This is a genomic window from Micromonospora sp. NPDC048935, assembly GCF_043197875.1.
In the GTDB taxonomy this organism is placed as follows: Bacteria; Actinomycetota; Actinomycetes; order Mycobacteriales; family Micromonosporaceae; genus Micromonospora.
The window spans coordinates 56751-226715 of record NZ_JBICTZ010000011.1; the positions used below are offsets into that span (position 1 = coordinate 56751).

164 protein-coding genes, 2 tRNA genes, 3 pseudogenes and 2 riboswitches are annotated in these 169965 nt (G+C 71.8%); of the genes and pseudogenes, 95 read left to right on the plus strand and 74 right to left on the minus strand.

The window, feature by feature from the left end; genetic code table 11:
- Window positions 1-259: 259 nt before the first annotated feature.
- The 6 genes from ACGFIW_RS26465 to ACGFIW_RS26490 all read left to right on the plus strand — a co-directional run bounded on the left by ACGFIW_RS26465 (window position 260) and on the right by ACGFIW_RS26490 (window position 5911).
- Complete coding sequence (locus ACGFIW_RS26465; RefSeq protein ID WP_099857898.1) at window positions 260-544, plus strand: GlsB/YeaQ/YmgE family stress response membrane protein; 285 nt, start codon at window positions 260-262, stop codon at window positions 542-544.
- A gap of 248 nt (window positions 545-792) precedes the next feature.
- On the plus strand, window positions 793-2079 hold the full coding sequence (locus tag ACGFIW_RS26470; RefSeq protein ID WP_393320985.1) for a sugar ABC transporter substrate-binding protein: 1287 nt from the start codon (window positions 793-795) through the stop codon (window positions 2077-2079).
- Window positions 2076-3062: a carbohydrate ABC transporter permease gene (locus tag ACGFIW_RS26475; RefSeq protein WP_393320988.1), complete on the plus strand. Its 987-nt coding sequence runs from the start codon at window positions 2076-2078 to the stop codon at window positions 3060-3062. The genes ACGFIW_RS26470 and ACGFIW_RS26475 overlap by 4 nt, the downstream gene beginning before the upstream one ends.
- Window positions 3059-3889: a carbohydrate ABC transporter permease gene (locus ACGFIW_RS26480; RefSeq protein WP_393320991.1), complete on the plus strand. Its 831-nt coding sequence runs from the start codon at window positions 3059-3061 to the stop codon at window positions 3887-3889. Before ACGFIW_RS26475 ends, ACGFIW_RS26480 begins: the two co-directional genes overlap by 4 nt.
- Window positions 3890-3916: 27 nt before the next feature.
- Entirely contained in the window at window positions 3917-4558 is a 642-nt protein-coding gene (locus ACGFIW_RS26485; RefSeq protein WP_393320993.1) for an MOSC domain-containing protein, read from the plus strand.
- 159 nt (window positions 4559-4717) lie between these two features.
- Window positions 4718-5911 (plus strand): low temperature requirement protein A, encoded by a 1194-nt coding sequence (locus ACGFIW_RS26490; RefSeq protein WP_393320996.1) that lies wholly within the window; start codon window positions 4718-4720, stop codon window positions 5909-5911.
- 6 nt (window positions 5912-5917) lie between these two features.
- Here ACGFIW_RS26490 and ACGFIW_RS26495 read toward each other — a convergent pair whose 3' ends face one another.
- The 3 genes from ACGFIW_RS26495 to ACGFIW_RS26505 all read right to left on the minus strand — a co-directional run bounded on the left by ACGFIW_RS26495 (window position 5918) and on the right by ACGFIW_RS26505 (window position 9257).
- Window positions 5918-7120, minus strand: coding sequence for a low temperature requirement protein A (locus ACGFIW_RS26495; RefSeq protein ID WP_393320999.1), 1203 nt, complete (start codon window positions 7118-7120; stop codon window positions 5918-5920).
- Between the two features lie 153 nt (window positions 7121-7273).
- Complete coding sequence (locus tag ACGFIW_RS26500) at window positions 7274-8176, minus strand: phytanoyl-CoA dioxygenase family protein (RefSeq protein WP_112604298.1); 903 nt, start codon at window positions 8174-8176, stop codon at window positions 7274-7276.
- A gap of 220 nt (window positions 8177-8396) precedes the next feature.
- A complete protein-coding gene (locus ACGFIW_RS26505; RefSeq protein WP_393321002.1) occupies window positions 8397-9257 on the minus strand; it encodes a hypothetical protein in 861 nt (286 codons plus the stop codon).
- Window positions 9258-9647: 390 nt separating this feature from the next.
- Between ACGFIW_RS26505 and ACGFIW_RS26510 the strand changes: the two genes are divergently transcribed.
- Entirely contained in the window at window positions 9648-10412 is a 765-nt protein-coding gene (locus ACGFIW_RS26510) for an SDR family NAD(P)-dependent oxidoreductase (RefSeq protein ID WP_393321005.1), read from the plus strand.
- Between the two features lie 53 nt (window positions 10413-10465).
- Here the strand turns inward: ACGFIW_RS26510 and ACGFIW_RS26515 are convergent, their stop codons facing one another.
- On the minus strand, window positions 10466-11275 hold the full coding sequence (locus tag ACGFIW_RS26515; protein WP_393321502.1) for an enoyl-CoA hydratase-related protein: 810 nt from the start codon (window positions 11273-11275) through the stop codon (window positions 10466-10468).
- Window positions 11276-11294: 19 nt separating this feature from the next.
- Here ACGFIW_RS26515 and hemW point away from each other — a divergent pair, with 19 nt between their 5' ends.
- Window positions 11295-12518, plus strand: a complete 1224-nt coding sequence (gene hemW, locus ACGFIW_RS26520) for a radical SAM family heme chaperone HemW (RefSeq protein ID WP_393321008.1) — start codon at window positions 11295-11297, stop codon at window positions 12516-12518.
- A gap of 67 nt (window positions 12519-12585) precedes the next feature.
- Here hemW and ACGFIW_RS26525 read toward each other — a convergent pair whose 3' ends face one another.
- Complete coding sequence (locus ACGFIW_RS26525) at window positions 12586-13263, minus strand: DUF4870 domain-containing protein (RefSeq protein ID WP_393321505.1); 678 nt, start codon at window positions 13261-13263, stop codon at window positions 12586-12588.
- Between the two features lie 111 nt (window positions 13264-13374).
- Here ACGFIW_RS26525 and hrcA point away from each other — a divergent pair, with 111 nt between their 5' ends.
- The 3 genes from hrcA to ACGFIW_RS26540 all read left to right on the plus strand — a co-directional run bounded on the left by hrcA (window position 13375) and on the right by ACGFIW_RS26540 (window position 16357).
- The gene (gene hrcA, locus ACGFIW_RS26530) at window positions 13375-14397 is read left to right on the plus strand and encodes a heat-inducible transcriptional repressor HrcA (protein ID WP_393321010.1); all 1023 of its coding nucleotides are present in this window, start codon (window positions 13375-13377) and stop codon (window positions 14395-14397) included.
- Between the two features lie 75 nt (window positions 14398-14472).
- Entirely contained in the window at window positions 14473-15621 is a 1149-nt protein-coding gene (dnaJ, locus tag ACGFIW_RS26535; RefSeq protein ID WP_357559521.1) for a molecular chaperone DnaJ, read from the plus strand.
- 1 nt (window position 15622) lies between these two features.
- Entirely contained in the window at window positions 15623-16357 is a 735-nt protein-coding gene (locus tag ACGFIW_RS26540) for a 16S rRNA (uracil(1498)-N(3))-methyltransferase (RefSeq protein WP_393321013.1), read from the plus strand.
- A gap of 88 nt (window positions 16358-16445) precedes the next feature.
- On the opposite strand, the gene ACGFIW_RS26545 is transcribed toward ACGFIW_RS26540, so the two are convergent.
- A complete protein-coding gene (locus ACGFIW_RS26545) occupies window positions 16446-17207 on the minus strand; it encodes an SDR family NAD(P)-dependent oxidoreductase (RefSeq protein WP_393321016.1) in 762 nt (253 codons plus the stop codon).
- A 46-nt stretch (window positions 17208-17253) separates the two neighbouring features.
- Here ACGFIW_RS26545 and ACGFIW_RS26550 point away from each other — a divergent pair, with 46 nt between their 5' ends.
- The 7 genes from ACGFIW_RS26550 (at window position 17254) to era (ending at window position 23456) form a co-directional block, all read left to right on the plus strand.
- On the plus strand, window positions 17254-17613 hold the full coding sequence (locus ACGFIW_RS26550) for a histidine triad nucleotide-binding protein (protein ID WP_393321018.1): 360 nt from the start codon (window positions 17254-17256) through the stop codon (window positions 17611-17613).
- Window positions 17614-17728: 115 nt separating this feature from the next.
- Complete coding sequence (locus ACGFIW_RS26555) at window positions 17729-19096, plus strand: serine hydrolase domain-containing protein (RefSeq protein WP_393321508.1); 1368 nt, start codon at window positions 17729-17731, stop codon at window positions 19094-19096.
- Between the two features lie 131 nt (window positions 19097-19227).
- The gene (locus ACGFIW_RS26560) at window positions 19228-20286 is read left to right on the plus strand and encodes a PhoH family protein (RefSeq protein WP_393321021.1); all 1059 of its coding nucleotides are present in this window, start codon (window positions 19228-19230) and stop codon (window positions 20284-20286) included.
- Between the two features lie 15 nt (window positions 20287-20301).
- Window positions 20302-20775: an rRNA maturation RNase YbeY gene (gene ybeY / locus ACGFIW_RS26565; protein ID WP_357077118.1), complete on the plus strand. Its 474-nt coding sequence runs from the start codon at window positions 20302-20304 to the stop codon at window positions 20773-20775.
- The gene (locus ACGFIW_RS26570) at window positions 20751-22175 is read left to right on the plus strand and encodes a hemolysin family protein (RefSeq protein ID WP_393321511.1); all 1425 of its coding nucleotides are present in this window, start codon (window positions 20751-20753) and stop codon (window positions 22173-22175) included. Before ybeY ends, ACGFIW_RS26570 begins: the two co-directional genes overlap by 25 nt.
- Window positions 22168-22554: a cytidine deaminase gene (locus ACGFIW_RS26575; RefSeq protein WP_393321024.1), complete on the plus strand. Its 387-nt coding sequence runs from the start codon at window positions 22168-22170 to the stop codon at window positions 22552-22554. Before ACGFIW_RS26570 ends, ACGFIW_RS26575 begins: the two co-directional genes overlap by 8 nt.
- A complete protein-coding gene (gene era, locus ACGFIW_RS26580; RefSeq protein WP_393321027.1) occupies window positions 22551-23456 on the plus strand; it encodes a GTPase Era in 906 nt (301 codons plus the stop codon). The genes ACGFIW_RS26575 and era overlap by 4 nt, the downstream gene beginning before the upstream one ends.
- Window positions 23457-23614: 158 nt before the next feature.
- Here era and ACGFIW_RS26585 read toward each other — a convergent pair whose 3' ends face one another.
- A complete protein-coding gene (locus ACGFIW_RS26585) occupies window positions 23615-24421 on the minus strand; it encodes a DUF4097 domain-containing protein (RefSeq protein ID WP_393321029.1) in 807 nt (268 codons plus the stop codon).
- 102 nt (window positions 24422-24523) lie between these two features.
- Here ACGFIW_RS26585 and recO point away from each other — a divergent pair, with 102 nt between their 5' ends.
- The 5 genes from recO to ACGFIW_RS26610 all read left to right on the plus strand — a co-directional run bounded on the left by recO (window position 24524) and on the right by ACGFIW_RS26610 (window position 27940).
- Complete coding sequence (recO, locus tag ACGFIW_RS26590; RefSeq protein ID WP_393321032.1) at window positions 24524-25390, plus strand: DNA repair protein RecO; 867 nt, start codon at window positions 24524-24526, stop codon at window positions 25388-25390.
- A gap of 4 nt (window positions 25391-25394) precedes the next feature.
- Window positions 25395-26207, plus strand: a complete 813-nt coding sequence (locus tag ACGFIW_RS26595) for an isoprenyl transferase (protein ID WP_393321035.1) — start codon at window positions 25395-25397, stop codon at window positions 26205-26207.
- Between the two features lie 71 nt (window positions 26208-26278).
- Window positions 26279-26464: a hypothetical protein gene (locus ACGFIW_RS26600; protein ID WP_179780512.1), complete on the plus strand. Its 186-nt coding sequence runs from the start codon at window positions 26279-26281 to the stop codon at window positions 26462-26464.
- 517 nt (window positions 26465-26981) lie between these two features.
- Window positions 26982-27182, plus strand: a complete 201-nt coding sequence (locus ACGFIW_RS26605; RefSeq protein WP_393321037.1) for a thioredoxin reductase — start codon at window positions 26982-26984, stop codon at window positions 27180-27182.
- Window positions 27179-27940, plus strand: coding sequence for a pirin family protein (locus tag ACGFIW_RS26610; protein ID WP_393321040.1), 762 nt, complete (start codon window positions 27179-27181; stop codon window positions 27938-27940). Before ACGFIW_RS26605 ends, ACGFIW_RS26610 begins: the two co-directional genes overlap by 4 nt.
- 120 nt (window positions 27941-28060) lie before the next feature.
- On the opposite strand, the gene gndA is transcribed toward ACGFIW_RS26610, so the two are convergent.
- Both gndA and ACGFIW_RS26620 read right to left on the minus strand, forming a co-directional pair.
- Entirely contained in the window at window positions 28061-29503 is a 1443-nt protein-coding gene (gene gndA / locus ACGFIW_RS26615; protein ID WP_393321043.1) for an NADP-dependent phosphogluconate dehydrogenase, read from the minus strand.
- 187 nt (window positions 29504-29690) lie between these two features.
- Complete coding sequence (locus tag ACGFIW_RS26620; protein ID WP_357077142.1) at window positions 29691-29987, minus strand: thiamine-binding protein; 297 nt, start codon at window positions 29985-29987, stop codon at window positions 29691-29693.
- 290 nt (window positions 29988-30277) lie between these two features.
- Between ACGFIW_RS26620 and ACGFIW_RS26625 the strand changes: the two genes are divergently transcribed.
- Window positions 30278-30739 carry a hypothetical protein gene (locus ACGFIW_RS26625; RefSeq protein ID WP_393321047.1) on the plus strand — a complete coding sequence of 154 codons (462 nt, stop codon included), beginning with the start codon at window positions 30278-30280 and terminating at the stop codon, window positions 30737-30739.
- 305 nt (window positions 30740-31044) lie between these two features.
- Here ACGFIW_RS26625 and ACGFIW_RS26630 read toward each other — a convergent pair whose 3' ends face one another.
- From ACGFIW_RS26630 to ACGFIW_RS26640, 3 genes are all read right to left on the minus strand, one after another.
- A complete protein-coding gene (locus tag ACGFIW_RS26630) occupies window positions 31045-31845 on the minus strand; it encodes an energy-coupling factor transporter transmembrane component T family protein (RefSeq protein ID WP_393321050.1) in 801 nt (266 codons plus the stop codon).
- The gene (locus ACGFIW_RS26635; RefSeq protein ID WP_393321514.1) at window positions 31842-33446 is read right to left on the minus strand and encodes an ABC transporter ATP-binding protein; all 1605 of its coding nucleotides are present in this window, start codon (window positions 33444-33446) and stop codon (window positions 31842-31844) included. The genes ACGFIW_RS26630 and ACGFIW_RS26635 overlap by 4 nt, the downstream gene beginning before the upstream one ends.
- A 114-nt stretch (window positions 33447-33560) precedes the next feature.
- Window positions 33561-34154, minus strand: coding sequence for an ECF transporter S component (locus ACGFIW_RS26640; RefSeq protein WP_393321053.1), 594 nt, complete (start codon window positions 34152-34154; stop codon window positions 33561-33563).
- Window positions 34155-34229: 75 nt separating this feature from the next.
- Window positions 34230-34334, minus strand: a riboswitch (TPP riboswitch).
- A 106-nt stretch (window positions 34335-34440) separates the two neighbouring features.
- Between ACGFIW_RS26640 and ACGFIW_RS26645 the strand changes: the two genes are divergently transcribed.
- The 5 genes from ACGFIW_RS26645 to ACGFIW_RS26665 all read left to right on the plus strand — a co-directional run bounded on the left by ACGFIW_RS26645 (window position 34441) and on the right by ACGFIW_RS26665 (window position 39607).
- Window positions 34441-35271, plus strand: a complete 831-nt coding sequence (locus ACGFIW_RS26645; protein ID WP_393321056.1) for an alpha/beta fold hydrolase — start codon at window positions 34441-34443, stop codon at window positions 35269-35271.
- 29 nt (window positions 35272-35300) lie between these two features.
- Window positions 35301-36107, plus strand: a complete 807-nt coding sequence (locus ACGFIW_RS26650; RefSeq protein ID WP_393321059.1) for an aminoglycoside N(3)-acetyltransferase — start codon at window positions 35301-35303, stop codon at window positions 36105-36107.
- On the plus strand, window positions 36104-36853 hold the full coding sequence (locus ACGFIW_RS26655) for a sugar isomerase domain-containing protein (protein WP_393321062.1): 750 nt from the start codon (window positions 36104-36106) through the stop codon (window positions 36851-36853). The genes ACGFIW_RS26650 and ACGFIW_RS26655 overlap by 4 nt, the downstream gene beginning before the upstream one ends.
- 139 nt (window positions 36854-36992) lie before the next feature.
- Window positions 36993-37496 carry a DUF6328 family protein gene (locus tag ACGFIW_RS26660; protein WP_393321065.1) on the plus strand — a complete coding sequence of 168 codons (504 nt, stop codon included), beginning with the start codon at window positions 36993-36995 and terminating at the stop codon, window positions 37494-37496.
- A gap of 104 nt (window positions 37497-37600) precedes the next feature.
- Window positions 37601-39607: an acyl-CoA dehydrogenase family protein gene (locus ACGFIW_RS26665; RefSeq protein WP_393321068.1), complete on the plus strand. Its 2007-nt coding sequence runs from the start codon at window positions 37601-37603 to the stop codon at window positions 39605-39607.
- 111 nt (window positions 39608-39718) lie between these two features.
- On the opposite strand, the gene ACGFIW_RS26670 is transcribed toward ACGFIW_RS26665, so the two are convergent.
- The 8 genes from ACGFIW_RS26670 to ACGFIW_RS26705 form a co-directional block, all read right to left on the minus strand.
- Window positions 39719-39886 carry a hypothetical protein gene (locus ACGFIW_RS26670; protein WP_393321071.1) on the minus strand — a complete coding sequence of 56 codons (168 nt, stop codon included), beginning with the start codon at window positions 39884-39886 and terminating at the stop codon, window positions 39719-39721.
- A 145-nt stretch (window positions 39887-40031) separates the two neighbouring features.
- Window positions 40032-40640 carry a hypothetical protein gene (locus tag ACGFIW_RS26675; RefSeq protein ID WP_393321074.1) on the minus strand — a complete coding sequence of 203 codons (609 nt, stop codon included), beginning with the start codon at window positions 40638-40640 and terminating at the stop codon, window positions 40032-40034.
- Between the two features lie 51 nt (window positions 40641-40691).
- The gene (locus tag ACGFIW_RS26680; protein WP_357077180.1) at window positions 40692-41096 is read right to left on the minus strand and encodes a Fur family transcriptional regulator; all 405 of its coding nucleotides are present in this window, start codon (window positions 41094-41096) and stop codon (window positions 40692-40694) included.
- The gene (locus ACGFIW_RS26685) at window positions 41093-41392 is read right to left on the minus strand and encodes a metalloregulator ArsR/SmtB family transcription factor (protein WP_355030824.1); all 300 of its coding nucleotides are present in this window, start codon (window positions 41390-41392) and stop codon (window positions 41093-41095) included. The genes ACGFIW_RS26680 and ACGFIW_RS26685 overlap by 4 nt, the downstream gene beginning before the upstream one ends.
- 37 nt (window positions 41393-41429) lie before the next feature.
- Window positions 41430-42302, minus strand: coding sequence for a metal ABC transporter permease (locus tag ACGFIW_RS26690; protein ID WP_393321078.1), 873 nt, complete (start codon window positions 42300-42302; stop codon window positions 41430-41432).
- Window positions 42303-42305: 3 nt separating this feature from the next.
- Window positions 42306-43067, minus strand: a complete 762-nt coding sequence (locus tag ACGFIW_RS26695) for a metal ABC transporter ATP-binding protein (RefSeq protein WP_393321081.1) — start codon at window positions 43065-43067, stop codon at window positions 42306-42308.
- Entirely contained in the window at window positions 43064-44005 is a 942-nt protein-coding gene (locus tag ACGFIW_RS26700; RefSeq protein ID WP_393321084.1) for a metal ABC transporter substrate-binding protein, read from the minus strand. The genes ACGFIW_RS26695 and ACGFIW_RS26700 overlap by 4 nt, the downstream gene beginning before the upstream one ends.
- 54 nt (window positions 44006-44059) lie before the next feature.
- On the minus strand, window positions 44060-44317 hold the full coding sequence (locus ACGFIW_RS26705) for a hypothetical protein (protein ID WP_357077194.1): 258 nt from the start codon (window positions 44315-44317) through the stop codon (window positions 44060-44062).
- Window positions 44318-44346: 29 nt separating this feature from the next.
- Between ACGFIW_RS26705 and ACGFIW_RS26710 the strand changes: the two genes are divergently transcribed.
- The 5 genes from ACGFIW_RS26710 (at window position 44347) to dusB (ending at window position 48725) form a co-directional block, all read left to right on the plus strand.
- The gene (locus tag ACGFIW_RS26710) at window positions 44347-44688 is read left to right on the plus strand and encodes an antibiotic biosynthesis monooxygenase (protein WP_354979695.1); all 342 of its coding nucleotides are present in this window, start codon (window positions 44347-44349) and stop codon (window positions 44686-44688) included.
- Window positions 44689-44712: 24 nt separating this feature from the next.
- A complete protein-coding gene (locus tag ACGFIW_RS26715; RefSeq protein ID WP_393321087.1) occupies window positions 44713-45192 on the plus strand; it encodes a hypothetical protein in 480 nt (159 codons plus the stop codon).
- Window positions 45193-45306: 114 nt separating this feature from the next.
- Window positions 45307-46686, plus strand: coding sequence for a glycine--tRNA ligase (locus ACGFIW_RS26720; RefSeq protein ID WP_393321090.1), 1380 nt, complete (start codon window positions 45307-45309; stop codon window positions 46684-46686).
- Between the two features lie 167 nt (window positions 46687-46853).
- Window positions 46854-47465, plus strand: a complete 612-nt coding sequence (locus tag ACGFIW_RS26725; protein WP_393321093.1) for a hypothetical protein — start codon at window positions 46854-46856, stop codon at window positions 47463-47465.
- A gap of 87 nt (window positions 47466-47552) precedes the next feature.
- Entirely contained in the window at window positions 47553-48725 is a 1173-nt protein-coding gene (gene dusB, locus ACGFIW_RS26730) for a tRNA dihydrouridine synthase DusB (protein WP_393321096.1), read from the plus strand.
- A gap of 236 nt (window positions 48726-48961) precedes the next feature.
- Here the strand turns inward: dusB and ACGFIW_RS26735 are convergent, their stop codons facing one another.
- The gene (locus tag ACGFIW_RS26735) at window positions 48962-49621 is read right to left on the minus strand and encodes a C39 family peptidase (protein ID WP_393321099.1); all 660 of its coding nucleotides are present in this window, start codon (window positions 49619-49621) and stop codon (window positions 48962-48964) included.
- A 537-nt stretch (window positions 49622-50158) separates the two neighbouring features.
- Complete coding sequence (locus tag ACGFIW_RS26740) at window positions 50159-52000, minus strand: beta-N-acetylhexosaminidase (protein WP_393321102.1); 1842 nt, start codon at window positions 51998-52000, stop codon at window positions 50159-50161.
- 258 nt (window positions 52001-52258) lie between these two features.
- On the opposite strand from ACGFIW_RS26740, the gene ppdK reads away from it, so the two are divergent.
- Window positions 52259-54967: a pyruvate, phosphate dikinase gene (gene ppdK, locus ACGFIW_RS26745; RefSeq protein WP_393321105.1), complete on the plus strand. Its 2709-nt coding sequence runs from the start codon at window positions 52259-52261 to the stop codon at window positions 54965-54967.
- A 40-nt stretch (window positions 54968-55007) separates the two neighbouring features.
- Here the strand turns inward: ppdK and ACGFIW_RS26750 are convergent, their stop codons facing one another.
- Window positions 55008-55508 (minus strand): roadblock/LC7 domain-containing protein, encoded by a 501-nt coding sequence (locus tag ACGFIW_RS26750; protein WP_393321108.1) that lies wholly within the window; start codon window positions 55506-55508, stop codon window positions 55008-55010.
- A 252-nt stretch (window positions 55509-55760) separates the two neighbouring features.
- Here ACGFIW_RS26750 and ACGFIW_RS26755 point away from each other — a divergent pair, with 252 nt between their 5' ends.
- From ACGFIW_RS26755 to ACGFIW_RS26765, 3 genes are all read left to right on the plus strand, one after another.
- Complete coding sequence (locus ACGFIW_RS26755) at window positions 55761-56114, plus strand: VOC family protein (protein ID WP_393321111.1); 354 nt, start codon at window positions 55761-55763, stop codon at window positions 56112-56114.
- Between the two features lie 160 nt (window positions 56115-56274).
- On the plus strand, window positions 56275-57531 hold the full coding sequence (locus ACGFIW_RS26760; protein ID WP_393321114.1) for a deoxyguanosinetriphosphate triphosphohydrolase: 1257 nt from the start codon (window positions 56275-56277) through the stop codon (window positions 57529-57531).
- Window positions 57532-57546: 15 nt separating this feature from the next.
- Complete coding sequence (locus ACGFIW_RS26765) at window positions 57547-58377, plus strand: siderophore-interacting protein (protein WP_393321117.1); 831 nt, start codon at window positions 57547-57549, stop codon at window positions 58375-58377.
- Between the two features lie 8 nt (window positions 58378-58385).
- Here the strand turns inward: ACGFIW_RS26765 and ACGFIW_RS26770 are convergent, their stop codons facing one another.
- Window positions 58386-59591: a low temperature requirement protein A gene (locus ACGFIW_RS26770; protein ID WP_393321120.1), complete on the minus strand. Its 1206-nt coding sequence runs from the start codon at window positions 59589-59591 to the stop codon at window positions 58386-58388.
- A 113-nt stretch (window positions 59592-59704) separates the two neighbouring features.
- Here ACGFIW_RS26770 and dnaG point away from each other — a divergent pair.
- Together dnaG and ACGFIW_RS26780 are read left to right on the plus strand one after the other, a co-directional pair.
- Window positions 59705-61607 (plus strand): annotated as a pseudogene (gene dnaG, locus ACGFIW_RS26775) (DNA primase).
- Window positions 61608-62144 (plus strand): hypothetical protein, encoded by a 537-nt coding sequence (locus ACGFIW_RS26780; protein WP_393321123.1) that lies wholly within the window; start codon window positions 61608-61610, stop codon window positions 62142-62144.
- 16 nt (window positions 62145-62160) lie between these two features.
- On the opposite strand, the gene ACGFIW_RS26785 is transcribed toward ACGFIW_RS26780, so the two are convergent.
- The 5 genes from ACGFIW_RS26785 to ACGFIW_RS26805 all read right to left on the minus strand — a co-directional run bounded on the left by ACGFIW_RS26785 (window position 62161) and on the right by ACGFIW_RS26805 (window position 69038).
- The gene (locus ACGFIW_RS26785; protein ID WP_393321126.1) at window positions 62161-63129 is read right to left on the minus strand and encodes a TAXI family TRAP transporter solute-binding subunit; all 969 of its coding nucleotides are present in this window, start codon (window positions 63127-63129) and stop codon (window positions 62161-62163) included.
- On the minus strand, window positions 63126-63506 hold the full coding sequence (locus tag ACGFIW_RS26790) for a roadblock/LC7 domain-containing protein (RefSeq protein WP_393321128.1): 381 nt from the start codon (window positions 63504-63506) through the stop codon (window positions 63126-63128). Before ACGFIW_RS26790 ends, ACGFIW_RS26785 begins: the two co-directional genes overlap by 4 nt.
- A gap of 8 nt (window positions 63507-63514) precedes the next feature.
- Window positions 63515-65866: a nitrate- and nitrite sensing domain-containing protein gene (locus ACGFIW_RS26795; RefSeq protein ID WP_393321131.1), complete on the minus strand. Its 2352-nt coding sequence runs from the start codon at window positions 65864-65866 to the stop codon at window positions 63515-63517.
- A gap of 62 nt (window positions 65867-65928) precedes the next feature.
- On the minus strand, window positions 65929-66951 hold the full coding sequence (locus tag ACGFIW_RS26800) for a TAXI family TRAP transporter solute-binding subunit (RefSeq protein ID WP_393321134.1): 1023 nt from the start codon (window positions 66949-66951) through the stop codon (window positions 65929-65931).
- Window positions 66948-69038 carry a TRAP transporter permease gene (locus tag ACGFIW_RS26805; RefSeq protein ID WP_393321517.1) on the minus strand — a complete coding sequence of 697 codons (2091 nt, stop codon included), beginning with the start codon at window positions 69036-69038 and terminating at the stop codon, window positions 66948-66950. Before ACGFIW_RS26805 ends, ACGFIW_RS26800 begins: the two co-directional genes overlap by 4 nt.
- 848 nt (window positions 69039-69886) lie before the next feature.
- On the opposite strand from ACGFIW_RS26805, the gene ACGFIW_RS26810 reads away from it, so the two are divergent.
- From ACGFIW_RS26810 to ACGFIW_RS26895, 18 genes are all read left to right on the plus strand, one after another.
- Entirely contained in the window at window positions 69887-70906 is a 1020-nt protein-coding gene (locus ACGFIW_RS26810) for a YihY/virulence factor BrkB family protein (protein WP_393321137.1), read from the plus strand.
- Between the two features lie 278 nt (window positions 70907-71184).
- Window positions 71185-72363: an ROK family protein gene (locus ACGFIW_RS26815; protein WP_357553323.1), complete on the plus strand. Its 1179-nt coding sequence runs from the start codon at window positions 71185-71187 to the stop codon at window positions 72361-72363.
- Between the two features lie 133 nt (window positions 72364-72496).
- Window positions 72497-74005, plus strand: coding sequence for a sugar ABC transporter ATP-binding protein (locus tag ACGFIW_RS26820; protein WP_393321520.1), 1509 nt, complete (start codon window positions 72497-72499; stop codon window positions 74003-74005).
- Entirely contained in the window at window positions 74002-75129 is a 1128-nt protein-coding gene (locus ACGFIW_RS26825; protein ID WP_393321140.1) for an ABC transporter permease, read from the plus strand. The genes ACGFIW_RS26820 and ACGFIW_RS26825 overlap by 4 nt, the downstream gene beginning before the upstream one ends.
- A 98-nt stretch (window positions 75130-75227) precedes the next feature.
- On the plus strand, window positions 75228-76280 hold the full coding sequence (locus tag ACGFIW_RS26830) for a substrate-binding domain-containing protein (RefSeq protein WP_393321142.1): 1053 nt from the start codon (window positions 75228-75230) through the stop codon (window positions 76278-76280).
- A 52-nt stretch (window positions 76281-76332) separates the two neighbouring features.
- Window positions 76333-77505, plus strand: coding sequence for a Gfo/Idh/MocA family protein (locus tag ACGFIW_RS26835; RefSeq protein ID WP_393321522.1), 1173 nt, complete (start codon window positions 76333-76335; stop codon window positions 77503-77505).
- 479 nt (window positions 77506-77984) lie between these two features.
- Window positions 77985-79151, plus strand: a complete 1167-nt coding sequence (locus tag ACGFIW_RS26840) for an inositol-3-phosphate synthase (RefSeq protein WP_393321145.1) — start codon at window positions 77985-77987, stop codon at window positions 79149-79151.
- Window positions 79135-80085 carry an SCO3242 family prenyltransferase gene (locus tag ACGFIW_RS26845; RefSeq protein WP_393321148.1) on the plus strand — a complete coding sequence of 317 codons (951 nt, stop codon included), beginning with the start codon at window positions 79135-79137 and terminating at the stop codon, window positions 80083-80085. Before ACGFIW_RS26840 ends, ACGFIW_RS26845 begins: the two co-directional genes overlap by 17 nt.
- Window positions 80082-81182 (plus strand): sugar phosphate isomerase/epimerase family protein, encoded by a 1101-nt coding sequence (locus ACGFIW_RS26850; RefSeq protein ID WP_393321150.1) that lies wholly within the window; start codon window positions 80082-80084, stop codon window positions 81180-81182. The genes ACGFIW_RS26845 and ACGFIW_RS26850 overlap by 4 nt, the downstream gene beginning before the upstream one ends.
- A gap of 56 nt (window positions 81183-81238) precedes the next feature.
- Entirely contained in the window at window positions 81239-81847 is a 609-nt protein-coding gene (locus tag ACGFIW_RS26855; RefSeq protein ID WP_393321153.1) for an EboA domain-containing protein, read from the plus strand.
- Window position 81848: 1 nt separating this feature from the next.
- Window positions 81849-82706 carry a TatD family hydrolase gene (locus tag ACGFIW_RS26860; RefSeq protein WP_393321156.1) on the plus strand — a complete coding sequence of 286 codons (858 nt, stop codon included), beginning with the start codon at window positions 81849-81851 and terminating at the stop codon, window positions 82704-82706.
- Window positions 82706-83905 (plus strand): metabolite traffic protein EboE, encoded by a 1200-nt coding sequence (gene eboE / locus ACGFIW_RS26865; RefSeq protein WP_393321159.1) that lies wholly within the window; start codon window positions 82706-82708, stop codon window positions 83903-83905. Before ACGFIW_RS26860 ends, eboE begins: the two co-directional genes overlap by 1 nt.
- Window positions 83902-85308, plus strand: a complete 1407-nt coding sequence (locus ACGFIW_RS26870) for an alkaline phosphatase family protein (protein ID WP_393321162.1) — start codon at window positions 83902-83904, stop codon at window positions 85306-85308. Before eboE ends, ACGFIW_RS26870 begins: the two co-directional genes overlap by 4 nt.
- Complete coding sequence (locus ACGFIW_RS26875) at window positions 85305-86372, plus strand: polyprenyl synthetase family protein (protein WP_393321165.1); 1068 nt, start codon at window positions 85305-85307, stop codon at window positions 86370-86372. Before ACGFIW_RS26870 ends, ACGFIW_RS26875 begins: the two co-directional genes overlap by 4 nt.
- A gap of 219 nt (window positions 86373-86591) precedes the next feature.
- The gene (locus ACGFIW_RS26880; RefSeq protein ID WP_393321167.1) at window positions 86592-89444 is read left to right on the plus strand and encodes a PQQ-dependent sugar dehydrogenase; all 2853 of its coding nucleotides are present in this window, start codon (window positions 86592-86594) and stop codon (window positions 89442-89444) included.
- A gap of 76 nt (window positions 89445-89520) precedes the next feature.
- Window positions 89521-91623 carry a ThuA domain-containing protein gene (locus ACGFIW_RS26885; protein WP_393321170.1) on the plus strand — a complete coding sequence of 701 codons (2103 nt, stop codon included), beginning with the start codon at window positions 89521-89523 and terminating at the stop codon, window positions 91621-91623.
- A 281-nt stretch (window positions 91624-91904) separates the two neighbouring features.
- A complete protein-coding gene (locus tag ACGFIW_RS26890) occupies window positions 91905-92408 on the plus strand; it encodes a sensor histidine kinase (RefSeq protein ID WP_393321173.1) in 504 nt (167 codons plus the stop codon).
- A gap of 211 nt (window positions 92409-92619) precedes the next feature.
- A complete protein-coding gene (locus tag ACGFIW_RS26895; RefSeq protein ID WP_357070937.1) occupies window positions 92620-93627 on the plus strand; it encodes a sugar phosphate isomerase/epimerase family protein in 1008 nt (335 codons plus the stop codon).
- A 64-nt stretch (window positions 93628-93691) separates the two neighbouring features.
- Here the strand turns inward: ACGFIW_RS26895 and ACGFIW_RS26900 are convergent, their stop codons facing one another.
- On the minus strand, window positions 93692-94099 hold the full coding sequence (locus tag ACGFIW_RS26900) for a hypothetical protein (protein ID WP_357553346.1): 408 nt from the start codon (window positions 94097-94099) through the stop codon (window positions 93692-93694).
- Between the two features lie 294 nt (window positions 94100-94393).
- Between ACGFIW_RS26900 and ACGFIW_RS26905 the strand changes: the two genes are divergently transcribed.
- From ACGFIW_RS26905 to ACGFIW_RS26920, 4 genes are all read left to right on the plus strand, one after another.
- A tRNA-Asn gene (locus tag ACGFIW_RS26905) sits at window positions 94394-94466 on the plus strand.
- Between the two features lie 406 nt (window positions 94467-94872).
- Window positions 94873-96990, plus strand: coding sequence for an MMPL family transporter (locus ACGFIW_RS26910; RefSeq protein ID WP_393321176.1), 2118 nt, complete (start codon window positions 94873-94875; stop codon window positions 96988-96990).
- Window positions 96980-98218 carry an NAD(P)/FAD-dependent oxidoreductase gene (locus ACGFIW_RS26915; protein ID WP_393321179.1) on the plus strand — a complete coding sequence of 413 codons (1239 nt, stop codon included), beginning with the start codon at window positions 96980-96982 and terminating at the stop codon, window positions 98216-98218. The genes ACGFIW_RS26910 and ACGFIW_RS26915 overlap by 11 nt, the downstream gene beginning before the upstream one ends.
- Window positions 98219-98340: 122 nt before the next feature.
- Window positions 98341-98417, plus strand: a tRNA-Ile gene (locus tag ACGFIW_RS26920).
- Between the two features lie 82 nt (window positions 98418-98499).
- Here ACGFIW_RS26920 and ACGFIW_RS26925 read toward each other — a convergent pair.
- Window positions 98500-98853, minus strand: coding sequence for a hypothetical protein (locus ACGFIW_RS26925; RefSeq protein ID WP_393321182.1), 354 nt, complete (start codon window positions 98851-98853; stop codon window positions 98500-98502).
- Between the two features lie 150 nt (window positions 98854-99003).
- Between ACGFIW_RS26925 and ACGFIW_RS26930 the strand changes: the two genes are divergently transcribed.
- Together ACGFIW_RS26930 and ACGFIW_RS26935 are read left to right on the plus strand one after the other, a co-directional pair.
- Window positions 99004-99258 (plus strand): hypothetical protein, encoded by a 255-nt coding sequence (locus ACGFIW_RS26930; RefSeq protein ID WP_393321185.1) that lies wholly within the window; start codon window positions 99004-99006, stop codon window positions 99256-99258.
- The gene (locus ACGFIW_RS26935; protein ID WP_393321188.1) at window positions 99240-99656 is read left to right on the plus strand and encodes a type II toxin-antitoxin system VapC family toxin; all 417 of its coding nucleotides are present in this window, start codon (window positions 99240-99242) and stop codon (window positions 99654-99656) included. Before ACGFIW_RS26930 ends, ACGFIW_RS26935 begins: the two co-directional genes overlap by 19 nt.
- Window positions 99657-100099: 443 nt before the next feature.
- On the opposite strand, the gene ACGFIW_RS26940 is transcribed toward ACGFIW_RS26935, so the two are convergent.
- From ACGFIW_RS26940 to ACGFIW_RS26955, 4 genes are all read right to left on the minus strand, one after another.
- Window positions 100100-100474: a type II toxin-antitoxin system VapC family toxin gene (locus ACGFIW_RS26940; RefSeq protein ID WP_393248498.1), complete on the minus strand. Its 375-nt coding sequence runs from the start codon at window positions 100472-100474 to the stop codon at window positions 100100-100102.
- A complete protein-coding gene (locus ACGFIW_RS26945; RefSeq protein ID WP_393321191.1) occupies window positions 100471-100725 on the minus strand; it encodes a type II toxin-antitoxin system Phd/YefM family antitoxin in 255 nt (84 codons plus the stop codon). The genes ACGFIW_RS26940 and ACGFIW_RS26945 overlap by 4 nt, the downstream gene beginning before the upstream one ends.
- Before the next feature lie 172 nt (window positions 100726-100897).
- Complete coding sequence (gene pip / locus ACGFIW_RS26950) at window positions 100898-101854, minus strand: prolyl aminopeptidase (RefSeq protein WP_393321194.1); 957 nt, start codon at window positions 101852-101854, stop codon at window positions 100898-100900.
- Between the two features lie 89 nt (window positions 101855-101943).
- Entirely contained in the window at window positions 101944-102510 is a 567-nt protein-coding gene (locus ACGFIW_RS26955) for a TetR/AcrR family transcriptional regulator (RefSeq protein ID WP_393321197.1), read from the minus strand.
- A gap of 63 nt (window positions 102511-102573) precedes the next feature.
- Between ACGFIW_RS26955 and ACGFIW_RS26960 the strand changes: the two genes are divergently transcribed.
- The gene (locus ACGFIW_RS26960) at window positions 102574-102978 is read left to right on the plus strand and encodes a nuclear transport factor 2 family protein (protein WP_393321200.1); all 405 of its coding nucleotides are present in this window, start codon (window positions 102574-102576) and stop codon (window positions 102976-102978) included.
- Between the two features lie 408 nt (window positions 102979-103386).
- Here the strand turns inward: ACGFIW_RS26960 and ACGFIW_RS26965 are convergent, their stop codons facing one another.
- From ACGFIW_RS26965 to ACGFIW_RS26980, 4 genes are all read right to left on the minus strand, one after another.
- Window positions 103387-103782, minus strand: a complete 396-nt coding sequence (locus tag ACGFIW_RS26965; protein ID WP_393321203.1) for a DUF397 domain-containing protein — start codon at window positions 103780-103782, stop codon at window positions 103387-103389.
- Window positions 103779-104045 carry a hypothetical protein gene (locus ACGFIW_RS26970; protein ID WP_393321206.1) on the minus strand — a complete coding sequence of 89 codons (267 nt, stop codon included), beginning with the start codon at window positions 104043-104045 and terminating at the stop codon, window positions 103779-103781. Before ACGFIW_RS26970 ends, ACGFIW_RS26965 begins: the two co-directional genes overlap by 4 nt.
- A complete protein-coding gene (locus ACGFIW_RS26975; protein ID WP_393321209.1) occupies window positions 104042-104215 on the minus strand; it encodes a hypothetical protein in 174 nt (57 codons plus the stop codon). Before ACGFIW_RS26975 ends, ACGFIW_RS26970 begins: the two co-directional genes overlap by 4 nt.
- Before the next feature lie 146 nt (window positions 104216-104361).
- Window positions 104362-105369 (minus strand): multiprotein-bridging factor 1 family protein, encoded by a 1008-nt coding sequence (locus ACGFIW_RS26980; protein ID WP_393321212.1) that lies wholly within the window; start codon window positions 105367-105369, stop codon window positions 104362-104364.
- Between the two features lie 356 nt (window positions 105370-105725).
- On the opposite strand from ACGFIW_RS26980, the gene ACGFIW_RS26985 reads away from it, so the two are divergent.
- Together ACGFIW_RS26985 and ACGFIW_RS26990 are read left to right on the plus strand one after the other, a co-directional pair.
- Window positions 105726-105914, plus strand: a complete 189-nt coding sequence (locus ACGFIW_RS26985) for a DUF397 domain-containing protein (RefSeq protein WP_393321214.1) — start codon at window positions 105726-105728, stop codon at window positions 105912-105914.
- Between the two features lie 17 nt (window positions 105915-105931).
- Window positions 105932-106609 carry a cytidylate kinase family protein gene (locus ACGFIW_RS26990; RefSeq protein ID WP_393321525.1) on the plus strand — a complete coding sequence of 226 codons (678 nt, stop codon included), beginning with the start codon at window positions 105932-105934 and terminating at the stop codon, window positions 106607-106609.
- A 36-nt stretch (window positions 106610-106645) separates the two neighbouring features.
- Here the strand turns inward: ACGFIW_RS26990 and ACGFIW_RS26995 are convergent, their stop codons facing one another.
- Complete coding sequence (locus ACGFIW_RS26995; RefSeq protein ID WP_393321217.1) at window positions 106646-107398, minus strand: TetR/AcrR family transcriptional regulator; 753 nt, start codon at window positions 107396-107398, stop codon at window positions 106646-106648.
- 110 nt (window positions 107399-107508) lie between these two features.
- Between ACGFIW_RS26995 and ACGFIW_RS27000 the strand changes: the two genes are divergently transcribed.
- Both ACGFIW_RS27000 and ACGFIW_RS27005 read left to right on the plus strand, forming a co-directional pair.
- The gene (locus ACGFIW_RS27000; RefSeq protein WP_393321220.1) at window positions 107509-108708 is read left to right on the plus strand and encodes a DUF418 domain-containing protein; all 1200 of its coding nucleotides are present in this window, start codon (window positions 107509-107511) and stop codon (window positions 108706-108708) included.
- A 194-nt stretch (window positions 108709-108902) separates the two neighbouring features.
- Entirely contained in the window at window positions 108903-109496 is a 594-nt protein-coding gene (locus ACGFIW_RS27005; RefSeq protein WP_393321222.1) for a hypothetical protein, read from the plus strand.
- Window positions 109497-109595: 99 nt separating this feature from the next.
- Here the strand turns inward: ACGFIW_RS27005 and ACGFIW_RS27010 are convergent, their stop codons facing one another.
- Window positions 109596-110048, minus strand: a complete 453-nt coding sequence (locus ACGFIW_RS27010; RefSeq protein WP_393321225.1) for a hypothetical protein — start codon at window positions 110046-110048, stop codon at window positions 109596-109598.
- Between the two features lie 45 nt (window positions 110049-110093).
- Window positions 110094-113195, minus strand: coding sequence for a tetratricopeptide repeat protein (locus ACGFIW_RS27015; RefSeq protein ID WP_393321228.1), 3102 nt, complete (start codon window positions 113193-113195; stop codon window positions 110094-110096).
- A 183-nt stretch (window positions 113196-113378) separates the two neighbouring features.
- Here ACGFIW_RS27015 and ACGFIW_RS27020 point away from each other — a divergent pair, with 183 nt between their 5' ends.
- The gene (locus tag ACGFIW_RS27020; RefSeq protein WP_393321230.1) at window positions 113379-114173 is read left to right on the plus strand and encodes a hypothetical protein; all 795 of its coding nucleotides are present in this window, start codon (window positions 113379-113381) and stop codon (window positions 114171-114173) included.
- A gap of 66 nt (window positions 114174-114239) precedes the next feature.
- On the opposite strand, the gene ACGFIW_RS27025 is transcribed toward ACGFIW_RS27020, so the two are convergent.
- Window positions 114240-114458: a hypothetical protein gene (locus ACGFIW_RS27025; RefSeq protein ID WP_393321559.1), complete on the minus strand. Its 219-nt coding sequence runs from the start codon at window positions 114456-114458 to the stop codon at window positions 114240-114242.
- Between ACGFIW_RS27025 and ACGFIW_RS27030 the strand changes: the two genes are divergently transcribed.
- Complete coding sequence (locus tag ACGFIW_RS27030) at window positions 114394-114753, plus strand: hypothetical protein (RefSeq protein ID WP_393321528.1); 360 nt, start codon at window positions 114394-114396, stop codon at window positions 114751-114753. The two genes, ACGFIW_RS27025 and ACGFIW_RS27030, sit on opposite strands and share 65 nt — an antisense overlap.
- Here the strand turns inward: ACGFIW_RS27030 and ACGFIW_RS27035 are convergent.
- Window positions 114637-115794 (minus strand): annotated as a pseudogene (locus ACGFIW_RS27035) (AraC family transcriptional regulator); the annotation flags it as partial. The gene ACGFIW_RS27030 and the pseudogene ACGFIW_RS27035 overlap by 117 nt on opposite strands.
- Window positions 115795-115965: 171 nt before the next feature.
- Here ACGFIW_RS27035 and ACGFIW_RS27040 point away from each other — a divergent pair.
- From ACGFIW_RS27040 to ACGFIW_RS27055, 4 genes are all read left to right on the plus strand, one after another.
- Window positions 115966-116790, plus strand: coding sequence for a hypothetical protein (locus ACGFIW_RS27040; RefSeq protein ID WP_393321232.1), 825 nt, complete (start codon window positions 115966-115968; stop codon window positions 116788-116790).
- Window positions 116787-117197, plus strand: coding sequence for a lasso peptide biosynthesis protein (locus ACGFIW_RS27045; RefSeq protein WP_393321236.1), 411 nt, complete (start codon window positions 116787-116789; stop codon window positions 117195-117197). The genes ACGFIW_RS27040 and ACGFIW_RS27045 overlap by 4 nt, the downstream gene beginning before the upstream one ends.
- 602 nt (window positions 117198-117799) lie before the next feature.
- Window positions 117800-118696 (plus strand): helix-turn-helix transcriptional regulator, encoded by an 897-nt coding sequence (locus ACGFIW_RS27050; protein WP_393321239.1) that lies wholly within the window; start codon window positions 117800-117802, stop codon window positions 118694-118696.
- Window positions 118697-118768: 72 nt separating this feature from the next.
- On the plus strand, window positions 118769-119260 hold the full coding sequence (locus ACGFIW_RS27055; protein ID WP_393321242.1) for a YcxB family protein: 492 nt from the start codon (window positions 118769-118771) through the stop codon (window positions 119258-119260).
- A gap of 34 nt (window positions 119261-119294) precedes the next feature.
- Here the strand turns inward: ACGFIW_RS27055 and ACGFIW_RS27060 are convergent, their stop codons facing one another.
- From ACGFIW_RS27060 to ACGFIW_RS27085, 6 genes and pseudogenes are all read right to left on the minus strand, one after another.
- Window positions 119295-120482 (minus strand): NAD(P)/FAD-dependent oxidoreductase, encoded by a 1188-nt coding sequence (locus ACGFIW_RS27060; RefSeq protein ID WP_393321245.1) that lies wholly within the window; start codon window positions 120480-120482, stop codon window positions 119295-119297.
- 82 nt (window positions 120483-120564) lie between these two features.
- On the minus strand, window positions 120565-121509 hold the full coding sequence (locus tag ACGFIW_RS27065) for an RNA polymerase sigma-70 factor (protein ID WP_393321531.1): 945 nt from the start codon (window positions 121507-121509) through the stop codon (window positions 120565-120567).
- A 108-nt stretch (window positions 121510-121617) separates the two neighbouring features.
- A pseudogene (locus tag ACGFIW_RS27070) lies at window positions 121618-122697 on the minus strand (MFS transporter); the annotation flags it as partial.
- A gap of 75 nt (window positions 122698-122772) precedes the next feature.
- Window positions 122773-123252 (minus strand): hypothetical protein, encoded by a 480-nt coding sequence (locus ACGFIW_RS27075; RefSeq protein ID WP_393321248.1) that lies wholly within the window; start codon window positions 123250-123252, stop codon window positions 122773-122775.
- A 10-nt stretch (window positions 123253-123262) separates the two neighbouring features.
- Entirely contained in the window at window positions 123263-123718 is a 456-nt protein-coding gene (locus tag ACGFIW_RS27080; RefSeq protein WP_393321251.1) for a GNAT family N-acetyltransferase, read from the minus strand.
- 29 nt (window positions 123719-123747) lie between these two features.
- On the minus strand, window positions 123748-124353 hold the full coding sequence (locus tag ACGFIW_RS27085) for a TetR/AcrR family transcriptional regulator (protein ID WP_393321254.1): 606 nt from the start codon (window positions 124351-124353) through the stop codon (window positions 123748-123750).
- 99 nt (window positions 124354-124452) lie between these two features.
- Between ACGFIW_RS27085 and ACGFIW_RS27090 the strand changes: the two genes are divergently transcribed.
- From ACGFIW_RS27090 to ACGFIW_RS27110, 5 genes are all read left to right on the plus strand, one after another.
- Window positions 124453-125472: an aldo/keto reductase gene (locus ACGFIW_RS27090; RefSeq protein WP_393321256.1), complete on the plus strand. Its 1020-nt coding sequence runs from the start codon at window positions 124453-124455 to the stop codon at window positions 125470-125472.
- Between the two features lie 244 nt (window positions 125473-125716).
- Entirely contained in the window at window positions 125717-126511 is a 795-nt protein-coding gene (locus tag ACGFIW_RS27095; RefSeq protein WP_393321259.1) for a class I SAM-dependent methyltransferase, read from the plus strand.
- 289 nt (window positions 126512-126800) lie between these two features.
- On the plus strand, window positions 126801-127070 hold the full coding sequence (locus tag ACGFIW_RS27100; RefSeq protein ID WP_357522631.1) for a hypothetical protein: 270 nt from the start codon (window positions 126801-126803) through the stop codon (window positions 127068-127070).
- Complete coding sequence (locus tag ACGFIW_RS27105) at window positions 127070-128110, plus strand: hypothetical protein (protein ID WP_393321262.1); 1041 nt, start codon at window positions 127070-127072, stop codon at window positions 128108-128110. The genes ACGFIW_RS27100 and ACGFIW_RS27105 overlap by 1 nt, the downstream gene beginning before the upstream one ends.
- Before the next feature lie 69 nt (window positions 128111-128179).
- Window positions 128180-129109: an LLM class F420-dependent oxidoreductase gene (locus ACGFIW_RS27110; RefSeq protein ID WP_393321265.1), complete on the plus strand. Its 930-nt coding sequence runs from the start codon at window positions 128180-128182 to the stop codon at window positions 129107-129109.
- A 61-nt stretch (window positions 129110-129170) separates the two neighbouring features.
- Here ACGFIW_RS27110 and ACGFIW_RS27115 read toward each other — a convergent pair whose 3' ends face one another.
- A complete protein-coding gene (locus ACGFIW_RS27115; protein WP_393321268.1) occupies window positions 129171-129608 on the minus strand; it encodes a hypothetical protein in 438 nt (145 codons plus the stop codon).
- A gap of 101 nt (window positions 129609-129709) precedes the next feature.
- On the opposite strand from ACGFIW_RS27115, the gene ACGFIW_RS27120 reads away from it, so the two are divergent.
- The gene (locus ACGFIW_RS27120) at window positions 129710-130480 is read left to right on the plus strand and encodes a hypothetical protein (RefSeq protein ID WP_393321272.1); all 771 of its coding nucleotides are present in this window, start codon (window positions 129710-129712) and stop codon (window positions 130478-130480) included.
- Window positions 130477-131760, plus strand: coding sequence for an FAD-binding protein (locus ACGFIW_RS27125; protein ID WP_393321275.1), 1284 nt, complete (start codon window positions 130477-130479; stop codon window positions 131758-131760). Before ACGFIW_RS27120 ends, ACGFIW_RS27125 begins: the two co-directional genes overlap by 4 nt.
- Before the next feature lie 60 nt (window positions 131761-131820).
- Here the strand turns inward: ACGFIW_RS27125 and ACGFIW_RS27130 are convergent, their stop codons facing one another.
- The 5 genes from ACGFIW_RS27130 to ACGFIW_RS27150 form a co-directional block, all read right to left on the minus strand.
- On the minus strand, window positions 131821-132960 hold the full coding sequence (locus ACGFIW_RS27130; protein WP_393321278.1) for a site-2 protease family protein: 1140 nt from the start codon (window positions 132958-132960) through the stop codon (window positions 131821-131823).
- A 100-nt stretch (window positions 132961-133060) separates the two neighbouring features.
- Window positions 133061-133249, minus strand: a complete 189-nt coding sequence (locus ACGFIW_RS27135) for a PIN domain-containing protein (protein ID WP_393321281.1) — start codon at window positions 133247-133249, stop codon at window positions 133061-133063.
- A gap of 65 nt (window positions 133250-133314) precedes the next feature.
- Complete coding sequence (locus ACGFIW_RS27140) at window positions 133315-134127, minus strand: putative toxin-antitoxin system toxin component, PIN family (RefSeq protein WP_393321284.1); 813 nt, start codon at window positions 134125-134127, stop codon at window positions 133315-133317.
- Between the two features lie 44 nt (window positions 134128-134171).
- Complete coding sequence (locus ACGFIW_RS27145) at window positions 134172-134681, minus strand: helix-turn-helix domain-containing protein (RefSeq protein WP_393321287.1); 510 nt, start codon at window positions 134679-134681, stop codon at window positions 134172-134174.
- Between the two features lie 134 nt (window positions 134682-134815).
- The gene (locus ACGFIW_RS27150; protein WP_393321290.1) at window positions 134816-135670 is read right to left on the minus strand and encodes an alpha/beta hydrolase; all 855 of its coding nucleotides are present in this window, start codon (window positions 135668-135670) and stop codon (window positions 134816-134818) included.
- Between the two features lie 153 nt (window positions 135671-135823).
- Here ACGFIW_RS27150 and ACGFIW_RS27155 point away from each other — a divergent pair, with 153 nt between their 5' ends.
- From ACGFIW_RS27155 to ACGFIW_RS27170, 4 genes are read left to right on the plus strand one after another with little or no spacing between them, the layout of a single operon-like run.
- A complete protein-coding gene (locus ACGFIW_RS27155) occupies window positions 135824-136723 on the plus strand; it encodes an ABC transporter ATP-binding protein (protein ID WP_393321293.1) in 900 nt (299 codons plus the stop codon).
- A gap of 1 nt (window position 136724) precedes the next feature.
- Complete coding sequence (locus ACGFIW_RS27160) at window positions 136725-137525, plus strand: ABC transporter permease (RefSeq protein WP_393321296.1); 801 nt, start codon at window positions 136725-136727, stop codon at window positions 137523-137525.
- Between the two features lie 26 nt (window positions 137526-137551).
- A complete protein-coding gene (locus ACGFIW_RS27165; RefSeq protein ID WP_393321299.1) occupies window positions 137552-138682 on the plus strand; it encodes a sensor histidine kinase in 1131 nt (376 codons plus the stop codon).
- Complete coding sequence (locus tag ACGFIW_RS27170) at window positions 138679-139311, plus strand: response regulator (protein ID WP_393321302.1); 633 nt, start codon at window positions 138679-138681, stop codon at window positions 139309-139311. Before ACGFIW_RS27165 ends, ACGFIW_RS27170 begins: the two co-directional genes overlap by 4 nt.
- Window positions 139312-139321: 10 nt before the next feature.
- Here ACGFIW_RS27170 and ACGFIW_RS27175 read toward each other — a convergent pair whose 3' ends face one another.
- The gene (locus ACGFIW_RS27175) at window positions 139322-140230 is read right to left on the minus strand and encodes a L,D-transpeptidase family protein (RefSeq protein WP_393321305.1); all 909 of its coding nucleotides are present in this window, start codon (window positions 140228-140230) and stop codon (window positions 139322-139324) included.
- 198 nt (window positions 140231-140428) lie between these two features.
- Between ACGFIW_RS27175 and ACGFIW_RS27180 the strand changes: the two genes are divergently transcribed.
- The 4 genes from ACGFIW_RS27180 to ACGFIW_RS27195 are packed head-to-tail and all read left to right on the plus strand — an operon-like array spanning window position 140429 to window position 145137.
- Window positions 140429-142105, plus strand: coding sequence for a hypothetical protein (locus tag ACGFIW_RS27180; protein ID WP_393321308.1), 1677 nt, complete (start codon window positions 140429-140431; stop codon window positions 142103-142105).
- Window positions 142105-143568 carry an NADH-ubiquinone oxidoreductase-F iron-sulfur binding region domain-containing protein gene (locus tag ACGFIW_RS27185; protein ID WP_393321310.1) on the plus strand — a complete coding sequence of 488 codons (1464 nt, stop codon included), beginning with the start codon at window positions 142105-142107 and terminating at the stop codon, window positions 143566-143568. The genes ACGFIW_RS27180 and ACGFIW_RS27185 overlap by 1 nt, the downstream gene beginning before the upstream one ends.
- Window positions 143569-143605: 37 nt before the next feature.
- Window positions 143606-144232: a TlpA family protein disulfide reductase gene (locus ACGFIW_RS27190; protein ID WP_393321314.1), complete on the plus strand. Its 627-nt coding sequence runs from the start codon at window positions 143606-143608 to the stop codon at window positions 144230-144232.
- Window positions 144229-145137, plus strand: coding sequence for a cytochrome c biogenesis CcdA family protein (locus ACGFIW_RS27195; protein WP_393321317.1), 909 nt, complete (start codon window positions 144229-144231; stop codon window positions 145135-145137). The genes ACGFIW_RS27190 and ACGFIW_RS27195 overlap by 4 nt, the downstream gene beginning before the upstream one ends.
- Before the next feature lie 20 nt (window positions 145138-145157).
- On the opposite strand, the gene serS is transcribed toward ACGFIW_RS27195, so the two are convergent.
- From serS to ACGFIW_RS27220, 5 genes are all read right to left on the minus strand, one after another.
- Window positions 145158-146441 carry a serine--tRNA ligase gene (serS, locus tag ACGFIW_RS27200; RefSeq protein ID WP_393321534.1) on the minus strand — a complete coding sequence of 428 codons (1284 nt, stop codon included), beginning with the start codon at window positions 146439-146441 and terminating at the stop codon, window positions 145158-145160.
- Between the two features lie 120 nt (window positions 146442-146561).
- Entirely contained in the window at window positions 146562-147626 is a 1065-nt protein-coding gene (locus tag ACGFIW_RS27205; RefSeq protein ID WP_393321537.1) for a MerR family transcriptional regulator, read from the minus strand.
- 43 nt (window positions 147627-147669) lie between these two features.
- Window positions 147670-148851 carry a saccharopine dehydrogenase family protein gene (locus ACGFIW_RS27210; RefSeq protein WP_393321320.1) on the minus strand — a complete coding sequence of 394 codons (1182 nt, stop codon included), beginning with the start codon at window positions 148849-148851 and terminating at the stop codon, window positions 147670-147672.
- A gap of 49 nt (window positions 148852-148900) precedes the next feature.
- On the minus strand, window positions 148901-150034 hold the full coding sequence (locus ACGFIW_RS27215) for an alcohol dehydrogenase catalytic domain-containing protein (RefSeq protein ID WP_393321323.1): 1134 nt from the start codon (window positions 150032-150034) through the stop codon (window positions 148901-148903).
- Window positions 150031-150459, minus strand: coding sequence for a hypothetical protein (locus ACGFIW_RS27220; RefSeq protein ID WP_393321540.1), 429 nt, complete (start codon window positions 150457-150459; stop codon window positions 150031-150033). The genes ACGFIW_RS27215 and ACGFIW_RS27220 overlap by 4 nt, the downstream gene beginning before the upstream one ends.
- Window positions 150460-150610: 151 nt before the next feature.
- On the opposite strand from ACGFIW_RS27220, the gene ACGFIW_RS27225 reads away from it, so the two are divergent.
- The gene (locus ACGFIW_RS27225; RefSeq protein ID WP_393321326.1) at window positions 150611-153601 is read left to right on the plus strand and encodes a LuxR C-terminal-related transcriptional regulator; all 2991 of its coding nucleotides are present in this window, start codon (window positions 150611-150613) and stop codon (window positions 153599-153601) included.
- Window positions 153602-153612: 11 nt separating this feature from the next.
- Here the strand turns inward: ACGFIW_RS27225 and ACGFIW_RS27230 are convergent, their stop codons facing one another.
- From ACGFIW_RS27230 to ACGFIW_RS27240, 3 genes are all read right to left on the minus strand, one after another.
- The gene (locus ACGFIW_RS27230; protein WP_393321329.1) at window positions 153613-154161 is read right to left on the minus strand and encodes a DsbA family protein; all 549 of its coding nucleotides are present in this window, start codon (window positions 154159-154161) and stop codon (window positions 153613-153615) included.
- A complete protein-coding gene (locus ACGFIW_RS27235; protein WP_393321332.1) occupies window positions 154158-154655 on the minus strand; it encodes a redoxin domain-containing protein in 498 nt (165 codons plus the stop codon). The genes ACGFIW_RS27230 and ACGFIW_RS27235 overlap by 4 nt, the downstream gene beginning before the upstream one ends.
- A 178-nt stretch (window positions 154656-154833) precedes the next feature.
- A complete protein-coding gene (locus ACGFIW_RS27240) occupies window positions 154834-155520 on the minus strand; it encodes a BON domain-containing protein (protein WP_393321335.1) in 687 nt (228 codons plus the stop codon).
- Between the two features lie 335 nt (window positions 155521-155855).
- Between ACGFIW_RS27240 and ACGFIW_RS27245 the strand changes: the two genes are divergently transcribed.
- The gene (locus ACGFIW_RS27245; protein WP_393321338.1) at window positions 155856-158564 is read left to right on the plus strand and encodes a cellulose binding domain-containing protein; all 2709 of its coding nucleotides are present in this window, start codon (window positions 155856-155858) and stop codon (window positions 158562-158564) included.
- A 168-nt stretch (window positions 158565-158732) separates the two neighbouring features.
- Here the strand turns inward: ACGFIW_RS27245 and ACGFIW_RS27250 are convergent, their stop codons facing one another.
- Complete coding sequence (locus ACGFIW_RS27250) at window positions 158733-159131, minus strand: hypothetical protein (protein WP_393321341.1); 399 nt, start codon at window positions 159129-159131, stop codon at window positions 158733-158735.
- Between the two features lie 139 nt (window positions 159132-159270).
- Entirely contained in the window at window positions 159271-159414 is a 144-nt protein-coding gene (locus ACGFIW_RS27255) for a hypothetical protein (protein ID WP_357070700.1), read from the minus strand.
- Between the two features lie 386 nt (window positions 159415-159800).
- Here ACGFIW_RS27255 and ACGFIW_RS27260 point away from each other — a divergent pair, with 386 nt between their 5' ends.
- Window positions 159801-160163, plus strand: coding sequence for an STAS domain-containing protein (locus ACGFIW_RS27260; protein WP_030330302.1), 363 nt, complete (start codon window positions 159801-159803; stop codon window positions 160161-160163).
- A gap of 16 nt (window positions 160164-160179) precedes the next feature.
- On the opposite strand, the gene surE is transcribed toward ACGFIW_RS27260, so the two are convergent.
- Both surE and ACGFIW_RS27270 read right to left on the minus strand, forming a co-directional pair.
- On the minus strand, window positions 160180-161007 hold the full coding sequence (gene surE, locus ACGFIW_RS27265; protein ID WP_393321345.1) for a 5'/3'-nucleotidase SurE: 828 nt from the start codon (window positions 161005-161007) through the stop codon (window positions 160180-160182).
- A complete protein-coding gene (locus ACGFIW_RS27270; RefSeq protein WP_393321543.1) occupies window positions 161004-161966 on the minus strand; it encodes a PfkB family carbohydrate kinase in 963 nt (320 codons plus the stop codon). The genes surE and ACGFIW_RS27270 overlap by 4 nt, the downstream gene beginning before the upstream one ends.
- 181 nt (window positions 161967-162147) lie before the next feature.
- Here ACGFIW_RS27270 and ACGFIW_RS27275 point away from each other — a divergent pair, with 181 nt between their 5' ends.
- Complete coding sequence (locus ACGFIW_RS27275) at window positions 162148-162615, plus strand: SRPBCC family protein (protein WP_393321348.1); 468 nt, start codon at window positions 162148-162150, stop codon at window positions 162613-162615.
- A 164-nt stretch (window positions 162616-162779) separates the two neighbouring features.
- Here ACGFIW_RS27275 and ACGFIW_RS27280 read toward each other — a convergent pair whose 3' ends face one another.
- From ACGFIW_RS27280 to ACGFIW_RS27300, 5 genes are all read right to left on the minus strand, one after another.
- Entirely contained in the window at window positions 162780-163286 is a 507-nt protein-coding gene (locus tag ACGFIW_RS27280) for a hypothetical protein (RefSeq protein WP_393321350.1), read from the minus strand.
- A gap of 202 nt (window positions 163287-163488) precedes the next feature.
- A complete protein-coding gene (locus tag ACGFIW_RS27285; RefSeq protein WP_393321353.1) occupies window positions 163489-164559 on the minus strand; it encodes a coiled-coil domain-containing protein in 1071 nt (356 codons plus the stop codon).
- Window positions 164560-164564: 5 nt separating this feature from the next.
- Window positions 164565-164696, minus strand: a riboswitch (cyclic di-AMP (ydaO/yuaA leader).
- Between the two features lie 112 nt (window positions 164697-164808).
- Window positions 164809-165726: a cation diffusion facilitator family transporter gene (locus ACGFIW_RS27290; RefSeq protein ID WP_393321356.1), complete on the minus strand. Its 918-nt coding sequence runs from the start codon at window positions 165724-165726 to the stop codon at window positions 164809-164811.
- 107 nt (window positions 165727-165833) lie between these two features.
- Window positions 165834-167948, minus strand: coding sequence for a HelD family protein (locus ACGFIW_RS27295; protein WP_393321359.1), 2115 nt, complete (start codon window positions 167946-167948; stop codon window positions 165834-165836).
- 108 nt (window positions 167949-168056) lie between these two features.
- Window positions 168057-169001, minus strand: coding sequence for an alpha/beta fold hydrolase (locus ACGFIW_RS27300; RefSeq protein ID WP_393321362.1), 945 nt, complete (start codon window positions 168999-169001; stop codon window positions 168057-168059).
- Window positions 169002-169161: 160 nt separating this feature from the next.
- On the opposite strand from ACGFIW_RS27300, the gene ACGFIW_RS27305 reads away from it, so the two are divergent.
- A complete protein-coding gene (locus ACGFIW_RS27305) occupies window positions 169162-169788 on the plus strand; it encodes a carbonic anhydrase (protein ID WP_393321365.1) in 627 nt (208 codons plus the stop codon).
- The last annotated feature ends 177 nt before the right edge of the window (window positions 169789-169965 follow it).

Consider the following 169965-nt stretch of genomic DNA (forward strand, 5'->3'; position numbering starts at 1 on the left):
GCCGGTCTGGCGCGTGGTGGCTCGGCCTCGTGTGGTGGCCTGGGCGGCCTGGTCGCCTCTTTCGGTGGGCCGGAGTGGCTGGATGACCGGGTCGGTCGGTGGTTGGGGGAGGGGTGGGTGGTGGAACGGGTTCGTGTCGGCCAAGTCGTGATCGTTTGGTGGCTGGAGTCGGTTTGGATTTTCGGTGGGGCGGGCACTTAGCGGTCACGACAGGAAGCACACACCTCGTGTGACAGACATTCTTTGAAGGAGGGTGGCCATGGAGCTCACCGTCTGGGGCATCATCACTGCGATCGTTGTTGGTCTCATCGTCGGCGCGCTCGGCCGCCTGGTTGTTCCGGGTCGGCAGAACATGCCGATCTGGCTGCACCTGCTGATCGGCGTCGGCGCGGCCCTGCTCGGCACGGTGCTGGCGCGGGCCATCGGCATCGCGACCGAGACGAGCGGCATCGACTGGGCCGAGTTGCTGGTGCAGGTCGTGGTTGCCGCGATCGCGGTCGCGCTGGTCGCCGGTGTGGGTGGCCGCCGCCGCGTCACCCGATAACGACCTGGCATCACCTGGCGAGTCTGCACCACCGCAGGACAGCACGACGGAAAGAGCGCCCGGCCTTGAGCCGGGCGCTCTTTCGTGGCATGTGCCCGTCTTTGGTCACATATTGGAGCGTCGTTCGTCGGGCCCGTGCGATACGGTCGCGACGCTTTGGCCGGTCCCACCCACTGTCGTAAAAGAATTCTCCGTACTATGGTGCGGCGGAGAAGGTTAGTTCCAGGCGGCGCGAGGGGAGAAGTGGCGTGAACAGGTGGAAGCGGTTGGCCCCGGTCACCGCCATGGTGGCCTCGGCCGCGATGGTGCTGACCGGCTGCGGGGTTTCCGGTGAGGACGCGGCCGACGACAGCAAGCTCACGGTCTGGATGATGGGTGAGGGCGGCGACGCGCAGAACACCTTCCTCGACTCCGTCGAGACCGAGTTCCGCCAGAAGCACCCCGACACCGACGTGGTGGTGCAGTACATTCCCTGGCTCGAAGCGCCCAAGAAGTTCCAGGCCGCGCTCGCCGGGGGAGAGGGCCCGGACATCACCGAGCTGGGCAACACCGAGACTCAGGGCTGGGCTGCCCAGGAGGCGCTCGCCGACGTGAGCGGTCGGATGGGCGGCTGGGCCGACGGCAAGGATCTGCTGCCGGACCTGGTGCGCAACGCGCAGCTCGACGGCAAGCAGTACGGCGTGCCCTGGTACGCGGGTGTCCGCGCGATCTACTACCGCACCGACTGGTTCGCCGAGGCCGGCGTGCAGCCGCCGAAGACCTGGGACGACCTGGTCACCGTGGCCAAGACCGTGCAGGCGAAGAAGAAGGGCACCTACGGCATCGCCCTGCCGGGCAACTCGGAGCTGCCGTTCTACTCCTTCCTCTGGGGTGCCGGCGGCGAGATCGCCAGCAACCAGGGCGGCACCTGGAAGTCCGGCTACACCACGCCGGAGGCGCAGCGGGCCGTCAAGTTCTGGACCGACCTGGTGACCGTGCACAAGGTGGCCCCGCCGGCGGCGGCGGGCTGGAACGAGATCGACGCGCGCACGCAGTTCGCCACCGGCAAGGCCGCCATGGCGTTCGCCGGTAGCTGGCAGCAGGCCGCCATCAAGAAGGACAACCCCGAGATCGAGAAGGTCTGGGGTACGTTCCCGATCCCCGGCCCGGACGGCAAGGCGGCACCCGGGTTCGCGGGCGGCTCGGACGTGGCGATCTGGAAGGACAGCGAGCGGCAGGACCTGGCCTGGGACTACCTGACCGTGCTGCTGAACAAGAAGAACGCGCAGAGCTTCGCGAGTAGCCTCGGCTTCTTCCCGGTCTACCAGGATCTGGTCGCCGGTGACACGTACGCCAACGACAAGGTGATGGCGGCGTTCGCCACCACCATGCAGAACACCAAGCTCACGCCGCTCACCCCGAAGTGGGTGGAGGTCAGCCGGACGAAGACGGTGACCCAGGCGATGAACAGCTCGGTCATGAAGGGTCAGAAGACGGTCGAGAAGGCTACCGCCGATGCGGCCGGTGAGATGGAAAGCATCCTCAACGCCAAGTGACCACGCTGACCGAGGTGCCGGAGACGGCCGCCGCGCGGGAGACCCCCGCGCGGCGGCGTCGCCGGGTGGACCGCCTGCCCTACCTGCTGCTCCTGCCCGCCCTGCTGATCATCGGGGTGCTGCTGCTCTGGCCGCTCGGCCAGGTGGTGGTGATGTCCTTCTACCGGCTGAACTCCGTGCGGCAACTGCGCGGCGATCGGGAGTGGCCGTGGGTGGGGCTCGGCAACTACGCCGACATCCTTTCCGATCCGTTCTTCCTGACCGTGCTGCGCAACACGGTGCTGTTCGCGGCGGCCAACGTGCTGCTCACGATGGTCCTCGGCACGCTTGTCGGGCTGCTGCTCAACCGGCTCGGCCGCAGGATGGCGACCTTCGTGGCCAGTTGCGTGATGCTCGCCTGGGCCACGCCGGCGCTGACCGGCACCATCGTGTGGAAGTGGATCTTCGACGACACGAGTGGCCTCGTCACGTGGTTGTTCAACGCGCTGCCCGACGGGCTCTCCAGCAGCCTGTTCGGTCGTAGCGACTGGACCGGCTACGGCTGGTTCAACTCGCCACTGCTCTTCTTCGCCATCCTCACCCTGGTGGTGGTGTGGCACTCGTTCCCGTTCATCGCGGTGAGCGTGCTGGCCGGTCTCAAGAGCGTGCCGAGCGAGCTGCACGAGGCGGCCCGGGTGGACGGCGCCAGCCCGTGGCGGGTCTTCTGGAAGATCACCTTCCCGCTGCTGCGCCCGGTCTTCGGGATCCTGATCGTGCTCTCCACCATCTGGGACTTCAAGGTGTTCACCCAGCAGTTCGTCCTGGCCGGCGGCACCCAGGACCGCCCGACGTTCATGCTCGCCATCTACTCGTACGCCGAAGCCTTCTCCCCGCCGCCGAAGTACGGACTCGGCGCGGCCATCGCGGTGATCCTCACGCTGATCCTGCTGGTGGTCACCGGCTTCTACGTACGGATGGTGCTCAGGCAGGAGGACGAGTCGTGAAGAAGGTCGCCCTCAACGCCGCCGGGCTGCTGGTCGCGCTCTTCGCGGCGTTCCCGGTCTACTGGATGATCTCCACCTCGCTGAAGCCGAGCAACGAGATCTTCTCGGCCACCCCACAGCCGGTGCCGACCCATCCGACGCTTGCGCACTACCGGGAGATCCTGACCGGCAACCTGATCCCCGGCGTCAGCTTCCTCGACTTCTTCCTCAACAGCGCGCTGGTCGCCGTCTCCACGGTGGTGCTCAGCGGCCTGGTGGCGTTGCTCGCCGCGACCGCGGTGGCCCGGTTCAAGTTCCGGCTGCGGACCAGCTTTCTGATCATGCTGCTGGTGGTGCAGATGATCCCGCTGGAGGCGTTGGTCATCCCGCTGTTCCTGATGATCCAACGGCTGGGGCTCTACAACACCCTGCCCAGCCTGATCCTCACGTACCTCGGTTTCTCGCTGCCGTTCGCGGTCTGGATGCTGCGCGGCTTCGTCGCCGCGGTGCCCAAGGAGTTGGAGGAGGCCGCGGCGATCGACGGCGCCAGCCGGGCCCAGACCTTCCGCCGGGTCCTCTTCCCGCTTGTCGCGCCCGGCCTGGTGGCAACCAGCATCTTCTCCTTCATCACGGCGTGGAACGAGCTGATCTTCGCGTTGACGTTCATCAACGACCAGGGCAGCTACACGCTGCCGGTGGCGATGACGTTCTTCTTCGGCCGGGACGACACCAACTGGGGGCCGGTGATGGCCGCGTCCACCCTGTTCACCCTGCCGGTCATCATCTTCTTCCTGCTGGTGCAGCGCCGGATGGTCTCCGGTCTGGTAGCCGGAGCCGTCAAGGGCTGATCATGGCCCGCCGCTAGGCTGACCGTCATGACGGGCAGGGTGGCAGCGGTGAACATCGGCGTGGTGACCGAGGCGGACTGGGCCGGCGACGCGAGCGGTCGCAGCGGCATCGACAAGCGGCCGGTGGACGGCCCGGTGGCGCTGCTCACCGAGGGTGCGGCCGGTGACTTCATCGGCGAGCGGGCTCACCACGGCGGGCCGGACAAGGCCGTCTACGCGTACGCCGAGGAGGACGCCGCGTGGTGGGCGGCCGAGATCGGCCGGTCCATCCGGCCGGGCGGCTTCGGCGAGAATCTGACCACCTACGCGGTCGATGTGACGGGCGCGGTCATCGGCGAGCAGTGGGCCGTCGGCACGGCGGTGCTCCAGGTGACGATACCGCGCACCCCGTGCACGACGTTCGCCGGTTTCTGGGGGGTGCCCGACCTGATCCGGCGCTTCACCGTCCGCGCCACGCCGGGGGCGTACCTGCGGGTGCTGCGCGAGGGTGAGGTGGGCGCCGGCGACCCGGTCGAGGTGGTGGAGCGACCCGCGCACGGGGTCACCATCGGCGAGGTGTTCCGGGCGATCACCCTGGAACCGGAGTTGTTGCCCCGGCTGCTCGACGCGACGGACCTGCCGGAGAAGCTCCGGGACAACGTCCGACGCCGCCTGGCCCTCCGGGGCTGACCGCGCCCCGCGCCGGCCCCGCGCCCCGCTCCGGGCCGCGATGACCGGCGGGCGGGCCCCCGGTTTCGGCCCCGAAGACCCGGATGACGGGGCCGACGGCGGGCCGTTGCCCGTATCGTCCCCACCGGGGGTGTGCGGCGGGGGGCCGGGTGGTGCGCGATGTCGATGGCAACGGACGGCGGTGCCGCCGCGGCGGCACCGACCGACCCGGGCCTGCGGCGTCCGGCGTTCCTGGAGCTGTTCTTCGACCTCGTGTACGTCTTCGCCCTGGCCACCCTGGCGACGATGCTGGCCGAGGATCTCACCTGGACCGGCCTCGCCGAGACGCTCGTTCTCCTGCTCGCGTTCACGATGATCTGGGCGTTGGTCGCGTGGACGGCCGACACCATCGACCTGAACCGCCCGTCCGGGCAGGCGCACCTCATCGGGGTGGCGGCGGCCAGCCTGCTGTTGGCCGCGGCCGCGTCCGACGCGTACGGCGGTCACGCCCTGCTCTTCGCGATCACCTACCTGGTCATCCCCCTCAGCACCACCGCCTACTACGTCGTTGGCGTCCCGGGGCGGAGCGTGCCGCGTTCGACCATCCGGATCCAGACCTGGAAGTCCGTCGCCGGCGTCGGCTGGATCGCCGGTGCGCTCGTCGGCGGCTCGGGCCAGTTGCCGATCTGGGCGCTCGTGATCGTCGTCGAGTACGCCGCGGGCGCCTTCGGTTGGCCGCTGCCCCGGCTCGGTCGCTCACAACCGGATGCCTGGCGGCTTGTCGGCGCGCGGGTGGCCGAGCGTTACCGGCAGTTCGTCATCATCGCGCTCGGTGTGTCGATCTTCGTGACCGGAACGACCTTCAGCATGAACGAGTACACGCTGGAGCGCGCCGGGGCGCTGCTCGTGGTGTTCGGCACTGTGGTGTTGATGTGGCGGATCTACATCTACCGTGCCGGTGAGCTGCTGACCGACGCGATCGCCAGGTCGACGAACCCGGCGCTGCTCACCCAGTCCGCCGCGGTCACCCATCTGATCATGGTGGCGGGAATCTCCGGCGCGGCGGTCACCAGTCATCTGGTGGTGGGCCGCCCGTGGGGCGAGACCCCGCCGTCCTGGGCCGCGGTCATCCTCGGCGGCCCCGCGTTGTACCTGCTCGGCCGGGGCGTACTCGACTTCACGGTCTTTGGACGGATCTCGCGGTCCCGACTGGCCGGTGTGGTGTTGCTGGCGTGTCTGGCACCGACCACGCCCCTGCTGCCGCCGGTCGTGGTCGCGCTGCTCGCCATGATCGTGCTGGCCCTGATCGCCGTGGCGAACGTGGTCAGCACCCGGCGACACGCCCGTACGCCGGCACCGCCGATGCTGCGCTGAGACCCCTCATCGGGCCGGTGCGGTGGCCTCGACGGGTTCGCGACGTGCCGCCAGCCCTTCCCCGACCAGGGTCAGCAGCAGGACCAGGTTCGCCACCACCAGGACGGTCAGCGGCGACAGCAGGATCACGGAGGGCGCCGCCAGGGCGCCCACCAGCACGATCGCCAGCACCAGGATCGCCAGCACCCGGGACCAGAGGATCCGGGCGGTCACCACGGCATCGAACAGCACGCTGCCGAGCAGGAACAGGACCGGTCCGCCGAGGATGGCCACCATCAGCTCCACCGACGTGCGACCGAACGGCCGGTCGATGACCAGCGAGGTGCCTGTCGAGACCACCACCACCCCGGCCACCATCACCAGATGGGTGTACGAGGTGGAGGTGCCGGGGCGGACCCGTTCCACCGTCGCGACGCTCGGTGGCGCCAGGATCCGCCGGACGCGCTGGAAGTAGAGCTGGAACAGCAGGACCGCGCTGACGAACGCGACAGCGCAGGTGGTCACCTCGCCGGCCGTGAACCCGCTGCCGGCCAGCCCTCTGCCGGTGCTCAGGATCAGCTCGCCGAGCGCGACGATGAAGATCGCCCGGTGCCGCTCGGAGAGGTGCACCCCGGTGAAGATCTGGCTGGCCAGCTCGGTACGCCCCAGCCTCGGCGTCGGCCAGCCGATCCGTGCCGAGCCGAGATCGACAGCCACCGCGAGCGACCAGAGCACCAGGCGGGCCGTCTCGTCCACGAACGCCCCGGCCACCCAGGGCGTCACCGTGACGCCGAACCAGAAGAAGACCCGGATGCTCCGCGCCTGGATGGGCCGGTTCACCCGGGTGCCGGGGATCAGGACGGCGTCCCGGACCAGGTGGATGCCGAAGTACGCGGCGACGAACAGCCACCCGTACCGGCCGAAGGCGTACGGTGTCGCGATCGCCATCAGCAGGGTGCCGAGCATGACCAGCAGGACGGTCGCCTGGATGATCGGCAGCCCGGGGTTGAACAGGTCGGTGAGCCACGCCGTGAGCACCCAGACCCACCAGGCGGCGAGCAGGAGGACGGCGGTCTGGGCCGCACCCCGGACGGTGAGGTTCTCGGCCAGGCTGGTGGCGAGCCGGGACAGCATGAAGATGTAGACCAGGTCGAAGAAGAGTTCCAGGAAGGTCGGATATTCCGGCTCGCCGCGGCGGCGGAGGATCCGGGGGAGCGGAGCGGACGTCACTGCGGCTGCCCTCCTGTGCCACCCACCCCGGTCGAGCGCCGCCCCGACCCTGCGTACCCGTCAGGCTACCGACAGTGCGGTGCCGGTGGCCCGGAAGCGGATACGCGACGGCCCCCCGCCGGGGTTGGCAGGGGGCCGTTTTCGCACGGGTGATCAGCGGAGCCAGGGGATGTTTCGGTCGAGTAGGCCGCGCTCCTTGAGCTCCTTGCGCAGCGGGATCTCGTCGTCGACGTACCCGTCCCAGTTGATGCCCCAGTAGTTGGCGGTGTGGGTGCCCTCACCGATCAGCTGGCGCTGCACCGGCGTGCGGTTGCGGTACCACTCGCCGTTCACGTCGGGGTGCAGCTCGTCCAGCGGACGGATCCACCGGTAGGTGTAACCGACGAAGAGCATCTTGCGGGTGATCGTCGACAGGTTCGTCGAGCGCGAGTGCCACTGCCGGCGGTCGAAGATGAAGGCGTCGCCCGGGTTGGCGGTGATCTCCACCGTGCCCTCCGGGTCCGGGTTCTGCACGGTGAGGTCCGCCGGCCGGGGCAGCGAGTTCTTCAGGTGGCTGCCCGGGATGACCTTGGTGGCGCCGCGGCCGGTCTCGGAGAGGTCGGACAGCACGTACGCGACCTTCAGCGAGAACATCGGGCGCGGCAGGTTCGGGTCCATCGTCTCCGGGTCGGAGTTCTGCCGGTACCCGTCCTGGTGCCAACCCCAGTACGGCTTCTCCGGCTCGGCGGCCGGCGGGGTGACGTCCAGGTGGTTGTGGTGGGTGTAGATGTTCCAGCCGGCCAGCCCCCACATGTACGGGAAGGCGATCGGGTGGGTGAGCAGCTCACCGAAGAGCTCGTCGCGCTCCAGGAAGCCCAGCAGGTGCAGGGTGCCGTCCTTCTTGGTGGTGCCCTTGGCCTGCTCCTCCGCGTAGACGCGGTCGACCGCCGCCTCCAGCGCCGCCCGGTGGTCCTCCGTCAGGACGTTTCGCAGCAGGAGGAAGCCCTGCTCGTGGAACTCCTTGCGGTCAATGTCGCTGATCGGTTCGTAACCGGTCCGGTCGCCGTAATCGAACACCGCGTCGTACCCCTCCCCATGAGGTGAAACCATTTCTGGCACAGGCCGCCGATCGTAACGCGCTGGCCAATGCATCGGGGAAGGCGTGGTGCGTGAGTGACGCCGGAGGGAACCCGGTGCAGCGAGAAGGCTGCGTAGGGTGAGATTTCCGTGATCAATAGAGGGTCTTGGAGGTTTTTGTCCGATTGTGCGGTCACTGCCGGTTAGGAGATCCGGCCGGTCATCCCTCGTTGAACACCTCGGCCACGACCTGCCCGCCGGAGTTCTGTTGGCCGGTGACCCGACCCCAGGTGCCGTCCCGGGCGGTCCACTCCAGATCGCCGAAGCGGACGCGCTTCACCCCGTGGTCCTGGGCGTGCGAGACCAGCCAGTGCGCGTACCGCCAGCCGTCGCGCGGATCACCCGTGGTCACCGTCAGCCCGGTCGGGTCGTTCGGGTCGACACCCTTCAGGCCCCAGTCCAGCACGAGGTTGCGGGTGAGCTGCGCGGCCGCCGCCGCTCCGTGCATCACCGGGGTACGCCCCACCGTGCAGGCGACCGCGCCGGTGGCGTCGCCCATCAGTGCCCGGCTGAGCACCTCGGAGTCGTCGGCCCACTTCTGGTACGCCTCCGGGAAGGCTGAGCGCTGCACCCGCTGGGCGGCGTCGGTGACGCGCATCTTCTCCCAGCCGCGCACCTTCTTGAGTGCCGCGTAGAACCGGTTGGCCGCGTAGCGCGGGTCGCGGATCTGCGCCGAGGTGCCCCAGCCCTGACTCGGCCGCTGTTGGAACAGGCCGACCGAGTCGCGGTCGCCGTCGGCGAGGTTGCGCAGCCCGGACTCCTGGTACGCGGTGGCCAGCGCGACCACGACGGCCCGCTCGGGCATTCCGCGCCGTGCGCCGATGGCCGCGATGGTGGCCGCGTTGGCCATCTGGTCGGCGTCCAGGGCCACCCGGCCGTCGGCCTGCACGGTGCACTTGCGTGCCGTCAACGGCAGCCGCAGCCCGCCCCCGACCTGCCGGGCCACGAGCCAGATCGCGATCACGGCGACGAGGATGAGGACCACTCCACCCGCAACGACTGCCCGAGTTCGCACCCACACCCCCAGATCGACGAGTCTGCCAAGCGTACGTCCCCGTCGCGCCCAACGGGACTTCCGAGGCGCTTCGCGGCCGGCTCGGCGGCTCCGTCCCGGTTCGGGGTCGGCTCCGCCGGCGCGTTCCGATCGAGGCATTCCCGCTCTGGGCCCGCTCTCACCTGCCAGGATGGCTCTCGCGCACACCCTGACTCAACGACGGTCCGAGGGGCCCGGTGCCGGTGTCGTTGCCCGGGAGATCTGCGTCCGCCCGGCCTGTCGTGCGCGTCACCGGTCCGGCCGGCGGGGGAAGTGATTGACCGGTCAAGGAGTTACCACGGTTGACATGTCAATCGCTGGCCCCTCCGGTGGTTCGTGAAGCCGACCGGGCCGGGTCACGGAGCAAGGAGGAGTTCCATGGGAACGCTCGACGGCAGGGTCGTGCTCATCACCGGCACCGGCGGCGGACTGGGACGCGTCGCCGCGCAGATCTTCGCCAGGGAAGGCGCGAAGGTCGTCGGGGCCGACATCCAGGTCGCCGGCAACGACGAGACCGTCGCACTCGTCCGCGGCGCCGGCGGTGAGATGACCGGCATCGCGCCTGTCGACCTCACCGATCCGGAACAGGTGCGCACGTTCGTCGAGGACGCCGCCGCTGTCTACGGCGGGCTCGACGTGGTCTACAACAACGCGGCCGCGCTGCGCTTCGGCCCGATGCCGGACTTCTCCGTGGAGGACTGGCGGTACACCATCACCGGTGAACTGGACATTCCATACTTCGTGTCGAAGTTCGCCTGGCCGCACCTGGTCCAGCGCGGCGGCGGCGTCATCATCAACGCCGCCTCCATGGCCGGCCTGATCGCCGGTCATGTGCCCCCGATGGTGGGGCACACCGCCGCCAACGCCGGCGTCATCGGCCTGACGCGTCAGCTCGCGCTCGAAGGCGCGCCACACGGGATCCGCGCGGTGGCGGTCAGCCCGGGGCCGATCATCAGCCCGGCGAGCGAGCGCGACCTGGGTGACAACCAGGCGGCCCGGGACGCGATCACCGGCAAGACGCTGCTCAAGCGGTTCGCTCAACCCGAGGAGGTCGCCGAACTCGTGGTGTTCCTCGCCTCCGACCGGGCGTCTTACATCACCGGGGCGAACTACCCGGTCGACGGCGGCGCGACCGCCTGGTGACCCGACCGAATGGTCCGGGACGCCGCCACTCCACGGAGGTGGCGTCCCCGGTCCTAGCCGGCATGATCACCGTGACCCGCGTCGAGAGCGGCCACCCATCGAGTCAATCGTTTTTCCCGGAACGCGGTGACCCCCTCGCGTCCCTCGTCGGACAGGAAGTACCCGGTCGACAGGGCGGACAGCCGGGCCAGGTCGGCGCGCAGCTCGGCGGTGCCCGGCCGGCGCAGCAGCTCCTTCGCCCCGGCCAGGGCGCCCGGGGCACCGCGCACCAGCGAGTCGCAGTAACGCCGCACCGCGTCGTCCAGCCCGTCCGCCGGCACGGAGGCCGTGACCAGGCCGATCTCGGCGGCTCGCCGACCGTCGAAGGTGTCGCCGGTCAGGTACAGCTCGGCGGCGGCGCGCGGGTGCAGCCGGGGCAGCACGGTCGCCGAGATCACCGCCGGGATCACCCCGATCCGTACCTCGGTGAACGCGAACGTCGCCTCGTCGGCGCAGACCGCCAGGTCGGCGGCGGCGATCAGGCCCAGCCCGCCGGCCCGCGCCGGCCCGCCCACCCGGGCCAGCACCGGCTTCGGGCACTCCCAGAGCGCCGCGAGCACGTCGCCCAGCATGCCGGCCGGCACGGTCCTGCTGGCGTACGCCGCGGCCGTCTCCTTCAGATCCGCCCCCGAGCAGAAGACCGGGCCGGTGTGGTCGAGCACGACCACCCGAACCGCCTCGTCGGCGACCGCGTCCGCCAGCCCGGCCAGCAACTGGGTCATCAGGGCGGTGGAGAGCGCGTTGCGGTTGTGCGGGCTGTCCAGGGTGAGGGTGGTCACCCCACGGGCCGTGGCGACCCGCACGAGGACGTCGGGAGAGGTCATGCCGGGCACACTAGTGGCCATGCCCGGCCTCCTTCCAGATGGTGAGACCGTCCCCGTCGACGGATCGCTGCCCGCCACCGCCACCACTGCGGTCGGCGCGCGCGGCTTCGGCGTGTACGTACACGTGCCGTTCTGCGCCAGCCGCTGCGGCTACTGCGACTTCAACACCTACACTTCCGCCGAGCTGGGCGGCGGCGCCAGCCGCGAGGGGTACGCCGACACCGTCCTGGCCGAGCTGGCGCTCGCCGCCCGGGTGCTCGGCGACACCCCGCCGCCCCGGGTCGACACCGTCTTCGTCGGCGGTGGCACACCCACCCTGCTGCCCGCCGACGACCTGGCCCGCATCCTCGACGGCATCGACCGCACCTGGGGGCTGGCCGCCGACGCCGAGGTGACCACCGAGGCCAACCCGGAGTCGGTCACCCCGGAATCGTTGAAGCTGCTGCGGGCCGCCGGCTACACCCGGATCTCGCTGGGCATGCAGTCCGCCTCCCCGGGAGTGCTGGCGATCCTGGACCGCAAACACAGCGCCGGCCGGGCCACCGCCGCCGCCCTGGAGGCGCGCGACGCCGGATTCGAGCACGTCAACCTGGACCTGATCTACGGGACACCGGGAGAGCGGCCCGAGGACTTCGCCGCCTCGCTGAACGAGGTCGTGGCCGCCGGGGTGGACCACGTCAGCGCGTACGCGCTGATCGTCGAGGACGGCACCCGGCTCGCCGCCCGGATGCGGCGCGGCGAGCTGGCGTACCCCAGTGACGACGTGGCGGCGGACCGCTACCTGGCCGCGGAGGCCGCGCTCGACGCGGCCGGGCTGTCCTGGTACGAGGTCTCCAACTGGGCCCGCACCGACGACGCCCGGTGCCGGCACAACCTGCTGTACTGGACCGGCGCGGACTGGTGGGGCCTGGGGCCAGGGGCGCACAGCCACGTCGGCGGGGTGCGCTGGTGGAACGTCAAACACCCGTCGGCGTACGCCGAGCGGTTGGCCGCGGGCGCGTCTCCCGGCCTGGCCCGGGAGGTGCTCACGGCCGACGAGACGCACATGGAGGACGTCATGCTGCGGCTGCGGCTGGCCAGCGGTGTGCCGCTGGCGGTGCTCGACGCGGCCGGCCGGGCCGGCGCCGAGCGGGCCCTGGCCGACGGCCTGCTGGCCGCCGACGAGTACGCGGCCGGCCGGGCGGTGCTCACCCTGCGCGGGCGGCTGCTCGCCGACGCGGTCGTGCGCGACCTGCTGCCCTGAGTGGGCCCGCCGCCCCCGGGGTGGGGCAGCGGTGCACCGGACCGGCCGGGGGAGCGGCCGGACCGGATCACTTGATGAAGTTGGCGGACATCGGGTAGCGGTAGGGGGTGCCCTCGTTGGCCTTCATGCCCGCGATGATGCCGAACAGGATCTGGATCACCACGACGGCGACGCTGGGCAGGAAGAGCAGGCACCAGCTCACGAAGAGCAGCACGAACGCGATGGCCGACCAGAGGATCTGGAAGTTGAGGGCGGCCAGCGCGTGCGCCCGGACGGCCGGCGACTGGTTGCCGCGGGCCAGGTAGGCGACGAGCGGCGCGACGAAGCCCAGCGGACCAAAGCTGACCAGCGCGCCGAGGGCGCCGCCGAAGTGCGCGACAAGCGCCCAGGTCTTGTCCTCGTTGGTGGCGTAGCCACCACCGGGGCCGCCGCCGGTCGGATATCCGCCAGCGGGGTAGCCGCCGGGCGGATAGCCTCCGGGCGGCGGATAGCCACCCGCCGGAGGGTAGCCACCTGACGGCGGTTGGTCACCGGTGGGCGGCGGATAGCCACCGGCCGGGGGATAGTCGCCCGGGCCGGACGCCCCGGACAGTGGTGCGGTGGGTGGCTCGGCCGACGGGTACGAAGTCGGCTCCGGCGGATAGTTGCCGGGGTCACCCGCGCCGGGAGGGCGAGGAGGTTCAGTCATGGGTGTCACGGTAGGTGCCCGTGGCAACGCGGCACCAGAGGGGCCAACGTTGATCATCGCGCCGGTGGGTACGCCGACGTAGACTGGCACTCGTTACAGTCGAGTGCCAGGGCGGCTCGGCGGGGCCCCACGGCGCCGGCGGCCGACGTGCGACAGGAGGTGCGGAGGATGGGTCTCGACGACCGAAAACTCGCCGTGCTCCGCGCGATCGTCGAGGACTACGTCTCCACCCAGGAGCCGGTCGGCAGCAAGGCGCTTGTCGAGCGGCACCAGCTCGGGGTGTCCCCGGCCACGGTCCGCAACGACATGGCCGTGCTGGAGGAGGAGGGCTACATCCGGCAGCCGCACACCAGTGCCGGCCGGGTGCCCACCGACCGCGGCTACCGGCTCTTCGTCGACCGGTTGTCCCGGGTCAAGCCGCTCAGCCCGGCCGAGCGTCGGGCCATCGAGCGTTTCCTGGTCGGCGCGGTCGACCTCGACGACGTGGTGCACCGCACGGTGCGACTGCTCGCCCAGCTGACCCGGCAGGTGGCAGTCGTGCAGTATCCGAGTCTGGCCCGCTCCTCGGTCCGGCACCTGGAGTTGGTGCCGATCTCCACCACCCGGCTGATGCTCGTCATGATCGCGGACACCGGGCGGGTCGAGCAGCGGCTGGTGGAGCTGCCCGGGCCGGTGCCGGCCGACGACGTCATGGACCTGCGCCGGCTGGTCAACGAAAAGCTCGCCGGAGCGCGGCTGTCCGACACGCCACCGTTGGTGCAGGCGCTCGTCGAGGAGGCGCCGGCCGGGCTGCGCCCGACCATGACCACGCTCGCCACCGTCCTGCTGGAGACGCTTGTCGAGCGGCACGAGGAACGCATCGCGCTGGCCGGCACCGCCAACCTCACCCGGGGCGGTCTGCTCGACTTCCAGGGTTCCCTGCGACCGATCCTTGAGGCGTTGGAGGAGGAGGTCGTGCTGCTCAAGCTCATCGGCGAGACCGAGCCGAGCACGACCCGTGTGCTGATCGGCGACGAGAACGAGTTCGACAACCTGCGGGCCGCCTCCGTGGTCAGCACCGGCTACGGCCCGGGCGCCACCATTCTCGGTGGCCTGGGGGTGCTGGGGCCGACGCGGATGGACTACCCCGGCAACATCGCCACGGTCCGCGCCGTGGCACGCTACGTGGGCGAGTTGCTGGCCCAGAACTGATTGGTCAGGGCCGATGCGGCCGGCTGCGGCCGCCGACCGGCGCAACGCGAGACGAACATGAGGACACGGAACGCAGTGGCCAGGGACTACTACGGCATTCTCGGTGTGAGCCGGGAAGCCTCCGATGACGAGATCAAGCGCGCCTACCGCAAGCTGGCGCGCCAGTTCCACCCGGACGTCAATCCGGACCCGGAGGCTCAGGAGAAGTTCAAGGACATCAACGCCGCGTACGAGGTCCTCTCGGACGACCGGAAGCGGCAGATCGTCGACCTGGGTGGCGACCCCCTCGCCCCGGGTGGCGGTGGCGCCGGCGGTCCGGGTGGCCCGGGTGGTGCCGGCGGCCCGTTCGTCGGTTTCCAGGACATCATGGACGCGTTCTTCGGTGGCGCGGCCGGTGGTGCCCGGGGCCCGCGACCACGGACCCGCCCGGGTGCCGACGCGATCCTGCGACTCGAGTTGGACCTGCACGAGACGGCGTTCGGCGTCGAGGCGCCGATCACCGTCGACACCGCGGTGCTCTGCACCACCTGCTCCGGTGCCGGCACGGCCGCCGGCACGCACCTGGCGACCTGCGAGGCGTGCGCCGGCCGCGGTGAGGTGCAGTCGGTGCAGCGCACCTTCCTCGGCCAGGTGGTCTCGGCCCGACCGTGCACCGTCTGCCAGGGCTACGGCACCACCATCCCGCACCCCTGCCCCACCTGCGCCGGTGACGGCCGGGTGCGCACCCGCCGGTCGTTGACCGTCAAGATCCCGGCCGGCGTCGAGGACGGCATGCGGATCCGGCTGGCCCAGCAGGGCGAGGTCGGCCCGGGTGGCGGCACCGCCGGTGACCTCTACGTGGAGATCCACGAGCGGCCACACGACGTGTACTCCCGCAAGGGCGACGACCTGCACTGCCGCGTCACGGTTCCGATGACCGCGGCGGCGCTCGGCACCCGACTGACCATCAAGACCCTGGACAGCGAGGAGACGGTCGACGTCAAGGCCGGCACCCAGCCGGCCAGCACGCTGCGACTGCGCGCCCGGGGCGTGCCCCACCTGCGCGGCACCGGCCGGGGTGACCTCTACGTGCACCTGGACGTGCGGACCCCGACCAAGCTCGACCCCGACCAGGAGAAGATGCTGCGCGACTTCGCGAAGACCCGCGGTGAGGAGGTCGCCGAGTTATCCAAGCAGGGCGGCTTCTTCTCCCGGATGCGCGACGCGTTCAACGGGCACGCCTGAGGTGTCCGCGCCGCTGTTCCTGGTGGAGGCGCTGCCCACCGGCGACGCGCTGACCCTGGACGGCCCGGAGGGGCACCACGCCGCCACCGTGCAGCGGCTGCGCGTCGGCGAGGAGTTGCTGCTCGCCGACGGCCGGGGTGGCACGGCCGCCGCCGTGGTCACCGCCGTCGGCCGGGGCAGCCTGGAGGTCAGCGTCACCTCCCGGGGGTACGCGGACGCGCCAGTACCCCGGATCGTCACCGTGCAGGGCATCGCCAAGGGCGACCGGGGCGAGCTGGCCGTGCAGGCGATGACCGAGGTCGGGGTGGACGAGATCGTGCCCTGGGCGGCATCGCGCTCGGTGACCCAGTGGCGCGGCGACCGAGGCGTACGGGCCCGGGAGAAGTGGGTGGCCACCGCCCGGGAGGCCGCCAAGCAGGCCCGCCGCCCATGGCTGCCGGTGGTGGCCGGTGCGCCGGACGAGTCCACCGCCACCGTCGCCCGCCGAATCGCCGGTGCCGCCGCCGGGTTCGTGCTGCACGAGGAGGCCGACGAGCGGCTGACCACCGCCGAGCTGCCCACCGTCGGCGAGATCGTCCTGGTGGTCGGCCCGGAGGGCGGCATCGCCCCGGCGGAGCTGACCGCGTTCCGCGATGCCGGTGGTCAGCCGGTGCGGCTCGGGCCGTCGGTGCTGCGTACCTCGACGGCCGGAGTGGCGGCGCTCAGCGTGCTCGCGACCCGCCTCGGCCGCTGGTAGCGCGTCGCCGCGCATCCTCAGCGAGATCTTGGAAGGAAAAGGCCCTTCCAAGGGCGCTTTCCTTCCAGGATCTCGTCGGAACGGAGTCTCAGCTGCGCAGGTAGGAGGCGCCGTTGAGGTCGACGATCGTGCCGGAGGCCCATTCGGCCTGTGGCGAGGCCAGCCAGTGCACGGCGGCGGCGATCTCCTCCGGTTGGCCCACCCGGTCGAACGGGCTCTGCGCCCGGATGGCCGCGCCCCGCTCGCCGCGCAGGTGCTCGGTGGTCATGTCGGTCGCCACGAAGCCCGGTGCGACCGTGGCGACCGTTATGCCGTACGGCGCGAGCGCCACCGCGAGGGACTGGCCCAGCGCGTTCAGCCCCGCCTTGCTGGCGCCGTACGCCGGCTGGTCCGGCTCGCCCCGGAACGCGCCCCGCGACGAGACGTTGACGATCCGACCACCGCGCTGGCGCATGTGCTGGGCGGCGCACCAGGTGACGTTGCCGGCGCCGGTCAGGTTGGTCTCCAGCACCTGCCGCCAGCGCTGCTGCCACTGCTCGTACGAGGTGCCGAAGATCGGGTGCGGGTCGTCCCGGTCGCCGTACGTGCCGGCGTTGTTGACAAGCACGTCCAGCCCGCCGAGCAGCTCGGCGGCCCGGTCGACCATGGCCCGGACCGCGTCCGGGTCGGTGAGATCGGCGCGGACCACCACGTGCCCGGCGCCGGGCAGCAGCGCGCGCAGCTCCTCGGCCGCGTCGGCGGAGTCGCGGTGGTGGATCGCCACCCGATCGCCGCCGGCCGCGAACGCTGTCGCCACCGCGCGGCCGATCCCGCGCGAGGCCCCGGTCACCAGTACCGCCCGATCCGTCATGCCGGCCATCCTGCCCCGCCGCCGCTCTGCTCTCTACACTGCCCCGATGGGATCCGACTGCCTGTTCTGCCGCATCGTCGCCGGGGAGATTCCGGCCACCGTGGTCCGGGAGACCGAGACCACGCTCGCCTTCCGTGACATCGACCCGAAGGCGCCGGTGCACGTCCTGGTCATTCCGAAGGAGCACTACGCCGACGTCGCCACCCTCGCCCAGGGCGACCCGGCGCTGGCCGCGGACGTGCTGGCGACGTCCGCCGCGGTGGCCGAGGACGAGGGCCTGCTCGGCGACGGTTTCCGGCTGATGTTCAACACCGGTGTGTACGGCGGGCAGGAGGTGTTCCACGTGCACGCGCACCTGCTCGGTGGCGCACCGCTCGGCCCGATGCTCGCCCGGAACCTGGCGTGAGCAGTGGGCTCGGCGTGGTGCCGCTCGCCGGGGCGCGGCGGATCAGCGGGCCGCGTGCCGGGGCGCGGCGCAGCGGAGCGGCGGCGTGACCGCGGGTTCCGGGGTCGACGCCCGGATGGACGAGCGGCTGGGTCGGCTGGTCCGCAGGGTGCAGGCCGAGGCCCGGGTGCCGGCGGTGTCGGCGGCGTTGCACCGGGCCGACCGACCGCTGTGGAGCTGCACCGTCGGCGCGACCGGCACCGACAGCCCGTTGGGGTCGGGCACCCAGTTCCGCATCGGCTCGGTCACCAAGACCTTTACCGCGGTGCTGGTGCTTCAGTGTCGCGACGACGGGCTGTTGGACCTGGACGACCCGGTCGGCCGGCACCTGGACCTTCCGGCACACGGCGAGCTGACCGTCCGCCGGTTGTTGTCACACACCGCCGGCCTGCAACGCGAGCCGTTCGGTGACATTTGGGACAACCTGCGCGCGCCGGACGCCGGCCAACTGGTGGCCGAGCTGGACCGGGCCGAGCGGGTGCTGCCGACGGCCCGGCGGTTCCACTACTCCAACCTCGGCCTGGCCGTGCTCGGTCACCTTGTCGCCCGGCTGCGCGGCGCGAGCTGGGCGCGGTCGCTCACCGATCGGATCCTGACCCCGCTGGGGCTGACCGACACCACCGTGACGCCTCGGCCGACGGCGGCCACCGGGTTCCTGGTCGACGCGTACTCCGACGAGGCCCACCCGGAACCGCCCACCGACTTCGGCGCGGTCGGCCCGGCCGCCCAGCTCTGGAGCACCGCTACCGACATGGCCCGCTGGGCGGCGTTCCTCGCCGACCCGGCCGCACTCGACCCTTCCGGCGCGGTCCTCGCCCCCAGCACGCTCGACGAGATGCGCTGGCCGCTGACCACCACCGACGAGACGCTCTGGGGCGCGGGCTTCGGGCTCGGGCTGATCCTCGTCCCGCAGGGGGAACGGGTGGTGCACGTGGGGCACGACGGGGCGATGCCCGGTTTCCTCGCCGGGGTGTACGGCCGGCGGGGCGGCGACGGCACGGCCGGCGCGATGGGTGCCGCGGTGCTCGGCTCGTCCGGCACGGCGGCCGACCTGTTCGACCTGCCGCACCTGCTGCTCGCCGCGGCGGTCGAGCACGACCCGGCCGAGATCGAGCCCTGGCGGCCCGGCCCGCCAGCTCCGGCGGACCTGCGGGGAGCGCTCGGCCACTGGTGGGGCGAGGGCTTCGACTATGTCTTCTCCTGGCACGACGGCACCCTGCGGGCGCGTCGGGCCGCCGATCCGGCCGGACGTCCGCCAGCGATCTTCACCCCGCTGCCGGACCAGCCGGACGTGTTCCGCACGGTCTCCGGTCGGGAGGCCGGTGAGCTGCTGCGGCTGACCCGCGACGAGGCCGGCGCGGTGGTCCGGATGCACTGGGCGACGTACCGGTTCACCCGTCACCAGGAGACCTTCGACAGGTACGACTTCCGGGCCGGGCGTTGATCGCGGCCAGCGGAAATGGGCGCGGTGCGGCCCGCGTTGAACGGATACGATGGGTGTAACGTCCGCACGCCGTGCCAGCAGGGCCGGCGCCGAGATCGAGAGCAGGTGCGCAGGGCCCTTCGGCCCAACCTATGACCGGCACCCCACCTCCCGGCCCGCCCCGGGTGCAGACCAAGATCACCGTGCCCGACTCGAAGATCATGGTCAATCTGCTCGGCGCAGGCGACGAGATCCTCCGGCTCGTCGAACGCTCGGTCAGCAGTGACGTGCACGTCCGCGGCAACGAGATCACCATCACCGGTGACCCCGCGGACAACGCCCTCGCCGAGCGGGTCTTCAGCGAGCTGCTCGAACTCATCGAGAAAGGCGAGACCCTGACCACTGACGCCGTCCGGCGTACCGTCGGCATGATCGAGCAGGGCAGTGCCGAGCGGCCCGCCGAGGTTCTGACGCTCAACATCCTCTCCCGCCGCGGGCGCACCATCCGTCCCAAGACGCTCGGGCAGAAGCGGTACGTCGACGCGATCGACACCCACACCATCGTCTTCGGCATCGGCCCGGCCGGCACCGGCAAGACCTACCTGGCGATGGCGAAGGCCGTCCAGGCGTTGCAGGCCAAGCAGGTCAACCGGATCATCCTGACCCGACCGGCGGTGGAGGCGGGTGAGCGACTGGGCTTCCTGCCCGGCACGCTCAACGAGAAGATCGACCCGTACCTGCGCCCGCTCTACGACGCGCTGCACGAGATGCTCGACCCGGAGACGATCCCGAAGCTGATGGCCCAGGGGACGATCGAGGTCGCCCCGCTGGCCTACATGCGGGGCAGGACGCTCTCCGACGCGTTCATCATCCTGGACGAGGCACAGAACACGACGCCCGAGCAGATGAAGATGTTCCTCACCCGGCTCGGCTTCAACTCCAAGATCGTCGTGACCGGTGACATCACCCAGGTGGACCTTCCCGGCGGGACCAGCAGCGGTCTGCGGGTCGTCCGGGAGATCCTGGAAAACGTCGACGACGTGCACTTCGCCCAGTTGTCCAGCTCCGACGTGGTCCGCCACCGGCTGGTGGGGGAGATCGTCGACGCGTACGCCCGCTGGGACGCCGAGCGGGAGAACCAGCAGGCGCAGGGCGTCCACGCCGTACCCGGGCGACCCGCCCAGGGCGGCCGGGCCGGCCGCCGCCGCTAAAGCAGAGGAAAGCAGTTGTCCATCGAGATCGCCAACGAGTCCGGTGTCGAGGTCGACACCGATGCCGTGCTCGCCGTCGCCCGGCACGCCCTCGACGAGATGGGGGTCAACCCCCTCGCCGAGCTGTCCGTGCTGCTTGTCGACATCGACTACATGACCGAGCTGAACCACCGCTGGATGGGTGGCGACGGTCCGACCGACGTGCTCGCGTTCCCCATGGACGAGGGCAGCGTCGACCACGGCCCGGGGGAGTCCGCACCGGCCGGCGGCGAGCCCGCCCTGCTCGGCGACATCGTGCTCTGCCCCGAGGTCGCGGCCAAGCAGGCGGCGACCGCCGGGCACGCCTCGGCCGACGAGCTGCACCTGCTCACCGTGCACGGGGTGCTGCACCTGCTCGGCTACGACCACGCCGAGCCGGAGGAGGAGCGGGAGATGTTCGCCCTCCAGGCCCGCCTGCTGTCGAGCTGGCGGTCGACCCGCACCCAGTGATGTCCACTCCTCCGTTACTGGCGGCCGGCGCCACCGCCGGCCTTCCCGACCTGCAGCTGATCGTCTTCGCGGCCGGCCTGGTGGTGTTGGCCGGTCTGATCGCGATGACCGAGGCGGCGCTCGCCGCGATCTCGCCGGCCCGCGCCGCCGAGCTGGCGCGCGACGGTGTGCGGGGCGCCCGCACCCTTCAGGCCGTGGCGGGCGATGTCGTCCGGCACCTCAACCTGCTCCTGCTGTTGCGGCTGCTCGCCGAGCTGACCGCCACCACCCTGGTGGCGCTTGTCGCGGTGGACAGCTTCGGGGCCGGCTGGCGGGCCGCGCTGGTCACGGCCGGCGCGATGACAGTGGTCAGCTTCGTGGTGGTCGGCGTCGCCCCGCGCACCATCGGCCGGCAGCACGCGTACGCCGTCGGTCGGGCGGTGGCGCCGCTGGTCCGCTGGCTGGGCCGGGCGCTCAACCCGCTCGCCTCGCTGCTGATCCTGATCGGCAACGCGGTCACGCCGGGCCGCGGCTTCCGGGAGGGGCCGTTCGCCAGCCAGGTGGAGTTGCGGGAGCTGGTCGACCTGGCCGAGCAGCGCGGCGTGGTCGAGCACGGCGAGCGGCAGATGATCCACTCGGTCTTCGCGCTCGGTGACACCATCGCCCGTGAGGTGATGGTTCCGCGTACCGAGATGGTGTGGATCGAGGAGGGCAAGACGCTCGCGCAGGCGCTTGTGCTCTTCCTGCGTTCCGGTTTCTCCCGCATCCCGGTGATCGGCGAGAGCGTCGACGACGTGCTCGGTGTGCTCTACCTCAAGGATCTGATCCGCCGCTCCCGCGGCGGAGACCCGGCGGCCGAGCAGTTGCCGGTGGCCGAGCTGATGCGCCCGGCGACCTTCGTACCGGAGTCCAAGCCGGTCGACGACCTGCTGTCGGAGATGCAGGCGGCCCGCAACCACCTGGTCATCGTGGTCGACGAGTACGGCGGCACCGGCGGTCTGGTCACCATCGAGGACATCCTGGAGGAGATCGTCGGTGAGATCACCGACGAGTACGATGTCGAACGCCCGCCCGTCGAACGTCTGACGGACTCCTCGGTGCGGGTGACCGCCCGCCTACCGGTGGAGAGTCTGGGCGAGATGTTCGACACCGATCTGCCCACCGACGAGGTGGAAACGGTCGGTGGCCTGCTGGCCCAGTCGTTGGGGCGAGTGCCGATCCCCGGCGCGGAGGTCGAGGTCGCCGGCCTCCGGCTGCTCGCCGAGGGCACCACCGGCCGGCGCAACCGGATCGACACCGTCCTGGTCAGCCGGGTGGAGTCGGGCCATGAGCAGGACACCGCGGGGCGTGGCGAGTACGCCGGCTCCGGGGACGACACGACCAACTACCGAGACGACGAGAGGCAATCCGCCGATGCCTGACACATCCCCCGTGCCTGCCGCCCGGCCCGCGCCCAGCGCGCCGACACCCCTGAGCGCCGAGGACGCCAAACTGGTCGTCCTGGCCCGGGGAGCCCGCGGCCGGGTCGCCGCCGTGGAGGGCGCCGCGGTCCGGGATCAGGACGGCCGGACGTACGCGGCGGCCAGTGTCGCGTTGCCGTCGCTGACCCTCACCGCGTTGCAGTTGGCGGTCGCGTCGGCCGTGGCGGCCGGGGCGAGCCGGCTGGAGGCCGCGGTGGTGGTGACCGAGGCGTCGACACTCGACGGCGCCGGGCACGCGGCCGTGCGTGACCTCACGGTGGACGCGCCGATCCACGTGGCCGCGCCGGACGGCACGGTCCTCGGCACGGTGGCGCAGTGAGCCCCGTGCCGGACCCGCAGGCACGGCCGTACCGGGCCGGGTTCGGTTGCTTCGTCGGCCGGCCCAACGCCGGCAAGTCGACGCTGACCAACGCCATCGTCGGCACCAAGATCGCGATTACCTCCAACAAACCGCAGACCACCCGGCACGTCATCCGGGCCGTGCTGCACCGTCCGGAGTCGCAGCTGGTCCTTGTCGACACGCCGGGCCTGCACCGCCCCCGTACGCTGCTCGGCGAGCGTCTCAACGACCTGGTCCGGTCCACCTGGACGGAGGTCGACGTGATCGGCCTCTGCATCCCGGCCGACGAGCCGGTGGGGCGCGGAGACCGGTTCATCACCGGCGAGCTGGCCGAGCTGAAGGCCACCGTGTTGGCGGTGGTCACCAAGACCGACCTGGTCGACAAGCGCCGCCTGGCCGAGCAGTTGCTCGCGGTGAGCAAGATGGGGGAGTTCGCCGAGATCGTGCCGGTGAGCGCCGTCTCCGGGCACCAGGTGGACACGCTCGTCGACGTGATGACCAAATACCTGCCGCCGTCACCGCAGCTCTACCCGGACGACATGCTCACCGACGACCCCGAGCAGGTGCTGGTCGCGGAGTTGATCCGGGAGGCCGCCCTGGAGGGGGTCCGCGACGAGCTGCCGCACTCCATCGCCGTGGTGGTGGAGGAGATGATCCCCGAGGGTCAGGTCATGAAGATCTACGCCGACCTGTACGTGGAACGGCCCAGCCAGAAGGCGATCGTGCTCGGCCACAAGGCGAGCCGGCTCAAGGAGGTCGGCACCAACGCCCGCCGGCAGATCGAGGAGCTGCTGGGCGGCCGGGTCTATCTCGACCTGCACGTGCGGGTCGCGAAGGACTGGCAGCGCGACCCGAGGCAGCTGCGCAAGCTGGGCTTCTGACCCACCTCCCCGAGGCGGCGGCCCGACCGGAGGCGCGGTTGCCCCTCGGTCGGGCGCAGAGGTGGACCGTCCCGGTGCGGAGTCGGCCGGTACGCGACCTCGTCGCCGAGACCATGCCGGCCGGGCAGCGGCCCCCGCGGAGGTGGCCACCGGCGACGTCAGCGCTGGCTGATGGTGACGTTGCCGCTGCCGGCCGAGCCGTCGAGCACCAGTGACGCGGCCGGGTCGTCGGCGACGGTGACCCGCGCGTCGCCGGAGCCGGTGTTGGACCGGACCCGGTAGCTGCCCGCCGGCACCAGCAGCGTGACATCACCGCTGGAGGCATGGGCGCGGGCGGCGGCGGGCTTGTCCAGCTCGATGTTGACATTGCCGGACCCGGCCTCCGCGTCGACCGCGCCACCCAGTCGGCGCGCGGTGATGTCCCCGGAGCCGGCGCGCAGCCGGACCGCCCCGCTGGCCTCGCTCACCTCGATGTCACCGGAACCCGTCTCGACCCCGACCGCGCCGGACGCGCCGACGATCCGTACGTCACCGGAGCCCAGCCGCAGATCCACCGTGCCGACCCGACTCAGCTCCACGTCGCCGGAGCCGGACTCGCCCTGGAGAGCCACGCCCTCCGGCAGGGCCACCTCGTAGGAGATGCTGCACCGGTCGCCGCAGTCGGTGTCCAGCACCAACTCGCTGCCCTTGATCTCGTACCGGGCATGGGGTTCGCCACCCTGGTAGCGCACCACCCGCTTGATCCGCGCCTCGCCCGCCGTGCCGTTGCCCCGGACGATCACGTCGCCCGCACCCGGCAGGACCCGGATGGTGGTGATCTTCGCCGCCTCGGTGTCGTCGTAGTCGAGCCGACGCATGGCCAGGTTGTCGCACCCGGCGAGGAGGATGAGGGTGGTTGCCAGGCCCAGAGCGACGGGTGCGGTGGCGCGCCGACGGACGGTGCCGGTGGTGGGGTGCATTGCCATGACCAGCACGCTACGACCGGTGACGAGTCGGGCGCATCGGGGTTCGTCCGCGCATCCACCCCGAACCAACCCTGATTTCACACCCCGAGGGAGAATGGCCCGATGGCCGGGTACCGCCGACAGCTCTACCGCGACGACGCGGTGGTGCTGCGTGTGCAAAAGCTCGGCGAGTCTGACCGGATCATCACCCTGCTCACCCGTCGGCACGGCCGGCTGCGCGCGGTGGCCCGGGGGATCCGCCGCACCACCAGCAAGTTCGGCGCCCGGCTGGAGCCGTTCGGCCACGTCGACCTCCAGCTCGCCGGCGACCCGAAGGGCAACCACGGCAGCTCGCTGCACAGCGTCAGCCAGGTCGAGGGCATCGACCTGTACGGTAAGCGGTTCCTCGGGGACTATCCCCGCTACACGGCGGCCAGTGCGATCGCCGAGACCGCCGAGCGGCTGACCCCGGTCGAGCGGGAGCCGTCGCTGCGGCTGTTCCAGCTCACCGTCGGCGCGCTGAAGGCGCTGTCCCGGGGCGAGCACGCCACCACGCTGGTCCTCGACGCGTACCTGCTGCGCGGGATGACCCTCGCCGGCTGGGCGCCGGCGCTGATCGCCTGTGCGGTCTGCGGCACCCCCGGGCGACACCGGGCGTTCTCGGTTCCGGCCGGTGGCGCGGTCTGTCCGGACTGCCGGCCACCCGGCGCGGCCCACCCCGCGCCGGCCACCATCGACCTGATGTCCGCGCTGACCACCGGCGACTGGGTGCTCGCCGACGCCACCGACACCGGCGTACGCCGGGAGTGCAGTGGGCTGGTCGCGGCTCACCTGCAGTGGCACCTGGAGCGCGCGCTACGCTCGCTGCCGCTGGTCGACCGGGGTCCCTCGGCGGCCGGCACGGCCTCGCCGCCGGACGGCACCGGGGTCGTGGTGCTCCGGCCGCGTGGCGACGTCGAGGCCGGGGCGGACGGCACGAACAGGGAGTGACCGAGTGATCCGATCGAAGAGGGGTGGCCGGCGCGAGCCGACGCCGCCGACACCGCACCCGTCCGGCGCCCGGCCGCCGGCACTGCCCACCGAGGCGGTGCCGAAGCACGTGGCGGTGGTGATGGACGGCAACGGTCGGTGGGCCAAGGATCGCGGACTCCCCCGCACCAAGGGGCACGAGGCGGGGGAGCACAGTCTCTTCGACACCATCGAGGGCGCGATCGAGATGGGCATCCCGTACCTGACGGCGTACGCGTTCTCCACCGAGAACTGGCGGCGCTCGCCCGACGAGGTCCGGTTCCTGATGGGGTTCAACCGGGACGTGATCCGTCGTCGCCGTGACCAGTTGGTCGACCTCGGCGTACGGGTGGTCTGGTCGGGTCGGTCCGGCCGGTTGTGGAAGAGCGTCATCTCCGAGTTGCAGACCGCCGAGGAGATGTCCCAGGACAACTCGACGTTGACCCTGCAGTTCTGCGTCAACTACGGCGGGCAGGCCGAGATCGGCGACGCGGCCGCCGCGATCGCCCGCGACGTGGCCGCCGGCCGACTGGATCCGGCCAAGGTCACCGAGAAGACCGTGGCGAAATACCTCTACCACCCGGAGATCCCGGAGGTGGACCTGTTCCTGCGCCCCTCCGGGGAGGAACGGATCTCCAACTTCATGCTCTGGCAGTCCGCGTACGCCGAGCTGGTCTTCTTGGACACGCTCTGGCCCGACTTCGACCGCCGCCACCTCTGGTACGCGTGCGAGTTGTACGCGCAACGCGACCGACGCTTCGGCGGGGCACTGCCCAACCCGGTCGCCCCGGTGATCTGAGCCGACGCGCTTACTCTTCCGTCACTCTGGGTATCACCCATGTCAGAAGCCACTGACGGAGGTGAACCCACATGATCCAGAAGCGCATTGCCCAGTGGGCGGTGATGGCGGTCGCGGTGCCCCTGGCGGCTGCCGGTGCCCGCCGGCTCAGCCACACCCTGGAGGCCCGCCGTGGTCCCTCCGGGGTGACCCGGTTGCTCACGAAGGGCGCGGACCTGATGCGTCCCCAGAAGGCCAAGCGTCGCCGCTTCTTCTGATCAGCCCCCCGCCCGTCCCCGGCGCCGCCCGCACCCCCCGGTGCAGGCGGCGCCGTCCCATCCCCACCCCACCTCGCCTTGCCCCGTCCCGCCTTGCCTTGCCCCGTCCCGCCTTGCCCCGTCCCGTCCCGCCCTGCGTACCGCGCGCCCCGTCCCGCCCTGCCCCACCCCGCCCTGCCTGCCGCGCAAGGCCCACCCTCGCCCTCGCCGATCTTGCAGTTTCTGTCACCGATTCATACCGGTATGCCGGCAATGCGGGGACAGAATGTGCAAGATCGCGGGGCGCGGCCGGGTACGGCGGGGCTCGGCGAGGCGGGGCGCGCACCGCGGCGGCGGGACGAGGCGCGGCGGGGCGCGGCGAGGTGGCGTGGCGGGGCGGGGCGAGGTGGCGTGGCGGGGCAGAGCGGGGTGGGTGCGGTCGTTTTCGGGTGTTGCGGAAGGGGGGCGGGTAGGGTCCGGTTGTGGTGGGACGACGGCGGTTGGGGTGGAAATGCGGGATCTCCGGTTCAAAATGATCATGGCGTTGAACGCCGCCGATCTGGGTGAGCCGATCTGTGCGCAGGTGGCCGACATCTGTGCCGAGATCGCCGAGCAGCACTGCGCCGAGTTCGGTCACACACCGCAGATCCGCACCGGTGAGATCGCCGAGCTGGCCACCGGCGATCCGGCCCTGGCCTGGGCGCCGTCGACCCCGGACGCCGGGCAGCGTGCCTGGTGACCGCGCCAGCTCCCGCCGTCGACGTGCGTCGCGCCGATGATCGCTTCGCCACCCGGATCTCCTGGCTGGACTCCAAGCACTCGTTCTCGTTCTCCCGGCACTACGACCCGGCCAACACCCACCACGGTCTGCTGCTGGTCAACAACGACGACGTGGTGCGCCCGGGGGCGGGCTTCGAAACCCACCCGCACCAGGACATGGAGATCATCACCTGGGTACTGCGCGGCTCCCTGGTGCACCAGGACTCCACCGGGCACTCCGGGGTGATCTACCCGGGCCTGGCTCAGCGGATGAGCGCCGGCACCGGGATCCTGCACTCGGAGAAGAACGACGCCTGGCGGCTCAACAACCAGGAGCCGCACACCGATCCGGTGCACTTCGTGCAGATGTGGGTGGTCCCCGACGAGCAGGGAGACGATCCCGGCTACGAGCAACTGGAGATCGAGGACGAACTCCTCCGCGGCGGCCTGGTGCCGGTCGCCTCCGGAATGGACCGCTACGACGGTGCGTCCGCGATCCGGATCCGCAACCGGTACGCGACCCTGCACGCCGCCCGTCTCGCCCCCGGCGACGAGGTCACCATCCCCGACGCACCCTTCGTGCACCTGTACGTGCCCAACGGCACGGTGACTCTGGAGGGCAGCGGCCCGCTCGGCACCGGCGACGCGGTCCGGCTCACCAGGACCGGAGGCCGGCGGGTCACCGCCGACGAACCGGCCGAGATCCTCGTCTGGGAGATGCACGCCACCGTCGCCTGACCGTTCACCCGGAGCGCGCCCATGATCGCACCCGAACATGGATGTAGTGGCCTCCCGAGAACGGAAGGCCACTACATCATCGATCGAGCACGATCACGGCGCCGCGGGGCGCCGCGCCGACTACGCCGGAGACTCGGTGCGGTCGGCGGCCCAGGTGGTGTGGAACGAGCCCTCGCGGTCCACCCGCTGGTAGGTGTGCGCGCCGAAGTTGTCCCGCAGACCCTGGATCAGCGCGGCGGGCAGACGCTCGGCGCGCAGCGCGTCGAAGTACGCCAGCGACGACGAGAACGCCGGCGTCGGCACCCCGGCCCGGGTCGCGTCGGCCACCACCCGCCGCCAACTCGGCACGCCAGCGGCGACCGCCTCGGCGAAGTACGGCGCCACCAGCAGCGTCGGCAGGTCCGGCTTCTCGTCGTACGCCTCGCGGATGCGGTCGAGGAAGCGGGCCCGGATGATGCAGCCGCCCCGCCAGATCGTCGCCGTGCCACCGAGGTTGATGTCCCAGTTGTACTCCTGGCTGCCGGCGCGAATGTGGTCGAAGCCCTGCGCGTACGCGACGATCTTTGAAGCGAGCAGCGCCCGGCGGACGTCCTCGACGAACGCGTCCCGGTCGGCGACCTGCCACTTCTCACCCGCGTCCGGGAAGGCCCGGCGAGCGGCCTCGCGCTGGTCGACGTGCCCGGAGAGCGAGCGGGCGAAGGTCGCCTCGGCGATTCCGGTGATCGGGATGCCCAGGTCCAGGGCGCTCTGCACGGTCCACCGGCCGGTGCCCTTCTGCTCGGCCCGGTCCTGCACGATGTCGACGAACGGGCGGCCCGTCGCCGCGTCGGTGTGCGCGAGCACATCGGCGGTGATCTCGATGAGGAACGACTCCAACTCGCCGCCGTTCCAGTCGCGGAAGATCTCCGCGATCTCCGCCGGCTTCGCGCCCAGACCGGCCCGAAGCAGGTCGTACGCCTCGGCGATGAGCTGCATGTCGGCGTACTCGATGCCGTTGTGCACCATCTTGACGAAGTGCCCGGCGCCGTCCGGCCCGACATGGGTGCAGCACGACACGCCGTCCACCTGGGCGGCGATCTTCTCGAACATCGGCCCGAGCTTGGCGTACGACTCGGCGGAACCGCCGGGCATGATGCTCGGCCCGAGCAGCGCGCCCTCCTCGCCACCGGAGACGCCGGTGCCACTGAAGTGCAGCCCCTGCGCGCGCAGCGCCTCCTCCCGACGACGGGTGTCGGCGAAGTGGGCGTTGCCGCAGTCGACGATGATGTCGCCCTCCTCCAGCAGCGGCACCAACTCGTCGATCACGGCGTCGGTGGGCGCACCCGCCTTGACCATCACGATCACCGCGCGGGGCCGCTCCAGCGACGCCACGAAGTCGGCCATCGTCTCGCCGGGCACGAACGTGCCCTCGTCGCCATGCTCGGCGACCAGGCTCCGGGTGCGCGCGGGCGTCCGGTTGTGCACCGCCACCGTGAAGCCGTTGCGGGCCAGGTTGCGGGCCAGATTGCGGCCCATCACCGCCAACCCGGTCACACCGATCTGCGCCGTCGCCTGCTCAGCCATTCGTGCCGCCACCTCTCGTCACCACTATCAGCGTTTGGAAACTTACCGTGATGTGAGCCGATATGGACCAGTGATCCACCTCCCGTTTCTGCGAACACCATGCGCGTTGCGCATGGTGGCCCGGGTACTCCGCAGTGGAGCCGGTAGGCCGTGCAGGGAAACCTGTGGCCAACCCGTGCCGCGCGCGTCAGCCTTCGGCGAGACGGGCTTCGATCCGGGCGATCTTCCCGTTGAGCGCGTCGGTGACCCCGGGCCGAACGTCGGCCTTGAGCACCACACTCACCCGGGGTGCCTGCGCGGCGACCACGTCGACCGCCCGTTTCACCACCGCCATCACCTCGTCCCACTCACCCTCGACGGTGGTGAACATCGCATCGGTCCGGTTGGGAAGGCCGGAGGCACGGACCACCCGCACCGCCTCGGCGACCAGGTCGCCCACGGAGTCGTCACCGCCGAGCGGGGTAATCGAGAACGCGATAAGCATGTGCCGATCGTGCCAGTAAAAACGGATGCGCGTCCGGTCGGGCGGTGGCTAGGGTACGGACATGCGTAACTGACGCCCCACCTCCGAGCCGGCCCGCCGTCCCGCGTCGCGGTCCGTGCGCTCCCGGGCGTCCCGCATCTCCTCCCCGCCGTTCGGCGGCGCTGGTCTGCCTGGTCCCGGTGAGCAGTCCCTTCCCCTTTCGGCCGTCGCGCAACGACGGTCACCAGCCGATCCGACCGACCGCCGCAGCGCGGGGCCGGCCGTGCCGGTCGGCATTGACGGAGGTTCGGATGCCTGCGAGGCGTAACCCGAAGAAGTCCCGTACCCCGAAAGCGACGCCGCTCGGCATCGGCCCGGCGGCCGGCCACGGCCTGCTCCCACCCACCCTCCCCGACCGGGACCGCGCGCTCGAGCCGCCCCTGCGGCCGGAACCGGCAGTGCTGGCTGGGCTGGCGCTGCCGGCGCCTGTGCCGGACGAGACGGCTGCCCCGGTCGGTGTGCCGGTGCCGGTCGACGTGCCGGCGGTTGTCGACGTGCCGGCGATGGGAGATTTGCCGACGGTCGTCGGCGTGCCGGTGGTTGTCGATGTGCCGGTGGTTGTCGACGTGCCGGCGGTGGGAGGTCTGCCGAAGCCGGTCGGGCGACCGAAGGCACCGACGGCAGGCCCGCCGCAGAGTGGCGGCAACCGCTCCGGCGGCGGACGCAGCCAGCAAGCCGGCCAGACCCGCCGCTACGCCTTCCGCCGCAGCTGATCGAGCAGCCCGTCGCCCCCAGCCCCACCTCGCCCCCGCGATCTTGCACTTTCTGCCCCGGCAAAAACTGACGTACCAGGATGAATCAGCGACAGAAACTGCAAGATCGACGGGGCGGCGCGGGGGTGGGGTGGCAGCAATATTGGGGATGTAGTGGCCTTCTTTGAGGGCGAGGCCCCTGAATCTCTGATGTTGTGCGGATCTTGCTGGCCGGTGGTGGCCCCGGGGGCATGCCGTCGGTCGTCGGCAGTCGGCGGGCGAACGGCGGGCCAGCCGGTAGGTGGCGGGCCGCAGTCGACTGGGGTTTAGCTGATCAAGGGGCGGAAGGTGCCCGCGATGATGCTTGTGGCGAGGGCGGCGCCGGCCAGCACCACCGCCCCGGCGATGAGGAGCGCGTCGGCGCGGGTGAAGTGCTGACGGCGGGCGACGGTGCGAGGTGTGCCGGCGTCGAAACCGCGGGCGTCCATCGCCACGGCGAGCCTGGTGCCCCGGCGGATCGCTCCGACCAGCAGCGCGAACGCCGTGGAGGCGAACAGTCGCAGCTTCGCGACCGGGTTGCGGCCCGCGTCGACGCCGCGTGCGCGTCGGGCCATGCTGATCATCTGCCACTCCTGACCGAGTAGCGGCACCAGACGGAACGCGGCCAGGGCCCCGATGGCGAACCGGGCCGGCGCCTTCACGTTCTGGATCAACGCGTCGGCCAGGTCGGTGGGGTCGGTGGTCGCGAAGACGATCACACCGGGGAGGGCCACCGCGAAGACCCGCAGCACCAGGCCGAGGGCGGTGAGCAGCACGCCGGTGGTCACCAGGATCGGTCCCGCGTCCAGCAGGACCCTGCCGGACCGGTCGGCGGCGAAGAGCACCAGGGTGACCAGGATGCCGGCGGCACTGAGGAGCAGGGGCCAGGCCCGTCGGGCCAGCACCCGGTAGCCGATGCCGAACAGCGGCAGCACGGCGAGTTCGAGCGCGATGGCGATCGCCGGGGCCAGCGGGTCCAGGGTGGCCAGCAAAGTGAACGAGAAGACCAGCGCGGCGGCGACCTTCGCCACTGGGTTGCGGCGGGCCAACGGCGCACCGGGCGCGGCGACCGGCTCGATGCTGATCATCGGACGTCGTCCCGGCCCGGCTGGCCCGCCGGCCTTGCAGGCCGATCGTCTGCCGTCGGCTGGCCAGGCCGATCGCCTGCCGCCGGCCGTGCAGGCCGATCGTCTGCCGTCGGTTGGCCTGGGCGATTGCCTGCCGCCGGCCGGCCAGGCCGATTGCCGGCCGGGTCGACCGGGTGGACGTCGGTCGCGGCCCGGTGCAGGGTGACGGTGCGGTCGGCGAGCGCGGCCACGAAGTCCGCGTCGTGGGTGACCGCGACCACGCCGTGCCCGGCGTCACGCAGGTCGGCGAAGAGGTCGACCAACTCCCGCCAGGTCCGCCGGTCCTGGCCGAAGGTGGGTTCGTCGCAGATCAGCAGGCGGGGCGCGGTGGCCAGGGCGGTCGCCACGCTCAGCCGCCGCGCCTCACCACCGGAGAGGGTGTACGGGTTGGCAGCGGCGAGGCGGACCAGGCGCAGCCGTTCCAGCAGCCCGGACACGATCTCCTTGACGGCCGACTCGGGTTGACCGGTCCGGCGTGGGCCGAGCGCCAGCTCGTCGAAGACGGTACTGGTGACGAACTGGTGCTCCGGGTCCTGGAAGACCGACCCGATCCGCCGGGCCAGTGCGGGGGCCGGCCACCGGTGCGGGGGAGTGCGGTGGTCGGTGCCGGCCAACTCGACGGATGCGGTGACCCGTCCGGCGCCCGGCCGGAGCAACCCGCCGAGCAGCAACGCCAGGGTCGACTTGCCGGCGCCGTTGGGTCCGCGGACGGCGAGTGCCTCGCCGGCGCGTACCGTCAGGTCGGTGGAGCCCAGCCGGGGCGGCAGGCCGAGCCGGTCGGCGGTGAGCAACAGGTCGCCGGGTGCGGCGGTGGCCGGCCGGGGCGCGATGGGGTGACCGGGCACCCAGACCCCCTCGGCGGCGAGCGTGGCACCGTGGGCGGCGAAGACGGCCTCGGGTGTGCCGTCCGCGCGGACCCCGCCGCCCGGTTCCAGGACGACCACCCGGTCGACGAGCGGCAGCGCCTCGGCGATCCGGTGCTCGACCAGGATCAGCGTGGTGTCGGCGTCCAGCGCGCCGGCCACCGCCTGTCGGATCAGGTCGGCCCCGACCGGGTCGAGGTTCGCGGTCGGCTCGTCGAGCAGCAGCAACTCCGGACGCAGCGCCAGCGCGCCGGCCAGGGCGAGGCGTTGCTGTTCGCCGCCGGAGAGTGCGGCGGTGTGGCGGTCGCGCGGGTATGGGAAGCCGACGCGGCGCAGCGCCTCGTCCACCCGGGGCCAGATCTCGTCGGTTGGTACGCCGCGGTTCTCCAACCCGAACGCGACGTCGTCGCCGCAGCGCGCCATCACCAGCTGGGTTTCCGGGTCCTGGAAGACGATGCCGACGCGTTCCCGTCCCTTGCGCGGGTCGAGTCCGTCGATCTCGACGATGCCCTCCTGCTCGCCGGAGTCCTCGGGGAGCAGCCCGGCCAGCGCGCTGAGCAGGGTGCTCTTACCGGCCCCGGAGGGCCCGAGCAGCAGAACCCGCTCCCCGGCCTCGACCCGCAGGTCAACCCCGCGCACAGCCCAAGCGCGCCGCCCAGCGTGCCGCCACCCAAACCCCCGCAACAAAACCCCGCCCACCAAACCCACCCCCTCCCAGCCCCGGCTCCACCCTGCACTGTCGATCATGAGGTTGACGGTGGTTCTGAAGATCCAACCGCCCGTCAAACTCATGATCGACGCGGTGGAGCGGGGTCAGATCAGTGCTCGGTTCCGGCCTACCGGGAACCGGTCCAGGACTCCGGTCCTGGCCAGGGACTCGGTCAGCAGCCAGCCGCCGGCACCGGCGATCACGGTGGCGCTGACGATGGTGATCAGCGCGTACGGGAGGCGGTAGTCGCTGAGCGCGTAGTCGGCGTTCCAGACGAAGAAGTCGAACAGCGCGGCGCTGAGACCGGTCAGTGCGCCGGCCAGCAGCGCGGTCGGCAGCCGGTACGACCGGTAGCGGAAGGCGGCGAACGCCAGCTCGGCGCCGATGCCCTGCACGATGCCCTGCGGGATCACCGTGCCGGCCCACTGGCTGCCCAGCAGCGCGGAGAGGACCGCGGCCACCGTCTCGCAGTAGAGCGCGGCGCCGGGCTTGCGGATGACCAGGCCGCCGATCACGGCCGGCATCAGCCAGACGCCGTAGAGCAGCGCCTGCGCCGGCGGGAAGAAGGTGAACGCACCCTCGGTGGCGCTCCAGACCAGGCCCCAGGCCCAGAAGATGACGCCGAAGGCGACCGCGATCACCGAGGCGACCACGATGTCGATGGTCCGCCAGCGGCCGCTGTCGGTGGTGGATGTCATGTGTTGCTCCCAGTTCTGACTGCGAACCAGGAGAAGACGCACGCCGCGCGCCCGGTGGCACCGGACGGCGGCGCGGCTGGAGGTCGACCGAACTCCCTGCGCTGGCATTACCCAGATCAGGTTCGAGGGTCTGCGGGCGTGCCCGCACTCTCAGCGCTGTGCGCTCCCCTGTCGGATGTGAAGTTGTCTCGACGACGCTAACACCGACCAGGGGTGCCGGCCTAGCAGGGCTTCCGCCCGTCTCGGCGTGCGGCCGGCCGTACGCCGGCTGGGTAGGCTGACGATCATGCGGGTCGACGCGCGAGGTCTCACGTTCGAGGTAACCGCCGGCGGTCCGGCGGACGGCGTACCCGTCCTGCTGCTGCACGGCTTCCCCCAACACCGGGGCGAATGGGACGACGTGGTGCCCGCGCTGCACGCGGCCGGGCTGCGCACGTACGCGTTGGACCAGCGCGGCTACTCGCCCGGTGCGCGGCCGACCGAGGTGTCCGACTACCGGATCCCCGAGCTGGTGGCCGACGTGGTGGCCGTGCTCGACGCCCTGGGCGTGGACGCCGTCCACCTGGTCGGCCACGACTGGGGCGCGATCGTGGCCTGGGCCGTCGCCGCCGGGCACCCCGACCGGGTCCGCACGCTGACCGCGGTGTCCGTGCCGCATCCGGCCGCCATGGCGTACGCCCTGGCCAACGACGCCCAGCAGAAGGCCCGCTCGTCGTACATCACGTTGTTCCGTAAGCCGGGCACGGCGGAGAGGGTGCTGCTGGCGTGGAACGCTGCCGCGCTGCGCAGGATGCTCGGCGGGGTGGGCGACGCGCCCCGGGTGGACCGCTACGCCGCCCCGATGCGTGCGCCGGGGGCGCTCACCGCCGCGCTGAACTGGTACCGGGCGATGTCCCGCGCCGACCTGGCCGGCGTCGGTCCGGTCGCGGTGCCCACCACCTACGTCTGGAGTGACCGGGACGTGGCCATCGGCCGGAGTGCCGCCGACGCGTGCGCGGCGAACGTCACCGGGGCGTACCGCTTCGTGCGGTTGACCGGTGTGAGTCACTGGATTCCGGACACGGCGCCGGGCCCGCTCGCCGAGGCGATCCTGGCCCGGGCCGCCGGAACGGCCTGAGCCGTGCGGGTCGGTCAGGAAGGGGCACCGTGACGACGGGTACCAGCGGACCGGGCACTCGTCGCTCGATCGCCGCGCAACTGCGCCTGCTGGGCGTACGCCCCGGCGCGACGCTGCTGGTGCACGCCGCGCTGCGTCCGCTGGGCTTCGTCTGCGGCGGGCCGCACGCCGTGGTGCTCGCCCTGCGTGACGCCCTCGGCCCGGACGGCACCATCGTGGTGCCCACCCACACACCCGACAACAGTGACCCCGCGCAGTGGCGCAACCCGCCGGTGCCGGCGGACTGGTGGCCGCTCATCCGCGCCGAGATGCCGGGCTTCGACCCGGCGGTGACCCCGAGCCGGTTCATGGGCGCGCTCGCCGAGGCGGTCCGTGGCTGGCCCGGGGCGCTGCGCAGCTCGCATCCACACGTGTCGTTCGCCGCGCTGGGCCCGGCCGCCGAGCAGGTGGTGGCCGGGCACCGCCTGGCCGACATGCTCGGCGAGGGCTCACCACTGGCCCGGCTCTACGACCTGGACGCCGACGTCCTGCTGCTCGGCGTGGACCACTCGGTGAGCACCTCGCTGCACCTGGCCGAGTACCGCTGCCCGGGTTCGCCCCGGGAGCGGGTCGGCGCGGCGGTGCGGACCGGCGACGGCGGTCGGGAATGGGTGTGGTGGCAGGACGTACGGCTCGACGCGGCCGACTTCGACGCGTTGGGCGTGGACCTGGAGGCCACCGGGGCGGTGCGCACCGGAGCGGTCGGCACCGGGACCGGCAGGTTGATGCGCCAGCGGGCGGCTGTCGACTTCGCCGTGCGCTGGCTGGACCGTAATCGGACGACGGAGGACGCATGACGGTGAGTGCCGAGGCATACCTGGCCGTGGTGACCGAGACGATCGGTCGGGTGGCCGCCAGCCAGCGGGAGGCGGTGGGGCGGGCCGCCGACCTGATCGCCGACGCCGTACGCGCCGACGGGGTGGTGCACGCGTTCGGCACCGGACACTCCGAGGCCCTCGCCATGGAGATCGCCGGCCGGGCGGGTGGGCTGGTGCCGACAAACCGGATCGCGCTGCGTGACCTGGTGCTGCTCGGCGGCGAACCGGCCGAGCGGCTCGGTCCGCTGCTGGAGCGGGACCCGGCGGTGGCCCACCGGCTCTACGAGCTGGCGCCGGTGCGGCCCGCCGACGTCTTCGTGCTCGCCTCGAACTCCGGGGTCAACGGCGCGATGGTGGAGTTCGCCACGCTCGTCAAGGAGCGCGGCCACGCCCTGGTGGCGATCACCTCGGCGCAGCACTCGGGCCGGATGACCTCCCGCCACCCGTCCGGGCGCAAGTTGTCCGACCTCGCGGACGTCGTGCTCGACAACGGTGCGCCGTACGGCGACGCGACGCTGCCGCTGCCCGGCGGCGCCGCGGTCGGCGCGGTCTCCTCGATCACCGCCGCGCTGCTGGCCCAGCAGGTCACGGTGGAGGTGGTGGCGCGGCTGCTGGCGGCGGGGGAGCGGCCGCCGGTCTACCTGTCGGCGAACATCCCCGACGGCGACGCGCACAACACGGAGTTGGAGGCCCGGTACGCCGGTCGTATCCGGCGCGGTTCCTGACGTGGTGCTGATGGCCGAGGTGCGTCGGGAAGGTGAACGACGGATGTCGTGAACCCGTTTCGCGCTCGCCCGGGTGGGGCATTGGCGTTGCTGCCGGCGGCCGGGACCGCCGGCAGTAGCGTCGCACCGGAGGTAGCGCGTGTCCAAGGAGACCGAGAAGCAGCGTTGGCAGCGCAATTTCGCCGACCTGTTGCAGGAGTTGCGGGTCGCGCAGACGGGCGTGCAGATCCTCTTCGCCTTCCTGCTCACCCTGCCGTTCAGTAACGGATTCACCCGGACCAGCGAGTTCCAGCGGGACGTCTACGTCATCGCGCTGCTCGCGGCCGCCGCCGCGACCGCGATGATCATCTCGCCGGTGGCGTTCCACCGGGCGCTGTTCCGGCAGGGGCGCAAGCCGGAGTTGGTCCGCTTCGCGCACCGGATGGCCACCGGTGGTCTCGCCTTCATGCTGATCGCGATGGTCAGCGCGGTGCTGCTGATCACCGACTTCGTGCTGGACCGGCCGATCGCCTTCGTGCTCAGCGCGTTGACCGGGCTGTGGTTCATCACGTTCTGGGTCGCCCTGCCGTTCGCTCGCCGCAACTGGGGTGAGGACGACATCGACGACGAGGACGACGACCCGGACGAGATCGCCGGCCGTTGATCTGGCAGATCTCCGCCGATCGCTACCCCCGGGTAACAACCGGGGGTAGCGTGACGACAGTCGCGCATGTCGACGCAGCCGCAGCGAGGTTCGAGGGGGCAGCCGTGACCACGACGCAGGATGGCCGACCAGCACCGGACGGCCCCGATTCCGACGCCGCACCCCGCACCGCCGGTGCCGCGGCCCCGTTGCCCAAGGAGGCCGGGCAGGTCTCGGAGAAGGAGGCCCGGCAGGTCGCCGAGGCCGCCCGCGAGTCCACCTGGGACCGGCCCAGCTTCGGCAGGGAGCTGTTCCTCGGCCGCCTCCGGCTCGACCTGATCGACCCGTGGCCCCGATCCGATCCCGACGACGTGGCGCGCGCCGAGGAGTTCCTCGGTCGGTTCCGCGCCTTCCTGACCTCCGAGGTGGATGGCGCAGCCATCGAACGCGACGCGTCCATTCCGGACCCGGTGTTCCACGGCCTGGCCGACCTCGGCGCGTTCGGCATGAAGATCGACCGGGAGTACGGCGGGTTGGGGCTGAGCAACCTGCACTACTGCCGGGCGCTGATGCTGGCCGGCTCGGTCAGCCCGGCCATCGGCGCGCTGCTCTCCGCGCACCAGTCGATCGGGGTGCCGCAGCCGCTGAAGATGTTCGGCACCGCCGAGCAGAAGCAGCGCTTCCTGCCCCGGCTCGCCGCCGGCGAGGTGTCCGCGTTCCTGCTCACCGAACCGGACGTCGGCTCCGACCCGGCCCGGCTGGCCACCACCGCCGAGCCGACCGAGGACGGCACCGGCTACCGGCTCAACGGGGTGAAGCTGTGGGCCACCAACGGCACCGTGGCCACCCTGCTGGTGGTGATGGCCCGGGTACCGGCCACCGAGGGGCGGCGGGGCGGGATCACCGCGTTCGTGGTGGACGGCGACAGCGCCGGCATCACCGTCGAGCGGCGCAACGAGTTCGTCGGCCTGCGCGGCCTGGAAAACAGCCTCACCCGGTTCCACGACGTGTTCGTGCCGGCCGAGAACGTCATCGGCGGCGAGGGCAAGGGGCTGAAGATCGCCCTGACCACACTGAACACCGGCCGTCTGTCGTTGCCGGCGATGTGCGTGGGCGCCGGCAAGTGGGCGTTGAACGTGGCCCGGGGCTGGGCCGCCGACCGGGTCCAGTGGGGCCGGCCGGTGGGCGAGCACGAGGCGGTGGCGCAGAAGCTCTCCTTCATCGCCGCCACCACGTACGGCATGGAGACCATGCTCGACCTCTGCTGCCTGCTCGCCGACGACGACCGCAACGACATCCGGATCGAGGCCGCGCTGGTCAAGCTGTACGCCAGCGAGATGGCCTGGAAGATCGGCGACGAGCTGGTCCAGATCCGGGGCGGGCGCGGCTACGAGACGGCCGACTCGTTGGCCGCCCGTGGCGAACGCCCGGCCAACGTCGAGCAGGTGCTCCGCGACCTGCGCATCAACCGGATCTTCGAGGGCTCCACCGAGATCATGCACCTGCTGATCGCGCGGGAGGCGGTCGACGCCCACCTGTCGGTGGCCGGCGACATCATCGACCCGGACGCGGGCCTGGGCCGCAAGGCACGCGCCGGTGCCCGAGCCGGCGCCTTCTACGCGAAGTGGCTGCCCACCCTGGCCCTCGGCCGGGGGCAGAGCCCATCGGCGTACGCCGAGTTCGGGCCGCTCGCCGCGCATCTGCGTCAGGTGGAGCGGTCGTCGCGCAAGCTGGCCCGGTCGACGTTCTACGCGATGTCCCGCTGGCAGGGAAAGATGGAGCGTAAGCAGGCGTTCCTCGGCCGCGTGGTGGACATCGGCGCCGAGTTGTTCGCGATGTCCGCGGTCTGCGTCCGGGCCAACGCCGAGCGGGGCAGCCGCCCGGAAAACGTCGAGCTGGCCGACCTGTTCTGCCGGCAGGCGCGGGTGCGGGTGGACGCCCTGTTCAACGCCCTGTGGGACAACACCGACTCGGTCGACACCGCCGCCGCGAAGCGCATCCTCGCCGGCCGCTACGCGGGCCTGGAGGAGGGCGTGATCACCCCGTCCGACGAACTGCCCTGGGTGGCCCGCTGGTCGCCCGGCCCATCCACCGCCAAGGACGTCCGCCGCCGCATCCCGCCAAAGCCGTGACCGCACCGCCGCCGCATCCCGCCGAAGCGGTGACCGCGCCGCCGCCGGGCACACCCCGAGCCAAGCCGGCCCAGCGGGCCACGGCGCGGGCCCAGCGGGCCACGGCGCAGGTCAGCGGGCGATCGCCCAGGCCAGCACCGCCGCCAGGATCAGGCCGTTGACCGCCGCCAGAGCCAGGTACGCCGCGGGCGGGATCTTCTTGCCCCGGCGGACGAAGGACACGAGGACGGCGGCGTAGCCGAGCAGCAGGACGGCGATGACGACCAGGAAGTAGAACACCCGAAGACCTTAACGGTCCCCGCCGGGAAGACCGAGGTGGCGCGGTGGTCGGCACCGCAGTTGCGTGGATCGGGTGAGGAAAAGTAGGTCAGAGGCAGCACGGGGCCTACTCCTCAGCACCTGATCACCGCACGAGCGGTGGTCGTCAGCGGCTTCGGCTGCGCAGGCCGAGGTGGCGCAGCTCCAGCGCGGCCAGCGCGTCGACTGTCGCGTCGTCGCCGCGCCGCCACGCCTCGGCGACGTCCGGACCGATCCGGGTCAGCCGACCCAGCGGCTGGGTGGCCAGCGCGCGCAGGGCGAGCAGGTCCCGACCGGCCGGCCCGGCGGCCAGCTTCGTGGCCGACCCGGCCCGACGCATCCAGCGGACCCGCAGCGGCAGCCAACCGAGCAGCACGATGCCGAGCGGGAAGATCAGCACCGCGATGGTGAGGGCGAGGGCGAGTTGGTCGACGAGGTGCTGCTGGTCGCGGCCGGCGTCGGCGAGCCCCCGGGCGGCGTCTGCGGCCTGCCGGAAGGGCGCGGTCAGTTCGTCGCCGACCAACGGCACCCGGCGCACCTTGCTGCCGGCGTCGGCGAGGTTGTCGGCGAGCCCGCTACCGGCGCCCTCCAGCTTCTGCCCCGGTACGGCGAGCTTCTGCACCAGGTCGTGCAGCCACAGCGCGCCGCGGATCGCCACGTACACCCAGGCGACGACGAGCAGGTCGGTGAGCAACTGACGGGCGGCGGTCGGAAACCGATCGGCATAGATTTTCACGCCGGACAGCGTGCCACGAACCGAGCGCGGACGGCACGGTCGGATCGACGGTCAGCGGACGCAGGTCGGGCAGGTGCCGAAGATCTCCAGGGTGTGGCTGACGTCGGCGTAGCCGTGCTGCGCGGCGACCCGGTCGGCCCAGCTCTCCACGGCGGGCCCGGCCACCTCGACGGTGCGCCCGCAGGCCCGGCAGACCAGGTGGTGATGGTGCCCCTCGCTGCACCGGCGGTAGAGGTGCTCGCCGCCCGGCGGCCGCATCACGTCGATCTCGCCCGCGTCGGCGAGCCCCTGGAGGGTGCGGTAGACAGTGGTGAGGCCGACCCGCTCGCCGCGCTGGCGCAGCATCGCGTGCAGGTCCTGGGCGCTGTGGAAGCCCTCCATCTCGGCCAGCAGCGCACTCACCGCCGAACGCTGCCGGGTGTTGCGCACCGCGGTGCCGCTCTCGCTCTCGCTCATGATCCCTCCCCGGCGTGGCTGACCGCATCCGCCACGATGTGCGCGACGTGCTCGTCGACCAGGCTGTAGGCGATCTCGCGCCCTCGGCGGGAACCCCGCACCACCCCCGCGCCGCGCAGCACCCGCAGGTGCTGGGAGACCAGCGGTTGCGCGGCACCGAGTTTGTCCACCAGCTCGTGCACGCACCGCTCACCGCTGGCCAGCTCACTGACGATGGCCAGCCGGATGGGCGCCGACAGGGCGCGGAGCAGCTCGCTGGCCCCGTCGAACCCCTCGTAGCCCGTCGCGCTGGTCATCCTGCAACGGTAACCAATACCACCGACGGCGCCCCGCTCAGGATCGGCCCAACACGACCTCGTGGGGTTCCACGGTTGGCGCGGCGGCCGGCGTCGACCGCCGGCGCAGTGTCCGCCAGACCCCACCGGCGACGGCGACCACCAGGAACGAGGCGATCGCGACAAGCACCACCGAGGCGCCCGGCGCGGTGTCCGCCGTGGCCGCCACCCAGATGCCGGAGCCGGCGGCGAAGAACCCGAGGGCCATCGCCGCGGTCATGGTGCTGCGGAAACCCCGCGTGACCTGCTGGGCGGTGGCCACCGGCACCACCATCAGCGCGCTGATCAGCAACACCCCGACGGCCCGCATCGCGATGGTCACGGTGATCGCGGTGGCGACCGCGATCAGCAGGTTCAGCGTGCGCACCGGCAGGCCGGACACCTGGGCGTACTCCTCGTCGTGGCTGACCGCGAAGAGCGCCGGGCGCAGCGCGATCATCGTGACCAGGATCGCCGCGCCGAGCACCGCGATGGTGATCAGGTCGTTTGGCGAGATCGTGGTCAGCGACCCGAACAGGTAGGCGTTCAGGTTCGCGCTCGTCGCGTCGGAGAGGCCGACCAGCAGCACGCCGCCCGCGATGCCACCGTAGAAGAGCAGAGCCAGGGCCAGGTCACCGGAGGTACGCCCACGGGCGCGGACGATCTCGATGGCGATCGCGCCGGCGGTGGCGGCGATCACCGCGACCAGCACCGGCGAGCGGTTGAGCAGCAGGCCCGCCCCGACGCCGGTCAGGGCGACGTGCCCGACACCGTCGCCGATCAGTGCCAGCCGACGCTGCACCAGGTAGATGCCGAGCGCCGGCGCGGCCAGGCCGATCACCAGCGCGCCGATCAGGGCACGCTGCATGTAGGGGTACTGGAAGAGTTCCATTGGTCAGTTGCTCCACAGCCCGGCGGGCTCGTCGTAGCAGTGCGGGTGCACGTGGTCGTGGTCCGGCTCCGCGTGATGGCCGGCCGGGTCCGGCACCGCGCCGTCGTGGGCGATGCGACCCTCGTGGACGACCACCGCCCGGCTGATCACCGGTCGCAGTGGGCCCAGCTCGTGGGCGACGAGCAGCACCGTCCCGCCGCCGCCGACGAAGTCGCGCAGCGCGTCGGCGAACGCCTCCTGGCTGGCCGCGTCCACCCCCGCGGTGGGCTCGTCGAGGACCAGCAGTTCCGGTTGGCCGGCCAGGGCGCGGGCGATCAGTGTGCGTTGCTGCTGGCCGCCGGAGAGGGTGGCCACCGGGTCGCCGGCCCGGTCGGCGAGCCCGACCGCGAGCAGCGCGGCGTCGACGGCGGCACGATCGGCGCGACCCGGCGGGCGGAGCACTCCCCGGCGGGCCAGCCGCCCGGACGCCACCACCTCACGGACTGTCGCGGGCACCCCGCCGCCGGCACCCAGCCGCTGCGGAACGTACCCGATGCGCTGCCACTGTCGGAATCGGCGCAACGGCCGGTCGAAGAGGGTGACCGAGCCGGCGCTGAACGGCACCAGCCCGAGCACGGCGCGGATCAGGGTGGACTTGCCGGAGCCGTTCGCGCCGAGCACCGCGACCACCTCGCCGGCGGTCACGGTGAGCGAGATGTCCCGGAGCACGGGGCGGCCGTCGTAGCCGACCACCCCGTGCTCGACGGTGATGACAGGTGAGGTCACGAGCAGCCCAGGGCCGTCTGTAGGGTCCGCAGGTTGGTACGCATCACCGAAAGGTAGTCCCCGTCGCTGCCGGCGGCGAGTCCTTCGATCGGGTCCAGTACGGCGGTCTTCGCGCCGACCTGACCGGCGATGGTCTCGGCGACCTTCGGGCTGACCAGGGTTTCGAAGAAGATCGTGGTGGCGTGGTGCTCCTTCGCCTCCTCGATCGCGTGCGCGAGCCGCTGCGGCGAGGGCTCGACGTCGGGGCTCAGCCCGGTGATGCCGACCTGGTCGAGCTGGTAGCGGTCGGCGAGGTAGCCGAACGCGGCGTGGCTGGTCACGATCTCCCGCCGTTGGCAGGTCGCCAGGCCGTGCGTGAACTCACCGTCCAGGGTCGTCAGGTCGGCGCGCAGCGCCTCCGCCCGCGCGGTGTAGTCGGCGGCGTGCTTCGCGTCGGCCTTGCCGAGCCGCTGGGCGAGCTGGTCGCCGATGCCGGCCAGCCGGGTCGGGTCGAGCCAGACGTGCGGGTCCTTGCCGCCGCTCTCCTCGGCGTGCCCCTCCTCGCCCTCGTGGTCGTGCCCGCCGGCGGAGGCGTCCAGCAGCGGCTGCACGCTCGTCACGTCGAACGCCCGGTCGCCGCCGTTCTGGGCGACGGCGTCGTCCACCGCCGGCTGGAAACCCTTCAGGTAGACGATCAGCTCGGCCTCGCTGACCTGGCCGACCTGGCTCGGGTTGAGCTCCAGGTCGTGCGGCTCGGCACCGGGCTTGGCCAGGTTGGTCACCCGAACCGCGTCGCCGCCGATCCGCTCGGCCAGGAACTGGAGGGGGTAGAACGCTGCCACCACGTCGACCCGTTCGGGGTCGGCGCCGCCGGCGCTGGTGGAGCAGCCGGCCCCGGCCCCCAGGGTGAGGAGGGCGGTGACGGCGGCCAGGACACGGATCGTGGTGCGGTTGCTCATGTCGCCAACTGTCCGTGGCAACGATAATGATTGTCAAAAACGCATGATTGCATGTCAGAGCAGCTTCGCGAGGCCCACCGTCACCAGCAGCGTGAGCATCACCAGCCGGATCAGCCGGGTCTGCGGCGCCTGAACCGCCCAGGTCGTCGCCAACAGGGCGATCAGGACGGCGGCGAGCGCGAGCGTCAGCAGCCCGCCGATCACCCCGGGCGTGAAGAACGCCACCAGCACCACCACCAGGGTGATCAGGAACACCGACGTCGGGTTGGCCCCGGCCAACCGGGCCAGCAGAGGGCGCTGCGTACGCTGCATCCCACAGACTCTACGAGGAGGGACACCCGTTGCTGGTGACCAACCGGTTCGTGGTCGACGTCGATGTCGCCGACGACTTCACCGAACGGGCGCACGCCGCCCTCACCGCACTTGCCGCCTGCCCCGGCTACCTGCGCGGTCAACTGGTCCGGGCGCTCGACGACCCCCGGTACTGGTCGCTGGTCACCGAGTGGGAGTCGGTCGGCACCTACCGCCGGGCACTGGGCGCCTTCGAGGTCAAGGTCAGCGCCGTACCGTTGCTCGCCGAGTCGGTCGACGAGCCCTCCGCGTACGAGGCGCTGGCCACCGCCGCCCCCGGCGGGGCCGTGGTCGTCGCCGAGAGTGATCGGGCTGCGGGTCCTTACCGCTGAGCCGGCGGACACTACGCTGCTCCTATGACCGCACCCGCCCCGCCACCCGGTCCCGGCGTGGCTCCGCCGTTCGCCGCGCCGCCCACCGAGGGGCGCCGGACCCGGCTCTGGATCGGCCTCGGCGTCGGCGCGCTCGCCGTGGTGCTCTGCTGCGGTGGGGGTGGCAGCGCCGTCGTCGGCCTGGCCGTCACCGGCGTGCAGGCGGTCCGGGAGCAGGCCCGCACCGTGACCGGTGACTACTACCAGGCGCTTGTCGAGCGAAACTACGGGCGGGCGTACGAGCAGCTCTGCGACGACGCGCAGCAGCGCGAGTCCCGGCCCGAGTTCGAACGGCGCGCCACCGCCGAACCGCAGGTCACCGCGTTCCGGTTGGGTGAGGTGGACACCATCAACCTGACCATGCCGGTCGACGTGACGCTCGCCGGCGGCGACCGGGAGCAGCAGCAGGTCATCCTGGGGCGCGACGGCCAGACCGGTGGCGTGGAGGTCTGCGGGGTCAGCTGACCCACCCCCGGTATTCTGCTGGGCTCAGGGCGACGGTGGTCGTACCGTTGTCCCGAACCGACCGATCCATCCACATCTCGCCCCCGCCGACCGCCAGCCGGCGTAGGAGGAAACATGCCAGCCGACCGTATCGACGCCGTCGTCAGTCTCGCCAAGCGACGAGGCTTCGTCTTCCCCTCCAGTGAGATCTACGGGGGCACCCGATCGGCGTGGGATTATGGCCCGCTCGGCGTGGAACTCAAGGAGAACGTCCGCCGGCAGTGGTGGAAGACGATGGTCCAGCAGCGCGACGACGTCGTCGGCCTGGACTCCGCCGTGATCCTGGCCCGCAAGGTGTGGGAGGCGTCCGGCCACATCGCCGAGTTCGTCGACCCGCTCACCGAGTGCCAGTTCTGCCACAAGCGGTTCCGGGCCGACCACCTGGAGGAGGCGTACGAGGCCAAGCACGGCAAGCCGCCGGTCTCGCTCGCCGAGCTGAACTGCCCCAACTGCGGCAACAAGGGCACCTTCACCGAGCCGAAGATGTTCAACGGCCTGATGAAGACCTACCTGGGCCCGGTGGAGAGCGACGAGGGGCTGCACTACCTGCGCCCGGAGACCGCGCAGGGCATCTTCGTCAACTACAAGAACGTCGAGACGGTCGCCCGTAAGAAGCCGCCGTTCGGCATCGCGCAGACCGGCAAGTCGTTCCGCAACGAGATCACCCCGGGCAACTTCATCTTCCGGACCCGCGAGTTCGAGCAGATGGAGATGGAGTTCTTCGTCGAGCCGGGCACCGACGAGCAGTGGCACGAGTACTGGCTCTCCGAGCGCTGGAACTGGTACCTCGATCTCGGCCTGTCGGCGGACAATCTGCGCCTGTACGAGCACCCCAAGGAGAAGCTCTCCCACTACTCGAAGCGCACCGTCGACATCGAGTACCGCTTCCAGTTCGGCGGCACCGAGTTCGCCGAGCTGGAGGGTGTGGCCAACCGCACCGACTTCGACCTCTCCACGCACAGCAAGCACTCCGGCGTCGACCTGTCGTACTTCGACCAGACCAAGAGTGAGCGCTGGATGCCGTACGTCATCGAGCCGGCCGCGGGTCTGACCCGCGCGGTGCTCGCCTTCCTGCTGGAGGCGTACGACGAGGACGAGGCGCCGAACACCAAGGGCGGCGTGGACAAGCGCACGGTGATGCGGTTCGACCCGAGGCTGGCCCCGGTCAAGGTGGCGGTGCTGCCGCTGTCGCGCAACGAGGCGCTGTCGCCGAAGGCCAAGGATCTCGCGACGCTGCTGCGCAAGCGCTGGGTGGTGGAGTTCGACGACTCGCAGGCGATCGGCCGTCGCTACCGCCGGCAGGACGAGATCGGCACCCCGTTCTGTGTGACAGTCGACTTCGACACCCTGGACGACAACGCCGTGACGGTGCGCAACCGGGACACCATGGCCCAGGAGCGAGTCTCCCTGGACCAGGTCGAGCGCTACCTGATCGAGCGCCTCCCCGGCTGCTGACACGCCTCGGAAATGGGCCCCTTCACCACCGTTTGGTGAAGGGGCCATTTCGTGGCCTACCAGGGAAAACACCGGTGCGGGTGACCCGTCGGCGGGTCGCGGTCGATGAAATTAACTCAATGCCATCTTTCGATATCTTGGTCGTGATCGGAAGAAGGTGGGTTGACATGGCGAAGCGACTTCTCGTCCTCCGCGTGACCGCCGCCGCGGCAGTCGTCGCGGTGCTGCCGGCGCTCTCGGGCTCCACGGCCCACCTCGGTACCGCCCAGGTGCCCCCCGCCCAGGCTGCCGCCCCCGCCCCGCCGGCGCCGAACGCGTCGAGCGGGTCGGCCGGTTCGGTCGACCCGTCCGTGTGGTCCGCCGAGGGGATGATCGAGGCCGCCCAGTCGAGGCTGGAGCCGAGGGTCGCGTCCCGCCGTGGTCCCGCGCGCAGTGCGTCCCCGCGAGCCCCCACGACACGTCTCGCCCCCGTCACGGCGATCCACTCGCAGGCCGCGATCGACCGCGGAGCGCTCGTCACCTGGACGACCTCGCCGACGTGTCTCCTGGCGGGGCACGACACCATGGGCTGGGCGTGGCTGGACGACCTACCGGCGGGACGGGTGGTGCGGGTCGTGTCGGGGCCGTGCGCGGGCACCTACCAGGTGGTCGGACGCCGGTGGCAGCCGCGCAAGGGAGGCACGATGCCGCACTGGGCGAGCCGATACGACCTCGTGCTCCAGACCTGCACGGGGCCCAGCGGGACGGGCTTCAGCACCGCCCGCCGGCTGTCCCGGTAGGCCCGCTCGGATCGCCCCCGGGGCGTCGACCCGAGCGCCCGCCCTGCGGCGGGCATAGGGGGAGGAACCCCTCCGTATACTTGCGGGGTGAGTGAAGTCGCGGTGGCGCCCGGACGCCCGTTGACCCTCGGTGGCTACCAGGTGTGGCCGCCGGTGGTGCTCGCGCCGATGGCCGGGATCACCAACGTCGGTTTCCGCCGGCTCTGCCGGGAGCAGGGCGGCGGCATCTACGTCTGCGAGATGATCACCACCCGGGCGCTTGTCGAGCGGAACCCGAAGACGCTGCGCATGATCGCGTTCGGCGACGACGAGAAGCCGCGCAGCCTCCAGCTCTACGGCACCGACCCGGAGATCACCGCCGCCGCCGTGCGGATCGTGGTGGAACGCGACCTGGCCGACCACATCGACCTCAACTTCGGCTGCCCCGTACCCAAGGTCACCCGGCGTGGCGGCGGCGCGGCGCTGCCGTGGCGACGCCGGCTCTTCGCGCGGCTGGTGCGGGCCGCGGTGGACGCCGCGTCGCCGGCCGGGGTGCCGGTCACGGTCAAGATGCGCAAGGGCATCGACGACGACCACCTGACGTACGTCGAAGCCGGGCTCGCCGCCCAGGAGGCCGGCGTGGCCGCGGTGGCCCTGCACGGGCGGACGGCCGCGCAGCGCTACTCGGGCACCGCCGACTGGGACGCGATCGCCACCCTGAAGCAGGCCCTGGACGTGCCGGTGCTCGGCAACGGCGACATCTGGGAGGCCGACGACGCGCTGCGGATGGTCGCGCACACCGGGGTCGACGGCGTGGTCGTCGGGCGTGGCTGCCTGGGTCGCCCGTGGCTCTTCGCCGATCTGGAAGCTACCTTCGACGGTCGTCCGCAGCGGCGGCTGCCCACCCTCGGCGAGGTGGCGGTGACCATGCGCCGGCACGCCGAGCTGCTTGTCGACCAGTTCGTGGCCGGCGCCCGCAACCCGGCCCGGGGCGAGCGGGACGGCTGCACCGATTTCCGCAAGCACGTCGCCTGGTACCTCAAGGGCTTCCCGGTCGGCGGCGAGCTGCGCCGCTCGCTGGCGATGATCGAAAGCCTGGCCCAGCTCGACGACCTGCTCGGCAAGCTCGATCCGGCGGAGCCGTTCCCGATGACCGCCCTGGGCCAGCCCCGTGGGCGCACCAACTCCCCGGGCAAGGTCTTCCTGCCGGAGGGTTGGCTGGCCAGTCGGGACGACGACGCCGTCCCCGAGGGTGCCGAGATGGACGACTCCGGCGGCTGAGCCGTTGGTCGGCTGAGTCCTTGGGTCGGCTCGGCCGTTGACTCCCTGGGTCTGTGAGTCTGTGGGTCTGTGGGTCCGGCGTCCTGTCGAGCCGATGTCGTGAACGAAACACCTGCTCGACGCGGCCGGCCACGACCCTGACGTGCCCGAAGGGCCGGTCCCCGTGGTGGGGTCCGGCCCTTCGGTGGTGCGGCCCTTCGGTGGTGCGGTGGTGCGGTGGTGCTTGTTGGTGTGGGTCAGTTGGTGGCGTAGCCGCGGGTGGCGATCCAGTCGGCGAGGTGCTCGACGGTCACCTCGTAGGAGGCCTGGTTCGGGTCGGCGGAGTCGGCGATCCTCACGATGGTGCCGTTGTCGCGGTAGCCGACGACGCTGATGTAGTGCCCACCCTCGTAGGAGTGGGAGACACCGTCGGTGTCGGTGCTCGTCCCGGCGATGTTGGCCACCACAGCCCGGCCGCCATCCACGGTCTTGACGATGTCGGCGCGCAGGGTGTCGGTCTGCTTGGCGTCGGCGTCGGGCTTGCTGATTTCGACGCTGTGGTAGGCGTCGGCCTTGCCGGTTTCCTTGTTCAGGACCGGGGTGATGTCGTTGATGCTGTTGGTGCCGGCCTCGGTGGTGCCCATTTCCTTGGCCATGTCGTCGACGTTGATGTTCTTGCCCTGGACGCTGAGGGCGTTTCGGGTGGCGGCGGGGCCGCAGTAGTAGAAGTTCGGCTGCGCCTCGTAGCGCACACCCAGCTGACGTTCACCGTGATCCTTGCGGTCGGTCTGGGTCTGGGTGGTCGGCTTGGCGTCCGACGCGGCGTAGGCGGTGGTGACGGGGCCGGCGATGGCACCGCCGGTGAAGGCGAGCCCAGCGGCGGTCAGGGCGGTCTTACGGATCAGATCGGTACGCATGGTGGCGTGCTCCTCTGCATCGGGGGTGTGCCCGCACGGCAGTCAACAAGGGGGTGCGTGCCGTGCGGGGAAGTTCGCGATGACGCCGGCGATCCGGGGGGACCTGCTCGGGCGTTCGGGGGTGTAACCATCCGGGGCGGCGGGGTATTTCGCCACGCTGGTCCGGGGGCGGCCCTGCCACTTGGGTCCGGGGTGGCCCTGCCACTTCGGGGGCCGGGGGTGTAACCGCGGCGACCCGGCGGGTGTTCTCGGCGGCTGCCGTGCACCACGGCCCGTGGTCGCGGTGGCGTGCCAGGTATAACGACCCCGCCCGACCGGCCATTCCGCCGCCGGAGTGGTCCCGACCACCCGACACCGACCACCAAACCCGACAACTCGCCCACCGTGCCCACCTGGCTAACCGACACGGCGGACGAGCCGGCGTGATCGACTCGGGTTCACGGAAATCGCGGTGTCCGGATGCCGGGGACACCCCGACATCATGAAAGCCGAGACGATCACGCCGGTCTGTGGCGATCATGCGCTGCGGGCCGGGGATCAGGGCGCGGCGGTGTCGGTATGCGTCGTGTCGCGTTGGGTGGGGATGGTCGGGGTGTTCGGCCAGGGGACCTCGGGCGCGCGGTGGAAGGTGATGCCGGCCCTCTCCCAGCGCGGGCCCTGAGCAGCCAGTCGGTTACGGAAGCCGGCCCAGTCGTGGGTCGCCCGGGGTGACCAACCCAGCTCGCCGATGGCGGGCAGTCGGGGCAGGAGCAGAAACTCGATGTCGGCCAGCGAGGTCACCGACTCGGTCCAGAGCGGGGCCTCCACCCCGAGGACGGCCGTGGCGGGCACGTCTGCGACATGTGTGCCCGGATCCCAGTCGTACGCCTTGCGCACGTCGATCAGGCCAGCCCAGTCGTGCCCGATGGGGGTGTCCGATGCGTACTTCATGTCCAGGTAGGCGTGGTTGCCGGGGGACACGATGAGGCGGGCGCCCCGCCGGACCGCGTCGGCCGTGGTGGGGTCGTCGGCGTTCGTGCCCCACCACTGCAACACCCGACCGTCGATGTGCCCGGCCGGTGCGAGCTGGTGCCAGCCGACGACGGTCTTGCCGACGCCGGCCACGATGCGCTGCACCCGCTCGACGAAACCGGTGTAGACCTCGCCCTTGACCTTGAACGCCTCGTCGCCGCCGATGTGCAGCCACGGCCCCGGGGTGAGCGCGGCCACCTCGCCCAACACGTCCGTGACGAAGTCGTACGTGCGCTCGTCGGCCGGGTCGACGTAGCTGAAACCGACTTCGGTGCCGGTGTACGGCGGCGGTGCGATCTTGTCCGGTGCCAGCTCCGGATACGCGACGAGCGCCGAGTTGGTGTGCCCGGGAAGGTCGATCTCCGGGACGACCGTGATGTGGCGGGCGGCGGCGTAGGAGACGATCCGCCGGTAGTCGGCCTTCGTGTAATGCCCGCCGGGGCCACCGCCGACCTCGGTCGCCCCACCGATGGAGGTCAACCTCGGCCAGGAGTCGACGGCGATCCGCCAGCCCTGGTCGTCGGTCAGGTGCAGATGCAGGTGGTTGAGCTTGTAGCGGGCGAGGTGGTCCACGACGCGCAGGATGTCCTCGACGGTGAAGAAGTGCCGTGCGACGTCGAGCATCGCGCCCCGGTAGGGAAATCGGGGAGTGTCGGTGATGGTCCCGCCGGGCAGCGCCCAGCGTTCGGTGACCGGGGTCGGGCTTTCGATGGCCGGCGGCAGCAGTTGGCGCAGGGTCTGCACGCCGTGGAAGAGGCCGGTGGCGGTGACGGCGGTGAGGCGGACTCCGTCGCGGGCGACGTCGAGCCGGTAACCCTCCGCGCCGAGGTCGGCGGCCTCGTCCAGCACCAGCGCGATGCCACCGGCCGACCCCGGCCCGGCTGCGTCGGCGGGCGGCACCGGGTGGACCGCTGCGTCGGCCGTTGGCACCGGACGGGCGGCTGCGTCGGCCGTCGGCACCGGGTCGGCGGCGGGGTGGGTGATCGGCAGCGGGTAGCCGGTGGCGGGCCGGAGCAGCTCGGCGAGTTGCGTGGCGACGGCGAGTGCGGCGGGGTCGGCGCCGACCACGATGACCGCGTCGGCCGGCAACACCCAGTCGTCGGCCGGGACTGGCCGGACCTGCGCGGGAGCGGGCACGACGTCGGCCAGCCGGTGCGGGGCCGGCGGTGCGAGGTGCGGGGCCGGCGGGGCGAGGTGCGGGGCCGGCGGTGCGAGGTGTGGTGTCGGCGGGGCGAGGTGCGGGGCCGGCGGGGCGAGTAGTTCGTGAGCGGCCCGCTCGGCGGCCTGGGCCAGGGTGACCGCGTCCGACTCCCGCGCCGGTGGCGGCACCGGGCCGGTGGCGGGGGTGGGGGAGGGGATGGTCGACACGGCGGCGACTCCGAGGGGTGTATTCGCGTCGGTTATGGCAAAAGTGAGGTTCACCGGCTGGCGTGCCGTCAAGCGTACGACGCTCGGCCGGGGTGCGTGATGGTGCGCATGGAAGCGTTCCCAGAAACCGGTACGAACACGGATAGTCGTGATGGCTGTGCCAATTGTCACCGAAAGGTCCCAGGTCATCCGACGCTCGCCTAACCTTCGGCCTGAACCTTCGTTAAGTTTCCGTCCGGCGCGTGTATGGAGGCTTTGGTGGCAGCGCAAGAGACCGTCGACCACAAGTACGTCTACGACTTCTCCGAAGGCAACAAGGATCTCAAGGACCTGCTCGGCGGCAAGGGGGCGAACCTCGCCGAGATGACGAACCTCGGCCTGCCCGTTCCCCCCGGCTTCACCATCACCACCGAGGCCTGCCAGGCGTACCTCGCGACGGGGCGGGAGCCGGACGGGCTCGCCGGTCAGATCGAGGCGCACCTGGAATCGCTGGAGCGCGCGATGGGCAAGCGCCTCGGTGACCCGGGGGACCCGCTGCTGGTCTCGGTCCGCTCCGGTGCCAGGTTCTCCATGCCCGGCATGATGGAGACCGTCCTCAACGTCGGCCTCAACGACCAGAGCGTGGTCGGGCTCTCCGCCCAGGCCGGCGGCAACGACAGGTTCGCCTGGGACTCCTACCGCCGCCTCATCCAGATGTTCGGCAAGACCGTCTGCGAGGTCCCGGGCGAGGAGTTCGAGCACGCACTCGACCAGATCAAGAGCGCCAAGGGTACGCACGACGACCTGGACCTGGACGCGGACGACCTGCGGGGGCTTGTCGACGCGTACAAGAAGATCTTTTTGAAGCACACCGGTCGGGAGTTCCCGCAGCAGCCGCGTGAGCAGCTCGACCTCGCCATCCGGGCGGTCTTCGAGTCGTGGAACGCCGAGCGCGCGGTGCTCTACCGCCGCCAGGAGCGCATCCCGGCCGACCTGGGCACCGCGGTCAACGTGGTGACGATGGTCTTCGGCAACCTCGGCCCGGATTCGGGCACCGGTGTCGCGTTCACCCGTGACCCGGCCAGTGGCGCGCAGGGCATCTACGGCGACTACCTGGCCAACGCCCAGGGCGAGGACGTCGTCGCCGGCATCCGCAACACCGTGCCGTTGCAGGAGTTGGGGCAGCTCGACAGGGCTTCCTACGACGAGCTGCTCGGCATCATGGCTCGGCTGGAGGAGCACTACAAGGACCTCTGCGACATCGAGTTCACCATCGAGCGCGGCAAGTTGTGGATGTTGCAGACCCGGGTGGGCAAGCGCACGGCCGCCGCCGCGTTCGTCATCGCCGGTCAACTCGTCGACGAGGGCCTGATCGACCTGGACGAGGCGCTGCACCGGGTCAACGGCGCGCAACTGGCCCAGCTGATGTTCCCCCGCTTCCAGCTCGACCACGAGTTCCAGCCGGTCGCGACGGGTATCGGGGCCTCGCCGGGCGCGGCGTCCGGCACCGTGGTCTTCACCTCCGCGCGGGCCGTCGAGCTGGCCGCCGAGGGGAGGTCGGTGATCCTGGTCCGCCGGGAGACCAACCCGGACGACCTGAACGGCATGATCGCCGCCAAGGGCATTCTCACCTCCCGTGGCGGCAAGACCAGCCACGCGGCGGTGGTGGCCCGGGGCATGGGCAAGACCTGCGTCTCCGGTGCCGACGAGATCGACGTGAACGTGCCGGCGAAGCGGTTCACCGTGGCCGGGCAGACCGTGCAGGAGGGCGACGTCGTGTCCATCGACGGCACCACCGGCAAGGTCTACCTCGGCGAGGTGCCGGTCATGCCGTCGGAGGTGGTGCAGTACTTCGAGGGCAGCCTCGACCCGGAGCACATCGACAACGCGCTGGTCCGGGCCGTACACCGGATCATGACGCACGCCGACGGGAAGCGGCGGCTGGCGGTCCGCACGAACGCCGACACCGGCGCGGACGCCGCCCGGGCCCGGCGCTTCGGCGCCGAGGGCATCGGGTTGTGCCGCACCGAGCACATGTTCCTCGGCGACCGGCGGGAGCTGGTCGAGCGGCTGATCCTGGCGCGCGCCCCGGGGGAGCGGGAGGCGGCGTTGGCGGCGCTGCTGCCGTTGCAGCGGGCCGACTTCGAGGAGATCTTCCGGGAGATGGACGGGCTGCCGGTCACCGTCCGGCTGATCGACCCGCCGCTGCACGAGTTTTTGCCGCCGTTGGAGCAGCTCGCGGTCAACGTGGCGGTCGCCCAGGAACGCGGCGAGGACGTCGCCAAGGAGGAGGCGCTGCTGGCCGCCGTGCGGCGGATGCACGAGGAGAACCCGATGCTCGGGTTGCGGGGCGTGCGCCTCGGTCTGGTCATTCCCGGCCTGTTCGCGATGCAGGTCCGGGCCATCGCCGAGGCGGCGGTCAGTTGCGCCCGCGACGGTGGCGTGGCGAAGCCGGAGATCATGGTGCCGCTGGTCGGGGCCGTGCAGGAGTTGGAGACGGTCCGCGCCGAGGCCGAGAAGATCATCGCGGAGGTGGTCGGGGACAGTGGGGTCGAGGTGCTGATCGGCACCATGATCGAGGTGCCCCGGGCGGCGTTGACCGCCGGGCAGATCGCCGAGGCGGCCCAGTTCTTCTCCTTCGGCACCAACGACCTGACCCAGATGGGCTGGGGTTTCTCCCGCGACGACGTCGAGGGGGCGTTCTTCTGGCGCTACCTGGAGCTGGGCATCTTCGGCATCTCGCCGTTCGAGTCGATCGACCGCGACGGCGTCGGCCGGCTGGTGCGGATCGCCGCCGAGGAGGGCCGGGCCGCCCGACCCGGGCTGAAGCTCGGGGTCTGCGGCGAGCACGGCGGCGACCCGGACTCGGTGCACTTCTTCCACGAGGTCGGCCTGGACTACGTGTCCTGCTCGCCGTTCCGGGTGCCGGTGGCCCGCCTGGAGGCCGGTCGGGCCGTCGTGGAGACCGGCGGCTCGGACAGCCGGTGACGCGGGCCGGCGGCGGCCCGGCCGCCGCCGGCACCGACGATCAGATCGGCGGGCGACGCCAGGTCGGCCGCGCCGAGCGGCGCAACTGCGTGGGTAGGGTCGCCATCGGGGTACGCACGGCGAGCGGCGCGTGCGCATCCGGAACGGCTGTGGCACCCACACCGCCGCCGCGGGTGTCCAACACCGAGCCGGCCCGTCGGGCCACCGCCCGAGCCTCCTGGTGCAGCTCCTCCAGGCTTTCCGGTCCTGATGCGGTGACCAGGGTCAGCAGGGCGGTGCGCCCCGCCGGGTAGGTGACCACACAGCCGGCCGTCGTGCAGACCACCGACTCCCGGAACTCACCACGCCGGACGGTGTCGGCAACCCGGTTGCCGAGCCCGAAACTGGCGGCGGCCAGCGCGGCGAGGTGGGTGGCGTCGGTGCTGGGCAGATCACTGGAGATGAGCAGCCCGTCGGTGCCGGCCAGCACCGCCCCGGCGACCTCGGGTCGGCGTCGGCGCAGCCCGCGTAGTTCCGTACCCACCACCGTGTCTGCGTCCACGAGCTGCTCCCTTACCGGTCGGGATCTGCGTGTCGGTCGGCTGGTCACGTTCGGCGATGGGAACGCTACCGCTGGCCATCTCCGCCCGCGAGCCCGTAACGCACGGCGATCGGTCGACAACTCCGGGCCGATCGGCGGTTGTGGACACTTCGTCGACGCGTCGGGGGCGCGTCGGGCAGCCGGGACGGGCGTAACCTTGGCTCGCTCGCAAACGGCTGATTGCGTACGCCGTCGAACGGGAAAGGTGACTGAATGACCAGCGTCTGGGAGAGCCTCACCGTCGATGCCCGTGATCCGGCGCGACTGGCCCGTTGGTGGGCCGAGGCGCTCGGCTATCAGGTCGTCACCGAGAAGCCGGGCGGCGTGGAGATCCGCCAGTCCGCGGACCGGTCGCCCGCCCTGTTCTTCGGCCTGGTGACCGAGGGCAAGGAGCGCAAGAACCGGCTGCACCTCGACCTGCGCCCCGCCGACCGGGAGGCCGAGGTCGAGCGCCTGGTCGACATGGGCGCCCGGCACGTCGACATCGGCCAGGGTGACGTCGACTGGACGGTGCTGGCCGACCCCGAGGGCAACGAGTTCTGCGTCCTGCGTGAGCGCGAGGAGTGAGCCGGTTTTGCGAGCCCCGCAGTCGCGAACAGCGGTGGTTCCGTGAGCGCGAGGAGTGAGCCGGTTTTGCGAGCCCCGCAGTCGCGAACAGCGGTGGTTCCGTGAGCGCGAGGAGTGAGCCGGTTTTGCGAGCCCCGCAGTCGCGAACAGCGGCGGCTGCGTGAGAAGTGAGCCGGACGCCCGCCTGGTCGAGGAGTCGCCCAAGGACACCGGGCATCGCCGCTCACCGTACGAGCGGGACCGTGCCCGGGTGTTGCACTCGGCGGCGTTTCGTCGGCTGGCCACCAAGACCCAGGTGCACACCGCCGGCACCGACGACTTCCTGCGTACGCGGCTGACGCACTCGTTGGAGGTGGCGCAGATCGCCCGCGAGGTGGGTGCCCGGTTGGGCTGCGATCCGGATGTGGTCGACGTCGCCGGGTTGGCTCACGATCTCGGGCATCCGCCGTTCGGGCACAACGGCGAGTCCGCTCTGGACCTGCTGGCCACGCCCTGCGGCGGCTTCGAGGGCAATGCGCAGACGTTGCGGGTGTTGACCCGGTTGGAGGCGAAGGTGCTCGCCCCGGACGGTTCGTCCGCCGGCCTGAACCTGACCCGCGCGTCGCTGGACGCGATCGGCAAGTACCCCTGGCCGCGTCGTCCGGGGCAGCGCAAGTTCGGGGTGTACGCGGACGACGCGGCGGTCTTCGGCTGGCTCCGGGCTGGTGCTCCCGGCGACCGGCGCTGCCTGGAGGCGCAGGTGATGGATTGGGCGGACGACGTCGCGTACTCGGTGCACGACGTGGAGGACGGCATCCACGGCGGGTACGTGACGTTGGGTCCGCTGCTCGCGGATGCCGACGAGCGGGCCGCGCTCTGCGCCGACGTGGCCGCCGCGTACTCCGGCGAGTCGGCGGACGACCTGGCCGGGGTGCTGGTGGATCTGCTGGCCGATCCGCTGCTGGCCCCGCTGGCCGGCTACGACGGCAGCCACCGCGCCCAGGTCGCGCTGAAGGCCACCACGAGTGGGCTGACCGGCCGGTTCGTGTCGGCGGCGGTGGCCGCCACGGAGGAGCGCTCCGGCCCCGGCCCGCACCGCCGCTATGACGCCGATCTGGTGGTGCCGAGGCTGGTCCGGGCCCAGTGCGCGCTGCTCAAGGGCATCGCCCTGCGGTACGTGATGCGTCGGTCCGGGTTCCGGGACCGCTACGAACGGCAGCGGACGATGCTTGCCGAGTTGGTGGCCGCACTGCTGCGGCGTGCGCCGGACGGGCTCGATCCGATCTTCGCGCCGATGTGGCGGGCGGCGGAGGATGACGCCGCCCGACTGCGGGTGGTGATCGACCAGGTCGCCTCGCTCACCGACCCGGCGGCGGTGACCTGGCACACCCGACTGGCCGGTAACGGCACACCGCCGAACGGTCACGAGCCAGCTTAGGCTAGCCTAACTGTCATGACGGAGCGCCCCAGGAACGTCACCTCGGTCCACGTGCTGCGCACCGAGCGGCCCACCCCGCACCTGATTCGGCTCGTCCTCGGTGGGGACGAGCTGACCGGCCTGCCGGTGGGCGAGTTCACCGACCACTACATCAAGCTGGTGTTCCCGCAGCCCGGTGTCGCGTACCCGCAGCCGTTCGACCTCGCCGCGATCCGCCGGGACCTGCCCCGGGAGCAGTGGCCGCGGCTGCGTGCGTACACCGTGCGGCGGTGGGACCCGCTGGCCGAGGAACTGACCGTGGACGTGGTGCACCACGGCGACGAGGGGCTGGCCGGCCCGTGGGCCGCCGCGCTGCGTCCGGGTGACCCGGTGCACTTCGTCGGCCCCGGCGGGGCGTACGCGCCGAGCCCGGACGCGGACTGGCACCTGCTGGTCGGCGACGAGAGCGCCCTGCCGGCGATCGCCGCCGCGTGCGAACGACTGCCGCTGGGTGCGCCCGCCCACGTCTTCGTGGAGATCGCCGACCCGGCGGACGAGCAGAAACTGCTCAGCCCCGGCGCGGTCGAGCTGACCTGGCTGCACCGGGGCGACCGTCCGGTGGGCGAGGCGCTCGTCGAGGCGGTCCGCGCGTTCGAGTTCCCGGCCGGCCGGGTGCACGCGTTCGTGCACGGCGAGGCCGCCTTCGTCCGGGACCTGCGCCGGCTGCTGCGCGGCGAGCGGGGCGTACCCCTCGACCGGCTCTCCATCTCCGGCTACTGGCGGCGCGGCATGGACGACGAGGGTTGGCGCTCCACCAAGGCCGACTGGAACAGCCAGGTGGCGGCCGAGGAGGCCACCGCCGCCTGAGGGCTGGCTCAACCCTCGGGCGTGCGGTTCGCCTTGCCGGCGCGGGCGAGCCGTCGGCTGAGCAGTACGGCGTACCCGACGACCGCCAGGGAGAGCAGCGACAGCATCACCCTCGGTCGGTGCACCGTCGCGGTGATCAGGGAGACCGAGAGCACCCCGTAGGCGGAGATCGCCAACCGGGCGAGGCTCGGTCGGGTCCACAGCCAGTACAGGGCCAGGCCACACAACGTCCAGATCACCATCGAGGCGCCCAGCAGCAGTCGCAGCTCCAGCGGCAGCCGGGCCGCGTTGGCGTCGACAAGCCGGACCACCTGGCCGAGCGCCCAGCCGAGCAGCAGCAGCGCGCCGCCGAGCGGGATGTGCAGGTAGCTGTACGCCTGCCCGCCGCGCAGCCGACTCTGGAGCAGGCGGGTGGTGACGAATGTGGTGTAGACCCACCAGACGGCCGCCGGGATGAGGAAGGCCATCGCGGCGGTGAGGATCATGTGCGGCGGAGGGTGGTCCGGCACCGCGAAGAGCAGGCTGGCCAACGCGCTGCCCAGCACGATGATGGTGAACTGGCCGATGCGTTCCGGCAGGTGCCGGTTGTCCACCGGCCAGCGGTTGAGCCACCGCACACCGACCCAGGGGGTGGCCAGTTCGATGACCATCGCGACGATCCACAGGACCGGGCGCAGCTCGGTGGGCATGATCAGCGACACCAGCCAGATCAGCCAGCCCGACCCGAAGCCGATCAGGTAGACGGTCGTCACCAGGCGGGCCATCGCGCTGGTCGGGCGGGCCCGCAGGTACAGCAGGAGCAGCACGCCCCGCACGATCAGGTAGCCGACCGGCAGCAGCACGCTCTCCGGGACCTCGTCGACGCCGAGGGTCATCGCGCCCGCGCCGACCAACGCGACGAGCACCAGCAGTCGGTGCGGCGCGTCGTCCGGATCGAACCGGGTGTCGTAGTAGACCTGCCCCAACCAGGCCCACTGGATCACCACGAAGAGCCCGATCACGGCCAACACGGCAGTCGGCGACGGGGACGGTTCGTTGCCCAGCCGGGCCACCACCGCCGCCAACGCGTACACGAAGATGAGGTCGAGGAAGAGCTCCAACCAGGTGGCGTGCCGGTGGCCGGCCTCGTCGGCCTGCGGGGTCTGCCCGCGTAGCCCCATCCGAGCGGCAAGCCGGCTCGGCAGGTGGAGGGCGTCGGTGCGTACCCTGCGCATCTGGTCATGGTCCCCGTGCGGGCCCGGCCGGCGGGCCGGAACCGCCCAGCCGGCGGCGGTGGCCGCCACACCGGCATCCCCCGGCCGGCGTGTCGTCGGCCCGGCAGGGCAGGATGTACGCCGAGGGGGTGGCGCATGGCTGGGCGGATCCGGGACGAGGACATCGCACTGGTCCGGGAACGCACCTCGATCGGGGATGTGATCTCCGAGACGGTCACCCTCAAGTCCGCCGGTGGCGGCAACCTCAAGGGTCTGTGCCCGTTCCACGACGAGAAGAGCCCGTCGTTCAACGTCTCCCCGGCCCGCAACGTCTGGTATTGCTTCGGCTGCGGGGCCGGCGGCGACGCGATCAAGTTCCTGATGGACGCCGACCACCTCAGCTTCGTCGAGTCGGTCGAGCGGCTGGCCGGCCGCGCCGGCATCCAACTGCGCTACGTCGAGGACGACCGGAGCACCCCACGCCCCCGCCCGCAGCAGGGCCAACGGCAGCGCCTGGTCGCCGCGCACGCCGCCGCTGTCGAGTTCTACCGGGCGCAGCTCAGCACGGCCGGGGCCCGGCCGGCACGGGAGTTCCTGGCCAAACGGGGTTTCGACCGGGCCGCCGCCGAGCGCTACGGCTGTGGTTTCGCCCCGGAGGGTTGGGACCTGCTCACCAAGCACCTGCGCCAGCAGGGTTTCACCCACCAGGAGCTGGTCACCGCCGGGCTGTCCCGGGAGTCCCGCTCCGGCACCCTGATCGACAGGTTCCGCCGTCGGCTGCTCTGGCCGATCCGGGACCTCGCCGGCGACGTGATCGGCTTCGGCGCGCGCAAGCTCTTCGACGATGACGACGGCCCGAAATACCTGAACACCCCCGAGACGCCGATCTACAAGAAGTCGCACGTGCTCTACGGCATCGACCAGGCCAAGCGCGAGATCGCCAAACAGGGTCGGGCGGTCATCGTCGAGGGTTACACCGACGTGATGGCCTGCCACCTCGCCGGGGTGACCACTGCGGTGGCGACCTGCGGCACCGCCTTCGCGGCGGACCACATCTCCGTGCTGCGGCGGCTCCTGTTCGACAGCGACGAGGTGGCCGGCGAGATCATCTTCACCTTCGACGGTGACGCGGCCGGTCAGAAGGCCGCGCTGCGGGCCTTCGAAGACGACCAGCGGTTCGTCGGGCGCACGTTCATCGCGGTCAGCCCCGACAACATGGACCCGTGCGATCTGCGGCTGGCCAAGGGTGACCTGGCGGTGCGTGACCTGGTCGCCCGCCGCGAGCCGCTCGTCGACTTCGCGCTGCGGCACGTGATCGGCCGCTTCGACCTGGACACCGTCGACGGCCGGGTCGAGGCCATGCGTCACGCCGCGCCGCTTGTCGCGCGACTCAAGGACCGGGAGAAGCGCCCGGAGTACGTCCGCAAGCTCGCCATGGATCTCGGGATGGAGATCGAGCCGGTGCAACGGGCGGTGCTCGCCGCCGCCAACACCCCGCCGTCCGGCACCCGCGACGCCGCCCCCGCCGCCCGGCCCGCCTCGGCCCGCCCGGAGCCGGCCCTGGACAGCCCGCAGTCGATGGTCGAGCGGGAGGCGCTGAAGCTCGCCCTCCAGCAGCCCGTCCTGGCCGGGCCCATGTTCGACGCGGTCGAGTCGACCGAATACCGCCACCCGGTGCACGTGGCGGTGCGCGCGGCCATCGGGGCGGCCGGTGGTGCCGCGTCGGCGACCGGCGGCGCGGTCTGGATCGAGTCGGTCCGGGACGCCTGCGACGACCTGGCCGCGGCGGCGCTCGTCGGCGAGTTGGCGGTGGAGCCGCTGCGCATCGACGGCGAAGCGGACCCGCGCTACGTGTCGATCACCATGGCCCGGGTGCAGTTCGGGTCGGTGACCTCGCGCATCCGCGACATCAAGTCGCGCATCCAGCGGATCAACCCGGTCAACAACAAGGACGAGTACTTCGCCGCCTTCGGTGAGCTGCTGTCCCTGGAGCAGCACGCGCGGGCGCTACGCGAGCAGGCTGCGGGAGGCCTCTAGATGGGACTGTTCAGCCGCAAGCCGAAGCTGCCACCGGCCAGCCGGCCGCCGCTGACCCCCGACGAGCGGGTGCTGGCCTGGGCGGCTGCCGGCAACGGCGAGGGTGACGGGGTGGTGGTCGCCAGCAACCTCGGGCTGTGGCTGCCCGGTCGGGGGCACCGGCTCGGCTGGCACACCATTCTCAAGGCCGTCTGGTCCGGCCGGCAGTTGACAGTCACACCCGCCGAGACAGTCGTCGAGCGCGACGGCTACACGGTGGTCGCCGACGGCCCGGCCGAGACGTACCTGCTGCTCGACCCGGGTGAGCTGCCGCACCAGGTGCGGGCGCGGGTGACCCGCTCGGTCGCGTACACCGAGCACCAGCCGGTGCCCGGCGGCGCGGCGCGGGTCGCGGCCCGGCGCGTGGCCGGGGCCGACGGTCTCACCTGGACGGTCCGCCTGGATCCCGGCACCCCGGCGGACGACGAGGCCCTGCTCGCCGAGACCGACCGCCTGGTCGGCCTGGCCCGCGCCGCCACGGCCCCCGGGGACCTGTGAGCGACCGCCCGGTCGCTCAACTCCCCCGGTAGTAGCGGCCGGCACCGGGATGCAGCGGGATCGGCTCGCTCAGCGCGGCGCTGGCCCGGGTGAAGTTCGCCGCCTCGGGATGGACGGCGATCAGCTCCGCCTGGTGTTCGAAGAGCGTCCGGGTGAGGTCGTACGCCAGACCGTCGGGCATGTCGGCGCTGACCAGGATCACGTTCGCCACGGTGATGGTGGGCGCGTCACTCGCCGTCTTGTAGACGTTGGCGCTCAACGTCGAGGTCGTGTAGACGGGGCCGTAGCCCTTCTCCAACGGCTGGAGAAGGTTGTCCAGCGGTAGCAGCCGGAACGCACCGGGCGAACTGGTGAGCAGGTCCTTGATGCCGGGGGTGGGCAGACCGCCGGAGAAGAACATGGCGTCCAGGCTGCCGGCCCGCATCTGTTTCACGGTCTCGGGCAGCGACAGGGTGAGCCGTCGGACGTCGCGGTCCGGATCGAGATTGGCCGCCGTGAGCAGCCGGCCGGCGATGATGTCGGTGCCGGACTTCGGCGAGCCGGTGGAGACCCGCTTGCCACGAAGGTCGGCGACGGTTTCGATCTTGCTGTTGGCGCGCACGATCAGGTGGGTGTAGTTGCTGTAGATGCGGGCCAGCGCGCGGACCGACTGCGGCTTCCCGTCGAACGCGCCCTTTCCGGCGATGGCGTCGGCCGCGGTGTCGGCGAGACTGAACGCGATCTCCATGTCGCCGTTGGTCAGACGGTTGATGTTCTCCACCGAGGCGCCGGTCGGCTCGGCCCGTGCCTCGTAGCCGGGCAGATGCCGATTGATCAGGTCCGCGTAGCCGCCGCCGAGCTGGTAGTAGACACCAGTGGTGTTGCCGGTGGCCAGGAAGATCCGCCCACCGTGCCAGGCGTCCGACGTGGACGATTCGCCGCCGCAACCCGCGACGAGCACGGCCAGCAGCAACGCCGCCCCCAGCCGCCGCACTCGGGTGGTCACCGTCGAACCGCCGGCTCCAGGGCCTCGGCCACTCGCTGCACCAGGGTCGCGGTCTCGTAGCCGATCTGGCCGAGGTCACAGCCGGGTGCCGCGAGCACGCCGAGCAGCGCGCGTGAGCCGACCGCCATCACCAGCAGCACACCACCGTCCATGTCGACGATCTGCTGGCGTACGCGGCCCGCGGACATCAACCGAGCCGCGCCGACGGTCAGGCTCGCCAGTCCGCTGATCACGGCGGCGAGCTGGTCGACCTGGTCGATCGAGAGGTGGGGGGAGGCGGCCAGTCGAAGCCCGTCCTCGGAGACCGCGAGGGCGTGCGACACATCCGGAACCTGGTCCACGAAGTTCGCGAGCAGCCAGTCCAAGCCTGTTGTCACGGGTGGCGTCATCGGATTCTCCCGGTGGGTTTCGTGTACGGGTTGGAGCGGGCGGCGCTCGCAACGCCTTCGGCGAGGGCGGAGAGGCGACGCCGGACCACCTCGGGATCGAGCAGATCCGACTCGCTGGCGGGGGGCGGTGGTGGGGGCAGGTGCGTGGGCAGCTGCGTGGGCAGTGAGTCACCGCGACTGCGACGAGGCAGCCCGCCGGCGGTGAGCTGCGGGGTTGGCGGGGCAGCCGGCGGCGGTGGGGAATCGGCGGCCGGAAACGGCCCGGTGGGCGGCGGTACCGCGGCGACGCCGCGAGCCTGCCCGCCCGCCGCGCCCTTGGCGGCGACCAGTGGCCGTGCCCCGGCCGTGGCGTTGCTGATCGGCCGGAACCAGGCCGCCGGTCGTCCGGCCAGCGGCCGACCCGCCACGGGCTGGTGATGGGCGACCGTTTCGATCCGGGTCAACAGCAGGTCGGGGAGTTCCACCTGGGCGATGGTGCCGGTGCCGGTGCTGTAGAGCTGCACCCGGATCCCGTACCGGACGGCCAGGTGGGCCACCACGTGCAACCCCATGCTGCCGGCCGCCGCACTGCTGATCATGGCTGGGCTCGCGAGCCGTTCGTTGATCGAGGCCAGCCGGCCCGGCCGGATGCCGATCCCGTGGTCGTGCACCCGCAGCAACAGCCCGTCGACCGTGTGCCGGCCGTCGACCAGCACCGGCGTGTGCGGCGGCGAGTAGACGGTGGCGTTCTCCAGCAGTTCGGCGAGCAGGTGCACCAGGCTGCCGACAGCCGCGCCCTGCACCCCGGCCGCCGGCAGGTTCAGCTCCACCCGGGGATAGTGCTCGATCTCCGAGGCCGCCGCCCGGACCACGTCCTCCAGGTGCAGCGGCGCCTCGTGCCCCCGGCTCGGCTCGCCGCCGGAGAGGACCAGCAGGTTCTCCCCGTTGCGACGCAGGCGTGCGGCGAGGTGATCCAGTGCGAAGAGGCGTTCGAGGATCCGGGGATCGGTCTCCTCGCGCTCGAAGTCGTCAAGCAGCCGTAGCTGGCGGGTGATCAGGGTACGGATCCGCCGGGCCAGCGCCTCGGCCATCCGCGTCATGTCCAGGCGCAACTCGGCCTGCGCGCCGGCGAGGCGCAGCGTGGCCTGACTGACCGTGCCGAACGCCGCGGCGACCTGGGCGACCTCGTCGTGTCCACGCGCGATCGCGGCGGTGGCCGCGCCGGCGGCGCTCTCGTCCGGGCGCTCCGCCCCGGCGGCGATGGCGGTGATCCGCTCCGGCAGCTCGTGGTTCGCCATGGCCAACGCCGCGGCCCGCAGCCGGCTCAACCGTCGGCTGATCCGGATCGCCAGCACCACGGCCGTGATCAGCGAGCCGAGCGCCACGGCAATGGTCACCCCACCGGTGAGCAGGGCCGTCCTCAGCGCTTCGCGGGCCAGCGCCGCGGCGTCACGGTCGAGATCCTCGGAGAGTTCACGGCCGAGCAGGTTGAGTCGGCGCAGGGTGCCACTCTGTGCCACGAACCAGGCGTCGCCGTCGGTCTTCATCGCCTGCGCGCCACCGTCGGTCGCCAACACCGCGTCCCGCATGGTGCGGGCCGTCTCCACGTCACCGCCGGTCATCAGCCGGGCCCAGGACCTGCTCGCCGTGTCGGTGGCGATCCGGAGGAACTCGGCCTCGCGCTGCTCCTGAGCACCGTTCAGCGAACCAAGCATGGCAAGCTCGCCGGCGTTGAGCCGGCCCCGGACGAAGACGGCGCGCAGCAGGTCACGTTCGACGGAGGCCAGGTGCTCCTGGGTGGCGACGGAGGCGACCTCCCGGGCGGCGTTCGCCAACTCCGGGTCGCGCAACTGGGCCGGCAGCGCGTCCGCGACGGCCAGCAGGGACTCGACGGTGCGGGCGTACGCCACGTCCGCCTCCGTGCCGGTCAGCGCCAGGGCGCGGTTGGGGGAGAGCTGGTCGAGTTGACCGCTGGCCCTGCCGAGCACCGACGTCAGCTCGGGCACGGAGTCCCGGGCCTGCGCGCCGGAGGAGCGGAACCGCTCGACGGCGGCATCGACGCGGCGCCGCTGGGCGTCCACAAGTGGCCGGCCGGCGGTGCCGCCGCGTTGGCGCAACGCCGCCGTCTCGCCGAGTTCCCGCTCCAGTTCGTGGACCAGTTGGACGGTGACGGTGGCGGTGCCGGAGAGGACACGGGCCCGGTCGGCGTCCGCGCTGGCGTCGAGCGCGGCGGTGGTCTGCGCGGCACCGAGCACGGTCAGACTGATGATGGTCACCAGGATCGGCGCGAGTAGCTGGGTGCGGATCGAGCGAAGGTTCTCCAGAACACCACCGGAGCGGTGCTGGCGTACGTGGGCGGGGAGCGGCACGGGGTCTCCCGGGTCGGGGTGGTGCCCGGCCCGGGCGGTGGGCCCGGGCCGGGACGATCGGATCAGCTTGCGGCGCTCAGCTTCGTCAGTGCCGTCTCCGCCCCACGGTGCAGCGGCACCGGGTCGGTCTTGCGGGCGTTCGTCAGGTCGATGCCCTTGGCCGCCGGGTTGGCCTGGCTGAGTGCGTCCTTCTTCTCGAACACGGTCTTCGTGATGACGCAGGCGACGTTGGCGTCGAGGTCGTCGCGGACGAGCAGCACGTTCGGCACCACGATGGTCGGGACGTCGGCGGGAGTCTTGTAGACGTCCTTGGCGATCGTGCCGGCCTGGTACGCGGGGTTCAGCTCCGCCATCTTCGGCAGCAGCGGGCTGATGTCGATGAACTTCACCTTGTCGGCCGCCGTGGTGAAGAGGTCGGTGACGCCGCCGGTCGGGGTGCCTCCGGACCAGAAGAAGCCGTCGATGCTGCCGTCCTTCATGCCGTCGACGGTCTTGGTCAGGTCGAGCCGCTGCGCCTGGATGTCCTTCGCCGGGTCGAGGCCGGCCGCGGTGAGCAGCCGCTGCGCGATGACCTCGGTACCCGACTTGGGCGACCCGGTGGAGATCTTCTTGCCCTTCATCTCGGCGACCGAGGTGATTCCCGCGTCGGCCCGGACGACGACCTGGGTGTAGTTGTCGTAGATCCGCGCGAGCGCCTTCACCGGCTGCGGCCCCTTGAAGGTCCCCTTGCCCTGCGTCGCGTTGACCGCGGTGTCGAAGAGCGAGAAGGCGACGTCGTACTGGCCGGCGACGAGTTGCTCGATGTTCTGCACCGAGGCGCCGGTCTCGGCGGCGGTGCCGGTGAGCTTGCCGCCGCTGGCCGTGGCGAGTTGCCCGGCGAGCGCGTTGCCGACGACGTAGTAGACCCCGGTCGCGTTGCCGGTGGCGATGCCGACCCGGGTGTCCTTGGTGACCTCGCAGCCGACCGCGCTGGAGGTGTCGTCGGTGGCCGCACTCTTCTGACGGCCCCCGCATCCGGCGACGCCGGCCGCGACCAGGGTGACTGCCCCGAGACTCGCGGCTATTCGCACGTTGATCCGTCTCACCTGTTCTCCTCCTGATGGTCTTTCTGGTTGACGCTCCTGTCGGCGGCGGCCATCCGGTTGGCCCTCCCGCGACGGAGCAGAACACCCGCCACGGTGAGCGCGACCAGGGCGGCGCCGACCAGGACGGGGACAGGTTCGAGCCACAGCAGAACCAGCCCGGCGAGCGCGCCGACGATCCGCTCGGGTCTTCCGGCCGGGCCGATGCCGGGCAGCCACCCACCGGCCGCCACTGCGAGCACCGCGACTCCGAGCGCGGTGGTCAGGCCGGCCAGCAGGATGCGGTCCACCCCGCCGATGCCGAGCAGCCCGAGCCCGGTTGGCGTGAGCACGAAGGCGATCGGAATGAGGTACGCGGGTAGCGCGTACCGCAGGGTCTGCCACATGGTCGGGACCAGCCGCCCGCCGGTGACGGCCGCGGCGGCCACCGCGGCGAGCGCGGTCGGCGGTGAGACCTCGGAGAGCACCGCGAAGTAGAAGACGAACATCGCCGCGGCGGGTGCGGCGACGCCCAGGTTGAGCAGCGCGGGGCCGATGATCACCCAGCCGATCACGAACGAGGCGGTGACCGGCACGGCCAGGCCGAGCAGCGTGAGCGCGAGCGCGGCGAGCAGGGCGGTGAGCAGGAGCACGACGAACGGGTCGGAGCTGACCGCCTGGGCGCCGCTGAGCAACAGCGCCGCGGCCTGCGGGCCGAGCCCGGTCTTGGTGGTGGTGGCGGTGATGATGCCGGCGGCGGCGCAGACCGCGCTGACCGCCAGCACTCCGCGCACCCCGTTGGTGAGTGCCTCGACCAGGCGCGCGGGGGTGAGCCGGTGCCGCCGGTCCAGGAAGGACAGCACGGCCGCCAACACGGTGGCCAGCACCACGGCCCTGGTCGCCGAGGCGCCGAGCGCGAGCATCACGACGATCACGATCAGCGAGAGGAAGTGGTAGCCGAAGCGGACCAGCAGCGACCAGGCCGATCCGGCGTCGATCGTGACCCGGCGTACTCCGGAGCGGCGGGCGTCGATCTCCACCGCGAGCAGGATGCCCAGGTAGTAGAGCACGGTCGGCACGGTGGCCCAGCCGAGCACCTGGAGGTACGAGACGCCGAGGTACTCGGCGATGATGAACGCGGCGGCCCCGAGCGTCGGCGGCGACAGGATCGCGCCGACGCCGGCGGCGGCGAGCATGCCGCCGGCCCGTTCCGGCGGATAGCCGGCTCGGCGCAGGATCGGCCAGGTGACCGAGCCGATGCTGACCGTGGTGGCCGCTCCCGACCCCGAGACGGTTCCGAGGAGGAAGCCGGCGGCCACCGCGGTGCGTCCCGGTGCGGTTCGGGAGCGGCGGAACGCGGCGGCGGAGAGTTCGACGAAGAACCGACCGGCGCCGGAGAGGTCCAGCACCGCGCCGTAGATGGTGAAGAGCACGATGTACGAGGCGGCCACGTCCAGTGGGGTGCCGTAGAAGCCGCTGTCGGAGTTGTAGAACGCGTCGACGAGCTGCCCGAAGTCGAGGCCGGCATGGGCCACCGGCCAGGACTGCGGCAGCAGCCCGCCGTAGTAGCCGAAGGCCAGGAAGAGCAGACAGACCGCCGGCAGGATCCAACCGGTGGTCCGGCGGCACGCCTCCAGCAGCAGGAGCAGCAGCACGGTGCCCAGCACCAGGTCGACCGGGTCGAGCAGCCCTTGTCGATCGAGGAAGGCGTCGTATCCACCGCCACCCGTACCGATGGCGACCGGCAACACCGGGTAGAGGCAGCTCAGCAACGCGGCGACGGCGAGCACCCAGTCGACCGGGGTGGGGCGCATCCGGCTCGTCGATCTGCTGGCCGGGTCGGCCGGTGCTGCCGGTGTGCCCCGTCGGGGCAGGCGCACCCCCGACGGATACGCCAGGAAGACCATCGGCAGGACGCCGGCGAGGAAGATGATCAGGTAGAACTTGCTGCCCTGCGCCAGCGGAAAGAAGACCTGGTAGATGGCGAGGAGAGCGACGGCGAGGGTGACGCCCGCGAAGAAGAAGCCGAGTGGCCCGGTGAACACCCGGCCCGGTTTCTCATCCTCGAACTGTGCGGTCAACTCCGGGTCGGGCTGCCCGCCGACGGCCACGAGGGTGGGGTCGGTCCCGCCGGGTTCGGCGGCTGGCCCCTTCTCGGCGGCTGGCCCCTTCTCGGCGGGTGGCCTCAGCGGCCGGTCGTCGACGTCGACCGAAGCGGGCGCGTCGTCGTCTCGGGGCGAGGGGACGGAGTCCTGAACAGGGTGCGCGGATGACACGCTGGGGGACAATACGGGGGACTGCGCTGTATGGGAATATTGTTGACCGTGATTGCTGTGGGTGACTATTCCCTGGTGAGGGGAATCCCCGAGAATGTCGATTCGTCGAATAGGGGTACTGTCTGCGACAGTCTCACACAAGCGACGATTCGGCAGGTCGTCCAGGCTGTGTGCTCCCGCCTGCGGCCGTGGTGGGTGGCGGGTGCCGGCAGATACGCATCCCCAGCATGTGATCACCGACAGTCACATCAATCGTCGATGCGCGCCGGTTTGATGTTGCTTTGACGGGCTTGGTCTGCTTCGATCTTGCCCGGTCACCTGTCGAAAAAACTTGCCGGTGTGACCTTCTTGTTATCGCGCAGGCCAGTCGGGTGATGCTGAATCCCGGCGAACCTCATTGCCCGAAAGAAATGCAAAGACCCGCACTGCCGGCGGTCCGGGCCATCCACGGTGATCATGTTCGGGTCGGTGCGCTATTCGAGCGGTGTTGTCTGGGGTGTTGTCTGGGGTGGCGGTCAGGGTTCCGTGGTGCCTTGGGGGCATCGAGGCGACGTTGACACCCCGACTTCCCGAAAGCCGAGTCGATCAAGGGTTGAAAGGCCGAGCGCGGTCCGGGGTTACCGGCGCGGGTCCACGGGGCATGTCGAAGGTGCCACCACCACCACCGACGACGAGGAGGGGCGATGACCTCGGACGAGTCTGTCGCCCGCCGGACGCCTGCCGACGCCAGCGCGCCGGTCGGACCCGACGCGGGGCCGGACAGCCCCACCGATCTACCCGGCAGCGGGTGGAAGGCGGCGCTGCGGCGCACGGTCAGCGAATTCCAGGACGACAGCCTGACCGACTGGGCGGCGGCACTCACCTACTACGGGGTGCTGTCCATCTTCCCCGGCCTGCTGGTGCTGATCTCGATCCTCGGTCTGCTCGGCACGAGCGCCACCGAGGGGGTCAGGGACACCGTCGACCAGGCGGTGCCGAACGACAGCGTCAAACAGATCATCAACGGCGCCATCACCACGGCCCACGACAACGGCGGCCTGGCCAGCCTCGCGGCGATCATCGGCGTGGTGGCGGCGTTCTGGTCCGCGTCCGGCTACATCGCCGCGTTCATGCGCGCCTCGAACTCCATCTACGACGTGCCGGAGGGGCGGCCGATCTGGAAGACGCTGCCGATCCGGCTCGGCGTGACCGCGGTGGTCGGGGTGCTGCTGCTGGCCAGCGCGGTGATCGTGGTCTTCACCGGCAGCCTCGCCGAGACGGTGGGGGACGTGGTCGGCCTCGGCTCGGCCGCGGTCACGGCGTGGGACGTCGCCAAGTGGCCGGTGCTGCTGCTCCTGGTCAGCCTGATGTTCGCGATCCTCTACTGGGCCTCACCCAACGCCCGGCACGGCGGTTTCCGCTGGGTCAGCCCGGGTGGTGTGCTGGCCGTGGTGATCTGGCTGGTGATCTCCGGCCTGTTCGCCCTCTACGTGAGCAACTTCGGCTCGTACAACAAGACGTACGGGGCGCTGGCCGGCGTGATCATCTTCTTGGTCTGGCTGTGGCTGAGCAACATCGCGATCCTGCTGGGTGCCGAGTTCGACGCCGAGTTGGAGCGGGGCCGCGCCATCGCGGCCGGCCATGGCGTCGACGACGAGCCGTACGTCGAACTGCGCGACGACCGCAAGCTCCGCAAGAAGCGCAACGCCGGCAACCGCCGCTGACGGCCCCCGTACCGACCGCCCCCGCACCTCACCGCCCCGCCAGTGAAGATCGACTGGCGGGGCGGTTTCGTGTCTGTCGATGGAACTGTGGGCGAGCGGACGCAGGCCAGCCGTGATCCTTTTCTTGATCGACTAGTAGCTTTTGTTCTTTCGGACAAAAGTTCATCTCGGAACGGTTGAAGCTCTGGACACGCGGCACAGCACGCTCCTACTGTGTCGGACACAACACTTCGACATTGCGTCGATGTGAACGATGCCAATGAAGAGGTGACCCCCCGGTGCGGACCGCCGACCCCCTGCACGTACGACTGTTGCGGTTGCTCCGCGACGAGGGGGCCGTCTCCCGCGCCGAGTTGGGCGACCGACTCCAGATGCCGCGCCCGCGCATGCTGGCCGAGCTGGATCGACTTGTCGCACTGGGTTACGTCGCCGAGGCGGGGCTCGCCGCCTCCCGGGGTGGGCGGCGCTCGACACTTGTCGAGCTGAACCCGAAGCTGCGCTTCGCCGCCGTCGACCTCGGTGCCAGCTCGATGGACATCGAGGTGGTCAACGGCCGCCTCGAACCGGTCGCCCAGTACGCCGAGCCGGCCGACATCCGCAACGGACCGAAGGTGACCCTGCAACGGGTCAACGAGCTGCTGCACAAGGCCCGCGTCGACGGCGCGTACGAGCGGTTGGACGCGGTGGGCATCGGCGTTCCCGGCCCGGTCAGCTTCCGCGACGGCGTTCCGGTCTCGCCGCCGATCATGCCGGGCTGGGACCGGTTCCCGGTGCGCGAGTTGCTCAGCCGGGAGCACGGCTGCCCGGCGGTGGTCGACAACGACGTCAACATCATGGCGATCGGTGAGCGGCACGGTGGGGTCGCCCACTCGGTGGACGACTTTCTCTTCATCAAGATCGGCACCGGCATCGGGTGCGGCATCTACCTCACCGGCGAGGTCTACCGGGGCACCGACGGCTGCGCCGGCGACATCGGCCACATCCAGGTCGACTCGCACGGTCCGATGTGCTCCTGCGGCAACGTCGGCTGCCTGGAGGCGCTGTTCAGCGGCGCCGCACTGGCCAAGGACGCCGCAGCCGCCGCCCGCAGCGGGACGTCACCGGCGCTGGCCGAGCGGCTGGCCCTGCGCGGGGTGGTCACCGCGCTGGACGTCGCCGAGGGTGCCGTCGAGGGCGACGTGACGTGCATCCAACTGATCCGGGACGGCGGACGGCGGGTCGGCGGAGTGCTCGCCGGCCTGGTCAGCTTCACCAACCCGTCGATGATCGTGATCGGCGGCGGGCTGGCCCAACTCGGGCACATCCTGCTCGCCGAGATCCGCAGTGTGGTCTACCGCCGGTCGCTGCCGCTGGCCACCGGCAACCTGCCGGTCGTGCTGTCCGAGCTGGGTGGACGTGCCGGCGTCACCGGCGCGGCGGTGCTCGCCGGCGATGTCGCCTTCGGGGAAGCCGCATGAACCTGACCGAAATCCTGTCGTGAGCGAGGAGGAGACTGTGGCTCTGTCCGAGGATGACCCCGCCACCGCGTCGGCCGAGGCCGCCGCCGAGGCACCGCTGGTCGAGGCTCCCGCCGACACCGTCGCGGGCGAGGTGGTCCTGCGCCTCACCGATGTGGTCAAGACCTTCCCCGGTGTACGCGCACTGGACGGCGTGCAGCTTGAGGTGCGTGCCGGCGAGGTGCACTGCCTGCTCGGGCAGAACGGCGCCGGCAAGTCGACCCTGATCAAGGTGCTCTCCGGTGTGCACCAACCGGATTCCGGGCAGGTGGAGTGGCGCGGCGAGCCGGCCACGTTCACCAACCCGCAGGCCGCGATGAAGGCCGGCATCGCCACCATCTACCAGGAGCTCGACCTCGTCGAGGACCTGTCGGTGGCGGAAAATGCCTTCCTCGGGCACGAGTACCGCAGCTTCGGGTTCGTCCGGCGCGGCCGGATGGCCCGACACACCCGGCAGATCCTCAGCCGGCTGGGCCACGGCGAGATCCCGCCCGGACGGATGGTCCGGTCGCTGCCGGCCGCCGGCAAGCAGATCGTCAGCATGGCCCGCGCGCTGTCGCACGAGGCCCGACTGATCATCATGGACGAGCCGAGCGCGGTGCTGGCCCACGACGAGGTCGGCAACCTGTTCCGGATCATCCGGGAGCTGACCGCGCAGGGCATCGCCGTCATCTACATCTCCCACCGCATGGAGGAGATCCGCGAGATCGGCGACCGGGTCACCGTACTCAAGGACGGCCGGACCACGGCGGCGAACCTGCCGGCGCGTGACACCCCGACCCGCGACCTGGTCAGCCGGATGACCGGCCGCACCATCGAGTACGTCTTCCCGGACCGCCCCGCCGAGGACCCCGCCGGCGCCGAGCTGCTCCAGGTGGAGGGGCTGACCCGCACGGGTGAGTTCGCCGACGTCTCGTTGAACGTGCGTGCCGGGGAGATCGTCGGCATCGCGGGCCTGGTCGGCTCCGGCCGCTCGGAGTTGCTGGAGACCATCTACGGCGCCCGTCTCGCCGAGGCCGGGTCGGTCCGGATGAACGGGAAGGCGCTGCGTCCCGGCGTCGGCGCCGCCGTGCGGGCCGGCATGGGGATGGCCCCGGAGGAACGCAAGAGTCAGGCGCTGCTGCTCGGCGAGCCGATCTACCGCAACGTCACACTTGCCACCTTCGGCCGGTACGCGCGGCTCGGCTTCACCAACGCCGCCAAGGAGCGCGCCGAGGCGGACCGGATCGCCGACAGCCTGGAGCTGCGGCCCCGCGACGTCGACCGGCCGGTACGCACGCTGTCCGGCGGCAACCAGCAGAAGGTGGTGGTCGGGCGGTGGCTGCTCGGCGGCACCAAGCTGTTGCTGCTCGACGAGCCCACCCGGGGCGTGGACGTGGGCGCCCGGGCTGAGCTCTACCAGGTCATCCGGGGTTTGGCCGCTCAGGGCGTCGGGGTGCTGCTGGTCTCCAGCGAGGTGCCCGAGGTGCTGGGTCTGGCCGACCGGGTGCTGGTGATGCGGGAAGGGCGGGTCGTGCGCGAAGCAGCGGCCGGCGAACTTGACGAAAACACTGTGCTCGACCTCGTGATGGCGGGGTCCTTGATGGAAGGCGCACCGGCATGAGCGACGCGACTCCCACTCCCACCGCGACACCGGAGCGCCCGCAGCTTCCGGCCCAGTCGCCGCCGGTGGATCCGGCGGAGACGGCGGTGGCCAGCGACAAGGCACCTTCCGGGGGCCGGCTCTCCTGGTGGCGGGGCGACGGGGGCGACGGCGCGAAGCGCAACCTCGGTCTGATCGGGGTGCTGGCCGCGCTCATCGTGGTCGGCGCGATCACCAAGCCGGATCTCTACGGGGACCCGACCTGGGTGTGGAACAACGTCCTGGCCATTCTTCAGCTCGCCTCGGTCGTCGGCGTGGTCACGGTCGGAATGACCTTCGTGATCATCGGCGGTGGCATCGACCTGTCGGTCGGTGCGATCGTCGCGCTGGCCGGGGTCTGGTGCACCACTGTCGCCACCCAGAACTTCGGCGCCGGCGGCATGATCTTCACCGCTCTCGTGGTCGGCATCTGCGTCGGCCTGGTCAATGGTGTTCTCATCTCGTACGGAAAATTGGTCCCCTTCATCGCGACGCTCGCGATGCTGGTGGCGGCTCGCGGGCTCGCCGCGTCGATCTCCAACAAGCAGACCCAGGTGTCGAGCAGCACCTTCATCAACGACATCGCGGCGCGCAAGGTTCTCGGGATTCCGATCCTCGTCTACATCCTGGGCGCGGTGGTGGTGGCCGGGTGGATCCTGCTCAACCGGACGACCTTCGGCCGGCGGACCATCGCCGTGGGCGGCAACCCGGAGGCGGCCCGGCTGGCCGGCATCAACGTCCGGCGGCACACCATGCTGCTCTACGCGCTCTCCGGTCTGTGCTGCGGCATCGCGGCCATCATGCTCACCTCGCAGGCCACCTCGGCGCAGGCGGCGATGGCCAACCTGTACGAGCTGGACGCGATCGCCGCGGCGATCATCGGTGGGACGTTGCTCAGCGGTGGCCGGGGCACGATCGTCGGCTCGCTGCTCGGCGTCATCATCTTCGCCACGATCACGAACCTCTTCGCCATCAACGGCCTCTCCATCGAGGCGCAGAACATGGTCAAGGGCGGCATCATCGTCGCCGCCGTCCTGATCCAGCAGTTCCAGTTCAAGTCCGTCACTCGGCTCCTCGCGCGGAACAGGGTCACCACCGCAACCTGACGCACCGCACCGATGTCCCGGGCCACGTCGAGAAATTCGACGGTGGCCGGGCCCCGCACACCCTTATCAACTGAAATCCCGCTCCCAGGAGGTCGTTCATGACCCAGCACAGTCGCGACCTGTCGCGCCGCCGGTTGCTCTTCGGTGGAGCCGCAGTTGGCGCCGCCACCCTGCTCACCGCCTGCACCAGCAACGAGACCCCGGCGGCCAGCACCCAGACCAAGGCCGCCGGCAACGCCGAGGGCAACAACGCCCCGGGCAAGAAGGTCGTCATCGGCTTCTCCGCCCCGGCCGCCGACCACGGCTGGATGGGCGCCATCCACGCGAACGCCAAGGCGCAGGCCGCGGCCTACTCGGACGTGGAGTTCAAGGAGGTCGACGGCGGGTCGAACTCGGAGGCCCAGCGCTCCACGCTCGGCACGCTGATCGCCCAGAAGCCGGACATCATCGTCGTGCTGCCGCACGACGGCAAGGAGGTCAACGCCGTTGCCCTCCAGGCGATGCAGGCGGGCATCCCGATCGTGAACCTCGACCGGGCGTTCCCCGACGCGCTGGCGTCCCGGCTGGTGATCAAGGGCGACAACTACGGCATGGGCGTCTCGGCCGGGCACTTCATCGGCAAGATGCTCAAGGACAAGGGTGTCGCCAACCCGATCATCGGTGAGATCGCCGGTCTGGAGATCCCGCTGACCGTCGAGCGCAGCGAGGGCTTCAAGGCCGCCCTGGCGACCTACGGCTTCAAGGTGAACAACCGCCGCTCGGCGGAGTTCACCTCGGACAGCGGCCAGCGCGAGGCGTCCCAGCTGCTCCAGGCGCTGCCGAAGATCGACGCGATCTGGAACCACGACGACGACCAGGGCATCGGTGTGCTCGCCGCCGTCAAGCAGGCCAACCGGTCCGAGTTCTTCATGGTCGGCGGTGCCGGCTCCAAGCTCGCGATCGACGCGATCAAGGCCGACAACACGGTGCTCAAGGCGACTGTCACCTACAACCCGTCGATGGCCTCGTCGGCTATCTCGCTCGCGCGGCTCGTCGCGCAGGGTCGGGGCCTGGGCGACCTGACGGAGCTGCAGGTTCCGAAGGAAGTGACCCTGGCTTCGGAGACGATCACCAAGGAGAACGCGAGCAGCTACGACAAGCTCGGGTTCTGACATACCAGGGGAGGCCACCTTGTCCACGACAGACAAAGAACTGCGGGTCGGCATGGTCGGCTACGCGTTCATGGGCGCCGCGCACTCACAGGCGTGGCGCACCGTGAACCGCGTTTTCGACCTGCCGGCGCGGGCCCGGATGGCGCTGATCTGCGGTCGAGACACAACGAAGGTGGCAGATGCCGCCGATCGGCTCGGCTGGGACGCGTCCACCACGGACTGGCGTGACCTGATCAACCGGGATGACATCGACGTCGTCGACATCTGCACCCCGGGTGACAGTCACGCCGAGATCGCCCTCGCCGCACTGGCGGCCGGCAAGCACGTTCTGTGCGAGAAGCCGCTGGCCAACACGGTGGCGGAGGCGCGGGCGATGACCGCTGCGGCGGACGTCGCCCGGGCCGCCGGAGTGCGGTCGATGTGCGGGTTCAACTACCGCCGGGTCCCCGCGGTCACGATGATGCGCCAGATGGTCGCCGACGGACGGCTCGGGGTGATTCGACACGTCCGTGCGACGTACCTACAGGATTGGATCGTGGACCCGCAGTTCCCGCTGGTCTGGCGGTTGCAGAAGGACAGGGCGGGCTCGGGCGCGCTCGGTGACATCGGTGCGCACATCATCGATCTGACCCAGTTCGTCACCGGTCAGCGGATCAGCGGGGTCAGCGCGGTCACCGAGACCTTCGTCAAGGAGCGGCCGTTGCCGGCCGAGTCGAGTGGTCTGGCGGCCACCGTGGACGGCGGCTCGGCGCCCACCGGGCCGGTCACCGTCGACGACGCCGCGGTCTTCGTGGCCCGGCTCGACGGCGGTGCCCTGGGCACGTACGAGGCGAGCCGCTTCGCCACCGGTCGCAAGAACGCGCTGCGCGTCGAGATCAACGGCTCGCTGGGCAGCGTGGTCTTCGACCTGGAGCGGCTCAACGAGCTGGAGTTCTACGACGCCACCCGGCCCACCGTGGAACAGGGTTTCAGCCGCATCCTGGTGACCGAGGGCGAGCACCCGTACATGTCGGCGTGGTGGCCGCCGGGCCACATCATCGGCTACGAGCACTCGTTCACGCACGAGATGCGCGACTTCATCGAGGCGGTCGCCACCGGCGTCGACCCGACTCCCTCCTTCGCCGACGCGTTGCAGGTCCAGCTGGTGCTGGACGCGGTGGCCCGCTCGGCGGAGCTCGGCTCCTGGGCCGAGGTGGAACCGGCGCTTGTCACAGCCGCCGCCTGACCTTTGACCATCCGCGACGGCGGTGTTCGCACCGCCGTCGCCCGACCGGCTTTCCGACGCCGACCGGCGAGGGACCGACCGCGGATTGCGCCCCGCGGTAGGGACGAGGTCGGCGACGGAGAGCGTGCAGCCGGGCCGTACGGCCCGGTGGCGCACGAGCAGGACGGTCGTCCGGTGCGACCGGACCGGGATTCCCCGGCCGCACCGGAGGACCGCCACCACCGGTGGAAACCGGATGCGGGGGAGGCAGGGTCGAGACGCCGACCCGACCCTGCCTACCAGCCCCGTCTGCCCGCACCCGTATCGGGGACCGGTCCGACGTCGTCGCCGCCGACGCCGACGTCGGAAAACCGGTGCCGTCACGGTGCGGGTCGGGCGGGCGGGGCCCATCCACGCAAGGCCATATCTTTCCGAAACTTATTCTGATATTCCTATATTTAGCGGTACCGACGATTCCTCGAGGACGGGGAAGGAGCACCATGCGAACAGGTGTCTGGCTGATAGGAGCGCGTGGTTCCGTCGCGACCACCAGCATCGTCGGAGGGCTCGCGCTGCGAGCCGGTCTGGCCGGACCCACCGGCTGCGTCAGCGAGCTGCCCGAGCTGCGCGGCCCTGCCCTGCCCGCCTTCGCGGACCTCGTCTTCGGCGGGCACGACCTGGCCACCACCCCGCTGTCCAAGCGGGCCGAGGCACTGGCCGACGCGGGAGTCATCCCCTGGCGGCTTGTCGCCGCGCTCCCCGACGAGCTGGGCGCGGTCGAGCAGGAGCTGCGCCCTGCACCGGTCGGGGCCACCCAGGCCGCTCGCGCCGACGCCGTGGTCCGAGACCTGACCAGCTTCCGCGAGCGGCACGGGCTGGACCGGGTGGTGGTCGTCAACGTCTCCGCCACCGAGGCCACCCCACCACCGCACCCCGGGCACACCGACCCCGACGCGCTGCGCGCCGCGCTCACCGGCCCGGACGAGGTGCTGCCACCCAGCTCCCTCTACGCGTACGCGGCGCTGCTGGCCGGCTGCCCGTACGTCGACTTCACCCCGTCCACCGGGCTGCGGCTGCCCGCGTTGGCCGCACTGGCCGAGGAGGCCGGCCTGCCGTACGCCGGGCACGACGGTAAGACCGGGGAGACCCTGGTCAAGTCCGTGCTCGCGCCGATGTTCGCGATGCGCAACCTGGACGTGCGCTCCTGGTCCGGGTTCAACCTGCTCGGCGGTGGCGACGGCGCCACCCTCGCCGACCCGGCCGCGAACGCCGCGAAGGTGCAGAGCAAGCAGCGGGTGCTCGGCGAGACGCTGGGCTACGTCCCGCAGGGCGGCACCCGCATCGAGTACGTCGAGGAGCTGGGCGACTTCAAGACCGCCTGGGATCTGATCACCTTCGCCGGCTTCCTCGGCACCGGCATGCGGATGGAGTTCACCTGGCACGGCTGCGACTCCGCGTTGGCCGCGCCGCTGGTGCTCGACCTGGCCCGGCTCACCGCCGCCGCGCACGCCGCCGGGCACGTGGGGCCGCTGACCGAGCTGGGCTTCTTCTTCAAGGACCCGCTCGGCTCGCCCAGCCACTCGTTGGGCGAGCAGTGGGCGCGGCTGACCGACTTCGCCCGGTCGCTGCACGACGGCGGGGACGGTGCCGATGACCACGCTGGCTGACCTCGCCGAGCTGGTCCGGGCGCCGGCCGCGCTCTCGGTCCCCGGTGACGTGGTCGCCGGTGCGGCCGCGGCCGGCGCGTTGGGTCCGCGTACCCCCGCCCTGGCCGGCGCCTCGGTGCTGCTCTACTGGGCCGGCATGGCCGCCAACGACTGGGCCGACCGGGGCCTGGACGCGGTGGAACGACCCGAGCGGCCGATCCCCAGCGGGCGGGTCACCCCGGCCGCCGCGGTCGGTCTCGCGGCGGGCCTCACGGCCGCCGGCGTGGGCCTGGCCGCAGCCGTGGGCGGTCGCCGCGCCGCCGCGCTCGCCGTGCCGCTGGCCGCCACCATCTGGGGGTACGACCTGCTGGCGAAGAACACCGCCGCCGGTCCGGCCGTGATGGCCGCCTGCCGTGGCCTCGATGTGCTGCTCGGCGCGTCCGGCGGCCGGGTGACCAGGGCGTTGCCGGCGGCGGTCACCGTCGCCGCGCACACCTGGACGGTCACCGCGCTGTCCCGCCGGGAGGTCAGTGGCGCCGACGCCGCGCTGCCGATGCGTACCCTCGCGGGCACCGCGCTGGTCGCCGCCAGTGCCGCCCTCCCGCACACCCGACGCGCAGCCGCCAGTGCCGCCGACCAGGGCGGTGCCACCGCCCAGGGCCCGGCCGACGAGGTCGGCGGGCGCGCGAGTCGTACCCGATCGGTCGGGGTCGCGGCCGTGCTGCCCGCTGTGCTGGCCGGGTGGTACGCCGCCCGCTACGGGGCGGCCCAGGCCGAGGTGATCCGGGATCCGTCGGCCGGGCGGGTTCGTGCCGCGGTCGGTGCCGGGATCACCGGCCTGCCCGCCCTCCAGGGGGCGTTGACCGCGCGGGGTGGCGCCGGCCTGCTCGGGTTGGCCGTCGCGGCGGCCGCGCCGCTGGGTCGACGCCTGGCCCGGAAAGTCTCGCCGACATGACAGCTCCGCAGCCCCGATCCGCACCGCCGACGGCCGACGCCACGACGCTGCGCCTCGGGTACGGCACGAACGGCTTCGCCAACCACCGCCTCGACGACGCGCTCGCCGTCCTCGCCGACCTCGGCTACGACGGGGTGGCGCTCACCCTCGACCACGACCACCTGGACCCCTTCGCACCGGGGCTCGCGCGCCGGGTCGCCGTCCTCGGCCGCCGGTTGGAGGAGCTGGGCCTGGCGGTGGTGATCGAGACCGGGGCCCGTTACCTGCTCGACCCGTGGCACAAGCACGCCCCGACGTTGCTGCACGACGATCCGACCCGGCGGATCGAGTTCCTGCGCCGGGCCGTCCGGATCGGCGCCGACCTGGGCGCGGAGGCGGTCTCGTTCTGGGCCGGTGTCCGGCCCGAGACGGTGTCACCGCAGTGCGCGTGGGACCGGCTCGTGGCCGGCTGTGCCACAGTGGTCGATGCGGCCGACGCCGCCGACGTCACCCTCGGCTTCGAGCCGGAGCCGGGGATGCTGGTGCAGGACATCGCCGACTGGCGTCGGCTGCGCGAGGCCCTCGGTGACCCGGCCCGGTTCGGCATCACCCTCGACATCGGCCACTGTCGTTGCCTGGAGCCGTCGCCGGTGCCGCGGTGCGTCGCCGAGGTGGCCGACCACCTGGTCAACGTGCAGATCGACGACATGCGCCGGGGCGTGCACGAGCACCTGGAGTTCGGTGTCGGCGAGATCGACTTTCCGCCGGTGCTGGCGGCCCTGGCCGAGGCCGGCTACCGGGGACTGGTCGCCGTCGAGTTGCCGCGCGACTCGCACGCCGCACCGGACGTGGCCGCCCGGTCCATCGATTTCCTGCGCACGGCCGCCGCGACGGCCACCGATTACCACTCTGCCAAACCCCTTTGCTCTGCACCCGCGGAGGCGACACCCGCGGAGGCGACACCCGCCGAGGCGGCACGCGCTGAGGCGGCGGCACCTGCTGCGGCGACACCCGCTGACGAGGCGACACCTGCTGCGGCGGCACCCGCCGAGGCGACACGCGCTGCGGCGGCACCCACCGAGGCGACACCCGCTGACGAGGCCCCGGCGCATATGTAGGTGCAGAGCAAAGGGTGGTGGTGGGGCGCCTGGAGCAGCACGAAGGAGGAGACGGGATGACACCGGATTCACTGCGGGCCGCGCTGGGAGGCGTACCCGATCCCGATTGGCTGGACACGGCGCTGCGCCGGGTCGCGGCCGAGCCCACCGCGATCACCCGGCTCTTCCCCGCCGCCGGCCGACGTTGCGGTCGGGCCGAGCTGCCCGACGCCCCCGGCTGGACCGCCGACGACGCGGCCCGGGTGCTGCTGCTGACCAGCCTGCCCGGCGACCACGCGGCGTACGCCGAGAGCCTCTACCAGCACGGTGACGCTGCCGAGCGGCGGGCCGTGCTGCGGGCCCTGCCCCTGCTGCCGATCGGCGCCGCCGGTGTGCCGCTGCTGCACGACGCGATCCGCACCAACGACACCCGGCTTGTCGCCGCGGCCCTCGGCCCGTACGCCCGGCACCTCGAACCGGCCGCCTGGCGGCAGGCGGTGCTCAAGTGCGTGTTCAGCGGCGTCGCCCTGGCCGCCGTGGCCGACCTGGACACCCGGGCCGACGGGGAGTTGGCGGCGATGCTCGCCGCGCTGGCCGCGGAGCGGCACGCCGCCGGCCGGGAACTGCCCGCCGACGCCACCGACCTGCTCGACCGGCTCACCGCCGCACTGCCCCGGGAGGCGTGACATGCGAATCTTCGACCCGCACATCCATATGACCTCACGCACCACGGACGACTACGAACGGATGGCCGCCGCCGGCGTACGCGCCGTGGTGGAGCCGGCGTTCTGGCTGGGGCAGCCGCGCACCAGCGCCGCCTCGTTCACCGACTACTTCGACTCGCTGATCGGCTGGGAGCCGTTCCGGGCCGGACAGTTCGGGGTGCGGCACTTCGCGACCATCGCGCTGAACCCCAAGGAGGCGAACGACCCGCGCTGCCGTCCGGTCCTCGACCTGCTGCCCCGCTATCTGGACAAGGACGCGGTGGTGGCGGTCGGCGAGATCGGGTACGACTCGATGACGCCGGAGGAGGACGAGGCGTTCGCCGCGCAGCTCGCCCTCGCCGTGGCGTACGACCTGCCGGCGCTCGTGCACACCCCGCACCGGGACAAGGCACGCGGCTGCGAACGCACCCTCGCCGTGGTCGCCGAATCCGGCATCGAGGCGGGTCGCGTGGTGGTCGACCACCTCAACGAGGTGACCGTCAAGCTGGTCCGCGACAGCGGCTGCTGGTTGGGCTTCTCCATCTACCCGGACACCAAGATGACCCCGTCGCGGATGGTCGAGTTGCTGCGGGAGTACGGCACCGAGCGGATGCTGGTCAACTCGGCCGCCGACTGGGGGCGCTCCGACCCGCTGCTGACCCGGGCCACCGGCGAGGCGATGCTGCTGGCCGGCTTCAGCGATGACGACGTCGACAAGGTGCTGTGGCGCAACCCGGTGGAGTTCTACGGGCAGTCCGGCCGGCTCGACCTCAGCGACCTGGACGTCACCGCCAAGGTGGACCCCCAGACCGGCAACTCGATCCTGCGCGGCGGTAGCTGATGCGGCTGCGACACGCCGGTGGCGAGACCGTCCACCTCAGTTACTGCACGAACGTGCACCCCGCCGAGGATCTCGCCGGCATCCTCGGTCAACTGGACACCTACGCCGTGCCGGTCCGCGAGACGCTCGGCGGTGACCTGCTCGGGCTCGGCCTGTGGCTGGCCGCCCCGGTCGCCGCCGAGCTGGCCGCCGACCCGACGCTGCGCCGCCGGCTGCGCACCGAGCTGACCGCGCGCGGGCTGGAGGTGGTCACCCTCAACGGTTTCCCGTACTCGGCCTTCCAGGCCCCCGTGGTCAAGCAGGACGTGTACCACCCGGACTGGACCACCGAGGAGCGCCTGACGTACACCCTGGATCTGGCCCGGGTGCTCGCCGACCTGCTGCCCGACGACGCCGCCCGGGGCTCGATCTCGACCCTGCCGCTGGCCTGGCGGCAACCGTGGGACACCGCTCGGGCCGACGCGGCCCGAGGCCGGTTGGACCAGTTGGCCGCCGGCCTGGCCGCCGTGCAGCGCGACACCGGCCGCGAGGTGCGGGTCGCCTTCGAGCCGGAGCCCGGCTGCGTCGTGGAGAGCACCGGTCAGGCGGCCGAGCTGTTGTCCGGGATGGACACCGAGCGGTTGGGTGTCTGCGTCGACCTGGCCCACCTGGCGTGCGCCTGGGAGGAGCCGGCCGAGGCACTGCAACGTCTGCGGGCGGCCGGGCTGCCGGTGGTGAAGGTGCAGGTCTCCGCCGCGGTCGAGGCGGCCGACCCGGCCGGCGGGGCCGAGGCGTTGCGCCGCTGGGTGGAGCCGCGCTTCCTGCACCAGACCCGGGGCGCCGGCTGCGCCGGTCTGGCCGACCCGGCCGACCCGGCGTACGCGGCCGACGACCTGGACGAGGCACTGGACCGGGAACTGCCCGGCCCGTGGCGGGTGCACTACCACGTGCCGCTGCACGCCCCACCCGAGGAGCCGCTCGGCTCGACCCTGCCGGTGCTCCGCGCAGCCCTGAGAGCGCTCTTCGACGGGCCGACCGCCGGCTGCGACCACCTCGACGTCGAGACGTACACCTGGGGGGTGCTGCCGGCCGCACGACGGCCCGGAACCGACGCGGAGCTGGCCGCCGGCATCGCCGCGGAGCTGGCCTTCGCCCGAGACGAACTGGTCGGCCTCGGCCTGACCGCAGACAAAACCGTGAGCATGGGGGTGACGCGATGAGCCGACGACTGGTGGTCCTCGACGTGGTGGGGTTGACGCCCCGACTACTGGCGCACATGCCCCGGCTGCGGGGGGTCGCCGACGGCGGCTTCCGGGCCGAGTTGGGCACGGTGCTGCCCGCGGTGACCTGCTCGGTGCAGTCCACCTTCCTCACCGGCGAGTCGCCCAGCGGGCACGGGATCGTCGGCAACGGGTGGTATTTCCGGGAGCTGGGTGAGGTGTTGCTGTGGCGGCAGCACAACGCGCTGGTCGGCGGGGACAAGCTCTGGCAGGCGGCCCGTCGGGCCGAGCCCGGCTACACCGTGGCCAACGTCTGCTGGTGGTACGCCATGGGCGCGGACGTCAACTGGACGGTCACGCCCCGCCCGGTCTACTACGCCGACGGGCGCAAGGAACCGGACTGCTACACCGACCCGCCGGAGCTGCACGACGCGCTCACCGGGCGGTTGGGCACGTTCCCGCTGTTCACCTACTGGGGGCCGACGGCCGGGCTGCCGTCGTCGCGGTGGATCTGCCAGGCGGCCGAGCAGATCCTGGCCGACGTGTCACCCGACCTCACCCTGGTCTACGTCCCGCACCTCGACTACGACCTGCAACGCTTCGGCCCGTCCTCGGCCCAGGCCGCCGCCGCGGCGGCGGAGCTGGACACGGTGCTCGGGCCGCTGCTGGACGCCGCCCGCGCCCGGGACGCCACAGTGGTGGTGCTGTCCGAGTACGGCATCACCGACGTGTCCCGGCCGGTGGACGTCAACCGGCTGCTGCGCGCCGAGGGGCTGCTGCGGGTGCACACCCAGGCCGGCATGGAATACCTCGACCCGTGGACGTCGAAGGCGTTCGCGGTCGCCGACCACCAGATCGCGCACGTCTACGTCAAGGACCCGGCCGACGTACCGGCGGTGGCGAAGCTCTGCGCCGGCCTGCCCGGGGTGGCCGAGGTGCTCGACGCCGAGGGCAAGGCCGCGCACGGTCTGAACCATCCGCGCGCCGGTGAGCTGGTGTTGGTGGCCGAGCCGGACGCCTGGTTCACGTACTACTACTGGCTCAACGACGCCAACGCGCCGGACTTCGCCCGGCTGGTGGAGATCCACCGCAAGCCGGGGTACGACCCGGCCGAGCTGTTCTTCGACCCGGCCAACCCCGGTGCCGCGAAGGCCCGCGCCGGGGTGGCCCTGGCCCGCAAGAAGCTCGGCATGCGGTACCTGATGAGCGCCGTCGGCCTGGACGCCGGCGCGCGGGCGGTGAAGGGCTCGCACGGGCGGCTGCCAAGCGACCCGGCGGACGCCCCGGTGCTGCTCTGCTCCGACCCGACGGCCGCCCGGGACAAGATCGCGGCCACCGAGGTCAAGGCGTTGTTGCTGGAGCTGGCCGGGCTGCGTGACGGTGGGCCGGGGGAGGGGTCGTGACGGTTACCGTCGCGCCCGCCGACGCCAGCGGGCTGCGGGCACGTTTCGACGCCGAGCTGGCCGGGTTCCTCGAACGGCAGGGCCCGGACTGGCCCGACGGCGCGCCCCGCGGCGTGTTCACCGCGTTGCAACGGTTCGTGCTGGCCGGCGGGAAGCGGCTCCGCCCCCTGTTCTGCTACTGGGGCTGGCGCGGCGCGGGGGCACCCGACGGCAACCCGATCGTGGTCGCCGCGGCGGCGCTGGAGCTGTTCCACGCGTTCGCGCTGATCCACGACGACATCCTGGACGGCAGCGACCGCCGCCGGGGTGAGCCGTCGGTGCACCGGCTCTTCGCCGACCTGCACGCCCGCTCGGCGTGGCGCGGCGACCCGGAGGCGTACGGGCGCAACACCGCCCTGCTCTGCGGGGACCTCTGCGCCGCCTGGTCGGACCAGATGTTCCACGAGTGTGGGCTGAGCACCGAGCAGGTGCACCGGGGGTACGGCGTCTTCGCGCTGATGCGTACCGAGGTGATCGCGGGGGAGTACCTGGACCTGGTCTCCGGCGTGGGTGACGGCTCGGTGGCCAGCGCGCTCACCGTGATCCGGATGAAGGCCGCCCGCTACACGGTGACCCGGCCGTTGCAGATCGGGGCGGCCCTGGCCGGCGCGGAGCCGGACCTGATCGCCGCGCTCGGCGAGTTCGGTGACCCGTTGGGTGACGCGTTCCAGCTCCGGGACGACGTGCTTGGCGTCTTCGGGGACCCGGCGGTCACCGGCAAGTCGGTCCTGGACGACCTGCGTGAGGGCAAGCCCACGGTGATGATGGCGCTGGCGCGCCAGGCCGCCGACCGGTCGCAGACCGTCCGGCTGCGGGAGTTGTTCGGCAATCCGGCGTTGGACGCCGAAGGCGCGGCGGAGCTGCGCGGGATCATCGAGACGACAGGTGCCCTGGAGCGGATCGAGCAGATGATCCGCGTCCGGACCGAGGCCGCGCTCGGTGCCCTGCGGAACGCGATGGTGGCTGACGAGGCGCGTGCGGCGCTTGTCGCGCTGGCCGGACAGGCGATCGACCGCCGGGCGTGATCGCCAACTTTCGATCAGATCGACGAAAGTTGGCGCTGTGCCGCCGGAAGGTATGGACACATTGACACCCGTAACTTAGTGTCGTGTCCAACACGACAATGTTTCGTCGAGGTGAACCGGCGGCGCGGTAACCCATCGACCCCCACCATCACCGCTACGGCATCCGGCGCGACGGCGCGCGCCCGCCTGGCAGTCACTCGTCAGGAAGGGTCAGCACACATGCCCATGAAGGACGCCCCACGCCATCGCTCCCGACGATGGTCCTCCGCTGGTTCGGCGCTGCTGCTGGCGGTCGCCGCCGGCACCGTCGCCCTGGCCGCCGGTTCGGCCCCCGCACAGGCGCACACGATCGTCGCCACCGACTTCCAGCAGGTCGAACTCGCCCGCGGCGTGACCGACATGGGCGAGCCGATGTCGCTGGCCGTGCTGCCGGACCGATCCGTCCTGCACACCGCTCGCAACGGCACCCTGCGCCGCACCGACGCGAGCGGCACGACCTCCGTGATCGGCACCCTGTCGGTCTACAACCACGACGAGGAGGGGTTGCAGGGCGTCGGGGTCGACCCCAACTTCGCCAGCAACCGGCAGATCTTCCTCTACTACGCGCCGCCGCTGTCCACCCCCGGCGGTGACGCACCGGCCACCGGCACCGACTTCTCCGCCTGGCAGGGAGTGAACCGCCTCTCCCGGTTCACCCTCAACGCCGACTTCACGATCAACCAGTCGAGCAAGGTCGACGTGCTCGACGTGCCGGCCGACCGCGGCCTGTGCTGCCACGTCGGCGGGGACATCGACTTCGACGCCGCCGGCAACCTCTACCTGTCCACAGGTGACGACACCAACCCGTTCGAGTCCGCCGGCTACTCGCCGCTGGACGAACGGACCAACCGCAACCCGGCGTACGACGCCCAGCGCAGCGCCGGCAACACCAACGACCTCCGCGGCAAGATCCTGCGGATCAAGGTGAACGCCAACGGCACGTACTCCATCCCGTCGGGCAACCTGTTCGCGCCCGGCACGGCGAGGACCCGGCCGGAGATCTACGCGATGGGGTTCCGCAACCCGTTCCGGATCAGCGTGGACAAGGCCACCGGGGTCGTCTACGTCGGTGACTACGGGCCGGACGCCGGCACCACCAGCTCCACCCGCGGGCCGTCCGGTCAGGTCGAGTTCAACCGGGTCGCCGCACCTGGCAACTACGGCTGGCCGTACTGCACCGGCATCAACACCTCCACCGAGACGTACAACGAGTGGGACTTCGCCGCCAACACCGGCGGCGCCAAGTACAACTGCGCCGGCGGGCCGACGAACAACTCGTTCCGCAACACCGGCCTGACCACCCTGCCGCCGGCCCAGCCGGCCTGGATCCGGTACGCGGGCGACGCCGGCACCCCGACCGAGTTCGGCGGCGGCTCCGAGTCGCCGATGGGTGGCCCGGTCTACCGGTACAACGCCTCGTCGACCTCCACCACGAAGTTCCCGCAGTCCTTCGACGGGCAGTTCTTCGCCACCGAGTTCGGCCGGGGCTGGATCAAGCCGATCCACGTCAACTCCGACGGCTCCCGGGGCGCCATCGACACCTTCCCCTGGGTCGGCAAGCAGGTGATGGACTCGGCGTTCGGCCCGGACGGCGCGTACTACGTGCTCGACTACGGCACCGGCTACTTCAACGGCGACGCCAACTCGGCGCTCTACCGCTTCGACCACGTCGGCAGCGGCAACCGGGCACCGACGGCCGTGGCCGGCGCCAACCGGACCTCCGGCGCGGCACCGCTCGCGGTGACCTTCTCCTCGGCCGGCTCGTCCGACCCCGAGGGCGGCGCGCTGACGTACTCCTGGGCCTTCGGTGACGGCACCACCTCGACCGCTGCCAACCCGACGAAGACGTACACCACCAACGGCACCTACACCGCCACGCTGACGGTGCGGGACCCGCAGGGCGCCACCGGCAGCAGCAGCGTGCGGATCAGTGTCGGCAACACCGCGCCCACGGTCACCATCAACAACCCCGGCAACGGCCAGCTGTTCAGCTTCGGCGACACGGTGCCGTACAGCATCACGGTCACCGACCCGGAGGACGGCACGATCGACTGCGCGAAGGTCAAGATGACCTACGTGCTCGGTCACGACCAGCACGGGCACCAGATCACCTCGAAGACCGGGTGCTCCGGCTCGATCACCATCCCGGTCGACGGTGAGCACGACGACGCGGCGAACATCTTCGCGATCTTCGACGCCGAGTACACCGACGCCGGCGGGCTGACCACCCACACCCAGCACACGCTGCCGCCGCGGCACCGGCAGGCCGAGTTCTACGGCACCTCGTCCGGGATCAACGTGTTCAGCAAGGCCACGGCCGAGGGCGGCAAGACCGTCGGCGACATCAACAACGGTGACTGGATCGCGTTCCAGCCGTACCGGCTGGGCAACGTGACCTCGTTCAACGCCCGGGTCTCCTCGGCGGGTGCCGGCGGCACCCTCCAGGTCCGGGCCGGCTCGGCCACCGGCACGGTGCTCGGCTCGGCCACGGTCCCGGTGACCGGCGGCTGGGAAACGTTCGCCACCGTGACCGGGACGATCACCAACCCCCCGACGGGTACGACCACGCTGTACCTGACCTTCGCCGGATCGGGCACCGGTGCGCTCTACGACCTGGACGCGTTCACGTTCGTCACCGGCACCGCCACCAGCGGGAGTGGCCCGATCAAGGGTCTGGGTGGCAAGTGCCTGGACGTCCGCAACGCCGCCACCGCCGACGGCACGCAGATCCAGATCTACACCTGCAACGGCAGCGCGGCCCAGACCTGGGCGGTCACGCCGAACTCCACGATCAAGTCGTTGGGCAAGTGCCTGGACGTCGCCGGTGCGGGCACCGCCGACGGCACCAAGATCCAGCTCTACACCTGCAACGGCACCGCCGCGCAGAACTGGGCCGCGCAGGCCGACGGCACGCTACGCAACGCGGCGTCGGGCAAGTGCCTCGACGTCTCCGGCAACAGCTCCGCCGACAGCACGGCAGTCCACCTCTGGACCTGCCTCGGCGCGGCCAACCAAAAGTGGATCCTGCCCTGAGCTGAGTGGTGGGGCCCCCTGTCACCGCCTACGGTTGGGGCAGGGGGCCCTTCCTAACCACAGTTAGGAGAGCGATATGCGCAGACGCCTGCGACCCGTCCTCGGTGCGGCCATGGCCGCACTCGCCGTCATCGCCTGCACCACCCCCGCAAGCCCGGCCAGCGCCGCCGACGCCCCGTACGACGTGCTGGTCTTCTCCAAGACCGCCGGTTTCCGGCACGACGCGATCCCGGTCGGCATCCAGACCATCCGCGACCTGGGCGCGGCGAACAACTTCACGGTCACCGCCACCGAGGACGCGGCCACGTTCACCAGCGCCAACCTCGCCCAGTACGAGGCTGTCGTCTTCCTCAACACCACAGGCGACGTGCTCAACGCCAGCCAACAGACCGCCTTCGAGTCGTACATCGCCTCCGGTCGCGGTTACGTGGGCGTGCACGCGGCCTCCGACACCGAGTACGACTGGCCGTTCTACGGCAACCTGGTGGGCGCGTGGTTCGCCTCGCACCCGGCGATCCAGCAGGCCAACGTCAAGGTGGAGGACCGGGCGCACGCCGCGACCGGCCACCTGCCGCAGACCTGGACCCGCACCGACGAGTGGTACAACTACCGGACCAACGCCCGCTCGACCGCCCACGTGCTCGCCACGCTCGACGAGTCGTCGTACTCCGGCGGCGGCATGGGCGCCGACCACCCGTTGAGCTGGTGCAAGAGCTACAACGGCGGCCGGTCCTTCTACACCGGGGCCGGGCACACCCAGGCGTCGTACGCGGAACCCGCGTTCCGGACCCACCTGCTCGGCGGCATCCGGTACGCCTCCGGTCGGAGCAAGGCCGACTGCCGCCCGGAGACCGGCTACACCCCGCTCTACAACGGCGCGACGACCGGCTGGTCGCAGGCCAGCCCGGGCAGCTTCACCAACTCCGACGCCACCCTGACCTCGGTGGGCGGCATGGGGTTGTTCTGGTACAGCGCCAAGCAGTTCACCAACTACTCGCTCAAGCTCGACTGGAAGGTGGCCGGGGACGACAACTCCGGCGTCTTCATCGGCTTCCCGCCGTCGAGTAGCCCGCAGTCGGCGATCGACAACGGCTACGAGGTCCAGATCGACGCCACCGACGCGGTAGACCGCACCACCGGCGCGATCTACTCGTACAAGGCCGCCGACATCCCGGCCCGTGACGCGGCGCTGAACGCGCCAGGGGAGTGGAACACCTACGAACTGCTGGTCGAGGGGGAACGGCTACAGGTCTTCCTCAACGGGGTGAAGATCAACGACTTCACCAACACCGACCCGGTCCGCTCGCTGGCCGGACACATCGGCATCCAGAACCACGGCAACGGTGACGACGTCGCGTTCCGCAACATCCGGATCAAGGAGTTGGGCACCACCCCGACGCCCACCGGCACGATCCAGGCCGAGGCGTTCAGCTCGGCCAACGGTGCCTCCGCGTTCACCAAGGAGGGCGCCAACGGTGGGCAGACCCTCGGCAACATCGACCCGGGCGACTGGGCCGCGTACAACGGGGTCAACCTGACCGGGGTCACCTCGTTGACGGCCCGGGTCGTCTCCGGCGGCGCGGGCGGCACCATCCAGGTGCGTACCGGCTCGGCAACCGGCCCGGTGCTCGGCACCGTCGCGGTGCCCAACACCGGCAGTTGGACGACCTTCGCCAACGTCACCACGGCACTCACCAACGTCCCGTCCGGCACCCAGAACCTCTACCTCACCTTCACCGGTAGTGGCACCGGGCTCTTCGACGTGGACGACTTCACCCTGGTCAAGGGCGGCGGCACCCCCGGCGTCGGCCCGATCAAGGGTCTGGCGGGCAAGTGCCTGGACGTGCGCGGCGGCGGCACCGCCGACGGCACCCAGATCCAGCTCTACACCTGCAACGGCGGCGCGGCGCAGACCTGGACCGTGTCCGGCTCGACCATCAAGGCGCTGGGCAAGTGCCTGGACGTCAACGGTGGCGCCTCCGCCAACGGCACCAAGATCCAGCTCTGGACCTGCAACGGCGGCGGCGCACAGAACTGGGCGGCCCAGTCCGACGGCACCCTGCGCAACCCGTCGTCGGGCAAGTGCCTCGACGTCTCCGGCAACAACTCGGCGGACGGCACCGCCGTACACCTCTGGACCTGCCTCGGCGCGGCCAACCAGAAGTGGACCCTGCCCTAACCAACAAGGCCGACGAGGGGCCGACGCTATATGCGTCGGCCCCTCCGCCCCGCCCCTGCCCCGCCCCCGACCTCGCCCCTGCCCCGCCCTCGCCGCGTCGATCTTGCACTTTCTGTCGGGGCATACGCCCTCAACACCGACTTTTCGGCGACACAAAGTGCAAGATCGGCGGGGTGGGGGACGGCGCGAGGGCGGGTGGGGCGGGGTGGGGTGTGGTGTGGGGTGGGGAGTTCGCTGACGCGGGAGACCGGTGCACAGCCGACTGCCGTACCTTGACCCGCATGGGGCGGTTCGCGCAGTGGCGCGGGATGGTGCTGGAGCAGGGGCATCGGCTGCGCGGTGCGCTTCGGCGCCCGGAGGAGCTGGACGACCCGTTCGATCCGACGGGCAGTCTGACCCGCCTCGACGCGCTGGTGGAGGGCTTCGCCGCCGGCCAGCCGGTGCGGTGGACCCTGGCCGGGCAACCCCGGCCGCTGCCGGGGCCGGTCGACGCGGTGGCGTACCGGATCATCGAGGAATCGTTGACCAACGCCTGCCGGCACGCCCGGGGCACGCCGGTCGCGGTCCGCCTGCGCTACGACGCCACGGGCATCACCATCGAGGTCCGCGACGAGGGTGCCGGCCCCCTGCCGTCCGGCGGTGGCAGCTCCGACCCCGGGCGGGGTCTGCTCGGGGTACGCAGGCGCACGGAACGCCTCGGAGGCACGTTGTCCGCCGGCCCGCGTGCCGGTGGTGGCTTCACCGTGCGGGCCGCCCTGCCGGCACCCGAGGAGGTGGCCGAATGATGATCGAGCCGCAGGGCTTTCGCAATGGGGTGCCGCGGAAATAGGGTGGGGTTGGCGACCGTGTTGGTGGCCGGTGACCCGGTGGGAGGCGCAACCCGCCGGGCTCAGGTGTGTTCCGCACCCGCCGGTGACCGTCCGGTGCCGCGTACGTCCGGTCACCCTCGCCCCGGTCCGCACCTGGAATCCCCCATGACAACAGGGGAGTAGAACAATGGCGCGACCCATCACGCTCTTCACCGGCCAGTGGGCCGATCTGCCTTTCGAGGAGGTCTGCCGGCTCGCCTCCGAGTGGGGCTACGACGGCCTGGAGATCGCCTGCTGGGGCGACCACTTCGAGGTCGACAAGGCGCTCGCCGACGACTCGTACGTCGAGCGCAAGCGGGAAACCCTCGCGAAGCACAACCTGGAGGTCTTCACGATCTCCAACCACCTTGTTGGTCAGGCGGTCTGCGACCACCCGATCGACGAGCGGCACCAGGACATCCTGCCCGGCCGCATCTGGGGCGACGGGGAGCCCGAGGGGGTCCGCCAGCGGGCCGCCGAGGAGATCAAGGACACCGCGCGGGCGGCGGCGAAGCTCGGCGTGAAGACCGTCGTCGGCTTCACCGGGTCGTCGATCTGGCACACCCTGGCGATGTTCCCGCCGGTGCCGCCGTCGATGATCGAGCGCGGCTACCAGGACTTCGCCGACCGGTGGAACCCGATCCTCGACGTGTTCGACGAGGTGGGGGTGCGGTTCGCGCACGAGGTGCACCCGAGCGAGATCGCGTACGACTACTGGACGACGAAGCGGACGCTGGAGGCGATCGGCAACCGGCCCGCGTTCGGTCTGAACTGGGACCCGTCGCACTTCGTCTGGCAGGAACTGGACCCGGTGAACTTCATCTTCGACTTCGCCGACCGGATCTACCACGTGGACTGCAAGGACGCCAAGGTCCGTACCGGGGATGGCCGGCGTGGCCGGCTCGCCTCGCACCTGCCCTGGGCCGACCTGCGCCGCGGGTGGGACTTCGTCTCCACCGGGCACGGCGACGTGCCCTGGGAGGACTGCTTCCGCGCCCTGAACGCGATCGGCTACACCGGCCCGATCTCGGTCGAGTGGGAAGACGCCGGCATGGACCGGCTGCTCGGCGCCCCGGAGGCGTTGCAGTTCGTCCGCCGGCTCGCCTTCGACGCCCCGAGCGCTGCCTTCGACGCGGCGTTCAGCAGCAAGGACTGACCGCACTCCGGACAGACCACGGGCCGGTCGCCCTGCGGCGACCGGCCCGTCAACGTGCGATTGGTCAGAGCGTGCTGGCGTTCGTGCCCGAGCCGGACGGCTTGGTGCGGGGGGTGTTGGTGGACGACGGCGACCCGGAGGTCGTGCCGACCGTGCTGGTGCCCGCCTTGGCGCCCACGGTGGCGGGCGTGCCGGCGAACGCGTCGTCGGCGGCGGTCAGCTCCTGCTTGCCGGTGCTGCCGTTGCCGGTGCCCAGCTTCTCGCCCAGTTTGGTCTGGCCGAGCTTGTCCTTGCCCTCGCTGTAGAGCTTGTTGGCCTGGGCCTGCGCGACCCCGGCCGCCTCCTGGACGGTCGGGTGGTCGAGCACCTTGCGGCCCCGAACAACGAGCTCCTCGTACTTTTCCCGGCCGGCACGGGCGCCCAGGACGAATCCCGCAGCCAGCCCGCCAAGAAACATGATCTTTCCGCGCATGGCGGCTCCTTCCGTACCTGACGCGCCGTCGCCTCGGCGAGTTGCCCCGTCGGAGGGCGACCTGTTCGCGCCTGCGTCCTCTGTCCGCAGCTAACTACCCATCCTGCTCCCCGCTCACGCATACTTGTGCCGGGATGACGATTTACCCTAATTGTCGATGCGTTACGGGGCCTGGCCTGCGCCCCTCGATCATCGGCATGCGGGGCGGAACCCACTGGACCACCACCGGGGGATGTCCTGTATTCTTTTCCCGTCGCACGGCACCAGCATGATCCGGGGCCGGGCGGTGCACGATCCCCTGTAGCTCAATTGGCAGAGCAGCCGGCTGTTAACCGGCAGGTTATTGGTTCGAGTCCAATCGGGGGAGCTTCTCCACCCAGCGCCCGTCGGCCCCACCGCCGACGGGCGTTTTCGTGCTGTGCGCGGCGGCCGGCCGGCGTTCGAGGCAGCAACTTCAGGGATGTTGCTGCCTCCGGCGCGTCTGAGGCAGCAACATCCCTGAAGTTGCGACGATCTTGGCGCGGGGCGCGGGGCGCGGGGCGCGGGGCGCGGGACGCGGGACGCGGGACGCGGGACGCGGCGCAGCGGCGGACGCGGCGGGGCGGGGCGCAGCGGCGGACGCGGCGGGGCGGGGCGCAGCGGCGGACGCGGCGGGGCGTGGCGGGGCGCGGGGCGGAATGAGAGGTTTGGTCCGCTTGGGGCTTCCGTGGCCGGCAGGATGGTCGATGTCGACCGCTGCGTCGAGCCAGGCGTCGATCCTTGGGGGAGTGCGAATGTCCGGACGGGGCGGCAGGGCCATGCTGATCGCGGTGGCGGTCGTGCTGGTCTGGCTGGTGATCGGCGGCGTCGCCGGCCCGTACGCCGGGCGTCTCAGCGAGGTCGCCACCAACGACAACGCGGCGTTCCTGCCCACCGATGCCGAGGCGACCCGCGCCCAGGACCTCACCGACGACTTCGTCGACCGGCAGACCATCCCGGCACTTGTCGTCTACGAGCGACCGGCCGGGATCACCGACGCGGACCGGCAGCGGGTCCGCGCCGACGCCGCCCGGTTCGCCCAGGTGCCCGGCGTGCTCGCCCCGCTGCCCCCGCCCATCCCGAGCGAGGACGGCCAGGCCCTCCAGGTCGTCGTGCCGGTGGACGACGCCGAGGGCGAGGAGATCGAAGCGGTCGTCGAGCGGCTCCGCGACATCACCGGCGGTGACCGGGACGGGCTGACCGTGGACGTTTCCGGACCCGCCGGCCTGCTCGCCGACCTGATCAAGGTGTTCTCCGCCATCGACGGGCCGCTGCTGCTTGTCACCCTGGTCGTGGTGCTCGTCATCCTGCTGGTGGTCTACCGCAGCCCGGTGCTCTGGATCTTCCCGCTGCTTGCCGCCGGCATGTCGTACGCCCTGGCCTCGGTCTTCGTCTACCTGCTCGCCGACGCGGACGTGGTCAAGCTCAACGGGCAGGCGCAGGGCATCCTCACCGTGCTGGTCTTCGGCGCCGGCACCGACTACGCGCTGCTGCTGATCGCCCGCTACCGGGAGGAACTGCACCGCCACGACCGACCGTGGGACGCCATGCGGACGGCGTGGAGGGGTGCCGCGCCCGCCATCATCGCCTCCGGCGGCACGGTCATCGTCAGCCTGCTCTGCCTGCTGCTGTCCAGCCTCAACTCCAACCGGGCGCTCGGCCCGGTCGCCGCCATCGGCATCGCCGCCACCCTGCTGGTGATGCTGACGTTCCTGCCCGCGCTGCTGGTGCTGGGCGACCGGTGGGCGTTCTGGCCGCGGCGGCCCCGAGCCGACCAGGCCGACCCGCGCGCCGAGCACGGCATCTGGAGCCGCGTCGCCGGCTTCGTGGCCCGGCACGCCCGACCGATCTGGCTGAGCACCGCAGTCGTGCTGGCCGCCCTCACGCTGGGCCTCACCCAGCTCGGGGCCACCACGCTCGGGCAGTCCGACCTGTTCACCCAGCGCACCGACTCGGTGGACGGCCAGGAGGTGATCGCCCGGCACTTCCCGGCCGGCACGGGCAGCCCGGCCACCATCTTCACCACCCAGCAGACGGCCCAACAGGTCGCCCGGGTGGCACAGGGCGTGCCCGGCGTCGCCGACGTCCGCCCCCGCACCGCCGGCCCGCAGACCGGCCCATCCGAGGAGAACGCCCCACCCAAGGTCGTCGACGGGCGGGTGCAACTGGAGGCGACCCTGGCCGACCCGCCCGACAGCGACGGCGCCGAGCGGACCATCCGGGAGTTGCGGGTCGCCGTACACCGGGTGGCCGGCGCGGACGCGGTGGTCGGCGGCTTCACGGCGATCAACGTGGACACCTCCGACGCCGCGAAGCGCGACCAGAACGTCATCATCCCGGTGGTGCTGGTGGTCATCGCGGTCATCCTGGCCCTGCTGCTGCGCGCGCTGCTCGCCCCGCTGCTGCTGATCGCCACCGTGCTGCTCAGCTTCGCGGCCACCCTCGGCCTCTGCGCGCTGCTCTTCCGCCACGTCTTCGACTTTCCCGGTGTGGACTCGTCGTTCCCGCTGTTCGCGTTCGTCTTCCTGGTCGCCCTCGGCATCGACTACAACATCTTCCTGACCAGCCGGGTACGGGAGGAGTCGGTCAAGCGCGGCACCCGCGCCGGTGTGCTCGCCGGCCTCGCCGTCACCGGCGGAGTGATCACCTCTGCGGGCATCGTGCTCGCCGCGACCTTCTCCGCCCTCGCCGTCCTGCCACTGGTGTTGCTCGTCGAGCTGGGTACGGCTGTCGCGATCGGGGTACTGATCGACACGATCATCGTCCGGTCGTTGCTGGTGCCCGCGCTCGCGTACGACATCGGGCCGAAGATCTGGTGGCCGGGCCGGTTGTCCCGGGCGAACGGTGAGCGGGAGGTGCGCGATGCTGGCTGAGACGGACGTGGTCATCGTCGGCGGTGGTCTGGCCGGCCTCGCCGCCGCCCGCCGGCTGCACCGCGCCGGCGTGCCCTGGCGGCTGCTGGAGGCCAGCGGCCGGCTCGGCGGCCGGGTCGCCACCGACGTCGTCGACGGCTACCTCATCGACCGGGGTTTTCAGGTGCTCAACACCGCCTACCCGCAGCTCGGCACGTTGCTCGACACCGACCGGCTGCACCTCGGGTACTTCACCTCCGGCGTGCTGGTGCGCCGGGGCGACGACCTGCTGCGGCTGGTCAACCCGCTGCGCGAGCCGACCGGCGCCCCCGGCACCGCGCTCGCCGGAATCGGCTCCCTGCTCGACCGGCTACGCTTCGCCGCGCTCGCGACCGGCTGCGCCACCCTGCCGGTGTCCCGGCTGCTCTCCGCGCCGGAGACCAGCGCGGAGACGGCACTGCGCCGGGCCGGCCTCTCCGACGCGATCATCGAGGAGCTGCTGCGGCCGTTCCTGTCCGGTGTGTTCATCGACCGGGAGCTGGCCACGTCCAGCCACGTACTCGCGATGGTGTTGCGGTCCTTCGCCCGCGGCCGGATCGGCCTGCCCGCCGAGGGCATGGCCGCGCTGCCCCGGGCCATCGCCGACCCGCTGCCCGCCGACCTGCTCGACCTGGACACCCCCGTCGCCGAGGTCGCCCCCGGCCGGGTCCGCACCCAGGCCGGCGACATCCGCTGCCGGGCCGTCGTGGTCGCCGTCGACCCACCCGCCGCGCCCGCGCTGCTGCCGGCCCTGGCGACGGTACGCATGCACAGCTACACCACCTACTACCACAGCACCCCGGAGCCGCCGCTCACCGAGCCGATCCTGCTCGTCGACGGCGACCGGCGGGAAATCGTGGCGAACACGGTGGTGCTCAGCAACGCCACGGCGACCTATGCGCCCGCCGGCCGGCACCTGGTGGCCACCTCGGTGGTCGGCCCGACCGCCCCACCCGAGTCGACCATCCGGGCCGAGTTGACCCGGCTGTACGGCCGATCCACCGCCGACTGGACCCACCTCACCACCGTGGCCGTCCCACAGGCGCTGCCCGCCGCACCGCCACCGCAGGGGCGGCTGCGCAAGGCCGTGTCGTTGGGGGAGGGCCTGTTCGTGGCCGGCGACCACCGGGACAGCCCATCGATCCAGGGCGCTCTCGCCAGCGGATGGCGAGCCGCCGGGGCGGTGCTGGACGAGCTGCGCGCCGGCTGACAGTCGTACCCGAGCACGCTGTTATATTCCTGTAGCCCATCGTGCTGGTGCAGGCGTGGGCACCGGCCGGCACGGTGCTGGCTGCTGATCGCCGAGCGGGATAAGATCCGGCGCGGTGTTTCGGGGCGGTAGCTCAGCCGGTTAGAGCAGGGGACTCATAATCCCTCGGTCGCGGGTTCGAGTCCCGCCCGCCCCACCAGCACCACCACCAGATCGCCGATCTTGCCGTGGTGCCTGCGCGTACGTTGCCGCCGCTGGAGATATGCGGCGACGCACGATTGTCAGGTTTGCGAGAACCAGTTGAACATCCGCACCGGCAGGACTACGAGCACGACTGTCGCGGCGACGGCCAGCAGGACGCGCGCCTTGCGAAGACCTCGCCACCACGGGATAACCCAGAGCAGCAACCACATAACCGCCGAGATGACCACATGTACGCCGACCACTCCGAGGGTGGTCTCCTCGCACAGGTTTTCCGCAATGGTTTCCTCGCACAGCGGAGGCGGGCCGTTGTGGTCAACGAGGTTTCCCACCACCCCGACGAAGCAGGCCAACACTGGAGCCGCTACCAGGGTGAGCAACGGCGTCACCAACCACCCGGCGAGATCACGGTGCCGGTCCACCAGCCGTTTCACCGGCAGAACGCTACAGCCGGACATCGACAGTACTCAAGCCGACGTGTAGCGGCAGTCATCATGCGTACGCGTGATGGAAGCTTTCAGTTTTTCCTGGTAAGCGAGAGTGCTTTCCTGGTGAGCGAGTGATGCTGCATGCATAATGAATGCATGGTTGCTCTCCAGATTCGGGACGTGCCGGAAGAAGTACGAGACGCCCTGGCGGCGCAGGCCAAGGCGCGCGGGCAGTCACTCCAGGCGTACCTGCTGGACCTGGTGGAGACGCAGGCTCGGCGGCTGCGCAACACGGCTGTCCTTGATCGCTTCGCCGGCCGATCGGACGGTGCTCACTCCCTGCCGGGGGAGAGCGCGGCCGAGTTGAATGACCAGCGGGAGCAACGCGGACCATGGGGAAGCGCCGCATGATTGTCGTGGACGCGTCGGTTCTGGCCGATGCCCTGATAGACGACGGGCCGGTCGGCGACGCGGCGCGGGCCGAGCTGATCGGAGATCCGCACTGGGCCGCACCGAGCCATCTTCTGGTCGAGGTCATGTCGGTGATCAGAGGCAAGGTCCTCGGTGGGAAGCTGGGCCTTGCCCGGGCGCAGGAGGCGATCGACACCCTGCCTTCGTTGGTCATCGATGAGGTTGACATCGCTGTGCTGCTCGACCGGATGTGGCAGTTGCGAGGCAATGTCACGGCGTACGACGCGGCTTACGTCGCGGCGGCGGAGATGTTGGCCTGCCCATTCGTGACAAGTGATGCTCGGCTCGCCAAGGCCGGCGGCGTTCGCTGTGAGTTCCTACTGCTCGCGGTTTCCTGACGGTGGCCGCCCGAGGTTCACGGCAGGACGCGCTCGGGGAGGGAAGCTGATGAGCGACTTCCATGACTGGGATGACATCCGTGCCGAGTTGCACGATGGGGACGAGGACGCGTTCGATGCGGAACGCTGGTGCCGCTGCCAAGTCGAGACGAACCGGATCGCTCGTGGTGCCGTTCGTGGTGCGAAGCGAGGGTGGTGCAAGCGGTTGCAGTTTCGTGGAGTCGCCTTGACTGTGGCTGTAGTTGCAGGTAGAGGGCGCAGTCTCTGCCGTGAGGGCCACTCATAATCCCTCGGTCGCGGGTTCGAGTCCCGCCCGCCCCACCGAAACGGATGCCCAAACGGAGGGTTCAAGACCCGCGAAGTTGCAGGCCACGGCCGGCATCTCGGAGATCGGTTGGGGTAGGCCCCTCGTCGGCATCAAGCGTTGATGGGCGCGCGACCGATCACACCTTGAGGACGTCCACGTCGTACAGCGCTATCGACGCGTCGCGGGAGGCCAGGGTCAGATTCTCGGTGATCGCCTGGGCCACCAGCATGCGATCGAACGGATCGCGGTGATGCGGTGGCAGGCGGCCGGCGGCGATGGCGTGGGCGTGGGTCACCGGAAGCTCGCGGAAGCCCATGTCTCTTACCCGCTCGGCGAGGTCAGGGGGGCCGGGGAGTTTCCCCGCGCGCTGTTTGATGGTGATCTCCCACAGGGTGACCGGGGAGAGGAAGATGTCCGGCTCGTGGCGTAGCCGGTCGAGGAACTCGGTGCCGAGGGTCGCGTCGCCGGTGATGGCCCAGAGCGCGACGTGGGTGTCCAGCAGCAGGGTCATGCGCCGATGCCGAAGTCGGCGGCGATCTCGGCGTTGGTCTGTGCTGAGTCCCAGTCGCCGGAGAGGTCCAGTTGCCCGGCGAGGGAACCGACTGCGGTGCGGTTGGCCCGCCGAACCAGCGGCACGACCTTCGCCACCGGAGTACCGGCCCGGTCGATGATGATCTCCTCGCCGCGTTCGACCCGTTCGATGATGCGCGACAGATGGGTCTTGGCATCATGCATGTTGTAGTGCACGGCCTCCGACGACATGGCGCAACCTCCTCGGTTAGCTAAGGGCTTAGTCTAGCCTGCGTGGCCCCATCCGCCAGCGGTTCGGCTGGTGGCGACCCTCGGCCGATACGCACGAGCACTGGGCGCCCGGATGTGGATCATCTTCGACTACGGCAGTGACCTTCGGCAGATCGCCTGATCTCCGCGATCCTCAGCCGGCCCCGAAGCGGTCCAGGGCGTCGATGACCACGTCGCCAATGCCGCGCCCGGCGCCGTGGCCAGCATCGTCGATCAGCTCCAACCGTGCCTCGGGCCACAGCTTGGACAGCTGCCACGGGATGTCGACCGGGCTCCCGAGGTCGAGCCGGCCGTGTACGAGCACACCGGGAATGCCGGCGAGCCGGTGCGCACCAGCCATCAACTCGCCGTCGGCGAACCAACCGTCGTGCGCCCAGTAGTGGGTGACGAGACGCGCGAAGGTCATCCGGAACGCCGGGTCCTCGTAGCGAGGGTCAGGGCGACTGCCGGGCAGGTTCGAGACGAGGGCGTCCTCCCAGGCGCACCAGTTGCGGGCGGCTCGGTCCCGCACGCCCTCGTCTGGATCGGCGAGCAGGCGGGCGTAGGCGGCGGGCAGATTGCCGTCGCGTTCGGTCGCCGGCACCGCGTCCCGGAATCTCTCCCACTGTTCGGGGAAGATCCGTCCGAGGTCGCGGGTGAGCCACCTGTGCTCTGCCGGTGTGCTGGTGACGACGCTGAACAGCACGATCTCGGTGACCCGGTCGGGGTGCCGCTCGGCGTAGCCGAGGCCGAGGGCGCTGCCCCACGATCCGCCGAGCAGTAGCCACCTGTCGATGTGCAGGTGCGTGCGCAGCTTTTCGATATCGGCCAGCAGGTGCGGCATGGTGTTTGTCGACAGGTCCGTTCGCACGTCGCCCGCGTCTGGCGTGCTGCGTCCGCATCCCCGCTGATCGAACAGGACCACCCGATAGACGGCCGGGTCGAAGAATCGCCGCCAGAAGGCGCCGGCCCCGGAGCCGGGGCCACCGTGCAACACCAGGGCTGGCTTTCCGGCGGGGTTGCCGCTGCTCTCCCAGTAGACGAGGTGGCCGTCCCCGACGTCGAGCATGCCGTGCGCGAAGGGTTCGATCTCCGGATACAGGTGGGCCATTTCAGCGATCCAACCAGTCTGCTCGTTGCCGCGCACTCCAGTTCTCAGCCGTGTTGCGGGACCTGACCGCACACCCCGCGAGGGAAGCGTCAGTCGGTGCCGGTCGAAGCGAGAATGCCCGTGCGCAGGAGTGCGACCAGGCGGCGGGCCTGCGCCGGGTCGGCGGTGAGGGCCGCTCCGCTGGCCAGGGTCAGCACGTCGGTGGCGGTGAGGTCGGAACGGAGTGCTGGCTGCGCGCGTCGGACGAGGCGGTCGGCGATCGAGGTGATCGACGCGTGCCAGTCCCGAAACAGCGTGGTACGGCTCTCGTCGGAGCCTTCCGTCGCGGCCAGGGCGAGGGGGCGCTTGGTGGCCACGTGCACCACGAATTCGTCGAGCCAGGCGAACAGCGCTTCCGTCGGTGCCGCGGACCCCAACAACTGCTCGCCGCGTTGGCACAGTGCGGCGACCTCGTCGGCATAGACGGCGACGAGCAGGTCGGCGCGCGTCGGGAAGTGGCGGTACAGGGTGGCGTTGCCGACCCCGGCTCGTCGGGCGATCACGTCGAACGCGACGTCGTTGCCCGCCTCGGCCAGCGCCTCACGGGCCGCGGCGACGAGTCGCGCACGGTTACGGGACGCGTCGGAGCGCGGGCCACGCTTGCTAACCGGGGACATCCCCGGATACGTTACCGGCAGCTAAGCGGGGAGTTCCCCGTTTAGGGATCGGAGGGGAGCACGATGCCCATCACCATGGATGACCGGATCACCATTACGGATCTGATCAACTCGCACGGGCACCTGACAGATCGTGGCGACTTCGACGGCCTGGCGGCGCTGTTCACCGACGACGTCGTCTACGACGTGTCGGCTCTCGGCGGCGGCACGTTGGTCGGTCTCGCCGCAGCCCGGGAAGCCGGCCTGGCCCTGGGCGACGCCAACCCGGTAGCCCACCACGTGACAAATATCGTGCTGCGCGAGACGGCGGACGGCACGGTCAATGCCCTGTCCAAGGGATTCGGGGTCATGGCTGATGGATCGACCGGCAGCGTCACGTACGAGGACACCGTCGAACGAACGGCTGCCGGATGGCGTATCACGCACCGAATCGTGCGCGCCCGACGTAGGCCCCTGCAGCAGGACTGACACCAACACGATCCAGCGTCCGCTCATGCCTGAGGGTGTACTCCGCCTCCGGAGCAAGATCGTTCCCATCTTGTCTGTGGCCTTCGCCTGATCATCAGGTGCCGGGGCGCTCGGCCGTCGGGAAGACGTCAGGACGGTGGCGGTTTCCGGGTGCTCGGGCGACCCCTGCCGTGCCGGCGGAAACGCTCGACCGCAGACAGATCCGTGGGCCAGATCCCGGCCTGCCGGCGGCGGCACTCCGGCTCGCGGCAGTAGCACCACCACAACACGCCTGCGTCGTGGATCTTGTCGCCGACGCAGTCATGCCTGGACCCGGGGAGGATCCGGGGCATGCAGCCCAGGCACGTCGCCCGGCCGGTTGGGATGGGCCAACCGCCCGCGTTGTCGATCGGCCCATCCATCATCGGCTCAGAAGTCCTGCCCGGCGCGGATGCTCGCCACGAACGGCGCCCACTCGTCCCGGTCGACGATGATCTGCTCGCCTGGGCGCTTCGAGCTGCGGACGATCCGGTTGAGGTCGGCGTCGATGGCGACCTCGACGCAGTTCGGGCCGGAGTTGTCGCACCGGTTCGGGCGAACGAAGGTGAGTTCGTCCATGGTGTGTTGCTCCTTCATGTCAGCCGGCCGGGTGCGGCCGGTCGTCGGGTTGTCGGGCAGCAGGAGGTCGTGGGCGACGAGTTGGGCGAACGCCTCTGCCCATTCCCAGCAGCGGCCAGCGGTCTGGCAGATCGGGCATCGGCCGTCGACGGCCTGGTGCTCGCCGAGGGTCTGCCGCCACCGCGCCTTCGGCAACGCCACGGTCATGGCCGCTCACCGGCTGCGGTCGCTGCCAGGACGTCGACGCTGATCAGCACCTCGAAGCACCACGGCTGGGTGCAGTCGGCGGATTCCCACGCGCAGTCCGGGCCATGCCCGTACACCCAGGCATAGGCGGGGTCGTGCGACTCGTGGACGGAGGCGATGACGATGTCGTGGTAGGTGTGGCCCTCGCGGTCCGGGTTGGGTTTCCACTCGCCGGGCCGCACGGACACCCGGGTGCCGGGGGTGGGCATCGTCCGGGCGGTCACCGTGCCGGTCCGTCGTACTGGCGGCCGCCGGCGCGGTGGTGCGCCTGCGCGAGTATCCGGGCCTTCGCCGCCGCCTGCTCGCGGCTCTGGATGCGCTGGCCGATGCTGGGCTGGACCGGAGGGGCCGGCTTGCGTGCCAGCAGTCGCCGAAGCCTGAGGACGATGTGCACGTGTCGCCTCCCTCGCTCTGAGGGACGCGGCTCAACCGATGGTTGACGGTGAGTGACCGCGTCCTGACCTCAGAGTTCCGGGTGCGACAGTCGACCATCTAGACCATGGCTGTCCGCGACCGGGTGGCGGACACGTCCCGGACAGTTCAACCGCCAGCCACGGCCAGAGCCTGCCGGTACTCAACTGTCCACTCCGCGCCACACTGATCCTCCGGGAGTGCGTCCAGTCCCGCGCGCAGGTTGTCCGCCGCAGCGACCCGGTCCCCAAGCGCCAGGTAGGCCAGGCCAAGGCCCATGCGCGAGAACGTCGGCGTCAGCCAGTACGCGAGCGCGGGCGGCGGGTGCGATTCGGCGGCGGTGGCCAGGTCGTTGGCCTCGCCGAGGAGCCGCACCGCAGAGGGCCGGTCACCAAGTAGCGCATATCCGTGGGCGGCCTGCACCGCGTCACCAACCCGTTGCGATGGCGACGATCCCGGGGTGTGGTACGCGGCGAGGAAGTGCCGCACCACGCCCCGAGCATTGCCCCGCTGGCGTTCGAGGTAGCCGCGGAAGTTCTCTGTCTGCGCGGCGAGTGGGCCACTGTCGACCGCGTCGGCTTCCCGGGCGGCTTCGATGAGCACCCGCACCGCCTGGTTGTCATTGCGCGCCTCGGCGTGCAACCACCCGATGAACTGCGTCCATTCCGCCGCGACCTCGTGCAGTTCGGGCGCGTGGCGTCCGCGAGCCTGGGCCGCGAGGTCGCGGACCGTGTGCCAATGAGGTAGCGACACCGGCAGCATCATCGGTGCGGGCAACGCGTCGTCGAGCCTTCTCTGAGCGGCCAGCACGTCGGCAAGTAACTGCACCCCGGCGCCGTCTAGCCTGGTCGGGTTGGTGACCAGGTACGCGAGCCGATCCCCGTCATCGGCGGTGGTGACGGCTGGCGGGTCGACGACCATGGCGGCGAGTGCCCCGCCGGCTTCGAGAGCGGCGTCCAGTTGGCGTGCGACGTCGGAGGTGGGACGGGTGCGTCCGCTCTCCAGGTCGTGTAGGAAGCTCTTGCTGTAGTGCCCGAGGCGGGCCAGGTCTCGCAGAGACAGGTCTCGCTCGGTGCGTCTACGGGTCAACTCGGTGGGAAACCGCGGGTCCACGGCAGTACGAATACGAGCGGGCATCTGACGCTCCCAGGTAAAGGACTGGGCGGCGGCCCCGCCGGCCTCTACCCGTGCGGGCCGCCACGTACGACCGTACGACTTCAGCACCGTCAATGCACCCGATCGGATAGTCGTCGCGTACAGATCTACGGGGGCGGTGGGGATGGACGGTGACTTCACCGAGTCCAGGAAAGATGATCCGCATGTCCTCCTCGGCCCCAAGAGGAGGTTCTCAAGACTGCGTTCAGCGTCCCGAAAGGCCCGCCGACTTGAGTCGAGTCGCGACCTGGCGCGACTGTCGGCGGCGTACGACAATCTGAGGACGCTGGCGATGTCGCCCGCCGAGTCGGTCACGTTCGTCAAGGAGCTGAGCAAGCATGGAACGTAACGCCTGGCGCACGTCCAGCCGTTCCGGCAGCAACGGTCAGTGCGTGGAGGTGCGTGACCGCCGCGTCCAGGTCGATGTCCGCGACTCCACGGCGCCCGATGCCGGGATGCTGAGCTTCGCGCCCGCCGCCTGGGACGCGTTCGTCGACACGATCAAGACGAACGCGTACCGCCCCTGACCGGAGAGGACGGTGGCCTGGTGCAGGGCACCCGCGACGAGCTGATCGGGCACCTGGCCGAGGCGGTCGGGTCCGTCACCGTCGCCCACCCGACGCGGGTCGCCGTCGACGGACCACCCGCCGCCGGCAAGACCACCCTCGCCGACGAGTTGGCAGTCGTCCTGCGCGACCGGGGCCGCGACGTCATCCGCGCGACGATCGACGACTTTCTCTTCCCCCGGGCGCAGCGCTATCGGCGCGGCGAGTACTCGGCCGAGGGCTGCTACCACGACACCCACGACCGCGAGGCGTTGACCCGGGTTCTGCTCGATCCGCTCGGGCCGGGCGGCGATCGACGCTTCCAACACGCGGTGTACGACGGCCGCGCGGATGCCGCGGTGTCTCCGCCGCTCACGACTGCCCCGGTCGACGCCGTGCTGCTCTTCGACGGCGTCTTCCTCCTGCACCCGGCACTGGTCGATCGGTGGGACCTACGCGTCTTCGTGTCGACGGCACTGGAGAAGACCGTGGAGCGTGCCGCGATCCGAGAGCGCCGGGTGTCCACCCGGGCCGACGTCGAACGACGCTGGCGCGAGCGGTACATCCCCTCCCAGGAACTGTATTTCGCTACGGTCCGCCCGACCCGTCGCGCGGACATCGTCGTGCACAACGACGAGCCCCAGCACCCGGCCTGGAACGTGCGAGTCCTACCGTGATCCGTGACGGCAGCGGTCATCCGACCCAGGAGCTGATCAGGAGCGCTCGATCCGGACGGCGATGCCGTCGAGGATCAGCTCCAGCCCGAGTGTGAAGTCCGCGTCGGCGATCGTCGCGTCGGGAGTGTCCGACGGTGGTGCCTCGAACAGCGTCGAGGAGAACAGGCTGGCCATCTCGGGAAACCGGGCGGGGTCGACGAGCCGTGCCAGCGCCCGACCGTATTCGCGTTCGGCGTCGGCCTGACCCTGGCCCTGGGCCCTGCCCTCGGATAGTTCGGTGTCCTGCCGTACCGACTGGACCACGTATCCGCTGATCAGGGACAGTGCGCCGATCTTGTGCGCCCAGTCCAGGTGGGTGCGCGACATGATCGCCAGCGCGGTCTCCATCCAGGCGATCTGGTTCGGCCCGGCGGGCGGCCCGGAGATGGGTACGCGCGTCATCCACGGCCGACGCTGGTAGACCGCGCGCTGCGCGAATGCCCAACCGCGCAGCCCCTCCCGCCAGTCGCCGCCGTCGATCGTCGGCGGTGGGCCGAGCGCGGCGTTGGCCATGAGGGTGAGCAGTTCGTCCTTGGACCCGACGTGCCGGTAGAGCGACATGCTCGTGAAGCCGAGGCTCTCGGCGACCTTGGGGAGCGTCACGCCGGCCAGCCCGTCGCGGTCGGCGATCGTGACCGCCGCGGCGACGACCACGTTGACGTCGAGGGTCGCGGGTCGTCCGAGACGCGACGACTCTGGCATCCCCCACAGCCGGCGCAGCGGCGCCGGGACGAAGTCCTCGCTGGTCATGGGCTCCCACGTTCGCCCGGACAGATACCCGACCATCATGCCAGACCCTATTAGTTTTCCTGTGATACTTTCTCCATGAAACTAAATCGGGACGGCGGGGAGAGATGACAATGGGTACTGACACCGCTTCGCGGACATCGAGAGGGCCGGTGCTGCGCACCGAACGCGCCCTCGCACCGGACCTGGCCCGGGGAGCGATGCTGCTGATCATCGCGTTGGCCAACGTCGCCGGGGTCGTCTTCGCCGGCGAGCCCGGCCTCGACGCCACACCCGAGGGCGTCGACAGTGGCCTCAACCTCGTGCTCTTCGACCTCGTCCATGCCCGCGGCTACCCGGTCTTCGCCGTGATGTTCGGCTACGGCCTCGTCCAGCTCGCCCGCCGCCAGGACGCCTCCGGTGCCACGCCCCGGCAGGTCCGTTCCGTGCTGCTGCGCCGTAACCTCTGGCTCGTCGTGTTCGGCTTCGCGCACGCCGCACTTCTCTACTACGGCGACTTCCTCGGCGCGTACGGGATCGTCGGAATCGTGATGACCCTGCTGCTCCTGCGCCGCGGCGACAGGATCCACCGGATCGCGCTCGTGCTCTGGGCGCTGGCGGCGATCGAGGTGCTGGTCCTCGGCACCATCGTGGTCATCGCCATCCTCGGCGACACGGGCGGGTCGGCACCGCTGCCGTCGACGCACGTCGACTCCCTCGCCGCGCCCGACTACGCCACGGCGATGCTGGACCGCCTCGGCGAATGGCCGACGCACACCCTGACCGTCCTGCCCTTCATCATGATCGCCTGGCTGGGCATGTGGGCCGCTCGCCGCCGCGTCCTCGAAGAGCCGAGCCGCCACCGCACCCTGCTCACCTGGACCGCCATCCTCGGCCTCGGCATGGCCATCGTCGGAGGTCTCCCGGCCGCTCTGCTCAGCGCCGGCTGGTTGCACGTCGACGAGTCGACAGCCGGTCTGGCGTTGCTGCTCCACGGCGCCACCGGCATGTTCGCCGGCCCGGGTTACGTGGCCGTCTTCGGCCTGATCGCCATGCGGGCCACCCGATCCGGCCCGGTCGTCGGCGCCCTCTCCGCCCTGGGCCAGCGCTCCCTGTCGGGGTACCTCATGCAGTCCGTGGCCTGGCTCGTCCTCCTGGCACCCTTCACGCTCGCCCTCGGCGACCGTTTCGGCAGCCCCACGGTGACCGGCCTGATCATCGCGGTGGCCGTCTGGCTCGCCACCGTCCTGGTCGCCCGTGAGCTGGACCGGCGCGGACGCCCCGGCCCCGCCGAGTTCGTCCTACGCCGCCTGGCCTACCGACCACGCACGTAAGGGCGGCCGGGTCGGCTGGCGGGCGTGCGTCGGATGCCAGGTCGAGCTGGGGTACGGCGTTGACGGCGACGGTCAACGCCGTACCCCTCCGGCCCGTGTCGGCGACCCGCCTGGCCGACCTCGACGGTGCGCCCGGCGCGCACCGGGCGGTCTACCCACCGTGGACCTTTCGGGGCTGAGTCAGGACGGGTACCTTGCACCAGCGCCAGAAATCACGTGGGGAGCACACCGTGACCGACCCTTACCAAGCCCAGCAGCCGCAGTCGCCCTACCCGCAGGGCGGTCCGGTGTACCCGCCGCAGCAGCCGCAGCCGATTGGGCAGCAGGAACCCGGGGCAGGACTGCCCGACCCCCTGCCGTCGCCGCGGCCGGCCACCCCACGCGCTAAGCCGCTGCTGATCGCCGGCCTCGCATTCGTCGCCGTCCTGATGATCGCGGCCAGCGGATATGCCGTGTACGACGGGTTCATCAAGGAGGATTCCGGGGTTGCCGCCTGCAAGGCGATGGCCGCGGGCAAGAACCCCGACGGCACCAACACGAACCCCGGCGACGACAAGCTCACCGAAGCCGAGTACCGCAAGACCCGGGAGCTGTTCGAAGACTCCCGGCACGAGGACATCCGCAAGCACGGCACCGCGCTGATCGACATCGCCTGGCAGATGACCCAGCTGCCGGAGGGGCAGAAGGAAAGGGCGCTCGGGTTCATCGCGCCGCTGGGAGCCGCGGTGGCGGGTTTCCAGACGGCATGCGCCGACCAGGGTGTGATCGTCAACCTCAACGACAACTAGCTGCGACGCCGTTGCGTGAGGCGGAATGAGTTCGTCAACGGGCACTGCCTCGCCGCATCGCGATTCTCCTGGACGACGGCGACCGCGGCGGGGTCGGCCTCAGCCGATGTTCAGCAACAACACCTGGTCATCGGCGAGCTCGGCGATGCTGTCGCGCAACACTCTCAGCGTGTCCAGGCCGGCCGCGCCGCTCTCCTCGAAGTCCAACCCCATCTCTTCGAAGTGGGCGGCCAGGTCCTCCTCGCGGTGCGCGCCGGGGTCGAGCTGATCCACCAACCGCGGGGCCGGGGTGATGAGTGTGGTGTAGCCGTACCCGCTGTTGATGGCCTCGGACTCGGCATTGAACTCCGACGGCTCCAGGTCGATGCCGCGCTCGTCCAGATAGGTCAGGACGTACAGCATGCAGTACCCGGACCAGTCGTACGTCTGCCGCGCCTCGCGCCCGTGTTCCGCCAGGTACGAGTGGAGCGACGCCGGCGATGTGCGGGCCAGGCGGGCCAGCTCGGTGATGCTGTCCCTGGGCACCAGGGTCAAGGACGCGATCGCGGACACCACACTCTCCCTCGTACGAATCTTTCGGTCGGCTCGCCGGGCAGGCTACGGGGAGGGAGTGACAAACCGTTGGGCATCGGCTGGCAGCAGTACGTACGACCGGCCCGGCGGGACAAGGTCGCCACGCGCCTGGGCCGGTACGCCGATGGCGGACATCGCCTCCACGTAACGTCGGTATGCCTGGGCGGCCTCGCCGTGCCGGCCCGCGGCCGTCAGGGTCCGGATGAACTCGCCGTGCACGCCCTCGTCGTGGGGCTCCAGCTCCAGCGCGCGGCCGAGGTGGCGGATGGCCTCGTCGATCTCGCCGACGCCGTGTGCCAGTGCGGCCAGCTTGCGGACGACGCGCAGGTAGACCCGACGCGCCTCGTCGCGGGTCGGGCGGGACCAGTCGTCGTACGGTTCGTCCTCCAGGAAGTCGCCCCGGTAGCGGTGTTCGGCAAGCAGGAGCGTGGCGCGTGCGTCCTCGGTCGCACCCTGCTCGGCCAGTCGGAGGCCGTGTGCCGCCTCGGCGAGGAACTCCTCGACATCCAGCTCCACGTGCGCGACGTCGAGTGCCAGGCTGGGGTGCGCGGCGATGATGAAGTGGTCCGTCGACGTTCGGCGTTCCGGATCGAGGACGCCGCGCAGGGTGGACAGGGCCACGGACAGCCGGTGGCTGACCCGGTCCGGGTCCTGGGCGGGCCAGAGCATCTCGCCGAGCTGCTCGCGGGGCACCGCGCGACCGCGTCGGGCGGCGAGGATCCGGAGCAGGTCCCGTGCCTTGCGGGACTGCCAGGCGTTGGCCAGCACCGGGGAGCCGTCCACGCACACCTCGAAGCGTCCGAGGGTGCGGACGGTGACCTGTGCGACGCAGCGCGGGCGCTGCCGGTCGAGCGTCGGCAGCGGTACGCCGGCACCGGTCAGCCGCTCGGCGGCGAGGTGGGCGTCGACGCGTTCCTGGGGATCCGCCCCGGGCAACCGACTGAGCAGCACCGCGAGTCGGTCCGCGGCCACGGCGGACCCGATGTCGCGCAGGGTCGCCGCCGCCTCGCGCCAGGCGTGGCGGGTGTCGTCGGAGTCGACGGCGGCGGCCCCGCGAAGCTCCAACGCCTCGGCGAGCGCCGCACGGTCGCGGTGCAGCCGGGCGGCGGTGGACGCCAGCAACGCCACCTCGGCGGCTCGCTGGTGGTCGCCGGTCTCCAGCGCCACCCAGCCGAGCGCGAGCCGGGCGGTCGCCGAGTCGGGGCCGCGTTCCAGCTCGACGGCGCGTTGCGCCAGGGCGTACGCCGTGACGCCGTCCTCGGCGGCCAGCACCCGGGCCAGTCCGGCGAGCGCCGGCACCTGGATCTGCTGGTCGTTGACGGGTTCGCTGGCGCGCAGCGCCTCCTCGTACGCCGCGCGAGCCAGGGTCGTCCGACCCCGCAGTGCGTGGACGTCGCCGATCCCCACCAGGGGGTACGCCACCTTGCGGGACCCCATGCGCTGCAGGAGCGGTACGGCGCGTTCGTAGCACGTGATGGCCTCGGTGAGCTGACCGAGGTGAAAGTAGGCCGAGCCCTCGTTGCAGAGCGCCAGCGCGAGCATCGCGGCGTGCCCGTTGGTCTGGGCCAACTCCACCGCGGGCCGCACCTCGGCCAGCGCTTCGAGGTAACGTCCCTCACCGACCAGGGCGGACGCGCGGTTGGCGCGGATGCGGGTCACCTGGACGGTGTCGCACGCCGCCTCGGCGGCCCGCAGCGCCTTCTCGTGATGCTCGTCGGCCGCCGGTCGGTCACCGCGCAGCTTGGCGTCGAGGGCGAGCGCGGTGTGCGCTGCGGCGAGCGCGGCGTCGCCGCCGACGGCTTCCGCTGCCGAGAGGGCCCGTTGCGCGTTGTGCTGGCACGCCTCGGCGTCCCCGGTCGTCCACTGTGCCGAGGCGGTCCAGGCGAGCAGCCGGGCGTTGTCGGTGGACGGGTGCGGGTCGGGCACACCGCGCTGGAAGATCTCCAGAGCCTCCTGCGGTTCGCCGCGCAGGTAGTGCACGAGGCCGTACTGCCAGGCGAGCCCGGCGCTGAGGGGCTTCTGACGATCGGCCAGTGCGGCGTACGCGGCCAGTGCGGCGTCGAAGTCGCCGCGCATCTGGAGCGCCTCCCCGTAGAGCAGCCGCAGGTCGTCGGATCGGGCGTGCCCGGGTAGGTACTGGAAGGTGTCGACGACGGTCTCGGCGCCACCCGAGGCGAGCAGCTCCGCGCCGTGGTCGGCGAGGACCAGCGCCGCCGCCTCGGCGACACCTGATCTCTGGTACGACCGGAGGGCCGCGACGGGGTGGCCGTGCGTGGCGTACCACGCCGCCGCCCTCGTGTGCAGGCGTTCCGCGGCCGTGGGGCCCAGGGGGAACTGGCGGCGGGCGACGCTGGCGACGACCGGCACCATCCGGTACGCGCACCCACCCGCACTCGCCGGGACCAGAATGCCGGCGCGGGCCAGTTGGTCGAGCCGGTGGACCCGGTGCCCGAGGAAACTGGTCAGGTCGGGGTGGATCGGGTCGAGGTGCGCCGTGTCGCGCAACAGTCGGTGGACTTCGGGCGGCAGCTCCGCGAACACCTCCCGCACCAGATAGGACTCCAGCGGTGACCCCGGCGCGGCCGGGTCGTCCCCGTTCGTGCCGGTGGCGGCCGTCCGCGCGGCCAGGGTGACAAGCGCCGGCCAGCCATCGGTGACGGCGTGGATCCGGGTCGCGAGTGTCGGGTCGGTCCGGCCGTGGTCGGCGGTGAGTACGGCGGCCACCTGGTCGGGCGAGAGCCGCAGGTCGGTCGGACCGTGCTCCGCGAGCAGCCCCGACTGCCGGTGGGGCAGTGTGGGCGGGTGGCGGGTCACCAGGACGACCCGGAGCTGCGGGGGAAGCTGTTCCAGGGCGTCCAGCAGGGTCTGTAGCTGGCGGCGGGAGAGTCGAGGGACGTCGTCGAGGACGAGCCAGCCCGGTGCGTCGACGCGTAGCTCGTTCGCGGCACCGAGGGCGGCGAGCCACTGTGGCCCGGCGCTCGCCAGCGCCGCGACATCCGACCCGTCGCACCACCGCACCTGGCGGTCGCCCAGCCATCGCCGCACGGCGGAGGTCTTGCCGTAACCGGCGGCGGCGACCACGACGGTGCACCGCCGGCCCCACTCCCGATCCGTCGTGGCGTTCATCGTCTCATTGGGCGCTGCACCGGTGGCCGTGCGTACGCGAGCGTCGCCGTTACGACACCGAAACCCGGCGCATTTGACGCCACCTTGACGGCGCTCTGAACCTCGCCTCGCAGGCTGTCCCGGCAAGCAGAGGCACGATCCGTCCGGGCCCGTGTCTCGCAATCGATCGGATGAGGAGTTGTGATGGCAAGAGTGCTGTCGGGACGCGCACTGCTCGCGGTGCTTGTCGTCCTGCCGACGCTGACCGCGTGGAACGCCGCGCCGGCCAGCGCCGCCGGGGTGGCAGGCCCCGGGGTGTACGCCGACGAGCCGGTGGACCGCGACGTCGAGCTGGCGCGGCTGGGCTACCGCAACGGTGTGCGGGTGGTGTTCTCCCGCGACGAGGTGTCCGGTGACTGGGGTCTTCGTCAGGATGGCGAGATGGGCCGCAACGTGCCCCTGGCGTACGACGACAAGCAGAGCTTGTTGCAGACGTACCTGAGCATCACGCCCAAATCCGTGCCGGTGCCGCGGGCGTTGCTGTCGGAACCGCCGGCCGGTACGCCGACCCCACCGGAGCTGGCCTACCGGACCATCGCCGCGTCCCTGGTCGTCGCCGACGACCTCACGGTGCCGACGTCCAGCGCGATGTCCGCCGCGGCGACGATGACGTGCTGGGACCTGTACTGGAACTCGTACAACTGGGCGGAGCTGCCCGGATACCCGAATCCGGCGTCGGTGTGGCACCCGGCGAAGACGTACTACTCGTCCGACTTCGGTGGGATGAAGATGTACTCCTACAGCTACCTCGCCAACTGCGGCGGGTACGCCCGGCACCGGATCTACTACAAGTCGGCCGGCGACTACTACAAGCACCACGATTACGAGGTGGCGTACGGCCACTGGCAGGCGGTCAAGAAGGGTTCGGTGCACCGCTACCGGAAGGTGCACTACGACGGCACGTCGGGGGACACCCGGAACGGCAAGTACGTTGGCTGACGGCGGGCTCTGTCGTGGATCGTGTCCAGTGCCCGACGAACAGAGCGGGGCCTCCGGGCTGCGCAACTAGCCCGATTTGGTGATCCCGATGGTCGGCACGGGGGTGCGGGTCAGGCTGCTCGGGCCGGTGGAGGTGGTCGTCGCCGGCAGCCCGCAGGCGGTCAACGGCGTGCGCCGCAAGGCGGTGCTGGCGACGTTGGCGCTGCACGCGGGCCGGGTGGTGAGCGTCGACCGACTCGTCGACGTGGTCTGGGGTGAGCAACCACCGGCCACCGTGGCGAACACGTTGCAGCGACACGTCTCCTACCTGCGGGGAGTCCTCGGCGAGCCCGGATCGATAGTGGCGCGTCAGCCCGGTCACGTGCTCGACACCGGGCCGGGTTCCACGGATGTCCAGGCCGCTCGCCCCCACCTGATCCGGTCGGCCGTCGTCCCGGCCGGATCAGGTGTGCAGGGTGTCGCTGGGCGACCGGCCGTGCACCGCTCGATAGTCCGCGGCGAACCGGCTCGTGTGCAGGTAGCCCCACCGGCGCGCGATGGCGGCCACGGTGGCCCCCCGGGTCGGATCGGCCTTGAGTAGATCCTGGTGGGCCCGGTCCAGCCGCGTCCGCCGCAGGTACGCCATCGGCGTGGTGCCCAGTTGGCGACGGAACGCCGCCTGGAGGGCGCGGGGCGTCACGCGGGCGGCGTCGGCGATCTGGGTGGTGGTGATCGCCTCGTCGGCGTGCGTCTCGATGAACGACACGGCGCGGCGTACCGCGCCGGCGGGTAACGGGACGGCCGCGACCCGGTGGGACATCGTCATCGCGGAGTTCGGAAAGGTGGCGAGAGCGGCCGTGGCGACCAGGTCGATGAAGGCACCGATCACCAGCGGGTTCTGTAGCGGCTCCGCGGGCCCGGTGAGGAGTTGGTGCAGCTGGATCGTGGTGTTGTGCCAGTACTGGCCCAGCTCACGGGAGATCGGCGTGATCGCCTCGAATCGAAAGTCCGCCGGATCGATGCCCGTCCGCTCGGTGGCAACCTCGGCCACGACGCGCAGGTCCAGGTTGACGCAGTAGATGTCGAACTCCCGGCAGATGTTGGTGAACGGGCGACCCATCGGGTTCAGCAGCGCCCCGCGTGGACCTGTCCGCACCTTGTCCCGGCCATCCAGCGTGTCGACCTGTCCGTGCAGCACCGAGAGGAACATCAGGTCGGTCAGCGGCTCAAGAAAGTGGCCCTCGATGCCCGCACCGCAGCGCACCCGACTCACCAGCACCGGCCCTGTCTCCACCGACTCCTGCTGGTACGTGAACTGACCGACGACGTTGTGCGGCCGAAGCTCGATCCCCGCACACGCCTGGCTGATCACGTCGTGCGCCGCCGAAACCTCGCGGGTCTCGTAGGTGCGCCGGATGGCTGTGCCCGGTGCCTCGCAGTCCTGCTGCATGCTGCCTCCTAGTCGCCAGGTGGAGAGAGGGCCCTCGGAATGCGCCAGGTTGGCGACGCGCGGTGGCAGAGCGGGTGAAAGGTGAGGACGCTCCACTGTTCCCAACGACGCGAAGTCCCTGCCGACGTGGGCTCCGCGGGTCGGGTGGAGAACGGGCCCGCGACGACGAGACAGGGAGTGCCTGTCCACCATCCGCACGAGCCGGGCCAGATAACGCCGAGCAGGGCCGGCGAAGGAGCCCCGAGCGGGTGCGCCGTGGTAGTTCCGAGAGAGCGGATTGCCCTGCCCGCGAGTCCTTTTCGGAGTCGCCGTGCCCCCACCCGGTGTCGTCCGCGCGCCCGAGCCACACCAGGAGACACACCCATGAGAACCGCCTACGGGCTGTGCATCGAGGGCCTCGACGAGGTCACCGAGCTGGACGCCGGCGTCCGTGCACCCGTGGGGAGCCGGCCGGTGAGCGTGCGGCAGCGACACGCCGTGCCGCCGCCGCCCGCGCCGTTGGACGCCGACCGGATGGTCCGGGTGCTCACCGACGGCCGTACCCTCGAACTGGGCCGGGCCAGCGGCGACGCCACCTTCTACGGGCCGCCGCTCGCCGCGGACCTGCTCGCCCACCCGTACCTCGCCCCGGTCGCCGTGGTGGTCAACCGTTGGGCCGGGCGGGAAACCTTCCACGCCGGGGCGTTCGTGCACACCGGGCGGGCCTGGGTGGTGCTCGGTGGCCGTACCGCCGGCAAGAGCACGCTGCTGGCGGCGCTCGCCGCCCGGGAGGTGCCGGTGCTGGCCGACGACGTCGTGGTCTGTGCCGGCGGCGACGTGCTCGCCGGTCCACGCTGCGTCGACCTGCGAGAGCCCATCCCCGGCTTCGGGTTGCGCACCCGGGGCGTCCGCGGCGACACCCGGCTGCGGGTCACTCTGCCCGCCGTGGCGCCCCGGCTGCCGCTCGGTGGTTGGATCTTCCTGCACTGGGGTGCCCGGCCCGCGATGACCCCGCTCGGCCCGGCCGAGGTGCTGGCCCGCCTCGCCGCCCGTCGCTCCCTGCCCGAGTTGCCGTCCGACCCCGGCGCGCTGCTCGCGCTGGCCGCGCGGCCCGGCTACGACCTGACCCGCCCCCGCGACTGGGCGGCCCTCGACGCCACCCACCGGCTGCTCGACACCGCGCTCAGCGCCGCCGGGCCGCTGCCGTGATCGCCGGCCCCGGTCGCACCGTCGACGCGCTGGTCCGGCTGATCCGTCGGTACGGGCCGTGTGGCGTGGCCCTGGTGGCGTGGACGATGCTGGCCTGCCGGCGGGTACGTCGCCAACTCGCCCGAGGCGGTCTGGGTGCGGTACGCCTCACCGCACCCCCGTCCGGTGGCACCGACATGCTGGTCCAGCGAGCGCTGCGCCGGGGCGGCGGCAACTGTCTGGAGACCGCGCTGGTGCGACAGCGTTGGTTCGCCGAGCGGGGGGTGCCGAGAACGGTGGTGATCGGGGTCAGCGCCCCGGCTGCCGGTTTCCACGCCCACGCCTGGCTCGACGGCGATCCGGACCCGCACCGGCACGGGCTGGCCGAGATCCTGCGGCACCCGGTCCCGTCGGCCTGGCTGCGCTGACCGTAGGCACCAGCTCCGGCAGGCAACGACCGGCTCGCCGAACAGGGGGACCGGCCGACCGGGGTCGCATCGTCGCGGACCCCGATCGGCCGGCGTACTGGGCCGGGCCAGGGTGAGTGGCGCGGACCGGAGAGGTGGGGGCTGGTGCGCGCTTGCTGGAAAGTCGGCAACCCGACAGTTTCGTCCGAAAAAACGGGTAACCACATCGACACATTCATGCGGCTCATCCCGGAAACCATCTCGGTCCAGCCTGAAGATGCGCAGCATCGAACTCGATTGTTGCGCGGCAACCAACCAGGGCGCGACCTGCCGTTCGCGAAACGGCCAGTCACGTACGGGAACCGGATCGATTCGGCCGGTCGGCGTGTCGCAACCGCAGGGATGCCGTCGCGCCGGTCCCGGAAGTCTCCGACAGGCCGTTGCGAACCACCGGGTGGGGCGTTCAACCAGATCGGGCCGGATTGACGGTCCGACGGAGGTGACGGCCCATGCCGTGGACGGGAAACCTTGACGGGCCGGAGCCTGTTGCCCGAGAAGTCATCGAGACTGACGACCCAGAAGAAGCGCACCACGTGCTCGCACTCAGGTACGGGGAACACCGCGTGCGGATCTCCGGTCCACCCGCTCGATTCCGCTACCGGCAGGCCACGCTTCGCGTCGAAGACCTGGAGATCGGTGAGAGCCGATACACCATGCGCAACCGCGCCGAGTCGTTGCCCTATCGCGACTTCACCGCGGTGACGGTGGCCAACGGTCGGTACGCCGTCCGCACCGCCAACGAGGAGTTGCGGCTCGGCCCCGGCACGACCGGTCGATACCCGGACGTGGGCGCGGTCCACCTCATCGACGATCTGGCGGCCGTCTTCGTCTGGCTGCCGATGCAGCGGGTCGCGTCGGCCGCCTCCGTCCGCACCGGACTGCCCATCGCGAACTTCAAGTTCACCACGATGACGCCCCTGTCCCCGGCGATGGCCCTGCTCTGGCAGTCGGTGACGGCGTTCGCCCGTCGACAACTCGCCGTCAACGCGGTGGCCGCCAGCCCGCTGGCCCGCGCCGGCCTGGTCGACCTGGTGGCGAACACCGCCGTCGCGGTGTTCCCGAACACCACCATGACCATCAACTACCTGCCCGGACAGGCGGGTGTCGGCCGCGCGATCGTGCGCCGGGCCGCCGAGTTCATCGAGGCCCATGCCGCGTCACCGTTGACCGTGGGCCGGATAGCCGAAGCCTGCGAGGTAAGCCAACGCGCGTTACAGGTCGCGTTCCAGCGTTACCAGGGCCAGAGCCCGATGGCGTTCCTGCGTGCCGTTCGATTACGCCAGGCACACTGGGACCTGCAACACGCCAAACCGGGGCAGACCGTGGCGGAGACGGCGCGACGCTGGGGCTGGACCCATCCCGGGCGATTCGCCCAGGCGTACCGCGCCGCCTACGGCTGCCACCCCTACGACACCCTGCGCGCCACCGGAGCAGCGGCGACGCTGGAGCAGAGCCAGTGACGGTGTCGGCTACCCGAAGCGGTCCGGCCGGCGGGCGCGGGTCAGGTGCTACCCGGGGGTTATCGTGCTGGCGTGCACATCCACTTCGACGTCCCCGCCGATCCCGCCTACCCGGGCCGGGTCGCCGCCGCGCTCAGCCGTGTGCGCCTGCGCAGGTACGGCTACATCGGCGCGGTGCTGGTGGCGGTGGGGGCGATCGGTCTCGTCGTCTCGCGCGGGTCCGACCGGGCCGAGCAGATCTCCCCGCTGTGCCTGGCGATGGTCGTGGCCGGTCTGCTGTCGATGCTGTATTCGCCCTGGGTGCGGTGGCGCGCCCGACGCCGGTCCAGTGGCTACGCGGTCGAGGGCGCCTACGACATCACCGACGACAACATCATGATGCGCAGCGGCACGCAGTCCAGCGGCATCGCCTGGGACGGGGTCGCCCAGGTGAAGGACACCCCCGATTTCTGGATCGTGTTCGTCGGCCGGATGCCGGCGACAGTCATCCCACGTCGCCTGATGTCCAGCGAGGACGCCGAGACGCTGCGGGCGTACCTGGTCAAACGGGGCCTGCTCCAGTGACAGTCGCCCCGTCACGCTCCGGATCATCACCCGGTCACGGCATCGTCGCGAGGGTGTCCGTCCGGGTCGCGACGATGCGGTGGCGGCGCACCGGGTACAGGATCGGGCGGGAGATGCTCCAGGCCGCGCCCGCGCAGACGAACTCCTTGTAGCGGGCCGCCAGTGTGCCCTTGAGCAGGGCGGGCCGGGCCCGGTCGTCGGCGGTCACGTACTGGATGATGCCGTCGCGGCGGCCGAGGCTGATGCACTGGTTGAAGTAGCGCAGCGGGGCCTTCGGGATCTTCGTCCGACCGGTCAGGCGCGCGGCGATGGCGTCGGCGGCCTGCCAGGCCATCGGGGTGCCCGAGGCGCAGGACATCCGCAGTGGTTTCCCGCCCGGTCCTTCGGCGATTGCCGCGTCGCCGACGGCGTACACGTCGGGGTGGGAGACCGACCGCATCGTGGCGTCGACGACGATCTGCCCGGTGTCGGCGACGGTCAGGGTCGTGGCGGCGGCGATGGGGTGGACGGCGAAGCCGGCCGTCCACACGGTCACCTCGGCGGGGAGCACCCGGCCGTCGCCGGTGACCGCGCCGGTGGCGTCGACCCGCGCGATCTCGGTGTGCTCGTGCACGGTGATCCCGAGCCGGTCGCACACCCCGCGCAGGTGCTGCCGCGCCTTCGCGGTGAGCCAGTCGCCGAGCGCACCCCGGGCGGCGAGCGCGACGTCGAGGTCCGGACGGGCCTCCGCGATCTCGGTGACCGCTTCCAGGCCGGTGAGGCCACCGCCGACGACGAGCACCGTCGCGCCGGCCGAAAGCTGGGCCAGGCGGTCGCGCAACCGCGTCGCCGACGTCCTGCCGGCGATGTCGTACGCGTGCTCGGCGACGCCGGGGACGCCGTGGTCCGCGCTGGTGCTGCCGAGGGCGTAGACGAGCGTGTCGTACGCGATCTCGTCGGCGCCCTGCTCGGCGACGAGGGCGACGGTCCTGCGGTCGGTGTCGACGGCGGTGACCCGGGCCACGCGGGTCTCGACTCCGGTGCCCGCGTAGACGTCGGCCAGCGGTCGGTGCTTGAGGTGCTGCCCGGTGGCGAGTTGGTGCATACGGACCCGCTCGACGAAGTCGGCGTCGGCGTTGACGACGGTGATCTGCGTGTCGTCGCGGTGCAGTCGCCGGGCGAGACGCCCGGCGGCGGTGGCTCCGGCGTATCCGGCCCCGAGGACGACGATCCGGTGCTTCATGGTGTCACTCCTGTCTCGGTGAGGGTCGCCTCCTGAACCGGACAGCGACCCGATTCCTGACAGGAGTGGGGTGAGAGCTGGGTCACCAGACGTGCAGCAGGGGCTCCCCGTGCGCGGACGCGGACCACTGGCGGGTGGCGCGTACCAGCTTGTCGGGGTTGACCTGGGCGTGTACGGCCGCGACGCCGTCGGACGTCACCTGGAGCGACAGGACACCGACGACCCGTTCGTCGAGCACCACCACCAGCGCCGGAGCGCCGTTGGCGACCTCGACGTAGAGGGCGGGGCTGCCGCCCACGAGGTCGCGCTTGGCGGTGCCGGGGGCGAACAGGCCGCGCAGGAACCTGGCCACCGCCAGCGCGCCGACGACGGGAGTGGTCCGGGCCGGGATCTTGCCGCCGCCGTCGCCGACGCTCGTCGCGTCGTCGGTGAGGAGCGTGACCAACCGCTGGGTCTCGCCGTTGGCGGCCGCCGCCAGGAACTCCTCGACGATCCGGCGCGCGGTGGCACCGTCGACCTCGGCGCGGGCCCGGTCGCCGGTGACGTGTTGCTTGGCCCGCCGGTAGATCTGCTGGCAGTTCGACTCGCTGACGCCGAGCATGTCGGCGATCTCCCCGTGCGAGTAGCCGAATGCCTCGCGGAGCACGTACACCGCGCGCTCCTTGGCCGACAGCCGCTCCAGGAGGGTGAGGACCGCCATCGAGACCGACTCGCGCTGCTCGGCGGTGTCCAGGGGGCCGAGCATCCGATCGCCGGTCAGGACCGGTTCGGGCAGCCAGGTGCCCACGTAGGTCTCGCGCCGGGCCCGCGCCGAGGTGAGCTGGTTGAGGCACACGTTGGTCAGCGCCTTCGTCAGCCATGCCTCGGGCGTCTCGACCCGTTGCCGGTCGGCGGCCTGCCAGCGCAGGAACGTGTCCTGGACCGCGTCCTCCGCGTCACTCGTCGAGCCCAGCAGGCGGTAGGCGATCGCTCCCAGGCGGGCCCTGGCGCGTTCGAAGAGCTCGACCTCGTCCGGACTGAGCGGCATGGCTCGATAGTTAACCACGCCCGCGAGCCGGTCGACCGTGCCCGTGGAGAACCGGAGCGTGGCGGCCACCGCCGTCAGGCAGAGCACGCCAGCGGCGACGAGGGGTGGGCGTCCGCCGAGGTGGACAGCCGCCGAGCCGAGCGGGATGGCCAGCACGAGCGGGCCGAACATCGCGGTGTTCGCCGTCGCGGAGACCCGGCCCAGCAGTGCCGACGGCGTGTGCGTCTGCACGGCCGTCACCGCCGCGACCAGCGTCCAGGGCAGGCCGACGCCGGCGACCACCGCGCCGGCGACCGTGACCGGCCACCACGGCAGGCAACGGGCCAGGCAACCGACGGCGAACAGCACGGTTCCGGCGACCCCGACAGCGGTGGGGCCACGACCGGCCAGGAGCCTGCCGACGGCCAGGCCGCCGATGATGGAGCCGGCGCCCTGCGCGCTGGTCAGGACACCCAGGAACGTCGTCGGTAGGCGGAGTTCCGTGATCACGATCTGGTAGACCGCCGCGGTGGTGAAGCCGGACATCGCGATGGACACGGCGGCGAGCGCGACCGGCGCGACCGTCGCCCGCCTGCCGAACAGGACCGACAATCCGGTACGCAGACCGCGGTGCCGCCGCGGTGGCTGGTCGGGTGGCGTGCGGTGGAGGCGCACCGCCGCGTACAGGATGGCGACCAGGACCGGCATGGCCGCGCTGAGGACGACGACCGCGTGGCCGCCGCGCCACGCGTAGAGGGCGGCACCGGCCAGCGGGGCGACGAGTTTCATGCCCTCCTGTGCGCTGGAGCGCCACCCGTTGACGTCGCCGAGTGCGGTGGGTGACAGCGCGGACGGCAACAGCGCCGACTCGCCCGCGTCGATCAACACGTAGCTCACGCCGTAGACGGAGGAGACGGCGAAGATGAGCCACGTCTGCCCCGGCCCCCGCACCGCGAACAGCGTCAGCAGGGCGGCGGCCAACAGGAGGTTGACCGCGATGACAAGTGGTCGTCGGGGCGCCCGGTCGAGCAGGCCGCCCAGCCACGGGCCGGCGAGCACCGGGGCGTACACGCACAGCCCGGCGAGGGCCGCGAGGCCGGTGGAGCCGGTGAGGTCCAGGATCCAGATGCCGGCCACCAGGGACATGGCGCTGCCGCCGAAGCCGGACAGCAGGGAGATCGCCACGAACAGTCCCGCGTTGCGCCGCATGGGCCCTCCAGGTTGAGCCGAGGTGACTCACATCCTGTTTGTTGAGGCTTACCGGCGCAATGCTGATGGCCCACGTCAACGGGGCATTGACAAGGCGTTCTCGATCGTCGCCGCAGCGGCCCGGGCGGGTGCCGGCAGCCGGTCGCCCGCCTCGCCGAGGTCGGCGACGAGGTGCAGGGCCAACGCGTACAGCGAGCCCGGGGCGGCGTCCAGGGCGGCGTCCACAGTGCTGCGCACCAGCGCCGCCCGACGGAACCGCGCGTCCCACCGCCGGTCGGCGGCAACCCATCGCCCGAGGTCGGCCACGGCGGCACGCACCGCCGCGATCTGCGCGGAGTAGCTGACGTCGAGCCGCTGTCGCCGCGACCGCCGCGCCGCCGCCAGGCGCTGCCGGCGCTGCTCGGCGGCCTGCCGGCTGCCGAGGCCCAGCGCCTGAGCCACCTGCGCCCACGTCGCGCCGTCGTGCCGCGCCCGGTCGATCAGGTCCAGCTCCTGCTCGTCCAGGCGGGCGCGGGCAACCTGGACGTCCGCCAACCGCGCCAAGTCCGACGTCACGCTGTCAATGTTACGTTGACAGCGCCACTGTCGGTGCGCGCACCAGGAACACGTCCACCGGATCCTCGGCCTCAAGCGTGAACCCGTGTCGCTCGTAGAGCCGCCGGGCCGGACTGCCCCGCAGCACGTTCAGCCGGACCACTGTGCCGTCGCTGTCGCACCGGTCCAGCAACTCGCGCAGCACGGCCGTGCCGATGCCGCTGCCCTGGAGGTGCGGCGCCAGGTAGAAGTGCTCCAACCACCGGGCGTCGTCCGCCGGGCGCAGCGCCACGCAGCCGGCGAACGCGCCGCCCACCTCGACAACCCAGGTGTACGCCGGAGCGAAGCCGTCGCGCAGGCGCTGCCGCACGCGCTGTTCGTCGTAGCGCCCGAGTCGCTCCAGATCGGCCCGCAGCACCACGGCCCGCAGCTCGGCCACGGCGTCGACGTCCGCCATCGAGGCCGGTCGCAGCTCCCACTCCACCATGATCACCACGCTAGCGCTGCCCGCAGGCCCTACGGGAGGCGCAGCCCCGCGATGAGGAGACCGACCATCCGGCGCGCGTCGTAGCGGGGGTCGGCCGCGCCGACGCAGAGATTGCCGACACCACGCAGCAACTCGAAGGCGTTCACGTCGGGGCGGATGTCGGCGGCGGCGGCGTTGAGCAGGTCGGCGCACACCGGGACGAGCCGGTCGATGAAGTAGGTGTGCAGGGAGTCGAAGGCCGCGTTGTCGGACTGCAACGCCGCGGCGAGGCCGTGCTTCGTGACCAGGAAGTCGACGAAGAGGTCGATCCACTGCGCCAGGGCGGCGTACGGTGTGCCGCTGGCGGCCAGCAGGGTCGGGCCGGCCTGGGCGCACGCCTCGACCTGGTGCCGGTAGACGGCCACGATGAGGTCGGCACGCGTCGGGAAGTGGCGGTAGATCGTCCCGACACCGACGCCGGCCCTGGCGGCGATGTCCCGCACGGGCGCGTCCACGCCGGAGGCGACGAAAGCCGCGGCGGCGGCGTCCAGCAGGGTCGCCTCGTTGCGCCGGGCGTCGGCCCGCTTCCGGGGGGCGCTGTCGTTGACGGCCACCGCGCCGTTACCTCCATCACCAGACTTGGCAAACGGAACCATGTTCCGTATCTTCGGTGGCGGAACATGGTTCCGCTTGCTCAGCATGGCAGAGCGGTGGGGCCGGAGCCAAGCCACGTCTTCGTCGCAGGAGGAACTGTCATGCACTACCGCACTCTGGGTCGTACCGGTGTCCAGGTCAGCACACTCGTACTGGGCGCGATGAACTTCGGCAAACTGGGAGGAACCACCCAGGACGAGGTCACCGCCATGGTCGACGTCGCCCTGGACGGGGGAGTCAACCTCATCGACACCGCCGACGCGTACGGCCAGGGCGAGTCCGAGGAGATGGTCGGCCGGGCCATCGCCGGTCGCCGGGACGACATCGTGCTGGCCACCAAGGCGGGTCTGCCGATGGGCGATGGGCGCGACAGTCGGGGCAGCTCCCGCCGCTGGTTGGTCACCGCGTTGGACAACAGCCTGCGCCGCCTCGGCGTCGACCATGTCGATCTCTACCAGATCCACAGGTGGGACCCGAGCACCAGTGACGAGGAGACCCTGTCGACCCTGACCGATCTCCAGCGGGCCGGCAAGATCCGCTACTTCGGGTCGTCGACGTTTCCCGCGTACCGCATCGTGCAGGCCGAGTGGGCCGCCCGGGAAAACCACCTGAGCCGTTACGTCACCGAGCAGCCCAGCTACTCGATCCTGCAACGCGGGATCGAGACCCACGTCCTGCCCGTGACCGAGCAGTACGGGCTCGGCGTGCTCGCGTGGAGCCCGCTCGCCTCGGGCTGGCTGTCCGGTGCGATCCGCGAAGGCCGGGAGGTCACCACCAACCGGTCGGCCTTCCTGCCGCAGCGCTTCGACACCACCATCCCGGCCAACCGGGCCAAGCTTGACGCCGTCGAGAAACTGGCCACGGTGGCCGACCAGGCCGGCCTCACCATGATCCAACTCGCGCTGGGATTCGTCACCGCGCACCCCGCCGTGACCAGCGCGATCATCGGCCCCCGCACCATGGACCACCTGCACACGCAGCTCGCCGCCGCAGACACCGTGCTCTCGGCCGACGTGCTCGACGCGATCGACGCGATCGTGGCGCCCGGCGTCGACCTCGCCGCACACGAGAAGTCCGACACCCCGCCCGCCCTGCTCGACCCGGCACTGCGACGTCGCTGAGCCGAACAGGGCACGGTGGTGCTTCAGGCTACCGGTCTGCGCATCTCCGGCCCGGATGGCGACGGCGGTCGCATCCCCGACCTCAGTGTGTGGCGCAAGCCGCCGACCCGCAGCGTCTGGGCGGGGACGGCAGCTACGAGCAGCGGGCCCGGATGCCGTTGGCGTGGCTGCTGCAGACGACTCCCGCCGATCATCTCGACTGAAATTCACCGCCGAGTGACAGCGCCCGTCGTATCGTGCCGGCATGACGCACCCGGTGTGGGCGGACGGTGACGCGTACGAGGCGTACGTCGGTCGGTGGAGCCGCCTGGTCGCGGCGGAGTTCCTGCGCGGGCTGGGCGTGACGCCCGGTCGGCAGTGGCTGGACGTCGGCTGCGGCACCGGCGTGCTGACCTCGACGATCCTCGCCGACGCCGCACCCGCCCGGGTAACCGGCGTCGACCGGTCGGTGGGTTTCGTCGCGACCGCGCGTACCCGGGTCGTCGACGCGCGGGCGACCTTCCAGGTGGGCGACGCCCGCGCCTTGCCGGTGGGCGACCGCACCGCGGACGTCGTGGTGAGCGGGTTGACGCTCAACTTCGTGCCGGAGCCGGCGCGGGCGGTGGCGGAGTTCACCCGGGTGGTCCGGCCGGCGGGGACGGTGGCCGCCTACATCTGGGACTACGCCGACGGCATGGCGATGATGCGGCACTTCTGGGACGCCGCCGCGCAACTCGACCCGGCCGCGGCGACCCTCGACGAACAGAGCCGGGGCACCGTGTGGCGGCCCGAGGCGTTGCGGGCGCTCTGGGAGGACGCCGGCCTGGGCGAGGTGTCGGTCCGACCTCTCGACGTGCCGACGGTCTTCGCCGACTTCGCCGACTACTGGACACCGTTCCTCGGTGGGCAGGGCACGGCGCCGGGATACCTCACGACGTTGGCCGAGCCGGCCCGGGACGCGCTGCGGCAGGTGCTGGCAGCCCGTCTTCCGGTCGGGCCGGACGGCTCGATCCACCTCGTCGCGCGCGCCTGGGCCGTCCGGGGTGTCGCGGCCGAATAGCCGTCGCGACTCACGTTTCCGCAGGTCAGCGGGGGTCTTTGTCGTGCACCGGACAAGACGGTAGGGCCTGCGGCGGAGCACTGTTGGGGCAGGTGCCGACTCCGCTGGGGGCGCCCGCAGCGGTTTCCTCCTCACCGGGACAAGGACGTCATCACCGCCGACGCCGCCGCGTGGCCGCGTCGCCTGGGCCGGTGTCCCGTCTTCCCTCTCGCACTTCTGTGCGTCACGTCGGTCCGGAGTCGCTCATCGTGCGCCCGGACCCGGCGACCTATTTCAGAGAGGCATGTCCATGGCCGCTCCCACCGCAACCGCAACCCTGACCGCGCCGGTCTACTCGCCGGGCGACCAGATGCTCCTGACAGTCACCTACGCCGACACCGACACCAAGCCGTTGACAGTCACCATCGTGGTCACCGACGCGCAGGGCAACAGCAGCGCACCCGTCAAGGTCACCGCGGTCATCGACCCGCTCACCCTGACCGTGACCGACAGCTCCGGGCGTATCTGGACCCGGGTCTCCGACAACGGCGCCGTCGCCGTGTACCGGGCGGTGGCGTGATGCCCCGCGTCACCGTCCAGGTGCGCGACACGGCCGGTAACACCGCGACGGCCACCGCCGACTACGTCGTGGGTAGTCAACCGGTGCTCGGCGGCTACTACCTCTCCGGTGGTGCCGATCCGACCGCCGACATGGCCGGCGGCAACTTCCGCTCCCTGACCCAGTACCGCAGCTTCGCCGACGGCTACACCTTCCCCGGCTACAACCGGCCCTGGCTGATCACCCTCGGTAGGGCGGGGGTACAGATCAACATGGTGCTGGAACTCAAGCACTACGGCGCCGCGGACACCGGCCCGCAGACCTTCACCGTGGACGGCACCACCTACACCGTGCCGGCACCGTCGATGACCATCCAGCAGCGCCCCGGCACCACCTGGCCGAAGGCGTACGGGTACGGGCAGGTGGTCGCCGGTCACTGCGACGGGTTGTTCGCCCGGGCGCTGGCACAGTATCGGACGCTCGGCTTCGGCGTGAACATCCAACTCGCGTCCGAACTGGACACCGACCACGAGTTCGGCACCACCGAGGCCGGTATCCCGTTCACCTGGGCGCAGTCCGACGCCCGCGCGGTGCAGGCGATCAACTACATCCTCACCTGGTTCAAGGCGCGGACGCTGCCCAGCGGCACGACGTTCTCGGTCGGCATCGGCGGCTTCGACCGGGCCTGCTTCCAGCGCGTCCACCCGGAGTCGCTGATGACCCGGCTGGATTTCCTCCAGTGGAACGTCTACGGCACCAACGCCAGCCACACCGCGCTGGCCCGGTTCCGCCGCACCAAGGACTGGGCGGTGGCCGACCTCGGCCCGGTGGCGCTGTCCCGTCGGGTGCTCATCGCCGAGTGGGGGGTGCGGGTGGCCGAGATCCCCAACCAGGCCGCCTGGATCGCCACCGTGCCGGCGGCCATCGCCCAGCTCAACGCCGAGGGGGGACCGCCGATCGCCCGCACCAACTACTTCAATTCCGGGTGGGGCACGCTGACCCCGAAGGCGACCGGGCTGGCCGCGCTGCGGTCCGCGTACGCCACCCTGCCGTACGCCTGAGTCCGCGGCTCGGCGACCCGGTCGGTGCGACTGCCGACCGGGTCGCCCGGGGGACCCTATGCTCGGATGATGGAATTGCGGATCTTCACCGAACCCCAGCAGGGCGCCAGCTACGACCAGTTGCTCGCCGTCGCCCGCTGCGCCGAGGACGCCGGCTACGGTGCGTTCTTCCGGTCCGACCACTACCTCAGAATGGGTGACGTGACCGGCGAGCCCGGCCCCACCGACGCGTGGACCACGCTGGCTGGCCTGGCCCGGGACACCAGCCGCATCCGGCTCGGCACGTTGATGACCGCGGCCACCTTCCGGCTGCCCGGCCCGCTGGCGATCACCGTGGCGCAGGTCGACCAGATGAGCGGCGGTCGCGTCGAGTTGGGCATCGGCACCGGCTGGTACGCCGAGGAGCACAGCGCGTACGGCATCCCGTTCCCGCCCCTGGCCGAGCGGTTCGACAGGCTGGAGGAGCAGCTCGCGGTCATCACCGGGCTCTGGTCCACGCCGCCCGGGCAGCGCTACGAGTACGACGGTCGGTACTACCCGGTCCGGGACTCGCCCGCACTGCCGAAGCCCGTGCAGCAGCCGCGCCCGCCGATCCTGCTCGGCGGGACGGGCCCGAAGCGCACCCCCAGGCTGGCCGCCCGCTACGCCGACGAGTTCAACCTGCCGTTCGCGTCGGTGCCGGACACGGCGGCCCAGTTCGACCGGGTCCGCGCCGCGTGCGGGGAGATCGGCCGGGACCCGGCCGACATGGTGTGGTCCAACGCCCTGGTGCTCTGCTGCGGGCGCGACGACGCCGAGGTGGCTCGTCGGGCCGCCGCGATCGGCCGCCAACCGGACGAGTTGCGGGTCAACGGCCTGGCCGGGACGCCCGGCGAGGTCCTGGACACCATCGGCCGGTACGCGGAGATCGGCAGCCAGCGGCTCTACCTACAGGTGCTGGACCTGGGCGACCTGGAGCACCTCGAACTGGTCGCCCACGAGGTGCTGGCGAAGCTCTGAGCCGACGGGCCGACGGGCCCACGGGCCCACGGGCCGACGGGCCGACGGGCGGTGGTGACGGTCAGGCGCGGCGGTGGGCGCCCACGCCGGACCCGGGCAGGTTCGCCGCACCCAGCACGGTGTCCAGCCGCCCGTCCCGGTCACTGTCCACGTAGGTGATGTCGGCGATCCCGTCGCCGTCCACGTCGATCTGCACGACGTCGGCGACGCCGTCACCGTCGAGGTCGGTGACCACCTCCACCGAGCCGTCCAGGTGCCGGGTCACGATCGACTGTGGCCCGGCGCCTGGCGCGCGCGGCGCGGGGCCGGGCGCCGGCACCGGCGTCGGGGCCGGCGCGGGTGCCGGGGTGGGGCGGGGACCGGGCGTGGGCGCCGGATGGCTGGGCAACCCGCCGGCTGGCGGCGTGCTTGCCGGCTCGACGCCGCTGCCGGTCGGGTCCAGTTCCTCCTCGGAGGGGAACACGTCGCCCCGTGGGGCAGGATCGCGGTAGCTGCTCATGGGCGTAGGGTTCCCCGGCGATGACGAGAACAACCGTGCCCGATCGACCGGTGTCCCCGGTGGGCGGTTTGGCGGAGGATGCGAGAACCGACGCCACGGTCATGAACGGGGGTCCGAGCGTGGAACTACGCCGGAATCGGGGGGCCCGTGCGCTCGCTCTGGTGTGCGTACTCGGTGGGGTGTTGCTGTTGGTCTATCCCAGCGACGGCGCGCCGCTACGGACGATCATCGCGGGGGGTGCCGTCGCGCTCGGCGTCGTGGCGCTGGTCAGCGCCCTGCGGCCGTTCCGCTTCGGGATCGACGCCGAGGGGCTCACCATCCGACGGCCCGGCCTGCGCCGGAACATCCGGTGGGGCGAGGTCGACGCGTTGGTCCTGGACGAGCCGCCCCGCCGCGACGGCTACCGGAGGCCGCCGCGACTGCTGCTGGTGCCCGTCCCGGGCGTGCCGCTGGAGCCGGTGACCGCCCGCCACCCGGTCGACGGTCGCCCCGCCATCGAGTTGCTCGTCCTGGACCAGGTCCGTGAGCAACCCGACCAGGTGGCCGCCGCGCTCACGCGATACGCCGGTGACCGTTTCGTCGATCTGCTGGCGCTGCGCCGAGCGGCCTTCGCCGACCCGGACCTGCCGGTGGGCCTGCGGGGCTACCAGATGGACCGGGTCGACCTGTTGATCCGCCGTGGTCAGGACGCCCTGCTTGCCGCGGACGCGCCGACCCGACGGGCGGCCCGGGGTGAGATCGAACGCGCCAGCGCGGCCGGTCTGCCGATCGCCCAACGTGGCTACCACACGTTCCAGACGGATACGGTTCTGAACGCCCTCGTCGCCGCGTTGGCCGACCACCAGTCCACCGATCGGGAGACCGCGACATGATCGCGCACGGACCGCACGCCACCCCGGCCACCGCACCCGACGTTCCGCGCCGCAACTGGGCCGGCAACGTGCGGTACGCCGCTCGGGCGTTCCACCGGCCGACCTCCACCGACGAACTGCGCCGCCTGGTCGCCGGCAGCTCCCGGGTCCGGGCGGTGGGCAGCGGGCACTCCTTCAACCGCTTCGGCGACACCGACGGCGACCTGGTCACCCTCGCCGGGCTGCCCCCGGTCGTCGAGGTGGACCGCGAGCGCGGGCAGGCCACCGTGAGCGGCGCGATGCGCTACGGAGACGTCGCCCGACAACTGCACACCCAGGGGTACGCGCTGGCCAACCTCGCCTCGCTGCCGCACATCTCGGTGGCCGGCGCGGTGGCCACCGCCACCCACGGCTCCGGGCCGGCCCACGGCAACCTGGCCACCGCTGTCGCCGGCCTGGAGTTGGTCACCGCGGACGGCGACCTGCTGCGCGTCGACCGCGAGACCGACCCGGACACGTTCGCCGGCATGGTGGTCGGTCTCGGCGCGCTCGGCCTGGTCACCCGGCTCACCCTGGACGTGGTGCCGGCCTTCGAGTTGCGCCAGTACGTGTCGCTCGACCTCGATCGGGAGGCGTTGGACGAGGCGCTCGACTCGGCGTACAGCGTCAGTGTCTTCACCGACTGGCGGGCACCCCGGCTGCGTGAGGTGTGGCGCAAGCAGGTGGCCGACCAGCCGTCGCCCCCGGCGGACTGGCTCGGCACCACCGCCGCCACCGAGGCACGCCACCCGGTGCTCGGCATGTCCCCGGAGAACTGCACCCCGCAGCTCGGCGAGCCGGGCCCGTGGCACGAGCGGCTGCCGCACTTCAAGCTCGGCTTCACGCCGAGCAGCGGCGACGAGTTGCAGTCCGAATACCACGTGCCGCGAACGGCGGCGGCCGACGTGCTCGCCGCGCTGGACGAGGTGGCGCACCTGATCGCACCGGTGCTGCTGGTGTGCGAGCTACGGACGGTGGCGGCGGACGGGCTGTGGCTCAGCCCGAACCACCAACGGGACAGCTTCGTCGTGCACTTCACCTGGATCGACGACACCGCGGCCGTACTGCCGGTGGTGGCCGCGGTGGAGGAACGCCTGGCGCCCTTCGCGCCCCGCCCGCACTGGGGCAAGGTCTTCGTCACCGATCCAGCCGAGCTGGCCACCCGCTACCCGAGGTACGCCGACTTCGCCGCCCTACTGCGCCACCAAGACCCGACCGGCAAGTTCCGCACCGACCTGCTAGACAGGTACTTCCCCCGCTGACCTCGTTGATCATGAGGTTATTGCCGCCCGGCCCGGCGTGTCGTGACGATAACCTCATGATCAACGAAGTGGGGTGGGGGTGGTGCGGAGGGTGCTGCGTTGGACCGCTCGGCTGATGTCGCTGGGACTGACGATGCCGACCAACTGACCGTCCGTGACCACCAGTGCTCGGCCGTCGGCGCACTCGCTGAGCCGGGGGAGCAGGTCGTTGAGCTGTTCACCGGGCTGGGCTAGGACCAGCTGGTCGGCCCGGCAGGCCACCTCGGCCAGCGTGGTCGACGCCCGCCGCTCGGCGGGCACGCCGCGCACCCGGTCGACGGTGACCAGGCCGGTCGGCCGGCCCTCCTCGGTGAGTGGCAGCGCCGAATGCCGGTACGCGAACAGGTAGTGGTCGACGAAGTCGGCAACGGTCATCTCCGCCGAGGCGGTCTGCGGCTGCGGGGTCATGACGTCACCCACCCGCACACCGCGCAGCGCGCTCCCGGTGCGGGCCTGCCGCTCCTCCATCCCGGCGGCACCGATCAGGAACCAGCCGATCAGGGCCAGCCAGAGCCCACCGAAACCGACCCCGGACAGGAACTGCCACAGCCCCAGACCGATCAACAGGACACCCAGCACCCAACCCGCGCGCGCGGCGGCCACCGACGCTCTGGCCCGGTCACCGGTGGCCTTCCACACCGCGGCGCGCAGCAACCGGCCGCCGTCCAGCGGCGCGGCCGGCAGCACGTTGAAGATCGCCAGCAGGACGTTGATGCCGGCCAGCCACGCCACCGCCCCGAAGAGCAGCCCGTCCTGCCCGGCCAGCGCGAGTAGTGCGGCGACCGCGCCGAAGAGCGCCCCGAGCAGCAGGCTGACCAGCGGGCCGACACCGGCGATCCGCAGCTCCGCGCCCGGGTCGCGCGGCTCGCCCCGCAACTCGGCCACCCCGCCGAACAGCCACAGCGTGATGCCGTCGACCGCCAGCCCGTTGCGCTTGGCCACCACCGCGTGCGACACCTCGTGGGCGAGCAGGCCGACGAAGAAGACCACCGCCGCCACCAGCCCGGCCAGGGTGTACGCCACCGGCGAGCGATCCGGGTACGAGCGGGGGAACTGGTTCGCGGCCAACCCCCAGGCGATCAACGCGAAGATGACCAGAACGCTCCAGTTGACGCCGACCGGCACCCCCGCGATCCGACCGAGTCGGAAACTGGCCCTCATCCTCGGCTCATACCCGTCGGTCGCGTCCCCATGCCGGCCCGGCGTTCCGGCGTCTTGACGGACGACCCGAGTCCATGTCGTAGCGCAGCCGATGATGCGCTCAGTCGGCGGTGCCGGCGGGGACGACCCAGGTGGTGGGCTGCCCGGTGATCGCGGTGATCAGCTCGAAGTCGCCGTCGTAGTGCAGCACGGTGACTCCGTGTCGTTCGGCGGTGGCGGCGATCAGCAGATCCGCCATGGACAGGGCTCGGTGGTCACCCTTGTGCAACGCACGCCAGCACTCGCGCACTGGCGATTCCGCGGCAGGGTGACGCCGTCGGCCGATGGGTCAGGACGGCCGTTCGGCTACCGGGGTCACCGGCCGGCTTCTTCACCGACTACATCAACGCCGAGCTGGCCCAGCCCAGCTCCGACCGCTCCCTGCTGGCGCTGCTGCGGGGTGTGCCTGCTTTGACGTGGTGCGTCAGAAGCGTCGTGCTGCGCGGGCGACGGAAACTCCATCCCCCGATCCGCCGCTGTTGCCGGCCGGCTTTCGTCTTCCGGCGTAACGATCGACGCTTCTGAGGTGCCGTGCGGGGAGCGCGAGCGAGGGAGCGTCGCCGGGAGTTGTGCCAAGACCTGCGATACGAACGTCGGGGCGCCAGACCTGCGAAGGAGTTCGAGCAGATCCGCGACGTTCAGGCGAGGTTTGCCCGGTGCCCGCCCCGTATCTGCGCTCTGCCTTCTGAGTACGTCAACGACGAGGGAAGGCGAAAGGTCGAACTGAAGACACAGGAAGCGGTCCGGTCGCATTACCTCAATATGGAGCGGATCCACCGCAGCGGCCGGAAAATGCTTCACATTGTTGGTGATGATGACATCGGCCCGACCGACGATGGCGGCTGCGAGCACATGTCGATCACCCGCATCATTCTGCAAGTCGGGGATGAGCGAATCATGACCGGTCACCATGGCGTCCACAAAGGTGTTGTTCATGTCGGCGAACATCGCATCGAGTCGTCCGGCGTTCACTTCGGGACGGAGCCGCAGGATAATTCGTCGGGTCTCGGCGAGAATTTCCTCGCTCCACAGCGGGCGATAAAGATCATCCTCCGCAACGCGAAGGAGCGTGTCGCGGAGGGCGTTAGGCACCAGGACGTTCGCGTCGAGCAGGGCGGAAAACGGCACCAACTGAGCCTATTGGGCCCAACCGTCCAACGGAAGTATCTGCTTCACGTTCGGTTGTTGTCGTCCTCGATGGAGTCATCGTCGACCAGGTCGTAAAGCCCCAGCCCGATGCTCGCCGTGGTCATGCGTTGAAGCAGCTCCCGGCGTTCCCGTCGACGCTGTCCTTGATATTCGAGTACGTCCGCGAGCTTGATACGTCGGTGACTGTTGGGCCGCTCATGCGGAATCTTTCCCTCGTCGAGCAGCCTCGTCAGCGTCGGTCGCGAAACTCCAAGCATGTCCGCGGCCTGCTGTGTCGTGAGCGTCGTGTGTTGGGGTGCGATCGTGACGGCGTATCCGCTGGCCAGGGCTTCGAGCGCTTTCACCAAGATGTCGTGCAGGCCGTCGGGTAGAGGCACGGTGCTTGAGCCGTCCGCGCTCACCAGGCGTGCTCGTGTCTCCGGCACCAACTGTCCGCGGTCCCGCAGGACCTGAAGCAGATCAATTACCTCGGCGCTGTGAGCGGGGTCGGGCAGGATCGTCTGCTCATCCATGACACGGTTGGGTGCGGTCATGACGTCAGCATTCTACGAAATCGAAAGAATCGCAACGTGATCAAGGCTTGTTGCCCGGCGTGGCAAAAATCGGACAATCCACCGATGGGTCGGTGGTGACACGGGCGCGCAGTTCTGGTGGGCACGCTCGCCGCTCAGCGCCGCGGGCTCTCGCTGGCGATGGTCGCCTCCCGGGGCAGGGCCGCCGCGCGCAGCGCCCAGTCCAGCGCGTAGTCGGCGACCTCCTCCCAGCCGTCCTGCCCGACGGTGAAGTGCGACCGGCCGGGAAACTCCTGGTACGCGGTGAGCGCCCGGGACTTCTGGTAGAGCCCCGCGTTGGCGCGGACCACCGACGCCGGCACCACGTGGTCCGCCCCGCCGGCCAGCAGCAGCAGGGGCGCGCGGTCGTCGCGGGCGGTGTCGACCCGGGCGGGTGAGCGCGGGTCGACGTTGGCGAACGCGCCCTCGAAGAACACCCGGCCGGCACCGGGGACGGCGTAGCGCTGATAGGCCCGGTCGGAGTCGGCACGGCTCATCGTGTTGCCGAAGGTGTAGGCGAAGTCGTCCGGGGTGAACGGCACGGCCCTGCTCCGGTTGGCGGGACTGCGCAGGATCGGGAAGCCGGAGCGTAGCTGACTCAGCGGCACCTTGAGCACCCCCTTCACCGCCGCGGGATGCACCCCCACCACCGCCGCGCCGAGACCCCGGTCGGCGAGGACCTGGGCGAACAGACCGCCGAACGAGTGGCCCATGATGATCGGTGGTCGCGGCAGCGCCCGGATGATCTTGTCGTAGTGCGCCACGATCGTGGCCATGCTCTGCTCGGCGATGGGGGCCGGGTCGTCACGCAACTCCTCCACGGACCGGTCCATCCCGGGCCAGGCCGGGGCGATGACGTGCATGCCGCGCGCGGTGTACCGCTCGGCCCACCCCTGCCAACTGCGCGAGGTCATCCAGAGCCCGTGGATCAGCACGATCGTGTCGACCTGGCCCTGCGGCGTAGCACCCATCGCGTCCTCCCGGTGTCGCGGCGTCCGGCCCGGCGGTTACCCGCTGCCGCGCCGGGAATTCCTCCGAGCGCGCAGCGGCCCTGACAAATGTCACGGCCGGGACGTGACGACCGCTCCGGGCACCGGGGTACGCGTCGCCGGAGCATGACTGACATGACCAGTACGCATCCGGCCGTGGAGTTGGACGGCCTCACCAAGACCTTCGGCGCGGTCACCGCGGTCGACGGGCTGAGCCTGCGGGTGCAGCCCGGCGAGGTGGTGGCGTTCCTCGGCCCCAACGGGGCGGGCAAGACCACCACCATCGACATGCTGCTCGGTCTGGCTCGCCCGGACGAGGGCACCGTCCGCATCCTCGGCGGCACCCCGGACGACGCGGTGGCCCGGGGCCGGGTCGCCGCCGTGCTCCAGACCGGCGGGCTGCTCAAGGACCTCACCGTCGGCGAGACGGTGGAAATGACCGCGCACTTCTACCGGCACACCCGCCCGACGGCCGAGGTGCTGGAACGGGCCGGTATCGCCGACATCGCCGGGCGGGTCGTCGGGCGGTGCTCCGGCGGGCAGCAGCAGCGGCTGCGCTTCGCGCTGGCCCTGTTGCCCGACCCGGATCTGATGGTGCTCGACGAGCCGACCACCGGCATGGACGTCGAGGGCCGGCGGGACTTCTGGCAGGCCCTGCGCCGCGACGCGCGGGCCGGCCGGACGGTCATCTTCGCCACCCACTACCTGGACGAGGCCGACGCGTACGCCGACCGGATCGTGCTGGTCCGGCAGGGGCGCATCGTGGCCGACGGCACCACCGCGGAGATCAAGAACCTGGCCGCCGGCCGCACGGTCCGGGCCACCCTGCCCGGCGCCGACCAGGCCGCACTGGCCGCGCTGCCCGGCGTCGACGCCGTCGAGGTACGCGGCGACAGCGTGCTGGTACGCACCAACGACTCGGACGCGATCGCCCGGCACCTGCTCACCCGGACCGACGCCCGGGACGTGGAGATCACCTCCCGCAACCTTGAGGACGCCTTCCTCGCCCTGACCACCGCGCACACCGGAGCCTGAGATGACAACCGTCACCCCCACCCCCACCCGTGCCGTCGAGCCGGATCGTCGGTTGCCCGCCCTGGGCGGGTTCGCCCCCGGGGTGCTGCGCATCGAGCTGCGCCGGGTGCTGCGTAACCGGCGTACCCTCGCCTTCACGCTGATCATGCCGGGTGTCTTCTTCCTCATCTTCGGCCTGCCGCAGGGCGGGCAGTCGCTCGACAACGGCCGCCCGGTGACCGCGTACGTCATGATCAGCCTGGCGGTGTACGCGGCCATGGTGGCGACCACCAGCGCGGGCGGCGCGGTCGCCACCGAGCGGGCCCTGGGCTGGAGCCGGCAGCTACGGCTCACCCCGCTGCGCCCGACCGCGTACGTGGCGACCAAGCTGATCACCGCGATGACCCTCGGCCTGCTCGCCGTCGTCGTCGAGTTCCTGGTGGGCGCGGCGGCCGGTGTGCGCATCCCCGCGTACGTCTGGCTGCTGTCCGGGCTCGCCGCCTGGCTCGGCTCGCTGGTCTTCGCCGCGTTCGGCCTGTTCATCGGCTACCTGGCGCCGGCCGAGAACGTCATGCAGTTCATCGGCCCGATCCTGGCCGTGCTGGCCATGTTCGGTGGCCTGTTCGTCCCGGTCGAGGTGCTGCCGGAGGTGCTCCAGCAGGTCGCGAAGTTCACCCCGGTGTACGGCATGGGTGTGCTGGCCCGCGCCCCGTTGACCGGCGAGGGGGTGAGTGTGGCGGCGGTGGCCAACCTCGTCGTCTGGGCGCTGCTCTTCGGTGTCGGCGCGGCCCGGCTGTTCCGCCGGGACACCGCGCGGGTCTGACCCCGGCGACGGCTAGCGTTGAGCCGATGGACTCCCTGACGGGTCAGCCCCGATCGGTGAGCCGCCGATGGCGGTTCACCGGTTGGCTGCTGGCCGCGGTGTGGCTGTTCTTCCTCAATGTGCCGCTCTCCACCGCGCTGCACCAGACGCAGCCATGGCGGCGAATCGTCGGCGTGGTTACCCTGTTCGTCTTCGGCCTGGGCTACGTGCTGCTGTTCCAGTGGGCACGTCACCTGCGTGAGCACCTTCGACCAATCCCTCCACGACGGGCCGGGATCGCGCTGTTGGGGTTGGTCGCGCTGGGGTTGGCCAGCATCCCGGGCACCGCCGGGGACTGGACGGCCACGCTGGTGTTCGTGGCCGCGTCCGCGGTGTTCCTGCTGTCGGCGGCGCAGGCGCTGGTCATCGTGGCGCTCTGCGCACTAATCCCACTGGTGGGGGCCTGGCTGGTGCCGACCTGGACGGGGGAGAGCACTGTCACTTTCGCGGTGCTGCTCGCCTCGTTCGCCATGTTCGGGGTGTCGCGGCTGGCCCAGCGCAACAGCGAACTCCGGGCGGCCCAGCAGGAGATCGGCCGACTCGCGGTCGCCGAGGAGCGGGCCCGTGCCGCCCGCGACCTGCACGACATTCTCGGGCACTCGTTGACCGTGGTGGCGATCAAGGCCGAGTTGGCGGGCCGGCTCATCGAGGTGGACCGCGAGCGCGCCGCCGTCGAGATCGCCGAGGTGGAGGCGCTGGCCCGCGCGGCGCTGTCCGACGTACGGCAGACGGTCGGGGCGTACCGCGAGGTCACCCTCAGCGCGGAGCTGGCCGGCGCCCGCTCCGCGCTGGCCGCGGCGGGCATCGCGGCGGACCTGCCGGCCGAGGTGCCGGCGCTGCCGGACGAGTGGGACCGGTTGTTCGGGTGGGCGGTGCGGGAAGGGGTGACGAACGTGGTCCGGCACAGCGGGGCGCGGTGCTGCACGGTCCGGGTACACCCGGATCGGGTCGAGGTGAGCGACGACGGTCGCGGGCCGTCCACTCCCGACACCAGTGGGCACGGGCTCGTCGGCCTGCGGGAGCGGGCGCGGGAGTTGGACGCCGCGCTCAGCGTCGGTCGCCGACCGGACGGGAGTGGCTTCCTGCTCCGGGTGCACGCCCCGGCGGAGGCCCGGTGAGCGGCGACGCCCCGACGATCCGGCTGCTGCTCGCCGACGACCAGGCGCTGGTCCGGGGCGCGCTGGCCGCGCTGCTGTCGCTGGAGGATGACCTGAGCGTGGTGGCCGAGGTCGGCCGGGGCGATGAGGTGGTCCCCGCGGCCCGCCGCAGCGACCCTGACGTCGCCCTGCTGGACGTGGAGATGCCCGGCCTGGACGGGATCGCCGCCACCGCCGCGTTGCGGACCGCGTTGCCGACCTGCCGGGTGCTGGTGGTGACCACCTTCGGCCGACCCGGCTACCTGCGTCGGGCCATGGAGGCCGGCGCGAGCGGCTTCGTGGTCAAGGACACTCCGGCCCGGCAACTCGCCGAGGCGGTCCGCCGGGTGCACGCCGGTCTGCGGGTCGTCGACCCCGCGTTGGCCGCCGAGACCCTGGCCGCCGGGGTGAGCCCGCTTACCGACCGGGAGACCGAGGTGTTGCGGACCGCCCGCGGCGGTGGCACGGTCGCCGATCTGGCCGGGGCGCTGCACCTGTCGGAGGGGACGGTGCGCAACCACCTCTCGGCGGCGATCGGCAAGACCGGTGCGCGTAACCGGGCCGAGGCGATCCGGGTCGCCGAGCAGAACGGCTGGCTGCTCGGCGGGTGACGGCCGCCGGTCAGGCGGTCGGGGGTGGGGTGGGCAGCCTGTCGACGACCACCACGCTGCTGCCGGGCCGGACCTCGGCGAGCAACTCCCGCTGACCGCTGCGGGTCAGCCGGATGCAGCCGTTCGTGGTGTTCTCACCCAGCTCGTCGTCGTTGTACCAGGTGTGCACCCCGATGTGGGCGCCGCGCAGCCCGGCCGGCACCGACTCGGGGTCGTCGGGCACCGAGCCGAGGGCGTAGATGTCCACGCCGCCGTAGACCTCCTCGGGCGGCGGGGTCCGGCCCAGGACGAACGTCCGCCCCAGCGGAGTCTCCTGCCCCGACTGGCCGAGGCTCACCTTCCAGGAGCGCACCGCCGCGCCGGCCCGGTACCAGGTGAGCCGGTGGACCTTGCGTTCCACCACGATCTGGTCGCGCAGCGCCACCGTGTCGAACCCGCCGGGAGGCAGCCAGGCGAGCCGCCCGTTGGCCGACGGCAGCAGGACGGCCGTCCAGCCGGCGCGCCGGTCGGCGACCGGCATGGTCAGGTCGACGCCGCTGATCGTGGGTTCGAGGAAGGCGCGCGGACGGCCGCCGGGCGCGTCGTACGCGGGGATCCGCCGGGTCGGGTGCACACCCTCGGTCAGCGGCGTGGTGTCCATGGTGGCCGGATCGGCGGGGAAGCCTCCGGGCGCGGGGTCGTAGTCGACAACCGGCAGCCCGGCCGGGGCGGGCGTGGCCGGAAGGACCGGCTCCTCCGGGCGCTGCTCGGCGCTGCTCGGGGGCGGGTCGGCTGCCGCGATCCGCCTGTCCGGGGCCGTCGCGCCGGGGGTCAGCGCCTGGCCCACCAGCAGCGCGGTCACCAGCAGGGCGGGTACGGCGATGGTGGCGGCAACCCAGACGCCACGACGACGGTACGCGGACTTTCGGTCAAACGGCACGAAACCACTCTAAGGTGGCGGCCGGCTCGCGGCTCCCGGTTCGCCGATACCCGTCGACCGAAGGTCCCCACCCCGCGCCGAGGTGGAGGGCAACGCACGTCGACGCACCTCGGTTCGATCCCGGCCCAGAAATTTTTCGGCGCGGGTGATCCGCGCGCCCCGCCGGTCCGTACTGGATGGGGGAGCAGGGGTCGGCCGGTGGTACGCCGCCGCGAGACGATCGAGGAGCACATGGCCCGGGCACAGCAGAACCAGAAGGCGGCCACCGTCCGGACCAGCGCCAGCAGTCGGGGGGTACGCACACCGTCACGGTCGGCGACCACCCTGCTGATCGCGTCGGTGCTCGCCGCACTCTGGGCGGCGGTCATGCTGACGGGCGCTGGACAGAAGGCGTACGCGTACGGCTTCTTCTTCACCGAGTTCTTCGCCGGGGTGATCTCCCTGGTGACGTTGAGTCTCACCGTGATGCTCGGGCTGCTCGCCACCGACCGGCTGGTGCTGCGCATCTCGCACCGGGTGCTGATGCAGTCGGCGCACCGGGCCACCGGAGTGCTGGGCGTGGCCGGGCTCGGCTTCCACGTCCTCACCAAGATCGCCACCGGGCGGGCGGCGGCGACCGACGCGCTGGTGCCGTTCGTCGGCGGCCGAGGGCTCTACGTCGGGCTCGGCACGGTGGCCGCCCTGCTGATGGTCAGCGTGATCTGGACCGGCATCATCCGGGCCCGCTTCGCCGGCGTCGGTCCCAAGTGGCTGTGGCGCACCCTGCACTCCACCGCGTACCTGGCCTGGCCGTTCGCCGTTTTCCACGGCCTCAACGCCGGTCGGGCCGCGAGCCCCTGGGTGGTGTTCAGCTACCTCGGCTGCATCCTGCTCGTGGTGCTGGCCCTGCTGGTCCGGCTCTCGGTCACCATCGGCCGGCGCAGCCGCGAACAGCACCAGGCCGCGGTGCGCAACGCGGTGATGGCAGGCCGGGCCGAGGAGGCGAAGACCGCCCGATCGCTGCTGGCCGGGTTGGGTCGGGGCAGCAAGGCCGCCGACAAGCGTCCCGCCTGGGCGGAAACCACCACCGCCACCTGGGCCGCGCCGGCCGCGCGGCGTGACCCGGACCGGTTCACCGTCCCGGTGGTGCCCGAGCCCGGTTCCCTCGTCGAGTCGACCCGGCCCAGTCGACGCCGGCGCGCGGAGGAGCCGGCGGCCCGCCGCGACACCGAACGACAGTCGCGCGGCCGGCGCGACGAGGCGGAGCCCACGACCCGCCGATCGCGCCGTAGCGCCGAGGAGACCGTCACCCGCGGGCGCGACGACGCGGACACCGTCACCAGTCGACGCGACGACGAGGAGTTGACGCCGGCGACCCGGCGGCGCGGCTCCCGTACCCGGGACGAGGCCGTGCCGACCGGTCGGCGACGCGCCGACGAGCCGGCGGCCGAGCGGTCCCGCCGCCGGTCCCGCAGCGAGGACGACGGCAGCCGCTACTCGGCGCCGCCGCAGCCGACGGTCGAGCCGGAGGAGCCGTGGGACAGCCCGCTGCGGTGGCAGGCCGCCGAACCGATCTCCGCCGGTCCCGTCTCCGCCGAGCCGATCTCCGCCGGCCCGATCTCGGCCAGCCCGATCTCCGCGACGCCGCGCAGCGGCAGCGGCCGGCACAGTGTCGAGGACGACGTGCCGGAGGAGCCGGACTACTGGCGTCCGCCGGCCCGGTACGTGCCGGACGAGGTCGCGCCGCCCGTCGACGACACCCCGACCCTTGTCGACCTGGCGTCCCGGCGCGCTCGGCGGGCCGCCGGGGAGGGCCGGTCCGCGAAGCGTCGCAAGGCCAGCGCGGACGCGGTGGACGGGGCGTACTGGGCTGGGCTGCGGGGTGAGGCGAAGTGATGCGCACGGCCGTGCCACCCGTCGCCTGCGTGGGTGAGCCCCGGCTCACCGCCGGCTTCGCCGAGTTCGGTCGGCTCGACCTGGCCGCGCACGAGGAGGTGCACGGTCCGATCGGCCCGATGGAGCCTGCGCAACTGCTCCGGCTCGCCGAGGGCATGCAGCTCAAGGGCAAGGGCGGGGCGGGTTTCCCGTTCGCCCGCAAGATGCGTGCGGTGCTGGAGTCCTGCGAACGCCAGGACCTCGCCGCCGTGGTGGTGGTCAACGCCACCGAGGGGGAGCCGGCGAGCTGGAAGGACAAGGTGCTGCTGACCCGCGCCCCGCACCTGGTCCTGGACGGCGCGGCGCTTGCCGCGTACGCGTTGGACGCCGACGAGATCGTGATCGGCGTCGCCGACGACGGGGTCGGCCGGGACTCGCTGATGGAGGCCCTCGAAGAGCGCCGGATGCCGGTGCTGACCACCATCGTCACCGTGCCGCACCGGTTCATCTCCGGCGAGGGCGGCGCACTCGTCAACGGGATCAACGGGCTGCCGCACATCCCGCCCGGCACCAAGAAACGTTCCAGCGACTCCGGGGTCAGCGGCCTGCCCACCCTGCTGTCCAACGCCGAGACGTACGCGCAGCTCGCCGTCGGCGCCCGACTCGGCCCGTACGAGTACGCGGCGCTCGGCACCGACGACGAGCCGGGCACCGTACTGCTCACCGTGACCGGCGCGGCGGGCCGACCGGCCGTCGTGGAGTGCACCGCCGGCATGCCGCTGCGCGACGTCCTCGACCTCTGCGAGGTGCCGGAGACCCAGGGCATCCTGATGGGCGGCTACCACGGAAAGTGGATCACCCCGGAGGCGGCGGAGAAGGCCGAGGTGTCCCGCAAGGGCCTGGCCGCGGTCGGCGGCACCCTCGGCGCGGGCATCATCGTCCCGCTCGGCGTCGACACCTGCCCGCTCGGTGAGGCCGCCCAGGTGGTGCGCTACCTCGCCGGGGAGTCCGCCGGCCAGTGCGGGCCGTGCAAGATGGGCCTACCCGACCTGGCCCGCGCGGTGGACCTGGCCGTGGCCGGAAGTCAGCCGGCCGACGTGGTGCGCGCCGCAGCCGGCGAGGTGAGGGGCCGGGGCGCGTGCAGCCACCCGGACGGCACCGCCCGGTTCGCGCTCTCCGCGATCGAGGTCTTCGCCGACGACCTGCGACTGCACACCACCGGTGACGGCTGTGGCCGGCGGGTCAAGGGTGTGATGGGGCTGCCCGGCGCACCCGACGCGAACCCGCAGAAACTCACCCTGGACTGGTCGCGCTGCGACGGGCACGGCCTGTGCGCGCACGTCGTACCGGACTTCATCCGGCTCGACGCCAACGGATACCCCGCCTTCCCGCCCACCCCCGTGCCGACCTGGCTGCGGGAGGGCGCGTTGAAGGCGGTCAAGGTGTGCCCCGAGCTGGCTCTGCGCCTCGCCAAGGCCGAGTAGGGAAGGGCACCTTCTCGCCGAACGAACGGAGACGCGCATGCGCGGCTGGCACGTACCGAGGCGGCTGTCCGGGGTTGGTGCGGCCCGTCGGGCCGGCACCGCCGTGGCGCTGGCCGCCGCGCTGCTCGGCGTGGTCTCCTGCACCGGTACGGCCACCCCTGCACCGGCGCTCGCCGGCACCGCGCCGACCACCACCGGTGCCCCGCCAGCCACCACCGCCACCGCGACCGGCTCGCCGAGCACGGCCCCGGCGGTGGTCCCGGACGTGCTGCGCTTCACCGGCACCACCCTCACCGGCGCGGCGTTCGACGCGGCGCAGCTCGCCGGCAAACCGGTGGTGCTGTGGTTCTGGGCGCCGTGGTGCGCCACCTGCGCCAGTCAGGCCTGGACGGTGGCCGAGGTCGCACCCCGTTACCGGGACACCGTGCCGATCATCGGCGTCGCCGGGCTGGGCGAGCAACGGGCCATGAAGGAGTTCGTCACCGAGTTCGACCTCGCCGCAACGCCACAGATCGACGACCGCAAGGGCGTGCTCTGGAAGCGGTTCAAGGTGACCGAGCAGAGCATCTTCGTGCTCATCGATCGGAGCGGCACGGTGGTCCACCAGGGCTTCCTCGACGGTGAGGCACTCACCGCCCGGGTCGCCGCACTGGCCGAGGCGTGACCGCCACACTGCTGCTCGCGCTGACCGCCGGCATGCTCGGCGCGGTCAACCCGTGCGGCTTCGCGTTGCTGCCCGCGTACCTCTCGCTGTTGGTCGCCGGGGCGTCGGACACCCGCGGCGCGGTCGGGCGCGCGCTCACCGCGGCGGCCGGGCTGACCCTGGGGTACGTGCTGGTGTTCGGCGCGTTCGGCCTGGCGCTCGCGCCGCTGGCCGGCTGGCTGCGGCCCCGGCTGCCGTGGCTGACCGTGGCGCTCGGCGTGCTGCTGGCGGTGGCCGGCTGCTGGCTGCTCGCCGGCCGCCGACTGCCCGCGCCCGGCTGGACCACCCGGGCACCCCGGCTGACCCGGTCCTGGCCGTCGATGGCGCTGTTCGGCGCGGCGTACGCGCTGGCGTCGCTCGGCTGCGCCATCGCCCCGTTCCTGGCCATCGTGGTGACAAGCCTCCAGGCCGGCTCGACCGGGCGCGGGTTGGCGTTGTTCGGCGCGTACGCCCTCGGGATGGGCCTGGTGGTCGCGGTCGCCGCGCTCGGTGTGGCGCTGCTGCGCGACGGTCTGGTGGCGCGACTGCGTGTCGCCGGCGCGTTGGTGCCCCGCCTCAGCGGCCTGGTGCTGCTGCTCGCCGGGGGCTACGTCGCCTGGTACGGCTGGTACGAGCTGAGGCTGGCAGCCGGACGCCGGGAAGCGCTGCACGACCCGGTGATCCGGGTGGCCGCCGAGCTCCAGCACACCCTGGCCAGCACCCTGGACACCATCGGCCCAGCGCCGCTGCTGGCCACCCTGGCCACGCTCCTGCTGCTGGCAATACTGACCCGCCGCCCCCGCTCCCGCGATCTTGCGGTTTCTGTCGCGACAAAAGCCGTGGAACACCACGTTTCGGGGACAGAAACTGCAAGATCGACGAGGTGAGCGGGGTGGGGTGGGGTGGGTTAGCGGGGGGTTAGGCGGTCTGTTCCCAGGCGGTCCTGGAGGACCTTGGGGATCAGGACACTGCCGTCGGGCTGCTGGTTCTGCTCCAGGATGGCGGGGAACAGGCGGCTGGTGGCCAGCGCGGAGCCGTTGAGGGTGTGCACGAAACGGGTCTGTTTGCCGCCCGGCTCGCGGTAGCGGATGGCCGCCCGACGCGCCTGGTAGTCGCCGGCCCAGGACACCGACGACACCTCCTTGTACTTGCCGGTGCTCGGCATCCACACCTCGATGTCGAGGGTCTTCCGCATCGCCGCACTGGCGTCACCGGCGGAGAGCAGCGAGCGCTGGTAGTGCAGGCCCAGCCCCTCGACCAGGCCCTCCGCGTGGGCGAGCATCTCCTCCAGAGCCGCGTCGGCCTGCTCCGGCAGGGTGAACTGGAAGATCTCCACCTTGTTGAACTGGTGCCCGCGCACCGTGCCGCGCTCGTCGGAGTGCGAGCCGGCCGACTCCCGCCGGTAGCACGGCGTGTACGCGAACGCCTTCAGCGGCAGCTTCGGGGTCTCCAGGATCTCGTCCTGGTACGCGCCGAGGATCGCCGTCTCCGAGGTGGGCAACAGGAACTGCCCACGCGGGGCGGACTCGGCGTCCAGGTGGTAGACGTCGTCGTAGAACTTGGGGAACTGACCGGCGGCGAAGCCGGCCGAGTCGAGCAGCAGGTGCGGCGGGAGCAGGAACTCGTAACCGGCCTTGACGTGCTGGTCGATGAAGTAGTTGAGCAGCGCCCACTCCAGCCGCGCGCCGGCGCCGGTGTAGATCCAGAAGCCGGAGCCGCCGAGCTTGACCCCACGCTCGTAGTCGACGAGGCCCAGCGCGCGGCTCAACTCGACGTGGTCGCGGACCTTGTCGATCACCGGCGGCTCGCCGAAGGTCTTCACGACCCGGTTGGCTTCCTTGCCGCCGGCCACCACGTCGTCGGCCGGCATGTTGGGCAGCTCACTCATCGCCGTACGCAGCCGCGACTGCACCTCGTCCAGCTGGGACTCCAGCTCGGCGAGCTGCTTACGCTCGGCCTCCGGTGCGGCGGCCTGCGGCTCCTCGCCGGCCCGCTTCGCCTGCGCGTACGCCCGAGCCTCGGCCTTGCGACGCTGCCGCTCGGCGTCGATCTCCGTGATCAGGGTGCGGCGTTCCTGGTCGAGTCGCTGAATCCCGTCCAGCGCCCGGGTGACCTCGGCGGGATCCAGACGCTTCGCCAGCGCGGTCGCCACCGCCTCGCGATCCTTCCGGATCAACTCCATGTCGAGCATGCTGCTCCGTACGCCTCCGTCCGGGGTCACAGGTGAACCACCCGATGCTACCGTCGCGGGCTTCTCCTCCCGGAACGGGGAGTGCGGGCGCTCCCGGAACGGGGAGTGCGGGCCGCCGAGTCAGAGCCGGATCGGCATCAACACGGAGTAGGTGTCCGCGTCGTCCGGCCGGCGTACGGCCAGCGGGGCGATCGGCCCGTCCAGCTCCAACACCAGCTGCGGCGCGCCGGCCGCGTTCAGCGCGTCGAGCAGGTAGCCGCCGTCCACGCCGACCCGCAACGTGTCGGAGGCCAGGTCGGCGGCGGGGAGCAGCCGCAGACCGCCCTCGTCGTCGACGCCGAGCACGGTGACCGCCCTGGTGGTGCCGTCGTGGTCACGGGCGACGGTGGGAGCCGCCGGGTCGGCCAGCGCGGCGCGCAGCGTCGCCACGTCCACCGGGATCCGGCGCGCGGCCGGCCGCTCGCCGACGGCCTTGCGCAGCAGCCTGCGGTAGTCCGGGAAGTCGTACGGCAGGGCGGTGCCGGTGAGCGTTCGACCCGCCACCCGCACCCGGAGGTCCGCGCCCGCCACGCTCAGCCACACCGGTCCGGCGTCGGTGGCGTCGAGCAGCGGGCGGAGCCGGTCGACGAGGGTCACCGGCACGAACACCCGCACCGGCGGTCCGTCGACGTCGGCTGCGGCCCGAGCCAGCGCGAGCCGGTACCTGTCGGTGGCGACGAGTCGGACGCCGTCGGGCTCCACGTCGAGCAGCACGCCGGAGAGCATCGGCAACTCCGGGTCGACGCCGACGGCGAAGCGCACCGCGTCGAGCGCGGCGGCCAGGTCGGTGGAGGAGAGCAGCAGCGTGGTGGTGGCCGGTTCGGCCGGGTCGACGAGGGCCCGGAGTCGGGCGGCCTCCCGGCGGGCGTCGGTGAGCCCGTCGGCGAGCCGGCGCAGGTGCGCGTCGAGCAACAGGTGCACCGCGGCCGGCTCGGCGCGTACCGCGGCGGCGATCTCCGGGACCGGCATCCCGATCCGGCGCAGCCCGGCCACCAACCGGGCCGGGGTGATCTGCTCGTCGGTGTACCAGCGGTAGCCGGTAACCGGGTCGACCAGGGCCGGCTGAAGCACCCCCGCCGAGTCGTAGAAGCGCAACGCGCTGACGGTCAGGCCACTGGCCCGGGCCAGCTCACCGATGCTGTGCAGGTCGCTCACGCCGGGCATCCTGCCCCCTCGACCCGGTCGAGGGTCAAGCCGAGCCGTCCAGCACCCGGAAGGTGAGCCCGGCGCGGACGAGCCGGTCGAGCAGCGCGTCACCCATCGCGGCGACCGGGGTGAGCTGCCCGGCGCTCGGCGGCAGCTCGTCGAACGCCAGGCAGAGCGCCGACTCGGCGAGCATCTTCGCCGTCTCGTCGTACCCCGGGTCGCCGCCGGCCACCTCGGTGACCACCCGCCGCCCGCCGCCGACGCCGACGAACCGGACCGTGAACCAGGACGCCGCCCGCTGCTCGGCGGTGGGCCCCTGCCCGGACGCAAGCCGACCGAGCAGCCAGCGTCGACTGGGCGGCAGCCGCACCAGCCCGAGCAGCGCGCCGAGCCCGACCGCGCCGGCCAGCACGGTGGGCAGCCGCTTCACCCCGGCGAAGTGCCGGTACCGGAAGTCCGGGCCGTACTCCGGGCGGGCCGCCGCCGACCGGCGGACCACCTGCGGGTCGATCGTCGGCAGCGGCACGGTCCAGATGCCCAGCTCGGCGGAGCGGGCCAGCCGGCCCGGCACCGCGCGGACCCGGCGGTCGGTGGGGCGCGGCTCGACCGCCCGGCGTTCCCGGGCGGCCCGGCCGGCCGGCCCGGTCCGGGAGAAAGCGGTGAGCGCCGAATGGTAGGTGCCGGCGGAGAACCGGCCACCGGCACGGACGTAGCCGTCCACGGTGATCGGCGCGTCGGCGGGCAACTGCTTGACGGTGAACCAGACGCCCAGGTCGTGCGGGACGGAGTCGAACCCGCAGGCGTGCACCAGCCGCGCGCCGGTGCCTGTCGCCCGGGCGTGGTGGCGCACGTACATCAGGTCGACGAACTCCGGCTCGCCGGTGATGTCCAGATAGTCGGTGCCGGCCGCCGCGCAGGCCGCGACCAGCGGCTCACCGTGGTGGACGTACGGGCCGACCGTGCTGGCCACCACCCGGGCGCTCTCCGCCACGGCCCGCAGCGACCCGGCGTCTGTCACGTCGGCGGTGAGCAGCGGCAGGTCGGCAAGTGTCGGGTCGATCGCGGCGAGCCGGTCCCGGACGGCGGCGAGGCGGGCCGGGTTGCGCCCGGCCAGCGCCCAGCGCAGCCCGGCCGGCGCGTGTCGGGCCAGGTATTCGGCGGTCAGGCCACCGGTGAACCCGGTCGCCCCGAACAGCACCACGTCGTACGTCCGCTCGCCAACCATCCCCGGAGTCTGTCACCCGCCCGCGCCGATGCATCCTGACGAGCAGACGTCACGGCGTGAACACGGCCCGTACGCAGCCGTCGGCCCGGTCCCGGAACAGCGCGTACCCCTCGGGGGCGTGCGACAGCGGCAGCCGGTGGGTGGCCAGATGTTCGGTGCGCAGCTCGTCGCGGGCCATCCGATCCAGCAGCATCGGCACGGTGCGCAGGTCCGGCCGGCGGGCCCCGCGCAGCGTCAGCCGTCGGTCGGTCACCGTGCCCAGCGGGAACGCGTCGACGAACCCGTCCGTCCCGCCGAGCAGCACCACCACGCCGCCCTTGCGGCAGGCGTGCACGGCCTCGCGTCCCGCGTCCGGCCGGTCGGCCTGACCGGCGAACCGCGCGGGTGGCGGCGCGCCGACCGTCACCACACACACGTCCGGCCCGCGCCCACCGCTGCGGTCACGCAGCTCCGCCGCGACGTCGGTGCGACGATAGTCCAGCGGCTCCGCCCCGGAGTGCCGCTCGGCCATCCGCAACCGCTCCTCGTGCCGGTCGACGACAAGCACCCGGGCGGCACCGCGCAACACCGCCGCCCGAGCCGTCAACTGCCCCACCGCCCCGGCACCCCAGACCGCCACCACGTCGCCGGACCGCACCGCACCCAGCTCGGCGGCCAACCACCCGGTCGGTGCCGCGTCGGCGGCGAACACCGCCCGGTCGTCGTCGACCGCGTCCGGCACCGGGAAGGCACTCACATCGGCGTACGGCACCCGCACGTACTCGGCGTGACCGCCCGCGAACCCGCCCGCCGCCCGCGGGCGGCCGAAGCAGCCGGCGTCCGAGTGTCCCCGGTCGGGGTCGGCGCTCGCCTGGTCGGCATGGGCGTTGTCGCAGCAGGAGTGCAGGCCCTGACGGCAGTACCAGCAGCCGCCACAGGCGACACTCGCGCCGACGACCACCCGGTCGCCGCCCCGGTGCCGGCGGACCCCGGGACCGACCTCGACCACCTCACCCAGGAACTCGGCCCCGAGCACGTCGCCGGCACGCAGCAGGGGATGTCGTCCGGCCAGCAGCGGCAGGTCCCCGCCGGCGGTGGCACTGCGATGTACCCGGACGATGACGTCCCGCTCGTTGCGCAGCTCCGGGTCGGGCACCTCGCGTACCGCCAGCTCGTCGGCGGCCACCCAGCACAGCGCCCTCACCCGCGGACCTCGGGTCGGTCCAGCGCCGACCGGTCGGCGCGCAGCACCTCGCCGGCCTCCACCCGCTGCTTGATCTGGCGCAGGGTCCGGCGGACCAGCAGATGGGGGTCGTCGCCGACCAGGTGCGCGGCCAATCCGACGGGCGGGGCGGCACCGGCCACCGGTCGGGCGGCCAGCTCGGTGCCCCGGTCGCCGGGCGCCGGGCGCACCCGCACCTCGACCGCGCCGTCCAGGCGGCGCAGCGGTTCCGGCCACCGACCGGCGGGAAGCACCTGCTCCGGCGGCCGGTCGACGGTCACCACCTCCCACCGGGCCGGCGCGGCCGGGTCGCGGTCCGCGCCGGTCCGGGTGCGCCACCGGGGTACGCGCAGCAGGCGCGCCGCCGCGCCGCCGAGGGCGGGTCCCGCCCGCGCCAGCCGTCCCATCGCTCCCACCCGTCCCACGTCCTCCCGGTCCACGTCCCCCGATCCTCGGTCGCCCTCGGGTGAAGCGTGCTCGCCCGGAAGGGGTGAACCGGCCCACGTCGGGTAACCGCTCGCCGACCGGGGGTGGAGCGCGTGGTGGGGGTGGGGCTGAGTGCCTGAACAGGATCGCGTACGCGTCGACACGGCACCGGGGCACCCGGTGCAGCGACCGCTGCTCGCGTCGCGGCTGAGCCCGGCCGTGCCACCGGAGCCGGTGGTGGCCCGGCCCCGGCTGCTGCGCCGGTTGGACGAGGGCAGCGCCGGACCGGTCACCCTGGTCGCCGCCCCCGCCGGCTGGGGCAAGACCACGCTGCTCGCCACCTGGGCCCGACTCGAAGGCGCGACGCCCGACGTCGACCCGGGCGCGATCGTGCCCGACTCCGGCCAACTGGCGGCGGGGCCGCAGGTCAGCCCGGTCTGGGTGTCGGTGGAGGTCGGCGACGACGCCGACCGGCTGTGGGCGTACCTCGCGGCGGCGCTGCGCACGGCGACCGGGTCGGGCGAGGGTGGCCCGGTGCCCGACCGGCCGCCCCGACCCGACCAGCTGGAGCTGTTGGCCGCCACGCTCGCCGCCGCGGACCGGCCGGTGCTGCTGATCCTGGACGACCTGCACCGGGTCGCCGACCCGGCGGCGCTGAGCGGCGTGGAGTTCCTGCTGCGGCATGCCGGCCAGCGACTACGCCTGGTGATCGGGGCGCGGGCCGGGCTGCACCTGCCCCTGCACCGGCTGCGCCTCGCCGGCGAGCTGACCGAGATCGGCCCGGACGAACTGGCGTTCACCGACGACGAGGTGGCCGACCTGCTCACCGCTCACGGCGCGGCCCTGCCGGCGGCCGCCGTGCGCCAGCTCCGCGAACGCGCCGGGGGCTGGCCGGCCGCGTTGCGTATCGCCGCGCTGGCGGTGCGGGGGCAGACCGACCCGGAGCGCTGGGTGGGGCAGTTCGGGGGAGACCAACCGGAGATCGCCGGGTACCTCCGCGAGGAGGTGCTGGCGACGCTCGACCCGGCCGAGGAGGACCTGCTGCGTCGTACCGCCCTCGTGGAGACCGTCTGCGCCGACCTGGCCGGGGCGCTGACCGGCCGCGCCGACGCCGGGCAGGCGCTCGCCGACCTGGCCGGGACCGGTGGTCTGCTGCACCGGGAGGACACCCGCCCGCCCTGGTACCGCGTCGACCCCCTGCTCGCCGACCTGCTCCGCGCCGACCTGGCCCGGTTGCCCGACCACGAGGTACGCGATCTGCACGTGCGGGCGGCCGACTGGTACGCCGGCGACGGCCGGCCGGCCGACGCGCTGCGGCACGCGCTGATCGCCGGCCGGTGGGACCTGGCCGGTGACCTGTTCGTCGCCCACTGGCCGGAGCTGACCCGGTACGACAGCGCCCCGGTGCACGCGCCGGCACCGGTGGCCCCACCGGCGGAGGTGCTCCGGGCCGACCCGGAGGTGGCCCTGGCCTACGCCGCCGAACGCGCCTACGCCGGCGATCTGCCGGCCGCCACCGGTCACCTGCGCGCCGCAGCCGCACACGCCGCGGGACTGCCGGTGCCCCGCCGGCAACGGTTCCTGCGGCTGGTGACCGCGCTGGAGCTGACCGTGGCCCGGCTCGTCGGCGACCCGGTGCAGGTGCGCGCCGCCGTCGCCCGGCTGCTGCGGACCCGCCCGGAGGGTGCCACGCCGACCCGGCTGCCAAACTCCACGTCGGCCACCGCTCCGACGTCCGGTGGCGGCGACGCCGCCGACGACGCCGACCTGCGCGCGTTCGCCGGCACCGGCCTGGGGCTCGTCGAGTTGGCCGAGGGCGCGCTGCCGACCGCCCGGTTCGTCCGTGCTCGGGCGGCTGCCCGGGAGGCGGGCCGGCCACGTACCGAGCTGGTCGACGCCAGCCGGGCCGCGCTGCTGCTCGCCCTGCGCGGCGATCTGCGGGCAGCGGAGCAGGCGGCCCGGGACGCGCTGGGCATGCCACCGTGTCGGGGCTGGGCCTGTCAGCTCGACTGCGCCTACGCGTACCTGGCGTTGGCCCAGGTGGCGCTGCTGCGCGACCAGCCCGACGAGGCCACCGCGAACCTCAACCTCGCCGGCCCGGCACTCGGCCTCACCGGCGGCTGGGGCGGCGACACCGACGACGGCTGGCTCGCCGCCGCCGACGGCGAACCGGTGGCCACCGCGGCGTCGGCGCTGTGCCGGGCGCACCTGCTCCGCGACACCGGCGACCCGGCGGCCGGCCAACGACTCCTCGTCCGGGCCCGGGAAGCGCTTGCCGACCGCCCGTCCGTCGCCGAGCTGACCGGCCTCCTGCTCGCCGCCGAGGCCGGACTACGCGCGGAGCGCGGCGACCTGGACGCCGCCCGCGACCTGATCGCCGGCGGCACCGACGAGGAGACCCGGGCCGGCGGTGCCGACGAAGGCCCTCGGGTCGGCGGTGCCGGCGAAGGCCCTCGGGCCGGCACCGCCGACGTGGGCCCTCGGGTCGGCGGTGCCGACGTGGGCGCCCGGGTCGGCGGTGCCGACGTAGGGACCGGCCCGGTGCTCGCGGTGGCGCGGGCGAGGGTGGAGTTGCTGGCCGGCGACCACGCCGCCGCCGGGCGCAGCGTGCCCGACTGGCAGGCGCCGACGGCCACGGCCTGGCCCCTGCCGGTACGCCTGGACGCGGGCCTGCTGGACGCCGTACTGGCCGAGCGGGCCGGGGACGGGCGTCGGGCGGGTCGACTCCTGGAGCAGGTGCTGGACCTGGCTGGCCCGCAGGGCTGCCGGCGGGTCTTCACCCGCGCCGAACCGCCGGTCCGGGACCTGCTGGCGGCACACCTGGACGCGGGCACCGCGCACTTCGCGTTGGTCAGCGACCTGGTGCGCGGGGCCGGACAGAGCGTACGCGGGCCCGCCCGGCCGACCACCGAGCCGAGGGGGACCCTCGACGAGCCGCTCACCGAGCGGGAACTGACAATCCTGCGCTACCTACAGAGCATCCTGTCCAACGTGGAGATCGCCAGCGAGCTGTCCCTCTCGGTCAACACCGTGAAGACCCACGTGCGCAACATCTACCGCAAACTCGACGCGACCCGCCGGCGCGAGGCGGTCCGGCGGGCGCGCGAGTTGCGGATCATCTGAGCGGAACGCGGTCAGGCGTTACTCGCCGCGTCCACGGCCGTCAGCAGGTCGGGCAGCTCGTACCCGCCGTCGTGGCGGACACCGTTGACGAACAGGGTGGGCGTGCCGTTCACCCCGCTGCGAATGCCACCCACGAAGTCCCGGCGCACCCGGTCGGCGTGCGCCCGGCCCTCCACCTCGGCGTTCAACTCGTCCGGCGGCAGCCCGACCTGCTCGACACCGAGCGAGAGGTGCACCGGATCGAGTTGGTCCTGGTGCTCGTAGAGCCAGTCGTGCATCTCCCAGAACCGGCCCCGAACCGCGGCGGCCTCGGCCGTCTCGGCGGCCCGTTCCGCGTACGGGTGGACGTTGGCGATCGGGAAGTAGCGGTAGACCAGCCGGACGGTGTCGGCCCGCTGCCGCAGCATCTCGTGCAGGTTCGGGTACGCCGCGCCGCAGAACTGGCACTGGAAGTCGCCGTACTCGACGACTGTCACCGCCGCGTCGGCCGGCCCCCGGATGTGGTCCTCGGTGGTGACGGGGTCCCGCAGTCGGGCGGTCACCTGCAGTGGCGTGGTCATCCGGCCATCACCTTCCGATCGGCGGCGAGTCGGTCCAGCGCGTCGAAGATGCCGTCCGCGCCCGGGTTGACGTCCGGCGGCGAGAGATAACTCCAGGTCACCGTCCCCGCCGGATCGAGCACCACGAGCGCGCGGTCCGCCTCACCCTGCGAGTTGTACGCACCGTAACGGCGGGAAACCTCGCCCTTGGGCTCGAAGTCGGCCAGCAGGGGGAACTCGATGCCCCGGCTCTCGGCGAACGCCCGGTGTGACCAGATGCTGTCCACCGAGATGCCGAGCACCACCGCCCGGTACTGGGCGAAGACGGGTGCCGCCGACTGGTAGAGCGACATCTGGTCACCGCAGACCGGGCTCCAGTCGGCGGGGTAGAAGGCGAGTACGACAGGTTGGCCCCGGAACTGTTCGGGCCCGGTCAGGGCCCCGTTCGGGGTGCCCGCCAGGGTGAAACCGGGCGCGGGGCGCCCCGGTTGGATCAGCCCGTTCGGATCACTCATGCCACCAGCCTGCGCCCGGGGTGGGTGAGGCCGGCTCACCCGGCCCGGGTGGTTCCGCGCCGCGCCCAGCGCCCGCTGCGCCCAACGCGCCCGTGCTCGCTCGGGCAGCAGGCAGTGCCCGCGCCCGCTCAATGCCGCATGCGGCGCCCGCTCAATGCCGCACGCGGCACGCACCCGCTCAGCGCAGCACCGGCGCGACGGCGATGTGGTTCCGCACCTCCCGGATGCCCGGCGCGGACCAGGCCACCTGCTCGACCTCGGCGCGCTCCGGCATCGAGTGCACCAGCCCGGCGAGTACCGCCGTGTCGCCGTGCACCCGGACGCTGATCCGTTCGGCCTCGGTCGCCCCGGCCCGGGCCAGGGCGTCGACGATCAGTTCGGCCAGGTTCCGGCCGTCCGGTGCGGCGGTCGGCCGGACGGTGACGCCGTTGCTCACCCCGCGTACGCCGGTGAGCCGCCCGACGGCCCGTTCGGCCGCCCGGCGCTGGTACTCCCACTCGACCTCGCCGTGCAGCGTCACCCAACCGGACGAGACGGTGACCTGAAGCTTCTCGATGGGCACGAACGCGTCCCACTCCAGCGCGTGGCTGGCCGCGGCGGCCAGGTCGGGATCGGTGCGCTCGGCGTCGTTGGCCAGGTGCACGGTCAGGTCGTTGGCGACCGCCCGGACCCGGACGACCCGGTGGGCGGCCCGTTCGGCGGCCCACTTCTTGGCGTAGCTGTCCACCCGGCCGGTAAGCGTGACCACACCCTCCGCCACGGTCACACCGATCTCGTGTGGCTGCACCCTGGGTTCCCAGGTCAGCTCGTCGAGTACGGCGGTCTGGATGTCCTGGTCGGTGCGGTCGATCTCCGCGATCGCCATCTGGGCCTCCTCCCCGCGTCGGTGGCGGACCGGTGGCGGCTGCGGCCGGAGGTCCGCCGGGGTCCGAGCCTGCCGCCGCCCCGGGTGAACCGTCCTCACCCGCACCGGGTGAGGGAGGGTCGGCTCCAGGTCACATGCGGTGGTTGGGAGCGCTTCCAAAGCGAGTCCACTTCGGTTACGGTAATCGCATTCCTCGATCGCGGGAGCCGTCGCGTCGGGTGGTGGGAGCCAGGGCAGCTCCACCCAATCCCCGTCGTTGTGCCCGTCCCCCGGGCCACGGCGTCGCCATGCGACCAACCCCGTCCCCCGGGGTTGCCTCCCGAGAGGAACCACAGATGCCCAGAAGTCTCGCCAGCACGGTCGTGACCGTGCTGGCAGCCGCCGCAGCCATCGTGGCGGTCCCGCTCACCCCCGCCGGGTCGGCCTCCGCCCCGACCGCGGCGGAGGCGTACACCTGGCGCAACGTCCCGGTGGGCGGCGGTGGCTTCGTGCCCGGCATCGTCTTCAACCCCACCGAGAAAAACCTGATCTACGCGCGCACCGACATCGGTGGGGCGTACCGCTGGGAGCAGGCCAGCCAGTCGTGGACGCCGCTGCTCGACTGGGTCGGCGCCGACCGCTGGGGTTACAACGGCGTGGTCAGCATCGCCACCGACCCGGTGCAGACCAACCGGGTGTACGCGGCGGTCGGCATGTACACCAACGGTTGGGACCCGAACAACGGCGCGATCCTGCGCTCGACCGACAAGGGCGCCACCTGGCAGGTCACCGAGTTGCCGTTCAAGAACGGCGGCAACATGCCGGGCCGGGGCATGGGCGAGCGGTTGACCGTCGACCCCAACCGGAACAGCATCGTCTACTACGCCGCCGAGGGCGGCAACGGGCTGTGGCGCAGCACCGACTACGGGGCGACCTGGGCCCGGGTCACCGCGTTCCCCAACGCCGGCAACTACCGGGCCGACCCCAGCGACCCCAACGGCTACAACGGGCAGAACCAGGGCCTGACCTGGGTCAGCTTCGACAAGAGCACCGGCACCGCCGGCTCCACCACGCAGACGATCTACGTGGGCGTGGCGGACAAGGAGAATCCGGTCTACCGCAGCACCGACGGCGGTGTCACCTGGGCGCGCATCCCCGGGCAGCCCACCGGCTACCTGGCGCACAAGGGTGTCGTCGACCCGGTCGGCGGTCACCTCTACATCGCCACCAGCGACACCGGTGGCCCGTACGACGGCGGCAAGGGTGACGTCTGGAAGTTCACCCGGTCGACCGGAGCCTGGACCCGGATCAGCCCGGTGCCCTCCACCAGCGCCGACGACTACTTCGGCTACAGCGGCCTGACCATCGACCGGCAGCACCCCAACACGCTGATGGTGGCCACCCAGGTCTCCTGGTGGCCGGACGCGATCTTCTTCCGCAGCACCGACGGCGGGGCGAGCTGGACCCGGATCTGGGACTTCACCAGCTATCCGCAACGGTCCAAGCGCTACACCATGGACATCAGCTCGGTGCCCTGGTTGACCTTCGGCACCAACCCTGCGCCTCCGGAGGAGACGCCCAAGCTCGGCTGGATGAACGAGTCGGTGGAGATCGACCCGCACGACTCCAACCGGATGATGTACGGCACCGGTGCCACCATCTACGGCACCACCGACCTCACCAAGTGGGACACCGGTGGCCAGTTCACCATCCGACCGATGGTCCGCGGGCTGGAGGAGACGGCGGTGCTCGACCTGGTCAGCCCGCCCAGCGGCGCACCGCTGATCAGCGCGCTCGGTGACGTCGGTGGCTTCCGGCACACCGACCTGACCGCCATTCCGCCCATGCTGTTCACCCAGCCGGTCTTCACGACCACCACCAGCCTGGACTATGCCGAGAGCAAGCCGGCCGTGCTGGTGCGGGCCGGGAGCTTCACCGACTCCGACCGGCCCGGCGACAGTCATGTCGCGTTCTCCACCGACGGTGGCGCCACCTGGTTCCAGGGCACCGAACCGTCCGGGGTCAACACCGGTGGCACTGTCGCCGCCGCGGCCGACGGCAGCCGGTTCGTCTGGGCGCCCGGCGACGCCGGTCAACGGGTGGTCTACTCGGTGGGCTTCGGCAACTCGTGGGCACCCTCGGCTGGCATTCCCGCCAACGCGACCATCGAGTCCGACCGGGTCGACCCCAACCGGTTCTACGGCTTCAGCGGCGGACGGGTCTACCTGAGCACCAACGGTGGGGCGAGTTTCACCGCCACGGCGGCGACCGGTCTGCCCGCCTCCGATGTGCGGTTCAAGGCGCTGCCCGGCCGTTCCGGCGAGTTGTGGCTGGCAGGGCCCGGTGGCCTGTGGCGATCCACCGACTCCGGTGCCAGCTTCACCAAGCTGGACGGCGTCAGCGCCTCCGGCAACGTCGGCTTCGGCAAGGCGGCACCCGGGCGCACCAACCCCGCCGTCTTCCTGTACGGCACGGTGAACGGTCAGCCCGGCGTGCACCGCTCCGACGACGCCGGCACCACGTGGGTACGCATCAACGACGACAGCCACCAGTACGGCAACCCGGCCGAGGCGTTGACGGGCGACCCCCGCGTCTACGGTCGGGTCTACCTCGGCTCCAACGGGCGCGGCATCCTCGTCGCCGATCGGGCCGACGGGCCGCCTCCGACCACGCCTCCTCCGACCACGCCGCCTCCCACGACGCCGCCTCCCACGACGCCGCCTCCCACGACGCCTCCTCCGACGACGCCGCCGCCGGCGAGTGGGTGTACGGCGACCTATCGCGTCACCGGCTCCTGGTCGGGTGGCTTCCAGGCGGAGCTGGTGGTCCGCAATGCCGGCACCGTGCCCATCGCCGGTTGGACGCTCGGCTGGACCTTCCCCAACGGGCAGCAGATCACCCAATTCTGGGGCGGGACCCACACCCAGTCCGGGGCCGTCGTCTCGGTCCGCGACACCGGCTGGAACGGCGCGCTCGGCGCCGGGGCCACCACCACCGCCGGCTTCCTCGGTTCGTGGACCGGCAGCAACGCGCCGCCGACCACCATCACCTGCGTGAGCCGCTGACCGGTGATCCGGGCCCGACCGGCCCGGTCACCACCCGAGCACCGGTCCGTCGGGCTGCCTGAGGGGTCCGGCACCCGGCGGACCGGTCCACCCGGCCGACGACGTCGGTGAGGTGCGAACGACGCGGGGCCGCACTCGATCGAGTGCGGCCCCGCGTCGTTGGGTCGTTCAGACCGCCGGTGAGCTGGGCCGGTCCACGTCGACGAACTCCACGTCGTCGACCGCGCGGTCATCCCGGCTGCCGGCGGCCCGCGCGGCCGACCCGACGGCCCAGCCAACCGCGGCACCGACAAGGGCGGCGCCGATCAGCAGGGTCCAGGGCAGGGCCGGCTGCCGGCCGGCGAGCGCGTCGAAGGCCAGCGAGGCGCGGCGTCGCGCCTCCTCGGCGGCGGAGCCGACCAGGTCACCCGCACCGTCGGCGAGGTCGCCGCTGTTGCGACGGGCCGAGCGGGCGGTGTCGCGCACACTGTCTCCGGCGGAGCCGACGGCGGAGAGCAGATGCTCCCAGGCATGGTCCGCAATCCGCTCCGGTTTGCTGCGGCGGTCCAGCAGGTTGGTTCCGAACATCGTGGTTACCTCCTCGGGTGCCGAAGCCGCCGGCCACTTCGGACCTCGGCGTCTGTTCAGCGCGTCACGGTTCGCCTACCCCGCCAGTGCCCAGGGCCGTCCGGGCGCAAACCCGGCCGGCCCCGGCCCGCTGCCGGCCTCAGCGCACCGCCACCACGGCGACGCCGCGGGCGAAGTCGTCGTCGTCATCGTCGTCGTCATCGTCGCCGCCGCCGAAACCGCAGGCCAGGACGAGGGCCAGCAGCACGCCGACGCCGGCCAGCCCGGCAAGTCGTTTGATCATCGAAGATCCTCTCCGTCACGGGCGGTGTCCCGGCCCGATGCTAGGTGCCGTCGGCAACCCGACGGCACGGATCGGGCTGATAGCCGCGGGCGACACGCCGGTGGCAGCGGGCGGACGTCGCTTGTGGGCCGGTTGTCGGGCGCGTCGGGCCGGGGCCGCTACCCTGGTTCGGCGGCGCGCCGGTCCCGACCGGCCGTCGGAGGTCAAATAACAAAAAGTCTTGAGCAATCAGATACTCAAAAGTGCGGATATGGGTGCCTTTGTGCGGCCGGATCCGCGAATTGCTCATCCCGAGGGGTGGCGACCGAGGCCGTCGGAGGAATACTCTCGGTCGCGGCCCGCGTACTGATGAGGCGCCCGGGGGACGGGCGGGTGGAGGTGCTCGCGTGAGCCTGTCGATCGTGAAGTCGGTTTTGTCCGGTGGAGTCGTGGAGATCGCCCCTCGGGGCGAGATCGACGTCGACACAGCGTACGAGGTGCGTGAGGCGATCGCGGAGGTGCTGGCCAAGGGCCGGCCGCTGCGCATCGAGCTCAACATGAGGCTTGTCACCTTCATCGACTCCGTCGGCATCAGCGCCATGGTTGCCGGCTTCCAGACGGCCGAGGTCAGCGACGTCAAGCTGGTGGTCACCGAGCCGAGCCGGTTCGTGCACCGGCAACTCTGGGTGACCGGCCTGCTCGGCCTGTTCGGTGCTCCGGAGCCCTACTTCGCCGGCGCTGCCACCCCCGAGGTGCTGCCCGGCGCGTGAGCGCCCGGCCGGACCGTCAGGGCCGGTCGTCCAGCCCGGTCAGGTCGACATCCGTCGCTTCGGTGACTGCCCGGATGGCCGTCACCGAGGCGTACCCGGCGGCCAGCAACGCCACGTCCGTGCCGGGCTGGGCGGCCTGCCCCGGCTCCTCCAGCGACGTCCGGACGAAGCCGTGGCCGGATTCGGCCACCGTCATCTGCACCTGACCGAAGCTGGCCAGCGTGCCGCGTCGCACCCCGCGCAGCCGCCCGTGCGGCAGGTCCGGGGCGTTGACGTTGAGCACGCTCTCCAGCGGCGCCGACGTCAACCGGGGCAGCAGGTCCAGGGCTACCCGCGCGGCGGTGCTCCAGTGCCGCTCGGCGTCGCGTACCCGGGCGGCGGCGTCCACGGCCGCGCCACCGCTGGCTGCCGTCGCCTCGCCCGCGGACAGCACGTCCAGGGAGACCGCCATCGCCCGGCAACCGTTCATCGCGGCGGTGAACGCGGCACCCACCGTCCCGGAGTGCAGCACGGCCCGGCCCGCGTTGGCACCCCGGTTGATGCCGGAGAGCACCACCGACGGCGGCGGGCCGAACGCGCCGTGCAGCGCGATCAGGGTGATGAAGCCGGGGGAGCCACCCACCCCGTACGCCGGCACACCCGTCAGGTCCGGCAGCGGGTGGTCGTTCACGACGACCCGCCCGTCCCGCTCCACGGCGCTCATCGCGGCGCTGGTGCCGCTCGCCTCCTCCAGCGGCGCGGCGACCACCACGTCCAGGCCCCGTTGCGCCGCCGCCCGGGCCAGTGCCTGGATCCCCGGCGCGGCGATCCCGTCGTCGTTGGTGATCAGGACCCGCAGCGTCATCGCTCGACCACCCGGTCGGCCAGCTCGTCCGGGGTGGTCCGCTCCTGGGGCCGGCTGTCCGCCGGCACCAGCCGGACCCGCTCGACCAGGCCGGTGATCGAGTCCAGTCGCCCGGTGCCCAGGCCGTGCCGGGTCACGTTCATCGCCCCGGCGGCGGCACCGGTGCGGATGGCGGTCCGGATGTCCCCGCCACGGGCCACGACGGCGGCCACCCCGGCGGTCATCGAGTCGCCCGCGCCGCGCGGGTCGGCAGCCTCCAACCGGGGCATCTCGACCTCGAACAGTTCCCCGTCGACGAGCGCCAACGCCGGCTGGTCGGCCCGGCTCACCACCACCGTCTCGGCACCGGCGGCGTGCAGCTCGTACATGGCCCGGGTCAGCTCCAGGCTGTCGTCGCTGCGGGCACGGCCGTCGCGGATCAACTCCTCGTGGCTCACCTTGAGGAAGAACACGCCGCTCTCCAGCACCGCGCCGAGGTGATCGCCGGAGAGGTCGACCACCACCCGGCCGCCGTTGGCGCCGAGGTCGGCGGCGAAGCGCCGGTACAGGTCGGCCGGGACGAGCCACGGCTCGTTCGGCCCACTGAGGACGCTCACCGCCGCCCGCAAGCCCTCGCCGAGGGCCAGGTTGTACAACTCGTCCAGCTCGTGTCGGCTCAGCGGCTGCCCGGGCACGTCGGCGATCTCCTGTCGCGAGCCGCCCCGGCGATCGTGCACGTACCCGCCGCTGCCGGAGTCCCGGACCACCACCTTGAGGTCCACGCCCTCGCTGACCAGTAGTGGCTCCAGCACCTGGCCGATCTCGCCGCCGAGGGCGGCGCAGAGCACCACGTCGACACCGAGCGACAGCACCATCCGGGCCTGCCAGACGCCCTGCCCGCCGGGGTGCAGGTGCAGCTCGGGATGGTCGTTCGGCTGGTCCACAGTGACCGTGAGCTGCGGCGTGGGCGCGAAGACCATCACGTGCCCGCTCACCGGTCGTCACCGCGCATGATGTCGCCCATCGTCCTATTCAGGTAATTTCCCACCGGTCGACCTTAATGCGACAGCCGGGGTTCGTCCGGGCATCCGGCGGCCGTCGGGCGTTGCCAGCCACGCATCGGTACGGGACGATCGTGCGACAAGCGACGGTGGGAGACGTGTGCTCAGCAGCGATACCTTCAGCTACACCGTCCAGGCCCGGTGCACGCTGGCCGAGGCGGCGGCGATGCTCAGTGACCTGACCCGACAGGGCGAGCTGCACCCGCTGATCGTCCGGGTCCGTCAACTGCCGCCCCGACCCGGCGCCCAGGCCAGCTACACGATCAACGACAGGTTGGTGGCCGGCCCACTACGCTTCCGCACCACGTATCACGCGGACGTGCTGAGCAGCGGCAACGACGAGATCATCATGGTGGCCCGGCAGTGGCCCGCCACCACTGTGCACAACCGCACCCGACTGCGCGCCGAGCCGGACGGCCTGGTCCGGATCGACGTCGAGATCACCCTGACCGCGCCAACTCCACTGTTCCGGTACGCGTTCCGCCAGGCACGGGCAGCCCACCTGGCCCTGGCCGCCCGCCTCGGCCCAGCCCTGAGCCGCACCAACAACCCCCCACTCTCCGCCTGACCCCACCCCACCCCCCAAGCCCGCCCCGGCCCTGCCCCCCGCCCCGCCGATCTTGCAGTTTCTGTCGGCGATATCCGGTGGAATGCCCCGTTATGTCGGGACAGTAAGTGCAGGATCGCGGGCGCGGGAGCGGGAGCGGGAGCGGGGGTGGGGTGGGTTGTGGGTCAAGGGGCTGTCGTGATCGTTGTTCGGTTCGGGGTCGCGGCCGCGGCTGGGCGGCGGCCCCACGGCTTGTACGTGGACAGCACCGTTGCGATGATCATCAGGCTGGTCGACACCGCGGGCGCGATCACCAGGTCGACGCGGTCCCGTGCGGGGAGGGCGGCGCCCACCGCACCGGCGTGCCGCAGATTCGGCGTGAGCAGGAACAGCACCAGCCCGACCATCACCGTGGTGAGCACGAGCTTGGCCACCACCCAGCGATAGCGCCAGAGGCCCCACGGGGTGAACAGCGCGCTGGCGACCCCGACCAGCCAGACCAGGACGCTCAGCGGCGCGAACAGCACCGTGCCGACAAGCGCCGTGACCGGGTAGACAACCGCCGGGTCGGCACCCCGCTGGACGGCGATGCCGAGCGTCAGGAGCACCAGGTCGGCACCGAGCCAGCCGAGCGAGGTGACCAGGTGCAGAGTGAGGAGCCCCTTGCGGGCGGTGGGTGGGATCCGGCGCATACCGCGATGCTGCCCGCCGACCCGCGCCAGGTCGTCCGATCGCCGACGACATCCGGGGTACGCCCGGCGACGTACCCCGGCTCGGTGCCGTGCTCAACACGACATCGCCAACTCCGGGGTATCCGGGACGACGAGATACCCCGGAGTTGGCGAACGCGAGTGGATCATCCCCGGACCCGGACCGGGGGAGCCGTCGGGTGGGTCAGTAGACCGACAGGTGTACGTGGTTGGTGTGGTCGGTGGACGGGGTGCCACCGGCGCCGCTGTACGACTTCCACCCGCTGCTGGGCAGCCAGATCTGCCGGTACCAGATCACGTACAGCACGGCGAGCCGGTCGGCGTTGCGGATGAAGTACGCGGCCAGGTTGTTGCCGTACGTCTTGTCGCCGCCGGTGGCGTTGCCGCCGAAGCCGCTCGTCTGCGCGGCGAAGTCGCAGGCCCGGCCCTTCGGGTGTTCGCCGGAGCCGCTGGGGCGGTGACAGGAGACGTACCGGGTGAAGCCGGCAGCCTTGGCCTGGTTGAGCGCGTGCAGGGTGCGCGGGGTGATGCAGCCGTTGGCGGGCGTGGGGTCGTTGACGCTGCACGACTCGGATGGCCAGGAGCCATCGGAGTTGCGCGGTGCCGCCTTCGCGTTGGCGGTGGAGGTGCCCCGGTTGGAGCCGGTGTCGGCGGTGGTCTGCGGCGGCTTGGGTGTGTTGGCGACGGTGAGGGCGCGTTCGGCCTGCTCCTTGCGCTTGGCCATGACCGTGACCTGCTTGCGTTGTTCGGTGATCTCGCCGTTCAGGGCGGCCCGGGTGCGGTTGGCCTGGTCCTTGGTGGAGAGCAGGTCGCGCAGCACCCGGTCCTCGTTGGCGGCCACCGCCTCCAGTGCGGCGGCCCGGTCCATGAAGCCCTCCGGGCTGCTGCTGTTGAGCAGTGCCGACACCGCGCCGAGCCGGCCGGTGCGGTACGCCACGCCGGCGATCTGGCCGACCTTGCCGTCGCGCTGGGCCAGCTCGACCTCGATGCCCTTCAGTTGGGTGGCGAGCTGTTGCTGCCGCTGCACGGAGGTGTCCAGAGCGCGTTTCGCGTCCAGGTAGCCCTTGCTGGCGGCCTCAAGTTGGGCGCGCAGCGACGGGGTGCCGCCCTCCTCGTCGGAGTCGGGTGCGGCGGCGGCCCGTAGGCCGGTCGGGGGAGCGGCCGAGGCGGCGCCGGCCGGGAGTGCGACGCCGAGGGCGAACATCGCGACGATCAGGGCCGCCAGTCGGGCGGCGGGGGGTCGTGCTGGTGCCACTGCGCATGTCCTTCCGTCAGCCGCCGACCGGGTTAGCTGACGGGTTCGGGACGGAAGATCCCTACCGCTGACGCGGATGCACCCCAGGAACGTGGTTCCCCGGTTCGCCTGGTTGGGCGATTAGGCGGCGACCGCCACCGGCGCCTGGAGGGCGCCGCCTGGTGGAGGCCGGGACCGAGCCTACCGGTGCCGGTGGGGCTGCTGCAGCCGATGTGACGGAAGGTGCGCGCGTCATCACGGAAACGGGTGTTACCACTCGATGGAGCCACAGGCCCCGGTGGCGGCGCCGGGCTCGATCTGCAACGTCGCGTGTTCGATCCGGAAGTCGTCGTGCAGGGCGGTACGCGCTGCGGTCAGCACCGCGCCGACCTCCGCGCCGGGTGCCATGGTCAGGTGCGCGGAGGCGACCTCCATGCCCGAGGTGAGCGTCCAGACGTGCAGGTCGTGCACCTCCACCACACCGGGTACGGCGGCCAGCCGGTCGTGCACGGCGGTCACCGGCAGGTGTTCCGGGGCGGCCTGCACCAGGATGCGGACGGCGGCGCGGGCCAGCCGCCAGGTGCGCGGCAGGATGAACGCGCCGATGGCGACCGCGACCAGCGGGTCGGCCCACCACCAGTCGGTGACGGCGATGAGCAGTGCGGCGCCGATCACACCGAGTGAGCCGAGCAGGTCGCCGAGCACCTCCAGATAGGCGCCCTGGAGGTTGATGCTCTCCCGGGCGCCGGCGCGGAGCAGGGCGAAGGCGGCGATGTTCGCGAGCAGGCCGAGCACGGCCACCACGAGCATCGGGCCGGCGACGACCTCGTGTGGGGCACCGAAGCGGCGGATCGCGGCGATCACCACGTAGATCGCGACGCCGGAGAGCAGGACGGCGTTGGCCAGTGCGGCGAGCACCTCGAGGCGGTAGAGCCCGAAGGTGCGCTGTGGGTCGCCGGTGGCCCGTCGGGTCGCGGTGATCGCGGCGAGCGCCATCCCGATGCCGAGCACGTCGGTGAACATGTGCCCGGCGTCGGAGAGCAGGGCGAGCGAGCCGGTGCGCAGGGCGGCCACCGCCTCGACCACCATCAGGGTGGCGAGCAGCCCGAATGCCGCCCAGAGGCGGCCCCGGTGCTGCTGTGCGGCATTGGCGACGGACCCATGGTGGTGGTCATGACCTGCGCCCACGAGATCCACCTTCCGCTGCCGGCCGGGGCCCGGTCAAATGTATGTTCACATCGCTATGTGTGCAAGTGTTGGGCCGGCCGCTGGCCCGGCCGACGAGCTGGCACGGATCAGCCGGTCGGGTCGATGGTGGTGAGTCGCTGCGTGGCCCGGGACAGCGCCACGTAGAGGGTGCGTACCCCGGCACCCGGATCCGCCCGGATCTCGCTCGGGGCGACGAGCACGACTCCGTCGTACTCCATGCCCTTGGCCTCCAGGCTGGTCACCACCTGCAGGCGCGGCGCGTCGAGCGCGGCGAGCCAACCGGCGACCTCGTCCCGACGGGGAACCGGCGTGATCACCCCGACCGTGCCCTCCACCTCGGTCAGCAGGCCGGAGGCCGCCTGCACGGTCGCGGTCTCCAACCCCGTCGCGGGCACCACCAGCTCGACCGGATCGACCCCGGTGGAGCGCACGGCCGTCGGCAGCGGCAGGTCGGGGTAGAGCCGGCGGATCTCCGCCGCCGCCACCGCGAAGATCTCCGAGGAGTTGCGGTAGTTGGTGGTGAGCGTGAAATCGTGCCGCTTGCGTCGGCCCAGCGCCTGGTCCCGGGCCCGGTCCAACTCGTCGGGGTCGCCGGTCCACGCGGTCTGCGCGGGGTCACCCACCACCGTCCAGGAGGCCAGCCGGCCCCGCCGACCGACCATCCGCCACTGCATCGGTGAGACGTCCTGCGCCTCGTCCACCACCACGTGCGCGTAGTCCCGGTAGTCCTCCGGACGCTCCCGCGCCGCCGCGCGGGCGGCCCGCTGCCGGTCGCTGGCGGTGCTCAGCTCACGGACGCCGCCAGCGAGCTGGAACGGGTCGCGCCGGGCCTTGGCCGGCTGCACCGGCTTGCCGAGAAGGGCGTCCAGCTCGTCCAGCAGTGCGATGTCGGCGATGGTCAACCCGTCCGACTCCAGGTTCCGGTACGCGGCGGTGAGCAGCCGGATCTCCGCGCCGGAGAGGATCCCACCGGCGTACCGCCGCAGCCGGTCCGGCTGTGCCAGCCAGCCGAGCACGTGCCGCGGGTGCAGCCGGGGCCACCACGCCTTGAGAAACTCGCGGAACTCCGACCGCTCGGCGATCTCCGCCTCGAAGGTCCGCTGCTCCGGCAGCCGAACGCCCACCTCACGGGCCTGCGCCCAGAGCGCGGCGAAGATCCCGTCGAAACCGGCCCGGCGGACCTCGTTGCGTCGGGCGCCCCGGTGCAGCGCGCGGTCGCGGACCCGGTCCAGCGCCGCCCGGTCCAGCCGCAGCAACGTGCCCCGGTAGAGCAGCCGCAGCTCACCCGGGCCGCCCGGCACCGCGTCGCGGGCCGCCCGCTCCAGCACCCGGCGCATCCGCAGCGAGCCCTTCACCGCCGCCACCTCGGGCGGGTCGGTACGGGTGGCGCTCATTCCCGGAAACAGGGTGCCCAGCGAGTGCAGGGTCGCGGCGTCCTCACCGAGCGACGGCAGCACCGAGCCGATGTACTCCACGAAGACCGACGACGGGCCGACCACCAGGATGCCGCCACCCGCGTACCGGCTGCGGTCGGAGTAGAGCAGGAAGGCGGCCCGGTGCAGGGCGACAGCGGTCTTACCGGTGCCGGGGCCGCCCGCGACGATCGTCACCCCGGAACCGGGTGAGCGGATCGCCTCGTCCTGCTCCCGCTGGATGGTCGCCACGATGTCACGCATGCCCCGGCCGGTGGCCTTGGACAGGGTGGCCAGCAGCGCGCCGTCGCCGACGACCGTCATCCCCTCCGGGGCGGCGTTCGGGTCCAGCAGGTCGTCCTCGATCCGGGTGACCCGCTCGGCCCGGGACTGGATCGTGCGGCGACGCACCACGTCCAGCGGCTGCGCCGGAGTGGCCTGGTAGAAGGCGGCGGCGGCCGGTGCCCGCCAGTCGACGACAAGTGTGGTGGTGTCCTCGTCACGGATGCCGAGACGCCCGACGTGCAGCACCTGCCGGTCCCGCAGATCCAGCCGGCCGAAGACCAGCCCCTCGTACTCGGCGTCCAGGACGTGCCGCCGCTGCGCGGCGTGGAAGACCATCGCGTCGCGCTCGACCAACGAGCCGTACGTGCCCACCCGGGCCATCCGGTAGCCGTCACGCTCGGCACGGACCGCCGACTGCCGCAGTTCGGCGAGTCGCGCGTACACCCGGTCGAGGTGGCGTTGCTCGACGGCGATCTCCTGCTCCAGGCCGGTCTGGTCGGTCAACGCACGCTCCTTCGACTGTCGCCGGCAGGCGGCGAAAACCGCGCGAGCCAACCGCAGAAGGGTACGGCCCCGGGCCTGGCCCGCCGCGCCCGAGGTGCGCGAACGCGCTCAGACACCCGTTTCGGCGGGCGTCGCCCCCCGGCCGCGGGGCGGCGGTTCGGCGAGCACCCGGCGCAGGACACCGGTCAGGGCGGCGTTGACCTCGTCCGGGCGCTCCATCATCAGCATGTGCCCGGCACCCGGGCAGACGGTCAACTCGGTGGCCGGCAGGGCCGCCGCGATCGACTCGGCGCACGGCGGTGGGGTCAACCGGTCCCGGTCGCCGACCAGGGCGGCGGCCGGCAGGTGGGCCAACGCGGTGAGGGTGTCCAGTCGGTGCTGGGTGCCGATGGAGGCGCGGAACCCGCCGATCGAGCGCAGCGAGGCACGAGCCACCGCGGAGGTCACCAGGCGGATGTCGGAGGGATCGCAGCGGTCACCGAAGAGCATCCAGCGGATGCTCGGCCGCAGCGCGTTCAGCAGTGCCCGGGGCGCTCGCCAGGAGCCGCACCGGGCCAACACCCCGGCACCCGTCGTCTCGGCCAGCCGGATCAGCCGGGCGATCCGTGGCGAGAGCCCGTAGACGGTGTGCGTGTGCCCCTCGGCGGTGGTCGACACGAAGACCAGACCGGCCGTACGGGCGGCGAAGTGCGCGGGGTGGCGGTGGGCGTACTCCATGATCGTCATGCCGCCCATCGAGTGCCCGACCAGGACCACCGGCCCGACCGGCGCCACCGTGTCGAGCACCGTGGCCAGGTCGTCGCCGAGTTGGGCCAGGGTGGCCGTGGGCAACGCCATGCAACTGGACCGGCCGTGCCCCCGCGCGTCGTAGGTGACCACCCGCACCGACCCGCCGAACGCCGCGGTCAGCCCGTCGACCTGCCGGTGCCAGGCGCGCCCGTCCAACGTCCAGCCGTGCAACAGGATGGCGGTGACCTGGGCGTCCGTCGGCCCCGTCGCCTCGACGTGGAGCCGTACGCCGTCCGGCAGCCCGACCTCGAACCGCTCCGGCATCGCCACCTCCCCAGGCCGCCCGGCAACCCACCAGTCCCTCCCATAACCGGCTACCCGCCATGACACCACGCCAATCGCGCCGCGGCCGACATTCCCCGACCCCGCCCGTGGGGCCCGACGGCGGGCCAAGCTGGACGGCATGGGGTCGTCGGAAGCGCCCATGGGCGGGGCGTCGGGGCCTGGGCGGCAGGCCGGCGGCACTCCTCGCGCCGCGCTGGCCGACCTGCTCGCCGGTAACCGGCGGTTCGTCAGCGGCCAGCCGATCCACGGACACGACGTCACGGCCGCCGCGGCCGCCGCCTCCGGCGACCAGCAGCCATACGCCGTAGTGCTCGGCTGCATCGACTCACGGGTGCCGCTGGAGGCGATCTTCGACCAGACGTTCGGTGCGATCTGCGTGATCCGTACCGGTGGGCACGTGCTCGACCGGGCGGTGTGCGGGTCGATCGAGTACGTCGTCGGCCAGCTCGGCGTGCCGCTGGTGCTGGTCCTCGGTCACGAGCGGTGCGGCGCGGTCGGCGCGGCCGTGGACGCGCTGCGCGCCGGGGAGCGTCCCGGTGGCTCGCTGGCGCACCTGGTGGACGAGATCGCTCCGGCGGTGACCGAGGTCGGGATCGACGACCCGGCAGTGCTGCCGCTGGCGATCCGTCGGCACGTCCGGCGAACGGTGGACACCCTGCGCGCCGACGACCTGCTCGCCGGGCCGGTCGCCGCCGGACGGGTGGCCGTGGTCGGTGGCCTCTACGACCTGGCCACCGGCGAGGTCGCCCTGCTCGACCCGGCCTGAACCCACCCGACGCCGCGCGACGGGCCCTCCGCGCGACCGCTCGACGGGCCCCGGCCCGGCGGCTCGACGGGCCTTCCGCCTGGCGGCTCGACGGGCCTTCCGCCTGGCGGCTCGACGGGCCTTCCGCCTGGCGGCTCGACGGGCCTTCCGCCTGGCGGCTCGACGGGCCTTCCGCCG

Bases quoted from the DNA above. Each gene is read 5' to 3' on its own strand.
- ACGFIW_RS26465 (WP_099857898.1), top strand. From the start codon at position 260: ATGGAGCTCACCGTCTGGGGCATCATCACTGCGATCGTTGTTGGTCTC.
- ACGFIW_RS26485 (WP_393320993.1), top strand. From the start codon at position 3,917: ATGACGGGCAGGGTGGCAGCGGTGAACATCGGCGTGGTGACCGAGGCG.
- ACGFIW_RS26490 (WP_393320996.1), top strand. From the start codon at position 4,718: ATGTCGATGGCAACGGACGGCGGTGCCGCCGCGGCGGCACCGACCGAC.
- ACGFIW_RS26510 (WP_393321005.1), top strand. From the start codon at position 9,648: ATGGGAACGCTCGACGGCAGGGTCGTGCTCATCACCGGCACCGGCGGC.
- ACGFIW_RS26515 (WP_393321502.1), bottom strand. From the start codon at position 11,275: ATGACCTCTCCCGACGTCCTCGTGCGGGTCGCCACGGCCCGTGGGGTG.
- hemW (WP_393321008.1), top strand. From the start codon at position 11,295: ATGCCCGGCCTCCTTCCAGATGGTGAGACCGTCCCCGTCGACGGATCG.
- ACGFIW_RS26525 (WP_393321505.1), bottom strand. From the start codon at position 13,263: ATGATCAACGTTGGCCCCTCTGGTGCCGCGTTGCCACGGGCACCTACC.
- hrcA (WP_393321010.1), top strand. From the start codon at position 13,375: ATGGGTCTCGACGACCGAAAACTCGCCGTGCTCCGCGCGATCGTCGAG.
- ACGFIW_RS26545 (WP_393321016.1), bottom strand. From the start codon at position 17,207: ATGACGGATCGGGCGGTACTGGTGACCGGGGCCTCGCGCGGGATCGGC.
- ACGFIW_RS26550 (WP_393321018.1), top strand. From the start codon at position 17,254: ATGGGATCCGACTGCCTGTTCTGCCGCATCGTCGCCGGGGAGATTCCG.
- ACGFIW_RS26555 (WP_393321508.1), top strand. From the start codon at position 17,729: ATGGACGAGCGGCTGGGTCGGCTGGTCCGCAGGGTGCAGGCCGAGGCC.
- ACGFIW_RS26560 (WP_393321021.1), top strand. From the start codon at position 19,228: ATGACCGGCACCCCACCTCCCGGCCCGCCCCGGGTGCAGACCAAGATC.
- ACGFIW_RS26575 (WP_393321024.1), top strand. From the start codon at position 22,168: ATGCCTGACACATCCCCCGTGCCTGCCGCCCGGCCCGCGCCCAGCGCG.
- ACGFIW_RS26585 (WP_393321029.1), bottom strand. From the start codon at position 24,421: ATGGCAATGCACCCCACCACCGGCACCGTCCGTCGGCGCGCCACCGCA.
- recO (WP_393321032.1), top strand. From the start codon at position 24,524: ATGGCCGGGTACCGCCGACAGCTCTACCGCGACGACGCGGTGGTGCTG.
- ACGFIW_RS26600 (WP_179780512.1), top strand. From the start codon at position 26,279: ATGATCCAGAAGCGCATTGCCCAGTGGGCGGTGATGGCGGTCGCGGTG.
- ACGFIW_RS26605 (WP_393321037.1), top strand. From the start codon at position 26,982: ATGGCGTTGAACGCCGCCGATCTGGGTGAGCCGATCTGTGCGCAGGTG.
- gndA (WP_393321043.1), bottom strand. From the start codon at position 29,503: ATGGCTGAGCAGGCGACGGCGCAGATCGGTGTGACCGGGTTGGCGGTG.
- ACGFIW_RS26620 (WP_357077142.1), bottom strand. From the start codon at position 29,987: ATGCTTATCGCGTTCTCGATTACCCCGCTCGGCGGTGACGACTCCGTG.
- ACGFIW_RS26625 (WP_393321047.1), top strand. From the start codon at position 30,278: ATGCCTGCGAGGCGTAACCCGAAGAAGTCCCGTACCCCGAAAGCGACG.
- ACGFIW_RS26630 (WP_393321050.1), bottom strand. From the start codon at position 31,845: ATGATCAGCATCGAGCCGGTCGCCGCGCCCGGTGCGCCGTTGGCCCGC.
- ACGFIW_RS26640 (WP_393321053.1), bottom strand. From the start codon at position 34,154: ATGACATCCACCACCGACAGCGGCCGCTGGCGGACCATCGACATCGTG.
- ACGFIW_RS26645 (WP_393321056.1), top strand. From the start codon at position 34,441: ATGCGGGTCGACGCGCGAGGTCTCACGTTCGAGGTAACCGCCGGCGGT.
- ACGFIW_RS26655 (WP_393321062.1), top strand. From the start codon at position 36,104: ATGACGGTGAGTGCCGAGGCATACCTGGCCGTGGTGACCGAGACGATC.
- ACGFIW_RS26680 (WP_357077180.1), bottom strand. From the start codon at position 41,096: ATGAGCGAGAGCGAGAGCGGCACCGCGGTGCGCAACACCCGGCAGCGT.
- ACGFIW_RS26685 (WP_355030824.1), bottom strand. From the start codon at position 41,392: ATGACCAGCGCGACGGGCTACGAGGGGTTCGACGGGGCCAGCGAGCTG.
- ACGFIW_RS26690 (WP_393321078.1), bottom strand. From the start codon at position 42,302: ATGGAACTCTTCCAGTACCCCTACATGCAGCGTGCCCTGATCGGCGCG.
- ACGFIW_RS26700 (WP_393321084.1), bottom strand. From the start codon at position 44,005: ATGAGCAACCGCACCACGATCCGTGTCCTGGCCGCCGTCACCGCCCTC.
- ACGFIW_RS26705 (WP_357077194.1), bottom strand. From the start codon at position 44,317: ATGCAGCGTACGCAGCGCCCTCTGCTGGCCCGGTTGGCCGGGGCCAAC.
- ACGFIW_RS26715 (WP_393321087.1), top strand. From the start codon at position 44,713: ATGACCGCACCCGCCCCGCCACCCGGTCCCGGCGTGGCTCCGCCGTTC.
- ACGFIW_RS26720 (WP_393321090.1), top strand. From the start codon at position 45,307: ATGCCAGCCGACCGTATCGACGCCGTCGTCAGTCTCGCCAAGCGACGA.
- ACGFIW_RS26725 (WP_393321093.1), top strand. From the start codon at position 46,854: ATGGCGAAGCGACTTCTCGTCCTCCGCGTGACCGCCGCCGCGGCAGTC.
- ACGFIW_RS26735 (WP_393321099.1), bottom strand. From the start codon at position 49,621: ATGCGTACCGATCTGATCCGTAAGACCGCCCTGACCGCCGCTGGGCTC.
- ACGFIW_RS26755 (WP_393321111.1), top strand. From the start codon at position 55,761: ATGACCAGCGTCTGGGAGAGCCTCACCGTCGATGCCCGTGATCCGGCG.
- ACGFIW_RS26765 (WP_393321117.1), top strand. From the start codon at position 57,547: ATGACGGAGCGCCCCAGGAACGTCACCTCGGTCCACGTGCTGCGCACC.
- ACGFIW_RS26770 (WP_393321120.1), bottom strand. From the start codon at position 59,591: ATGCGCAGGGTACGCACCGACGCCCTCCACCTGCCGAGCCGGCTTGCC.
- ACGFIW_RS26780 (WP_393321123.1), top strand. From the start codon at position 61,608: ATGGGACTGTTCAGCCGCAAGCCGAAGCTGCCACCGGCCAGCCGGCCG.
- ACGFIW_RS26810 (WP_393321137.1), top strand. From the start codon at position 69,887: ATGACCTCGGACGAGTCTGTCGCCCGCCGGACGCCTGCCGACGCCAGC.
- ACGFIW_RS26825 (WP_393321140.1), top strand. From the start codon at position 74,002: ATGAGCGACGCGACTCCCACTCCCACCGCGACACCGGAGCGCCCGCAG.
- ACGFIW_RS26830 (WP_393321142.1), top strand. From the start codon at position 75,228: ATGACCCAGCACAGTCGCGACCTGTCGCGCCGCCGGTTGCTCTTCGGT.
- ACGFIW_RS26835 (WP_393321522.1), top strand. From the start codon at position 76,333: ATGGTCGGCTACGCGTTCATGGGCGCCGCGCACTCACAGGCGTGGCGC.
- ACGFIW_RS26840 (WP_393321145.1), top strand. From the start codon at position 77,985: ATGCGAACAGGTGTCTGGCTGATAGGAGCGCGTGGTTCCGTCGCGACC.
- ACGFIW_RS26845 (WP_393321148.1), top strand. From the start codon at position 79,135: ATGACCACGCTGGCTGACCTCGCCGAGCTGGTCCGGGCGCCGGCCGCG.
- ACGFIW_RS26850 (WP_393321150.1), top strand. From the start codon at position 80,082: ATGACAGCTCCGCAGCCCCGATCCGCACCGCCGACGGCCGACGCCACG.
- ACGFIW_RS26855 (WP_393321153.1), top strand. From the start codon at position 81,239: ATGACACCGGATTCACTGCGGGCCGCGCTGGGAGGCGTACCCGATCCC.
- ACGFIW_RS26860 (WP_393321156.1), top strand. From the start codon at position 81,849: ATGCGAATCTTCGACCCGCACATCCATATGACCTCACGCACCACGGAC.
- eboE (WP_393321159.1), top strand. From the start codon at position 82,706: ATGCGGCTGCGACACGCCGGTGGCGAGACCGTCCACCTCAGTTACTGC.
- ACGFIW_RS26870 (WP_393321162.1), top strand. From the start codon at position 83,902: ATGAGCCGACGACTGGTGGTCCTCGACGTGGTGGGGTTGACGCCCCGA.
- ACGFIW_RS26880 (WP_393321167.1), top strand. From the start codon at position 86,592: ATGCCCATGAAGGACGCCCCACGCCATCGCTCCCGACGATGGTCCTCC.
- ACGFIW_RS26885 (WP_393321170.1), top strand. From the start codon at position 89,521: ATGCGCAGACGCCTGCGACCCGTCCTCGGTGCGGCCATGGCCGCACTC.
- ACGFIW_RS26890 (WP_393321173.1), top strand. From the start codon at position 91,905: ATGGGGCGGTTCGCGCAGTGGCGCGGGATGGTGCTGGAGCAGGGGCAT.
- ACGFIW_RS26895 (WP_357070937.1), top strand. From the start codon at position 92,620: ATGGCGCGACCCATCACGCTCTTCACCGGCCAGTGGGCCGATCTGCCT.
- ACGFIW_RS26900 (WP_357553346.1), bottom strand. From the start codon at position 94,099: ATGCGCGGAAAGATCATGTTTCTTGGCGGGCTGGCTGCGGGATTCGTC.
- ACGFIW_RS26910 (WP_393321176.1), top strand. From the start codon at position 94,873: ATGTCCGGACGGGGCGGCAGGGCCATGCTGATCGCGGTGGCGGTCGTG.
- ACGFIW_RS26915 (WP_393321179.1), top strand. From the start codon at position 96,980: ATGCTGGCTGAGACGGACGTGGTCATCGTCGGCGGTGGTCTGGCCGGC.
- ACGFIW_RS26930 (WP_393321185.1), top strand. From the start codon at position 99,004: ATGGTTGCTCTCCAGATTCGGGACGTGCCGGAAGAAGTACGAGACGCC.
- ACGFIW_RS26935 (WP_393321188.1), top strand. From the start codon at position 99,240: ATGGGGAAGCGCCGCATGATTGTCGTGGACGCGTCGGTTCTGGCCGAT.
- ACGFIW_RS26940 (WP_393248498.1), bottom strand. From the start codon at position 100,474: ATGACCCTGCTGCTGGACACCCACGTCGCGCTCTGGGCCATCACCGGC.
- ACGFIW_RS26945 (WP_393321191.1), bottom strand. From the start codon at position 100,725: ATGTCGTCGGAGGCCGTGCACTACAACATGCATGATGCCAAGACCCAT.
- pip (WP_393321194.1), bottom strand. From the start codon at position 101,854: ATGGCCCACCTGTATCCGGAGATCGAACCCTTCGCGCACGGCATGCTC.
- ACGFIW_RS26955 (WP_393321197.1), bottom strand. From the start codon at position 102,510: ATGTCCCCGGTTAGCAAGCGTGGCCCGCGCTCCGACGCGTCCCGTAAC.
- ACGFIW_RS26960 (WP_393321200.1), top strand. From the start codon at position 102,574: ATGCCCATCACCATGGATGACCGGATCACCATTACGGATCTGATCAAC.
- ACGFIW_RS26965 (WP_393321203.1), bottom strand. From the start codon at position 103,782: ATGACCGTGGCGTTGCCGAAGGCGCGGTGGCGGCAGACCCTCGGCGAG.
- ACGFIW_RS26980 (WP_393321212.1), bottom strand. From the start codon at position 105,369: ATGCCCGCTCGTATTCGTACTGCCGTGGACCCGCGGTTTCCCACCGAG.
- ACGFIW_RS26985 (WP_393321214.1), top strand. From the start codon at position 105,726: ATGGAACGTAACGCCTGGCGCACGTCCAGCCGTTCCGGCAGCAACGGT.
- ACGFIW_RS26995 (WP_393321217.1), bottom strand. From the start codon at position 107,398: ATGACCAGCGAGGACTTCGTCCCGGCGCCGCTGCGCCGGCTGTGGGGG.
- ACGFIW_RS27000 (WP_393321220.1), top strand. From the start codon at position 107,509: ATGGGTACTGACACCGCTTCGCGGACATCGAGAGGGCCGGTGCTGCGC.
- ACGFIW_RS27015 (WP_393321228.1), bottom strand. From the start codon at position 113,195: ATGAACGCCACGACGGATCGGGAGTGGGGCCGGCGGTGCACCGTCGTG.
- ACGFIW_RS27020 (WP_393321230.1), top strand. From the start codon at position 113,379: ATGGCAAGAGTGCTGTCGGGACGCGCACTGCTCGCGGTGCTTGTCGTC.
- ACGFIW_RS27040 (WP_393321232.1), top strand. From the start codon at position 115,966: ATGAGAACCGCCTACGGGCTGTGCATCGAGGGCCTCGACGAGGTCACC.
- ACGFIW_RS27060 (WP_393321245.1), bottom strand. From the start codon at position 120,482: ATGAAGCACCGGATCGTCGTCCTCGGGGCCGGATACGCCGGAGCCACC.
- ACGFIW_RS27065 (WP_393321531.1), bottom strand. From the start codon at position 121,509: ATGCCGCTCAGTCCGGACGAGGTCGAGCTCTTCGAACGCGCCAGGGCC.
- ACGFIW_RS27080 (WP_393321251.1), bottom strand. From the start codon at position 123,718: ATGGTGGAGTGGGAGCTGCGACCGGCCTCGATGGCGGACGTCGACGCC.
- ACGFIW_RS27085 (WP_393321254.1), bottom strand. From the start codon at position 124,353: ATGGTTCCGTTTGCCAAGTCTGGTGATGGAGGTAACGGCGCGGTGGCC.
- ACGFIW_RS27090 (WP_393321256.1), top strand. From the start codon at position 124,453: ATGCACTACCGCACTCTGGGTCGTACCGGTGTCCAGGTCAGCACACTC.
- ACGFIW_RS27095 (WP_393321259.1), top strand. From the start codon at position 125,717: ATGACGCACCCGGTGTGGGCGGACGGTGACGCGTACGAGGCGTACGTC.
- ACGFIW_RS27100 (WP_357522631.1), top strand. From the start codon at position 126,801: ATGGCCGCTCCCACCGCAACCGCAACCCTGACCGCGCCGGTCTACTCG.
- ACGFIW_RS27105 (WP_393321262.1), top strand. From the start codon at position 127,070: ATGCCCCGCGTCACCGTCCAGGTGCGCGACACGGCCGGTAACACCGCG.
- ACGFIW_RS27110 (WP_393321265.1), top strand. From the start codon at position 128,180: ATGGAATTGCGGATCTTCACCGAACCCCAGCAGGGCGCCAGCTACGAC.
- ACGFIW_RS27115 (WP_393321268.1), bottom strand. From the start codon at position 129,608: ATGAGCAGCTACCGCGATCCTGCCCCACGGGGCGACGTGTTCCCCTCC.
- ACGFIW_RS27120 (WP_393321272.1), top strand. From the start codon at position 129,710: ATGAACGGGGGTCCGAGCGTGGAACTACGCCGGAATCGGGGGGCCCGT.
- ACGFIW_RS27125 (WP_393321275.1), top strand. From the start codon at position 130,477: ATGATCGCGCACGGACCGCACGCCACCCCGGCCACCGCACCCGACGTT.
- ACGFIW_RS27130 (WP_393321278.1), bottom strand. From the start codon at position 132,960: ATGAGGGCCAGTTTCCGACTCGGTCGGATCGCGGGGGTGCCGGTCGGC.
- ACGFIW_RS27145 (WP_393321287.1), bottom strand. From the start codon at position 134,681: ATGACCGCACCCAACCGTGTCATGGATGAGCAGACGATCCTGCCCGAC.
- ACGFIW_RS27150 (WP_393321290.1), bottom strand. From the start codon at position 135,670: ATGGGTGCTACGCCGCAGGGCCAGGTCGACACGATCGTGCTGATCCAC.
- ACGFIW_RS27155 (WP_393321293.1), top strand. From the start codon at position 135,824: ATGACCAGTACGCATCCGGCCGTGGAGTTGGACGGCCTCACCAAGACC.
- ACGFIW_RS27160 (WP_393321296.1), top strand. From the start codon at position 136,725: ATGACAACCGTCACCCCCACCCCCACCCGTGCCGTCGAGCCGGATCGT.
- ACGFIW_RS27165 (WP_393321299.1), top strand. From the start codon at position 137,552: ATGGACTCCCTGACGGGTCAGCCCCGATCGGTGAGCCGCCGATGGCGG.
- ACGFIW_RS27185 (WP_393321310.1), top strand. From the start codon at position 142,105: ATGCGCACGGCCGTGCCACCCGTCGCCTGCGTGGGTGAGCCCCGGCTC.
- ACGFIW_RS27190 (WP_393321314.1), top strand. From the start codon at position 143,606: ATGCGCGGCTGGCACGTACCGAGGCGGCTGTCCGGGGTTGGTGCGGCC.
- serS (WP_393321534.1), bottom strand. From the start codon at position 146,441: ATGCTCGACATGGAGTTGATCCGGAAGGATCGCGAGGCGGTGGCGACC.
- ACGFIW_RS27210 (WP_393321320.1), bottom strand. From the start codon at position 148,851: ATGGTTGGCGAGCGGACGTACGACGTGGTGCTGTTCGGGGCGACCGGG.
- ACGFIW_RS27220 (WP_393321540.1), bottom strand. From the start codon at position 150,459: ATGGGACGGCTGGCGCGGGCGGGACCCGCCCTCGGCGGCGCGGCGGCG.
- ACGFIW_RS27230 (WP_393321329.1), bottom strand. From the start codon at position 154,161: ATGACCACGCCACTGCAGGTGACCGCCCGACTGCGGGACCCCGTCACC.
- ACGFIW_RS27235 (WP_393321332.1), bottom strand. From the start codon at position 154,655: ATGAGTGATCCGAACGGGCTGATCCAACCGGGGCGCCCCGCGCCCGGT.
- ACGFIW_RS27240 (WP_393321335.1), bottom strand. From the start codon at position 155,520: ATGGCGATCGCGGAGATCGACCGCACCGACCAGGACATCCAGACCGCC.
- ACGFIW_RS27245 (WP_393321338.1), top strand. From the start codon at position 155,856: ATGCCCAGAAGTCTCGCCAGCACGGTCGTGACCGTGCTGGCAGCCGCC.
- ACGFIW_RS27250 (WP_393321341.1), bottom strand. From the start codon at position 159,131: ATGTTCGGAACCAACCTGCTGGACCGCCGCAGCAAACCGGAGCGGATT.
- ACGFIW_RS27255 (WP_357070700.1), bottom strand. From the start codon at position 159,414: ATGATCAAACGACTTGCCGGGCTGGCCGGCGTCGGCGTGCTGCTGGCC.
- surE (WP_393321345.1), bottom strand. From the start codon at position 161,007: ATGACGCTGCGGGTCCTGATCACCAACGACGACGGGATCGCCGCGCCG.
- ACGFIW_RS27270 (WP_393321543.1), bottom strand. From the start codon at position 161,966: ATGGTCTTCGCGCCCACGCCGCAGCTCACGGTCACTGTGGACCAGCCG.
- ACGFIW_RS27280 (WP_393321350.1), bottom strand. From the start codon at position 163,286: ATGCGCCGGATCCCACCCACCGCCCGCAAGGGGCTCCTCACTCTGCAC.
- ACGFIW_RS27300 (WP_393321362.1), bottom strand. From the start codon at position 169,001: ATGCCGGAGCGGTTCGAGGTCGGGCTGCCGGACGGCGTACGGCTCCAC.
- ACGFIW_RS27305 (WP_393321365.1), top strand. From the start codon at position 169,162: ATGGGCGGGGCGTCGGGGCCTGGGCGGCAGGCCGGCGGCACTCCTCGC.